Below are 230,686 nucleotides of genomic sequence, written 5' to 3'. Positions count from 1 at the left end.
TTACAATGACGAATGGCTCAAACGCTCCATTTACCAGGATAGCTATCTCTTTTTGCTGGCCGAACTGGCGGGGCAAGTCGTGGGCACGGCCTCAGTTTATTTTGAGGTGGGAGCCTATGCCGATTTGTGTGGCGAATTCGGCCGTTTGGCCGTAGACCCCAACTATCGCGGACGCGGCGTTGGCAGTGCGCTCATGGAAGCCCGCCTGGCCTTTGCCGAGCGCAGGCTCCACTTTGGCCTCACAGAATGCCGCACCGCCCACCCGTACGCCCAACGCATCTCAGAAAAGTTCGATTTACGGCCGATTGGCTTTTTGCCCCAAAAGGTACTGCTGGATGACCGCGAAAGCCTGGTAATGATGGCCAAACCATTTGGCCCAGCCCGCGAGCTGCGTTGCAACAACCCCCGCGTCATCCCCGAAGCCTTTTTGCTGGGACAGCTGGCTCTGCAAAACACAGGCTTCCGCAGCGATCTCATCGCCGTAGACGATGCAGATGGCTACCCCATTGGCAAAGATTTTCAAGTTGAAGAGCTAACCGAATCTGGCTTGCCCTACCTGCTGCGGATTGAGCGGGGGCGACTGTCGCGGCGGCATGTGTTTGGTAATTTGCAGCTCAGTTACGGTCTCTTCTTGCTAGAATCTCGCAACGTGCGCTACTTGGTGGCTCGTGAAGATGAGCGCATTGTGGGGGCCATTGGCTTCACAGTAGACCCCATCGGCCACAGCATCAAAATTTTGGAACTGATTGATTTGCGAGATGACGTCGCTGGCTTTTTGCTTAAAGAGCTAGACGCCTGGGCCAAAGAAATTTACAAAGCTGAGTACATCGAGATTACCGTGTCGGCATATTGGCCAGAAATTCAGCGCACGTTGAGCAATTTGGGCTTTGTTCCTGTTGCTTACTGTCCATCCTTTGTTTTTCACGAGGTGGAGCGGTTAGACACGCTGAAAATGGCAAAGCTGTACGTGCCGCTAAACATTGACCAAGCACAGCTAACGCCCGCCAGTAGAGAAATTTTCGAACTGGTGCGGGCCGGTTTTGAAGAAAAGCGCCTAGGTATTTCGGTGAATGAAACAACGCGCCACATGGCCATTTTTGAGGGGCTGGAGGAAGGCGAACTGAGCAAAATTGCCGGCCTGTGTTCTGTGATGCAAAAAGGTGCAGGGGACATTGTGCTGCAAGCTGGGGAAACGGGGGATGTGTTTTACATGTTGATGGAGGGGGAGATGGATATTTTGTCGCCAGATGGGTCACATTCGGTGGGCAAGGTGACGGCCGGGGACTTTTTGGGTGAGATTGCCCTGGTGAGCCGCCAACCGTACACGGCTACGGCCGTTGCTGCTACAGATGTTCAGCTCGTCGCCCTAAAGTACCAGGATTTTGAAAATCTCATCAACCGGTACCCGCGCATCGGGTTGCAAGTAATGCGAAACATCGCCATTTCGGTGGGGGAGAAGCTGCGGCTGTTGAATTTGAAGAATTAATGTAACTTCTACAAATTAGCAAAAAACGGCTGTTTCCAGTGGAAACGGCCGTTCAAAATTGCCAAATTACTCAGTTACTGCACACTCTTCGGGTCAATGCCAGCAGCTTTCAATGCTTTGTTGTAAGCCGACTTCGCCTTTGAGTTAGCAATCCGTGCCTGGCGCTTGTCATCTGGACTCATATCATCCGTAATCTCGATGAGCTCTGGCTTGGGAATGTTAGCAGCAGCAGCAGCGGGTTCCGCAGCCGGGGCTGGAGCCACAGCAGGCGCAGCGGCAGGAGCGGGAGTGGCAGCAGCCACAGGAGCCCCGCCGGGCAACACCACCTTGCCATCCACAATTTCAACTTGCTTTGGGTCAACGCCAGCCGCTTTCAGTGCCTTGTTGAAGGCCGATTTTGCTTTAGAGTTGGCAATGCGTGCCTTCCGCTTCTCATCTGGGCTCATATCATCGGTCATTTCAATAAGCTGCGGAGGTTCGATATTGACAGATTGTGCCGCAGCAGGCTCCGGTGTCTCAGCAGCAACGGGCGCACCGGCAACAGGAGCCGCAGCAGCCGGAACACCTGCGGCTTTAGCCGCCTTCATCGCCGCCGACTTGGCTTTGGAGTTAGCAATACGTGCCTTCCGCTTTTCATCCGGCGGCATATCGTCGGTAATTTCAATGACAGGATAATCTTTGCCGGGAATCAGCTTGATTTTGCCAGCGGGGGCAGCACCAGCAGCCACCGGAGCCGCGGCTGGCGCAGCAACGGCCGTAACTGCTCCCGTCCTGGCCCCGTCCCAACCGTGGTGCATGGCAATGCGAACGGCCGTTAACGGATCTTCATCCAGAGCCTCACCAGCAGTACGCAAATTAGATGCGCCCAGGCGACCAATCCGCATATTGGCACCGCGCGGTAGGCTAGCAGCCTTTCGTGCCGCTTCTAAACGTGCTTGCTTTAGCATCTCTTCCGGCGAAGCGTCTACTTTAACTTCATGGCCAAAGGTGATTGTTGGATTCAATCCCTTGTCCATGTTTTCCACCTCTTCCTTGGTTTGCTCAACCACCTGAGAAAAGTTGGAACTTCCCCACGCAATAAGACCACCAAACAAAATGGGCAACAAAATAACGCCAACAGCTATCAAAAAAATCATATGAAACCCTCTACCAGTATTGGCAAACTTTAGTGATTTGGCAGTGAGCCAAGCTAGCAAAGAATTATACCGTTTGTGCGGATTTTCTCAAAGGCATTTATTTAAGGATCAGCACGGAATAGTTGACGAGAGTGACAACATCTGCCAAAATGAGGGCAATGAGCACACACCGGGTTTGTTACGTGGTCAGGAGTTTGAGCGGTTTGGACAACGGCCGTTCCCGTCCAGCAAGTTTCCCTTTGAACAAAATATTTTCAAACAAAATAAAAACAGCCCGAACAGAAATGTTCAAGCTGTTGAATTCATGCCGAAGGTGGGAGTCGAACCCACACGAGCGTAATGCTCACTACGCCCTGAACGTAGCGCGTCTGCCTATTTCGCCACTTCGGCCCAGTAGAGCGGTAGTTTATCAACGATTTAGTAAATGTCAATATTTCGCTGGAGGCATTCATGTCAATTGCTAATTTACTCAAACGGGTTCAACTGTTTGCCAATTTGGAAGCAGATGAGCTAGAACAATTAGCCGCCATTTGTCAGGAAAAATCGTTTGGTGCTGGTGAGATTATCATCACTCAAAACACAACTGGGAAAGAAATGTATATTGTGGCTGCTGGTTCTGCAGAAGTGTTTATTCAGGGGGTAAACGATGCACGAAGCCTAGTTGTTTTGGGCAAAGGGCAGGTAATTGGCGAGATGGCCCTCATTGATCAAGGCTATCGGTCTGCCTCTGTGCGTACCACGCGGGAAGGCGCAACGCTTTACCTAATTGAAAGCGAAGCATTTTATCAATTGTGCGAAGCCAACAACCATATTGGCTTTATTGTCATGCGGAATTTGGCAATAGACATTGCCTTTAAGTTGCGACATCGTAACCTGGCAGAGTTATAATCTGTTCTAAGGAGCATAAGGCGATGAATGAAGAAGTCTTTTACAAAGTGAGTTACGTTGTTGCCGGGAGTGACCATCCAGGGGCAATTATCAATATGGATACGCGGCCAGAAGAAGGGGAAGAGGTCATGTTTGACGGCCGTATTTTTGAGATTCTAGAAGTGATGGAGCTCATGCCGCCCGTGGGTAATTTTGGCTTCCTCCACGCCACCTGCCGCTACGTCCGCGACGCCAACGGCGATGACTAACCGATAACTGATTACTGAATATTGCTCACACAACCTGAACCGCATTCACGGCTAGCTTCCCCGCCTCCTCCAACCCGGCCAAATCCTTCCCCTTGGCATTGATCCAGCGAATGGCGTAATTTTCCGTCAGCTTGTCTAGCGCTTGCCACAAATCTGAGTTCGCCACGGGCTGCTCGCCCCCTTTTTTCATCCAGTTGCGCTTGCGCCAATTGCGAATCCACTGCGTAATGCCCTGGTACAAATAATCTGACGTGGTAAAAACCTGCACCTCGCTGCCCGGTGGCAGCAGCAGCAGCCCCTCGATAGCGGCCGTAATTTCCATGCGGTTGTTGGTTGTTTTTGGCTCAGAGCCGCTAGCCTGCTCTGTCTCATCCCCCTCTTCTAAAACAACGCCCCACCCACCTGGCCCTGGATTCCCTTTGCAAGAAGAACGCAAATAGAGGCGCGGCACGTTTGGATCTATCACGTCGTCTGGCGTAATTTCCAACCGAGCAGCGCGGGCTAGTTTATCTACCCGCTCGTTGTATTGGTTGCCAGAATGCCCTTTGACCCAATGCCACTCAATTTGGTGGGTTTTTACCAGTGGCCACAGCGTTTGCCACAAATCTGCATTCTGAATTGGCTTCCCTTTCTTTTGCCAATTGTTGGCCGCCCACCCCTCAATCCACTCGGTGATGCCCTTGCGTAAATATTCGGAATCGGTGTAGAAGTTAATGGCACACGGCCGTTTCAAAGCCTCTAATGCCCGAATCGCTGCCGTCAACTCCATCCGGTTGTTGGTAGCCTCTGGGTCATTGCCTGTGAGAACTTTTTCATGCGCCCCAAAACGCAGGATAGCCGCCCAGCCCCCAATGCCAGGATTCGGGTCTGAGCCACCATCGCTATAAATAATTACTTTTTCTTCGGGCGTATCGGTCAAAACTATACTTTCCCCAACGCCTTGAGCATCTCTTCCACTTCTGTGAATTTAACACGGGGGCGACCTTGCGCTTCGCCTGCGGCCAACTCCAGTTCGTCCAGCTTCAACCAATCTTCGTAAGAAACAAAGTTGGGCTTGCGAGATTGCACCAGATTGGCGGCAGCATCTAGCCCAGGCTGTGCGGGATTGAGTGTTTTACCCCCAGCGAGATCGGCTAACATACATTCGGCCGTTTCAGCCGCATCTGGTTTGTTGGTGCCAATCACCCCGCTGGGGCCACGCTTAATCCAGCCCGCCGTGTATTCACCCAGCACTGGCTCATTGCTTTCTTCATCAAGCACGCGTCCCTTCTCATTCAAAATAACCCCCCAGCGCTCGTGGAATGGCACACCAGGAATGGGCACGCCCCGGTAGCCAATAGAGCGGAAAACCAACCCCACCGGAATCTCCTCAAACTGGTCGGTGGCACGCGGACGAAGCGTGCCACCCTCTGTTTGATACAGCTCATTCTTCACGAGGCGCATTCCAGCCACTTCGCCAGCTTCATTCCCACTTAGCTCAGTGGGAGAAACCAAGAAGCGAATGGTCAATTTCTTGGACTTGCCAGATGGCGCTCGCTGGGACAGTTCTTTAATAATTTCAATATTCCGCATCGTGCCACGATCAGCGTCAGCCAGAGAAGCTTGGCTAAGCGGATCCAATTCCGCCTCTTCAGGCAATACACAGGCATCCGCACCAGCCATCTCGCCTAACTCTTTGGCCTCTGGCGGGGTAAAGGCAGCCTGCGCCGGGCCGCGCCGCCCCAGCATAACCACCTCTTTCACATTGCTATTGACCAACTGTTCCATAGCGTAATCGGCAATGTCTGTCTCCATCAATTCTTCATGGGTGCGGCATAAAATGCGGGCCACGTCCACAGCCACATTCCCAATGCCAATGACGGCTACGCGCTCCTGCGACAAATCAAATTCATAATCCCGAAAATCAGGGTGGCCGTTGTACCAGGCCACAAATTCAGTCGCTGGGTGGCTGTTCTTCAAATCAATTCCAGGGATATTGAGATAGCGATCTGTTTGGGCACCGGTTGAATACACAATTTGATGATAATGATTGCGTAAATCTTCTACAGACACATCGGTGCCTAACTCAACGTTGCCAAAAAAGCGAAATTGTGGCTTTTTGGCCAGTCGGTCAAACACTTTTGTAACAGATTTGATTTTCAGATGATCCGGGGCGACGCCGTTGCGAACCAGGCCAAATGGTGTGGGCAACCGATCGTACATATCAACTGTAATGTGTAAACTTTTATCTTTAAATAGGCGTTCGGCGGTATAAAAACCGGCCGGACCCGCCCCTACAATAGCGACACGCAGTGGGTTCGTCTCGCTGCCAATCTGAGACATTGTAACGCTCCTGTAAATATGGTTGTTTCGCAAGCAAAATCATGCCGCATCACCAAAGGCAAACCTGCGAAAAATATGGTTTTAAAGTGACAGTTTTTTACTCGGTGGCCAGAATTTGTGTTTCCAGCGTATCTATCTGACCATGATAATAATCGCGCTGCGCCTTCAACACGTCTCCAATGGAAATCATACCCAATAACTCGCCGTCTTCCACAACAGGTAAGTGGCGGAAGCGCCGTTCGGTCATCACATGTGCTACAGACATCAAATCGTCCTGAGGCAAGCAGGTAATTACTTTGCTGGTCATGACGCTTGCAACTGGTTTGTCTAACAAATCTGGCCGCTTGGCAAGGTGGCGTACAATATCGCGCTCCGAAATGATGCCTGCCAACTGGTCACCTTCTGCTAACACAAGCAAGACACCAATGTTGTGCGTTGCCAGCATAGCAACCGCTTCGCTAACGGCCTGTGCCGGGGCGATGGTATACAGTTTATTCCCTTTTGTAGCCAAAATTGTACTTACTTTCATCTTGTTTCTCCTTGTTTTGCATTTTCGGGTTGAATCACTTTTAATTTTTCCGAAAATGCCTTACTTCATCACGTCGCCTAGCTGGCTGCAAGCTGGGCAACGGCCGTCTAAACGTACCATAGCATATCCCGCCTGAGGATCGCCACTTTCTTCATATTTCATGAAATCCAGGTTGAAAACGATGGCCAATGGCACGTAACCGCTCGTTTTGGCTAGCTGGGTGGCTTCCGCTAACCAGGCAGCCTGCTGATTTAATGTTGTGTTGGCAGCCCAGCTAAAGCTGGATGGAACCCCGTCGAATCCGTCTGGTGTAAGATAGCCAAATTCTGTTAGGCAGAGGTCACGAGTGCCGTTGAACGTGTTGCGATAAAGTGTAAGAGTTGGCAAAAAGTACCAACTGTAATGGCGATCGCCAGGGTCTGCCGGGTGGCCAGAGGTGACACTGGGAGCGGTCGCCCCTGCGTTGTAATGGACGCCAACGCAGTCCAGGTATTTGGCAGCACCTGCGTCGCGCATTCCGGCCAAATAGCGTGCATCTGACCAGGCGTTGGTGTTGTTGTCAAATCCGGTAGGAGCCAAAGCACCAGAAATGATGAGGGTATTGGGGCTGGTGGCTTTTACGGCCGTATACACCGGCGCCAGCATATTGTTCACGTAAGAACTGGGGCTGATTTGACCCGCAGGCCACTCAAAATCAATGTTCATCTCGTTCCAGACTTCAATGCCATCGGGGGCCAGCTTGGCAACCTCCTGAACAAAGGCAATGTAGGCCATAAAATCAATGCTGTTGGCGGCTGGGTACGGCGTGTCGCCCGTAACCGTTACCAAAATTTTGAAGCCCTCGTTATGAGCAGACTCAATAATTTCGGCCAGATTTGCTAGCGTATCTTCGGATGGCCATTTATATTGGTATTTGATCCAGGTCATGCCTGCTTCATCCAAACGGGCGCGGTTGTGCAGATTGAGCGTTTGAGCGCCTAGAGCAAACTCGTTTGCGGGCGGTGGGGGCGTGTTTGTAGGGGTTGGCACAGAGCCGCTACCAGGAATAGTGAGGCGCTGCCCCACATAAATCAGGTTGATGTTGCTAATGCCGCTGGCTTGGGCAATGGCGCTAACGGTGGTATTGAAGCGCCGGGCAATGGCAGAAAGCGTATCCCCAGCGCGGACAATGTAAGTTTGGCTGCCCGTAGGGAGTGGCGTGGGGGTAGGCGTGATGTTTGGGGGCGGTGTGGGCGTGGCTGTTGGCGTATCCCCTGTGGAAATTTCTAGCTCTTGCCCCACAAAAATGAGGTTAGGATTGCTAATTTGGGGGTTTGCCTGGAGTATCGTTGTGAGGCTAACGCCAAAGCGGCTGGCAATTTGGGAAAGCGTGTCTCCCCAAACGACACGGTAAGTGAGGGCAGATACAGCGGTGATGGTTATTACCAGTAGCAAAAAAGCCATCACTGCAGCCAACCAACGCGATCTTTTCATGGGGACACTCCTGCAAATAATGAAACAACTAGGCAGATTATAAACGGAGATGAGGGGAACTCCAATTTACGGCCGTTCCCGGGAGTGAAATTCAAGGTGACAGTCACTTCAGGTTCGGCAATATCCAGGCAAAACAAAAAGTGACTGTCACCTATCCTCGTTCACCCATCCACAACCACATAATCTGCCGCAACGAAACCAGTGAACCCTTCTACCGCTACCTGATACCATTGTCGCTGGCTGGCCGGGTTTTTATCGGCAACCTGCGCCAACACTTTGAGGCGCGTTTTATCTTGCAACATCACCACAATGGTGCTTTGGCCGCCATCTGTGGCCGGCTCAGACCGCATATTCAGGCCATATTGCGCCTTCACCGTGCCAAATCGAGCTAATGTTGACGCAGGTTCTTCATTGCTGTGATCGGTACTCCCATCTTCAGGCATGTCTGGGTTTTCTTTCCCTCTGTCCTTGTCTTTGGGTTTTGTCTGAGTCGGAATATCCAGCGAGCCATTTGGCTGTGGATCAGGGAAGCGCCAATCCAGCGTTCCGCGCGTCACGGGTTCTAACAGTTGAACGGTGAGGTCATTGATATGCGAGGAGTTGTTGTATGGCCCTAAATACCAGATGAATGCGCCCAGAATTTGGGGGTGCAGGGCATAAATTTTAGCCACTTCTCGAATATGTTTGATAGCTACTTCTGGCGGCGGAATGATGTCGTGCTTCCAGCCCCATTCGCCAAAAATCACGTTGGGGCGGGCAATACCCATCTCGTCGCAAGCCCGGAACAGGTATTGAAAACGGCCGACTTTGGTTGGATATCCCGCCATGATGCCACCCATGTTGTCATCAACTTCCCAAGAGTATTCATGCAAACCCACACAAACTTGTTCCGGGCGGTCTGCACATAGCTGCAGGAATTTTTGCATCCCTGGCTGCTTCCAGGCGTCCTTTTCTACGCCGTCCAGCTCTTTAATTTGGGGTTCGCCGCTGTTGGCCTGCGGCATGGCGACTCTGTATCCTTCATGGTTGGCGAGCAAGGCAAACTCATAGCAAAATTCGCCCATCCAATTCCAGGCGTTCATATTGCCATACTGTGGCTCTTTTTTGCCTGTATTTTCGTCTACAGCCCGCTTGGCCCGAATTTCGTTGACGGGGAACCACCACAGATGCTCCCGGTATTTGGGCAAATCTACCTTGCGCTCGATGACGGGCTTAAGCAGATTGTAATGGCGCTGGGCGGCCTCTTTGGGTTCACGCAGGTAGTCCGGCACACTGTAATGCTCCACGGGATTATCGTCTGGCTTGACGATGCGATAGCCTAACACATGCGGCACTTTGGAACCTTTGAGGATGAGGTTGATGGCGTCCATGATGCCGCCATTGCCATCGTTGCAGGCAACGGCCGCAGGAATCCCGGCCGCGTCTAACTGACGCACATAGTCGCCAATGCCAAAGTTACGTCGGTTATGCCCCTCCCCAATAGTGACAGACATGCCGCCGACGGATGATGCCAAAAAGCCAATCTTGTTATACGCAGCCATGAGAATCTCCTTAATCATTTTAGATAGATCGGTTGATGAAAATACAGTTGGGAGAAGCGAAGCCAAATTTGATGAGCACATTTTACCAGAGGTAGGCTTGCTACTCCAAAGATATTGCCAACAAGTTAGCGAGACATCGTTGCTTTATCGTTAAACCATCCCCACCTAAGTGCCGGGCATGGGATGTACAGCTTCACATCTATAACTAACATCATCCCATGCTTGGCACTGCTTATTTCATCGTCACTATGGTTCGTGTATACTTGGCATTGTTATAAAGTTGACGCATTTTAACTGGAAATGACCGTATCCCAATTACCCAAACTGAACAGGAAACCCATGGGAAAATTATTAGATGAATCGGTAATAGAGATGGAAATCTACACAACTATCTTAGAGACTATCGGCAACACGCCATTAGTACGGCTAAACTCGGTGGTGAGCGATTTGCCCTGCACCGTTTTGGCTAAAGTTGAGTTTTTCAACCCTGGCGGCTCCGTTAAGGATCGCATCGGCCCGGCGATTATTGAAGATGCAGAGCGAAGCGGCAAGCTAAAGCCTGGCGGCACAATTGTGGAATCCACCTCTGGCAACACGGGCGTGGGGCTGGCCATTGCGGCCGCGCTCAAAGGGTATCGCTGCATCTTTGTGATGCCAGACAAGATGTCGCAAGAGAAGATTTTGCTACTGCGGGCGTTTGGGGCGCGGGTGGTAGTAACGCCAACGGCCGTAGAGCCAGACGACCCCCGCAGTTATTATTCAGTCGCCAATAAGCTAGTTGAAGAAACCCCAAACGCCATTTTAGCCAACCAATATCACAACCCGGTCAACCCCCAAGCGCATGTGGAAAGCACCGGGCCAGAAATTTGGCAGCAAACCAAAGGGCGCATCACTCATTTTGTAGCCGGCATGGGGACGGGTGGCACCATCACCGGTACAGGACGGTATCTCAAGAGCAAAAATCCACATGTCAAAATTGTGGGGGTTGATCCGGTGGGTTCTATTTTGTATGAACTGCATCGGAGCGGCCGTTACACCAAGGCAGAAGGGTACAAAGTAGAAGGCATCGGCGAAGACTTTTTGCCCAGCACCACCGATTTAAGCGTGGTAGACCACATTGTGCAGGTGAACGATAAGGAAAGCTTCCTGATGACGCGCCGCTTGGTGCGTGAAGAGGGCATCTTCGGCGGCGGCTCGTGCGGCTCGGCCGTGGCGGGGGCGGTTAAGTACGCCCATGACCAAAAGCTGGGCAAGGATGATGTGATGGTTGTCATTCTGCCCGACTCTGGGTCGCGCTATTTGAGCAAGGTTTTTGACGATGAGTGGCTGCGTGAAAATGGATTCCTAGAGCAAACCTGGGTTGATTTCCGCGCCGCAGATATTCAGGCAGTCAAGAGCGAAGGCGACATTATCACCGCCAAGCCAACCGATTTGATGACCGATGTGGTGGCGCTGATGAAGCAATACAATGTGTCTCAGCTACCCGTCTTGGATGAAAACGGCCGTCTCCTAGGCGTCGTCTCGGAAATTGATCTGCTCAACCATATCCTGCTCACCAATCATGCCAGCCACGCTCCAGACGAAACAATCGAAGCCATCATCGAGACAAATGTGCCAGTGGTGCGCCCCAGCGCGCCGCTGGAAACATTGGTGGGCATCTTTGCCAAGCACAATGCCGTTATCATTGCCACCGATGAGCAGGTACAGGGCATTCTCACCAAAATTGACATTCTGGATTTTCTCTCTACCCAGGTTCGCTGAGAAATTGCTAGCCAATCTCTGCCAAGTTCAAAAGTGAAATCAATCGTATGCCCGACCAAGTAAAATCCGATGAAGACCAACTGCTGAAGCTTCACCAGAAAGTGCTCGAAGCCCATCTGAAATCTAACGTTGAATTGATTCTTGAAGATGAAAATGACAGCTACGTTGTCGCCAACCGAGGCACAGTTGCCCACCCCACCAAAGAAGAACGCAGGCAACGCTTAGACCCTTATTTGCAAGCAACCATATTTGAAGAATACCGCGACGAAATCACGCCGGTTGTGCAGATTTCGCCTGAGGGTATGCTCGGCTGGGTGATTGTGCAAGTTTATGCACGCGGCACGCAAAAAACGCAAGATGGCAACGCCGCACCCATTGAGTTTGTGAGTGCTTGGATTGAGCTGTACGAAAAACGAGCCAATCGCTGGTTCCGCACAGGGAATGTTTCCAATTTTAAGTCGTAACAGGCAATTTTTGTGAGAGTGAATGGGTGGGAAACGGACGTTTCCTTCTCTTTAAAACAGTTAACATAACATCCCAATCTGACCCATTTCTCCCACCCTGCCTGGTTTGACAGTAAAATTTCGATATGGTATTATCCTGCCGTTCTTTGATTACATAAAATATAGGCAAACCAGACCAAATTTACGCCCATTTTATGCAAATTGCCGTGGCCAAACAGGGGCCAACAAGAACAGAGTTCCCCAAATACCAACGTGTAAGGAGAGTCGGATGAGATCCCGTACAGAGATGATGGTTGACCGCCTGAAAGATTTACAAGCAGGCACGCCAGATATTGAAGCATCAGCCGTTGTGAGTGTAGACGGCCTCATTATGGCATCGTCGTTGCCTGCCGGTGTGGATGAGGATCGCATCTCCGCCATGTCTGCCGCTATGCTATCTTTGGGTGACCGCATTGCCTCTGAACTGCAGCGCGGCCGTTTGGAGCAAGTCCATATTCGCGGTACAGACGGTATCATTGTTTTGCGTGCTATTGGGGAAGATGCCGTACTCACGGTTCTGGCCCGCGCACAGGCCAAACTGGGTCTCATTTTTCTGGATATGGGGCGCGCCGCCGAAGATTTGGAGCGTCTCCTCTAATGAAATGAAGCAAATAAGGTTAAAGCGAATACAACATTCGCATTGACGAACAGAAGTAAGAATTTAGGTGGGGCATGTCACCCAAGATGACATGCCCCACCTCTTTTTTTTGGAAGTTGCACGTTCAGAAGTTCAACTTTTTGTAAAAATTGAACTTCTCCCGAAAAGTTTTGAACGAGGTAAGGCGATGACAAAATATATTTTCTTTACGGGTGGTGTTGTTAGTTCAGTGGGCAAAGGCGTAACGGCCGCAGCGCTGGGACGGCTGCTCAAAGCACGAGGGCTGTCTGTTGCCGTGCAAAAGCTCGATCCCTACATCAATGTAGACCCTGGCACCATGTCACCTTATCAGCATGGTGAAGTTTTTGTCACTGAGGACGGAGCTGAAACCGATCTGGATTTAGGACATTACGAGCGCTTTATAGACATCAACGCCAGCCAAGCCTCTAACGTCACCACCGGGCGCGTCTATGCTGAAGTGATTGCCCGTGAGCGGCGCGGCGACTATTTGGGCGGCACCATTCAGGTAATCCCGCACATCACCAATGAAATTAAGCGCAACATCCGCCTTGTGGCTGAGCAAAGTCAGGCCGATGTGGTGCTGGTGGAAGTGGGCGGTACAGTAGGTGATATTGAAAGCCTGCCCTTCATGGAGGCACTGCGCCAAATGCGGTCTGATGTGGGGCGCAAAAACACGCTATACGTCCATGTCACCTTCTTGCCGTACATCGGAGCCAGTCGTGAACTTAAAACAAAACCCACCCAGCACAGCGTACGTGAACTGCGTGGCATCGGCATTCACCCCGATGTCATTATTGCCCGGGCAGATCATCACATTCCCAAAGAGCATATCAAAAAAATAGCCCTGTTTTGCGATGTGCGTAAACGAGCCGTTATTCCGGCCACGACCAGCGACATTTTATACAACATCCCCCTCTTGCTAGAGGAAACTGGTTTGGGCGATTACGTCATCGAGCGACTGAAGTTGAAGCAGGCGCAAAAACCCGATTTATCTGAATGGCAGCAGATGATTGCCACAATTCGCAACTCCAAAACCAAAATTCGCATTGGCATTGTGGGCAAATATGTGGAGCTGCATGATGCCTACATGAGCGTGCGTGAGGCACTTTACCATGCAGGTATTCGCCACAATCGGGATGTTGAAGTGGAATGGATTCACTCTGGCGACTTGGAGAAAAACAGGGGTTGGGAGCGGTTTGAAGGATTAGATGGCATTGTGGTACCCGGCGGCTTTGGCGAGCGGGGCGTGGAAGGCAAGATTTTGGCGGCACGCTGGGCGCGTGAAAACAAGGTGCCGTATTTGGGGCTTTGCCTGGGGATGCAGGTGATGTGCATTGAGTTTGCCCGCCATGTGCTGCAAAGCGATGAGCCGAACAGCACGGAGTTCGACAGCCACACTGAACATCCCGTCATTAGCCTAATGCCCGACCAACATGCGCTGGAAGATATGGGCGGGACGATGCGTTTGGGATCGTACCCGTGCAATTTGACGCCGGGCAGCAAAGCAGCAGCAGCATACGCCGCAGCGCAGGTGCAAGAGCGGCATCGGCATCGCTGGGAATTTAACAATGGCTATCGGGAGACGCTGGAGGCAGCAGGGATGGTGTTTAGCGGGCTGTCGCCTGACGGCCGTCTCGTCGAGATTGCTGAACTCAAAGATCATCCCTTCATGCTGGGCAGCCAATTCCACCCAGAATTCAAAAGCCGACCCAACCGCCCCCACCCGCTGTTTGCCGCCTTCCTGGGAGCGGCCGTTGCTAGGCAGGAAAGCCGCACAGTGAATGCCAACGGAACGGCCGTTGCAGAACAGGTAATTGGGTAGATAAGTAATTAGGTAATTTTGTGAGCGCCATTACCCAATTACGCAAAGACTCAGCTACAATTCCCTTCAAACCCAAACTTTAAGGAAGGTTCTCATGTCTACAAATGGAAACGGCCGTACACAAACCATTACCCTCGGCGGAGGCTGCTTTTGGTGTCTGGAAGCGGTTTTTGACGAAATGCGCGGCGTCACCGACGTGCTGTCTGGCTACGCAGGCGGGCATGTGCCAAATCCCACTTACCGCGCCGTGTGTGCTGAAACCACTGGGCACGCCGAGGTAGTACAGGTTCAGTTTGATTCAGAGGTCGTTTCGTTAGAGGAGCTGTTGTCGGTCTTTTTCACCATTCATGACCCAACGACATTGAATCGGCAAGGGGCTGACGTGGGGACGCAATATCGGTCGGCGATTTTTTATCATGATGAGGGGCAAAAGGAAACGGCAGTTCGCCTCATCAACGAGCTAAACGAAGCCAACATCTGGCCCAACCCCATCGTCACGGAAGTAAAGCCAATTGATACTTTTTACGTCGCTGAGGAGTATCATCAGAACTATTTTGTCAATAATCCGGGGCAAGGGTATTGTCGCGTGGTGGTTGCCCCCAAAGTCGCCAAATTCCGGCAGCGGTTCAACCATTTGCAAAAGTAGCGGCGAGGCAGATGGCCACGATCCTTCAGATTACGGCAAAACATCCTCTCCATCTGCCTCGCCTTGCAAAAAAGTCAGTTAGTAATCCTATTAATTTCAACAAGAAACAGTCCATTGATGTCATTAACATTCGTTCCGGTGAGAATAGCTAACCACATTTGATCTTGGGACAATAAAAAACCAAATATCCCCCCAAACGAATTCTGGGGTAAAATGTCGCTATATGAAATTATTTCTGTAGTTTCAAACGTATCCGCATTAAAAAAACTAATAACATCACCATCATCATTTGCGTAAAAAACAATAAAATTATTGAAGTTTCCTACCCAATTAATATTGTACAAATTATCCGTAATGTTTTCTGGTAGATGGATTTCCACCGATTGCATGTCCTCTAAATTCAATTCTTTTATTCGCAACTGACCATTAGCTTCTTCAGACCAAAGCACCCGTTTTCCATCATCAGAGAAATCTCTGATAGAAATGAGAGATTGATACTCCTCATTTGGAAAGATGGTCTGCGTAGTCAAGGTTTCCAAATCAACATGAAGCCCTCTTGCAGAAATACAATTAGCATGAATATCGGGAAATAAAATGAAACTTGAACCATCTTGAGACCACGATACTTCATTAAAGCAATTGTTTACTTCCCCAATCAAAACATCATCACCTTTTTGATTCACCCAAAGTTCTGATAATTCTCCACGCAAATATTGTTCTCCTAAATCTGGAGACGGCGTTTTTGTTGGTTCAATGCTGTTTAGATACAAGTAGGTAGTTCCATCTGGCGAGAAAGTTAACAAGTCAATCATTCCTAGATTAGAAGGTAAACTTGGCGCAGAAGGTGTTAATGAGAGTATAAATTCATTCGATAGTTCACTTGTCTCTCGTGACAATAAATCATATTGCCAAAATTGACCTGGGGTTTGATAGATTAAAGTGCGTCCGTCTAGTGACCAATGAAAGTGGATTACATGTTCCATAGTAATTTCGATGATATTAGATTGTGCAATGGGTGTTAAAGTTGCCGAAATCATTGAATTTGATGAAACTGTAGGTGTTGCTACAGATGTTTCCGCTGCAATCTGGGCCACTATACGTTCAGGGGTTTTTGTCACTAAAGGTTCCGTATCAACGTTTATTGGCTCCTCTGTAGAAGGCAATGTTGATATTGAACTGCAACCAAATAACAACGACACTATTGAACTGATGATTAGCAATTGTATTTTCATCAATTGTTCCTTTGATACATTTCTAGGCAATTACAATTTCTATCGAGAGAGAATTTTTACGGCCGTTTCGCAACCACAATCGCCCGCACAGGAGCCGGATATCCTTCCACCGTTAAACTGGCATCTTCTTTGTCCAAAAAATCAGGCAGTGATTTAAACGTCATCCACTCTGTGGAACGCTGCTCTTTGATAGTCGTTGGCGTCACGTCTAGCAACTTCTCTTCCACAAAGCCACACTTCCGCAGCCAGCCCAGCAGCGTCGGCACCGACGGGATGAACCAAACGTTTCGCATTTGGGCATAACGACCCTCTGGCACCAGCACATGCCCCGCCTCACCTTCAATGATGAGTGTTTCCAGCACCAGCTCGCCGCCAGGGCACAATGCGTCTCGCAGAGTGATGAGATGATCCATTGGCGAGCGGCGATGGTACAACACCCCCATTGAAAAGACGGTCTCGAAGGTAGCTAATTTGTCCGGCAACTGCTCCACGCCCAATGGCAGCACGTAGGCTGGCACACCCTCCCCCACAAAGTAACGGATCGCCTGATATTGCGCTACGTACAGCAGGTATGGGTCCAGCCCGATGACCAGCTTGGCTCCAGCCCCCGCCATGCGCCAACAGTGGTAACCGTTGCCACACCCCACGTCCAAAACGATACGGCCGTCTAAATCCGCAATCCCTCCCTTCAACCGATCCCACTTCCAATCGGAACGCCATTCGGTGTCAATGTGCAGGCCAAACAGATCAAACGGCCCTTTGCGCCAGGGGTGCAGCTGCCGCAGGTGGCTTTCCATTTGGGCCAGCTGCTCGGCGGTCAAATCATCAGGCTGGCCCACCATCACGCCATCGTGCAAATTGAGTTGAGAAGGCGCGACTGTGGGTAGATTGTTTAGGATTGTGCGCCATTGGGGTAAACGGCCGTGCTTCCCATCAGCCAAAGCCGCTGCCACCTGCCCTGGGAGGGTCTCACGCCACCCTGCCAGCCTCGTCTGCTCCATTCGTGCATACAGTCCAGAGTAATCAATCATAAATTGCATTTTTCATTTTATGGCCAGCAGCGAGACGAAATTGAACGTCTGAAACCACAAGTCGGCAGAAGCGAAACCCGCTCGCCGTAGTCGTGCCTGGTGCTGCGGCACCGTCTCGGCGATGAGTACATTTTCTAGCGCGGTGCGCTTTTGGCTGATTTCTAGCTCGCTGTAGCCGTTGGCCCGCTTAAAATCATGGTGCAACCTCACCAGCAGTTCATCCAGTTCTGCTGGCTCAAAGATGACCTTCTCAGACAAGATGAGCGCCCCGCCGGGCAGCAAGCCATCAAAAATACGCTGGATGAGCGCATCCCGCTGCGCTGGTGGCAAAAACTGGAGCGTAAAGTTGAGCACCACCACCGATGCTTGCTCAATCGGCACTTGGCTGATGTCTACCTCGACCAAATCCACAGGTATACTCCCCCCATCGGGGGCAAAGATGGTGCGGCATTGTTCAATCATGGCAGGGGCGTTGTCAACGGCCGTAATCCGGCACCCTTCTTGCTTAATTTGCTGGCGCATTACCAGCGTTACCGCCCCCAGCGAACAGCCCAAGTCGTAGCAGCGGCTATGCGACTGTGCATACCGAGCAGCAATCTGCCCAATCAGTGGGAGCAGCAGCGAGTAGCCCGGCACCGAACGTTCAATCATGTCCGGGAAAACAGCCACCACTTCCTCATCAAATGAAAAAGGGGCGATTAGTGATTTTTCAGTTGCATAAAGTGTATCTTGCGCCATAAAAATCCTCAGTTAGCGGAAATGAGGCAACTATCCCTCGCTTTGACAGCCACGTCAACAGGCGAACGGCCGTTGCCAACGTGAGTATTACCTTCGTCCACTTTTACATTCCCCGAAAAACTGCTAAAGTACGCGCAAATTCAATCAAGAGCGATGATGATGAAATTATTAATTTTAGGTATTGATGGCGCAACATTCGATTTAATACGGCCGTGGGCCAGCGATGGCAAACTGCCCAACCTGGCCAAACTGATGGGTAATGGTGTCCAAACCGACCTCCTCTCTACCTTACCCCCGGTCACAAGCCCCGCCTGGCCCTCCTTCATGACGGGCTGCAATCCCGGCAAGCACGGCGTCTTCGACTTTATCCAGCCCTCCGGTGATAGCTATTCGCTAGTTAACGCCACCCGCATCCAAAAACCCACCATGTGGCAAATCTTGTCCAACATGGGCTACAGGGTGGGCGTGCTGAACGTGCCGGTTACCTACCCACCCCAGCCGATTAACGGCTTCATGGTCTCCGGCATTCTTAGCCCCAAGCAAGGCACCATCTGCTACCCGCAAGATTTAATCGGCCGTTACCAGCCAACGCTGGGTGAGTACCGTATTTCGCCCAACATTCAGTATAAAGCAGGCAACGAAGAAGCCTACATCAAGGATATTTATGATTTGATCCACGCCCACGGCAAATGGGCGATTCACCTCATGAAAAATGAGCCAGTGGACGTGCTGATGGTTCATTTCATTGCGCTGGACATCATGATGCACGCCTTGTGGCGGCTGATGGACAGCAACCATCCGCGCCACGAGCCATCCCCTTACCAAGACGGCATTTTGGGAGGCTACCAGCTGGTGGACGAGTACATTGGGCAAATGCTAGACCTGCTGCCACAGGATGCCCATGTGATTGCCATGTCCGATCACGGTTTTGGCCCGCTGCATCGCATTGTGAACCTGAACAACTTCCTCATGAAAAAAGGATTCCTCAAGCTGAACCGTTCGCCAATTACCCGGCTAAAGGCATTGGCTTTTAAGCTGGGTCTGTCACCGGCAGTCATTTACCGCTTGGTAGAGCTAATCGGCCTACAAAACATGGCGACCAAAGTATCTAAAAACACACGCAACCAGGTGCTGGGTAAATTCCTCAATTACGATAATGTGGATTGGAGCCAGACGGTAGCGTACAGCATGGGGCATGTGGGGCAGATTTACCTGAACATGGCTGGGCGCGAGCCAAACGGCATCGTGACGCAAGCCAGCTACAAGCGAACGCGCCAGGATATTGTGGATGCGTTACAAGAGTTGGTGGATGAAAACGGCCGTTCCCTCATCACCAAAATCATCCTGCGCGAAGAAACCTACCATGGCCCCTACGCCGAAAAAGGGCCGGACATCCACCTCGTTCTGGACGACTACAACATCATCGCTTATCCACTGTTTGCTACCAACGGCAAAATTGTGACTGAGCAAATTCGTGGCGACTCTGGCTGCCACCGCCGTGAAGGAATTGTGATTGCCCACGGGCCAAAGTTCAAACAAAACACGCAGCTCCCCATCAGCGCCGACATCATAGACATTGCCCCCACTATTTTTGCCCTACTGGGCGAAGCCGTGCCGACGCACATGGATGGCACAGTGCTGGTTGATTTCTTCAAAACCCAGCCAGAACTCACCTACTTCGATGCTGAACAAGAGCTGCGGGATGCCCACACGCTCAATGAAGTGGACAATAAACAAATCGAAGACCGCCTGCGCGATCTCGGTTACCTTTAACAGTTGCACCAAAGATTTCGCAGATTCACCGGATTTTTAATAATCTTTTCAATCTGCGAAATCTTTGATTTTTTACCATGACATCACCTGAAGCCTCCACCACGCCACCTGCCAAAACAAAAAATCGGCTCGTTACACTGCTGAAAGTGGGCATTACGCTCATCAGTTTGGCGTTTGTGTTTACCAATGTGCCACTTAGCGAAATTGGGGATGGGATTCGGCAGGCGCGGTGGGGTTGGCTGTTTGTGGCCATGCTCATCAACTTTGCCGGGCTGGTGCTGCGCTCGGTGCGCTGGGCCATTTTGCTCAACGGCATTGGCAGCACGGTGCCGCTGCCACAGCTTATCAAGCTGTACTTTGTGGGGGCATTTTTCAACGGCGTGCTGCCCTCCGGCTTTGGCGGAGACGTGGTTCGCATTATTGAAGTGGCGGAGGATGTGCCGCAGGCAACGGCCGCAGGCACAGTCCTCGTGGATCGATTGAGTGGTCTGATGGGGCTTTTTGTGCTTGGGTTGCTGGTGATGGCGTTTAATCCAGATGTGTTCCCTCAGGAGATTCTTCTACAAGTAGGCGGCGTTTGCCTTTTGGGATTGGTTGGTGGGGTGTTTTTGTTACGTGGCTGGCGCTGGTTTCCCTTTTTGGAGAATCTGCTGAACAAATTGCCGCAACAGGTGGCACGGCCGTTTCTAAAACTGATCGCCACGCTGCAAGCCCTGCCAACCAGATCGCTGCTGCAAGCGTTAGGGATTTCGCTGCTGTTTAACTTTTTGCTGATTGGGCAATGGACGGCCGTTTCGCGCGGACTCAACTTCACAATTAGCTACTGGTATCTGATGGGCGTCGTGCCGGTAATGGCCATTGCCCTGCTGGCTCCTTCGTTTAGCGGCCTGGGCGTACGCGAACTGATCGCCCCGCTGCTTTTTGCAGGCGCAGGGCTAGCTACAGCCCAGGCGGTCACGCTTTCCCTCATGGTCTTTTTTGTTAAGCGGGCTTCTGAACTGGTGGGGGCACCGATTTACTTAATTTCTTTGTGGCGGAAACGGCCGTAATTTCAATTACTTAACTTAACCCTTGCTAAATTTTGCATGATGACTTAACTGCTATAATTATCTAATCTAAGCCTGATCACGAATTTCAGGGGTTGATGTGTACAAGCAAATCCTAAGAAATTGGAGGAGATGGAGGGCTAATCTATGTATTTCAGCACACGGCTCGGAAGTAAAACCATAAGATGCGTAAATCGCTTATGGAGCTCTTATCACGCGTTATGTAGCACAGTAGATGGAACCGTTTTATACCTGGCTTCAGGAGGGGATGATTCCAATCCGTACGACGGGTATAGAGAACAAGAAAGAAAAGAGCACATACTCAACTGCGCCGATTCGCTAAGAGACGAAGTTGAAAATCTTTCTAACCTATATCCGGATCAAAACTTGGACAAAGTATTTCGGCATCTATTGATTCAAATCCAAGAAGTCCATCGGCTACTATCAGAGTTTAACATAAAAGAAATAATTTACGTTCCTGGAGTGGGAAATAATGACGCTCTGCAAGCAAGAATAGCAGAGTTGGACATTGCGAACTTGGTAAGTGCCATTTCAGATTTTGTTCAAAACACAACACCATTATCAGGCTTGCAAGCTAGATTAGTTACTTCTGCACTTGTAGAACAAAATGCCCAAGCTGCAATACAGCAAATTTTTACAATTTTTGAAGACCATCTCAGAAAAAGAATTGGTGCTCCTTCAAATTTGTACGGAAAAGATTTGATTAACCAATCTTTTGGGAAAAATGGCGTGCTTACTTATGGTGCAACCTCGGCAGAGAAGGAAGGGGTTCGCAGCTTATTTTTTGGTGCATATGCAACTTTCCGAAATCCACATATGCATAGGATCGTTGAAAATGATAGTCAGATGGTTCTTTCAATAATATCATTGGTCGATATGTTAATTAAAATTACTGACACGGCACAGGATTCTATAAAAGAGGAGTAGTAGACCCTCTATACAACGTCAGCACTAAAAGGCCAGCAAATCCTCAAGTTTCTCACGAATCAACTCTACCGTTGGCACGATGCCTTCCATGAGGCTGGTGCTGAATGGCACAGGGGCGGCAGGAGCCGTCACCCGCTCCAAAGGTGCATCCAAATCCAGAAAGGCTTCGGCCACGATGGTGGCGGCAATTTCGGCACCAAAACCGCCCAGGCCAATATCTTCATGCACAATGAGGCAGCGGGACGTTTTTTGTACGGAGCCGAGCACCATCTCCTTGTCCCAGGGAACCAACGTTCGCAAATCAATAATCTCGATGCTGGCGTTTACGCCCTGCACGGCCGTTTCGCACCGTTCAACCATCGCCCCCCAGGTCACAATCGTTAAATCATCCCCCTCGGCGACTTTCTTGGCCTGGCCAAAGGGGAGCATGAACTTATCGCCGGGATACGGCCGTCTGGCCCAACCAGCATCCAGCATGGCACGATGCTCAAAAAAGATAACGGGGTCGTTGCCGCGCATGGCGGTTCGCAGCAGCCCTACCGTATCCTCCGCGTTGGAGGGGGCGGCAAAGAGCCAGCCGGGTTGGTGAGCAAAGGTCACCTCGCTGGTGACGCTGTGCCACGGGTCGCCAATTTTGCGGTAGCCGCCAGGGATTCGCACAACGATGGGGGCAGCAAAACGGCCGTTCGTCCGCCAGCGCACCGTGCCACAATTATTTAGCTGCTCCGTCGCCGGGTCTGCGTATTTACGAAACTGAATCTCTGGCACGGGAACCAAACCCGCATAGGCCATGCCCACCGCGCGGCCAATGATGCCTTCCTCGTTTAAGCTGGTGTCAAAGACGCGATCTTCGCCATATTTGCTTTGCAGCCCCAACGTGGCGGCATGAACGCCGCCCTTCAGCCCTACATCTTCACCAAAAACCAGCAGGCGCGGGTTTAGAGCTAGCTCCACGTCCAGCGTGCGCCGAATCGCTTCAATCATGTTGATGCGGCGCGGGTCGGGCGGATTTGGCGTCGCTGTTCCACCTGGCAGCTCAATTCCCTCTGCCACCAGGCCACCCACTTCCTGCGGCCGTTCAGGATCAGAAAACACAAAGTTTGTCACCGTGGCCGGGTCGCCATGCGGCTGCTTCATCGCTTCGTCTTTGGCTCGGATCACGTCCCGTTTGGCCTGGTTACGTAAATTTTCCCACTCATTTTCGCGCATCAGTGCTGGCACCAGATAATCATGCAGATGCACAATTGGGTCTTGCTGCCACTCCTCTTTGCGCTCATCTTCACCTTTGTACGCCTGGTTGTCCACGCTGGAATGGCCAGATAGTCGCGGCATCGTTAGCCGCAGCAGGCCGGGGCCGTTGCCTGCCCGCACCTCACGAACGGCCGTATGCACCAATTCGGCCGTTTCTGCCGGGTTCGTGCCGCTGCCGTCCCAAATGGCCAGATTTTTGAACGAAGCTAGATTCGCCGCAATGTTGCTGCCTGGGGTCTGAGCCGGCCCTTTCACCGAGATGGCGTAGCCGTTATCTTCAATGACAAACAGCAGGGGCAGTTCCAGCGTGGTGGCAATGGTGAGCGCACTCCAAAAGCCGTTGGTGGCTACTGAACCATCACCGCCAAAGACAACGGCAATGCTGTCTTCAACGTTTGGCGATTTCAGCGTCTCTTTGTGGGTGCGAATGGCCTGCGCCCAGCCCGCTGCTGGTGTATATTGCGACCCTACATCCCCAGCCATGGGCAGCACCATCGCCCGCTTGCGCCGGGGCAGATGGAACACCACGCCAACATCACGCCCGCCACTCAAGCTGCCCGTCCGCGCCATGTCGGAGGCAAACGCTTCTACCAACGTGAGACCACTGCCTAACAGAAACGGCCGTGAGCGATAATAGGCACTGGCCGCATCAAACGGCCGATCCAACAGTTGGCTAACGAGCAGTTGCCCCAGCTCATGCCCCCGCGCCGAGAATTGATACGTGACCAATCCTTGCGGGGTGAGCTCATTTTCTTCCAGTTCATCCAAAATGCGGGAGGTGAGCGCCAGCCGGGCGACTTCGTGCCAATCAAATGCAGGATGTAAGTTCAATTGCAAAGCTCCATATGGTAAAATAGTGTCACTTTTCAACCAGTCTAGGGGGCATAATGTTACTGCAAAACACGCGAATTGGAAAAACGGCCGTACTCATCATCATTCTCATTTTGTTGGGGTTGCTCGCTATCATGCCTTTGTTTCTTCAAGCAGATACAACTGGAGAAACCGAGGCCAGCCTGTTCTTACCGATCGTCTACAATCAAACGGATAGCACAGCTACCCCAACCACCACAGCCTCCCCAACAATTCACCCCACAATAACCGCCTCATCTACTTCGACTGCTACAAGTACATACACCCCTTTGCCTAGATGTGACATCCAATTTGAAGGATCGGTTTTCGCTGGAGATAGCGAGGTTCAGGTTACCGGGGACGTAGGAACAGAAGTCACCATCATCAATCTCTCAGACGGTGAGACGGTTCTGGGAAGTGGCATTTTGGAGGGACCTGTTGAAGGTCATGCTTGCGATGGCTTTGCCGCCATTTCAATTTCGCCTGTGCTCGAAAGTTCGAACATAGGGGACATCTTATTAGCTGTAGACCTGGCAAATCTAGAGAACAACGACACAATCATTGTAACTGGTGTGCCAACACCAACTGCAACACCCACAAGCACACCCGTTGAACCGTACATTGTAGCCGTGCCAGACTGTTTCCCAGGGCCAGATATTGAGTTCAATTTGCAGGGTGGCAACTTCCCAACAGATGAGATCTTGGTCCTATCCTGGGAGGGTAGCCCCCAGATCGTCTTTCAAGCGAACCAACATTCTGGCTCCTTCAACATGAATTGGACGTTTATGGGTCTAAGCGAGGGCATTTACACTGTCAGCGCCATCTCAGGAAGCACAAATATCACTGTCGAAGAGCAAATTTACATTCCTTGCGGCATCACCCCGACGCCGCAACCTGCTGATCTTATTGTGGGGCAACCTCAGTTAATTAGTACGCCGCCCGTTGTTGTGTACCAGCCACTCACCTTTGAGGTACCAATCACCAACACGGGTGATTTGCCCGTTGAAACGCTCTTTTTTGTGGACTTGCTGTTTGATCCCACGCCTGTGCATTTTGTGGATTCGTATACGGCCGTTTCTGGCCTAGGTGGCGGCAGCACAACCACCCTTACCATCACCTCCACCATCGGGCTGGCAAACTTCTTGGGCGACCATCAAGTGACCGCCCTGGTTGATTCGCTGAACCATGTAAGCGAAGCTGATAAAACCAACAATCTTTCCGCTCCATTTGAAATAACCGTTACAGAGCCAGCCATGACACCCGTCTCTACGTCCACGCCAAATGGTTCCGAAACAGTTGCGGGTATAACCCAAATCCTGGAAGACTCCCTGCTGCCAATCGAAAGAGCCCAAGTCACGCTCATTGATGAAACAAGTGGGCTACTAATCGCTTCAACTTACAGTGATGAAAATGGGGTCTACACGCTCAACAACATCCCAACTGGCACAACCTATACCGTACAGGCTTGCATCACCATTGACAACCAACCATTTTTTGGCCTCAGAACTGGCATTGAAGCACCAAACCTAACTACGCTCGTTGCTCTTCTACCGCAGCCATGCCCTTAACTTCCCCAGGACGGGTGAAAAATCATGAAAAAACTCAAAAACGTGACAACGCCTAAAATCATCTTGGGATGCACGCTTGCTTTCGCTATTGGCTGTTTCCTGTTCTTCTGGGGAGGGTTTTATCTGCTTACAGAGACATCCCTCACCCAACTCCCCAACTCGCCAGAAAAACCTGCAACTATCATCGGCATAGAAAGGCCAGATTGGTATGAAGCAAATCCAATTGTGCAAACGGCTTCGGGGAACATCTACAAATACGGTAACAATCAAGATACAGGAAGCAAAGAATGGGCGGAGATTGAGGAGGCAGAGCGGACACTTGATACTGCTTGTGAGGCTCGTGACGAAGCCAACATTGCCACAACGGCTGGAAACATTATTGACTGCCGGGCTATCCAGCTAGCTGGCGAATGGTGTCCCCCGCCAATCAATGTTTATGCTCTAACTGAACAGGGGACCCTTTGGGAATTTAGCGAACCCCAGCCTTGCACCTGGTCATATTACGTTTTCAGCTTCGTCGCCGGTATTGCTGGCTTATTTTTGGGTAGCATACTGGCAATTATTCGCTTCGTGTGGAGAAAATCTACCCAGGTTAGCTGAGAACGGCCGTTTCTTTTTATTTTAGAGAGAGCAACTATGAACAATCTTACTCCACCAAATCCAGCAATTTATTATGAGCAAGTTTGGCAACTCACGCGCCAGATTCCACGCGGCCGGGTTGCTACATATGGCCAATTAGCGCAGCTCATACCTTGCCCGGCAAATGTTGATCCAGACGAATATCACACGTTCGGCGCGCGCTGGGTGGGCAGCGCAATGTCGGCATGCCCTGCCGATGTTCCCTGGCAGCGGGTTATCAATTCGCAGGGCAAAATCAGCCAGCGACCCGGTGCCGAAATGCAGCGTCAACTATTAGAAAACGAAGGGATTCCCTTTGTCAAAGACAAAATTGACCTAAGAGCCTACCAATGGCGTGGCCCAGGGGAAGAAGAATTGCCACAGCAAGCCAAGCTGTTCTAACTTTTATTCCGCGACAGGTAAATTTCTGCCGCCTGGTGAGCCAGGGCGTGTGGTTCTGAGACGGTATCCACGTTGTAAAGGGCAACGGCCGTTACCCTCTCAGCCACAAAATGGGTAAACGAACTGGCAAACCCCATCATGCTGCCGTTGTGTCCGATGAACGGCCGTTTCCCCGGCGGCTCTACCAAAAACCATCCATAGCCCAATGAAAAATGATTCTTCAACTCATTCTGTGCCTGAGAAAGATGCGGCGTCCACATCTGCCGGCGGCTGCTGGCTGAGAGCAGTTGGTCTGTGTGTAGCAAGGCCGCAAAGCGACCCAAGTCGTTCACTGTGGAAAGCAACACGCCCGCAGAGAAGGTGTTGCTGGCACTGTAAAATTCAGCATTTCGTAGCCTCCCTGCTTCAACCGAGTAACCAGCCGCCCGCCCTGGAACAATTGCATAGGGATCATTAACCTGCGTTTGGCTCATGCCCAGCGGCGAAAATATGTGCTGCTTCAAAAAGTCTCCGTAGCTTTGCCCGCTAACTGCCTCAATCAGCAACCCCAGCAGGTAGTAGCCCGTGTTATCGTAAGCCTGCCGCTCGCCGGGCGCAAACTGAAGCGGCAAATCGGCCACCAGTGCCAAAATTTGCTCACGGGAGATGTCTAGGCGGGTCGTTTCCCAATATTCCGGCACCTCGGTGTAGCTTTTAATGCCGGACTGATGCGCCAAAATATGGTGAATTTGAATGGGCTGCCAAGCCTGCGGCAACGCTGGCAAATAACCGCCAATGGGGTCGGAGAGTGACAGTTTATCCTGCTCAATTAGTTGGAAAACCGCCGTTGCCGTAAACAGTTTGGTAACAGAGGCAATGGCAAATGGTGTGTCTGGGGTTACCGGAATTTGGTGTTCCAAGTTGGCAAAGCCATACCCCTGGCTGAAAATTGTCTCTCCCTCACGGAAAAGCCCCAGAGCCAACCCCGCTGTCTCACGGCCAGCCAGCCAATCTTGCACAAGTTGATCAATATTTTGCTGGATACTTTTCATTGAATGGGACACTGATTTACACTGATGAACACAGATTTACGCTAATCTTTTAAATCTGTGTCATCCGTGTCCAATTTATCTATTTCCATGCGGTTGTCTCATCGAGTTCGGCTTTTTGCTCCGCCGTTAGCGAAACGGCCGCTCCCTGCATCGTATCTTCTAGCTGGGCAATGGAGTTGGCGCCGATGATGGCCGAACTGACGGCCGGATTGGCCAGCACCCAGGCGATGGCGGTTTGGGCAACGGTGGCGTTGTGCGCTTTGCCGATGGCTTCCAGAGTGTCAACGGCCGTAAACCCCTGCTCGTTCATATACCGATTCCGCACCCCGTCTGCCCGCGCCGACTCTGGCAATGGCGAATCGCGGCGGTACTTGCCCGTGAGGAAGCCCGCCGCCAGCGGACTGTATGGTATCACCCCCACACCCTGATCCAGACAAAGCGGCTGCAGCTCCCGCTCAAACTCAGCCCGGTGGACGAGGCTGTAGTGCGGCTGCAAGCTGTCAAAACGCGCCAGATTCTTTACGTCGCTCACCCACAGCGATTTAGCCAACAGCCACGCCGGATAATTGGAGCAGCCAATGTAGCGCACCTTGCCCGCCCGCACCAGATCGGTCAGGGCAGAGAGCGTTTCCTCCAATGGCGTCTCTTCGTCTGGCCAATGCACCTGGTACAGGTCAATGAAGTCCGTTTGCAGGCGGCGCAAGCTGTTTTCTACCGACTGCATGATGTGAACCCGGGACAGACCCTGATCGTTGGGGCCATCCCCCATTTGGCCGCGCACTTTGGTCGCCAACACCAGGCTGTCACGGCGCACATCGCTGGCCCTGAGCCAGTTGCCAATGATTTGCTCGCTCACGCCGCCGTCATTGCCCTCTACCCAGCGGGAGTAAATGTCGGCGGTGTCAAAGAAGTTGCAGCCTAACTCCACTGCCCGGCTCATAATGCCGTAGCTAGTGGCTTCATCAGCCGACCAGCCAAACTGCATCGTCCCCAAGCAAATGGTGGACACTTTCAGGCCCGTGCGCCCTAGTCGTCGAAATTCCATCTTGTTTCTCCTTAATTTTTTGCCACAGAGGTCACAGAGTTTTTGGAGATTTGTTCCCTAATCTGCGTAATCTGCGCGATTTGTAACTTTATTTTTGGCGCATCTATGAAATGTGTGTAAATTGGCAAGCATGTGACAGTCACTTCAGAAGTGACTGTCACATTGATGCACACTTTTACCCATGAGCCTTATTTTTTGCCGCAAGGACAAGCAGGCGATTGCTGGTTTCAGTGTAGGAAGATTGGTCGTACTCGCCCCAGAGGTGCAGCAGCTTAAAGCCAGCCTCTTGCAGCAGCAGCTCTAGCTGGTGCGGGTAGCGGTAATGGTATGCGCCCGTGGCCACCATGCGCTGCACAGGGCCGCCATTGGGGGCAGACACGTCGTAAATCCAGGTGATGTGCAGAGTTTGGGCAACAGTGTCCAGTTGGTTGCTGGCCAGATGCACAATCAGATCGCCTGTTTCGGGGTCGGTTAGGACGTTTTCCAAACTGAGCAAGGCATCCTCTGGCGTGTTGGCAATATCTACGGGATTGGCAAGGTCTATGAAAAGACGGCCGTTCTCCTCCAACACCTCCCTCACCCGCCGCAGCATCGCCAACACCTGTGCCGTCTCCAGATGAAACAGCGTATTGTACGGCACAATGGCCAGACCAAATTGGGAATCATGGGGCAACTCGAACGTTGTCATGTCGGCTTGGTGGAGGGTGATGCGCTGCTGAACGACCGTATCCACCCGCCCCAATTTCGCCCGTGCCCGCGCCAGCATCGCGCCAGACAGATCCAGCCCGGTGACGGTATGCCCCGCCTGCACCAGCGGCAGCAGCAGCCGCCCGCTGCCACAGCCCAGCTCCAGCACCGAGCCACCGGCCTGCGCCGCCAGCTTTAAAATGAGCGGAATGTCGTCTGTTAGATTGGCGTGGGTCAAATCGTAGAAGCGGGCAATGTGATCATACATGCCCTTATTTTACCCCAAAGTGCCAGGCACGGGGTGAGCTGCCAAACTCTTTGGCTCATGGGTAAAAAGTGTGCATCAATGTGACAGTCACTTTTGAAGTGACTGTCACATACTTGCCAATTCGCTCATATTTTATAGTTGAGCCAACTTTTTATTCGGCCGTTTCTACAAACTTTTTCAGGCCAGCCAGCAACGCATCCATCCCCTGGCGGTAATTGTTCCGCACGTAGACGCGATCCAGCAGTTCTCCCAACACCCCAAACTTCAGTTTGTACAGAGGCGACACGGTGACGACGGTTTGGTCGCCCTCTGGCCAAAGCGTAAAGCGAATATCTCCTTCGGCAAAGGGGAGATTGGTTCCGGTGATCCGCATGGTGAGCTTTTCATTTGGTTGCCAAAGCACTACGGCTTCATCCAGATAATTTTTCCCGCCGAGGTCACAAAAGCGCGTGGCTCCCACGCCCTCCGTTTGCTCCGAAGTGGTGTGCGAGGCGCACACGCCCGGATTCCATTGGTGAATCTCCCCGATATTGCTCAAGGCTTGCCATACGGCCGTTACTGGCGCATCAATCGTTGTTTCTGTAGCAAAACTACCCATCTGTTATGCTCCTTTGGTTGATTTGCCACCTTTATACAACAAAGGCACCTGCCACATCCATGAAAAACAGTGCCAAGTAGTGCCATGTACCATACATAGTTGGCTCCTACAAACCATGAAGCAGATGATTGATGATGAGATGGGCTGCTTCATCAACGGTCGTTTCAGACCCTGCAAACCGTATCGTATACTAAACAATTCCCCTGTTTGTCACCATCCAGTCTGGCGCTTGCTGGGTGATGTTGGCAACGGCCGTTTCCACATCCATATGTGGCTCCAGTGAATCGGTGCGAAAGCTGATGTTTAATTGATCCTTGTGAGCATTCAAAGAGCACAGATAGACTCGCGCATCCCGCGTTTGCTTGTAAAAGCTAACGGCCGATTTCTGCGGCGAGATTTGCAATGTTTCATCAGCGTCTAAAAGCCTTTTTTTGAAGCGAAAATAAAGCTGCTGCATTGGCATCAACCATTGCGTGTACACTTTTTCCTCAGTGTATTTGGTCGAACCGCTCACTTGGCGAGTCGTTGGCGTATCCTGCTCTGGTCCGACAGTTAGCTCAAAGTCCAACATTTCTTCTCCAGATTGAATACGATAGTAACGATACTCAATCAGGTTCATATCTACACCTAGAGTACGCAGATAGCGAACAACGGCCGTAATCCGGTCATCATTCCCCTCTATCACTAGCAAAAGTCTCATGTCATGCTTCAGCCAATGTGCGCGACTGTAAATAACTGTTGGCCAGCCGCTCAATCTCGTCGCTAGACAGGCCAGCCAACCAGGAAGCATATTCCAACGCTTGAGCTAGCACGTCACGCGGCGGCCTACCCCGCTTAAGCTCTACCACCACCGTATTGCCATCCTCATCCAAGCCAATCAGGTCAGGCACGCCGCTAAAAGGTGTGGCTGGCTGACGGCTAATGATCAGCAGAGGCTGACCGTTGGTTATGATGGTCGGATTTTGCTCTAACCAGTTTTCTAGGTCTTGTTCCCGATAATGATCCCCAAACTTGGTGGATAAAAAAAGCTGCATCTTATTTTCTTTGGATCTTACCCGATACATCGCCATAATAATTCCTTTACCTTTTTGGGGTTGGATCATTTTACCTTATTCATAAAGACTATTTTCTACCAAAAATTGGCTTGCGCTTTTCACGGAAGGCGGTGAGGGCTTCCAGATGATCCGGTTCGGCCCAGAGATTGACAAAGAGGTTTGTTTCAAGCTCGTTAACCGCCGTTGGCGTTGCCCGGTTGGCAGCGTGGATGAGCTGCTTGGTGGCAGCGAGGGCATGTTGGGGGAGTTTGATGAGGGTGTGGGCTAGTTGAGTTACGGCCGTTTCCAACCCCACCTCATCTGCCACCACCTGCTGCACTAGCCCCAACTGTTGTGCCTCCTGCGCGTCAAAAACGCGGGAGGTAAGTAGCAAATCAAGCGCACGCGCCTGCCCCAGCAAATTGACCAACCGTCCCGTGCCGCCCCAGCCAGTGCAAAGTGCATTCCGCACTTGGGCAAAGCAAAAGCGGGCGTGGCTGGCCGCCAAGCGCAGGTCGCAAGCAGTCAAGATTTCGCAGCCACCACCAAACGCATCGCCATTCACAGCAGCAATGACGGGAATGGGGAGCTGGGTAAGCTGAGTTAAGGCTGCGCCCATCACCCGGTTTAGCTGCGCCCCGGCCTCTGGCTCCGGATGCTGGCTCAGTTCCTTCAAATCCCCACCAGAGACAAACGCTTTGTCGCCTGTGCCTGTGATGATGAGGGCGCGAACGCCTGCGGACGCTTCCGCCTCTGCCCCAATTTTCTCCACCGCTGCGGCAAACTGCTCCTGTGCTGTCCAGTTCAGCGCATTTCGCGCCGCAGGCCGATTCACCCGCAGCGTAGCAACGCCATTTTCTTGTGTGAAAATAATTTCTTTATTCATGCTGCTAGTTTAGTAGGCAAGTTTGCAAGTAGGCAAGTTTGCAAGTCACCCAGCGTTCGCAGAACGCAGTCACCTTGTCACCTTGTCACCCCTTCACTAAACTTCCCCCATGAAACAACCCCTACGCGGCGCAATGGCTTATTTGCTGGCAACGGCCGCTTTCCTCATCATCCTCATCACGGCAGGCGTGTTCGACCCCAAGCCAGTGGGCGAGCTAAAAACCACCCTGCCTGCCAGCACGTTCACGGTGAGCCAGCCGGGGCAAACCATTCAATGGCTAGATGCACCATTACCTGATGGGGATTTTTCGGTACGGGGAACGGCCGTTTTGCAAAATGGCAACCCAGACAGCGGCATCGGGCTGGCGCTAGGCAGCAGGGAGGGTAGCTTCATCGTGGCGGTATCGCCGCTGGGGTATGTGTTGGTGCAGCAGGCAGGCGAGGTGGTGCTGCCCTGGCAGCCGTGGCCGCACGTACAGCCCAACAACGCACCCAACGAAATTTGGATTGACATGCGTGGCGAAGAGCTCACGATATGGCTCAATCGGGAACTGCTGTGGCAAGGTAGCCACTTATTGTCTATGCGAAAAATTGGGATTTTTAGTGAAGGGTTTGGTGGGGAAACGGCCGTGTTGAGCGAAGCCGAAGTAGCCGTTTACACCATCCCCACCGTCGAGATTTTTGCCCCGTAAGGCAAACTACAAAAAGAAGCTCGAAGCCACAAAGAACACAGGGGTTTTAGAGAGACTCTCTTTTTTCTCTGTGTACTCTGTGGCTACGTTTTTAATTCACATCTACTAGCTCAACATCAAAGATGAGGACGGCATTTGGGGGAATCACCCCGCCTGCGCCGCGTGAACCGTAACCCAAGTCTGGCGGGATAATCAAGGTGGCTTTGCCACCAACTTTCATCAGGCTGATGCCCTCATCCCAGCCGGGAATTACTTGCCCCATGCCCAGCATGAACTCAATTGGCTCGCCTCGCTTGAAGGAGTTGTCGAACTCTTTGCCATTTTCTAACTGGCCTTTGTAATGCACAGAGACTTGCTGCCCACGCTTGGGCATTTTACCCGTGCCCGCTTCTGTTTCGATGTATTGTAAACCGCTCTCTGTTTTCAAGATTATTCCTCCGTTTCTGCCTTTTCCAGACCCAAAATCTCAACCTCGACAGTCAGATTGCCCTCGTCGGGTGCGTTGGCAGCCTGGTCACCAAAGGCCAGTTCCGGCGTTAGCACAAATTGCGCTATACTCAGATTGTCCAATAGCAACAGTGCCTCGTCCCAGCCAGGCCCAGCTTGCTCTAACCCAACAACCAGAGGAATGGGCTGACCAAAATCATAGGAAGATTGTAGTTGTATGCCTTCTTCATCCCACATCTTGTAATGTAGCGTGACGGTATCTCCCACTGCAATCTCTTCCCCCGTACCTGGGGTGATCACAAACAGCTTTAGGCCGCTGTCGGTAACGGTATAATCCGCTTCATCTACCGAGATTGGCGGTGGAGGTGGCGGCGAGATACTAAGTAGTTCTATCTCAAAAATGAGGATGGCGTTGGGCGGAATGAAGCCATCGGCAGATCCTTCTTCTCCCAGGCCAAGCTCAGGTGGCAAAACAATTTGCACATTGTCCCCAACCTGCATCAACAACACGGCTTCATCCCAGCCGGGCAAAATTTCCTCAGTGCCAACGGTAAATTCAATCGGCCCAGTAACGCGAGAATCGCCTAACAGGGTGCCATCTTCAAGCCAGCCAACAAAATGGACGGTGACGACCTCACCATCTTCTGGGGTCTCGCCATCTCCTTCTGCCAAAAAGTAATATTGTAGGCCACTGTCAGTAACAATGTAGTCATCAGGATCAACGCTGGTGGGTGGTACGGCCGTTGGCGGCGGCACAGGGGTTGGCACGGGGGCCACAGACACCAGCTCCACATCAAAGTAAAGGGTAGAACCACCTGGAATTGGGCCGTAATCGTTGGGACCGTAGGCCAAATCTGGCGGAATAATGAGCTGGGCTTTGCCCCCTGCGCGCATTAGGGCGATACCTTCATCCCAGCCTGGAATCACGCGGCCTTGCCCCAAAACAAAGCTAAAAGGGTCGCTACCAATCGAGCTGTCGAATTCGGTGCCATCTTCCAGTGTGCCGGTGTAATGTACGGTTACCTGGTCACCAGGCTGTGCCTGCACGCCGGTGCCAGCTTCCACTTCCACATATTCCAACCCAGAAGCAGTGACGCGAGAGCCACTTTCAACGTTAACGGCATCGCTGGTTTCACCATCGTTGGGTTGTGGCGTGGCGGGGCCACAGGCAGCTACCAGCAAGCCAAGCAGCAAGGCCGCCAGCAGCAGAGTACGCCAATTTGGGGCGTTTTTGGTTTGTTGTTTCACTAGGTTCTCCTTCATGGTTTACAAAAAGACCGGAACAGCAAACGGCCGTTCCGGCAGCAAATTTCTTTAACTGATGTTACGCACTTCGTCTAGGAGACTACAAAAGTCTTGGGCGCATTTCAGGTACTTGCCAGACTGAGTAAGACTTTTGTAGTCTTGGACTGCGTAACATGAGTTCTTTAATTTAAATGAAAACAGGGCATTGTATCACGAACTGGCAATATCGAAATTGATTCGGACGATTTTCACCCGTCTCTCAGGCATTTTTGGCAGGCGGCTTATTTCAAGCCGTCCGCACCACTCCGATTATTTGTTTGCGGACGGTCATTTAGGCGAGGCCGTATGGTTTCCAAGGAAAACTGGTCTGGGTACTTGGCCTGTACACCATCGTAAAACGTTTTTAGCTGATCGAGAACGGCCGTCTCCCCCACTTCCGGCCAAATCGGATCACCAATGCCAATGGTTTTACGGCCGTAATCTAGCGACACCGGAATAATTGGCACGTTGGCTTCTTTGGCAATGTAGAAGAAGCCCATCTTCCAGTGAGACACCAATTTGCGCGTACCTTCGGGGGAAAGTCCCAGTAAAAATTGCTCGTGCTTTTGGAACTGAACGGCCGTTTGTGTCACCACCCCGTGCGCCGCCCGACGATCCACCCCCATGCCCCCCATCCACAACAGCAGCGGCTTTAGTGGGCTGTTGACAAACGTGTGCTTGCCCAGCCAATACACCCGCGCCTGCAAAGCAAACAAAGCCACCATCGCCAACGGAAAATCCCAGTTGGAGGTGTGCGGTGCGCCAATGAGTACCATCTTGGGCAAATTTGGCACTTGCCCCTCGAAGCGCCAGTCAACTAGCCGCAAAATAGTACGCCCCAGCCAGCGCATGAAACGATTGCCCCAGCGAGGAATAGCTTTCCCAAGCTGTGGGGCGTTGAGTGGGTCTACTTTTGATGAATGTTTGCTTACCTGCATGCTCAACTTTTTTACCAGAGGGGTACAGAGATTACGGCACCGATATCTAGAAATGGGTTTGGTTTTTGCCCTGAATACCTTTGTACCGGGCCTGCAGCAGCGGCAAATCGGCTTCCACATCTCCGGTAGGCATGAATGGTTCGGTGATGGTGAGGATTTTACGGCCGTAATCCACCAAAACTGGCACAATGGGAATCTCAGCACCGTGAGCAATGTGGTAAAAGCCCGTGCGCCAGCGGTTGACCTTGCTGCGCGTCCCCTCGGGCGCAATGGCCAAAATAATTTTTGCACGCCGCTGAATCGCGTCAATCGTTTGCCCCACCGTGCCGTTGGCAGCACTTCGATCCACAGGCACACCCCCTAACCAACCCCACAGATAGGAAAATGGTTTCACGAAAAATTCTGCTTTGGCCATCCAGTTAATGCGAATGCCCAAATAAAAAATAAGGTTCATTGCCAGAGGAAAATCCCAATTGGTGGTGTGCGGTGCGCCAATTACAATCATCTTAGGCAAATTAGGCAGCGAACCCGCCACCTGCCAGCCGGTGATCTTAAATAAAAACGCCGCAACCGCTCTGGAAAAACGATTGCCACGTTGAGGAAGTTGGTCTATATCATTTGTCATTGGGTTGTTTAAGAGATTGGAGACTAGAGACTAGGAAAAACGATCTCTAGTCTCCAGTCTCTAGGTTTAATCTTTTAGTTCTAGCCAGTTATACCCCGTGCTGGCATCTACTTTCAAGGGTACGTCCAGGCTAAATGCGCCAGACATGGTGCCGATGACCAGTTCACGCACGTCGTCCAGCTCTGTTTCGGGAACTTCTAGCAAAAGCTCATCATGAACTTGCAACAGCATTTTGGCTTCGTAGCTAGCCAGCTTTTCATGCAGATTTAGCATGGCAATCTTCACAATGTCTGCGGCAGTGCCTTGAATGGGATGGTTGATCGCTTCACGCTCAGCCCTCATTCTTGCTTGCCGATTACTACCGCTGGCCTGGTGTCTAAAAATTTCAAAGTAGCGTCGCCGCCCCATCAACGTTTCTACGTAATAATCCTCTTGTGCCTTTTGTTTTGTTTCATCCAGATATTTTTGCACACCGGGGAAGCGGGCAAAGTAATCCTTGATATAGTTTTCCGCTTCGGCCAGCGTCAGGTCGGAGTCGCGCGCCAGCCGGAATGCCCCCATGCCGTAGATGAGACCAAAGTTGACCACTTTGGCAAAGCGACGCTGGTTGTAGGTCACGTCATCCAGATCAATGCCGTAAACGGCCGCTGCCGTGGTGCGGTGAATGTCCTGATCTTGCCGGAATGCTTCTAGCAGGGCGGCATCCTGGCTAACATGCGCCAAAATGCGTAATTCCACCTGCGAATAATCTGCCGCCAGGAAGATGTGCCCTGGTTTGGCCACAAAGCCGCGCCGAATTTGCTGCCCCACCTCGCTGCGGATGGGGATATTTTGCAAGTTGGGGTTGCTGCTGGCAATACGCCCGGTAATGGCTCCCGTTTGGTTAAAGCTGGTGTGGATACGGCCGTCTCCCGCATTCACCAACTCCGGCAGGGCATCCACATACGTGCTTTTGAGTTTGCCCAGCTCCCGGTACTCCAAAATGGCCGTAATCATGCCCGTTTTCTTTTCTTGCTCGGTAGCCTTTAAGCTCTCTAGCACGCTAGCAGCAGTGGAGTAATGTCCGCTGCGCGTTTTCTTCAAGCCCTCCACCGGATAATCCAGCTTGGTGAACAAAATTTCGCTCATCTGCTGGGTAGAATTAATGTTGAATGGCTCCTCGGCTATGTCGTGAATTTTCGCTTCTAGCTGTCGCAGCCGCGCCGCTAAATCTTGCGACATTTGGCGGAAGAACTCCAAATCCACGCCAATGCCCGCCTGCTCCATTGCCGAAAGCACTGGAATCAGCGGCATCTCCAAATCGAGGATTTTCTCAAGACTCTTTTCCTGAATTTCTGCTTGCAGGGGAGCCACCAGGCGAAGCGTCATGTCGGCATCGGCCGCGCCGTAAGGGGCTGCGTCTTCAATGGGCACCTCGGCAAATGTTTTTTGTGATTTACCCTTGCCGATGAGCAATTCAATTTCGGTCATTTCTGCGCCCAGGCGATGGCGCGATAAATCTTTTAGCCCCTTGTGCTTGGTGGCTGGGTCTGTGAGCCACTCAGCAATCATCGTGTCGAAGCTAATGGGCGCGGTTCGTAAACCGTATCGGTCTAAAATTGTGTAGTCGTACTTGGCGTTGTGGGCCACTTTACCAATGTTGGGGTTGGTGAAGGAGTCTCGCAAGGCATCCAAAACGGTTTGCAGCGGTAGCTGTCCTTCGGCAAGCTCCGGCTCCCCGGCAAAGAGGGACATCTGCCCGCTGCTACTTTGCGCCTCGTTCGCTAAATGCCCTACTGGAATGTAATACCCTACCGGGGGTTCCACCGCGATGCAGATGCCCACTAATTCGGCCGTTGTTTTGTCTAGACCCGTCGTTTCCACATCAAAGGCAATCAGTTCGGCACTGTTTAGCTGCTCTACAAGTTCGTCTAGCTGCGCCTGCGTCTGCACAACCACGGTTTCGGTTAGCTTCGTCGTCGCTTCTTGTTCATCAAACTCAACGCGATCGCCCAACCCCTCCACCAGTTGGTTCGTGAGGGAGCGAAATTCCAGTTCGCGGAAAATGTCTAGCACGGAGTTTGGATCAAAGTCGTGGGCGATGCAGGCGTCAAGCTCTAGCTGGATGGGTGCATCGGTGACGATGCGGGCCAGCTTTTGGCTAAGGTAGGCACTTTCTTTGCCTTCGGCCAGCTTTTTGCCCATTGCGCCTTTGATGTTTTCTACGTCCTCATAAATAGCGTCTAGGGTTTCGTATTGGGTTAGGAGTTTAGCGGCCGTTTTCTTGCCCACCCCCCTCACACCTGGAATATTGTCACTGGTGTCGCCTACCAATGCCTTGTAATCCACCACCTGATCCGGACGCACCTCAAAATAATCAATCACGCCCTGCACATCGTACACGTCTGGAGGACGACCACCGCGCGTCGGCAGTTCAACATGCGTATTTTCATCCACTAACTGCAACAAATCCCGGTCACCAGTAATGATGTGTACCGGTACGCCCAGCGGCTTCGCTTGCCGGGCAATGGTGCCCAGCACATCGTCTGCTTCAAATCCTTCCAACTCCAAAATTGGGATATTGAGCGTTTGAATAACCTCTTTGATGCGCTCAATTTGCAGACGCAGTTCATCCGGCATTTTTTCACGAGTGCCTTTGTACGCCTCAAACATATCGTCCCGAAAGGTACGCCCCAGATCAAAGCTAACGGCAAAATATTGAGGCGGGTTGTCGGCCAAAATCCAATCTAACACCGTGCGGATGAAGCCGTAAGTGGCGTTAGTGGGTTCGCCACTTTTGGTGGTGAACGCTTCTAGCGGCAGAGCAAAAAACATGCGGTAGGCCAACGCATGGCCATCTATGAGAACAAGCTGGTTTTTCGACATGAGGTTCCTTTTTTGCATCTAATTGAGCGGATAACGCTGTCCCTGAATTGTATCACGAAACGGATGTTCTACCATGAAAACGAGAACGTGTGGGGTGGCATTTTGGGCTTGGCGGCCTTGTGCTGTGCGGGCATGGTTATTTTTAGCTGTATCAACGATAATTCTAGCGAAAACAGCAGTGAGACGCGCTTTGCGCTTAGCAAATAAATGGACAGATTACAAACGGCCGTTCCCCCCAACGCCTTCCACATTATGACCAAGCCCAGTGGCGCGGTCTGCAATTTGGATTGCAAATATTGCTACTTCCTCTCTAAAGAGATGATGTACCCCGGCAGCCGCTTCCGCATGGCCAATGCCCTGCTAGAAACGTTTGTAAAACAGTACATTGAATCACAACAGGCACCGGAAGTGACCTTTGCCTGGCAAGGGGGGGAACCCACCTTGATGGGGTTAGGCTTCTTTGAGCGGGTCATTCATTATCAGCAAAAGCACGCCCAACCGGGCATTGCCATTCACAATACCCTGCAAACCAACGGCACGCTGCTGGACGAAGCGTGGTGCCGCTTCTTCAAAAAGCACAACTTCCTCATCGGTATCAGCATAGATGGCCCACAAACCTTGCACGACGCTTACCGCGTGAACAAAGGGGGCGCAGGCAGCTTTACGCAGGTGATGCGTGGCTGGCAACTGCTAGTTGAGCATGGCGTTGAATTTAATGTGCTTTGCACGGTGCACGCTGCCAACCAGGATCATCCTCTGGAGCTGTATCGCTTTTTTCGGGATGAGTTGAAGACGCAATTTATTCAGTTCATTCCAATTGTTGAGCGAGCAACGACGCAGATTTTGCCTTTGGCCGATATTGGTTGGAGCGAACGAGATGGAGGGCGGCTTCCTGACGGAAGTCGGCCGTTATACACACAAACCGGCAATCTAGTCACCAAACGCTCGGTAAACGCCAAAAAGTATGGCGACTTCCTCATCACCATTTTTGATGAATGGGTGCGGCACGATGTGGGGCAAATTTACGTCCAGCTATTTGATGTAGCGCTGGGTGCCTGGCTAGGGCAGCCGGGGGGATTGTGCATCTTTGCCCCCACCTGCGGCAACGCATTGGCTTTGGAACACAACGGCGACTTGTTTAGCTGCGACCATTACGTGGAGCCAGATTATTTGCTGGGCAATATTCAAAGTGAGCCTATGTTGGAACTGGTGGCCTCTGAGAAGCAACGCACGTTTGGCCAAGAGAAGCTGGACAGCTTGCCGCGATATTGTCGCGAATGCGAAGTCCGGTTTGCCTGTCATGGCGGCTGCCCCAAAAATCGTTTTATCCACACGCCAGATGGCGAATCTGGGCTAAATTACCTTTGTGCGGGCTACAAAGCGTTCTTTAAGCACGTCAACCGCCCGATGCAAATCATGGCTAATTTACTACGGCAACGCCGCGCTCCGGCCGAAATTATGAGCCTCATGATAGCTGAGGATGAAAAACGGCAGCAGCAAGCGTTTGCCCAGGCGGAACGCAACGATCCTTGCCCGTGCGGCAGCGGCAAAAAGTTTAAGCTGTGTCACGGCCGTAAGCAATAAAAAACGGCCGCTTCCGGTGGAAACGGCCGTTTCATTTTAACCATGGAGAAGGGCGCTTGGGTTAATTTCCACCCATCTGGTTCTGAATGAACGGCCAAACAAGGCCACCGACTGCACCCAAAACAAACCCCATAATGCCAAAACACAAAGCGCCAACAACCCCACTCATGGCGCCACCTGCCAAACCGCTGCCAACACTGTCGGTAGCAGCACCAACAACGGTTGTGGAAATTGCATTGAATATTGCTAACAAAATGCCACTCGCACCACCTGCTAATGCACCACCAATCGCTGCTGTAGCCGTATCTTCTTTCCCTGGAGCAAAGTACCCATACAACATGCCTGATGCAACGGGAATGAAGAACCCTCCACAAAGAAATAAAATGGCAATAAATCCACCAACCACTGGGATGAAAGATAAGACACCTAGCAATATTGCAACACCTGCCCCAATACCGCCTGCTTTCAACACACTTTGCATATCAATATTGTTCATTTGAAGTCTCCTTATTAGTTTGAACCGTCATAAATCGCCAAATCTCTATTTTAATTAACACATAGATAATTATTTGGTTGCAATGTCATAGTTGAGTATTTTGGATTATCACCTCCTTAGGCAAACGTTGGCTCTCAGCGAAATGCTGTGCGCTGCTTGCGTCGCCGATATAGTCGGAATCCGTAAAATAGCAAAATCACGAACAAAATTGCGCCCAAAATGGGCAGGAAAATAGCCAAAATGGAGGTGAAGAAGGCTACAACATCTTCCAGCAAGCTCACTAACCAGTTGCCCGTGCCTGCGGTGGTGGCTGTCACCACCGGGCGCGTCACGCCTTTCATGGCATGAACGCTGCCCGCCACAATGAGGCCAGCCCCCAGCGCCAGGATGGGATGAATGTCGTTGACGATGTTGGCATTGGCAGCAAATAAAACAGCGCCAGCCGCCGGGCGCACAAACGTCTGGATTGCATCATTCACCGTGTCTACGGCTGGCACTTTATCTACCAGCATCTCGATAACCAGCAACACGCTGATGATGCCGATGGCCCACCAACTGCCCATGACGCTGTACGGTTCTGCCAAATTAAGCAGCGGATCGCTGAGGGGAAAACGGGCAGCCAGTGCAACCAGCAGTAGAGGGATGTACGCATTCAACCCTGCACTGCCTGCTAAACCAAAAGCGCTAAAAATATCAAGCATTTGTTCTCCGAAATTAGGAGATTAGAGATTAGTAATTGGAGATTGAAATTGCTTATTCTCCAGTCCCTAGTCGCCAATCTCTATTATGCTAGACCGGGAAACCCGGTGAGGGTTCCTGTGAGATTGAATCGTAGCCAAACGATGATGCCTAGTTCCAAAATAGTTAGGCCAAAGCTGATGAACAGCGGCACGGCCGTTTCTTGCCACTTTACCGCCTTTCCATCCCGCTTCAACAGCATCAGCAGAAAAACCGCATTCAGTGAAGTGACAATCATTAAAACGCCAGCCACACTCACAAGAGCCATTACGTACAAAATGACGGGTTGGTTGCTGAGGACGAGAAGTACGGCCGTTCCCACCAATATCACCAACCCAACCAGCTCCCACCCACTGTCAATAACGGAACGGCCGTTGCCATCTCGCCACAATGTTTGCATCAACGCTGGGAAGACGAGCAGACCCATTGCTAGCCCCGCCCCGCTGCCAGTCACCAGCCGCAGCCAGTTTTGGGGTTCATACACGTGTGGGAAGTTTGGGAAAAAGTGTGAGTAAGAGTTGAGGCCATCAATACCCATTACGCTAATAAAGCCGATGAGCGTTAACAAAATTGGCAGCCGAGGTAGATCTGTGTGGCGAGTTCGCCCAGCCAACAGTAATGCAATCATAGAAAAGGCAACCCCCAAATAGATGCCGGTACAGCGGGCACAGAGGGGAAGCTGACGGCCGTTTATTTCAAATGTGCGTTCTGTAATGCGGTGGCAAATAGCCGCTCCCACATAATTTCCCCCTGTTAAAAGCGGATCGTGGTCCAAATGGTGCCCATCGGTGATAGCATACCAACCCATCGCCAGCAAAACGAGTACCGCTATAGCCAGCACCGTCAACCGCCGACGAACGGCCGTTTGATTCAGTTCTGAAACAGTAGATGGTGGCTCAATCAAAAATATTATCCTATGAATTTATCGGATAGTTTTAATATTTCAGGTAAAATAGCGAGTATTAATGGCAATTGTAATCAGCCACAAGCAATTGCACAAGGAGTTAGCGATGCCCCAAAAACCAGACAGTTATTTTCGCCCCGAATCTTTGGAAGAAGCTCTAAACCTGTTGGCTAAACCAAACAGTGCCCCGCTAGCTGGTGGCACAAAATTGTTGGCAACCGAGGAAGGCTTGCCGGGAACGGCCATCATTGACCTGCAAGCGTCGGGATTGAGTCAGGCCAAACTGCTTCCCGTCAATAACAACCATATCTTGGCCGTGGGCGCAACACTGACGCTGGCCAAACTGCACCAATTTTTGCAGGCTGAATTGGCTGACAATGCCGCTGCGCTTTTACTGCAAACGGCAATTCACCAGGCTGGCCCCAACACCTATCGCAACGCAGCGACCCTGGGCGGCACCATTGCCAGTTGCCTACCAGATAGTGAACTCCTCGCCGCGTTGCTGGTGTTGGAAGCAACCGTCACGCTACGGGGGCTAACTAGCCAGAATATACTCTCCCTGGCTGATTATTTGGCCGATGCGGAACGGCCGTCTGGCCTCATCACCACCATCTCCATCCCCCTACCCGCAGGGCGTGGTGCCAGCCATCGCGTCGCCCGCACGCCAGCAGATTATCCCATCGTTTCCATCACTGGTTGGCAACTGCCGGATGGTTCCGTGCGCTTGGCAGCGACTGGCTTGGGAGAACGGCCGTTTCGCCTCACCCAAGCCGAACAGGCCACCCAAACAGACAGTGCCGCAGCAGCCAACGCCGCAGCAAACGCCAACACCCACCCTGGCGACTTCCGTGGCGACGCCAACTACCGTGCCGAAATGGCAGCTGTCCTCACCCGCCGCACACTAAACCAATTACTGAATGACCCAATTACATAATTACCAGATTACCACCTCCTACCTGTAACTGAGTAATTGGGTAATTGAGCAAGTAATTTGCACCCCCCACCCGCCAATGCTACGATCACAGTACCAAGTTGGCTGAGTGATTGCGGTTGGCGCGTAGGCGCTCGCTGAGGAAAGTCCGCACTCCACAGAGCATGGTGCCGGCTAACAGCCGGGCGGGGCGACCCGACGGAACAGTGCAACAGAGAGGTGTATTGTGGCAAATGCTTCGGCAATTGCATGCGAGGGTGAAACGGTGGTGTAAGAGACCACCAGCAGCGGCAGCAATGTCGCTGGCTAGGCAAACCCCACCAGGAGCAAGACCAAGCAGGGCGAAGGGGCTGCTCGTCCCATCAGACGTCCGGGTAGGTTGCAAGAGGGTGTTAGCAATAACACTCCCAGATAGATGATCACTGAGCTTGCGTCAGCAGGCAACACAGAATGCGGCTTATAGGCCAACTTGGCATTCCTGTGGTCAGTGAACAGCATTCAGTAATCAGTTCACTGAATTGAATACTGGCCGCTGAATAATGAATACTGTCTACGGGAAAAGGAGAATCCATGACTATCAACGTCCTTTTCGTCTGCCTGGGCAACATTTGCCGGTCGCCTATGGCCGAGGCAATTTTTCAGCAGTTGGTGGATGAAGCTGGTCTGACGGACAAATTTCAGGTTGATTCTGCTGGCACGGGTAGCTGGCATGTGGGCGAAAAAGCTCACCCCGGTACGCGCCGCATTTTGGCAGAACAAGGAATTGCTTATAACGGCCGTTCCCGTCAAATCACTGCCCAAGACATGGCCGATCCCCAAACCTACATCGTCACCATGGACCAAAGCAACAGCAACAATCTGCATCGTCAATTTGGTCAACATCCCAACCAGCATCGCCTGCTAGCATTTTCCAACCAAACCACAGAAACCGATGTCCCCGACCCGTACTACACCAGCACCTTTGAATACGTGTACCAACTTGTCAAAGATGGTTGCGAGGGATTACTAGAAACCATCCGCAAGCAAGAGGGGTTATAAACAAAACGCAACCTCCCGCAGGTTCCGTCCGCGAGCAAGATTCAATAACAAACCTGCGGGAGATTAATTTTCACAGGAGAAAGAGCAAAATGACAACCATGACCGAGCGTGATGTAATTGTCGTGGGAGCCGGGCCGGGAGGGGCCACAACCGCTGTAGCACTAGCTCAAAAAGGGTACGATGTGTTGCTGCTAGACCGTCATGACTTCCCCCGCGATAAAACTTGTGGCGATGCGGTACCTGCTGGCGCTATTGAACTGCTATGGCGGCTGGGTATGCGTGAAAAAATTGCCAAATCCGTGGAACGTGGCGAGTTATACCCGCTGGAAGGCATGTTGCTTGTTTCGCCACGCGGCCATGAGCTACACGCCAAATTCCAGCACGGCAAAGAGGGCAGTGACAGCTATGTTGCTCCCCGCGTTTACTTCGATGCTCTTATTCAAGAACATGCCGTGGCTTCTGGGGCTGAATTTTGCCAAGCGCAGGCCAAAGCTCCCATTGTAGAGAACGGTAAGATTGTGGGGGTGCGTGTGCAGGCAAACGGCCGTACGCATGATCTACGCGCCCGGCTGGTCATTGGGGCAGATGGTGTTACCTCGGTTATCACCCGCAGCCTGCGCCCCAAACAGGAGCAGCATAACGATGGACACCGCGCTGTGGCTTTGCGAGCCTACATCGAAGACATCGAAGAAATCCCCAAAGAGGTAGAATTTTACCTGTACAAAGATATTCTGCCTGGCTACGCCTGGATTTTCCCAATTGGGAATAATCGCGCCAATATTGGCCTGGGAATGCGCCTGGATCATTTCCGTAAGCGAAAATATAGTCTGGAAAATATGCTTCAAGACTTTCTGGAAATGCCCGCCATTAAAAAGCGGCTTCTGCGTGGAGGGCAGCTGCGAGATGTGGCTACCTGGCAGCTCAACTTTGGGTCACAAAAGAATCTTCAGCATGTGTTTGATGGCGCTATCTTGGTCGGCGATGCGGCTGGATTCATCAACCCGCTCACGGGTGGCGGCATCCACAATGCACTTATCTCAGCGGAGCTAGCAACACAGGTGGCCGATGATGCGTTACGCGCCAACGACGTATCGCGCAGCAACATGCAAGTTTACGAGCAGCTTTGCCATGAGCAAATGTGGGAGAGTATGCGAAACTCTTACTTCATGCAGCGGTCGTTTATGCGGTTTCCAATTTTAGTGGATTTTTTGGTGCGGCGTATGAAGGAAAATAGCCAACTGGCGCAAACCTTCCTGACTAAGCTGTAGGCTTGAGGCACCTAAGCCGAAGGCTTGAGGCCACTAAGCTGTAGGCGAAAGATAACTCTGAATTTTGTTGGGCAGGTCAAAAATTGGGGTGTCTTTGGAGATAAGGTCGTTGGCTCCAGCATCGAGGCTCTCGGTTTTGGTGTATTGACGATCATCGGCAGTGTACATGAGGATGTACGGCCGTTCCGTTGTCATTGTCTCTCGAATCCTGCGGCACACTTCAATACCGGTCATGCCGGGCATCATCACATCCAGCAAAATCAGGTCTGGCACCTCATCCCCCACCATTTGCAATGCCTGCTTGCCACTTAATGCACCACGCACGTTGTAGCCAGCCTGCTCCAAAATGAGCAAGCACAGGTTAACCAGAGATTGTTCATCATCTACAACTAATATTTTTGGCTCGTGGTTCGATGAGTTGGCATCCATGAAGTTATTGTAAAAAAAGCTACTGTGCTAGGTAAATAGTCGGTAAGAACCATTCCCAAATTAGGCACTAAAATAAAAAATCCCTTCGGAGTAAAATGCAGGATTCCAAAGGGATTCTTACGTTTTAGGTTTGTGCTCGTTTACTCGGTAGGGCCAAAGCTGCGCCGTGCCGTTACGCTTTGTGCCTGCGGGCCGCGTCCTTTGTCAACCAGTTCAAAATCAACCCGATCACCTTCGTATAAGTTCCGGTAACCGTCGCCCTCAATGGCAGAATAATGTACAAACACTTCTTGCCCACCATCATCGGGATTGATGAACCCATATCCTTTCAACCGACTAAACCATTTCACCATACCTGTTTGTTTACTCATTCTGTTACCTCCGCGTTGAGTACGAGACGCAAAAAGCACCGAACCCTAGCGGCAAGGGTCACGGCGCTTTGCAAAAAAATTACAATACTTCGCTTACTTTAATTCCTGTACCGCTCATGCTGATACAAAAATTAACATTCCAGCGGGGGGATGTCTATGAATAGAACGTGAAACCTGATGAAAAAGTTTTACAGGGGAAAAAGGTTATGGTTGGGGTTTAAGAACGGCCTGGATCAACGTTTCGCGCGCGCCTGTGTCGGTGAAGCCGACGCTCTCAGCAAGCTGTATGGAGGCCTCATTGTTTTGTGCCACGACGTAGAGGGGGATACGGCCGTTTTCCAACAAATAATTTGCCATTGCCGACACCACACTGCGCCCCCAGCCCCGCCGACGATAGCCGGATTTGGTGGTTACGCCAATCTCGGCAAAATTGGGGGATTGCCAGTTGAGCGTGGCCGACGCGCCAATAACGCCACTGTCCCGGTCACGGATGGAAAAGCGGGGTAGGCCGTTAGGTGCGGTATCCTGCGTTACCAGCACATTGATGATTGGCTCGAAGTGAGACGGCCGTAACCGGTACAAACTGAGCTGCTCTTCCGACTGGACTTCAAACAAGGCGTGCAGCAGTGGCGCATAACGGGCCGGCGCATTGAGAATGACGGCCGTTCCCGCATCAATCGCCTCATAAATAACGTTTGTGCTGGTTTGCATATCGTGGATGGGCAAGCGCAGGGTGACAAACGGCCGAAACAAATCCATCCCCGTGCGAGAAAGTGCCACGTACCCCTGGGCACGAATGGCAGCGTAGGGATACGGCCGTAAAATTGTGCGGTTGTCTGGATGATGAAAAGCAAAATAGCTCGCCATCCCGTCTGCCGGATTTTTTTCATCCAGCAGATGAAAAATGGCGCGTCGTTGTTGTGTTAAAGCCATACAATAAAATTATTCCAAGAAGCTTTTTCTGTACCGGAATCAATCCCCAAAGCTAATGCCCAAATCACGACCCGTTAAAATCGTGTCGCAATCGAGCGGCACTCGTTTCATGCGGCCAGCCACGTCTGCCAATGGCACATAATTCACAGTTGGCGGGTCCAGGGCTACCATCACACCAGTTTGCCCTTCAACCAGGGATCGAACAGCAGCTGCCCCAAAACGGAGCGAGAGCAAGCGATCGTAGGCGGTGGGCTTGCCACCGCGTAGCAGATGCCCTAGCACCACCACGCGCGTCTCTTTGCCAGTGAGCGCTTGCAGCTCTGCGCCAACTTTGTGGCCAATGCCGCCCAAACGCTCCGCTTGCCCCACCGCCTTGCCAATGATGGTCAAATCGCCGCCAATCGGTTTTGCCCCCTCAGCTACGACCACAATTGAAAAATCGCGCCCTCTGGACGACCTTTTTTGGATTTTTTCGGCAACTTTGTTGATGTCGTAGGGAATCTCTGGCAGCAAGATGGCATCGGCCGTACCAGCTACCCCGGAATTAAGCGCAATCCAGCCCGCGTACCGACCCATCACTTCCACCACCATAATGCGCTGATGCGAAGCGGCCGTTGTATGCAGGCGGTCTATACATTCGGTGGCAAAATAGACGGCCGTATTAAAGCCAAACGTCGCCACCGTCTTATCCAAATCATTATCAATCGTTTTAGGCACGCCCACAACGCGCAACCCCTTGGCCGCCAATGCGCCTGCAATAGCCAAAGAGCCATCCCCGCCGATGGCGATCAGCGCATCCAGCTTCTGCTCCGCAAATGCGTCTAGCAGTTCGTCCGATCGATCAATCTCATGATATTGGCCATCTTCCCCCAAAACCGGGTACGCTAGCGGGTTGCCCCGGTTGGTGGTGCCTAAAATGGTACCGCCCAGATGAGTAATGCCCCGCACCGAATCCGGCGTCAGGGTCATTAGGCCACCTTCAGGATAATTTTCAGGCATTAGCAACCCATTGTAACCATCCCGAATACCCACGCATTCCCAGCCGCGCTGCGTGGCAGCCAAAACGATCGCTCGTATCACAGCATTTAAACCAGGCGCATCACCGCCGCCCGTGTTAATTGCAATTCGCTTCATCTCCATCAACCACTCCCTTCGTTCATTATCACTATGCCAAGATCAAGTATACAAGCGGTTTAGGAATAGGGCACTAGCATTAAAGGTTTGTTATAATGCCCCTCCTTTGACAAAAGTCGCTCTGGCAAACTGCGGCTTTCGGAGACTCGAAATCATGAATGCAGCGAACTATATTCTCTCTTTTTTGTCCTTCCCTGCTTTTGCCGATGAAGAGGAAACGCGTGCCGCTCATTTAATGAACCCCCGCGCACAATACCAATGGATGATAAACAAGTATGAAACACAGACATTGTGCCGCTGAAAAGTTACAATCTGTTCTGTTCCCGGTTAGGAGACACCAGTGAACAAAGAAATACATCTACTCATTTTAGAAGACAATCCCTATGATTCTGAACTGGAAATTGCCATGCTGGAGGATGCAGGCTTTGAATGCTCCTGGAAGCGCGTAGAAACGCAGGCAGCGTTTCTAAACTGTTTACAAACCGACTCCTTCGACTTGCTCATAGCCGACTACAATTTGCCAACCTTTGACGGCCTGACGGCGTTGAAAAACTATCTGGAATTTAACCTGACTGCACCCTTTATTTTGGTTTCGGGAACGCTGGGGGAGGAAACGGCCGTTGAAGCCCTAAAGGCTGGTGCAACCGACTTTGTCCTGAAAGACCGCCTTTCCCGGCTAGGCCCCGTGGTAAAACGCGCCCTGCGCGAAAGAGACGAACAAATACAGCGCATACAAGCCGAACAAGCCCTGCACCGCTCACTCCAAGAAATCGCCCATTCCCAACGCTTTTTACTCGCACTCAGCCAGGCAGCCCAGGCGGTACAGCGCGTCCACACCCTCAACGAAATCTATAACACCATCGGCAAAGAAATAGAAGAAATTGGCTGTCGCACAGCAATTTTAACCCTAACCGAGGAAGACAACTATCTGGAAATAGCGCATCTCACCGGTAGCACAGGTGAAATCGCCCTGGCCGAAACATTGTCCGGACTATCCATCCGCAATCGTTTCCCGATAAAAAATGGCACACTATGCGCCAGAATATTGGCCAACCAAACACCCACCTTTTTTGCAGCTGACGACATGCACCGTTTCAACGAGCAATACCCAGATTCAGAAGCCCCAGCTCAACAGATATTGTCGGCACTGGGCGGCAAGCAAATCATTGGTGCTCCCCTTATTGTCAGCGAAAAATCGTTTGGGCTACTGTTTGTGTCTGGCGATGAGCTGTGGGAAACCGATGTGCCTGCCTTTTCCATATTTGCCAACGCAGCAGCTATCGCCCTGGAAAACGCCCACCTGGATCAAGAAAACAAGCGACAAAACCAACTGCTACAAGAAATTCTAGACACCTTGCCGGAAGGTGTTCTACTGCTCGACGCCGAGCATCGTATCCGGTTAATGAACCCCATTGGCCAACGGCTGGCGGAAAATCTGTCGGGAGCAACTGTAGGCGATGTGCTCGTCAATTTAGGTGAATACCAATTGGCAAATTTGTTGGAGAAAGCAACGGTCGATTATCCCTGGCAAGAGTTAGAGATGGCCGACAAACGGAAATTTTTCGAGTTAGCCATACAACCTTTAGAATCAGGATTACGCGCAGATAGTTGGGTGCTCATCTTACGCGATGTTAGCGAAGAGCGCGAACGACTAGAATACCAGCAAGTTCAAGAACGTCTGGCTACCGTTGGCCAGTTAGCCGCTGGCGTTGCCCATGATTTTAACAATATCATGGCCGTCATCACGCTTTATTCCCAGCTTGTTCTGAAAACGTCTAATTTGTCTCCCAAAAATCAAGAACGACTGATCACCATTCACACGCAAAGCAACCGGGCAACACACCTCATTGGCCAGATATTAGATTTTAGCCGTCGCTCGGTAATGGAACGCTCGCCCATCGAGCTTTTGCCCTTGCTCAAGGAATTGCTGAAGTTATTAGAGCGCACCTTGCCAGAAACCATTGCTGTAAATTTGAATTACGAGCCAGGGGAATATGGTCTCAGTGCCGATCCGACACGTTTGCAGCAAGTTATTATGAACCTGAGCGTCAATGCGCGTGATGCTATGCCTGAAGGGGGAGAACTACTAATTGATCTTTCGCACTTCAGGCTTAGAGGCGGGCAGAAACTGCCGCTGCCAGACATGGCTACCGGCAATTGGATCAAGATCGCTATTTCTGACACCGGCACAGGTATAAACACAGATCATCTGGCCCATATTTTTGAACCCTTTTTTACAACGAAGCCACCGGGGCAAGGCACTGGGTTGGGATTGGCCCAAGTGTACGGGATTGTGCGGCAGCATGGCGGACATATTAACGTTTCTAGCCAATCAGGGCAGGGAACGACGTTTACGATTTACCTGCCAGCACTCAAATTTGCCAGCACGGCGCCACTAGACCCCAATGTTGGTGCTAGCCTTCCCTCTTGGGGGAAAGGTGAAACAATTCTGGTTGTTGAGGACAATGACGCAGCACGCGACGCCATGTGTGATGCACTGGAAGTATTGGGATATGAAGCTCTGGAGGCATCCAACGGTGAAGAAGCGTTGCGGTTGTTTGCTGAGCGTGGAGAAACCATTGCTCTTGTGTTGAGCGATCTGGTTATGCCGGGGATGGGCGGGGCAGCTTTGTACAAGACATTACGCAAAAAAAATCCAGACCTCAAGATGATCGTTATCACTGGCTACCCATTGGAAGAGAAGGGAAAGAAATTATTGGAAATGGGTGTTGTGGCCTGGTTGCCCAAGCCACTTTCTGGGCAACAACTGGCAAAAGTTGTGGCCCAAGCGCTGAATGAATAATGAATAAGCGTGCGATCTACCTGTTAAAAAACAGAGGTGATAGATGGTTTCAAATATAAGACGGATTCTCGCTCCACCCGTTTTTGAGGACGATGAAGACAAGACGCGCGTCGCTAGTCTGCTGAACATCATCTTATTAGTCCTTATGGGGGTGTCAGTGATATATGGTATCTACGCGCTGATTGCAACCACTAGGACACAAAACTGGCAACCACAAACCTGGATATTGCTTGGCACAATGGGCATTTCGATGTTTGTTGCGCTGTTCTTGATACGCCAGGGCTACATTCAAATTACCGCTATATTCTTTTCCGTGTTCATATGGGGAATGGTTACTTATATGGGTATCCTAGATGGGGGCGTAGGGAATGTTAATTTCTACGGTGGATTGGCCTTAGTCATCGCTACGGCCGCTTTGCTTCTAGGGAACCGAGGCGGATCGATCTTTGCCGGGTTGAGCATCCTGAGCGGGGCGGGTGTAGCGTATGCTGAAAGTCAGGGCCTCCTGTCCGAACCCGTCTGGAGTAGGTCGCCAATGTCTGATTTTGCAATGGGAACTGCAGTGCTTGTTATGATTGCAGTGCTGCTGGATTTGACGATTCGTGGCCTCAACACTACCTTGAAGCGTGCCCGCGATAATGAGCATGCCCTGGCTGAGAGAAATAACCAATTGCAAAAGGAGATTGGTGAGCGCAGGCAGGCAGAGGAAGCATTGCAACAGGCTCAGGATGAGTTGGAAACACGGGTCGTTGAACGAACTGCAGAACTCACCCAAGCAAGTACGGAGATTGAAAAGCAAAGATGGCTCTCGGCCGGACAGGCTGAATTAAGTGACAAAATGCGCGGGCAACAAGATATCGCCACGTTAGCCAATAATGTCATCCGCTATTTGTGTCAATATCTAAACGCACAGGTGGGTGCTTTGTATCTTGTTCCAGGTCATGGACGTAAATCTAGTGGGGGTAACGGCCGTTCCCCGCACTCTCTACACCTGGTTGGCAACTACGCTTATGCCAAGCCCGATCACCTCTCAGACCATTTTGAATTTGGGCAGGGGCTGGTAGGGCAAGCTGCGCTGGAAAAAGAACCCATTCTCATCACCGATATTCCCGCCGATTATATCAAGGTCAACTCTGGCCTGGGGGAGACCTCTCCGCGCAATATCCTGCTTTCATCCTTTCTGTACGAGGGTCAGGTTATGGGTGTTGTGGAACTGGGTTCATTAGCAAGATTCAACGCCGATCATACAAACTTTTTAGACAAGGTACTACAAAATATCGCCATCGCCTTTAACACTGCCCGCGCCCGCGAGCGTATGGCCGAATTACTGCAAGAGTCACAGAGCCAGGCCGAGGAACTGGAGGTGCAGCAGGAGGAGCTGCAGACAGCCAATACGGCACTGGAAGAGCAGGCGCAACGCCTGGAAGAATCGGAGGAAAGATTAAAAGCACGGCATGAAGAATTGAGAAACGCCAAAACCCAATTAGAACAAAGGGCTGAAGCGTTGGCCTTGGCCAGTAAATATAAGTCTGAGTTTCTGTCCAACATGTCTCACGAACTCAGAACACCACTAAATAGTTTGCTCATTTTGGCCCAACTTCTGTCCGACAACAAAGATAGCAACCTAACCGCCAAAGAGGTGGAATATGCCAGCACAATTCACAGCTCTGGTAGCCAACTACTGGCGCTCATCAACGAGATTTTGGACATATCCAAAATTGAAGCCGGAACCGCTACGGTGGAAATGAGTACTGTCAATATTGCTGACTTGAGCCAGACCCTGGAACGTGCCTTTCGTCAGGAAGCAGAAGAAAAAAGTTTACGCTTTTCCGTCCGTCTTGCCGAAAATCTACCCGAGACCATTCGCACTGACTCAAAACGCCTGCAACAAGTTCTCCACAATTTACTGGGCAATGCCATTAAGTTTACTGAAGCGGGTGAGGTCTCTGTCAATATCGTATCGGCAACGGGCGGGTGGAGCCACGACCACGCTGCTCTAAACACGGCCGAATCCGTCTTGGCATTTTCCGTGAGCGATACTGGCATTGGCGTTCCCACCGATAAACAGGGAATCATTTTTGAGGCATTCCAGCAAGCAGATGGCGGGATCAGCCGTCAATATGGCGGCACTGGTCTGGGATTGGCCATCAGCCGGGAAATTGCTCATCTGCTCAACGGGGAGCTACGCCTCACCAGTAGCGGCCCAAACCAGGGCAGCACCTTCACCTTCTACTTGCCAATATCCAAGGGGCGCATGCGCCCCCGCCCACCGCAACGCGAGACGCCGAAAGGGGAACAGCCCACTCTGCCTCAACTGGCTCCGGAAGCCGTCAGAGAGCTGGAATTCTTCGCCTGGCCCGATGAGGCCAACGATGACCGGGATGACATTCAGCCTGGTGACCCGGTGTTGTTGATTATTGAAGATGACGTGGCTTTTGCCCGCATTCTTCTGGATATGACCCATCAGCGGGGCTTCAAGGGCGTGGTTGCCACGCATGGCGAGGCCGCTTTGGCAATGACTAAGCAATTCCAGCCAGACGCCATTACGCTGGACATCCAATTGCCCACAATGAGCGGCTGGACGGTGCTGGATTTGCTTAAGCACAATGCCGAGACCCGCCACATTCCGGTTCATATTATTTCGGTGGAGCCGCAGCCTTTGCGCGGCTTGGAACAGGGTGCTATTGGTGTGTTGCCCAAGCCGGTCTCCCGCGACATGTTGAGGCAAGCGCTTGATACTCTGCTGGCTTTCACAGGCCAGTCCAAATCGCTGCTGGTCATTGAAGACGATGAGAATAGCCGGGTCAGTATTATTGAGTTGCTTGCGGGGGATGATATTGAGATTACGGCCGTTGGTACTGCCAAAGAAGCGCTTCATCACATCAAAACCCAATCGTTTGATTGCGTTGTCCTCGATTTGCGCCTACCGGACATGACCGGTCTGGCTTTTCTAAATGAAGCCAAGGAGGATTTCCTGAGCGAGACACCAGTCATTATCTACACCGGCAAGGAGCTAACCAAGCGCGAAGAAACACAACTCAGAAAATTGGCCCAAACCATCATCCTCAAAGGCGCTCGCTCCCCCGAACGGCTGCTGGCCGAGACGGCTCTGTTCTTGCACCGGGTCGAATCCAATCTACCCCAAGCCAAGAGAAAAATGTTGCAAAAAGCTCATCAAATTGAGTCGGTATTGACCAGCAAGAAAGCGCTCATTGTGGATGATGATGTACGCAATATTTTTGCCATTACCAGCTTGCTTGAGCAACAAGGTATGCAAGTTTCGTACGCCGAAAACGGCCGTGAATGCCTTGAAACGTTGGAACAAACGCCAGAAGTGGACATTATCCTGATGGACGTCATGATGCCCGAAATGGACGGCTACGCAGCAATGCGTCGCATACGCCAGAACTCGCGCTTTAAATCGCTACCCATTATCGCACTTACGGCCAAAGCCATGAAAGATGATCGCAAAAAGTGCATTCAGGCTGGCGCATCAGACTACATCAGCAAGCCGGTAGACAACGAGCAACTGTTGTCCCTACTTCGGGTTTGGCTGTATCAATGATATGAGCGAAACTGAAAATACTCTGGAAAAATTGGAAATCCGGCTGCTGCTGGATGGCATTTACGAGCATTATGGCTACGATTTTCGAGATTACGCGCCAGAAACTTTGAAACGCAGAATACAAAACCGGGTTCGAAACGAAAATTTGACGAGCGTGTCCGGGTTATTGGAAAAGGCCCTTCACGATCAGGACTGCTTTTACCGCCTCGTAGCCGATTTATCTATCACCGTATCTACCATGTTTCGCAATCCCGGTTTATTTGTTAGTTTCAGAAATGAGATTGTGCCATATCTGAAAACTTATCCTTTCATCCGTATCTGGCATGCCGGTTGCGGCAAGGGGGAAGAAGTTTACTCGATGGCGATTTTGCTGTACGAGGAAGGTTTGCACGAGCGGTGCCGGATTTATGCCACCGACATGAATCAGGATGCTCTAAAACAAGCCCGGCAAGGCATCTTTCCGCTTAAACAGATGCAAGAATATACTCGCAACTATCAGGCAGCGGGTGGTCAAAATTCCTTTTCTGAATACTACGCCGCCAATTACGATAACGCCATCTTTCATCCCTGGCTCAGAGAAAACATCTTGTTTTCCCGCCACAACCTGACCATTGACGGCCCCTTTAACGAATTTAACGTCATCCTGTGCCGCAACGTGATGATCTATTTCAATCGTGAATTGCAGAACCGGGTTCATCATTTATTCTACAATAGCTTGGCCACAATTGGCTTTCTGATTCTGGGCCGTTCAGAAACCATTAAATTCACCCCCTATGAGACCAATTACGAAGCAGTAGGAAAACATGGAAATACCTATAAAAAGAGCCGGTGAGCGGTGTTCAGTGATCGGTAATCAGTGTTCTGATTACCGATCACCAGAGGCAAAGCAATGAACAACAAAGTAAAAATATTGCTGGTAGATGATCGGCCAGAAAACCTGCTGGCTCTGGAGGCGATACTGGATGAGCCAGGGTATCATTTGGTAACAGCCCTGTCTGGCGATGAGGCTTTAAGATACCTGTTGAAGCAGGAGTTTGCCTTAATTTTGCTTGATGTTCGGATGCCAGAGATGGATGGTTTTGAAATGGCCCGGCTGGTTCGAGAGCGCAAGAAAACCAGCAACATTCCCATCATCTTTGTAACGGCCGAATACAAAAGAAGCGAGCATATTTCGTTAGGATATGCCCTGCAAGCCATAGATTACATTCTGAAGCCTTTCAATCCAGAGATATTGAAGGCCAAAGTGGCTGTGTTAGTTGATTTACACAGCAAGACAACCCAGGTAAAGCAACAAGCGGAATTGTTGCGCCAATCAGAAAGCCATTTAGAACAACTTGTTCGGGAGCGCACAGCCAAACTAGAGGAAGCCAACAGGCAGTTGCAACAAGAAATCGCCGAGCATGAAGAAACGGAGAAAAAGCTTAAAAAACGCACCGAGCAGCTTGAACAGGCCAACCAGGAAATAAAGAACTTTAGCTACTCTATCTCTCACGATTTGCGTGCGCCGCTGCGAGCCATTCAGGGCTTTGCTGAGATCCTCGTTCGCCGCCATCAAGACAACTTGAGCGAAGATGGTAAACATTATGTAAATAACATTATTGAAGCAAGCCAACAAATGGAGCATTTGCTCCAGGATCTGCTGGAATATTCTCGCCTGGGACGCCAGACCATTCATTGGCAACAAGTATCATTGCACAAATTGCTAACCAGGGTGGTCGAAAATTTGTCTGGACGCATGGCAAAAACTGGCGCGACCATTGATCTCCCTCCCGCAAGTGCTTTACCGATCATCATGAGTGACAGGACTTTATTAAGCCAGATTTTTACTAATTTAATTGACAACGCGCTCATTTATCAGCACCCGGATCTTCCACCGCAGGTAACGATCCGCTGCCAAAATGAGGCTGATCACGTTGTTGTTCAGGTGGCCGACAACGGCATCGGCATTGACCCCAAATTTCATGAGAAGATTTTTGACATTTTTCAGCGTCTGCACAACTATGACGACTATCCTGGCACGGGAATTGGACTGGCTATTGTCAAGAAATCGGTTGAGTTGATGGACGGCCGTATCCAAATTGAATCCGCAGCGGGCAAAGGCAGCACCTTCAACATAGAATTACCCAACAGAGATTATCCATGAGCAAAATAAACATCTTGCTAGTAGACGACCATCCGCAAAACCTGCTGGCACTGGAAGCCGTGCTGGACAACCCGGAGTACAACTTGGTGCAAGCGCGATCCGGCGAAGAAGCGCTGCGCCACCTGCTAAAAAAAGAATTTGTGGTCATTCTGCTCGACATTCAGATGCCTGGTCTGGATGGGTTTCAAACAGCCAAACTAATTAGAGAACGCGAGAAAACCCAAGCCATTCCCATCATCTTTTTAACGGCCGCTTTCAAAGACACAGAATACGTCTCCCAGGGCTACGCCCTGCAGGCTATAGATTACATCTTGAAACCGTTTGATCCGGAAATATTGAAAGCCAAAGTGGCCGTTTTGGTGGAACTGCATATGAAAACCATTCAGGTAACACAGCAAGCAGAACTGTTGCGCCAGTCAGAACACCGCCTGGAAAAATTGGTGCGTGACCTCAAAGCAGTCAACGAAGAGTTAGAAGCCTTTACCTACTCTGTATCCCACGATTTGCGTGCGCCGCTGCGCGCCATCCAGGGCTTTTCCCAAATTATTACCCACCGCCACAAAGACAGCCTGAACGAAGATGGCCTGCGTTACTTTAACCGTATCATCGAAGCCAGTGAACTGATGAGCGAACTCATCGAAGACCTGCTGGCTTATTCCCGCCTGGGGCAACAGGCCGTCCAATTTGAACCGGTGCCGCTACAAAAGCTACTGGCTGAAGTATCTGGCAACCTAGCTGAGCGCATAAGCGAACTAGGCGCAGACCTCAAATTGCCTCCCGCAGATACCCTGCCGATTGTGCGCGGCAACCGGACGCTATTGAGCCGGATTTTTACCAATTTGCTTGAAAACGCGCTCAATTACCGCCGTTCAGACGTGCCTTTGCGAATAACCGTAAGCTGCGAGACTAAACTTGACCAGGTCGTCATCCGTGTAGCGGATAATGGCATCGGCATTGCGCCCAAATTCCACGACAAGATTTTCAGCATCTTTCAGCGGCTGCACAGCCAAGCAGAATACCCCGGCACTGGCATTGGGTTAGCCATTGTCAAAAAATCAGTTGATCTATTGAATGGTCAGGTCTGGGTAGAATCGCTAGAAGGTGAGGGCAGTACGTTTTGTGTGCAACTCCCCTGCGTTCAATGATTTCCAAATTATGGGGATCATTGGTGCGATTTGGCTTTCGTTTGCTGTATCAAGAGATGGCCTGGACGTATGACGGGGTTAGTTGGCTCGTGTCGCTGGGCGAATGGCAGCGATGGCAAGCAGCGGCTTTGCCTTTTGTGCAAGGATCAAAAATCTTGGAGATCGGTCACGGGCCGGGGCATTTGCTTATTGCGCTGCAAAAAGGTGGCACCACCGTTTTTGGCGTTGATCTATCGCCACAGATGGGTCGGCAAGCCCAACGACGGTTGCAGAAACAGGAGCTTGCACCAAATTTAGTTCGTAGCAGGGTGCAAACGTTGCCATTTCAGCCAGGCTATTTTCACACCGTTCTTTCAACTTTTCCCACAGATTACATCGTTGATCCAGAGACGTTGGCTGCTGTGTACCGGGTGTTGGCGGGAAACGGCCGTCTCATCGTTGTACCAGAAGGGCATTTAACCGGGCGTGGGCTGCTGCACCGCTTCATTGATTGGCTGTTCCGCATTACGGGTCAGCGAGATGGCTCTTTTCAGGCAGATGAGGCACACAAATGGCCACATCCTGATCTGTGGGAACCGTTTCGCCAACGATTTTTGGTGGCTGGTTTTCAGGTTCAAATTGAAGAGGTGCATCTGAAGCGAAGCGCGGCCACAATTATTGTAGCCACAAAATATGTAAATGAGTTTGGGAAAGGTGAGAATATGGATACCAACTCGCAAACTTGATGGGAGGTTGGTAAAATGCGAGTATGAATGATCCTGAATTAACGTCAGCGGGTGAGACGGAAACGGAAACGGCCGTTCCCATCCCTGATCAACCAGAAAAACAACCACCTGCCACCTTTGGTGAGCGGCTCGTCTTGCTTATTATTGCCCTCACCGTTCTTGGCCTTGACCAGTACACCAAATATCTAGTGGAAAGCAATCTAGCCCTGTTTGAAGTGTATGCCCCAATCCCCAGCTTGGAATCTGTGTTTCGCATCTTCCACATTTATAACACTGGGGCGACGTTTGGCCTCTTCCCAGGCGGTGGTGACATTTTTCGTTATTTCGCCATTGTGGTGAGCTTAGGCATCATCTATTACAACTTCATTTTGCCCGGCAACCAGCGGCTGCTGCGCTTTGCGCTGGGGCTGCAAATGGGCGGCGCGTTGGGCAACATGATTGACCGCTTCCGCATCGGCCATGTCACCGACTTTATAGACATTGGCCCCTGGTACATCTTTAATATTGCTGATTTCGCAGTGGTGAGCGGTGCCGTCATTTTAGGCATCTTGGTGTGGCAAGAGTCGCGTGAACTCAAAGCACAAGAACAAGCCATGCAAGAAAAAGAGCCGCAAGACCCAAACTTATTTACTACGCCCCAGATAGAACCAACACCTTCCGTCCCAGCCCAGCCAGACCACAGCCATGAGTGAGACAACCCAAACCTTGCAGCTTGATGCGCCCGGCCAGCGGCTGGACAAGGTGTTGACTGAGCAGCTACCAGACCTGTCGCGCACCCAAATTCAGCGATTGCTGAAGGAGGGGCAAATTTTGGTAAACGGCCGTTCGGCCAAAGCCAATCTCAAGCTGGAAGGGGGGGAAGAAGTCACTATTACCCTGCCCGAACCGAAAGAAACCGAGCTGATCCCCGAAGATATTCCGCTGGACATTCAATATGAAGACGACGACATGTTGGTGGTGAACAAGCCAGCGGGCATGGTGGTACATCCCGCCGTGGGCCACGCCAGCGGCACGCTGGTCAACGCCGTGCTGTTCCATCGCCCAGACCTACCCGGCATTGGTGGCGAAAAGCGACCCGGCATTGTGCATCGGCTGGATAAAGAGACTTCTGGGCTCATTGCCATTGCCAAAAACGAAGGAGCGTTGCGCCATTTGCAGGCTCAGTTCAAAGCGCGCACCGTAGGCAAGCAATATTTGGCGCTGGTGGATGGGCAGGTGCAGCCCCCGTCTGCCCTGATTGACGCACCGATTGGCCGCGACCCGCGCCAGCGTAAAAAGATGGCCGTGATTCCATACGGCCGTTCCAGCCGCAGCCGCCCCGCCCAAACCCAGTACGATACCGTCACCGCCTACGACGATCACACGCTGCTACAATGCGAGTTATTCACCGGGCGCACCCACCAAATTCGCGTGCATCTGGCTTACATTGGCAATCCCATCGTGGGCGACAAAGTGTATGGCCGTCGCAAGCAAAGCATCCGGCTCAAGCGGCACTTTCTTCATGCGGCGGTGTTAAGGGTGAAACGGCCATCTGACGATGAAGAACTCACCCTCCACGCTGAACTCCCCCCCGAACTCGAAACCGTGCTGCAAAAGTTAGCTGAGTGACCCCTTGACTATAAAACTCAGGAGGAAAGTATTATGAATCAAGCCGAAAAAAAGCTCTTGAGTGATGTAAAGAGGTTAAAAGATAAGAGGAAATTCATAAAAATAGGTTCGCAAATTGGTGAATCCTTTTTTGAAATTGTGAAAGATGTAAATGGGCAACAAGTAACTGATGTAAGTCGCGCAATGCTTGGCTATTATCTTGACTTATTTCAAAAAGATGTTGAAGTAGGCATGGAAGCAACCAAGGTAATTATTAGTGGTTACAACGGTTATCCACATACAGATTTATTTGCACCATACTATGACTCAACCAGAAGTAGATTAGCATGGCTTGACGCAACAAAAAGACTTAACAAGAAAGATCATACCGTTCAAATTCTAATTTTTAATACCTATTTCAGATGGTATGTTGCAACCTATGAATTGTTTCGAAAAATGTTGATTTTTGCTTGTTACTGCATTTCTGAAAATAATGATAATTTGAATTTAAATTTGGAAAACTATTTGTTTGGAACTGCGGATCCTGCGAAAATGTTGTTAAATTCTGGAAATCCCAGTCGAAAAAAACTTATTGATTAACCTAAGTTGCTACCTTAACAGTCAAAAATGGTGAAGTCCATGAAAGCCAAGTAAAGTGGGTTTGAACCACCAAACCATTTTTACGAGGACAATCATGGACGAACAAATTGTAGCGATTTACACGCTGGTTAACGACCTTTTGCTTGGTTTAGGTCATCATGAAAACAGTCAATGCCGCATGAACGATTCCGAGGTCATCACCACAGCAATCGTGGCTGCTCTGTTTTTTAGCGGCAATTATGAACTTGCCCGTGCCTTCTTGCATCAAGGCGGCTACATACCAACCATGTTGAGCAAAAGTCGGTATTCACGTCGTCTGCATCGAGTGAGCCATTACATCGTGACCTTTATCGAGATGTTGGGCGCCCACTGGAAAGGGGTCAGTAGCGATTCGATTTACGTGATCGATACCTTTCCTATTGTGGTGTGTGACAATTGGCGCATTCGCCGCTGTCGTCTCTATCGAGAAGAGAAGTATCGCGGCAAGATTGCGAGCAAACGCCGCTACTTCTATGGACTCAAACTACATTTGATGGTCACCAGTCAGGGTCAACCAGTTGAGTTCTTCCTAACACCGGGTTCTGAAAGCGATGTGACTCACCTGCGCTCCTTTCAGTTTGACCTACCGACGGGTTCAGAAATCTATGCGGACAAAATCTACAATGATTACACCATGGAAGACTTAATCAATGAGACAAGACAGGTGAAACTATGTCCTGTACGCAAGAAAAACAGCAAACGGCCGTATCCACCGTGGCGCACTTATTGGATAAAACTGCATCGCAAGATTGTGGAGACGACAGGGTCATCCATTGCACGCAGGATGCCGAGGAGCATTCATGCAGTCACAGCCGCAGGCTTTGAGCTGAAAATCGCATTATTTGTTCTGGCTGAGAGTGTCAGCCATATTTTTAAGGTAGCAACTTGAGTTATTGATTACTATGATCCAATTGTGAGACATGCTATTGCTCATGCCAATGTAGTGATAATTCCAGATGGAATGCTCGTAATAAGGTCTTCCGACTTTGAGCAATCACAAATTGCTGAAAAAATTTATGGTAACCCTGATGAGTTTATCAAAGATGTGTCAGAAAATATTGAAATTATGTTTCAATCGATAAGGTTATTTTACACCCTGTTATTACAATACCTTCTTGCAAGGAATGCCGAACTATTTGAAGCGTATGTTGGGAATTATTTTACAGACAGAGTCCTGGTTGCCATGATTCAAGACATTCAAAAGAACATAACTCATTCTCCCTAACATCTTCTTTTATTGACCTGCTCCGGTGCGGTCTTCTGCGAACACAAAACCTCACCCGGCTGCTGCACGGCGTCCCCTCCGCGTAGCCTACTGTGCATTTTGAACGGTTGAATTTTAGAATAAGTTTGGTGGCAACGGCCGTTCGTTCATTCAGTTGACATAATATCGTAGATTTCGCCAATTTACCAGATTTAATCTTTTCAATCTGCGAAATTTTTGATAAAACCCCACCATGAATCCAACGAATTTTGATACCCTAATTGACCGCAACAAGTTCCCCACGATGAAGTGGAGTGAATCATTTTTAGAGGAGCATTTTGGCAACCCAAACGCCATTCCCATGTCCGTAGCCGACATGGATTTTCAGTCGCCGCCAGCGGTGATTGAACAGTTAAAAAAGCGAGCAGAGCATGGCGTTTACGGGTATGAATTTCGTCCAGAAAGATTCTTCACGGCGCTGGAAAATTGGTACCAATCTCGGCATAGTTGGGGCATCAACCGAGAGCATTTAGAACAATGCCCTTCTATCATGAACGCCATCTCCATTTTGCTTGACCAGCATTCAAATGAAGGTGATGGTGTGATTTTGCAATCTCCCGTCTTCTTTGAGTTTCGCATGGTGATCAATAGCAGCGGCCGTCGCATTGCAAAAAATCCGCTGAAGCTGGTAGACGGCCGTTACCACATAGACTTCGACGATTTAGCGCAGAAAGCGGCCGTTCCCAAAAACAAAATCCTAATCCTGTGCAACCCGCACAACCCCGTTGGCCGTGTCTGGACGCGAGAGGAGCTAGAAAAAGTTGCCGCCATTTGCGCCGAACATAACGTTTTTGTTATCTCCGACGAGATTCACGGCGATTTTGCCTTTCCGCCCCACAAGTACACACCGTACCTCACTGTTTCAGAAACGGCCGTCCAAAATGGCTCAGCCTGCCTCTCACCCGCCAAAACCTTCAACATTTCTGGCATGGTGGATGCCTTTGCCGTCCTTCCCAACGATGATTACCGTCAGCAGTTTCACACCTTCGCCCACCGTTACCAAATCAACAAGACGAATGTGTTTACCAATTCGGCCGTTACCACCGCCTTTCAAGAGGGCGCCGCCTGGCTAGACGATCTGCTCGTCTACCTCCAGGGCAATGTAACCCTCATCCGCGAATTTTTGCAGGCAAACCAAATGAAAGTGTCACTCATCGAACCGGAAGGCACCTTTTTGATCTGGCTCGATTTTAGAGATCTCGGATTAGATGTGAAGGTGTTGGAAAAGAAATTGTCACAGGAAGCAGGTGTCGCGCTAAGTCCAGGCTATTGGTATGGTCGTGAGGGAGCCGGTTTTGCCCGCATGACCATCGGCTGCCCCCGCCAGACCGTGCAGCAAGCCCTCGAAAAAATGCTCGTGACCTTAAAATAATTTTTTGCCACAGAGAACACAAAGAAGAAAGAGGTATTGACCTTCTTTTTAAGTGCTGTTGCAAATTTCCAGTCGAATATAAATAAGTGGGGAGAGCTTTTTATGAAACTAGCAGATGATATTGCTAAAGCAAATCAAGCTTTGTGGGAGAATGAAGTCGCCAACAAAGGTGGCTACACGCGGCCCTAGTTGGATTTGGATCGGGAATTGCTGGATGATTGGCTAAACGGCCGTCTCCAAACCATCCCCTACCCTCTATACGAACTATACCCAACCAGCTTCATGCAAAACGTGGCGGGCAAAGATGTGCTTTGCCTGGCGGCGGGAGGTGGACAATAGTCGGCCGTTTTTGGGCTACTTGGCGCGCGCGTCACCGTGGCCGATATAACACAAGGGCAGCTAGACGGAGACGAAACGGCCGCTTCCCACTACGGCTACCCCATCATCACCATCCAGGCAGATATGCGCGATCTCTCCGCCCTGCCCCGCCACGCCTACGACCTCGTTTTTCAGGCAGATTCGCTGGCCTACATTCCCGATGTGCGGCAAGTGTATGCCCAAGTGAGCCGGGTCTTGCGCTCCGGCGGACTGTATCGCTTCAAGCACAGTCAGCCCGCCATCCACCGCACCGCCTGGAACGGCACTGCTTACGAAATCACCACCCCCTACGCCGAAACCATCCAGCACCGTGCCGACGGCGGCATCGAGTTCCGCCATCGCATGGACGACATTTTCAATGGCCTGCTAGACAGCGGCTTCACCATCCAGCGCGTCTATGAATCCCCCTATGCCCAACAAACGGAACGCCTCAACCAAGCCACTCCCGGCAGTTGGGATCACGAAATGCGCTATGTCGCTGGCGGCTTCGTCATCATCGCCCAAAAAACCTGAATTTGTCATGCCTGCCTTCACAGGCATGACAGCGTAGCCACGGATTCTTTTCGCGTTTTTGAGGCGCGGAAAGATGTCGGTTCGGGAAACAAAAAGTGGCGGCCAAAGCCACCACCCAATTACCGTTTACCGAATACCGTACGCGAAGCGGTCGCGCAGCGACATTACTGACTGCCGATTACTGACTCCCGCCCAGACGGCCGATACCCATTCTGACCAATCGGCACGGACAGCGAAAACGTACACCCTTCCCCCTGCTGGCTAATGCACCAGGCGCGCCCGCCGTGCCGCTCGGCAATGGAGCGCACAATGGCCAGCCCCAACCCAGAGCCTTTCACCTTTTCCGTACCGCGCTGCTTCACTCGGTAAAACTTCTCAAAAAGGCGCATCTGATCCTGCTTGGGGATACCGGGGCCACTATCCTGCACACTTAGCACCAGTTCACCATTCTTTTGCTCAGCACGGAGCCACATGGAGCCACTATTGGGAGCATACTTAATGCCATTGCCCAACAAATTGGTAATTGCCTGCCGCAGCAGTGAGCCATCTCCCGTAACCGGTGGAATATCTTCCGGCACATCTACATGGAGCTTGATGCCAGCCAGATGGGCGTGCTGCCAATATTCCTGGGCTATATCTTCCAGCAGCGACTTTACCTCGATCCGCTCTTTAGCCAAATCAACCCCGGCCTCGATGCGACCCAAATCGAGCAAATCGTCCACTAACTGTGACATCTGGTCAATGCCAGCCAAAATTTTGTCCAGATATTCATGCTGCTTGGAGGATAGCTCATCCACCATTGGCACCATGGTTGCATAGCCGCGCATGTAGGTAAGCGGGCTGCGTAAATCGTGGCTCACGGTGGCTACGAAGTCAGACTTCATCTCGTCAATTTCTTTGAGATGGGTAATGTCGCGCAGCACAGCCACACGGCCAAATACCTGCCCCTCGTTGCTGATGATGGTGGAGGCGCTGGCGTAGTACGTCTTGCCATCGGCCATTGGCACTTCCAGGTTGCGGGTGTGCTCATCCTCACCCGTGAGAGCTTTTACCAACGGGGCTGGCTCAATCACTTTGGCAACGGGTCGGCCAGTGACCTTGCTGGCACTCAAATTGAAGATGCGCTCGGCAGCGCGGTTGATGAGCAAAATGCGTTCGGTTTGGTCGGTAACGATGACGGCATCGGTGGTGCTGGCAAGAACGGCGGCCAAGCGGCGACGACCGCCTTCGGCTGTGGCAAAGAGGCGGGCATTTTCTGCAAGTACGGCCGTCTGCGTAGCCAACGTCACCAGCAAATTGCGCTCAGAAATATCGTAGCTGTGCGCCTGCCGGTAACCTAACCAAAGAATGCCCTGAAAGCGATCGTGCGAGTAGAGGGGGATGGCCACCAGGGCAGGCACGGGCGGTTCGGTATCCTTGTCTAGCTCCAGCGCGGCACGAATCTGGTTGGGGGTTGCCAGCATCAGCTCCTGCATGTGCCGCAGGCGCGTCATGATAGCGCGATCCAACGATTTCATCGCCTCGGCGGCTGGCCCTTCGCCAAAGGCAAGTGGGTTCCCGCCGCTAGGGTTTAGCACCACGGCGCGTGCCCCTGCTGCTCCGGTACCACGCAAAGCTCCACGCAAAATAGCAGGAATGCCCTGATTTAGATCAATACTTGTAGACACGTCGTGGCTGGTGCCAAGCAGCAGCGAGAGGTCGTTAAGCTGCTTACGGGTGGCCCGCTGCATCTGAATGAATGCCTGGTTCAGTTCGCCAATTTCATCCTCGCGCTGCTCCAGATCGGTGGCGGTCCAACTGCCGCCTGCCGCCATCGTTTTGCTGGCAGCCACAATTTTGTTGATCGGCCGGGTGATGTCGCGCCCCAACAGGGCAACGTTGGTGTAGAAGAGTGCCGTGCCTAAAAGTAGCACCAGCAGCAGCGGCCAGCCCATCTGCAAGGCTTGACCTAGCACAATTTCGTAGGGAACGGCCGTTACCACCGTCCAGGCGGGGTCAGCAACTGTTTGTGTGTACACCAGAGCGCGGGTTTCGCTGCCCTGCAGCCAGCCCCGGAACGCCTGGCCCTCGTCCACGCCGGTGAACAGTAGCCGACGCAGGGCATCACTTTCAGCAGGCCAAGCGGCGCGACGGTATACATTTTCTGGATGGGCGATGATTTGCGCCTGCTCGTTCACCAAAAAGCCAGTGCCTTCGCCCATCGTGCCGCGCAGATCGGCCACCAGATCATCCAAACTGAAGTTGGCCAGCCGCCCAATGAGAACAGCCCCCGTGCCGCCATCCTCGGCGGAAACGGGCACTACCAAACTGAGCACTTGCTCCGACGTGGGCATGTTGGCTAGGGCCACATTTTTGGGAACGGGGGCAAAGGCTTGGGCAACGGCCGTTGCTTCATCATCAGACAGTTCTATGGTTGCTTCATCGTTGGGGAATACGGCCGTTACTTCCCCCCCATCATTTACTAGCAATAGTTGCTGGTATCTGGGATTGCGGGCAAACAGTTCAGCCAGGGCAGTGCGGGCAACGGCCGTATCATCACTGAGCAACGCCACCTGATCGGCCTCAAACAAAGTGAGTTGAGTATCCAGTTGGTTCACAAATTCCGGGATTTCATCGGCAACGAGCGTGGCGTTATGCACCATTTGCCGCACCACCAGGCGGGTGGAGACCGACACGGCCAAATTGTACACAACGGTAATGGAAAGCAAGATGAGCAGGGCAGCAAAGGTGAAAAAGTTTAGCTGGAGCCGCTTCTGCAAACTGCGTCTGGCAGGTGAGGGAATAAGGGGATTGTACGGCCGTAAATCCGGCACATTGCGTAACACATAGGCAACCACACCCCCTGCCAGCAATCCTTCTAGCAAGCGAGGCCAAAAATTACCAGTTGCCACCACCAACGCCTGATCCAACGCGGAAAGTCCAGCAGCCGACACAGAGGCATAGGTGCCAATGCCGCTAAGAACGGTGAGCAGCAATCCGCCGAGCAGCCCGGCCACCCACGGCTGCCGCAACCAGTAAAAAAGCCGCCCAGAGTAATGTTGTTGTAGCAGATATGCCAGGAATACGGCCGTAAACGACCACCAATACACCGAAATTAGTTGATGAGTCTGCCCCAGCATCATGCCCAAACCAGTGAAAGCACCCACCAGCAGTGCCCCCGCTGGCCCCAACACCGCCCCTGCCAGCAGCGACGGTATGGCCGCTAGGAACATAGCGGCACTAGCTGGCAATTCAGCAACTGGTGGTGATAAAAATTCAAAACGCAGAGGGAGGAGCTGGCTGGTCACAAAGCCAGCAGCGCAAAGGACAATAGCCCAAATCCGTTGTTGGTAAGAAAAATAGCGCAGGTTAGAACGAAAACGGAAAATCAGGGTGACAAAAAGGACTGTGCAAAAAAGCAAAAGCAGGTAGCCTACCGCACGGTTCGGCAGGTTAAGCGAAACTTCCCTACTTACACCCCACAGAGTTGCTGGCATACAATTGTTCTCTTCACGCAGAGGGGTTCGCCCTCACAGTAGCTAACGGAACACTCCTCGTTGCTCACATTACAATCACATTTACTTTACCATAACGATACTTGAGGCTCATTATAACATGCGCCCATAGGCATCGCAATCCAGAGCACCAGCAGATTCTTAGCCGTTGGTCATACGGTTACGCTTCGCACCCCAACCCTCTCTCAGCGGAAGAGAAAGCGATTCCCCACCTTTTGGGAGGGAGTCAGAATGCTTGTCATTTATTTCGTTGTCATCTATCATCCCGCCAATGAATTCGCGTCGTCGCACATACTTCATTTTGATTGGTGTCATTGCCTTAACCATTCCCTGCTACATTGTGGGTGTGATCTTACTTGTTGTTGCGCCAGACGCGCCTGTTTCTGAGCTACCACCCACGCTGCCGGTGGTTATTTCACCCACACCTAGCAACACGGCCGTTGCCACTGAAGCAGCGCCACCAGACGCATTAACGGCCGTTCCCACCAGCACCGATTCGCCCCCCACTGCCACCCTGCCACCCACGCCGGGCCAGTTCCAAACACCTGTCATTGTGCCAACCGCTACCGACACAGCCACCGCCACGGCCACCAGAACCAGCACGGCTACAGCTACCAGCACCGCTACTGCCTCTGCCACAGTGACGAGTACGGCCGTTGTCACCAGCACCGCCACAGTGACCCCTACACCAACCTTGGCAACCTCAACAGCTACTAGCACCAGTACACCGACGGCCTCGGCAACAAGCAATGCGACACCAGCCAACACCGCCACAGCTACAATGGCAGCCCCTACCGCCTCGGCCACAAGCGTAGCGACCAATACACCCTTACCAACGGCGGCAAACACAAATACACCCGTGCCATCTGCAACACCTGAACCGTGATGACATTTTCAATCGGAGACTTTTGAAGTTTTCGACTTCAATTGCAAATTCCTAAAGGTGGAAATTTCAAAAGTCTGACGCTTGCAATAAAAAGAGAGCTTATGGACACATTCAAACTGATACAAACCCTAACCAAAACCCCCGGCCCGTCTGGCAACGAACAAGCGATTGCCAACGCGGTTCGGGAGTGGTGGGAACCGTATGCCGATCGCTTCATAAGCGACCACGTTGGTAACTTGATGGCCATCAAGGAGGGCCGTGGCGATACGCCTCGGCGCAGGCGCACCATTTTGCTGGCTGCCCACATGGACGAGATCGCCTTGATGGTACACCAAATTGTTGAGCACAACGGCAATGGCTTCTTGCGCGTCACCAACGTCGGCGGCGTGGATATTCGCCACTTGTATGGGCAGCTCGTGATGGTACATGGGCAAAACAAAAATTTCCCTGGCGTCATTGGCAGTTTGCCAGGGGCGATGCTGCCGCCAGACAAGCGCAATAAACCATTTGGCTATGAAGAACTGGCTGTGGACGTGGGGCTTTCCCTGTCCGAAGTTAAAGCTGAAATTTCTGTAGGAGATTTTGTGAGCTTCCGCCAGCCGCTGCGTAAATTGCTAAACGGCCGTATCGCTGGCAAAGCATTAGACAACCGAGCCTCCGTTGCCGCCGTCACCATCTGCCTGGAATATTTGAGCCAACGCAAACACAGTTGGGATGTGGTAGCCGTGGCCACCGTGCAGGAAGAGACGCGCCTGCTGGGCGCCTTCACCAGTGCCCACTCGCAGGAGCCAGACGCGGCCATTGCCATTGACGTGACCTTTGGCAAAGGCCCCGGTGCCAGCGATACTGGCACCTTTGAACTAGGCAGCGGCCCGTCCCTTGATTTAGGGCCAAACGTCCACACCGGCATGTACAAGGCACTCAAGAAAACGGCCGAATCATTAGAAATGTCCGTTAGCACAGGTACGCACAGCCGCGCCAGCGGCACCGACGCCTTCGGCGTGCAGGTCGCCCGCAGCGGCATCCCCACCGGCCTCATCTCCATCCCTCTACGCTACATGCACACCATGGTGGAATCTGTGGCATTAAAAGATGTGGAGCGATGCGGCCGTTTAATGGGCGAATTCATTGCTCAACTGGACGGTGACTTTTTGGACGATTTGGCTGCGGGGATGATGGAAGAGGACAGTAATCAGTAAACAGTAACCGGTAATCAGTGACCTTTACTGATAACCAACCACGGATAACCGAAATGAACGAACTACTTATGAATCTAACAGAAGCCGTCGGCGTGTCTGGCGAGGAGAAGGAAGTGCGGCTGCTCATTCGTGACCTCATCGCCGACCACGTAGACGAATGGCATGTAGATGCGATGGGCAACCTCATTGCCCTCAAAAAAGGCACGGGCGAAGTTGATTTGCGCGTGATGGTGGACGCCCACATGGACGAAGTTGGCCTCATCATCACCGATTACGACAGCAACGGCACGCTGAAATTCAGCGGCGTGGGCGGCTTCGACAACCGCGCCCTGCTGGGCAAAGTGGTGCAGGTTGGCCCCAAAAAGCTGACGGGCGTCATCGGTGCCCGCCCCATCCATCTGCTTAACGCCAGCCAGCGCAACAGCGTTACCAAAATGGATGCCATGCGAATTGATATTGGTGCCAAAAACAAGGACGCGGCCAAAGGCAAGGTCAGCATCGGTGATCGCGCTGCCTTCGTGACTGAATACGAAGAGCTGGGGCCAACCGCCATCGGCAAATCGTTTGACAACCGTGCTGGCTGTGCTGCGTTAATTGAACTTTTGCGGGAACGGCCGTATCCCTTCGACCTCATCGCCACCTTCACCGTGCAGGAAGAGGTGGGCTTACGCGGTGCCAGAACCGCCGCTTACGGTGCCAAACCGGATGTCGCTCTCATTTTGGAATGCACCCCCGCTTATGACCTGCCCAACAAAAATGATGTAAGTCCCAATGTGGCGTTGGGCCAGGGGCCATCCATCTACGTGATGGACAGTGGCACCGTACAAGACCCTCGCCTGGTCAGCCTCATTACCCAAACGGCCGCAGACAACGACATCCCCTTCCAGATTCGTCGTCCGGGGGGTGGCGGTACGAATACGGCAATTATTCAGCGCGTGCGTGGGGCCATTCCGGCCGCCACCATCGCTACGCCCGGCCGCTACGCTCACACGCCCGCCATGATGATTAACCTGGATGATTATGCGAATGTGGTGAAATTGGCCAAAGCAACGTTGTTGAATTTAACAGAAGATATTGTGAAGCGGAATTAGTAAACGATAATTAAGTAATTGAGTAATTACTTAATTATCGTTTAGACACTCACTCCCAATTATCGAGGAAAAGATGAACGATTTAATCAAAAAATTAGTTGAAGCTTACGGCCCTTCGGGCTTTGAAGACCAAATGCGGGACCTCATTCGACCCGAAATCGAAAAATTTGCCGATGATATTTCGGTGGATGCGATGGGCAACCTCATTGCCCACAAAAAAGGAACCAGAGATGGCCTCAAAGTGATGGTTGCCGCCCACATGGATGAAATCGGGCTGATGATTTCGCACATTACCGACGACGGCTTTTGCCGCTTCACCAACATTGGCGGCATTTACCCGCATACGCTGTTGGGCAGCCGGGTACAGTTTGGGGACGGCCGTATCGGCATCATCGCCAGCGACCGCATCACAGACCGCGGCAAGGTACACGGGCTAGAAAAGCATTACATTGATGTAGGTGCCACCAGCAAGGAAGATTGTCCGGTAAAGGTGGGGGATGCGGTGGGATTTGTGCGTGAGTTTATGGTTCAAGACAAACATCTCAGCGCCAAAAGCATGGATGACCGCATCGGCTGCGTTGTCGCCATCGAAGCGATGAAGCGGCTCAAGAAAACACCCCACGACGTCTATTTTGTGTTCAGCGTGCAGGAAGAAGTCGGCACGCGCGGCGCACAAGCTGCCGCCAACATGCTCGACCCCGATGTGGGCATTGCTCTGGACGTGACCCTGGCTGGCGACACGCCAGAACCAACCCCCATCGCCATTGATTTGGGCAAAGGCACGGCCATCAAGGTGAAAGACAGCGGCATGATTGCCCACACCGGGCTGGTGCGCCTGATGAAGCAGCGCGCCGAAGAAGCTGAAATTCCTTACCAGCTAGAGGTGCTCACCGGCGGTTCTACGGATGCCCGCTCCATCCAAATTGCCAACGGCGGCGCGGCGGCTGGCTGCATCTCCATCCCCTGCCGCTACGTCCACACCCAAAGCGAAACTGTCCACGCCGACGATGTAGAAAACTCCGTCAAGCTCCTTGTCGAAATCCTAAGCAAGCCTATCAAACTATAAATTCTCCAGGTGACAGGCTCTTTAAAAGAGCCTGTCACCTTCGTGCCATTTCTTTAGCAAATCCCTAAAGCACTCTTCCAGAATTAGTACATGTGTGCTATTATTTGACCTGAGCAACTACCTTGAGCAAGCAAGTTCGGAGAAAATGCAATGAGTGAAGATGATGGTTTATTCTGGGATTTGGCAACACCCTTATTAAATGATGACAGTGTCACCAAAAGCACAATGATGGGCTTTCCGTGTCTGCGGGTGAATGGGGACTTTTTCGCCTCGGTGCATCATAAGACGGGGGATTTGATTGTGAAGCTGCCTGCTGAACGGGTTCTCGATTTGATTGAAACGGAAGTAGGGGAGCCTTTTGCGCCAAACGGCCGTCGCTTCAAAGAGTGGGTTTCCATCCCCAATCGGGATACTGACCTGTGGCAGCAGCTTATCTCTGCAGCACGCGCCTTTATCGAAAGCAAACAGTAATTGTAAATAGAGGAGACAGTTTTTTGAAAATTGTAGTGCTGCTGGGCAATGAAAATGATCGTGAAGGCAATCTGTCTCCTGTAGCTATTAGTCGGGCAGATACGGCCGTTCGCTTTCTAAATGAAAATGATGCGTGGGTTGTACTGCCAACTGGGGCCTTCGGTGCTCACTTTAACACAACAGAGATATCGCACGGACAATATTTGACGGCCTATTTATTGGCAAACGGCATCAGTGCCAACCAGATTCTGCCGCATACCAACAGTTCCAACACAGTGGAAGACGCTATCTGTGCCAAAAAGGTAGCAAATGAGGTAAAAGCCTCACAGATAATTGTGATCAGTTCTGAATTCCACATGCGTCGGGTTAAGTACATTTTTAGCCGGGTATTTCAGGGGACAAACATAGACTTTCTGCCTGCGCCAAACCAGGTTGACGAGGCAACGCTAGACAAACTGCAAAAGCACGAGGTGCAATCGCTGCAAAAGTTGCAAAAAGCGTGGGAGTCAGCGGAGTAGACTATTTATTGAATGGTTCCTGGGAAGAGGCGAACCCAAATCCAGGCGATGGTCATGGTGGGGATGGCTTGGGTGAGTGGAATCAATGTTTCAACAACAGAAACGCCCCGCAATGCTTTGAGACCCAATCTATCTAAAAGAATCCAAGCGATAGGCGCTGCTAAAAAGTCCAGTGCAAAATCGAGCAGATCGATCATGAGCACTACTAAAAATGGTGTGAGTAACAGCGTCTCGCCAAAGGTGGCGTTTGGGGGAATGTCAATGCGCTTCACCTGCCGCCACACAATTGCCAACAGCAGCAGCGCCAAAACAAGCGCCACACCCATGAGGGTGAGCAATGTAATGCCAAAGTTGCGTAAAAATTCTGCTAAATCCATACTGTTTTATATGAGTAATTGAGTAATTATGTCAATAACCTGCTTACCAATTACGTCTAGAATATCACCTGCCATAAGAAGATTGCAAAGATAAAAATGCCGCCGACAAACTGGATGACGGTGGCGACGCCCCAGCCAGCCAAACCGCCAAAACCTGCTTTTTTAGCCACTTCCCAATCACCGTGCTGCCAATATTCTCCTAGCAGCAGACCGCCAATGTAACCGGCAATGGTACCAACAATGGGGAGTAAGAAGGAGCCAACCACTGCGCCAACCGTGCCAATAAGCATAGATTTGACAGATGCCCCTCCTTTCTTGGTGCCAAACAGCGTCAGCCAAATATCTGAAGTACCGGTGACGAGAGTAATGAGGCTAATGATGATGAAAGACGTGGTGGAAACGGCCGTAAATCCATCCACCAGCGCATAGATAAAAACAATCACCCACATCAGCAGCACACCGGGGATAATCGGTATCAACGTACCAACCAGACTCAGAAGCAATAAAAAAATAACAACGCCTGTTGATAAGGCTCCAAAAAATTGAGTCACAACGCCTCCAAAATTTGCATTTTATATCGGTGACCTGTACGCAGGGGATGAAGAATCGTCGCAGAAGTTAGAGGGAACGATACGCCAGCAGAAAACGCTCGAAGACGCCAGAGAGATACGGCCGTAACTGCATAAATCCATGTAAAGGCGTGTCGGCAAACTCGCTAAGCGCCATGCGGTTTATCTTTTGCCAAGTGAACTTGTTGGGCATCTCTTCAAACCAGGTAGCAAAGTGGGGAAACCAGTTGGTAAGAACATACAGGCAGCGTGCCGCCGGAATCGCCTGGCGCAGGGCTCTTGTATTCACGCGGGAGCCTAATCGTTGCGATAGCGCCAGCATGTAGGTGTCAATCATTGTTTCTTCGTTTATGGGCCACAACGGCCGCGTTTTAAGCATTCCGCTTTCTGCATCTTCCAACAGGCTAAACTGCTCAATAAAGCACACCAGATCACAAATGCCTGGGCCAATAGCGGCCGTTTGCCAAGCAGCCAAACGCTGGTCATCAAACACGGTAACGCGCCAGTTAAAGTTATTGGGATCGCCATGAAGCAAGGTAGCTGGCAACTGGCGCAGCGGTTCCAGCAGTGGCACAGGGTCATCTAGCAAATCGGAAACAGCCGTTAAATGCGTTTCCCCCAAAATACCCGGCCAGCCGCCCAAGTCGCGCATCACCACCAGGCCATTCGCTGCCTGTAAAAAACGCGGTGCCAGTTGCCCAGACTGCGTTAACGCATGTTCAGACAAAATCGCGGCTGGCCCTTCCTCAAAATAAACCGCTTGCTCCACCGCCAATGTATCCCATTGATACGCTTTGCGATCCAACAGTAACGCGAAGCCAGCGTTTACAAGATCATCAACCTGATCGCTAAAGGCAGCATGTTGATATGCCATTTTCTCTATAATCCCGCTGACATCATCCACAGACCAGCGGCTAGGGAGAATATCGTCGGGCAGATCATCCAAAACAGCCCAGCCATCACTGCCCGGTTCTGGCTGATGCAAAAAGAAACATTGGGGTGCTAGCTTGGTAAGGCGCAGCGAAAACTGGCTGTAAAAAAGTGCCTCGGTGGCGCTAATGTGCCGCCCAATAAGCGTAATGGGGTCGGAGTGACCAGCTAGGGCAAGTAAGTAGCGGGTTGTGCGGCGGCTGTTCTTGTTTCTGGGGCGAATAGGATTGGCAGAAACGGCCGTTACTACCAGCTCTTTTGTTTCCATTTGCTCACGCAGCAAGGCTGTCCAGGCATTGGGATCGCGTTTTTGTAATTGGGTAGCCAGCAGCTTAGATTGTCTCATCGTGGTCACATTGTAAAAGCTAACCAACAGCCTGACAAGCGGCAAACCTGCTCACATACCCGTTTCTATTGACCTATTTACAAACTCGTCATCCGCAGCCAACGCAAGAAACTCAGCCCCGCTGCTGGTCACTGTCCTACCTCATTACTATGGGAAAATAAACCATATGTCCAGACCCCCCTGGAGGAGAAATAAGGTCATAAGCAGGAAGCAAAAAACCAATCGATCCCTTGTAGTTGGAGCCATCAATTATGCCAGTAACAGGCTGCCCAATAGCGGCCGTAACCGTGTAATTGGCAGAATCGGCCGTACCGCCGCTGGATATAACCGAGCGAGGCACACGATAATTTGTTGACGACTGTGCCACCACCATCCCCATAGAAAATAGCAGAAGCACCATAGCAAAGAGCAAAAGTTTACGCTGTATTTTCATGGTTGGCCTCCTAATCAATGTCAATAAACATAGGGACGGTGCCACTTTCTTCGTCGATTTGGCCAGCCATCTTGCCCACCACAATCCCACCACTCTCGCTAAGAGATAGTGCCATCTCCCCGTTTGTTGTTGGGGCAAGTGAGACTTTGTCGCCAATAGCGCCATTTGTCACAAGAGCTAAACTAGATACATTCACTGCGGGTGCCAACCCCTCTGTGATAATGGTAAGGTAGCTGTTGGGAGTGATTGCCCCGCTTGTTGAGGAAAAGCCGACTGTTTGCGAGCCGTCGTCATGGGTAATAGTCTCGGCCGTATATGCTTCTACCGCTACACCAATAACTGCGCTCTGATTTGTTGCATCAACTTTGGCAACGGCTAACATCGTCATATCTCCACTGGGAGACGGTGCTACACCAACCATGGCTACTAAATCCCCTGCTGCAATCGTGGTCTCGCCCAAATTAACGGCCAGCGAGGTACTGTTTGCCACACTATCAACGACAGTGCCATTGACAAAGATGCCACCAGTACCAGCAAAATAGGCATCGTAATGGCCGCTAAGGCTGTAAACATACATGCCACGATAGTTGCTGCTATAAATTTGTGCACCATAGCCCGTTTCACCTGCTGAGTCTGTTCCCAGGGCATAAAGACCTTTGCCCCCGACAAAATAGCCACCCTGGTTGTACCAACTATGGCTGTTGGAGGTGTCGCCACGGCCGTACACCCCCACGCCCTGATTACTCTGCCCATAAACACCCGGAGCATAAATATTGGGATGCGCTCGATTGCCATTGCTATAGCCATAGACACCAACGCCATTTGTACTGTAAAAATAGCCAGCATAGCCCTGGTTGGCATTGCTGCCACCATCAAAGCCATAGATGGCATAGCCATCTTGAGTTTGGCCATAAATGGCACGACCGGTATTAGCCAACCCATAGATCGCATTACCTGTTGTTGATTGCCCTGTGATCGCCCCACGGTTAAAGGCAAAGACGTCGTTATTCATCTGTACATCAAGTAGGTAATTATTGGGCAGGGCATTGGCGGTGCCTTTAATTATGGCACCGGGTCGTAAGGTATGTGCCATCGGCACCGGCGCTATCTCCTGACGCGGCGTTAACGTTTCACCATCAACAATTTGAGAAACCCACAGCTCTTCACCATTGAAAATATCTGTGTCGATAGGGAGATAAGTGTCAAACAAACCATCATTGACAGTCACATTGATATCGCCGCTGTCCCACAAGGTAGAACCAGCAACGGCATCATTGAAAATGATAAAGCGCATGGTCACTGGGCCATTCAGCGGCACGCCATTTTCATCGGTGAGGTAGCCTTGGTATGTGATGCCATCACCAACTGTTGCCGCTGGTGCAAGCGGATCTTCAAGTGGCTTTGCACCAACCAACGTGGGCCAATAGGCGCCTAGCCCACCCAGCAACAATAATCCAATAGCGACGACGAAAATTTGAGGGAATAAGCGTTGGGTTTTCATGTTATCTCCTTGTAGAAATGCTCTACAGTCCATTACGAAAAGCTAACATCACAATACAGAGGTTACCCATTAACGATGAACGCGGGCTAACCTATTTTTCCTGCATTTGCAGTTGCAAGGCCAAAGCAGGCGCATAGGCTGGATCAAGTACTAGGCTGTGCTGCAACGCCTGACACGCCGCTGCAAATTCACCTTGTTGGGCGTAAACGGTGGCCAGTCCCAGGTGAAAATCGGCCAAATACGGCTGCCACTTCACAGCTTGCTCAAAGGCACTTTGTGCCGCGGCAAGTTCGCCACTTTGTAACTGTACCCAGCCCAAAATACCATAGGCCATGCCATCCGTTGCATCCAGATCAACCGCCTGCTGGGCTTGCCGCAGTGCAGTCGCTTCATCACCAATTCGCAGTGCCAGATCGGCATATTGCTGATGGGTAAGGGCAATTGTTGGCGCAAGGGCAATCGCCTGCTCATAAGCTCCATAAGCCAGTTCGATTTTCTCTGGCGTGACTGTTGCTTCATGGGCATAAATGGCAGCAAGTTGGGTGTACAAAACAGGATTGGCCGGGCGTAGGGCGATTGCTTCACCCATCGCCGCTTCAGCTTGTGCAAAATTGCCAACTTGCGCGGCAGTCAGGGCCATAGCCACATGATAAGCGGCACGGTTGGGTTGATAGTGAACGGCCGTTTCATAAGCTACCAATGCGGCCGAAGGATTTCCCTGAAACAAGGCCTGTGTGCCTCGCCAACTATAACTATCGGCCAGCAACGGGCGCAGATTGCTTTGCCAAACTGCCCAAACCAATACAAAAATGCCCACCACAATAGCAAGCTGTTTAATAGAGCTAGGTGAAGCAAGAGGAATCGTTTGCGGGTTGGGTGGTAGAGCTGCTGCTGTGATGATGCCCATCAACAGCCAGAAGAGAACGGCCGTTGCCGCCACCTCAAACAAAAACAAATTGCCAACAAGCTGGGCGCAGGCGGCTGCCATACAAGCCGCCACCCAGCGATGGGGCAAAGCTTCAAGCTGTTGAGAAACTCCATCTTCTGGCTCTGCCAATTGTCGCCAACCCAGCCGCAAAACAAGAAAAATGAGGAAGATAAAAAAGAGCGTGGCCACGATGCCATAGTTGAGCGACCAGTCAAGCAGCCAGTTGTGCGCCCGATCAACAACCACGCCGCGCCCCTGATAATAAACAAGCTGCGGTGGGTAAACTGAAGGGAAGTGTAGTTCCAGCGTATCTGCCCCGTAGCCAAGCCATAAACGAGGCCAGAGTAGTCGGAGCGAAGCCTGCCAAATCGTCCAGCGAGCGACAATGGAGCCGCCATTGGCAATGCCACGCTGCAAAAGAAGGAGTAATGTTATGCCAAGCGTGGCGACGCCTGCCAATGCGCTCAGCCATCGAACCTTTGCAGGCCAGCGAAGGGCAACCTGAAACCACCAAAGCAGGCCAATCCCCACAACGGCGGCAATCCATGCTGCCCGTGCCTGAGTGAAAGCAATGACAATAAGTTCAAGCAAGAAAAGTGATCCATAGCCAAGTTGCTGCAACTTGTTTGTGGCCGACCGACTAGCGGTAAGCGTCAGCGGCAGCAACAAAGCCAGGTAGGCTCCGGTAAAGTTGGCCCGACCAAGTGTTGTTGTGATGTTACTGCGGGCATCGGTGAAAACGGGGAGTGGCTGCCACCCAGCCGCTTGCGCCAGACCAAAAAGGCTAATGGGAACGGCCGTTAAGATAGCAACCTGTATCAACCGCCGACTGCTTGTAGCATCTATTTGTGTGGCAACGCAAATAAAAAGCAAGACGTAGCTTATGTGCGTCAAAGCGCCATTAGCCCGGTCAAGCGTGCCAAAGATAGCGATAAAATGATTCGTGCTAAGGGCGGTCGAAAGCGCAAGTATAAGTATGAGGATAACAATGACGGTCTTTATAGGTTGGGGAAGAGATTTTGGCCGGGAATTGGTCATCCAGCCAGCAAACCACAGCAGAACTAACAGCCAAATCAACGTCCGCAACAGCCAAATTTTTGAGGCTTCAAATTGCTGTTCAACCCATAAATTGACAAATAGGGGAGTCAGAAACGCCAGTAATAGCCAGGTTGTCTCTTGCCATTTACGCAATGGATGATCCACTATTTCGCGCTGCTGCATGTTTAACCTCTTTACCTTCAAAGCCAGTTTGTCGACGGTAACATGGTTGTTCAATACCAGGAGGCAGGATCAATGTAGCGTTGGATGTGCGTGAAAATTAGACGCTGAATCGTAAAGACAGTATAGAGATTACTGAGGGCGAGAGTGGTTAACTAAGTAACAGTCTCAAAAACCAATAGGTTTCATTGCAGTTTGCCAAATTTGGGAACCATTGTCTGGGGAGAAACGTTTTAACGATAACCTTGGGGTAATCATTCCAACAAAATCACAAAGTTAGGAGAAGAAAAATGAACGCCAAACGTTTTTACTGGCTGGCGGCGCTGGCTACCCTGCTGCTAGCCCTGGTTGCCTGCGGTGGTGGAGATGAACCATTTGGTTCACCTGCCCAGGTGGTTGAAGTCACTCGCGTCATAACTGAAGCTATCGCTGAAGATGCTGATGTTGCAGTTGAAGGCAGCGATCCGGCCGTACAGTCCCAAACCCGGCTCATCATCAAAAATGGTGAATTGGCAATTATGGTCGTGGATGTGGATACGGCCGTTGCCACCACCACCCAACTCGTCGCCGATCTGGGTGGTTACATCATCAGCCAACAAATCTTTGATGTACAAACCGGGTACAGCGCTGCCAACATGCAGCTTGCCGTGCCAGTGACCCAATTTGAAAATACGCTCACCCAGCTGCGCCAGCTAGGTGATGTAACCAACGATTTCGCCGGTGGGCAAGACGTAACCGATGAATTTGTAGATTTAGGATCGCGTTTAGACAATCTTATCGTCACCCGCGACCGTTTACGTAGCTTCCTGGATGACGCCGAAACCGTGGAAGAAGCGTTACGCATCAACGACGAGCTGAAGGTGGTTGAAGAAGAAATCGCCATTATTCAGGGAAGGCGCAACTACCTGAGCGACCGCGCCGCTTTTTCCACCATTGACCTCGCTTTGGAACCAATCTTACCCACGCCAACCCCCTCGCCCATCCCCACACCTGCCTCCTGGCAGCCTGGTGACACGGCACAGGTGGCTCTGGTAAATCTGCAAGAATCTGCCCAACAAACGGCCGATTTTTCCATCTACTACGGTATTGTGTGTGGCCCCTGGCTGCTGCTGTTGGCTGCGTTAGGCTGGATTGGCTGGCGCCTGCAGCGCCGGTTCGGATGGTGGCAATAATGACTATTGGTTCCGCTTTTTTAGGAGGATTCTGATGAAAAGAAGATTATTTATGTTAACTTCGCCCTTTTTATTCGGCTTGCTGTGCCTCTGGTTGCTGTGGCCTGGCAACATGCGGGTTCAGGCAGCACAAGTAGATGATCGTCTGGTGATGAAAGAAGCCCATCTGTCGTTAACGGTGGCCGATACGAGTACGGCCGTTGCCACCGCAATCAATCTGGCAGAAAGCTACGGTGGCTATGTACTCAACCAGCGCCAGTGGGAAACAGGCAATACCAGCACCTATGGCGAGCTGACCTTTGGCGTGCCAGCCGACCAGTTTGAAGCGTTACTAAACGCGCTGCGAACGCTGGGTATGGTTGAAGATGAACAGTTGAGCGGTGTAGATGTGCTGGCAACGGCCGTCGATCTGCAATCCAGGCTAGACAACCTCACCATCAACCAAACGCGCCTTCGCACCCTGCTAGACCACACGCGCAACACAACCGAGACATTGGAAGTTCATCAACAACTGCTGCGCGTCGAGAATGAGATCAATGATCTGCAGGGGGAGCTGAACTTTTATAACGGCCGTTCTGCCGCCGCCCTCATCACCCTGAACCTGACGGCTCTGCTGCCCACACCAACGCCAACACCCTTGCCAACGCCGCAAAGCTGGTCTGCGGCCAACACGGCCAAACTCGCCTCCGTGCGCGCCCAGGAAAATGCCCAGGCGGTGGCTAACTTCGCCATTTACCGGGGCATCATCTGGGGCCCCTGGCTAATCTTTTTAGGATTGATTGGGCTAGGCGTTGCCCGGCTGCGCCGTCGTGCCGCTCCCATCCAGCCACCACGTCGCACCCTGCCGCCACCGCAAGCAACCAGTCCGCCAAAGGATGAATGAGGCTATCATTTTTGTGGCGCATTTGTTTGGCTAGTGTCAGGTTTTTGCAGCCACGATTGAGGCAGGCCATGATAAGCTAATGGCGAATTAAGTTGGAAGGCCGCTTACTCAGAGCCGTCCCGCACAATTCCGATAACTGTCATGCGAACGGCCACTATGGAGGTGAACTATGATCGCTATACAACTCTCGACCATTATCATTATCGCCCTGATTGCACTCATCATCGGGATTATCGTGGGTGTTTCTATGAGTCGGCCAGTGTCCAGGTATTAAGCAGATAAAGCAGAGTTAAATGTACCTACTACACTCAGGTGCTTGACTCTGACACCAAAATATCGTAATTTACCCCGCAAATGATTTGAGTGACTCAAATCATTTGCGGGATTTCATTTTCCAGCCGCAAACTACCTACCGATTCATGTAAAACTAAAAAGAAATTTGAATTAGCACAGCCTCGGAATTGGTTTTTACTTGAGTAAATCACATTTTCGCGGCTCGATTTTCATCAAAATACTTTTTGTGATTTACACAACAACCTGCCATTGATAATTGACTTATTTCGTCGGCTTTCATGACCGACGGAATGATTGAAGCATGGAGGAATTTCGATGAAAAAAGCAGCTTTTATTTTCTTCTTTTTTGTTTTCGCAGTTGGCGGCATTTTATTGACAAAGCCATCTTCAAATTTGGAGGCTGCACAAGATGGCCTTGCCGGACCTCCCACCTTTACCCCGCCGACGAAAGGATTGTACACAAACCGAGATGCTCGATACGGCCGTCTCTCCACCAACTACCAAGCCATCCTCGGCCCAGATAGCTGCATCCATTTAGGCGACCCCTATTCACCATTGTCGAGCCCCTTTTCCCAGGGGCCCTACACCTATACCTACGCCATCCGCATCCCTGCCAGCTACCCCCACGACATTGTTCGTGTGGAACTATTCGATCCAGATTCTATCAACTCAGACATCAACGATCCATTAGTTCTACGCACAGATATAGCCGTGAGCAACGGACTTGGTGCGACGGACTTAAAAAGTTGCGGCACCAACGGCGGCAGCAGCGACCGAACAAGCCCCTGTGCCCTGGACACCGACGAGCGCACACTGGTAACGGGTGCGCCTAATCTCGATTTTGACCAAATCAACCCACACTGGTTTGTCCGCGTAGACACCAACTGGAGCCCGCCCATAGCACCAAGCGGCAATTGTGGTACACCAACCAACTATACTGCCAGCTTAAACGCTCAAACCCTTTTTGATCTTTACTATTTTGCTCAAACTAATGACGAGACACCTACCCGCATTCCACTGGTGGTTTACATCGGGCAAACAGATGATGGCTTACGCGACAACGGCGACCACAATACTGACCTGCGCTGGGTCTCGCCCGGTGCCGATAATCCATTTTCTCCAGTTGATACGCCAGGCAACGCAGTTCCAGCTATCGCTCAAACGACAGACAGCTTTGAAGTAGACCTCACCGCCGACGTGCCAGGCATCACCACCGACACGCTAACAGGTGATCGGTATCTATACCTGGATGTACGCACGATCAGTGGCGCATCAGAAAATGGCTTTGACATTTGGGCTGGCCCACCCATCTACACCGATGGCGATTCTGGCGAACCCGATGTGCCGAGTGAGGTGAATGTCCGTAATCTGTACATTCTGAATAATCCAGGCACGCACGACGCCGCTGGGGTTGAGATTTTGGCCTTAGGCACCTTGCCCCAAACCAGCATCGCCGACTACCCTATTGAGATGCCTCTCCTCACCGTCGGCCCGGAACTTGCTGGACAAACGCTGCAGGTAAGACTTTTTGACAACGACGACGGCGCACAGCCCCCCCTAATCTTCTACTTTGACACCATCGCCTTTACCCCCGATGACGCCAATCCGCTTGGCTATGATCCAGCCAATACAGATTGGGCCATGGCCTTTGGCGTTTCTGGCCAGGACGATCCGGACGGCGTAGCTGAGGGTGTGCGCTGCTTACCCGGTAGCTGCCCCACACAATGGGTAGACCCCGCTTACAACATTACCGTCCCTGGCAATTTAGATAATTGTGATTACGACAACCCCACGATGGAAGATTGCACCCCATTTTATGGCGGGCGGCTCATGGTGCGCTTTAACCGGGGGGTCAACAACTTACACACCTGGGAAATGTCTATTCCCCAAGAACCTAATCCAGACCCACTGAACCCAACTCTGGGCTGCGCTGCGTTTCCCATCACCATTCATGAAGGAGCACGCTCCGTTACTGCGCCAGGTACGGGCAGCAATCCATACCCCAACGCAGGCGATTTTACTTACCCTGCCACTCCTCCTAGCTACGGAAGCTTCCTGGATCATCAAGACGACGTACCGCTGCTAGATGCCACCCCCGGCGACATCTTCCGAGCGCAAAATGGCTTTGGCGATGGCAATTTTGCCTGGCTGGTTTGGAATGAGGGCATTCCCGCCAGTTCCAGCACATTGGCCAACAGCCTCACCTGGCCCGGTGACAGCACAAATTACAATGCTTGTACAGGTGGCCCAGACGGGTGTGTACCCGGCTCAGGTGTCCCCGGCTCTGGGTTACCCAATGTACCTGGCTACATTGAGCCCGGCGATCCCACAGATCAGGCCTTGCACATTGGCGATTGGATTGCAGCGAGTACAGGCAGCATCAACTCCTCCTTTGTTCGAGAACCAATAGAATCGCATATTGATTTAGGGCGCACGCTGCGCTTGCCGATTTGGGGTAGTTCAGATGGAACGGGGGCGAACGGCCGTTACCAAACTTCCCAATTCGCCATCTTCCGCCTGATTGGTTACAACCTGGATGCTAGTAGTTGGCTGCTGCTGGAATTTGTCGGTTTAGATACGAGTTGTGGACAGTTAAGCGCGGCACCAACGGCCGTTTCCATCACAGGCCCTGCCAACGGCGAAACCAACATCAGCTACAATTTTACCGCCGACATCAGCCCCAGCTTCACCAGCACGCCCATCACCTACACCTGGGAGATCAGTGGACAGAACACAATTACCAATACGGACGGTATCAGCAACACGGTTTCGCTGAGTTGGGATAGTGTGGGAAGTAAAGATGTGACGGTAACGGCCGTAAACGAAACCGGCTTCTCCGTCATCCAAAGCCACACCATTGACATAGCCCTGCCCGAACAAAAAATCTATCTACCAATCATCAATAAGAATTAAGGAAATGGGGAGATTAGAGATTGGAGTTCGAGTGTAATCTCCGGTCTCCAGTCTCCTCTTTCATGCCAAATGCGCCTTCACTGCTTCTGCCACTTCCACCGGAATACCCGGCACGGATGCAATCTCCTCCATTGTCGCTTTGCGTAGCCCATCTAACGAACCAAAGTGTGTTAGCAGCAATTTGCGCCGCTTGGGGCCAACCCCCGGTACGCTGTCCAAAATAGAAGCTACACCTGCTTTGGCACGCCGCTTGCGGTGGCCTGTGTTGGCAAATCGATGCGCCTCGTCCCGCACCCGCTGCACCAAATACAGCCCTTCTGAGCGGCGCGGCAGCAAAATGGAGGCCGCCTTGCCCGGCACAAACAGCTCTTCTTCCTGCTTGGCCAAACCCGCCACAGGCACCTCTTCATCCAGACCAAATTCGCGCAAAACGTCCATTGCCATTGCCAACTGCCCCTTGCCCCCGTCCACAATGAGCAAATCTGGCAGCAGCGACCATGCTGTCTCTTTTTTCGGTTTGCCAATCTGGTTGGGATCATGCAGTTCACCTGCCAATGAATCTTTGTACCGCGCAAAGCGACGCGTGAGCACCTCTTTCATTGCGCCGTAATCGTCGTTGCCCACCGTCACCACATTGAAGCGGCGATAATCGCTTTTGCGGGGCGCACCCTGCACAAAGACCACCATCGAAGCCACCGTCTGTGCCCCCTGCGTGTGGCTAATGTCGTAACATTCAATGCGGGCAGGCGGCGCGGGCAAATCGAGCGCCTCGTGCAGTTCTGCCATCGCCGTGACGTGTTTGGAGCGATCGGCCGCCCACTGCTGGCGAATGGTTGCCAGCGTATCCTGGGCGTTGGTTTTCACCATTTGCACCAGCTCTTTCTTTTTGCCCCGGCTCGGCACCTGGATGGTCACTTTGGTGCTGCGTTTGCGTCTTAACCATTCTTCAATCACCATCGCTTCAGACACTTGGTTGGGCAAAAGTACCTCGCGGGGAATGTGTGCCGCATCATCGTAAAACTGGGTGATGAATTCGCTCAGCACGTCTTCGTCTGTTTCGCCTTCGGTGCCTTCCAGCATGAAATATTCCCGCCCAATCAGCTTGCCATAGCGAATGAAGAAGATTTGTACGCAGGCATCCCCCTGCTCGCGGGCAAAGGCAATTACGTCCTGATCGGCATTAGCCGCCGAAATCACTTTTTGCTTGGACACGACGAGGTTGATGGCTTTGAGCTGATCCCGGTATTCGGCCGCTTTTTCAAAATTGAGTTCTTCAGCCGCTTTTTCCATATTGGCCTGAACGGATTTCACAATATGCTCCGATTTTCCGTTTAGAAAATCCATCAGTGATTGAATCATGTTGCGGTACTGCTGCTGGTTTACGGCTCCAATGCACGGCCCATTGCACAGCTTGATGCCGTAGTATAGGCAGGCACGTTCATCGTTGCCGTCAATCACACGGTCACAGGTGAGGTAGGGAAAGATTTTACGCAGCATGTCTAGCGTTTGGTGGACTGCCCAAACGGAAGTGTAGGGACCAAAGTAGCGAGAGCCGTCCCGCTCCATGCGTCGGGTGACGGTCACTTTAGGATACGCATCCTTCCAGTGAACTTTGATGTACGGATACCGCTTATCATCTTTGAGGCGGACATTGTATTTGGGACGATGCTTTTTGATGAGGGTGTTTTCCAGCAGCAGTGCTTCTAGTTCAGATTCTGTGGTGATGATTTCGATATCGGTGATTTCACGGCGGAGGCGCTGGGTTTTAACAGAATCCACGTTTTTGTGGAAGTAGGAACGCACGCGGTTGCGTAGGTTGATCGCTTTGCCTACGTAAATAATGGTGCCGAATTTATCTTTATGTAAATAAACGCCCGGCTTGGTAGGCAACTTCTTTAAGATTTTTTGTACGTTTTCGGGAGGTGTGTACGCCATGGGCCAATTATAGCTCATTTAAGCGGATCGCAACTTTTACGGCCGTACACTGTACTAATAGGTAAAAGAATAATCGCGGCATTAGGAAATTACCTAATTGGAGATTGATGATGAACGATAATTCAAGACAACAGCCGAATATGTTAGGCAACGCCAGCTTGGCGTTAGGTATCGCGTCAGCGGCACTGGTGTTTGGTATTGGCTTTTGCGGCGTGGTGGGGGCAAACCAGGGCTGGGTGGCATTGGCAGGCGTGCCAATATTGGTTTGTGGTTTTAGCAGTGCCTTCTTAGGTCTATTGGGAGCCGGATTAGGCCTTGCGGGGTTATTTGGCAGCGGTGGACGGAATACGGCCGTTGCGGGTCTCGTCCTCAGTTTATTGGGGATGTGCCTTTTTGTGGTCTTTCTTGTGGCCGTGCGCGGGGGGTAGTTTCATGGCAAAATAGAGGGGCACACAAAGGAGCATATATGCCTGACCCCTCTATTTACAAACGGCCGTCCCAACTCCTTCAGCACCTCATCCGCTTCAACACTACCAATCCGCCCGGTAACGAAGTGGCTTGCGTGCAATATTTAAATGAGCTGCTGCAAGCCGCTGGCGTAAAAACCACTGTTTTGGCCAAAGATGAAAACCGCCCCAACCTCATTGCCCGCCTGCCCGGCAGCGGCACTGCACCGCCCTTGCTCATGCAGGGACATGTGGATGTGGTCACGACGACCGACCAACAGTGGCAGCACGATCCATTTGGCAGCGAACTGATTGACGGCATGATTTGGGGGCGCGGCGCGCTAGACATGAAAAGCGGCGTTGCCATGATGGTGTCCGCCTTCCTCAAAATGAGGGTGGAAAATATTACCCCACCGGGCGACCTCATCCTCACCATCTTGAGCGACGAAGAGGCCGGCGGCATCTTTGGTGCCAGATTTCTGGTTGAAGAGCATCCTGAGCAGTTTGAAAATGTGCAGTTTGCCATTGGCGAATTTGGCGGCTTTAGCATGCAGCTCTTCGGACGCACCTTTTATCCCATCATGGTGGCCGAGAAGCAGCAATGCGGACTTAAGCTCACCGTGCGCGGCCCCGGCGGGCATGGCTACAACCCCATTCAGGGCGGGGCGATGGCCAAACTGGGCCACATCCTCACCAAGCTAGACAAAAATCCCCTGCCTGTACATATTGCGCCAGAGGTGCGGGCCATGTATGAGGCCATTGCCACCAACGTTGGTTTCCCAACTAATCTGGTTTTGCACCTGCTGCTGACCCCCAGCCTGACCAAACAGATGCTGCGGGCGATGGGGAAAATGGCGCAGCAGTTCAATGCGCTGCTGCGCCACACGGTTAGCCCAACCATTGTGCAGGGCGGGCACAAAAATAATGTGATTCCGAGCGAGGTGAGTTTGGAGTTAGACGGCCGTCTCCTCCCAGGCTACAAGCCGCAACATCTCATCCAGGAGCTGCGCCAACTGCTGGGGGACGAGGTGGAAATTGAGGTGCTGTTTTACAATCCGGGGCCGCCTGCGGCCAATATGGCGCTGTTTGATACTCTGGCCGGCATTTTGCGCCGCGCCGACCCAGACGGCGTGCCGATCCCGCTGGTGCTGCCTGCCGTGACGGATGCCCGCCACTTTGCTCGGCTGGGCATCCAGACCTACGGTTTTTTGCCCATGCAGCTACCGTCGGATTTCAACTTCACGGCCACCATTCACGCCGCCGACGAGCGCATTCCGGCTGCCGCTTTGGATTTTGGTACGGCCGCTATTTTTGAGCTGCTTACCAGTTTTGGCAAAGTAGAGTGAGTATGGATTTTGCAAAGTTGCGGGCGGAGATGGTGAATGATTTAAGTAACCGAGGAATTCGGGATACGGCCGTTCTCCAAGCCATGAACACCGTCCCCCGCGAACAGTTTGTGCAAGAAGGGTACGAAGAGTTTGCCTATTACAACGGCGCACTGCCCCTGCCCGCCAAGCAAACGATTTCCCAGCCTTACGTCGTCGCGCTCATGCTGTCCGCGCTGAAATTGCAGCCACAGTTTAACGTACTGGAAATTGGCACCGGGTCTGGCTACGCTGCGGCAGTCGTTGCCCAGATGGTGCGGCAAGTCCACACTGTTGAACGGCAAGAGGCTCTGGTAGACTACGCCAAAGTGCGACTGCAACAGCTTGGCTATGCGAATATTGGCGTCCATTTGGGTGATGGCACGCTGGGCTGGCCAGAAGCCGCTCCCTACGACGCCATCGTGGTGGCGGCGGGTGGTCCCACGGTGCCAGTTTCTTTGCGCGAACAGTTGGGGGTGAACGGCCGTCTCATCATGCCCGTTGGTTCCTACAAAAAACAGAAATTGCAGCTAGTTTGGCGCAAAAAGAACGGCCGTTTCGGCCAGAAAACCCTCACCCCCGTCCGCTTTGTGCCGCTCATTGGCAGCGAAGGCTGGGAGAACGGTGATCAGTAAACGGTAAGTAAGTCGGTAAGCGGTAATCAGTTTACCGTTCACCGATTACGGATTACTGTAAAAATTCTAACATGCAAATACCCGCTTTCTACATCCGTGACCTGCCAATTTACGGCGACACCATCCTGTCACCGATGGCGGCCTATTCCGACGTGCCGTTCCGAGCCATCTGCCGCCAATTTGGGGCAGCGATGCACTACACCGAATTTGTGCCAACAGAGGCGCTGCTGTGTGACCCAAATCCGCTGTGGCGGCGGCTGGACGTGCATCCGGCGGGTGAGCAGCCGATGGTGTTCCAAATCTTCGGCAACGATGCCCAAACGATATTGCGCGCCGCCCGGCGCATTGTGGCCTGGGGTGCCGACATCATTGACATCAACATGGGCTGTTCGGTGCCGCAAATTAGCAAAAAGGGGGCGGGGGTGGGCATGATGCGCCAGCCAAAGCTGGTGGCAGAGACGTTCCGCCTGCTCACCACGCACCTAAATGTGCCAATCACGGGCAAGCTGCGGCTGGGCTGGGATGAAGCCAACCAAAATTATCTGGAGATTGCCAAAATTATGGTGGACAACGGCGCGGCGTTGGTAGCTTTGCACGGCCGTACCCGTACCCAAAAGTATCGCGGCCAGGCAGATTGGGAGGCCATTGCCAAATTGAAGCAAGCGGTGGACGTACCGGTGCTGGGCAACGGCGACGTTCGCACGATAGCGGACATTGACCGCCTGAAGGCGCACACGGGCTGCGACGGCGTGATGATTGGCCGGGCGGCGTTGGGCAACCCGTGGCTGCTGGGGCGGATTGATCGGGAGCAGTTGACCTTTAGGCAGATTACGGCCGTTCTCCGCCAACATCTTCACGAAGCCCACAGCTACTACGGCACCGGCGACGGCCTAAAAAACATCAACCGCCACTTGAAAAAATACCTCTCCGGCCTGGCCCTCAAACCATATTTGCGTGCCTTTCGGGAAGCAGCAACGGTTTCTGAATTTGAAGATTTAATTGGTGAGATGGAAACGGCCGTTCCCTCCAATCTCCCCCTCGCCAAACTACGCAAAATCCCCCACTTTCTCTGATCTCTATCAAGCTATTGACATAAATGTTACAATAAAAATTATCAGTCGTAGAACCAAATATTTGGAGTAAGCAAAATGGATCAAGATGTCTTTTTATTAGTTGTTGCGGGAGCAATTTCGCTAATTTCTGGTCTCATCTCTGGCTCAATTTTGATTCTTGTGACTCATCGCCTTACAAGAAAATTATGGTTTGAGCAAAAAGAAATAGAAAAACGGGAAGATACTAGAAACAGGCTAACGGGATCGATTTCTGAATTAAAAACCCTTCTTCAAGATGATGTTCTTGGCACCCTGCGAAGCATGAGCGAAGCCCCAGAAAGAGGGATGTTACTCACTCAAGAGATGGGCAATCTGGAAATCAGTAAAGATAAATTGATTCAAGTTCTTTCACAATCTCAAGGGGATCTTATTACAGTTCAAGAAGTAGCCAATATATCTATAGAAACACTTGATCCAGACACGGAATAGCACAAAAATAATACTTTTAGCTAAACTCATCAACAATCTGTGAAAATATCGTGCCAAAAAATACAGAACAGTTTCAAGATATTGTCATACACATTAGCGAACAAAAAAATAACAGCCACTCGATTCGTTTACGCGAATCACCTTGGGGTGAAGCTCAAGTTTCACTTGATAATGTGGCATTCGAAAAGCTTAAAAGACGTAACAGTATCCTTGAAGATACCTACGAAAAATTCTTAGAAATTCGAGGCGATCCAAAAGCTATTCGTATCTTAAGCAAAAGATTCGGCAAAGAACTATTTGACGCAATATTTCGTGATGACATTAGACGGAAACTGGATAAAAGTTTTGGAGCAGCTTATGCAGAGAATATTACGCTCCGAATATTATTGCAAATTGAATCGAAAATATTTTCAGATCTGAATCTGGAATTACTGTACGACAACGGAATGCCACATCGTGGTGATGCCTTCTTGAGTCGTGGTCGAAAAACCATTTTGGCGCGTTATCCTATCAAACAAGCCCCTGATAATAGCCTTCTTCAAACTAGAAAGTTAAAAATCTTGGTAGTCATTTCTTCACCAAAAGATATGTCAACATTAGCGAGCAAAACGGAGAAGGACAGTTTGACAAAAGCTCTACGTAAGAAAAGCGAATTATCTATGCGGTTCTTACGCCTCAGCCCCGCTATCGAAGTTAATTATCTAGAAAATGCAACGTATACAAAACTCGAATCTAAAATAGATCGATACCAACCTCAAATAATTCATTTTGTTGGCCATGCTGGATATAAGGACAATGAGCCTAGCCTAGTGCTTGAAACTGAAGAGCAGCTTAGTGATTACGTATTTGGCGAAAGAGCATGGCGGCTCTTCCGCAATGAGAAAAGCTCGATCCAATTCGTCTTTCTAAATGCTTGCCAATCATTCCATCTATGCCAAGAGTTAGTGAGCCAATTTGGAATATCAATGGTGATCGGAACGAGATACCCCGTTTACGATCGGGTGGCTATTGATTTCACAGCCAAATTATACGCTTGCATCCTTGATAGATTTTCCGTGGATCACGCAGTTCGAGAAGCACGGGAAATCACTTTAAGAGTAGATGAATTTCAATGGATGGCTTATGTTCTTGCAATGCACAAAAAAGATGGGAAATTTTTCGAATTCTCCCTTGCCCCGGAACTGAGCAAAATTCTTGAGCAAGTTTGGCTGTATATTGCAGATTTAGGTTCTGAAATTAAAGAAACTTATGATGCCGCGTTACAAGGTCTAGTCAATCTAGGTAAATCAGTAGTCGGATTATTGTTAATGGTTGTCGAAACCACACAAATGCAGATCAAACAACGGAACGGAGCAACTGAAGCTCTCGGCGAAATTATGGATGCTACTGGAGATACTTTACCTATCGAACCTCTATCAAATATAATTAAAAAAACTGATGAGCCAATACCCTTAAGACACGAAGCACTTAAAGCACTCTTCAAATCCGACACTGATGAAAGTCGTGAACAAATTACTAGCATTTGGTTTGATCCTCGGCTAAATGAAGTGATCAAATATGGGGATCTGGCACAAAATCACACGGGAAAATCATCAGAGATCATTTGGCTATTGTCAGATTTAGAATCATTGAATCATGATATTGGACAGCTTCGTGAAGAAACCAATCAACTCTCCCAAAAATATGCCCATTACCTAAGTGAAAAAGAGCAAAGTTTTCTTATAATTGATGAGCTTGACCAAAAATACAATAGATGGATCCAAGATCTTCATAAATTATCTAGCCAATTGGAAAAACGATTCACCAAAGCGATTGCAATTACAGCTATCATCCAAAACAACAAGCATCTATTAGAGGACATTGATGAAGCTGAACAATACTTGTATACACAAGTATCAACTGTACTGCATTCCAGATTAACCAACATTGAGCATAATCAAAAACTCAAGCTAATTCTCCAAAATCTAAAAATGAAACTAGATACCTTGCAACAAGCTACTCCCAATACATGGGAAAAAGCATTTAGAAATTCTCACTATGCGGCTCAGAAAAAAATTGATGACATCGCCATGCAATTAAGCCTTTTCAGCTTTGAGTTTCCTCTAGAAAATCTTATACCTGCAATAAACCAAACATCAAATAAACTTAACGGGCTAATAAAACAACTGGCAATAATAGCAATTTTGCATCAAACCATGAGTAATGATTTCCTAACGGGAATGGAGAATCACCGTACGAAAGGAAACACCTGGGCAAATTATGTTAACCAGGGATATATGATGGCAGAAAAAGGGTACACTAACATGACAAACCAAAAGTTAGGAAAACTCGTAAAAAATGCGAACAGACTAGCGGAAGATTTAAATTTGGAATCAAATCAGTTAAATCAACAAGCAGAAATATTGATGGAGATACTTTCTTGGGGTCCGTCTCACAAACGAACCCTCGAAACTCGGTCACAAATTTTAGGTGAATTGTTAGTTGATTTAGAGTCGTCATATAAATACAATTCAGATTCAGATAGGAAACTCGATTCCGAGAATTTACTTCAAACTGCTAATAGGAACTTGAACAGTTTCGAAAATGAAATCCATCAAATTAACTTTATTGACATTCGAACTGTAGTCGCAGAAATCCTAAGAGAAATGAAACCCATCACGGATGCTGCAAGTGAAAAAGTGAATTGGATTCGGGGAAAAACAGTGACTACTTTGGATGGACGCTTTACATTTAAAGAAAATACGTGGTGGCGACACTCGTAAAGAATAATTTGCCATCCTTTTTATTAAAAATGCTATTCCCTCAATTTGGAACTATTGAAATTGCTACAAAACTAGCTATTTAACTTTGAAAACCGGCTGCCGTTTCTCCAAAAACGCCTGCATCCCCTCATTGGCATCAGCCGTGGCCCAGAGAGCTTAGTAGGTGCGCCGCCTAAAGAAGAGGTCACCATGCAAACTGCCAAAACCATTAATCCCCTTTTATCGAACTAAACTACACTTAGTGCACTCAGGTGTTTGACGCTGTATCGTCCGCACATTATTCTGTGAAGTATCAGGTGTGCAAATATGGATGAAGGGGAGAAATTATGTCTGAGAAAACCATTTGCCCGTTTTGCGGCACGGAGAATGAACCGAAGCGAGCCATCTGTGCCAACTGCCAAACCAATTTTCGCCAAGCTGACTTGTTTAACGCGCTTGCCAAGCGGCTTGGCCGCCTCGAACAAACGATAGCAACGTTACAGACCCAGGTTTCCAAATTAGCCAACGAGCCTGCCGACACGCCACCCGACCCAGAACCAGCACTGGTAACGGCCGTTGCCATCCCACCGCCCGCACCAACTGTTTCACCGCCACCAGCACAACCAGCAGCCACCCCCCAACCAATTCCTAAACCAAAACCGCAACCCCAAACAAAAACACCCACAGAACCGCCACAAACGTATCTGCCAGAAAATATTTGGCAAAGTGATTTTTGGCTCAACAAAATTGGCCTGGGATTGCTGCTGCTGGCGCTCGTCTTTTTGTTTAATTACGCCGTCAACCAAGGTTGGATTGGCCCGCCCGTGCGCGTTGCCATTGGCTTAATTTTGGGAACTGGCTTACTGGGGATTGGGTATAAAACGGCACGGGAACGGCCGTATTTTGGTCAGGCAGTACAGGGAGGAGGCATCGCCGCCTACTACATCACCGGGTTTGCCGCCTTTCAGCTATACGGCCTGATCTCATTGCCTGTGGCGTTCGGCTTTATGACTCTGGTGACGCTGCTGGCCTTTGCCCTCTCGCTGCGCCAAAAAGAGGCGATGCTTTCCCTCATCGGTGGCTTGGGCGGCCTGGCCACGCCATTTTTACTGTCCAGCGGTGACGGCAACGTCGGCGGCCTCATCATTTACACCTGCCTCATTTGTGGCAGCCTCGTGCTCATTTACTTTTTCCAGGGCTGGCAGATTTTGCTTTGGCTGGCGAACGTTGGCGGCTGGGTCATTTTGGCGGGTTCTATGCTCGCTTTCCTGTTATTCGATGAAACCCTCATCACGCCTGAAAACATTACCCTGCAAAGCGGCATTCTGTTGTGCCTGCTCATGTTTTGGGCCATGCCTGTCTTGCGCTATCTGGATTGGCTGGAATCCCCCAACCGTCTGCCGCCCATCAAATTTGGCTTTGCCGATACTTTTATGCCCGACTTCATGAAAGCCCAATTTAGAACACATCCCCGGCTCACGATTCTGCTAAACCCGATCATTGCCTTGTGGTTAACGCTGCTGCTGTGGCAGCTACCGGGCATTGGCGAGGGGTTGATTACGTTGGGTACGGCCGTTTTGTTTGGCTTGCTGGCAGTGGGCTTAAGTTCAAAACCGGGTCGGGCAAATGTGTGGATAATGCACAGCATCACCGCTTTTATCTTCTTAACCGTCTCGCTGGTACAGTTTTTCGATGGCACATGGCTGCTGCTGGCTCTCGCCGTGGAAGCCGCCGCGCTTCATCTGGCACACAGGCATATTCGCCACGTTTTGTTAGAGCTGGGTATGCACTTACTCTCGCTGGCAGTGGGCATCTTCTTGTTTGTGCAGCTTCTGAGCTTCCAACCGGCCATGCAAGCCTTTCATTTAGACTCATGGGTAGAACTGTTTGTGATTGGCCTATTTTTTGCCATTGCCGCCCTCCTGCGCCGCAACCAAACGTCCGACTTCTTTGTGGCGTACCTGCTAACTGCCCATGCTGCCCTGCTGTTTTGGCTGCGCCGTGAGTTTAGCGCGTTCGACATTCCCGGACTGGTGACATTCTTGTGGGCATTTTACGCAGTTTGGCTACATTGGGATGCCCAGCGGCACAATCAAATTTTCATCAAGGGTGCAGCTCATTTACTTTCTCTGGTGGTCACCGTGCTGTTGTTTGAGCAAATTTTAACCAGCAGGCCAGAAACGGCCGTTTTCAACCTGCAATTCCTGCTCAATCTGGCAATCATCGTGCTGCTGTTTGCCACCACTTTCCTCTTTGCAGATGCTCAAGAAGCCCATGTCCGCCACGGCTATCGCCTCATGACACACGTCGCCATACTCACCCTGTTCTGGCAAGCGTTCAATCAACTCAGCGGGCAAGGGCTCGTCACCGTCGTTTGGGGCATCTATGCCATTATTTTGCTGCTGATTGCCCTTACCTTGCGTCGTCCGCTGTTGCGGCTGGTTGCCCTGGCGACGCTTTTTGTTCTGGTGGGCAAGCTGTTCCTGGTTGATTTGGTGGTGCTAGAAACCGTCTGGCGCATTCTGCTATTTGCCGGCATTGGCAGCGTCTTCTTGGTCATCAGCTACTTTTACAGCTCCTGGCTAGGCTTGCCCGAAAGATAATACACCACAGAGAACACAGAGCGCACAGAGTTTTTCTTTTCCCTGAAAAAAAACCTCCCGCAGGTTCCATCCGCAAACTGTGTTCGAGAACAAACCTGCGGGAGGTTGGTTGGTTTCATTATCTCTGCGTCCTCCGCGCTCTCTGCGGTAAAACTGATTATTGCTCACCGATAACTGTTCACCGTCCTACAAAAACAGGCGGCCGTTTCTCTAAAAACGCCTGCATGCCTTCATTGGCATCGGCCGTGGCCCACAGCGCGTAGTAGGTGCGCCGCTCAAAGAGCAAGCCTTCTCGCAGGCTGCCTTCCTGGGCTCTTTCCACAGCTTCACGCGCAGCGATAACGGCCGTTTTCCCCCAACAGCCAATCATCTCTGCCGCCGCCAACGTTTCTGCTAGCAACTCCTCGGCGGGGATGACACGAGCCACCAACCCGGCGCGTTCTGCTTCCTCAGCGTCCATCATGCGGCCCGTCAGCAGCATGTCCATCGCTTTGGCCTTGCCCACCAGCTTTGTCAGCCGCTGTGAGCCACCCATGCCGGGAATTAGCCCCAGCTTAATTTCTGGCTGGCCGAACTTGGCGGTGTTAGCTGCGTAAATGAGATCGCACATCATGGCTAGTTCACAACCCCCACCGAGTGCATAGCCGGAAACGGCCGCAATCTTCGGCGTTCGCAGCGCAGCAAACTGATCCCACGGGGCGAAAAAGTCCTCGTGGAACATCTCCATGTAGCTCTTGGAGGCCAGTTCCTTAATGTCGGCTCCCGCCGCAAACGCCCGCTCGTTACCCGTGATGACAAAGCAGCCTACGTTTGGGTCTTTATCCAGTTCCGATAGCTGCGCCACCATCTCATGTATCATTTCTGAATTTAGTGCGTTCAACACCTCTGGCCGGTTTAGCCGCACGATGACGGTACGGCCCTTTTGTTCAATTTGAATGCTCATACTCTTTCCTTTTTGTATTCAGTTTTCAGTGATCAGTATTCAGTCTGTTCAACTGAAAACTGATTACTGACCTACTGATAACCGATTACTATCTACGAATCCCAAATCGCCCCATACGCTGGAATGCCTCGGCTTTCCATGCCGTAGACCACCTGCCAGGTCAGCTTTTTGTTGGAGATGACAATCACCGCTTCGGCATCAAATTCCTGGACGGCGTCGTAGGCGAGTTGGACTAAATCGGGACGGCCGTTTTCATTTGTGTCCCAGATCAGCGCGTTAGGCTCAGATTCCAGAATCTCGTCAACCAGGTCGTCGCCATAGGTTTTGCGGGGCGTACGGGTAGACCAAACCAGTCGCGCCGGGGCGGTGTGCGCCAGCAGATGGGGCAGCGTGGGGCCGATGCCGCTACCGGTGGCAATCCAGACCACGCGCTTAAACAGTTGGTCAATATTGCCCACGCCCGCCGTCGGAATCCCCTTCACCCAAACGTGAGAGGGCATGTCGTCAATCAGTTCACCCGTCCAATCTCCAGCGCGGCTAATCGTTAGGCGAAAGCCATCCTCGCCGGGGGCTGGCACGTTGGCAAACGAGTGCCATTCAGTGAGCGGACTGCGAGAAACGGCCGTTGACGACCCTGCAAACGGCGTGACGCCATGATTAAACCGAACCAGCGCAACGTGATTAGACGGCCGTTCAATTTGCACCCGCACCTTCTTCAGCCGCAGCCAGGGCAACGCAATGCTAAACGTCACCGCCAACAGTACCCAAAAGCCGGGCGCGGCCAGCAGCGAGCCACCCTGGTCGTTGATGAACAGCACCGTCTGCACCCAGAACAGCAGCAGCGATGCCCAGCCGCCAAAGCGGTGCATCAGCTCAAATTCGTCGTGGTATTTGGCCCGGAATTGGGGCATGGACAGGGCGATGATAGCGACGAGCAGAACGAGTAGAACGGCCGTTACCACCATCGTAGCCAGAGAAACGCCAGGCAGCCCATTGATCCAGCTATAGATGAGCGAGCCAACAAAGGCTGCAAACCAAAGCGTCCCCATAATCGCACCGCCGACATGGATGCCGCCAAAGTGATATACTTTGCCCATCAACGCCCGAAAGCGCAGCGGCCAGCTAGTGGGCACGCTGGTGGCAACCTTGAAGAGCAAATTAATGACATATTGCTGCCGAATCAAAATAGCGATGCCAATATTGGCAATAACCATGTTGGAAATGGCCGCCAGATTGATTGAGTCGGCCGTCCACCAGCTCCACTGGCGCAAGCCGTAGCCCAGCAATACCAAATTTACGACGACAACCAGGGCAATCAGGCGATGGTAATGCATCAGGTAGCGATGCTTCCACATCCGCCGCAAGAAATGCTGCTGCGGTGGGAGCGTGCCGGGTTGGTGGGGTAACGGCCATTCCTGCTTCACATCTCGTCGTTCGGCCAATGCTTCGTTTGGAAATGTTCGTAACATGATTTCGTTTCCTTCCTCTATTTATCCGCAGATTTTGCAGATTCACGCCGATTTTTGGTCTTCTTAAAAAAAATCTGTGTAATCCGTGTAATCTGTGGCTATATTTTTTCGGTCTCCAGCAACGCCGTGTCGTGCGCCTTCGCCATTTCTAGCAGCAGCCGCTTGTCAATCTTGCCGCGCGGCGTCTTGGGCAGTTCATCCAAATCAATAATGAATTTAGGGGTACAGTAATACGGTAGTTGATCCGCCACTGCCTGCTTCGCCTCAGCCACATCCACCGTGCGCGGCGAAACAAAGCCAACCAAATCCTGGCTGTCCAGCTTGAGAGCCACAGCGCGTTTACAGTTGGGCGCAGATTCCAGCGCGGCTGAAACGGAGTCTAGCTCTACGCGAAAGCCGCGCACTTTTACCTGATCGTCGGTACGGCCGTAATGCTCTAACTCCCCCTCGGCCGTCCACTTACCCAAATCGCGGGTGCGGAACATCATACGGCCGTCGCCCAAAAACGGGTCGGGACGATACCGCTCGCTCGTCAACGCCTCGTTGCCAATGTAGCCTTTGGAAACACAGTCGCCTCCGGCCCACATCTCGCCCACCTCACCGATGGGCAGCGGCTGCAAATTTTCGTCCAAAACGTACACGGTGTTGTTGGGGGTTGGCTTGCCGATGGTCAGCCCTTCCTTCCAGGGAAGATGCTGCTCGGCCGTGTTCACAATCGTCACCTCGGTGGGGCCACAGGAGTTGTAGAAAGCGCAAAACGCGCCCCACTTGTCGGCCAGGGGGCGCGGGCAAGGCTCACCGGCCACGGCCACCACTTTCACGTTGTGGCATTGGTCGGCATCGAACGTCGCCAAAATGGAGGGGGTGGAAATAATCACGTCCACCTGCCGCGCCGTCTCCATAAAATCTTTGCCGCGAATGATTAGCGTGCCGCCGTTGCCCAGGCAGCCCAAAATCTCCCACGCCGCCATGTCGAAAGCGATGCTGAGAATCTGACCCACCTTCATTCCCGGCTGAATGCCCAAATTGCCCGGCGCGGTGAGCAAAATGTTGCCCACGTTGCCGTGCGTTACCTGCACGCCGTTGGGTATACCCGTCGTGCCGGAGGTGAAGATAATGAAGCAGGTGTTGTGGGGGGAAACGGCCGTTTCCGGCACAAAGTTCTCCACAAATTCCATCTCGTCAGCAAAGGGTTCCTGCATGAAGTCATCAACGTTGAGGAGGGTACGGCCGTCTGCCACTGACACCTGCTCTGCCAATTGGGAGAGCGTTAAAATCACGTCAATATTCGCCACCTCCAACACATAGTTCAGATGCGCTTCCGGGGCGACGCCGACATGCTGCGGCACGTAAGCTGCCCCCGCCTTTAGCGTCGCCAAAATGCCCACAATCATGGGGATGGAACGCTGCAAAAAGAGAGCCACATGATCGCCCGTTTGCACGCCCAAATCAGCTAATTTTGCCGCCAGCCGGTTCGCCTGCCGATCTAGCTCGCCGTAGGTGATTGACTCACCAAGATGCTCAACAGCGACAGCCTCCGGCTGGATTGTCACAAAATGCTCAAACGCCTGGTGCATCGTGGCGTAGGGCACCTGCACCTGCGGCCCTTGGCCAAACCGCTCAAACAGCACTTGATCCAGCAAAGAGAGGTTGCTAAACGCTTCACGGTTAAATTTGAACCGAGACGGCCGTTCAATTTTTGGGCTCTTCTCAATAAGAGGTTCTTTCAGTTGAGTTCTTCGCTGCAAGCCCGTCGGAACGAGCGGCGAAGGCGTGAAATTGGGAGAATTTAACATTTTCTGCTCCTTTCTTCGGTAGAACGTTTCTCTCGTTGAACGCGCCGAAGTTTGCCCCCAATTTCTTTCAGGCAAGTTACAAGGATGTTACGGCCGTATTACCATCCCGAATCATAACTAGCGACCCGAAAACTTCCACCTACCAATGTTCTATCGTCTTCCGCATTTGAATAGTTAATACCGCCGCTACGATTAACGTAAGCAGGTATATCCTACCATAAATGGTCATGAAGCCGCTGTTTAGCGTGTACACCAGCACGGTAAAAATGAGGAAAAGGATGAGCTGAACGGCCGTCCACACCCTCACACTCCTCGCCTTATCCAAATTGGTTCCCTGCTGCTGTGCCGTGTGAGCCAGCCAATAAAAGTAGGCGGCAAAAAAGAGCATCTCCGGCGGCGTGACGCCCTCCCACAAATTCACCCAGGAGGCCAACGGCCACACAATGTCCACCCCGTTGAACCAGATGAGCAAATCCAGCAAAATGTGCATCAGCACGCCAATGCCCAAGCCCAAACCGAGGTTGGTGGTGGACGGCCGTTTCGCCACCACACCCGCCAGCCAAAAAACAATCACCAACGCCAAAACAAAAAACAAGCTGTGCGTAAACGTTCGGTGCAGCCCCTCGGTGGAACCGCCCGTCACCGTAGCCACAGCCACCGCCAGATTGTCTGCATCTGGCAGCAAATTTCCTAGCACAATGCCCAACAGCAGCCACTTGCGCCTTGGCGTCCAGCGACGCACCGCCACACCGACCAATCCATGTAATCCTGCCTGTGCCATGAAATCCTCTCCTTAAAATAGCACGCTGATCACCCTGATTTTCCTGATAAAAATGATTAAATCAGGTGAATCAGGCAAATCTGCGTCCTATTTCTCATCCGTTGCAATGTTCGTTTGAATGCTGATTTGGCTGGCAAAACGGCCGTTTTGTCCCAAAGATAACTTGCACACATTGTAAAATAATTCACAGGCCAAGTAAACAAAATCCCGTTCGGCAAGCTGTGTTACAATCCGCCTTATTTCCTCAAAAGAAGCGAGAAAAGCATGGCAAATGAAGCGTTTGATGTAATTGTAATTGGCTCTGGAGCTGGCGGGATGAGTACGGCCGTTCCGCTAGCGCAAGCTGGCAAAAAAGTGCTCGTGTTAGAACAGCACGACGTTCCCGGTGGCTGGACACATTCCTTCACCCTCGAAGGGTACAAATTTAGCCCCGGCGTGCATTACATCGGCGGCATTGGCCCCGGTGGGCGCATGCGCCGCATCTACGAAGGATTGGGCATTTCCGAAGACCTCGCCTTCTGCGAAATCAACCCCGACGGCTTCGACCACGTCTTCATCGGCGACGAGCAGTTCGACATCCCCAAAGGGCGCGAAGCATTTGCCAACCGCCTCAAAGAACGCTTCCCTCACGAAGCCAAAGGCATTGATGGCTACCTGAACATGTGCCAGCAGCTAATGGATGAATTGCGCCTGCTGGGTCGCGTACGTGGCTTGGGCGACGCAATCACCCTGCCCTGGCGGGCTCGCCACATCCTGCGCTGGGCCATCCGCACCGGGGCCGATCTCATTAACCATTACGTAAGCGATCCGGTGCTGCGTGCCATCCTCTCTGCCCAATCCGGCGATCACGGCCTGCCCCCGTCCAAAGTTTCTGCCCCAGTACACGCAGGCGTGACCCACCACTATTTTGAAGGCGGCTACTACCCCCGCGGCGGCGCGTTTGCCATCCCTCGCGCCTTTGCCCGCGCCCTCAAACGTGCCGGGGGCGAACTGCGCCTGCAAACGCGCGTCGAGCGCATTTTGCTGGATGCAAACAAGCGCGTGCGCGGTGTCCGCCTCACCGACGGCACCGAAATTGCTGCCCGGCACGTCGTCAGCAATGCCGACCCGGAAGTGACCTTTGGCACAATGGTTGGGCGAGAGCATCTCAGCAGCAAGCTCCAGCGCAAGCTGGGTAAGGTGAACTACTCCACTTCCGCCCTCAGCCTGTTCATGGCCGTAGACATGGATTTAAAAGCCGCCGGGCTGGATTCTGGCAACTACTGGTTCTACAACCACAGCGACGTGGACGGCATTTACACCGACGGCATGACTGATAAAATCATGCAAGATTTCACCCCCGAAGGCATGTTCCTAACGGTAACCACGCTCAAAGACCCCTCCAAAATGCACAGCGGGCACCACACGCTAGAAGCATTTGCCTTCGTAAGCTATGAGCCATTTGCCCAATGGGCCGACCAGCCCGCAGGCGACCGGGAGTGGGAGTACCAGCAGCTCAAAGAGAAGCTGATGGCGGGCATGTTAGCGAATATTGATAAGCGCATTCCTGGGTTCAGTGAGCATGTGGTATATAAAGAGTTGGGAACGCCACTAAGCAACGTGCATTACCTTAACGCCACGAAGGGGAATTTGTACGGCATTGATAAGCGAACCTTTCAGGTTGGGCCGTGGGCGTTCAAAAACAAGACGGAAATTAAGGGTCTGTGGCTGTGCGGCGCCAGTACCACCGCCGGGCATGGCGTAGCCGGTGCCACCAACTCTGGCCTGATGACGGCGCGACAAATTTTGGACAGCCGCACCTCAGACTTGCTTAAGCAGAATGGGCCACCACTGGAAGTTTACCCGTCTGAAGAACCGGAGAAGTGGCCTGAGAAGCTGCGCGGCCGCATGGAGCGCAATTTTTCCGAAGGGTAGTCGCACGCCTACGCGTATTAATTTGTGGCTCATGGGTAAAAAGTGCGCGCCAATGTGACAGTCACTTTTGGAAGTGACTGTCACATCCAGATACACTAATTTGTTCGGGTTCATTTTTTAAGGAGAGGCATCATGGGTGGTCGTGTGTTGCAGATTGCAGAAGTTGCTCTCAAGGTGGATGACCTGCCGACGATGGTTGCTTTTTACCAAGATGTGCTCGGATTCGAGATTCATCTTGCCCGACCCCACTATGTTTTCCTCAAAATTGGCGAATTGGATTCCTCATTAGGCAATGTTGGGCATCCTCCAATATTAGGGCTTTTTGATCGCCAAATTGCTTTGGATGTGCATTTATCAACGTTGGATCACCTGGCCTTTGAAGTCGCCAGTGAGCATTATGAGGAAGAGCTAGCTCGGTTTTCGGCAAAAGGAATGGTCATCCGGGAACGGTCTTGGCCCGATTCGCTTGATTGGCGGGCACGCGCCTTCTTCTTCCGCGATCCGGAAGTAAATGTGATCGAGCTAATTGCAGCAGATGAAAATCGGTAACTGATGTTACGCACTCTCTGGAAAAGATTTCAAAAGTCTTCAAGGCAATTCGCTTTTCACCAGTGAGCAACAAGACTTTTGAAATCTACGCTGCGTAACGTGTGTCAGTAAGCAATTTAAGTGGATGCCAGTACAGGTTTTTGGCACAAAGGAGCAAGGGGATGTCCTGGATTAGAGAGATTTATCTGGATGAAGCAACGGGCTTGTTGAAACGACAGCTAAAGGCAGCGATCAAGCGGGCGGGGCGCATTTGGAATGTGGTGCAGGTGATGAGCATCAACGAGATGGCGCTTAAAGACAGCATCAAGTTTTACCAAACGGTGATGGCCGGGGAGTCGCCGCTAACGCGCTCGCAGCGGGAGATGCTGGCGGTGGTGGTTTCTGTTGAGAACCATTGCCATTATTGACACCAGGCGCACGCGCACGATCTCCGGGAAGAGATCGAAGCTGAAATTCACAACGCTGAGGAAGCAGATGCGTATGTTCACGCGCTGGTTCGTGATTGGCGTACCGCACCGTTGGCTGTGGCAGACCGTGCGTTATGCGAATTTGCCGCCAAGCTCACTCGGCACAATGATGAGATGGAACCAGATGATTTAGACGCGCTGCGCGAGTATGGCTTTGACGATCGGGCTATTCATGATGCCGTGCAGGTGATTGGGTATTTTAATTACATCAACCGCATTGCTCATGGGTTGGGGGTGGAGCCGGAAACGTTTGTACGGCCGTGGGGGCAACAATAACGGCAACAAAACAGTTGTGACTGACCTATGTCTACACCAATTTTAGCCACCAAGCTGTATATTCCGGCCCCTCGGCTCAAAAATGTCTCTCGCCCTCGCCTCATCGGGCGGCTAAACGACGGGCTGTGGCAAGGAGGACGCTTTACCCGTAAGCTCACTCTCATCTCTGCCCCTGCCGGCTTTGGCAAAACAACGTTGGCTACCAATTGGATAGACGATTTGCAGTTGGCTGCCACAAAAGATAGTTCAATCGTCAATCGCGTGGCTTGGCTATCACTAGATGAGGGGGATAACGACCCAACCCGCTTTCTGGCTTATCTCATTGCGGCCTGGCAGACTGTTGCGCCAACGGCCGTAAACGAGTTAGCCACGCTTCTTGATTCTCCCCAACCCCCGCCGCCCGAATCGCTCCTAGCGTTGCTGATCAACGAAATTAGCAGCCAATCAGGCAACTTTCTTCTGGTACTGGATGATTACCACATGATTGAAACGCAGGCGGTTGACCAGGCGCTTGCTTTTTTGCTGGAGCATATGCCACCGCAGATGCACCTGGTTATCACCACCCGCGAAGACCCGCCGCTGCCCCTGCCTCGCTACCGCGTTCGCGGGCAACTACTGGAGCTGCGGGCGGCCGATTTGCGCTTTACTGCTGTTGAAACGGCCGTCTTCCTCAACCAAGTCATGGGCTTAACCCTGACAGAAGATGAGGTTGCTGCCCTTGAAGCCCGCACCGAAGGCTGGATAGCTGGTTTGCAAATGGCAGCACTGGCTATGCAAGGGTCGCTTTCTAGCGAAAGCCGGACGGAGGCGGCTAGCTTTATCCAGGCTTTTACCGGCAGCCACCGTTTTGTGCTGGATTATCTAGTGGAAGAGGTTTTGCAAAACCAGCCTGAAGCCGTTCGACGCTTTTTGTGGCAAACGGCCGTGCTGCACCAGCTAACTGCCCCCTTGTGTGATGCCGTAACCGGGCAAGAAAACAGCCAGGAAATTCTGGAACTGTTAGAGCGCAGCAACTTATTCCTCATTCCGCTGGACGATACGCGCCAATGGTATCGTTACCACCACCTCTTTGCCGATGTGCTGCAGGCCCGCGCCCTGGCGGAACAGCCAGCGCAAATTCCCAGCCTGCACCAGCGGGCAAGCGAATGGTTTGAACAAAACGGTTTTGCTGGTGAGGCCATTCGCCACGCGCTGGCTGCCAACGATTTTGAGCGTGCCGCAGGGCTGATTGAGTTGGCTTGGCCTTCGATGAACAGAAATTACCAAACGGCCACTTGGCTAAGTTGGGCCAGGCAGTTGCCAGATGAAATGGTTCGCACCCGACCCGTTCTCAGCGTGGATTATGCCTTTGGGGTGCTGCAAAATGAACCGCCAGACGTAATAGAAGCTCTACTGGCAGATGCAGAACAGTGGCTGAATCCTTCGGCCAACAGTGCCAAGATGGTGGTTACGGATGAGGCTCAATTTCGCTCACTGCCCGGCACGATTGCCACTGTGCGTGCCGCCCATGCCAGAAAGCTGAATGATATTGACGGCACGACTGCCTATGCCCAACAAGCGCTAGTGCTTTTACCAGACGATGACCATCTTAGCAGGGTGATTCCAGCCTCCATTGTGGGCTTGATCTATTGGAACAGAGGCGAGCTCGCAGCGACATACCACGCTTTCACGGAGGTCGTATCCAGTTTTCACAAAGCGGGTAAGCTGCACTGGGCAATCGGCCCCACTTACATTTTGGGCGATATTTTGCTGACGCAAGGTCGCCTGCAAGAAGCAGCCCAAACTTATGAAAAATCGTTCCAGATTCTTAAAGAGTTGGGGGGTGTCCGATTTCCGGGTCTTGCAGAGCTGTATTTGGGAGCAAGTGAAATTTTTCGTGAGCAAGGCGATATGGCAACGGCCGTAACCCACCTGCAAACAGCCCAAAAGCTCGGCACGCAGGCGATGATTCCCGGCGATGAAGCCCGCTTGTACACTATCATGGCACGGTTGAAGATGACGCAGGGCAACTTCGCCGATGCGCTTGAACTGCTTGAAGAGGCAGACCGCCTCTTTGTGAAGACGCAAATTCCCAACCTGCGTCCCGTCGCGGCCGTCCGGGCGCGAGTTTGGCTTATGCAAGGTGATCTGGCCGATGCAGGAAGCTGGGCGCAGGCGCAAGATTTGTCGGTAGATGATGATCTGAGTTATCTGCGCGAATATGAACATATCACGTTGGCTAGGGTACTCATCGCGCAAGGTGAAGACGGCCGTTCCCCCACTACCATTCAACAAGCCAGCCACCTGCTCCATCGCCTCCAGCAAGCAGCAGAAGCCACGGGGCGGCAGGGCAGCCTCATCGAAATCTTGATCCTGCAAGCAGTGGCACAAGAGGCACAGGGCAATACGGCCGTTGCCCTCCGCACTCTAGAACAAGCCATCAATCTGGCTGAACCAGAGGGCTTCTTCCAGATTTTCATTGATGAAGGCGCGCCGCTGGCAAGGCTACTACAAAAGATGAAAGATACCGTGACTAGCGCCGAGAGGGTGCAACGCTTTGCAGACAAGCTGTTGGCGGCTTTCAAAATAAAGCAACAAACTGTTCCCATCACCGCCAGCCCCCAACCACTCGTCGAGCCGTTGAGCCAACGGGAGCTTGAGGTGCTGCAACTTATCGCCGAGGGACTGTCCAATCGGGAGATTGGCGAGCGATTATTTCTGGCGTTGAACACGGTGAAAGGGCACAACAAGCGCATCTTTGGTAAGCTGCAAGTGCAAAGACGCACCGAGGCTGTTGCCCGCGCCCGTGAATTAGGATTGCTGCAAAGTTAGGACTAGCACACCTTCTCCCTCTTTTACGGACCGCTTAAGTCAGGAAACGGCCGTTCCCCCAAACCATCATGCTCCAACTGCAAAATAACACTCCTAAATGACACTTTAGTGTCTATACCTGAACACCATTTTAAGGATATGCTTCCCCTGTACCCGAAACAATTCGCGACAACAGGTAGACATGTCTAACAAACAAACCCAACCCGCAGACCCAACCAAACCTTTCGCTTATCAGATTAGGGTTAAAGGCCATCTAAGTCGCCAATGGGCAGAATGGTTCGAAGATGTCGTGATTACCCTGGAAGCGGATGGGAATACATTGTTAACAAGCCCCACGATTGACCAAGCGGCGCTACATGGCCTCCTCAGAAAAGTGCGTGATATTGGTTTGCCCTTGTTGTCGGTTACGGCCGTTAACCCAACAATCACAGAGAAATGAACTGCCCGCAATTTTATTAGATTTGAAAGGAAAGAATCATGAAAGCAATTGCTTACATGCAATACGGAAGCCCTGATGTACTTACATTTCAGGAGACAGAAAAACCAACGCCTAAAGAAAATGAGGTCTTGGTAAAAGTCCATGCAGCCGCCATCAACAAAGGCAACTTGGTGATCTTAGAAGGCAAGCCATACCTGGCTCGTCTGATGGCTGGCGGGCTGTTCAGGCCAAAACGGAACATCTTGGGCAATGATATTGCAGGGCAAGTTGTGGCCGTTGGCAAAAACGTTCAGCAGTTTCAACCTGGGGATGCTGTATTTGGCGAGAGTGGCTTTGGCGGCTTTGCCGAGTATGTATGTGCGCCAGAGACCACCTTGGTGTTGAAACCAGCCAATATAACGTTCGCTCAGGCAGCGGCCGTTCCGCTGGCGGCGGTCACGGCTTTACGAGGCATCCGTGCCAAAAATGGGCTTCAGCCGGGGCAAAAGGTTTTGATCAACGGGGCATCCGGCGGTGTAGGAACATTTGCCATCCTCATTGCAAAAGCAGTTGGGGCTGAGGTAACGGCCGTTTGCAGCACTGGTAAAATAGAGATGGTACGCGCCATCGGTGCTGACCACGCCATAGATTATACGAAAGAAGATTCCACTAAAAATGGGCAAAAGTATGACTTAATTATCGGCGTCAATGGCTACCGCTCACTTTCCGATTATAAACGTGCCCTTACATCAGATGGTACCTACGTTTGCACTGGCGGAGAGATGGCGCAAGTCTTTCAATCTATGCTGCTAGGCCCATTCATCTCCAAAGTCAGCAGCCAGAAAATCATAAACATTGGTGTTGTCAAATCAAGCCCAGAAGAATTAGCCTTCATCAGAGAGCTTCTTGAAACAGGCAAGATAGTCCCCGTCATAGACAGATGTTACCCATTGAATGAGGTTCCCACAGCGTTCCGTTATCTTGAAAAAGAACACGCCAAAGGCAAGATAGTAATCACCGTGGCAGATAACATGAACATCAATAATAGGAGAGTAGAAAATGAATCGAAACAGCTTACTTATTGAGGCAGATGAATTGCTTGCGAAAATAGATGATCCCAACTTGCGAATCTACGACGCCACCATCCTCTTTTTTAGAGGTGAATCCGGCCCAACGGCTCACGAGGAGTATTTAGAAGCCCATATCCCAGGAGCCGCATTTTTTGATCATCAAGACTTTTCTGACGCCAGCAGCAAATATATGTACATGGTGCTGCCAGAGGCCGACTTAGCGAAGCAAATTGGCAATATCGGCATTGGCGACAATTCAGAAGTAATTTTTTATACAACTGAAATATTGGCTTGCGCCACCCGCGCCTGGTGGGTGCTTCGGTATGCTGGACACAACAACGTGCGCGTGCTAAATGGCGGGCTAGATGCCTGGAAAAAAGCAGGCGGACAACTTGAAAGCGGTGAAAGGAAATATGAAACCACGACCTTCACCAGCAATCTGCGAACGGATATGTTTGCCAACAAAGAAGATGTTCTGGCAGCCATGCAAAATGAGGCTGTCTGTACGGTCAACACCCTGCCGCCAAACGCATATTATCAAAGTCACATCCAAGGTTCTTCACACCTCTCCTGCCTGGATTTGATGCGTGACAATACCGCTTTTGTAGACAATGACACATTGACTACACGACTGCACGAAGAAGCACAGCATGAGCGGGTCATCACCTACTGCGGTGGGGGCATCGCCGCCACGGTAAACGCAATGGCGCATTTGATGGCTGGCAACCAAAACGTGGCTGTGTACGATGGCTCGATGGACGAATGGGCTGGCGAAGGTCTACCCATGACATCAAATGGATAAGATTCAGGTGACAGTCACTTTTGAAAGTGACTGTCACCTCTAGGTTAGTGAAAATTATGAAAGCAGCAATGATTGAGAAATATGGCAATGCAAATGCTATTGTCTTAAAAGAGATTGAGAAACCAACTCCCAAAGACAACGAAGTTTTAATAAAGCTTAAAGCAGCCTCTCTTAACGCCTCCGATTGGGAAGCACTCACCGGAAAGCCAGCCTATGTTCGGGTATTTAATGGCTGGCTAAAGCCCAAACCCACAATCCTTGGTTCAGACGTTGCTGGACAGGTGGAAGCCGTTGGCAAAGACGTTACGCAATTCCAACCAGGAGATGAGGTGTTTGGCGACCTTTTGTGGAGCGACGCTGGTGGTTTTGCCGAATATGTTTGCGCTCGTGAACGCTTCATCACGCTCAAGCCCAAGAGCTTGACATTTGAGCAAGCATCCGCCATTCCGCAGGCAGGCGCTTTGGCTCTGCAAGGGCTTCGTGATAAACGACAGATCCAGCCCGGCCAGAAAGTATTGATTAATGGGGCGGGTGGTGGCACAGGCACCTTTGCCGTACAGCTTGCCAAAATGTTCGGTGCGGAAGTTACTGGCGTAGATAGTGCCGACAAGTTTGAGATGTTGCATACCTTAGGCGCTGATCACGTCATTGATTATCGGCACGAGGATTACACTAAAAATGGCAAGCAGTATGATCTCATTCTCGATCTGGTGGCCAGCCGCTCTATTATTGCTTACCGGCGCGCCCTAAAGCTCGATGGGGTTTGTGTGATGGTTGGCGGTAACAGCTTGGCGTTGCTACAGATTGGCCTTATAGGCCCAAGAATATCCAAGAAGGGCGGGAAAGAATTAGGGCTTTTGATGTTAAAAACGAACCCAAAAGATTTAGATTATTTGACAGTGTTGCATGAAACAAACAAGGTTAGCCCCATTATTGACAGGTGCTATCCGCTAGAACAGGTCACAGAAGCGTTTCACTTTTTTGGCCAAAAGCGTGCTATAGGCAAAGTGGTTATTACAATCAGCTAGGAGACTTCATGCACCGTAGCGCAACATCGTGAATGGAAAACAGCTAACCTCCCGCAGGTTCCATCCGCCAACAGTGTTTGAGAATAAACCTGCGGAGGTTTATTTAGTTGGGTTCTAGCGTTGTTTGCCAATCTCTAGACCCGCCAGATGTTCTAGGGCTTTGACGAGAGCGTGGTTGCCTTCTAGACCAAGCCCTTGCTGCTGGAGAGTGCGGTAGAGGTTGAACACCATGCCGGTGCCGAGCATGGGCACACCCATTTGATCGGCCGCTTCTAGCACGAGGCGTAAATCTTTTTGCTGCAAATCAATAGTGAAACCAGGCCGCCAATCCCGCTCGACCACCTGCGGGCCACGATTACTGAGCATCCAGCTACCGGCTGCGCCTTGCGTCACGGCTTCTAGCGTTTTGTTTAAGTCGAGTCCACCAGCTTGGGCAAAGAGTAAGGCTTCCCCCACCCCCAACATCGTTACCACGACTAAAATTTGGTTGACCAGCTTCACGGTTTGGCCTGCACCAATGTCGCCGACGTGGGTGATGGCTTTGCCCATGGCCTCAAAGGCGGGCATGGCGCGAGCGAACTGTTCGGCATCCCCGCCGACCATAATGCTGAGGGTGCCTTTGGCCGCGCCTTCGCTGCCGCCGCTGATGGGGGCATCTAGCATGTGTACGCCCCGGTCGGCGAAGGCTTGAGCCAAACGACGGGTAATCTCTGGGCTGATGGTGCTCATGTCTATGACGAGATTGCCGGGTTTGACACCAAAAATGACCCCGTTGGACTGGAGCATCACATGCTCCACGTCTGGGGTGTCACTGACGCAGGTGATGATGATGTCGGCATGGCTGGCGACATCAGCGGGGCTGGTGGCGGCAATGGCACCTAATTCAATAAGGGGATCCATTTTGGGATGGGTGCGGTTCCAGATGTAAACAGGGAAGCCTACGGCCAGAAGGTTCTGCACCATGCCCTGCCCCATAATGCCCAGGCCGATGAAGCCAATTTTTTCGCTCATTTGGTACTCCAGGAAAATTATGAATTAACCTAAGTTGCTACCTTAACAGTCAAAAATGGTGAAGTCCATGAAAGCCAAGTAAAGTGGGTTTGAACCACCAAACCATTTTTACGAGGACAATCATGGACGAACAAATTGTAGCGATTTACACGCTGGTTAACGACCTTTTGCTTGGTTTAGGTCATCATGAAAACAGTCAATGCCGCATGAACGATTCCGAGGTCATCACCACAGCAATCGTGGCTGCTCTGTTTTTTAGCGGCAATTATGAACTTGCCCGTGCCTTCTTGCATCAAGGCGGCTACATACCAACCATGTTGAGCAAAAGTCGGTATTCACGTCGTCTGCATCGAGTGAGCCATTACATCGTGACCTTTATCGAGATGTTGGGCGCCCACTGGAAAGGGGTCAGTAGCGATTCGATTTACGTGATCGATACCTTTCCTATTGTGGTGTGTGACAATTGGCGCATTCGCCGCTGTCGTCTCTATCGAGAAGAGAAGTATCGCGGCAAGATTGCGAGCAAACGCCGCTACTTCTATGGACTCAAACTACATTTGATGGTCACCAGTCAGGGTCAACCAGTTGAGTTCTTCCTAACACCGGGTTCTGAAAGCGATGTGACTCACCTGCGCTCCTTTCAGTTTGACCTACCGACGGGTTCAGAAATCTATGCGGACAAAATCTACAATGATTACACCATGGAAGACTTAATCAATGAGACAAGACAGGTGAAACTATGTCCTGTACGCAAGAAAAACAGCAAACGGCCGTATCCACCGTGGCGCACTTATTGGATAAAACTGCATCGCAAGATTGTGGAGACGACAGGGTCATCCATTGCACGCAGGATGCCGAGGAGCATTCATGCAGTCACAGCCGCAGGCTTTGAGCTGAAAATCGCATTATTTGTTCTGGCTGAGAGTGTCAGCCATATTTTTAAGGTAGCAACTTGAGTTATGAATTATGAAAAGCGTGACCCGGAGGATTTTTGTGAAATCCTCCGGGTCACAGATTGCTATACAGTGCGAATGTCTATGATTTTCTCTACAACAGGCTCTAAGGCAACGCGCACGGCCGTTTCATCCATGTGCCGCACCTTAAATGTTACAATCCGATTTGAGGCTGCATCACCGGAAAATTCGCCAAAAGCCAGGAAGCTACCACCACCGCTGGCAATCGCATGGGACAGCTTGGCTAGCGTACCGACGGCGTCGGAGGCAACGGCCGTTACCCGCACCCCCTGATCCCGCGCTCCCATTAGCTCTAGCAATATCTTGAACAAATCTGTTTCGGTAATGAGCCCCACCAGCTCGCCGTTTTTCATGACGGGCAATCCACCAACTTTGTTGTCTACCATAATTCGGGCTGCTTCTTCGATGGGCATGTTCTCCTGGATGGTAAGCACCTCTTTGGTCATCACATCCTTGACTTTGATTTTGTTGACCAGATAGGAAATTTCCCAAACACTGAGCGAGGTGGCATCGGAGGGGGAAGCGTTGAGCAAATCTTTATCAGAGACAATGCCAATGAGACGGCCGTTTTCTACGACGGGCGCACGGCGAATATGCTCTTGCTTCATCAACTTTAAACAATCCGGCAGCGACATTTCTGGCGGGACAGTGATAACTGGTGTTGACATACGACGTTTAACTAACATCTGTGACTCCTTGTTGCAAAATTGGAAAATAGTATCGTAATCATATCCTATTTACCGTGTCGCTGCCCATGAATTTTGGCGATATTTTGAGGTTACAAATGTTCAAAAAAGCCTACTGCCCATTCGCCAATTCCAGGCTGTGCGGGCGCAACCTGGAATTGGCGAATGGGCTTAAAGTAACCGTTGGATGCGAAAACTGCCATTTTATCTCCGAACGATTACTTACACATCTGTTTTACGCAGATGGATCGGTGTTCGCTTCGGCAAGCGTTCAATAATGCCCTTGGCTTCCAAATCAAGCTGGACTGATTTGCAGTACCAGCGAACCGAACCGGGCTTGGGAAACATCTCTTTTGGAACGCTTTTATCGGCTAGATAAACAGCAACTTTTTCTTCCATCTCTAAAAAAGGCATACCGTCGCTGGTGCTACCAGGTAATGTAGCCAACATCGCTTCACGAATGACTGTGTATTTTTCTTCTTTCAAATTTTGGCGATGGTCTGGATGGTTCACATTTTGGGCTTTAACTATGCTCATCAGGTTTCTCCTTATTTTATTAGCCACAGATTTCGCGGATTGACACAGATTTTTTCTTTGCGATTTTATGCCTCTGCGTTCGCTTTTTTTCTGTGTGCGGTTATTGAATGATTGCATTGTAAACGGCCGTTCCCCGTCCTGCTTGTTCATTCCTGCTAACTTTGAGCTTGACCGTTTTTAACTTTTGAGTTTTGGTAAAGGGTCAAGCCTTGGGGTTCGTTTTCTGAACAAAAGTTATCTGTGAACGAACCCTTTGTAGCTGGGCGCGGTATTGGGTGGGCGAAACGCCAAAGCAACGGCGAAAGGCATGGATAAACGAACTAAGGCTACTGTACCCAACCTGCAAACTTAACTCCGTCACCGACAAATCGCTTTCCAGCAGGCGGAAGCGGGCTTCATCCAGGCGCAGCCGCTTGATAAATTGGTACAGGCTTTCGCCAAAAGCGGCCTTGAACAACCGAGCAAAATGATACTCTGAGAGGGAAACGGCCGTAGCCACATCCACCACCTGCAACTCATCCAAAAAACGGGCTTCGACAAGTTGACGCGCCTGCAAAAGCCGGGGCAGCAGATCGTCCAGCGTGCTTTGCTTGCGCGGGGCCAGTGCCGCCAACGCTTGCCGCCGCAGCCGCATCATCCGCAGCAGTTCACCTACTACTTCTACCATCAAATCATCCGCCGAGGGAAAATCCTCTGGCGGCGTACACGCTTTGACCATCTCTGCCAGCAGGTAAGAAAGTTCATCCCCTTGCGGCAGCGGCACGTTGTGCATGAGCTGGTTCAGTTCAGGCGGGATGCCTAAAAAGTCGGCCATGTCCAGCGCAAATCCCGGGCTGAGCAATAAGACGAGGCAAGGCGCTTGCGACACGGCCGTTCCCGTCAAAATCATCGGTTCATCTACATCGGTGAGCCAGGTATATTGGCCAGGATTAAGCGTGACGTTGTTGCATGAAACGGCCGTTTCACCCGGAAAGATAAGATAAATGTGGCCAAGCTGTGGCAGTGGCAACGGCCGTGTGACCTGACCCAGCCAGACGGCATTGAGGGGAGAGTGATGGGTGGAAACGGCCGTTAAGCCCGCAAACGCCGTTGAACGTAAAAGAGGCATAGAGCAAGTGTAAACCGCTCACCCGATACTATGCAAAAAAATCACGAATAGGCGAATTGAACAAATACCACGATGCCTCTAAAAAAAATTCGTCTCATTCGTACATTCGTTTCATTCGTGATTTGCTTTTTGCTTCCAACCCCCTCCTGACATACAATCCAAACAAATTCAATCAACTATTCTGCCCGACCATGCTTTGGCCGGGCTTTTTCATGAAGGAAACGCACAAAATTTATGTCTTTACAACCTCGCAACGACATTCGCAACATCGCCATTATTGCCCACGTAGACCACGGCAAAACCACGCTGGTGGATGGGATGCTGCGCCAAACCAACGTCTTCCGCACCAACCAGGAAGTGGCCGAGCGCGTCCTCGACTCCAACGATTTGGAGCGGGAGCGGGGCATCACTATCCTGGCGAAAAATACCAGCATCGTGTATGAAGGCACGACGATCAACATCGTAGACACACCCGGCCACGCCGACTTTGGCGGCGAGGTGGAGCGCGTGGTGAACATGGTAGATGGTGCGCTGCTGCTGGTAGACGCCGTGGAAGGCCCGATGCCTCAAACCCGCTTCGTGCTGCGCCAGGCGCTGGAAAAAGGGGTCAAGGTCATCGTCGTGGTCAACAAGATTGACCGCCCTGCCGCCCGCCCAGATTATGTGGTTAACGCCACCTTTGATCTGTTCATAGACCTGGGCGCCAGCGAAGAGCAGGCAGATTTCCCGGTGATTTACACGCGGGCGCTGGAAGGTCGTGCGGGAGAAGACCCGGATGAATTGGCTGATGATTTACGGCCGTTATTCGACACCATCGTCAGCTTCCTACCCCCACCCATGATTGACCCCGATGGCCCCACCCAACTGCTTGTCACCACCCTGGAATACAGCAGCTACGTCGGCAAAATCGCCGTCGGGCGGCTTACCAGCGGGACTATCAGCGATGGCCAAGCCATCATGCACATTAAGGCCGATGGCCAGATGGAACCAGGCAAAATCAGCAAGCTATACACCTTCCGCGATTTGCAGCGCATGGAGCAAAAGCAGGTTCAGGCGGGTAACATCATCGCCGTGGCGGGCATCCCTGACATCGGCATCGGCGACACGCTGGCCGACCCGGACGATCCGCGCCCGCTTCCCCCCATCAAGGTAGAGGAACCCACCGTGCGGATGACTTTTCAGGTAAACGACAGCCCCTTTGCCGGCAAAGATGGCAAATATGTCACCAGTCGCCAAATTCGGGAGCGGCTCATGCGCGAGCTAGAAAGCAACGTGGCAATGCGCGTGGACGAAACCGAAAAGTCTGGCGAATTTATCGTCTCCGGGCGGGGCGAACTGCATTTGGCGATTCTTATCGAGACGATGCGGCGCGAAGGGTACGAGTTTGCTATTAGCCGCCCGGAAGTGATTTTCAGAGATGGTGAGAACGGCCGTACCGAACCCGTCGAGAAGCTATTTTTGGAAGTTCACAACGATTACCTGGGCGCGGTTAGCGAAATGCTGGGGCGGCGGCGCGGCCTCATGCACAACATCCACTACGGCGAGGACGGCACGGTGTATGCCGAATATTTAGTGCCCACGCGCGGCATCCTCGGCTTCCGCCAGCCATTCCTGACGGCTACGCGCGGTACGGGCATTTACCACACCCTGTTCCACGACTATGAGCCAGTCAAAGGCGACATTGAGACGCAGGAGTTTGGCTCATTGGTGGCGATGGAATCTGGCCCGGTGAGCGCCTATGCGCTGCAAGGCTTGCAGCAGCGCGGCACCTTCTTTGTGCTGCCCGCCGAGGACGTGTACAAGGGACAGGTGGTGGGCCAGCACATCCGCAACGAGGAGCTGGTGGTGAACGTCTGCAAAACCAAAGTCCTCAGCGCAGTTCGCACCGGCCCCACGGCCATTGCCGAAGCGCTGCACACGCCCCGCATCATGTCTTTGGATGAATCTATTGAATATTTGGGCAAGGATGAACTGCTTGAGGTCACGCCCAACGCGCTTCGCATCCGCAAGAAGGAGCTGCGGCATGAGGTGCGGCAGCGGGCGATTAAGCGAGCGAAAAAAGACAAGTAACAGGAGATTGGAGACTGAACCAATCTCCAGTCTCCAATTTCTTAATTCGAGTCAATGGCACAGCGGAAACCAGCGCCAATTTGTGAATTATCCAGAGCAAATGTGTTGGGGTCGTTGGGAGCCAGAGCAAAACGCATTGCAGCGTTCACTTCACCAGCGGCACTTACCCAGGAGCCACCGCGCAGCACTTTCAATCCAGATGAATCATCCTCGTTATAGCCGCTGGCGGGCAATGCCAGGTTGTAAAATTCGGGATCGTACCAATCCTGCACCCATTCGGCCGCGCCGCCAGCCATGCCCAGCACGCCAAACGGGCTGGCTCCGTCGGGCAAGCCATCTACCCGGATAAAGGCTCGCGGGAAAAAGTTGGTGAGAGATTGCGCCGGATTATTGTTAAAAACGGCCGTCAGCTGAAAAGTCGGCGTGGCATCACCCCAGGGATAGAGACGGCCGTCTGTGCCCCGTGCCGCATATTCCCATTCCGCCTCGGTGGGCAAGCGTGCGCCGACAGATTCACAGTACGCATTGGCTCCCTCCCAGGTAACCCAGGTGGCCGGGAAGCGTCCCGTGCCCGGCTCCGTTTCAAAGACCCCCAGATTATTTAGCAGATTGGTGAGTGAGGTAAAAACGGCCGTTGTGGCACAATCCACTCCGTTACAAGCCTCATTATTGCCCCCCTGCCGGTTCAGGAAATCCGCAAACTGCTGGACTGTTACTTCATACTGATCGAAATAGAAACTATCCACCGTCACCGGTCGCAGCGGATTGTCCTCGCCATCGGCAACGCCCATCTGGTAAGAGCCGCCCGTGATGAACAGCATCGGCATATTGTCCTCTTCGCGGATGAAGGCGTTGAGCTGGGCATCCAGGGCGAGCTGGGCTGGGTCTGGCGTGGCGGTGGGTTGATTAGGCACGGTTGCCTCTGGCGTATTCTCAACGGCATCCGCCGCAACGCTTGTGGCCTGTGCCGCCACCGTTGCCAGCTGCGCCTCGGCCGTCGCCGCCTGCGCCGTGGCTTCCTCCTGGCTTTCCACCTCGGCTCGTTCGGCCACCAACGTTTGATTGGCGGCTACCTCCATGGTGGCCACTGCGTTGTCGGCTGTAGCCATCGCGTTTACCGTGGCCGCCTCCAGCGCGGCGGACGTGCTTTCAACGGCTAGTTCTAACGCTAAAACATCAGCAGCAACGGCCGTTTCCCTGGCCTCTACACTCGCCCTGGTTGCTTCCTGCGACACTTCCTCCCGCTCTTGCTGCACATCCTGCAAATAAATTAAGCTCACTGCCCCACCAATGACCAGCAATAAAATAACGATGAGGGCGTAATTGAAGTTGCGGGCACGGCGAGCCGCTTGCGCCTCTGCCTCGGCACGTTGGCTTTGTTCTTCAGCTAATTTTTGCGCTTGCTCCAGCTCCCGCTGCTGCTGCGCCTGCTTCTCTTCAATTTCTAGCTGGTGCGCCGCCTTACTCGCATCCAGGTACTCCTGCTCCAGCGGATTTAGCTCCTCAAACAGCAGCGCCTCTTGCAGCCGCTTGCCGCGCAGCAAAGCATCTGTATCCCGGTCACGCGCATCCCACTCTTCCGCCTGGGCGGTGAAGCGCAGCCGATGACGCAGCACCACGCGCTCATCCTCCAGCCACTCCACTAGGCGCGGCCAGTTACGCACCAGCGCCTCGTGTGCCACCTCAAACTGGTCGGTTTCAGGTTTGGGGCCATCCGTTTGGCGCAGCAAGCGGGCATTTACCAATTTTTCCAGCACGCGGTCAATGCGGTCATTGGCTTCGCCAGATTGGTAGAGGGTGCGGCGCGTAGCGCGGCTACGAGTAAATTCTACGCCCGTGCCGGGGCGCACCAGCCGCAGCAAAATGCGCTTTGCCGCGTTTTGCTCTTCTGGCAACATACTATTGTAAAGCGAATCGGCCGTGGAGGCGAGGGCTTCCATCACACCACCCAGGCGGCGGTAGGCGTCCCAAGTGATGCGGTTGCGTTCGCGGTCATCCCACAATTGTAGCAAGGCAAATTGCAGCAGGGGCAGCGCAGCCGGTTCGCCCACAATTTCGCGCACCAGGGCTTCAATCAGGCCATCTTCAAATTTCAGGCCGATGGCTTGGGCAGGCTGCTCGATGGCATCATGCAGTTCGCTAGCGTTCATGGCCGTCACGCGCACCAACCCTTGCTCGTACATGGATTGGAACAGCGGCACTTTATTGAGATAGCTCTCGTAATCCACGCGCATGGTCAAAATGACCACATGGCGGGCTTCCCGCGCATTCACCAACCCCAGCAGATTGTCTATGAAGGCGTCTCGCTCCTGCTCGTCGTGGCAAAGGGTGAAGGTTTCTTCAAACTGGTCAATGGACAGCACCGCCGGGGCATTGGCGTTGTCCTGGACTAATTTGGCAAGGTGATTGGCATCGCGCAGGAAGGCATCGTAATTTTCGGTAATCCATTCGGCGGGGTCGGCACCATCGGGCTCCAGCAGTTTGGCAAGCTGGGTGAGGGGAGCCGTGCCGGGTACGATGGTGGGGTAGTAGTGCCAGCTATCGCTGCCGGGCAGTTCGCCATCTTCCAGTTTGGGCAGCAACCCGGCCAGCACCACAGACGATTTACCACTGCCGGAGGGGCCAACGGCCGTTACCAACCGATTCACCAGCACCTGATCCAGTAGTTCTTTGATGAGCTGATCACGACCGTAAAACAGGTGCTTGTTTTCATCATTAAATGATTCCAGACCGATGTAGGGGCAGCGGGAATCGGGAATTTCTGGCTGGGTGGTGGCATCAAAATCAATCAGCACCGCGTCGGGCGTCTCTTTGCCCGCATGGAAAAGCTGGTTGTGCCAATAGTCGAGCAGGCTCTGAGCGGCTTCGCGGTCTTCGGTGTTGTCTATAAAGGCACCGGCCTCGGCCCCGCGATGCAAAAATTCGGTCACTGCTTCCCAAAGGGCAGATTGATCCTCGGCTCCCTTGTTCTTGCGCCGCTCTTTGAGCAGCGACCGATGCGAATCGCGCATCGAGGTGAAGGACATGAAGGGAATGAATTCTTCGTCTGAATGGCTCATTTGTTAAATTGCCTCAACAGGAGATCGATTTGTTCGCCCACACGCTGCAGTTCGGTGCAGAGGGAAAGCAGTTCTAAATCTACTTCACGGAAACGGTGGCCGACGTAGGTGTGGTAGCGCATAAACAGGCGGCGAATTTTGGAGTTTAGCTGCTGCTCGATGGCGGCTTCCAGGTTGCCCATCGCCTTGTTGAGATTAACGACCCAACCCGCTTCTGGATTGGAGTCAATCAGTTCCTGGGTCATCGGCTGCAGGTCAAACCAGGCGTCTTCTAGCTCGATGAGTTGATTTTTGGACACGGCCGTTTTCACTCGCCGCACCTCATCATCAATGTTTTGCCAGGCGTTGTGTTCCCGCACCAGTGCTTTGAGCCGATCATCCAGCCCCGCCAGGGCAGATTTGCCGCTTTTTACCTCTTCAACCATGTTGTCCATGGCCACATCTGCTTCAGCCAGGCTGCTGCTGATGGTGGTGATGGCTTGTTCCAGATTGTCTAGCCGCAGGGCGTTGGCCACGGCCACCAGTTGGGCGTTGATGCGCGTGGGATGGCGCGTCAGCACGCGCGAGAGCAGGCTAACGCCGCCGTTGAGCGCTTCTAGATCGTCATCGTTAACGGCCGTTTGCATCCGATCCTTCACCGTTTCTAGCTGGGTGGCCCAGCGCACGTCGCCGCCTGCAAAGGTTTCGCTTTTGGAAAGCGTCACCAGGTCGCCAATGCGGGTATTTAGCTCCGTTTCGGCACCGGCAATGTCTTCCCAGGCCATGTCATCGTCGGGCAGCCTCTTTTGGTCGCGGTAGATGAGGTCATACTGCGTCTCCAAAATCTGGAACAGATCGTGGATCTGCTTGTAATCGTTCATCTGGTCAATTTGTTGGGAGGCGGCTTGGAAATCGGTCTGGAAAGTGACAACGGCCGTACGCACATCCTCCCGCGTCAGCATTCGCACAATGGCCCCAAAGCTTTTGCTGGCAATTACGGTGTTTGACTTGTCTTGGGCAGGCAAAATATCTGCCTGATGAATTTCGATGCGGGCGGAGGAGGGATCGTCATCCAGCTCAGTCACCTCGATGGCGTCAATATCTACATGCGGGCGCATCTCGCGGAAAGCCTCAACAAGCACGTTTATTCGCTTGCGGCGATCAAAATGGATGATGAGCTCACGCACTTTATCTTTTTTTACGCTGCCAGGGAGGTTTTCAAAATCGAGCCGTAGCTCAAAGCAGAGGTCGCGCAGGTCATCTTCGCTAAAGGAGTCGTTGATGGCACGCAGCAGCTTTCGAAGATCGACTGGTTTTTCCTGGCCATTCTCTGCGGTTGGTGAAGCGTCTGTCATCTTTCTTAAGGAAGTTGCATTTCTGTTCGGTACTTCACTGTTTTAGGTGGGTTTTCACAAGCAGTTCTTCCCAGAAAGATTATATGTCAAGTTAGTTGTTTTGTAAACGAACCATAAAAAAAGCAGCTCGCATTTGCTGGGTGCAAACGCGAGCTGCCTCAATTTTTGCAAAACCCTCTTAGGTGAGTATGGTCGTTCCGACGCCAGCTATCTATATGGTTAGGAACGGCCGTCTTGAGACAAAATGAGGACGCTGTAGGGGCCAATGCTGAGGGTAGCCTGGTAAGCTAGCTGATCATATTCACCGGGAACGGCCGTTACCGTACCCACATGATGACTGCTAAAGCTAGGATGGTATGCCTTCAGATCGCTGTTGAGGCGCACCTGCCACGCCCCGCCGCGCGGAAAACCCAGCTTGTAATCTGTAAGCATGCGGTTGGCAAAGTTGACCACCACGATCACATCGTCGCCAGGGCCGCCAAAGTGCCAGCGGTGGAAGGCAATGAGCTTGGCCGCGTCGTTGACGTGGAACACGTTGATGGACTGCCCACTGAGGCCGCGCGTTTTCCCCTGCAAGTTGCGCCGCAGGGCAATGAGATGCCGGTAGAGCGTGACCATGCCGCTGTTTTGCGTTGCTTTTTGCCAGTCGAGCGACCGTTTGTCGTCAAACCAGCCGTCTTCCAAAAATTCCTGCCCCTGGAAGAGCATTGGCACGCCGGGGGCGGTGAACACCAGCGCCGCACCTAATGCAGCCCGGCTGGCGGCCAACACATCGCTGCCGTCGGCGATAGTGACTTCATGCACCACCCGCGCCTTGCCGTTGGCTACCTCATCGTGCGACTCGGTGTAAATGACGCGGCTAAACACGTCTGCGCCGTAGCGAAACTGCAGCGCGTCGCGCACGGCCAGCATGTCGCGGTCTTCGTCGCGTGGCGCAATGATTGCCTCCCGAATGGGATGCACAAATTGGCTGTCCCACTGGCTGTTAAAGCCTGCGCCACCTGCCTCAATTGGCTCAGTGAGCCATTTGTTGGCCTGCAGATCTTCGGCAATGCGAATGTGCCGCGGATTGCGGTGCGCCATTTCGCCGTTAATCCCCTGCATCAGCGCCCAGCCTTCGGCGATGTCTGCGCCGGGGTCGCTATCGTGACCGTGGGCGTTGCGAATGTAGGAGGTGGCATCCCAACGGAGGCCGTCAATTTGGTACTCTTCCAGCCACATGCGAACGTTGTCGCGGATGTATTGGCGTACTTGGGGACGGCCGTAATCCGGCCTGGTATCCGCCCACGGCGTTTTGGATCGCCAATCGTTGTAAAAGTAGATGCCGCCTAGCCCGTGTTGCTGCCAGCCATCAAACTGCCACAAACTCAGCTCCCCTGGACCAAAATGATTGTAAACCACGTCTACAATGACGGCGATGCCCTGGGCATGCGCTGCCTGCACCAACTGCTTGAGCGCCTCTGGCCCGCCGTAAATTTGGCTGATGGCAAAGGGATGGTTGGGATTGTATCCCCAGGAAAGCTCGCCAGGAAACGCTTTGACGGGCATCAGCTCGATGGCGTTGATGCCCAAAACACGCAGATAGGGCAGTTTTTTAATGACGGCCTCAAAGTCGTAAGGGGGATTGCCTTCTTCATCACCAAACGTGCCAACGTGTAGCTCGTAGATGACCAGTTCATGCAGGGCCGGCGGTTGGAAGGTGGCAGGTTGGGTGGGTACAGTCTGTGCTGAACTGCTTACCGCTGTTGTGCTCAACGATATTGGGCTTGCCAGAGCGGTCGTATCTACTCCAGCCACAAAGCCATTCCGCACCAAGCTATCATGGTACGGGGCGCGTACCTCTTTGGCGTAGGGGTCGGTTCGCAGCAGTTGCTGTTTGCCATTTTGGATGACAAATTTGTACCCATCTCCCAGCTGCGCCTGGGGCACGTTGGCCGACCACAAACCATTGCCTTCGGAGGCCAGTGGTGTTTGGCCGTGCTGCCAATTATTGAACGTGCCGATGACGAAAACGGCCGTTGCATGGGGCGCCCACACGCGAAAGATCACGCCATTGTCATGCGGCACAGCCCCCATGCCAGCCCGTTGCGCTGGCCGCACAGGGCGAATGATCTGTTTTATCGTCTGCCAGCTTTGGCCCAATTGGGTACGCCAGCCAGACACTTGTTTCGTTTTGTCGCTTAAAGCCATAAAACCTTATGGTTTGGAGATTAGTTCAATCTTTAATCTCCAGTCTCCTTTTAGGAATAAGTGTGACAGGATACGGCCGTTTCATAAACAAAACGTTAGCACGAACAAACCAATCTAACCATGAAAAAAGAGCAAGAAACAAAAAAGTGCCTGGTTTCTACCCAACCAGGCACTCAAAACAGACTTTTGCCTTAGACGTCGGTGCTTAGATGAAAATTATCTGAGCATCCTCGCTCATTTCCATGAAGTCGGTTGCCCCCACAACCGCTTCAACCACGTCAGCAATATCTTCTTCTTTCATCATGTACATATCGCCAAACATATCCACCGACATCTTGCAGGCGTACATCTTGCCACCTGCATCGTGAATCATTTCCAGGAACTCATCAATTTCTGGGAAATCTAAATGCTTGATCTCGCGTTTCATAACGGCCGTTGCCACATTAGTCATCCCCGGCAGCCCACCAATCGCATTGGGAATCGGCATGCTGGGGTTGCCAATTGGCACAAACTTCAGCTTGTTCATCTTCTTTTTGTTAATAATGTCCAGCCCCCAAAACGTGAAAAACAGGGTGACATCAATGCCTTCCATCAAGGCCGCATTCGCCAAAACCAGCCCTGGGTACGCCATATCCAGCGTCCCCTTAGAACAAATAATGCACAATTTCCGCTCTTTGTCATCGTTAAACATCAGGTTCTCCTTCTTGGGAGATTGGAGATTGGTAATTTGAGATGAAATCTCCAATCTCTAATCTCTAGTCTCCAATCTCTAAATACAGCCCGACGGCTTCTTCAAACCCGCCACATAAGCCACCTTCTTAGCCGGGCCTTTGGGGAACAGCTTGTATAGCTCTTTGGTGGGTACGCCCCCAACTTTGGTAATGCGGCGCAGCGTTGGTGCATCGCCCTGCGCGGCAAAATCTTCCCGGCAAAAGCGAATCACCTTCCAATGCCCTTCGGACAAAGGCGTAATTTTCAAATCAGCCGCCAATGCTTCCGCCACTTCCTCATTCCAATCCTGAGCATTAGCCATAAATCCATCTTCATCAAATTCAATTGTCTTACCTGCAATTTCTCTTGTGCTCATCGCATCTATCCTTTTTTGAGTTCGCCGAAGAATCCGCAGATTGCACAGATTTTTCTCCCTGTGTCCTCTGTGGCTTTTCAGCAATGTTAATTTTCTGAAACAGTTCTTAAAACAGACAACGTTTTGGCCAGGCCGCGCTTTACGGCCGGATCATTTAGCTGTCTTAAAATCGTAAACATGGAAACATCAACCGGAGGACCTTCTTCACGAATAACGTGGGCCGTGTTTCGCATCATCGTCATAATCTCTGGCTGAGTCATCTCTTTGACCGTCTGCAAGATTAGCACGATGTTTTCGCCAAGCTGGCGCACATCTTCTTCCGTAAAGGAAGTTACCACGTTGTCGGCAATGGCCATGCCGCCGCGCAAAAAGGCAAAATACCCTTTACGCTCCATTTCATCCATGCGCTGCATTAACGTCAGGAAGGCATCCTGGCTCAGAGGACTTAAATCTTGCCACATCGCCGCCACGCTTTCCATCTGATCCAACATTTGCTCCAGGTTGCGCGTGTTTCGCATCAGGCGTTTCAGCAAGCGTAGCCCGTCTTCCAACTGCACGTAACTCTCGATCTCATTGAGCTGCTCCACCGTCAGGCGGTACATCTCCCCGGCGACGGGAGTTAGATCGTTTTGCAGCTCTTCCCACTCTTGCCGCCGCCGCTTTTGCTGCCGCGCCTCCTCAGTTAAAAACGCCACCTGTTCTGTAAGCGCATCTATTTTTTGGTTCAGTTCCGCAACTGTCTGATCCATTTTTACACTCCGTTTTCGGTAATGTCGCTGCGCGACCACTTCGTGTACAGTATTCGGTGATCGATAAGCATCCACTGATTACCGATTACTGGCACTAGCTCCACTTGCCCGCCATTGTCATCTGCGCCGTAATCGGCATCTCTTTGCCTTTGAGCAGGATATTCCAGTACATCCAGCGGAACATCATTTTGCCCCAATGGTTCATCTCTGACTCCTGGAGCAGTGAGAAGGGGCCAATCCCCGGCAGCGGGTACTTACCCGGCAGCGGCTCGACATCGTAGTTGAAGTCAATGAGAATGCCCTTGCCAAAGCCAGATTCGATGAAGCAGTTGGCATGGCCGTCGAACTCGATCAGCATTTCCTGGCCTTCAATGTAGCGGAGGAAGTTTTCTACAAAGACTTCGGCGGCAAAGTGAGCAACTGAGCCTGCTTTGGAGGTGGGCAAAGCGGCCGCATCGCCCAAAGCAAAAATATTGTCATACTGCTTGGAAAGGAAGGTGTGCTTGTCAACAGGGACGTGGTTTAGCTCATCGCCCAAACCGGAACGGCCGATTACTTCAGCCCCCATGTTCACCGGCACGGTTACTAGCAAATCGTATGGTACTTCCACCTCATCGTAGGAGATGAGCAGCTTCTCGTCCGGTTCGACGCGCTCTGGGTAAAATTCGGTAACAATGTTGATATTTTTCTCTTCCAAAATATTACCCAGCAAGCTGGCGGCGCGGGGCTTGGTGAAAGCACTGGGTAATGGCGTAACCAGCGTTAGCTCTACACGGTCGCGCAGGTTGCGCTGCTGGAAGTACCAGTCGGCCAAGAAGATAAACTCTAGCGGGGCAACCGGGCATTTGTAGGGCAGTTCCATAATGTTGACCACCATACGGCCGCCTTGCCAGGTGCGTAATGTTTTGGCCAAAGCCACTGCACCTTCGTAAGTGTAAAAGTCGTGAATGCTTTTGCGCCATTCGTCCTCAGTGAGGCCGGGGGTTTCATCGGGGCGGGGTTGGGTGCCGGTGGCAATGATGAGGTAATCGTAGTGGAGGATACGGCCGTCTTTCACCAAGCGCACCCGATTTTCTTCTGGCTCAATCAGCTCAATCTCGGAGAGAATCATCTCCACACCGGGCGGAATATAATCTCGCTTGGGCTTGATCACGTCATTTTCGCCGTAAATGCCAAAGGGAATAAAGAGGAAACCGGGCTGGTAATAATGCGTCTCTTCCTGATCTACAATAGTAATCTTCCACTCATCCCGGCTGAGAACGTGGCTCATTTTATTGGCGATCATGGTTCCGGCGGTTCCGGCACCTAAAATCAATAATTTTTTCATCTCAATCTCCTAGGGCGAGGCAGTTGGGAGAGCAGTTGGTTGTGCTAAACAATGTTTATACCCAACTGCCTCACCCCTACATCTGCCCAATTCGTTTTTAGGCTACAAGGCGGGTGCGCTCGTGCAAAATGTGCGAGACCACGTTGGCAATCTTTTGCACCAGGCGCAAAACGTGTGCTTTTTGGTCTGATGACAGAAAGTAAACTTCTTGAGCATTATCGAATAATATTTGGGGATCGATGGCCAAATCAGCAGCAATCACTTCAAGTTTTTCAGCAGGCGGTGGCCATTTTTCTGGGGCAATTCCGCCCACAAAAACCATTCCTTGCAACGCCGTTCCCACTCGAATATAAGCGCGTGAGCAAAGCAACCCTAAATAACTTTCTAGATATTGGGGTTCCAAACTCAGCGAATCGGCCATCTCTTGCCAATGAGTCATACACTTTTCCCACAGCATTTCATTCTCACCGATGGCAGAAAACAATCCACAGCTATTGCTAAATTCTGTGATCGGCTTGCCAGCCATATCTGTGATGATGATCATGACGCCCAGTGCGTCGGCAAAGGTGTCTTGCATCAATTGCACACATTCTTGGGGGAACTGGTCGGCAACGGCCGTTGCTTTGACATCAGCAGCTATTGTGGTTGAAGGTACGAGAGCAGTTTGGGTGCTCAACCACCCCTCAATCTTTTCGGCGGGAAAGCGCCACTGCCGCCCCACTTTGATGGCTGGCAAACGGCCGTCTTCGGCCATGCGGTACACCGTGGAGCGATCCACTTCCAATAAATTCTGAATATCTTTTGCAGTTAACATTTGGGACATAGCTCATCCTCTTCTGTTTGTGAATATTTTCACGGTATGGTTGATACTGTACGCGAAACTGCATATGCAAGGTAAGTGACAATCGGCAGAAAGGGGCATGACAACCATCATAATTTGCAGATAATGCGGATTATGCAGATCAGAAACAGAGGAGAAGGAACAAAACGCAGTACCAGAATACTGGTGATCGTTGAGAATTTTGCAGCTATTTTGTAGGCACACGTTGTTTTTTGCTGCTATGCTGCTATTCTATTGCGCCTATGAACCCAATTCACTGGCTTTTCGACAAATTTTTTCCGCTTATTCGCTTCACATATGAAAAGATTCAGGGACATCGCTGGTTTGACGAGATTACACCACAGCTTTGGCTGGGCGGTGCACCCCATTACCCCCGCGACTATCAGTTTTTACTGGACAATGGCATTACGGCCGTTCTCAACATCCGCGCAGAGCGAGAGGACGACGTGAATTTGTACCAGCAGCATGACATTAATTACTTACAGCTTAAGGTGCTCGATGTCACGGTTCCCTCAGAAGAGATGATCACGGAGGGGGTAAATTTTGTCCGGCAGCAGGTGAAAGACGGCCGTACCGTTCTCATTCACTGTGCCAAAGGGCGTGGCCGCTCGGCAACTATTCTGGCCGCCTACCTGATGCAGCATGAAGGAATGAGTTTTGATCAGGCAAATGAGGCAATGAAATCGGTACGGCCGTTAACCAAACTAGAAGGTCGCCACCGCAAACGCCTGGAACAGTGGACACAGCAACGCCAAAACAATCTTGTGTAATCATTCGCAGTTTACCCAATGCAGCATGATATTTTAAGTGAAAGCGCGTTTGACATTCGCGGGTTGCATCTTGGTCGCCTACCGCCCGGTAAACGGCCATCAGGCAGCAAGCCGCGCAAAAGGAGGTAAATTTCCCGACCAGTACACATCTCGGCCTAAAGCGTCCGTACAGCCCTGTACGACCGTAGCAACATTCCCACCTGGTCTGCCCCACACCAAAGTTGTACGTAACCATTCGTGTTCTCATGTTCATCTAGACCCATACAACAAACTCAAACAGTGTTCATCTTTCATGTTCCCCGGCTGAACGGCCGTTCATGAACACACATTCTGGAGGAAGGTAATGAAATCTATCAACAAAGTCGCCCGAATCAGCGGATTGTTCCTGCTTTTGCTTGGCGGTATTTGGCTACTCAGCCTGGCCAGCGGCCCTAGCCCAGAAACGCTAGACCGCCAGCAGGCCATTCAAGCATTCGCCCCCGTTGATATAGGCGACCGAGGTGCCATCGGCGAAGTTCAAGAAACCAGCATCTCATTCCCCACTACCGTCAACCTGGCAGACATTCCTGCTGGCGTTTTCGATCCCGATAACCAGTATGATCGCTGGCAGCGCGGCGAACTTGATTTGCAAGAAGAATTTTTCCGCTTGCCAGAAGCACAAATGGCACTATTACAAACGGAAGCACAAGAGCTACCCAGCAGCCCCAACGTGCAAATTGCCCCCAGCGGCCCTAGCCTGCAAGCCCCAACCGCAGGCATTAGTTTCGATTCAATGGATTACACCGAATGCTGTGGCGGCGGTGGCAACGTTCCCCCAGACCCGGAACTGGCCGTTGGCCCTAATCACATTATTGCTGTGGTAAACGTCGCCTTTGAAATTTACGATAAAAGCGGCAACAGCCTTGTCGGGCCTACTACTTTTGCCAGCTTCATGGCTTCAGATGCCAACTGCACTGGCGTGTTTGATCCCAACGTGCTCTACGACGAACGTGAAGACCGCTGGATGCTAGGCATTGATGCCGATGGCACCCATTACTGCGCGGCCGTCTCCCAAACAAGCGATCCAACTGGCTCCTGGAACCTATACTCCTTTGTAACTGGAAGTTCCAGCCTTTTCTTCGATTATCCCCATGTTGGTGTTGGCAACGACGCCATTTACATGGGCGCAAACATCTTCAACAACTTCACCAGCGCTTTTGTTGATTCCCGGATTTGGGCCTTTGACAAAGCGGCCATGTATGCTGGTTCAGCCACATCCTCCGTCATGATAAACTTGGGCGGCAACGATGACACCCCGCAACCGCTCAACCTGCACGGCTGGAACCAGAGCACTTGGCCTACCAGCGGTCCCCACTACATCATTACCGAAACAGGCTACAATGGTGCAGACCACACCATCTACTCTTGGAGCGATCCGTTTGGTGCCAACACTTTTGGCACAGTGGGTACGGTAGACCTGAATGCGGCAACGGGCGTAACGGCCGCAAACTCTGTCTCCTTCCCTCAAGCCAGCGGCGGCACCTTGCAAGGCAACGATTGGCGTCCGCAGGACTTTGAGTACCGCAACGGCTTTGCCTGGACGACTATGACCATTGGCTGTAACCCCGGCAGCGGCACCGTGAACTGCGTGCGCTGGGCACAAATCAACCCAGCCACTGCTACCGTGGTGGATGCAGGCGTTTACAGCAGCAATGGCGAATACCGCCAATTCCCAGACTTGGCCGTGAACCATTGTGATGACATGGCCGTGGGCTACACCAAATCCAGCAGCAGCATCTTCCCCAGCGTTTACGTTACGGGCCGTGAGAACACAGACCCGGCAGGCACGCTACAAGCCGAAGTGCTGCTGAAGTCAGGTGAGATTTCCTACACTTCGTTTGAAACCAGCGCCCCGCGCCGCTGGGGTGATTACACGGAAATGACCATTGATCCAAACGGCCTCACCTTCTGGTATTTGGGTGAATACAGTAAAGACACGGGAACTACCCAGGGACGCTGGGGAACCTACATTGGCTCCTACAGCTTTGGCAGTTGCACAACGGGTGGCCCCACCCCGACCCCAGGCCCGACATCTACCCCCACAAACACGCCTGCACCAACCAACACGCCCGTACCGGGTACCTGCACCGTTTACAACAGCACGGATGTACCGCAAGCTATCTCTAGCAGCGGTACACCCACCATCACCTCTGACCTAACCATCTCTGGCAGTAGCATTATAGACGACATCAATGTGCTCAATCTAAACGGTACACACACCTGGATGAACGATCTGGACTTCAATTTGAGTAGTCCTGGCGGCAGTTCTGTGCAAATTATGGCGCGTTCGTGCAGCAATACCGATAACTTTGATCTGAATCTGGATGATGAAGCGGCACCGGGTAGCTGGCCTTGCCCACCTGTGGGTGGCGGCACTTACCAACCCAGCAATCCACTTTCCGCTTTTGATGGCGAGAGTGCCAACGGCACCTGGACGCTGACTATCAATGACAATGCCAATCTGGATGGCGGCAGCTTGAACGGCTGGAGTTTAGAGGTTTGCACGGTTGATGTACCGCCAACGGCGACAAATACACCGATCCCAACCGATACGCCAATTCCACCAACGGCAACCAATACGCCAGTGCCAACCAATACAACCATCCCACCGACGGCGACGAATACACCTCTGCCAACCGACACGCCAATCCCGCCAACAGATACACCGATTCCGCCAACGGCTACCAACACACCGATTCCTACACCAACCAATACCCCGGTACCCGGTGGCGATCCGGTGATCTACGTTAGCTCCACTAGTGGCGGCAATGCTGGTGGCGTCTCCTTTGCCGATGAAGACATTTTGTCTTACGAAACGGGCAGTGGTACCTGGACTATGTTCATTGATGGCTCAGACATTGGCTTAAGCGGTAGCGGCGCACGGGACATTGACGCCTTCTTCATCATGGATGATGATTCCATTTTGATGAGCTTTGTAGCAGCTACGACCATTCCCGATGTAGGCTCTGTAGATGATTCAGACATCGTGCGGTTTGTACCTACCTCCACTGGCACATCAACGGCCGGCACGTTTGAGTGGTACTTTGATGGCTCAGATCTGGGCCTAACCTCGAATGGTGAGGATGTGGATGCGGTTACAGTATTGGCAAACGGCGACATTCTTGTGAGTACCTCTGGTAGCTTTAGCGTTAGTGGAGCCAGCGGTGCAGATGAAGATTTGGTCCGCTTTACACCAACCACACTGGGATCAAGCACGAGCGGAACCTGGTCTGTCTACTTCGATGGGTCTGATGTGACCTTAGGTGGATCTGGCTCGAAGGACACCAGCGGCGTCTGGGTTGATGATTCAAATGGAGATATCTACCTGAATTCTCGCGGAGATTACACTTTAAGTGACTTTAGCGTCTTCGAGGAAGATATTTTTGTTTGCTCTCCCATTACTCTAGGCAGCAGCACATCTTGCAATTTCAGCTTCTATTGGGATGGTTCTGCCAATGGAATTGGCTCTGAAGATGTGGATGGCATTCACATTCAGCCGTAGTTTTTCACCGAAAGATATCAGGTTTTGAAAACCTGACGGCTTTCAGAGCAAAAGAGTCTTGCTTCGGCAAGGCTCTTTTTTTTGCCATTTACCCCCATCATCGCTATGCTTGCAAACTGCAAATGCGTTGGGCAGACCCAAAGGGTTTGTCTTAAATCAATTGGTACCTGATACCATCAAACCCTTTGGGTCTTTCGAGTCTTATGGAGTAAGCATGGCCAAAAGCAAAGTCACCCCCAGCCGTCAGCAATATTTAGACATTAAGGCACAGCACCAGGATGCGGTTGTCTTTTTTCGGCTGGGCGACTTTTACGAGACGTTTGACGACGATGCCAAATTAGCGGCCGAAGAGCTGGATTTGGTGTTGACCAGCCGACCACAGGGCAAAAACCAGCGCACGCCAATGGCTGGCGTGCCCCACCATGCTGCTGAAGGATACATCGCCCGGCTCATTGCCAAAGGGTACAAGGTTGCCTTGTGTGAGCAAATTGGGGATTCGTCCCAAATTAAGGGGCTGATGCCGCGTGAAGTGGTGCGCGTGTTTACGGCTGGCACGGTCATCGAGCCGGGGATGCTGGATGCGGGGCGAAATAATTATTTAACGGCCGTTCTCCTCGAAAATAATCGCGTGGGTCTAGCCTATGCCGATGTGACCACTGGGGAATTTGTCACCACGCAATTTAACGGCCATCGCCGCCTCACAGAAGAGCTTGCCAGACTCGACCCCGCCGAACTGCTGCTGCCAGACAGTGAGCTTGCCTTCAATGGTGAGGCCAAAGCGATCAGTCGCCTGCCAGATTGGCGCTTTGAAGAAGTCAACGCCCGCCAAACGCTGCTGCGCCACTTTGGTGTTGATTCACTCTCCGCCTTCGGCTGCGAGGGCAAATCATTGGCAACGCGAGTAGCTGGGGCGATATTGTTTTACCTACAAGAGACGCAAAAGGGTGCCGTGGGGCAAATTCAGCGGCTGGCGACGTACAGCGTCGAGGGCTTCATGGCGCTGGACACGGCCACCCGACGCAATTTGGAATTGACGGAATCGCTGGGTGGCGAACGCAGTGGTTCGCTGCTGAAGGTGCTGAACAAAACGGTGACGCCGATGGGGGCGCGTTTGCTGCGAGACCGAATTTCTCGACCTTTGTTGGATGTTGGGGATTTGAACGGCCGTCTCGACCAGGTAGACACATTTTTTAACGACGCCCTGCTCCGCGCCGACCTGCGTGCCACGCTCAAAGGGCTGCCCGATTTGGAGCGACTCACCAACCGCGTCCTCAGTGGCAAGGCAACGCCGCGTGATCTTGAGAATATTGGTGCGGCGTTGGCGGCTATTCCAGTTATCGGTAATCAGTTATCGGTAATCAATGATCAGTCATCGGTAAACGGTAAACAGTCTTCAGTCTCCAGTCTCCAATCTCTAATCTCCAATCTCGATAGATGCCGCGAAGCCGCCAGCGTGATTGAACAAGCCATCGCGCAGGATGCACCGCCCAATTTGAACAAGATGGGCGTGATTCGCCCGGGCTTTTCGGCGGAGCTGGATGGCGTCATGAACTCATCTGCCCATGCGCGGCAGTGGGTGGCGGAACTAGAACCGCGCGAGCGGGAGCGAACCGGGATTTCTTCGCTGAAAGTCGGCTTCAACAAGGTGTTTGGCTACTATCTGGAAGTGACACGCGCCCACAGCGACCGCGTGCCAGAAGATTACATCCGTAAGCAAACGCTCACCAATGCAGAGCGGTACATCACCCCCGAGCTAAAAGAGTACGAAACGCTCATCCTCAACGCAGAGGAGCGCATTTTGCAGATTGAGCGGCGGGTGTTTAGCGAAGTTTGCCAACAGTTGAGCCAATATGCCCAGCGGCTGCTTCAAACAGCCAACGTGCTGGCCAAGCTAGATGTGGCCTCTGCCCTGGCGGAAGCGGCGGCCATGCAGGGGTACGTCCGGCCTATCTTGACGAATGAGAACAGTTTGTGGATTGAAAACGGCCGTCATCCCGTCGTTGAACAATCCCTGCAAATGGAACGATTTGTACCCAACCATGTAAAAATGGACGCCAACGAGCGCATCCAGATCATCACTGGACCCAATATGTCTGGCAAAAGCACCTATCTGCGGCAGGTTGCCCTCATCGTGCTGATGGCGCAGATTGGTAGCTTTGTGCCTGCTGACAGTGCCGAAATCGGGCTAGTGGATCGCATCTTCACCCGCATTGGCGCGCACGACGAGCTGCACGCCGGACGCAGTACCTTCATGGTAGAGATGGTGGAAACGGCCGAAATTCTCAATCATGCCACCCACCGCTCACTGCTCATTCTGGACGAGATTGGGCGGGGCACCAGCACCTACGACGGCCTAGCCATCGCCTGGGCCATCATCGAATATTTGCACAACCATCCTCGCCTCAAGCCACGCACCCTCTTTGCCACCCATTACCACGAACTTGTTGGTCTGGCCGATCTGCTGCCGCTGGTGAGCAACTACAACGTCGCCGTGGCCGAGGAGGGAGACAAGGTGATCTTTTTGCACCAAATTGTGCCTGGTGGCGCGGATCAAAGCTACGGCATCCACGTTGGGCAACTGGCAGGCTTGCCGCGCGATGTGATTAACCGCGCCAATGAGATTTTGCTGGAATTGGAGGAACATGCGCCGACAACGGCCGTTGAACCCAGCCGCCTAAACAATGTACAGCAAATGGCCCTCTTCCCCGAATCCAGCCCCCTGCTGGACGAGCTAGAATCGCTCGACGTGAATACGATGTCGCCGCTGGAAGCCATCAACAAGCTGTACGAGTGGAAGCGGCGTTACGCAGATGGAAAAGATGATTAAACTTTGTCGGTCGTGCTCGTTTTTATGGTACGATGGGCTTGGTTATTTCGTATTGCGTATTTCGTAACATGATAGAGAAAGTTATTGGAGGTTTGGCATGATTCAAAAGAAAGAGAGTGCTCGTTCATCACTTTCCATTCGTGATTTTGGTTATTTGATTGCCATGATGATCCTGGGCATTTCGATTGGGCTGTTGCTTTACCCGGCACTTAGCTATCCCGCAGTTTGGCAATGGGGCGCAGCCTTTTTGGCTGTGATTCTAATGGCTCTTACAGCTCCTGCCCTGCGACGAAAGAAATAAGTTGGGAAACGGTCGTAACCACCCTTCCAAACTAACCTGAAAAAATGATAGACAAATTAGAAAATTTGTTCTATAATCCTCTCACCTTGCCCACACAACTCACCTATTTTCACACCTTCTCAACAACATCCGGGCAACCAACAAGATACACTTTCATTCTGATTCAATAAGTCCTTGCAAAAACACTCTCGGAGAAATAATTATGTCAAGCCAGATTGATGCTGATCTGTTCAAAAAAGCTCTCTATCTACTCCTGGATGAAACGTTCGACAATGTCCAGGGGATTTATTTGGACGGGGGCACCTCTATGTTTGAAACCTTAGCCACCATTTCAGCCGAAGAAGCATCCATTCCGGTAGGTGGCCAATGCGCCACGCTGGCGGCACAGGTGAAGCACACGGCATTTTACCTGGATGTGCTGGAGCAGAGAGTGCGAACCCAGCAGTTTGAGCCAGCTGATTGGGGTGAAATTTGGCGGGAGGTAACGGCCGTTTCCCCCCAACAGTGGCAAGAAATCCAAAACGAACTGCGGGACAGTTACAATCGCATCAAACAGCTCATCCACGACACCCCCGTCTGGCCTAACGAACGTGTAATTGGCGGAGCCATCGCCACAATCGTCCATACCGCCTACCACCTGGGCGAAATCCGCCAGGCAATGTGTACCCTGAAAAATTAGCGAGAGAAATATGCACTCTACAAACTATTTCAACACTTTAATCGAAATCGCCGAAGACAGTCCTGCCACCCAAGGCAACGTGCCACCAATCAAAGGCAACAAAAAATCCGTAGCAAACCTGCAATTTGAAATGTTGCATGAACATCCCTACGAATATACCTCTGACGACGTTTTGTTTGCCGTTTTTGCCACCAGAAAAGAGATTCCCAAAGAAAATTTAGCTGAACAGCGTCATCTCTTCTTCTCCAAAGGGCAGCCGTGCTTCCGAGCTTCGCCGCTCACCAAGCAGTACGGCTGGGGCGTTCACAGCAATGCCGATGGCAAAATTGCGATTTTCGGTGTGGAGTCCGAAGAATATCACCAACTTGTTGAAGACGTGACAGTGACAAAGAAAAAAGCGATGCGCTCAAAACGCGTATAGGTAAAGGACAAACCGATGCAACAGGTAGCCACATTTTTAATGTTTGAAGGCCAAGCAGAAGAAGCCATCAACTTGTACACGTCGCTGTTTGAGGAAACGGCCGTTTCCCACATCGATCGCTATGGAGCCAACGAAGATGGCGTAGAGGGAACCGTGCGCCTCGCAAAATTTACAATCAAAGACCAGCAGTTTATGTGTATAGATAGCAGCATCAACCACGGCTTTACTTTTACCCCCTCCATCTCCATTTTCGTCACCTGTGACAGTGAAGCAGAGATTGACCGATTATTTGCAGGCCTGTCGCACGACGGGCAAATTATGATGCCCTTGGCACCATACCCCTTTAGTGAAAAGTTCGGCTGGTGTGCCGACCGATTTGGTGTTTCCTGGCAGCTATCTTTAGAATTGAAATAACTGCCACGAGCAAAAAACAAGGAGAAAATAAAATATGAGCGGTGTACGCGTATTAGTAGGTACCAAGAAAGGTGCCTTTATTCTTACATCAGATGAAAAACGGCAAGATTGGGAAGTGAGCGGCCCCCACTTTGCGGGTTGGGAGATTTACCACATGAAAGGCTCCCGCGTAAACCCAGACCGCATCTACGTCTCCCAATCCACTGGCTGGTTTGGCCAACTCATCCAGCGCTCTGATGATGGCGGCAAAACGTGGGAAGCCATGAATAACGACTTCACCTATGACAATGACCCCGGCACCCACCAATGGTACGATGGCTCGCAGCATCCTTGGGAATTTAAGCGCGTCTGGCATCTAGAGCCATCTTTCACCGAGGCAGATACCGTTTATGCTGGCGTGGAAGATGCGGCTCTGTTCCGCTCCAGCGACGGCGGACAAAGTTGGCAAGAATTACCCGGATTGCGCGAAGTGAAAGGACATTTGTGGCAGCCAGGAGCGGGGGGTCTTTGCCTACACACCATCGTCCTCGACCCTAGCAACCCCAACCGCATCATCGTCGCCATTTCGGCCGCAGGCGCGTTTCGCACCGATGACGGGGGCGAAACCTGGCGGCCAATCAACAATGGGTTGGTCTCCCCCTGGGAAATTCCAGAAGAACGCGCTGATGTGGGCCATTGCGTTCACAACATCAGTATCCACCCGTCGCGGCCAGAGGTGTTGTTTATGCAAAAACATTGGGACGTAATGCGTAGCGACAACGGTGGCGAGCTGTGGCACGAAGTCAGCGGCAATCTGCCCAGCGATTTTGGCTTCCCTATCGCCGTTCATGCCCATGAACCAGAAACCATTTACGTGGTGCCCATCAAAAGCGACTCTGAGCATTATCCGCCGGAAGGCAAGCTGCGCGTTTATCGCAGCCGCACCGGGGGCAATGAGTGGGAAGCACTAACCAACGGCCTACCGCAAGAAAATTGTTATGTCAATATCCTGCGGGATGCGATGGCTATTGACACGCTTGAATCGTGCGGTATCTACTTTGGCACGACGGGCGGCCAGGTATATGCCTCAGCTGATTCTGGTGATAGCTGGAACGCGATTGCGCGAGACCTCCCTAAAGTTTTGTCTATCGAAGTACAAACGCTGCCATGATTCGCGTAACGTTACCGTTTCATCTGCGGAATTTGGCCAAGGTTGGCAAAGAGATTCAGCTTGAGCTGGATGGCCCAGTGACGCAACGGGCCATCCTGGATAAGCTGGAAGTGATGTATCCGGTGCTGCGCGGCACAATTCGGGATCACCAGACACACAAGCGGCGGGACTTCATTCGCTTTTTTGCTGCCGGGCAAGATTGGTCCCACGAAACGCCAGAAAAGCCGCTGCCAGAAACGATTGCAAATGGTACAGAGCCGTTCCGTATCATCGGCGCAATGGCTGGTGGGTAAAAAATTTATCCACAGATTTCGCAGATTAGGGATTAAAAATCTGTGTAATCTGCGAAATCTGCGGATTTTTCCTTGAAGCTGATGAATACAATTATTGCTTTATTACGGGGCATCAACGTGGGCGGCCGCAACAAGCTGCCCATGCGTAATCTGAAAACGATTTTGGCGGAGATTGGTTTGGTAAATGTGCAAACCTACATTCAGAGTGGCAACGTGGTTTGCCAAATCAATCGCACCGATTTGCCAGCCTTGGCAGAAGAAATTGGCGTGGCGATTGGTGAAAATCATGGCTTTGTGCCTCGGATTCTGTTGCTAACTGTGGCGGATTTGGAAACGGCCGTTGCCTACAACCCCTTCCCCACTACCGATGAACAATACAAAACCCTCCACTTTTACTTCCTGGAATCTGCGCCAACCAGCCCGGATTTGGCCAAGCTAGAATCAATTAAAAGCGAAAGTGAGCAGTTCAAACTGCTCGACAAAACGTTTTACCTGTACGCGCCTGAGGGAATCGGCCGGTCTAAGCTGGCTACAAAAGTAGAGCGCGCGTTAGGCGTGGCCGCAACGGCGCGTAACTGGCGCACGGTTAGCAAGCTATTGGAAATAGCAACGGCCTAATCAATGCCCAAAGTGGCAATAGCTCGTTCAAGCCGAGCAGAAGGAGATGTTGAACGTGGAAATACAACCCGAACCGACGATAGTCGAATTCGTTCGTTACAATCAATGGGCTAACCAGCAACTAATGACTGTCTGCATGAACCTCAACAAGGACTTGCTCACAGCCGACATTCGGGGTACGGCGGGTTCGATTCTTGAGACTTTCGGCCACATATTGCATGCAGAGGCTGGCTTTCTAAATCGGATTCACGGAACTGACCCACAGCCCGCTTTCAACAAATGGGAAGATGATCCTAGCTTAGAGCAGATGGCAACTTTTGCGGTTCAAGTGGGCGAGGCGTTTTTAGAGACGATAAAGCGCGTCTCCCCTACCGACAATGTGCATGAGGAGAATAACGGCTGGAAGTTTGATTACCAAGCGCGACTAATCTTCATGTCTCTGGCCTATCACGGCATTGCACACCGAACTGATATTACGACATTCCTCAACAGCCACGGTGTGACGTTGCCCGAGCTAGATGTCTGGGGGTATCAGGAGACATACCCCGACCGCTTTCAAGCTAAGCTGATAAAGGTAGCTAGCGATTGACCCATGTACCAATAATTCATCGCGTTACAGACGACATCAACGCTTAGATTTGCAATTTAGCGAGGAAAATACATGCAAAAAATCACCCCTTTTTTGTGGTTCGACACTCAGGCGGAAGAAGCAATTAACCTATACGTTTCTATATTTAACAATTCGAAAATCTTGGAAATAAATCGGTACGGCAAAGACGCGCCTTTTCCCGAAGGCACGCTTTTCACTGCCAGATTCCAGCTTGAAGGGCAAGAGTTTGTGGCCATGAATGCTGGTCCTCATTTCAAGTTCACTGAGGCAATTTCACTCTATGTAGATTGTCATTCGCAAGAGGAAGTAGATGCGCTGTGGACAAAATTGCTTGAGGGTGGTGGAGAGGAACAGCAATGCGGCTGGCTCAAAGACAAATTTGGCCTCTCATGGCAAATCATTCCCTCGGTGCTCATTGAGATGATGAATGATGAAGACCCTGTAAAAGCCCAAAAAGTTACTGAAGCAATGCTGCAAATGCAAAAGATTGAAATTGATAAATTGCAGGCTGCGTACAATCAGACCTAAGTAAATTTAAGCTCAAAGGAGATTAAAGGTGACTGTTTCAAAAGAGCTAATGTCCTTGACTGGAAATTGGCAAGGAACCAACCGCCTGTGGCTTGATCCTTCAGAACCGGCGCGTAAATCGGTGGCAACGGCCGTACTCCAGCCAACCGCAAAAGGTAAATTTGCCACGCTACATTACAGTTGGGCAGACGCAGGGCAACCCCAGGAAGGGTTACTCCTCTTTGGCGCCAACGGAGACCAAGTGGACGCTGCCTGGGTGGATTCCTGGCATATGCAGCATGTGATGATGTACTGCACCGGAGAGATACAGCCGGACGGCGGGATTTCTGTGCTGGGCAGCTATGCGGCCCCACCCGGCCCCGATTGGGGCTGGCGAATCACCATCCAACCGCTTTCCGAAGCACAATTTAAGTTCCTCATGCACAACATCACCCCTGAGGGAGAGGCAGCATTGGCCGTCGAGGTATTATTTGAGCGCAAACTATAAAATTCATGATTGTGATTGTGGCGTACAACGGCCGTTGGCCCCAGGAATTCGAGCAAATTAAAGCAAACTTGTCTGAAGCATTAGGCTCACTAGCCTTGCGGATTGACCACATTGGCTCCACATCCGTGCCGGGGCTGGGCGCCAAAGATGTGATTGACGTGCAGATAACGGTGGGCGCCCTCACGGAGGCTGCGCGGCAAGCATTGCTCACCGCCGGATTTCAGCAATTTCGAGAAAACGTAACCGATCACGTACCATCGGGTGAAGACCCTACCCCTGAAAACTGGCAGAAATTTTTGTTTGTGGAGCGTGCAGGAGAACGACGCGCCAACATTCATGTGCGCGTAGCCGGGAAACCGAACCAACACTATCCACTGCTCTTTCGTGATTATCTACGCGCCCATCCAAAATCAGCCGAGGCAGTAGAAATTATCAAACGCCAGTTAGCTAAACACCACGGTAACGACAAAGAAACCTACTACGACATCAAAGACCCCGTTTACGACCTGATTTGGGACGCTGCTCAGAGATGGGCAAAGTTTACAAATTGGTCTCTGTAAAAGCGCCTCAGAGCCCCTCTTTTACACCTGCAAAATCCACAAATATCATCTTGCCCATCCTGTCCCGTTCCTATATACTAGCTCCAGGCGCAACTGCGGGGTAATACAACAATACTTTAGAGAGGTGTGGCAATGAAGGTTTCCTGTCTGCAAGAAAATTTGGCAAAAGGGTTAAATATTGTTGGCCGAGCGGTAAGTACACGCTCCATGCTACCAGTTCTGGCCAATGTGCTGCTAGAAACCGACAACGGCCGTCTTAAACTCTCTGCCACCAATCTGGAAATTGTTATTACCGCCTGGATTGGCGCCAAAGTGGAAGAAGAAGGTGCTGTCACCGTCCCCGCCCGCACCTTTGGCGATTTAGTAGGCGCGTTGCCACAAGATCGCGTGGATTTGGTGCTAAATGAACAAACTCAGACGGTTCATGTAACGTGCGGCCGTACCGAAGCCAACATCAAGGGCATTGATGCACAAGAGTTCCCCCTGGTTCCTCAGCCCGATCAAGATAGCCGCATTCGGGTGGAAACGGCCGTGCTCAAGCAAATGATCAACCAAGTCGCCCTGGCTGCCGCCACCGACGACACCCGCCCCACCCTTACGGGCGTCTCCACCCATTTTGAAGAAAGTAAAATGCTCATGGCCGCCACCGACGGCTTTCGCCTCTCACTGCGCTCTGCCCACATTCCCGGCTTTGTAGAAAAACCCATTGACATCATTGTGCCAGCGCGGGCGCTAATGGAACTCTCCCGCATTGCCAGCGATGATAACGATGCCGTCTACATCTCCATGCCAGAGGGACGCAACCAAATTGTTTTTGACATGGACAACGTGGTACTCGTCTCTCAACTCATCAACGAAACCTTCCCGGATTACACCCCCATCATCCCAAAAAACAACCTCACCCGTACCGTTCTTAGCACGGCCGAATTCCGCAGCGCCTGCAAACGCGCCGAAATTTTTGCCCGTGAATCCAGCCACACCGCCCGCGTTCGCATCGATCCAGGAGACGAACTCAGCCCCGGTTCGGCCGTGATTGCCGCCACTAGCACAGAAACGGGCGACTCTGTAGCCCCCATAGATGCCGATGTAGATGGCGATCCCATCGAAATCGCCTTCAATGTTAAATACATGGCTGATGTTTTGAGCGTGATAGACACGCCACAAGTAGCCTTGGAAACCACCAATCCGATGGAGCCGGGCGTTATCAAACCGGTAGGCGATACCGACTTTATCCACATCATCATGCCCATGCACTTTGGCCGATAATTTTCAACAGAAATGAACTACCCCGCTGCAAGCAGACGAGGTACCAAAACCGAAAAAGATTCCATTCGCCATAAGTGGCGGCGTATTCAATCCCTTTAGGGTAAATAAACACGCACAAAAAAAGCGCACATCGTTTGATGTGCGCTTTTGGGTTGCAAGTTAGATATTGTGCTAATCAGCGATTCGGTTTACCTCTTGAGCCTGTAGCCCACGAGGCCCTTCTGCCACTGCAAATTCAACCCGCTGGCCATCTTCCAAAGAACGATAGCCACTGCCCTGGATGGCACTGTAATGAACGAAGATGTCACCACCTGCGTCCCGTTCAATAAAACCATACCCTTTGTCATTACTAAACCATTTTACAGTACCTGCTTCGCGTTCTGCCACGGTTACCTACCTCCTACAGTTGAACAGGGCAATTGCTTGTTACCAAGAAACTGCCAATAAAAACTGATAAAACGCTATCATAATTTTTTGCCGATGTCAAAACCCTGCAAAAAAAATTTGTCAGACGTCCACTTTGAGAGTGCTTGCAAGCACGTTAATTCAGGATGACAGGGTAAGGGTGCATGGTACAATTGCGGCTTTTGCTGCGGCATTGTGTAAAACTTCTGAGGTTATTTGCGTTGAAGAGAATTTATTTTTGGATCGGCGTTGCGATTAGCGCTGTTTTTCTTTGGTGGGCATTAAGCGGCCTGGATTTATCGGAAGTATGGCAAGACGTTCAGTCTGCTAATTATTGGTGGCTGCTGCCCGGCGTGGCGGTCTATTTTGTGGCAGTTTGGGCGCGAACTTGGCGCTGGGATTATATGTTACGGCCGTTAAAACATATCCCCCTCCGCAACCTATTCCCCGTCGTCGTCATTGGCTACATGGGCAACAATATTTATCCATTCCGGGCGGGCGAAGTGCTTCGTTCATACGTGCTGCGCCGCCGCGAAGAGGTGCCCATGAGTGCCAGCCTGGCAACCGTGATTGTAGAACGTGTATTTGACGGATTGGTCATGCTCGTCTTTGTTTTTGTGGCGCTTCCCTTTACCCCCATTCCGGGCGATGACGGATCAATTCGCTCGATTGTTATCACGGCCAGCATCCTTTTTTTTGTGGCGATGGTCATCTTTTTTGCCCTGGCTGCCATGCCAGACCGATTTTACGCACTGGCCGAGTGGTTGGGTGACAAATTTTTGCCGGATCGGTTGAAACGGCCGCTTCTCGACTTCCTGCAACGCTTCCTCACCGGGCTGGAATCGCTTCGCAGCTTCCAAAACGTCCTCATGATTTTCCTCACGTCCGTCGTGATTTGGTTACTAGAAACGGTGAAATATTGGTTCGTGATGCACGCCTTCAGCTTTGAAGTAAGCTTTTTTGCCCTGATGTTGATGAACGGCATTGTCAATCTAGCCACAACACTACCTTCTGCACCCGGTTACGTCGGCACATTTGATGGCCCCGGCATTGCCGTGCTGACGCTGTATGGCATTGAGCAGGGTCTGGCAACGGCTTACACCCTGGTGCTGCACGCAGCGCTTTGGCTGCCCATCACCCTGTTGGGCGGCTACTACATGCTCAAAGAAGGGCTTGGCTGGGCAGACTTTGGCCGCGCTGTGCAGGTAGCCGAGCAGGAGGCCGGCGCATGAAAATCGCCATTGTGGGTGCTGGATTGGCAGGGCTTTCTGCTGCGTATGATTTGCTGGCGGCTGGCCACGACGTGACGCTGTTTGAAGCTAGCAACCAGGTTGGTGGACTCGCCACCGGTTTTGAGGATGAAAATTGGGAGTGGCCGCTGGAGAAGTTTTACCATCACCTGTTTGAAACAGATGAAGCGATTATTGGGCTGGTGGAGGAGCTAGGAATTAGAGGAAAGCTATTTTTCCCCACGCCGCGCACCTCCATTCTGTACAACGGCAACATTTACCCATTTAGCAATCCGGTGGATTGGTTTAAGTTCCCTGGTTACAACATTTTTAACTTTTTCCGCTTTGGTGTGGTGGGGGCGTTTATTCGGTTTACCAAGTTTTGGCAGTATTTAGAGCAGCACACGGCCGTTTCCTGGACACGCAAGTTCTATGGCCAAAAAATTTATGATGTAAGCTGGAAACCGCTGCTTATTGGTAAATTTGGCGACTATTTCGATAAGGTAAACATGGCCTGGCTGTGGGCGCGGCTGTACGTGCGTAGCTTTAAGCTGGGCTATTTTGAGGGGGGCTTTCAGGCGTTTATTGATGTGCTGGAAACGGCCGTTACCCAACGCAGTGGCAAAATCTGCCTGAACAGCCCCGTGCAAAGCATCACACCCACTGATGACAATCGCCTCGCCCTGACCATTCATGGCCGGGCTGATGTGAACACGTTTGACGCTTGTTTGGTCACAACCTCGCCCAAACTGTTGAGCAAAATGGCACCCGCTTTGCCAGAAGATTACTTGGGGCAACTGCTAAAGCTCAAAAGTATGGGGGCTGTGGTACTGACGTTGGCTCTGAAACGGCCGCTCATGGCAAACAGCAACACCTACTGGCTCAACATCCCTGCCACCTCCCCAAACAAAAGCGAAAACGAACTCCCGTTCCTGGCCCTGGTGGAGCATACCAACTACATTGATCGGCAGCATTACGGGGGCGATCACATCGTCTACTGTGGCGATTATGTCAACCCGGATCACCCTTACATGACGATGAGCCAACCTGAACTAGAGCAGCTCTTCACCGATGCGCTTACAAAAATCAATCCAGCATTCAAACCAGAATGGATACGCAAAAGCTGGCTCTTCAAAGCCAGCTACGCCCAGCCCGTGCCGCTTGTGAACCATTCACAAAATATTCCCGCCCTGCAAACACCCATCCCCGGCCTTTACTTTGCCAGCATGAGCCAGGTGTATCCGTGGGATCGTGGCACCAATTTTGCCGTGGGAATCGGCCGTCGGGCAGCGACCTTGATAGCCAAAACGTTGCCTGAAAGTACAAATGTAAGTGTGACCTAATACCGTAAACTATGGTATTTTTGGAGCCAATTTGTGTTTGTGACGATTTAACAAAATGAAATAATCCTCAAAGTTTTACCAAGCCCTCCCCCACACACAATCCAGCAACTTCATTGTAAAACTTTGTAAGATTCTCAAATAATAACTGAATGAAGGAGTGTAAAAATGAAAATAATTGTTGTTGGTACTGGTTTTGTGGGATTGCCCCATGCGGCCGTTTTGTCGGAAGCGGGTCATGAAGTATACGCTTACGATATTGACCCCAATAAAATTGCAGCTTACCAAAGCGCAGACCCTGAACAAATAGAGCGATATGTGAACGAGCCAGGCTTGCCAGCCGCCATCGCCGACACCATTGACCGGTACCTCTTTTTCACCTCAGACATCAGCAACGTGGTGGAAGAAACTGATGTTTTTTATATGTGCATCAATACGCCACCGAACCGTGATGGTTCAACCGACCTCACCTATTATCTAAAAGCAGCCCATGACATCGCCGATTACCTGGCCAACCGTAAAAACCACAACCGCGTCGTTCTGGTAAATAAAAGCACCGTCCCCGTTGGCACCGCCCGTTTGCTCGAGCGTATCATGCACGAACATGGCGTAGAAAACTTTGGCGTTGCTTCAAACCCAGAATTTTTGGCGCAAGGCAACGCCGTGGACGGCTCACGCCGTCCCGACCGCATTGTGGTAGGTGCCGATACTGAGGAAGATTTCCAGATTTTGCGTCGCGTTTACTCCCAATTTGTAAACCATGTGCGGATTAAATACGTGGAGACCACGCCAGAAACGGCCGAAGCGATCAAATACATGGGTAACACCCTGCTACTCACTTACATCTCATTCTGGAATGGCGTGGGCGCGCGCGTAGGTGAAGCGCTGCCCAACGTCCGCATGGAAGATTTGAAACTGGGCGTCACGGCCGATAACCGAATCAGCACCTGGGGCTCCTATGTCAGCAATGGAGCTGGCGGTAGCTGCTTCGGCAAGGATATTCAATCACTCATTTACCAGCTAAACCAGGCTGGTTGCTCTACCGATTTGCTCCAGGCAGTCTATAACATCAACGAATACCAAAAGACCTACTTGATTGATCGCGCTGTGCATGAAGCGGATTTCAATTTCAACCAGAAAACGGTCGCTTTGCTAGGCTTGGCCTTTAAAAAGCGCACGAACGATATGCGCGATTCGGCTGCTCTGAAAGCGGTAGAAGCGTTGTTGAGCAAGGGCGTCAAATCCATCCGCGCGTATGATCCCCTAGCAATGGAAGCCGCTCAGGAATACTGGTTCAATCCAGAGAAAAACCATCTGTTTGAGCGCATTAGCTACCACAATACGGTTCAGGAAGCATTGGACGGCAGCGACGCGGTTTATATCTCGACTGATTGGGAAGAGTTCCGCGGCTTGTCTCGCACCATTGAGAAAGCGGTGAAGCCACCCTATCTGGTCATTGACGGCCGTCGCATGATTCCCGACTACAGCAGCCTGGTAGGGAAAGGGTATGACTATTTAGCAGTTGGTGCGGCCTTGATGGAACCTGAGGTGGAAACGGCCGTTCCATCTCCCAATGGCCTCGTAACTGAGAAAGAACTGGAAAAACAAGCGTAACGCCAAACCAACATTTTTAAGCATCCCAAACCTGCCAAATGAGGAAGTTTTCATTTGGCAGGTTTTTTTGCGTCTGGGTGGTAACGGCCGTTTCCCCATTCCTCCATCCATTGCTATAATCCCCCATCCTGCAAGGCGCAGCGACAAAGGATGCTTCATGACAAATTCGGTTCACAAAACAATCCTCAACAACGGCCTCACCGTTGTGCTGAAAGAGATGCACCACGCCCCCGTCGCCAGCTTCATGGTTTGGTACCGTGTGGGCAGCAGGCACGAAAAGCCGGGCAACACGGGCGCTTCCCACTGGGTTGAGCACATGATGTTCAAAGGCACGCCCACCTTCCCCAACGGCTCGCTAGATGGGCTGGTTTCCCGCGAAGGGGGCTTTTGGAACGCTTTCACCTGGGTTGATTTCACTACGTATTATGAAACGATGCCCAGCAGCAAAATTGACCTGGCCATTCAGCTAGAAGCAGACCGCATGGTAAACACGCTTATGACGCCAGAAGAGGTCGAATCAGAGCGCACGGTCATCATTTCTGAGCGGCAAATGTATGAAAACGATCCCAATTTTCAGCTCATGGAAGAGCTCACTTCAGCTGCGTTTCGGGTGCATCCCTACCATCATGAAGTGATTGGAGATATGGCCGATTTGCACAGCATGACCCGCGACGATTTGTACGGCCATTATCGGCGGCATTACGTGGCCAACAACGCCATCGTCGTGGTGGTTGGCGATTTTTCGCGGGCAGAAATGCTGGCAAAGATTGAAAACAAGTTTGGAAATCTACCATCTGGCCAGCCAGCCAATCCGATTATGCGGCAAGAACCGCCCCAAAAAGGGGAGCGACGCACCGTGGTGCAGGGGCCTGGCGATACTGCCTACCTCACCGTGGCATACCGCGCTCCGGCGGCATCCCATCCAGATTATTTGCCACTGGTGCTGCTAAATGCGGCGTTTGCTGGTGGCAGCAGCCTGGGCATGTTTGGCGGTGGCGGCAGCAACAAAAGCTCCCGCCTGTACAAAGCATTGGTCAACACAGAATTGGCAGCCAGTGCCTACGGCGGCCTCACGCCCACCAGCGATCCATTTTTGTACACGCTGAATGCGGTAGTGCAGGCAGGCCATTCCTTGCCCGAAGTGGAAGCCGCGTTGGCGGCAGAATTGGCACGCTTGGAATCAGAGCCCATCACCAAAAAGGAGCTGGCAAAAGCACTCAAGCGGGCCAAAGCGGAGTTTGTACTGGCTGGGGAAAGCATCACCGGGCAGGCACAGCTTTTGGGCATGACGGAGGCAGTCATTGGGGATTACACCTGGTATGAAACGGTGCTGGAGCGCCTGAACCAAATCACGTTGGATGATATTGAGCGGGTGCGGGCGACGTATTTACGGCCGTCTCAGCGCACGGTGGGGTGGTATAAACCAGAGGTGACAGGGTGAAAAAGTTGTTTCCAAGCATCATTTTGATGCTGCTGTTTATTGGTTGCAATATTCAAGAGGGCAATGGGCCAATTCAAACGATTGAGTTGGAGCAAGTTCTTCCAGCGACAACCGTACCAACAACGACCAATGAACCTGAAGTCGTTGAAGAAGCAACGGCCGTTCCACCCACACCACTTTCCTCACCAACGCCTGCCAACCAAGCTGACGCCGATGTGCTGTCTGTCTCTGCCACGGAAACGGCCGTTGGCCTGTGGACCTTCTCGGTAGAAGTGACCCATCCAGATACCGGCTGGGAAGATTACACCGACGGCTGGGACGTGGTGCTGCCAGATGGCACCGTTGCCAAAGCAAATCCCAACGACCCATTCACCCGGCTGCTGCTGCACCCGCACGAAAACGAGCAACCGTTCACCCGCAGCCAAAGCAACGTCCCCATCCCGCCAGAGGTAACAACCGTCACCGTGCGCGCCCACGATTTGGTGGATGGCTTTGGCGGGCAAGAGGTGGTGGTGGATTTAACGGCCGTTTCCGGTGAAAAATTTGAAGTAAACAGACTAAACCCGTAAAAAGCTACATATTTTGTCAGCAGTTTGAATCCTCTAAATCTGCGAAATCTTTGATTTTTATACTTTGAACAAGACCCATCAAACCTACCAGCAGCTATGAGATCAATCGCCAACGCCCTCCTGGACGCAATCAAGCATTTGAACATCGTCCGCAACCTGCCCAAATATTTCGATGAGGAAGAGCAGCGTCTGGCCATCCAGTCGGTCATCATTGGGGTGGTGGTTTGGGCAATTGTATTTAGTCTAAAAACGGCCGTTCACTGGCTGTTTGAAACGGTACTGCACTTTTTGGAAGATGGCCCTTCCCCCTGGCTACTCTTCATTCCCCTGCTGCTGGGTGCGCTCATTGTAGCCTGGCTGGCCCAGCAACGGCCGTCTACCCTCCACTACCGTGACAAAGAAGGCCACATCCACGAACTCAACGACATCGAAGGGGATGGTTTGGAACGCGCTATCTCCCTCTACTACACCTCAGAACCCTCCTTTGAGCAAGCTCTCACCGGACAAGAAGGTGTAGACGTGCGCTGGGAACTGCCCACCTTCACGCTTGCCATCCGCAAATTTTTAGCCACGCTGGTGACGTTGGGCAGCGGCGGCAGCGGCGGACTAGAAGCCAGCGTCACCCTCATCGGCGAGAGCGTCTCAGCAGGCTTGTTTAAGCCCCGGCAAATTACCCAAAGCAGCGGGCAGCAGCTTACCTGGCTGGCCCGCTTCTGGCGCTGGTGGCAGCCCGACAAAACCGACCATCTGCAAACCGCCCAGCTTAGTGGCATTGCTGCAGCTGTGGCCGTCCTGCTCGGCACCCCCTTTGCCGCCGCCTTCTTCGCCTCCGAGGTGATGTACCGCTACCGCCCCGTTATCGAAAAGCTGGTTTATTCACTCATTTCCGCACTGGTCGCCTTCTTTCTTACCGATTTGGTCACGGCGGGGCATCCAGTGCCATTTGAAACCGAGCGACTGTTTGTGCCAATCCTTGATTGGCGTTACTTTGGCGTTTTGCTGTTGCTGGGCATTTGCGTCTCGCTGGTGAGCCAATATTTTCGGCGGCTCCGCGCCAGCTTTGAAGATGGTTTCCACAAGCGCCAGCCAGACATTTGGCGGCGACACCTGCTGGGTGCTTTTGTTACCGGCGTCATCGCCCTGATTGTACATTATGCCACGCAATATTTTGATCTGACGGATCATGGTTTGGAACTGGTGCTTGGCCCTGGCGAATCGGTGGTAGATATGGCCTTTGCCGGGGAGTTGACCATTGCGGTGGCACTTATTGCTCTCATTGCCAAAATGCTGGCTACGCTTGCCACAATCACCTCTGGCGGATCGGCTGGACTGCTTGTGCCAACGCTCTTTTTTGGCACAATGATTGCCTCTGCCCTGGCCAACATTTTTAATTATGAACCGATGGTGCTCATCGTTCCGGCGATGGTCGGTAGCCTGGTCTCTATTGCCAACGTGCCGCTGGCTGCCATTTTGTTTGCCGTCGAGGCGTTTGGCTCCGTCTACATGGTGCCAGCTCTGGTGATGATGGTGATTGGCACCATTTTGGCGCATGAGCAAACAATTTACCGCACGCAGCGGGAAACCTACGAGAGCCGCCAAATTTTGCCCGGCGTCAGCGTTCGCCGCCTGTCCATCCCAGCAAGCTGGGAAAACCAAACGTTAATTGACCTTGATTTTCGGCGGCAGTTCGATTTGAATGTGATCGGCCTGGTTGAGTTTCATAGCGAAAACGGCCGTCCCCGCGTACGGCTCGGTACAGCATCATCAACCGTTCTGGAAGAAGGAGACACGCTTGTGGTTTTGGGCCGTGATGAAAAGCTGGCGGAACTGGAAGCGTTTTTGGAAGCTGAATACACAAAAGGAGAGGGGATCACTGATGGTTAATATTGCGTAGTGCGTAAACAAAGAATATACGCACTATGCAATAGTTCAAAATGAAAACCTGATTACCCCATTACAAACTAAAATGGATTTTAAGACAATTTACGCCACCAAAGCAGAAGCCTACGAAGCAATGATTGCCCCGGAAGATTATCAGGGGAATTTGCTACCTGCGCTGGAGCGGATACGGTCGTTTGCCCAACAACACGTTGTCGAATGGGGCGTAGGCACAGGACGGCTCACCTGTATGCTAGTCCCGCTGGTCGCCCACATTCACGCCTGCGACGGCTCTGCCCACATGCTCAGCGTGGCCGAGCGCAAGCTAAAAGCAGGCGGCTGGCAAAATTGGCAGCTTCACCACGCCGACAATGCCAATCTTCCCCTACCCAGCAACAGCGCAGACATCGCCATCGAAGGCTGGAGCTTTGCCCATGCCCGCGGCTGGTTCCCAGACAGTTGGCAGCAAAAAATCGGGCAGATGATCGCCGAAATGCAGCGCATCCTCAAACCGGGCGGCACCTTTATTTTGCTAGAAACGCTCGGCACTGGCTTTGAAGAACCCACGCCGCCCAATCCCCAACTGGCCGAACTGTACAATTGGTGGACCCAAACGTACCAACTCAACCACACCTGGATTCGCACCGACTACAAGTTCAACTCCCCCGAAGAAGGCGCCCATCTTACCCGCTTTTTCTTCGGCGACGAGCTAGCCGACCGCATCCTGGCCGACCAGATGATTATCTTGCCAGAATGCACTGGTATTTGGTGGGGCGCAGCGTGAATGTTATCATCCAGCGAGTGGCGAGTTTGCGAGTAACAGACAAACTCACCGACTCGCCTACTTGCAAACTGGCAAACTTGAAACTATGACTAACTCCCACAACTACCCCAGCAGCCAAACGATCCACCGGGAAACATTGCCCAACGGCATTACGGTGCTCGTTTATGAACGCCCCGGCTCTCAATCGGTGATGATTGAGGGATATTTGCCCGCTGGGGCGCTGGCGGAGTCACCAGAACAGAGCGGATTGGCTAACTTTACGGCCGTATCCCTCATGCGCGGCAGCCAAAACCACAGCTTCGACGATATTTACGAAAAGCTGGAATCTGTTGGCGCAGAGGTGAGCTTTAGCGGCGGCTACCATCTCACTTCCTTTTCAGCCCATGCCCTGGCTGAAGATGCCGATCTGCTGCTGAACCTGCTGGCCGATGTGATGCGCCAACCCACCTTCCCGGAGCCGCTGCTGAACCAGCTCAAGGGGCAAATTATCACCGGGCTGCAAATGCGCGCCAACGATACCCAGCAGATGGCCAGCCGTACCCTGCGAGAGCTGATTTACCCCAACCATCCCTACGGCCGTTCCCAAAATGGCTCTCTGCAAACCGTTCCCAGCCTAGGCGTGGCTGACGTGCAGAACTTTCACAAAAATTATTTTGGCCCCACCGGCATGGTTATCTGCATTGTGGGGGCATTAACGCCTGCCCAGGCCGTGGCCAAAGTATCACAGACGCTGGGCGATTGGGGCAACGAGGGACAGCTAACGATGCCTACACTGCCAAAGTTGGAAATGGTGAACGGCCGTTTCTACCATCACCACGTCATGCCAGACAAATACCAAAGCGACATCGCCCTCGGCCGCCCCGGCCCCACCCGCAACGCGCCAGATTATTTAGCCGCCAGCCTCATGAACACCGTCCTGGGCGTCTTTGGCATGATGGGGCGTATTGGCAAAAACGTGCGCGAGGCGCAAGGGTTGGCCTACTACGCCTACAGCAGCCTGCAAGGCGGGCTTGGCCCTGGTGCCTGGCTAGCCGCCGCTGGCGTTGCCCCAGACAAGGTAGAACAGGCCACCAACAGCATCCTCGACGAAATTACCCGCATCCAAAACGAACCCGTTCCCGCTGAAGAACTGGGCGACAGTCAGGCGTACCGCATCGGTTCCATGCCCGTCGGGCTAGAAACCAACAGCGGCATCGCCAATGTCATCACCGACATGGAGCTGTACGGCTGGGGGCTGGATTATCTGCTGGAATATCCAAACTTGGTACGCGCTATCACGCCAGAAGATGTGCAGGCTGCGGCGCAAAAATATCTCAGCACGGAGCATTTAGGTATCGCCGTCGCTGGGCTAGATATTTAGGAGCACCGGACTGGCAGTCCTGTGAGACAACAATTCAGTTAATTGAACCGAGGACTGCCAGTCCTCATAGATGAGAATGATATGTTAGCCGTTGGCGTAGATATGATCGAAATAGCTCGCATTGAGCGCGGCATTGCTCGCCACGGCGACCGCTTTTTGCGCCGCTTTTTTACGGCGCAGGAGATTGGATATTGCAACGGCCGTCTCCCCAGCCTGGCCGGTCGTTTTGCAGTTAAAGAGGCGGTAGGCAAGGCATTGGGAACAGGAATCGGCGATATTAATTGGACCGATGTGGAGGTGATGTGCGACGAACGCGGCAAGCCACAACTGCATCTGCACAATCGCGCTCACGAGTTGGCCAGCAGCAAAGGATTGGTACAGTGGGACATTAGCCTCTCCCACACAGACACCCACGCCATTGGTTTTGTGGTCGCGTTGGGTAAAATGTAACGGAATCATTCATGCAGAAGGACGTGTAATATGACAACCTGGACAGCCCCCGACGGCTCCGATATTAATTATGAACAATACGGCAGCGCCGACCCAAACAAACCTTATATGCTACTGCTTCCCGGCTTATTGGGAGCCATCAGCAGCCAGTGGCGGCCGTTTCTAAAGCCGCTGTCAGAAAGTTATCGGCTCCTGTTGGTAGATTTAAGGGGACACGGCCGTTCCCAAAACAACGCCCCCGCACTCAACGTTACCCAAATGGCCGATGATCTGATTGGCTTGCTGGATTCATTAAATGTTGAACGCCTGCACATTGCTGGTTACAGCTTAGGCGGCTACCTGGGCTTGATGCTGGCCATGCGCCAACCTCGCCGCGTGGCTACCTTGCTCATGCACGGCACCAAGTTTTACTGGACGGCCGAAGCCGCCGCCAAGATGCAGCAACAGCTAGACCCTGACGTGATGGCCGAAAAAGTACCCACCTACGCCGATCAACTCGTGAAGGACCATGGGGGTCGGCAGTGGCGCACCCTGGTGCGGCAAGCAGCTGCCCTCACTGCTGGGCTGGTAGAAGGTGGCATTGCGGAACGGCTGCTGAAAAATGTACAAGCTCCCGTGCTGGTGAGTGTGGGCGACCGAGACGAGCTAGTACTGCTGCCTGAAGCGTTCCGCCTGAGTCGCGCCTTGCCACAAGGCCAACTGCTGGTGCTGCCCAACACCCGCCACCCGCTACAAACCGCGCAACTGGTTCCTCTTCTGCCGATGATGCAAACGTTCCACACTGAATAACCTATGACCAAACGAACTTTACTTGCTGTGCTAGCCCACCCCGATGATGAATCTTTTGGCCCAGGGGGCACGTTTGCCCGCTATGCGGCGGAAGGTGTAGATGTTCACATCGCCATCGCCACCGACGGTGCGGCCGGCTCCGTGGCCGAAGGATATGAAGATGCCCGCGAAAAGCTGGCTGAAGTGCGCGCCAAAGAGTTAGAAACGGCCGTTTCCATCCTCGGCGGCACATTACACACATTGAGCTACCGGGATTCGGGCTACATTGGCGATCCCGCCAACGAACACCCTGATGCCTTTGTGCAAGCAGATGAGCAGGAGGCAATTGGGCGCGTGGTGAAGCTCATCCGGGAGCTACGGCCGCAGGTCATTGTTACCCACGATGAAACAGGCGGCTACTTTCATCCTGACCACATCCAATGCTGGAAAATCACCGTCCCAGCCTTCCATGCCGCTGGCGACCCCAAACAATATCCAGAAATTGGGCCTGCGCCGTACCAACCCCAACGACTCTACTTTACCGCCTTCCCCAACACCTGGGTGAAGGTTCTCATCTTTTTGTTCCGACTGCGCGGCCAAGACCCTACTAAATTCGGCCGTAATAAAGATATTGATATGACCCGCGTTGGTGTAGCCCGCAAAAAGCTACATGCTTTCATCAATTATCGGGATTATTGGGACGTAAAGCGCGAAGCAAGTGCTGCCCATGCCAGCCAGGGGGGTGGCGGCGCATTGGGCTGGATACCGGTCAGTATCCAAAAGCGGCTGCTGGCCCGCGATACGTACATTCGCGCTCATCCCCCCACGCCAGAGGGCTTCCGCGAAAAAGATTTGTTTAACGGAATCGGGAAATAGGTATACTTGCTACTTTTCTGGGGGAAGTTGGTTGAGAACGGCCGTTACCGGCGGAGCCGCTAAAAATTTTGCCTTTAAGACCTCATCTGTAAACGGTTCGGCAATTTGTAAAATAACTTCAGCCGCAATGCGATTATGCACCGAGGCTAGGCTATTATTGGCAGCAATTTGAGCCAGCGCGGCATGTAGCTGCCAAAGCAGCATCTTGTTTTCCATTTCATGTGCCAAAAAGATCGCCTGCTGCCACAGCTCTTCTGCCAATGCCTCCTTCCCCTTGAGCTTCTCGTATCTTCCCAGGGCAAACAGGCCATTCGCACGATGCCAGCGCGATTGATCCGGTTGGCTGGTGACTTCCAGCAGTGCCTCAGCATATTGCTGGCCGGCTAAATCTCCCTGAGCCAAATATACGTGTGCCAGCGCGTACAGTACATGCAGATCAATTTCAGGCGATTTGGCTGCCTGAGCCAGATCATGGGCGCGGTGCAAAAACTCCAGACTCTCTGCCCAGGCCTCTTTTTGTGCCAGATTTAGCCCCATATTGCGGCATAAATCCGCCTCCAATACGCGAAATTGGGCTGCTTCGGCCAGGGCTAACCCTTCTTGATGGCATTCCAGCGCCAGCTCGGTTGCGTAAAGCAGTTGGTAACACTCGCCCAGATTGTTCAGTGCCGAAACGAGGCTGCTGCGCCGCCCTACCTGTCGTCCTAAATCGAGACTTTTTTCAAACGCCTGAATAGCTTTGTGCAGGTGGCCAGCCGTGGCGTAAGCAATACCGATCCGATTACTGGACTGTACCTGGCCTTTGATGTCGTCGAGCTGTTCAAACAGGGCGTTGGCCTGGTTAAGGCAGTAGGAAGCCTGGTTTGTTTCGCCTTGCACCAGGTAGGTGCCCCCCAGAGCAGCCAGGGTCTTGGCCCGGCCAGAGGTGTAGTTGAGTGCGGTAGATAAATCGAGGGCTTCCTGACATGCTTTGAGCGAACGGCCGTACTGCCCCAACCCCCGTGACCGATTGCCAATTAACACCAATGCTTCCACAGCGTGCTGGCTGCTGCCCGCTTCCAAATAATATTGCTCATACGCAGCCAAAGCCGCCACCTGCTCGCCCAATTCACTTAGCAAATCCCCCCGCTCTTTCAGGCTGATAAGACGTGCATTTTTAACGTTGCTATCTTCTGTTTGGGGATCAGTCTCGGCCAAAAGCTGGGTGTATTGATCAACAGCCTCCCACAAACGGCCGTCTCGCGTGGCGATGCGGGCGCGTTCAATCTGTTGGTCAAAAGTTGAGGCAATCATGCTACCAAGCGTAACCAAAACTGCTTACGGTGGCAATAAAGATAGAGAAAGTTGTGTGTAAACCGTGAAAAATGGCTTGTAGGCAGGGGATTCTATGCTTCGGGGGGCGGCTGGGTAGGTAGCTCAACGGTAAAACAGGCACCTTGCCCCGGCAAATTTTCCACTTGAATGGTGCCACGATGCGCCGTTACAATCCCCTTCACCGCAGACAGCCCCACCCCAGAGCCTTTGGCGCTCAATCCTTCTTGAATCCCTCGGAAGAATTTATCGAATACATGTGGTAAATCTTTTTCTGGAATACCTGGCCCCTGGTCAGCCACCTGAACCACAACCGACGCATCGCTATAGGTTGTAGTGACCATTACCTGCGTCGCTTCGGGAGAATATTTGATGGCATTATCTACCAAGTTCAGGAGCATGTGGTATAGGCGCAGGCCATCACCGCTGATTGTGTAGGGGGTACCGTTGGTAACGGCCGTTACCTCAATCGTCTTGCTCAACGCCACACCTTCGGTATCGCGCAGTACTTGAGCCGTCACATCTTCCAGATCAACCAGCTCTTGCGATAGCTGGATTGCATCTTCCTGATCTACTGTATCCAGGAGGTGGGTAATCATGTCCAGCATTCGGTCGGCTGCCACGTTAATCTCTGAAAGGAACCGCTTGCCTTTATCGCCCAGCGGCTCCGTACGCTCTAGCAAATTGGCATAGCCCGTCACCGCCATCAGCGGGTTTTTGAGATCATGAGACAGCATGTGCATAAATTCAGAGCGGTCTTCTTCTAGCTGTTTTACGTAGGTAATGTCTTGCATCATGGCGATGGTGCCTATGCCATCCACATGTTCCGTGGTAGAAAGATAGGTTTCATCGCCAATTTTCACTTCTACGGTACGACCAACGCTGCTGGAAATCGCCTCAAAAAATTGGGACATGTTGGCTTTAAGCAACCGTTGGGCAGCGTCGTTGGAAACTAGGATGCGACCAACATCATCTAAAATGGTTAGCGGTTCTGAAAGCGTATTGCCCATGGCCATGATGGCACCCCGTTGGCGTTCCACATTGGCATAAAGGCGAGCATTTTCAACGGCCGTAGCCACAGGCAGCGCAAATGAACGCAATAAAGCCGCATCTTCTTCTGAAAAAAGCGAACCAGGCTGGCTGTGCAGTACCAAAACGCCAACAACCTCCCCTTGAACTTTGAGGGGAACAGCGGCCACCGGCACATTGGCTTGCGATGTAATAAGGTCAAGCTGCTCATCAAACCCTGGGTAATTGGATATATTGTTCGTTATGATAGATTCACCCTGAGAAACTACTTGCCCCAAAATGCCCCGCCCTAAAGGATAAATTGGCAGTTCTGACGTGTCGCCAAACGGCCGTAAAATCGGATTCCGCTCATCTCGTAAATAAATATGCAAGTCTGCCACCGGCATGTGACGTTTTACCTGCTCCACCAACACTTTGTACACCTCTTCCATATTTAAAGAGGCAGACACTGTGCGTGACAGCTCATTAAGTGCCGCCAACTCTCGCACGCGCTGACTCAATGCTTTGTCTGTGGCACGGTAAAGGCGGGCGTTTTGGATGGCAATAGCGGCATAATCGGCAATGGCACTCAGCAGGCGTTCATCTTGGTCATCAAACGATTTACCCGGCTCCTGGTGTGCCGAGGCTAGCACGCCAAACGTGATGCCACCCAGCGAGACTGGCACATAGGCCAGGGCTTCTACCAAATACCCCGTCATAATTTGCTGGGACGCTTCACCTGGCTCTGAGCTTGTTCGTAGTGGCTTGCCAGTTTTGATGACGCGTCCGGCAGGGGTATCAGCGTCAATCGGCATCCGCGTGCGGCGCAGGCGGGCATCATCCATGCCCCGGCGGGCTTCCAAAAACAGCTCCCCGGTGGCTTCATCCACCAGCCAGATAGAAGTTTCGCCAGCGGACGTCAGGCTCATAGCGGTGGTGACAACTTGGTTCAGCACCTCATCTAAATTTAGCTGAGTGGTAATTGCTTTCCCAATTTGGGACAGGGCTTCTACCAAATCGGGACGGGTTTTTAGGGGAGCCGTTCGCAGATACGGCCGTTTAACAATTTGCACCGCCAGCTCCAGGTTGCCCAACGATAGCGTGTCGCCATCGGCCAATGCGTAGGGAGTGTTGTGCCCAATGGAACGGCCGTTGCGTCGTGTGCCGTTTGTGCTGCCTAAATCTACCACAAACAAATTGGTTGGCGTGGGACGTAATGCCACATGCCGCCGAGAAACACCTGATTTTTCAGCACCATACGGAGTCAAATCAATCAGATCCTTCTCGTTTTTGCCACGACCCAAATGAATTTCGCCGTTAATTGACAAGCCAAATTCTTGCTGTTTATCAGAAGTGAGCAGAAAACGCACCTGCCAGACGGGAAGTTGCTGTTCATCCACCTTGTCATGCGGCACAGGGCGATACGCTAGCTCACCTGTAAGTAAGTGATCAAGCGCAGGATCCGATAACAACTCTGTTTGTTTATTGGGGGATTCTTGCGACATAAATATATGCGATGCTGCAGGTGTGATCCTGTGAATGCTCAAATCGTTTTTACATACTTTGATTGAGCAAACTAACAATACGTGTTAAAAGAATATTATAAATAACTGATGTTACGCACTTCGTCTAGGGAGACTACAAAAGTCTTGGCCGCATTTCAGGTACTTGCCAGACTGAGTAAGACTTTGTAGTCTTGGACTGCGTAACATGAGTAAATAATAGCCCTTCACTACCATTTGCGCCAAATTCAAACCACCAGGCATCCGCTTGCAGCGAATTTTGAGCCGTGCAATATTTTCGGCCAGTGCCAAATTCTGTATAATATTCTTGTGCGTTTTTTGCCAACTGTGACACTGTTTCTTTGTCAAAAATCTCTGGAGAATAGTTCGATGAAAAGAATGATCATTTTGGGGATATTATTTTGTATCATGTTGTCCGCTTGCTCAGGAAGCGGTGAATCAGGTGAGAGCGAGGAAGTTGCGTTAGCCCCAACAGAAACGTCAACGGCCACGCCTACCGCAACCCCCATGGCTACGGCGACCCCAACGAACACTTTAACGCCAACGGCCGTACCCACCGAAACGCCCACACCGACAGAAACACCTACCCCCACAAGCACACCCAAACTGTGGGCCACAGCCACCGCCGAATACAACGAAATGAGCATCCGCGCCGTATTTGAGCAGTTTCGTACTGCCACAAAAAATGGTGATGGCGACGGTGCCGTAGAAGTTGTCTCTTCACTAGATGTTGAATGGTACGATTACCTGTTGGTTGGCGCATTAACGCTAGAGCGTGAAGAACTTGGCGCTTTAGCGACTATCGAAAAGTTTATTATTCTCAGGTTACGCCATAACTTCAGCCTTGAAGAGTTAGAAAATTTGACTGGTGAAGACGTCATTATCCTTTCTTTTGAAAGAGGCTGGATCGATCTATCCTATCTTGAAAACTTTGAAATAGATGAAGTTGATATAGGTATTGATCCCGGAAATGCTCTTGTTACTTTTGCAGATGGTACTGCAATGTTTTTTTATAGAGAAGGGGGACGACATTGGAAAGTATCTCTTGGTCAGTTCATGAGTCAAGCTAATGAAGAGCTTAATCAGATTATTAGAGAATCTGGCATCCCTGAAGACCAGTTTTTTACTGGTCTTCTAGAGCTTTTATCAGAAAGACCTGTTGATGAAAGAATATTTGATGGGCCCATTGAATAGTGCGTTAGACCTGACAGGTTTACGCACCTACTTCGCAATCAACCTACCTTGCAATACAAAGTGGTTGTGCCTTGAAGTTGACGAGTAACCTGTCAGGTCTTTTGGTGATAGATTTTGAGTAGGGCGATTTTGGTGCTGTGGTTGAAGGGCGCGGAGTCGGTGATAGGTGGTGTGTTTTGGGTGTGAGGGTAGCCAGTACAATCTTCCGGCACAGAGAGGAGCTGTTCAATTTCCACGTAGCCATCGGCGCAGAGGGTTTCTAGCTCGGCCAGGTAGTCGGCTCCGCTCACGTACAGCGCGTTGTTGATGGCGATGATGTGGCCGCCGTGTTTGACTAACGGCCGTACCTTATTAACAAGCCTCGCCATCCCTTCATTCAAATCTACTGTGCCTGCGGCCGTTTGCGAAAAAAACGGCGGATCGAGAAAGACACAGTCAAACTGCTCCCCTGCCCGCTTGAGCTGGCTCATTTTGCGCCAAAAATCCCCCGTCTGGAACAATTTCTTGTCAATCGGAAAGCCATTGAGTGTATATGAAGTCTTTGCCACGTTGAGGAATCGCTTGTTCAGGTCGGTGTGCAGGACGCGGTTGGCCTCGGCAGCCGCCGCCACGCCCAGGCTACCCGTGTAGGCAAAACTGTTCAACACATCTTTCCCCGCCAGGTTGTCCAACGCCCAGCGGCGCACGAGGCGCGTATCCAGGTAAAAACTGGTGTCCTGGTTCATTGTCAAATCCAGCGCATAACGCACGCCGTGCTCACGAATTTTAGTTGTGAGCGTGCTGCCCCACAGCAACACACCGCGCTTTTCTGCATCAGAGCCGTGCCGGGTTTTTAGCAAAATGGCTTGCAGCCAGGGGTATTGTTGGCGCAGCAGTTGCTGAGCGGCCGTAACCACATCCTCTAGCTCTTCCGGTGGGTTGGCATAGTTATACAGAACGGCCGTTTCCCCAAAAAGATCCACCACGAGCTGCGGACACCCCTCCAGAAAGCCATTGAACAGGCGAACGGCCGTTTCGTGACGCTCATCTAACAAATGGAGTCGAGCTTCAATTCCGCGCTCCACCAACGTCATAAATTGTTCAGGAAAAATCAATGAAATCTCCCAGTGGCAGGAGCGGCTTGCGAGCCAACCCTACCACCCAAACCTACAAAAAAGCCCAGGAACCAACGCTCCCAGGCCTATTCAAAATCTCTTAAATCTCTGTGCCCTCTTTGGCAAATTAAATATGAATCGCCTCACCCTCAACGGCGTGGGCCGCTTCCATCAGCGCTTCGCTGAGAGTTGGATGAGCATGGACGTTACGCGCAATTTCTTCGGCCGTTAGCTCCGCATTGTGCGCCAGCGTTAGCTCCGGCAGCAGCTCCGTCACATCTGGGCCAACCATATGCGCTCCCAAAATCTCGCCATACTGCTTGTCAGCAATGATTTTGATGAAGCCTTCCCGCTCGCCCAGCCCCAGCGCCTTGCCGTTGGCCTGAAACGGAAACTGGCCCACGTTGAGTTCATAGCCAGCCTCTTTGGCCTGCGCCTCGGTGTAGCCAAAGCTGGCCACCTGCGGCACACAGTACGTAGCACGGGGCATCATCCGGTAATCCAGGGCGTGTGTCTCATGCCCGGCAATTGCCTCAGCCGCCACCAAACCCATTGCCGAGGCAATATGCGCCAGCCGATACTCCGTGGCCACATCGCCGATGGCGTAAATGTTGGGTACGTTAGTACGCATTTGGTCATCAATGGCAATCGCGCCGCGCTCCGTCAAGGCCACACCCGCGCTTTCCAAACCAATATTTTCCACGTTGGGCGCAAAGTTGATGGCCAGCATAACCTTGTCGCCTTCCAGCTTGGTGCCATCAGCCAACGCAACGGCAATGCCGTTTTCAGTTGTTTCAATTTTGTCTACGCGGCTGTTCATGTGCAGCTTAACCTTGAGCTTTTTGTACGCTTTCTCCAGCACGCTGCTTATTTCTGGCTCTTCATTGGGCAGCAGACGATCCATCATCTCCACAATGGTGACATCCACGCCGTAGTTGGCCCACATGTAGGTAAACTCCACGCCAATTACGCCCCCACCGACGATGATGAGCTTCTCCGGCGGCGAATCGCTCAAAATGGCATCTTTGTAGGAAATAATGCGCTCGCCATCAAATTCGATGCCAGGAATGGAGCGGGGACGTGCGCCGGTGGCGATGATAATGTTTTTGCCGCTAATCGTCTGCTCGCCACTGTCGTTCAGGCTTACCTGCACGGTGTTGGCATCGGTCAGCTGGCCCGTGCCTTCAAAAACGTCAATTTTGTTCTTTTTCATGAGGAACTGTACACCCTTCACCAGTCGGCTAGAGACCTGGCGACTGCGCTTGAAGGCGACGCTGTAATCTAGCTGCAAATCGGTGAAAGAGAAGCCGAATTCGCGGGCGCGGTGTTGCAAGGTGTGGGCAATTTCAGCATTTTTGAGCAGCGCTTTGGAGGGGATGCAGCCAACGTTGAGGCAAACACCGCCCCAATATTCCCGCTCGATGATGGCGGTTTTGAGACCCAGCTGGGCGGCGCGGATGGCGGCTACGTAGCCCCCTGGCCCTGCGCCTAAAACGACAAGATCGTATTGATTGGTCATAGAAAAACTCCGTTTGGGGTAGGTTTTAGTTCCAGATTAAAAGTTCCAACAGAATTATACCAGCGTCCAATCGTAAATCGTAAATCAGCAATCGTCAATGTATAATGGCGGCATGGGTTTTCCGATGTGGACGTTGATTGGGATGGGCGTAACGGCCGTACTCGCCCTACTCATGACCATTTTTGCCTACTTGGCCCAGTCCCCACGGGCTTTGCTGAGGCTGGGCCTGGCCGGGTATCGGCTTGATTTGCGGGTAAAGCTGTTCACTGGTTACGCGCTGGCCAGCCTCATTCTTATGCTGGGTTTCTTTTTGGCAGGAGTGCCGATCAGCAATGGTAACTCGACAGCGGCCACGACGCCCACGGCCGAAATTGCCGAAGCGGTAGCCACCTCTGCCAATACGGGCGCGATGGGTGATTTGCCAGCAACGGCCGTTCCTACCACCAACACCCGTACCGAAACCACAACCGACCTCACCACCGAAACGCCCTCTAGCGGCGCATTTGGCGGGCCGCCATCCGACAGCAGCGACGAAGTTCCTACAGAAGAAGTCACCGCAACCGGAACGCCTGAACAAGCAGGGCCATCGGCCACGCCGGGAACCACCATTACAGAAACGGTTATTCCCAACAATAGCAGTTCAGGTACCGCCACCACCGCGCCTACCGCCACAGCAACTTCTACACCGCTTCCTACAACCACGCCTACGCCGACGATTACCCCTACCCCAATCGAGGGCATCACAGCCACCATCAGCACCAACGGCAGCACGCTGTGGGTGCGGCGTTCCCCTGGGGGGCAGCAGTTGGTAATTGTGCAGGACAATGATGTAGTAATTTTGGAAAACGGCCGTGCCAACCAAGGCGGCATTCTGTGGCGCGAGATTCGCACCGTTAATGGCATCTTGGGTTGGGTACAGACGGAGTTTTTAGAAGAATGATGTGACGAACCGGTTGACAGGGCGTCAAAGGAAAGAGAACGATAATTGAGTAATTACTTTTTGTAACCCCCACAACGCAAGGAGAGCGATTTCATGAAACACCCCAAATTTCAAATTTATCAAGGCAACAACGAAAAGCATTACTTCCGGCTCACCGCCCGCAACGGGCAAAATATCCTGTCCAGCCAAGGGTATGCGTCTAAGGCAAGCTGCAAAAACGGGATCGAATCAGTGAAAAACAATGGCACCAGTGCCGACCGATTTGAGATGAAAGAAGCGGCTAACGGCAAATTTTACTTCAATTTACTGGCGGCCAACAAGCAGGTCATCGGCAAGAGCCAGATGTATGCCAATAAGCAAACGTGCCAGAGCGGTATTGAGGCTGTTCAGCGCGTGGCCGCAGAAGCGGGTGTTGAGGATACGACGGTATAGTTTGCGAGTGTGCAAGTGGCGAGTTTGCGAGTCCTCTCTACTGGCAAACTCGCTTTACTCGCATACCCGCCCTACTCCCTCTTTCTTTTGCGATTCAAGTAAACCAGCGTACCGGAGAGCATTCCCGCTGCGCCTAAAATGCTCCAGCCTAGCTGACCAATTCGCTTTTCGATGCGCTCATACTGGCGCAACGCCTCTCGATCCGACTGCACGCGGAGACGGCCGTTTTCTGCCAGATTGAGTAGCCGTTGAATTTGAGCCGGGGTGTTGAGATACGGCCGTACCAACTGCCAGGCCGTCTCTAGGCCAAACCGCTGCCCTTCTTGGCTAGATGTTAGCGCCTCGCCATACTTTTCAATGAAATACCAGGGGTTAATCTGCTCATCTAGCTGAGACACCAAGCCAGACACGATGCCCATCGCCCGCCCCAGGTAAATAAAGTCCTGTGGAATCTGGAAGGGAAAATCGAAAAGTAAATCGCGGAACTCTTGCCCCAGCTCCTCTAACTCAGCTGGGTCAGGGCGCGCCAAATCAAGCAAATTGCGCCCCCAGATGCGATCCAGCACCGCCTCTTGCGCCTCGGCAATGCGTACCAGATCAGCACCGGGCAGGAAGAAACCCAGATTTTGGTACGCTTCGGTCAGCTTACGGCCGTCCCGCTGTGTCACGCTAATAAGCACCTGCCGCAAATTGTCGCCCATTAGCGACGGCACCCGCCCCACCATGCCAAAATCAACGAAGACTATCCAGAACGGCCGTCCACCTTGCCCTGCCGCACCACCTTCTGGCGGCCAGGGAATGTCTGGCCGGGGCCGCACAAACAGATTGCCCGGATGCGGATCCGCATGGAAAAATCCCTCGCGGAAAACCTGACCAAAATAAACATCCAGCAATGCCTCGGCCACCTCAGCAGGGTCAATGCCAGCCGCTTCCATCGCCGCCACGTCGGTAATTTTGGGAGCTTCTACATTTTCCATCACAATGACCCGATCAGCGCAATGCTGGCGGTACATTGCTGGAATGTAAACTCGCGGATCGTTGGCATACAGCTCAGCAAAGCGTTCGGCGTTGTCTACCTCGGCGCGGTAATCCAACTCCTCCCATAACGTTTTGGCAAACTCCTCCATGAGGGCCGGTACGTCGGCGCGGCGGGCGATGGGCCGGTAGCGCATTGTCCAGCGGGCCACAATTCGCAAAGCTGCCAAATCAGTCTCGACGATAGCACCAATGTTGGGACGCTGCACTTTGATGACAACGGCCGTTCCCTGTGAACCTGCCCCATTTTCTGGCAGCAGCCAAGCGCGATGGGTTTGCCCCAACGAGGCAGCCGCCATTGGCGCTTCCTCAATCTCGGCAAAGCGTGTTTGCACATCCCCCAACTCTGCCCGGATAACGGACATGATGCGCCAAGTCTCTTCTGGCGTCACTTCATCCTGCAACCCCTGCAGCTCTTCCGTGATTTCCGGGGGTAACATGTCCACGCGGGCGCTAAGGAACTGCCCCAACTTGATCATCACGCCGCCCATAGCCAGTGCTAGCTCACGAAAGGCGCGTGACCAGCGACGGAAGCGGCGGGGGCGGCTTTGGCGTACGGCCGTTCGCAACAGCGGCACTCGTCCACCCAAAATATCCCAAATAATGAGATGCAAAATAACGCGGGCAAAGAAGATGAGGATGCGACGGAAACGGCCGTTGCCACGAAAATTCTGATTGCTTTCAGGCTGAGTTTCCGGGTCTGGCTGAGGGGGTGATTGGTGGGAACGGCCGTTTGGCTGATAGACACCCTTCAACTGTGGACGGCTATCCACAACTTCAAATTCTGCTTCTGCTGGCGTGCCATTCTTCACTGCGGCCATGTAATTTATCCAAACTATAAAGGCTTCACCCACCTGCGGATGAAGCCTCGTGATGCCCCGTACGGGACTCGAACCCGTGTTTTAGCCTTGAGAGGGCTACGTCCTAGGCCGCTAGACGAACGGGGCCTTTGCCAAAACAGCGTTCAGATTCTAGCAAACGGCCGTATCCCTGTCAAAGAGTTGGCGCGTCTGGTTGCGAGCCTTTAGACCCCGTGCCATAATCCGCCGCTTATGGCTCCTCAACAACCATCCTCCCAACGGCAATGGCTTACCCTGGCACTTATTGCCCAGCTAGGCTGGGGCGCTTACCCTGTATTTTTGCGCTACCTGCAAACTGTTAGCCAAATACCCAGCCTGTCACTACTGGCTATAGGCAACTGTCTGGTGCTATTGCTGGTTTTAGCCGCACGCTGGCGGCAAATCGAATGGCGCATCTTTCGGCTGCCGCTGCTGTGGTTGTTTGGCAGCTTAGTGGTGCTACGTGGTATCACCAACCTGCTGGCTACACGATACACTCTGGCCACTTACGCCCAGCTTATCTACCTGATGACGCCGTTCATTGTGGCTTTGCTCAGTCGCCTGGTGCTGCGTGAGCAGCTACCGCGCCACACCTTCAAAGCATTGACGCTTTGCTTACTGGGTGCAGTTCTTATTATGTCTGGAAATTTGGGAACTGTATCGTCAGAAACGGCCGTAGCCCGCAACGATTGGTTAGGCATCAGCTTAGCAGTAGCCAGCAGCCTGTTTCTAGCACTGTACATGCTCGTCACCCGGCGCACTGAACGACATCATGCTTCCGGCGAGTCGCTGCTGTTGGTTCACCTGACTGCACTTACGCTTTTTTCTGGCGTTACCAGCGCCATTTTTCAGGAAGATTGGGGGCATTGGTGTCATTTACAACCGGGCGACTGGCTCGTATTTGGGCTGTTTACTATTGGGGTGTTGCTGGGGGCTAATTTGGGACAACTTCGTTCTATTCAGCGGCTAGGTGCGCCACTGGTGAGCAGCATGATGGCTACGCGTCTTGTTAGCGCCTTAATCGTGGGTAGTTTGCTGCTCAACGAGTGGCTCTCATCCGGCTGGCAAATGTTGGGTGCAATTGTGGTGTTTATTACGCTCACTTGGTATTTAAGACAGGGTAACGGCCGTTCATCCAGGCACATCTACCGGCAGCCAAATGGTAAAGCTAGCACCTGAACCAGACTTGCTATGCAACGTTATGTGCCCATGATGCGCCTGTGCTATCTGTTGGCTTATACACAAACCCAACCCCGTCCCTGAAAGCTGCCCCTGCTCTGCCAATGCACCCCGGAAAAACCGCTCAAAAATATGCTTCTGCTCTTCCTCAGAAATGCCAGGCCCGTCGTCAGACACGGTAACGGTGAGCCACTGGCGTTTATCTTCAAAAGGTGCCGCTACCTCTACCTGAATGTGCCCACCTGTAGGTGTGTATGCCAGTGCATTATCCAGAAGCTCGCCCACTGCCTGCCGCAACCGGGCAGGATCACCCGTAACCGGCGGAACCCCTTCTTCGATGTAACAGCGAAGCGTTTGCTGCCGCTGATGAGCACGCACCTGATTCCCTTCACACATTTGAAAAACCATTTCAGCCACATCAGTTTCTCGCCAAGCCAACACATTGTTAGAGCTATCTAAACTGGCTAGCTCCAAAATATCTTGCACTAAATGCTCTAGCCGCTCGGCTTGCGAGGCCAAAACGTGTAAATAGTGCTGTGATTTGCCGTTAGCTAGGCCACCTTCCAGCAGTTCGGTGTATAGCTTGATATTGGTAAGGGGTGTTCGCAATTGATGGGTCACGTTATTGATAAAACTGTACTGCGCTTTGTCCAACGCTTGAAAACGGCTGATGTCTTGATGACTGGTAACATAGCCCGTAATTTGGCCCGTATCATTCTGGATGGGAACTATCGTTAAAATTGTGGGGTAGGTACGGCCGTCCTTGCGCCAGCCTTTCACTTCTCCAGACCAGGCAATGCCCAAAGCAAACGCATCTGCTTGCGCTTGCCGGTCTTGTGCCGAGAGATCAAAAAATGAGTCAAAGCGGGTCGTCAATGCTTCTGCCTGATTAAAGCCAGTTATGGAGACAAATGCTTTGTTTACATAAAGGATTCGCTGTTCAGTATCGGTCATGGCAATGGCTTCGACAATGGAACCCAAGACAGCTTCGAGCTTTTCTTTCTCGGCCGCCAACTCGACCGTGCGCTCACGCACCTGCTTTTCCAGGGTGCTGTTCACCTGGCGCAGTGCCAGCTCTGCCTCTTTGCGCCAGCGAATATCGCGGGCAAAGTTGATGAGCACGTCTTGCCCTTCCCAATAAACCAGGCGACTGCTTACTTCTACAGGAATCAGCGTGCCGTCCTTATGCCGATATTGCCCTTCATAAAAGTAGGTGCCAGAAACTGAGGATTGCCAGGTGGTTTCAGCATCTTCTGCATTGAGCAGGCGGGGCATTTCAATCTCATCCAATGACATTTGGCGTATTTCAGACCGGCGGTAACCTAACCTTCGGGCAGCATTGGGATTCACGTCTAAAATTTTCATGGTGTAAGGATCAATGATGAGAATGGTTTCACCAGAGTTTTCAAACAGGAAGTCAGCATAGTTTGTTGAGGCTTGGCCAGTCTGGTTTGCCTCTAATTCAGCAATGCGTTGGCGCAACATACCAATTTCGTTATGAAGATTTCTGTCTGATTGTTGGTTTTCCAAACCGTTCATACACTTTTGACCTCATAGTCACAGCAAATAACCAAACTTTATTTTGAGCGAGGGGAAAAACACACAACGGCCGTTTTCCTACTTATCATTTTGTGCCAGAAACGGCCGTCTGTCTATAGCATTTCTATCCTAAATTCCTTTACTCATTTGTTTTTTACGCTTTTGGCACATATTTTGCGCCGATGCACCATATTGCACAAAAACAAAACCACGGAATACGCGATATACGTTAGACAATCACCTAATTCAAGCTATAATCTCATCATCCCGCAAAAAAGGAGTGATTCGTGTCGCAAGAAATTCGCTTTGATACCTACTACCGTTACGCAGAACTGACCGCCTTCCTCAAGCAATGGGCGGAGGCATACCCCAAACTTTGCAAGCTCATCAGCATTGGTCAGAGTTATGAAGGGCGCGACATCTGGCTCATGATCCTCACTAACTTTGAAACCGGGGCAGACGATGAAAAGCCGGCTTACTGGGCCGATGGCAACATCCACGCCACCGAAGTTTCCGCCTCAACCGCTGCGCTCTACCTCATCCATAAGCTGCTTACCCAGTACGGCCAAGATGACAAAGTAACTTACGCACTGGACTCGCGGGCATTTTACATTGTACCGCGTCTAAATCCAGATGGCGCAGAGTGGGCATTGGCAGATGTGCCTAAATTTATCCGCAGCAGTACCAAGCCGTACCCCCGCATGGATGCACTAGATGGGCTGCACCAGGAAGATGTGGATGGCGACGGCCGTATCCTGCAAATGCGCCTCAAAGACCCCAACGGCAACTGGAAAATTCACCCAGAAGACCCCCGCCTCATGATTCCCCGTGAGGCAGACGAGCCGCCCGGCGGTGACTTTTACCGCCTGCTCCCTGAAGGCCAAATTCAAAATTATGATGGTCTGACTATCAACTTTGCGCCACCAGTGCAAGGGCTAGACCTCAATCGCCAGTTCCCCGTCTTTTGGGAACCCAACCAGCGCGGCGCGGGCGATTACCCCGGCAGCGAACCAGAAACGGCCGCTCCCATGCGCTTCATTGCCGACCATCCCAACATTACCGGCTCGGTGAGCTTTCACACCTTCAGCGGCGTTTACCTGCGCCCACCCACAAAAGGAGCCGACGACACCTTGCCCACCCAAGATTTGTATACCTACAAAAAGCTGGGCAAAAAAGCAGAAGAGATGACTGGCTACAAAGCCGTCTCCGTCTTCCACGACTTCAAATATGACCCCAAAGAGTACATCAAAGGCACGTTTGACGATTGGATGTACGAATTTTTGGGCGTCTATGGCTGGACGTGCGAAATTTGGAGCGTGCAGCAACAGGCAGGTATTACCGATTACAAATATATGGATTGGTTCCGCGAGCATCCCCTGGAAGATGACCTTGCCATCATGAAGTGGAATGATGATGTGCTGGATGGCAAAGGATATGTAGATTGGTATGAATTTGACCATCCGCAGCTCGGCCAGGTGGAGCTAGGCGGCTGGGACTTCTTTGTAACGTGGCGCAACCCACCATACAGGCTGCTGGAAAAAGAGATTGCGCCATTAGCCGATTTTGCTCTCTACTCCTGTCTGGTTTCGCCAAAATTAGAATGGCACAGCATACAAAAAGAGTCTTCGGGGAATAAACATTCAAAGAATGTACATCGGGTGACGGCCGTTATCCAAAACACCGGCTGGCTCCCTACCAACATTACCAAACAGGCACTAAAGATGAAGGTGGTACGCCAGCTAGAAGTGGACATTGCCTTGCCAGAAGGCGCAAAATTGCTCACGGGCAAGCCCAAAACAGTGTGCGGCCAGCTAACCGGGCGAGACCACAAAAGCACCGCCCCCATCTGGAACGGCGACTCTACTAGTGAAAGAGCAAAGGTAGAGTGGGTCATTGAGGCAGAACCAGGGGCGGAAGTAGAGATTACGGCCGTTCATCCCCGTGCCGGAACCATTCGGCAAACCGTTACTTTGTAAACGCAGCAGCAAAATCGCTCCAGCGTACCGTGTGCGCTGAACAAACGCCATTCTGCATAAGCAAATGAACTATCCCGCCGCAAACAGCGGGGTATTCGATCCCTTTAGGGTAGATAAACAAAAAGACCGTAGTCACTTAAAAATCTCCTCCGGTATGCAAAAGGAGCAGACAGTCTCTGCTCGCATTCTGATTTCCCGGCCAATATGGGAGCTTGCCCCCATGACGGTGGGAAGCCGGGAAGTGTACAGTGTTCAGTAATCGGTCAACCATCTACCGATAACCGATTACCAATAACCGGAGACTACCATGCCTATTCAACCCAACTTTTTGGAACGCACGGCCTTTTTTTCGTTGAACGCTGCCCCAGCACCGATGCTGGATTTGGCCGGGGCGTTAGCTTTTCGAACTTTAAGCACGGCCGTTCACCTTAACCTCTTCGCCACTTTGGCGGAACGGCCGTTTACCCCCGCCGAGTTAGCCCAGCACCTCAACCTACACGAACGAGGAACGCACCGCTTGTTAGAAGCATTAGCCGCGATTGGATATGTGGCAGAACGGAACGGCCGTTACCACAATACCTCCATAACGGAAAAATGGTTCCTCGATAACAAGATGATGGATATGACGGCTGCGATGACCTCCTTTGATAACTTTTTTCAAGAACTGTGGCCACATGCGCCGGAGGTGGTGAGAAGTGGAAAACGGCCGTTCGACTTCTACCAATTCACCGCCACAACCCCTGGACTCAGCGACGCTCACCAACGCATGATGCAGGGCAATGCCAATCTCGTCGGGCCGGCCATCGTCAAAAAGATGGGTCTATCGCCAACGGCCAACCGGCTGCTGGATGTGGGTGGCGGGCACGGCCAGTTTACTATTCACTTCTGCCAAGCACACCGCCAACTCAGTGCCACCATTATGGATAGCGAAATCGCTTTGGAGACGGCACGGCAAAATGTGACGGTAGCAGAGCTTGATGACCGAGTAGACCTGTATGCCGCCGACCTATGGCAAGCAGAATGGGGGTCGGCGTGGGATGGCATCTTGCTCTTTAATCTGCTGCACCATTACGATTTGGAGACCAATCAAAAATTGCTCCAAAAAGCCCACGCCGCGCTCAAGCCGGGTGCCAAGGTCGCTATTTTCGATCAGGTGGCGAGCAAAGCGTTTGGCTCCGCCACCAACGCCATTATCAAGCTGGTGGGGCTGATGTATTACCTGTTTGCAGACGGCCGTACCTTCACCCGCAATGAATTGACAAACCTGCTCAACGACACAAATTTTAGGAATATTCAATTTCACCCACTGCGGCAGGCACCCGGCAGCAGCCTGTTGGTGGCAGAAAAATAATTGGAGATTTGGAAAATGAACAAAACAATTAGGAATCCGGCCATTGGACACCGGGTTACATTTTTACAAACGGCCGATCAGACCAACGGTAAGCTGTTGCAGATCATGTACGCCGTAGAAGTACCAGAAACAAAGCCAGCCATCCCACTCCATATTCATTCGCAATGTGCAGAGCGGTTTGAGGTTGTAGACGGCCAACTAGGAGTCGTTTTGGACGGTGAGCGGCGGCTGTTGGGTGCGGGTGAAGAAGTTTACATTCCATCCGGCACGCCGCACACTTTCTGGAACGCGGGTGATGGAGCGTTGCGCTTTATCACCGATGTGCGCCCGCCAGGACAGCTGCAAACCTATTGGGAAACAATTTTTGGGCTAGCAGAGCAGGGCAAGGTGGGCAGGAATGGTTTGCCCAATCTGCTGCAATTGGCCGTCATTGCCCCTCTGGCCGACAGTTACCCCCCTAATATTCCCATCCCTATTACTCAACTCATCATCAAACTGGTGGGCGGTATCGGTCGCTTGCTAGGCTACAAAGAAAGCTACTCATAGATACATTGGATATATCCTGTTTTCAACCAAACCCATTGAAGAAGCAGATGTTATAATGCGCCAAACGATTTAGGCGATGATTGTATGGAGAACCAAAACCAGCGATTAGATATCCTGCTTTTGAAAGAATTTAATCAAACGGCCGTTTTCCGCACTGTTTGGTTTGTCGTAACAACGGCCGTTGTTGTTCTGCTCGCCATGGCTACCCCACTGCGCTACGAAATGCTGCGGAGTGATATTTATAACTATGAAGCTGGGTTGCAAGCGTTGGGGCTATCACTCACCTTTTTTGCTATCTACTTTGTTAGCTGGGAACTGGTTGTCATTGTGGGTTCACTACTGGTCGCAGGGTTGATTGTTTGGCAGCGGGCAGATGATTGGTTTGCCATGCTGGTCGCGCTGGGTTTCACGCTGTTTGGGCTTGTTCCCCCTCTTATTGATGGGCTGCAATTTGCAAATCCAAAGTGGGCATTCCCCATATCCGCCCTGCGCCTGATGATTATGGGGATACTGATGGCGGTCTTTTGCCTCTTTCCCAACGGCCGTTTCCAACCCAAATGGACGCGGTGGCTGTTAATATCATGGGCTGTCTTCTCGATTGGTATACTCATGAGGAGTCCACTGATGCTGGCCGATACGGCCGTGCTGCCCAATACGCGTAGTTGGCAAGACGCGATTTGGTTGTTGATTAGCGTTGCCTGGTTCTCTGTGGCAATTGCAGGGCAAGTTGTACGCTATCGCCGCCACGCCACTCCATTGGAAAAACAGCAGATGAAGTGGGTGCTGTTTGGATTCGCCATTCTGGTGTTCTTTTCAATTATCAGTGCCTTACTGCTGATAAACAATCCCAACATTAACAATTCGGCCGTAAACAGAGTGCTGTTCACACTCGTGGCAGGTGGGCTCTACCTGCTTTTGGCGTTGGCTCTGCCAGCGGCCATGGCGCTTTCTATCTTGCGTTACCGCTTGTGGGACGTGGACATTTTGCTCAACAGGACATTGGTGTATGGCGGATTGACGGCGTTGATAACGGCCGTATACATTCTCCTTGTCGGCGGTATCGGCACATTAGCAGTTGGTTCGCAAAGCAATGGGGCAGCCGTTGTGGTAGCGACTGCGGTGGTCATGTTAGGGATACGGCCGTTGCATCGCTGGCTAGATAGTAAAGTCAATCACCTAATCCCCGTCCAAAAAACAGTTTTCTACCCTCATAAAAATTCGCAACCTGTGTTGGTGAAGCAACTCAGAATCGGCTGGATTATCAATTTGCTTTTGGTAAGCATCTTATTTGTGATGGGCATAATCGAACAGGCAAAATTAGGCTCCTTCTTACATCCGGCCGAAATTTCACAATTCTCTGATTTGGCTATTTCCCGATTATTAAATGAAAACATTTTCATCACCCACCCGGATTTCGGTGTGTGGGTTTTGCTTGCCTCATATGGGCAAGCCGTCATATTTGCCGGGGTTGGGTTGTATATTTTTAAAAGAAAATCTAATGATGTCATGGGTATCGTTGCCTCATGGATGTTTCTGTCAGTTGGTATTGGATTTACGCCTGCGATTGTTGGTTTGCCCGTTTTGGCAGCGATTTGGCATATTCCTGTTACCGTTTTTCAAATCGGGATGTTTGGATCCATAATCCTTTTCTTGACCTTATTCCCGAACGGCCGTTTTTACCCCAAACAGTCCAAATTGCTTTTTATTGTTTGGTTCATTTTTATGCTGTTATGGATTCCCTTTCCCCAACTCAATTTACACCGTTCAACAGCCATCTGGCCCGCTTTCACCTTTGTCCTGGTCGTTATTGTTGGAATTATCGCCCAACTTTTTCGCTATCGGCTTATTTTTAACGAGGTGCAGAAACAGCAAACAAAGTGGGTCATTTTTGGCTTCATATTTGCGAATAGCGGGTTGCTAGGAATTGGAATTTTGACCCAATTCGATTTATTACTTACAACAACGTTCCATTTGTTGGGGTTTCTGTTCCTTGCTTTAGCACCTGTCGTTATACCGATCACAATCACGATTGCCTTATTACGCTACCGGCTTTGGCAAATTGACATTCTCATCAACCGAACATTGGTCTATGGGGGATTAACAGCTATTATCCTCTTAACCTACACCCTGTTAGTTGGCGGCTTCAGCCTATTGTGGCGATCACAGAACAATCTAATAATCTCCCTTTTGGCAACCGGGTTGATAGCAGTTCTATTCCAACCAATTCGTGAACGACTACAGCGCGCTGCCAATCGGCTCATGTTTGGTGATAGAGACGATCCGTATGGAGTCCTGTCGAAATTGGGAGTACAGCTACAAACAACTGCCACTCCGGAAGCCACGCTCCAATCAGTCGTGCAAACCATCGCCAACACGCTCAAACTTCCTTATGTCGCCGTCAAATTGGCCGACGAGCAAGGAGCATTAGGGGGCGCAGCTACAGGAAAGGCTGTGACAGATACAATTGAACTCCCTCTGCGCTACCAGAATGAGCCTGTGGGGAATCTGGTTGTGTCGCCCCGTTCGCCAGGAGAATCTTTTACTGCTCATGAGCAGCAGCTCCTCAACCACCTAGCAGCACAAGCGGGTGCGATGGCTTATTCTGTACGTTTGACGGCCGCTTTGCAACGTTCAGCCACTGCCTTGCAGCAATCGCGTGAAAAATTAGTCCTCACCCGTGAGGAAGAACGCCGCCGCATCCGCCGCGATTTGCATGATGGGCTCGGCCCTACGCTGGCTAGCCAAACCTTTGCTTTAGACACCGCTCTCGATCTGCTGGAAACAGACCCACAGGCAGCGGCCGACCTCTTGCAATCTCTAAAATCCCAAAATCAAAAGACAGTGGCTGACATTCGGCGGCTGGTGTATGAATTACGTCCGCCAACGCTCGATGAGTTGGGTGTGGTGGGCGCGTTGCAAGCGCATATTGCCCAGCTAAATAGCAGTCACCCGCTGCAAATCCAAGTTACGACTATCCCTGACCCGCTGCCCGCCCTTTCTGCTGCTGTGGAAGTGGCCGCGTATCGCATTGTGCTGGAGGCAATTACAAATGTAGTGCGCCATGCTCAGGCGAAGCAGTGTTACGTGAGTTTATGCGTGGAGACTGGAAGCCGATCCCAATTACGCATCGAAGTTAGTGACGATGGCATCGGGTTACCGGCTAACCTTCAATCTGGACTAGGTTTACACTCTATGCGCGAACGCGCTGAAGAGTTGGGGGGGGGGTTGGTTATGAAAAATGAAGGGGGTGGGATGGATGTAACGGCCGTACTGCCCCTTTCTAACCCAAAGGAAGGATTTATTTATCATGGGTAAACAATCAATTGGCATTTTAGTCGTAGATGATCATAATTTATTTAGGCAGGGGCTGATTTCTTTATTGCAGGCTGCGCCAGAAACGGCCGTTATTGGTGAAGCGGGCACTGGTAAGGAAGCCATCGCTCAAGCAAAATCCACAAAACCGGATGTCATCTTGATGGACATTCAAATGCCAGATATGAACGGCATCGAAGCCACGCGCCGTATTTTGGCAGACCAGCCAAAGATTGGCATCATTATGCTTACAATGCTAGAAGATGATGATTCACTCTTTGCAGCGATGTGCGCCGGAGCGCGAGGCTACATTTTGAAGGGGGCCGACAAGGCAGAAGTGCTGCAAACCGTAACTGCCGTTGCTGAGGGACAAGCGTTATTCGGGCCGAAGATTGCCAGCAAATTGACAACTTTTTTTCGGAAAGGGCAAAAAATGGAAACGGCCGTGGTCCCTTTCCCAGAACTCACCGAGCGCGAACGGGAACTCCTGACACTCATCGCCCAAGGAGTTGGCAACAGCGACATTGCCGCCCGGCTGCACATCACCAACAAAACTGTTAGCAACCATATCTCCAATATTTTCAACAAACTTCAGGTTGCCGACCGCGCTCAGGCGATCATCAAAGCCCGTTCAGCAGGGTTAGGATATTGAGTGCCAATTCATAAATCAACCACGCCATTTTGACATGACGAACCCCCCGTGTCACGTTACAATAACCTCATGACTTTTTACCTTGATGGCTTGAATGAAGCACAAATTACGGCCGTTACCGCCCCCGAAGGCCCCATTTTAGTTTTAGCCGGGCCGGGCAGCGGCAAAACCCGCGTTCTGACGCACCGAATTGTCCACCTGATCCGGGAAATGAACGTAGCCCCGTGGCAAATTATGGCCGTCACCTTTACCAACAAAGCGGCCCGCGAGATGAACCACCGCATTGAAGAACTGCTAGACGGCCGTCCGCGTGGCCTGACGATGGGCACTTTCCACGCCACCTGCGCCCGCATTTTGCGGCAGGAAACCGATAATTTAGAGGGGTACCAGCGGGATTTTGTCATTTTTGATACGGCCGATCAGCAGCAAGTTGTTAAGCAAGCCCTGAAAGATTTGAACCTGGACGACAAAAAGTTCCCCGTTAACAAGATGCTCAACGGTATCAGCAATGCCAAAAATGAGCTGATTACTGCGGAAATGTACGCCGCCGGGAATTACATTGCCGAAGTGACTAAGCGGGTTTACGGCCGTTACCAACAAGTCCTCATCGCCAACAACGCCATGGATTTTGACGACCTGCTCATGAACACCGTTCTCCTGTTCGACCAGCGGCCCGATGTGCTGCAAAAATACCAGGAGCGGTACAAATACATTTTGGTAGATGAGTTTCAAGACACCAACACCGCACAGTACGGCCTGCTGCAAAGGCTGGCCGCCGCCAGACACAACATCTTCGCCGTGGGCGACTCCGACCAATCCATCTACAAATGGCGCGGGGCTGATTACCGCAACATCAACAAATTCCGCGAAACGTACCCGGACGCAGAACTGATCCTGCTGGAGCAAAATTACCGCTCCACCCAAGTCATTTTGGACGTGGCCAAAGCAGTCATTAAGCGAAACAAAAACCGCGTCCACAAAGAGCTGTTCACCACCCGCGCAGGCGGCGAAAAAATCACCGTGCGCGAAGTGTACGACGAGCGGGAAGAAGCAGACGTGGTGCTGAGCCAAATTCAAAATTTGCGACTGCAAGGCTACTCGCCGGGTGAAATGGCGGTAATGTACCGCACCAACGCTCAATCCCGCACGCTGGAAGAAGCGTTTATTCGCGCTCAGATGCCGTACAAGCTGGTAGGCGCAACCCAATTTTACAAGCGGCGTGAAGTGAAGGACGTCATTGCCTACCTGCGACTAGTGCATAATCCGCTCGATTCTGTGAGCTTAGCCCGCGTCATCAACACGCCCACACGCGGCATTGGAGCCAAAACGCAACAAAATTTGCAGGAGTGGGCATTCTACAACAGCATGTCTCCCAGCGAGGCGGTGGTGCGGCTGGCAACGGACCCCGACTTGCAGCATTCATTCCGGGGCCGTGCCTTCAACGCACTCAGTAACTTTGGTAACATGCTCAACGCCTGGCTTGTGGTGCGGGATTCGGCCACCGTCGGCGACCTGCTTGATTTGATTTTGGAGCAAACCAATTACCGCGACTACATCGAAAACAGTGCCAAAGACATAGACGAAGCGCGAGATCGCTGGGCTAACGTGATGGAACTGCGCGGTGTGGCCCTGATGAGCGAGGGATTGACGCTGGGTGAATTTCTTGAGCAAGTGGCCCTCGTCTCCGAGACGGACGATCTGGAAGACGACCCCAAAGCGGTAACGCTGCTAACGCTGCACGCGGCCAAAGGGCTAGAGTTTCCCGTGGTGTTCCTCACCGGGCTGGAAGATGGCGTGCTGCCCCACAGCCGCTCGATGGAAGATAGCGAATCGATGGCTGAAGAGCGGCGTCTGTTTTATGTGGGCCTTACCCGCGCCAAAGATGTTTTGTACATCACCCACGCCTTCCGCCGCACCTTTTTCGGCCAAACAGAGGTGGCTATCCCCTCCCGCTTTTTGCAGGACATTCCGATGAATTTAACCGAAGGTGGCACCGCCAAACAGCGGCGCGAATCCACATTTCAACAGGCAAGCAGTTGGAACTGGTCATCTTCATCTGGCTCAAATCGCTCATCAAGCGGCCGTCGGTCATCAAATCGTGGTGCCTCTCGCCCTGTCAGCCGAAAAAGCTATTCCTGGGCAGACAACACCCAAACCAGCAACCAATCACGAATCGCTAACCGTCCATCAAACCTGCCACAACCCCGCCATCAGGGGGACGCGCTTGAACCATCCGGCCCGCAAGTGGCGAGGTACAAAACAGGCCAAAAAGTGCGCCACAAAAAGTTTGGCGAGGGCACGGTCATCGAGAGCAAGCTGACGGGCAACGATGAGGAAGTGTCGGTGGCCTTTGCCGATGTGGGCGTGAAGCGGCTGGCGGCTAGCTTTGCCAATTTGGAAATTCTTTAGCCACAGAGAACACAGAGATTTTTGAGGATGGTCGAGGCTTAACAACCTACACTGTCATTGCCACGCAGGCGGCAATCCACGCTTTGGGAAATGGATACCCGCCTGCGCGGGTATGACATCAGCAAAATATGACCGATTACCAAAAGACAATACGCGAGGCCGTTTTAAACGAAGCTAACTTTGTGCGAGCCACCTTTAGCGGGCGGCAGCGGGGGCAGACGATTCGTTGGCAGCGGCTGGAGCTGCGCCCGGTGGAAGTACGGGGCAAGCGGCATTTGCAATTTTCCTTTTTTGATGCCAAACAGAACATTGTGAAGAATTATGTAGGGGAAACGGCCGTTTCCCACCTCACCGCCGCCCTCAACCTCCCTTTCCGCAACTTCCACATCATCACCCAAACCGAAACGATTCAAATCAATTTGAGCAAAAAGGGGAAACCGATCATCAATCGCAAGGCGACGGAAAAGCCGCAGACAGTTGATCTGGCGCACGATCGGCGTAAAAACACGATTTTGTCTGAGGGCGAAGATATTCCATTTTTGAAAGTGATGGGAGTGATGCGGAAGGACGGCCGTGTCAAAGCCAATCACCGCGCCAAGTTCCAGCAAATCAACGCCTTCCTCAAAATTCTGGATGAGATTGACGCGATTGCCGCCCTGCCAGAACCGATCCGCATGATTGATTTTGGCTGCGGTAGCGCGTACCTGACATTTGCCGCTTACCATTATTTGCACAACATTCTGGGCAAGCAAGCCCGCATCGTCGGCGTAGACGGGCAGGAGAAGCTAATCGCCAAAAACAAAAAGATTGCTGCTCAACTCGGTTGGGACAGTTTAACATTTGAGCAGGGCATGATTGTTGATTACCAAACCGACCACCCGCCGGACATTGTGGTGGCGCTGCACGCTTGCGACACAGCCACCGACGACACGCTGGCGCAAGGCATTCGCTGGCAAAGCGAGGTGATTATTGCCGCGCCATGCTGTCATCATCATTTGCAGGTGCAGTTAAAGGAACGGCCGTCTCCCTCTGAATTTAACGCCGTGATGCGCCACAATCTGCTGCATGAGCGGCTGGGCGACATCCTCACCGACGCCTTCCGCGCCGCCATTTTGCGGATGCACGGCTACCAAGTGTCGGCAATGGAGTTCATTTCGCCAGACCACACGCCCAAGAATTTGCTATTGCGGGCGGTGAGGAAGGGGTATAATGTGGGAGTGGAAACGGCCCCTTCGGCAAACTCAGGGCAAGCAGTTGCTGAATACGCCCAACTTCAACAATATTGGCAAGTCGAACCATACCTTGCTCAACTCCTCTCAATCAAATTGTGAAAACCGCTGCATTCTTATCTTGCTCAAGCGTACCAAAAATGATACACTCGCAGCATGAATGGCGAACCGCGCTTACAGGTCTACTTTTTCAAAACAGCCAATAATAAGCAGCCTGTTCGTGATTGGTTAAAAGGATTGCCCGTCGAAGATAGAAAAGTTATTGGCAACGATCTAAAAACTGCCCAATTTGGTTGGCCGCTTGGTATGCCACTTATTCGCAAGCTAGAACGAGACTTATGGGAAGTACGCTCCAGAATCCAGAACCGTATCGCTAGAGTTATTTTTACCGTTGATGGCGACAGAATGATTTTGCTACATGGCTTCATTAAGAAATCACAAAAAACGCCTAAAAGTGATCTACAACTGGCAAAACAGCGTCTGAAGGTACTGCGAGGATAAATATGGACGAGAAACATATCGGTGACACGTTGGATGATTTTTTAGCGGAGGAAGGCCTTTTAGCTGAGGCAGAAGCGGTTGCCATCAAGCGCGTTATTGCTTTCCAAATCTCTCAGCTAATGGAACAACAAAGATTGTCAAAAGCGGAGATGGCGAGGCGAATGCAAACTAGCCGTGCCGCTGTGGACAGATTGCTCGACCCAAGTAATGAATCTGCTACGCTGACCACGCTTGAAAAAGCAGCCCTCGCCCTCGGCAAACGATTACAGGTTGCTTTGGTCTAGTCGTTTTGCGCCATAACCTGCTGCACGAACGCCTGGGCGACATCCTCACCGACGCCTTCCGCGCCGCCATTCTGCGGATGCACGGCTACCAAGTGTCGGCGATGGAGTTCATTTCGCCAGACCACACGCCCAAAAATCTGCTTTTGCGGGCTGTGAAGAAAGGTGATAGCGGGGGAGAAACGGCCCCTTCGGCAAACTCAGGGCAAGCAATGGCCGAATACACTCAACTCCAACAATTTTGGCAAGTCGAACCTTACCTTAATCAACTTTTGGTAGATTCTAACTATAAGTTCTGAGTCAACTTTGGGGAATTTTTGATGCCAGAAATAATCGTACAACCTATCCATTTTGAAGATCGTAGCGGTTATGAGTTCGAGCGTTTAGCATTCGCCTATCTCCTTCGTACAGAAGAATGGGATTTGATTGAGTGGTACGGACAACTTGGTTCGGATCGTGGAAGGGACATTTGGGGAGTTTTATCAAATCGACATCGGATTTCTACCATCTGTTATCAATGTGCCAATCATCAAAGACTTACATTTAAAAAAGCTAAAGAAGACATTGATAAGATATGTTCTGGGCCTAATCAGGTGCCGAGCAAGTTTGTTTTAATTATTGGAGGGAAGATTTCAGCTAATATGAGAAATCGTATTGACGAATATGCAAAAAGTAAAGGCATATTCGCCGTGGAAATCTGGAGCGGAACCGAATTTGAAGAAAGGCTTCGAAAGGACACTCCTTCTCTTATTCGTAGATTTTGTGAAGGAGAAGCTTTCCCCGAAAGTGTGTCAGAAATTTCTGCTTTTATTCTAAAAGACGAAAAATTCGACGATAACAAGATACTTACAGCTTATGCTTCCTGTTTTGACAGACCTGCCTTTACAACTCCTTTCTATCGCGAAAGCAACTTGCCGCATTTCAAAAAGGCCATCGGCGACACCATTGAAGCTCTCCAAACAGGAATTCACAGGCTCCGTGATGGAACCATAATCAAGAGATTTCCTCCTCTAAACGAGATCCGAGACATAGAAGTACGAGACACTTTGAGAGAGATTGTAGTTGATCTACAAAAGCTGCGTGCTTCGTTTGAAAATCTTTTGAGAATCGGTGCAATTAGAGCTTGTGGCTGTGGTCGTGAAGATTGTCCTGTTTACTTTTTATCGTCAAACGCCTGCCATGAAATGGATTCTTTAAGGAGAGAAATCCTCGAAAAATTTAGGGCGTTTTTCCCTGAATTTCAGGTTGAAATATGGAGGTAAAAACACACACTCATTTCGGTATATGCCAAACCAAGCCAAACTCACTCTTCTACTCTTAGCACTTACCCTGCTCACCCTTGCCATCCCTCACCCCAGCCAAACGTTTGCCTCGGAATGTAGCGTCACCTCGGTGGGCTTTGTGCCGCTGAATGATTTAGGCGCGGGAACACACTTGGGCAGTCAGGGCGGCCTATACCCCAACGGCAGCAACGAGATACCCACTGCCCACGCCGCAGCCGGTTTGGCGATTGCCAACAGCATCCAGCCATTGAACAGTGCCGGGCAAGTGGATGTGGGAAACGGCCGTATCGTCCTCGTCTCTATCGGCATGTCCAACACGTCCCAGGAGTTCCAGGCATTTATGAGCCTGGCAGAAAATCACTCACTGCGCGCCGCCAACGTCGCTATTCTCAACGGAGCGCAAGGCGGCAAAACAACAGAAAAAATCTCAAACCCCACCGATGATTTCTGGCCCAATGTGGATCAGCGGCTGGCAATGGACGGCCTGACACCGCAGCAGGTGCAAATCATCTGGCTCAAGCAGGTTCGCAGCGATGTTGATCCCAGCGAAATTTTCCCTACCGATGCCGAAATTTTACAGAACCAGTTGCAAAGCATCGTGCAAATTGCCAAAGACCGCTTCCCCAATCTGAAAATCATCTACCTCTCCAGCCGCATTTACGCTGGCTACGCCTCTACCGACCTCAGCCCGGAGCCAGAAGCGTACCAAAGCGGCTTTGCCGTCAAGTGGCTCATTGAAGAGCAAATTAACGGCAATCCAGACCTGAACTATGATCCGATGTTGGGAACAGTGAATGCGCCGTGGCTGGCTTGGGGGCCGTATCTTTGGGCAGATGGCCTCATGCCACGCAGCGACGGCCTCACCTGGCTGTGCAGCGATTTTGTGGGAGACGGCACCCATCCTTCTGATGATGGCGCGGCTAAAGTGGCCGGGATGCTGCAAGATTTTTTTAGATCGGAGGCAACGGCCGTTTCCTGGTACATTGATCTCTCACAACTTTCCAATAAACAATTTCTCCCGCTGGTGTTAAAATAAGCCGAACAGGCAAACCTGCACACTTGCAAACTTAATCCCATGCACTACCTAATTGACGGCCACAACCTCATTGCCAAACTGCCAGACATTGATTTGAGCGACCCCGACGATGAAATTCAACTGATTTTGAAGCTGCGGCAGTGGACGGCCGTATCTATCAAGCGCGTCGTCACCGTCTATTTTGATGGCGGCATCCCCGGTGGCCACAACGTCAACCTCTCCAACTCACAAGTCAAAGTGATATTTGTCTCCAAAGGCAAAACGGCCGATTCCCTCATCATCGCCCGCATCAACCGCGTCAACAACCCACCCGAATACCGCCTCGTCAGTAGCGACCAAGAAATCATCAACGCCGCCAAGAAGCGAAAAATGCCCCACATTCGCAGCGAGCAGTTTGCTCACCGCCTCAATGGCGACAAAGAAGAACACATCTTGCCTGGTCCCACCGTCACGGATGACGATCCTATCATTAGCGATGCAGAAGTTGAACAGTGGCTCGACCTGTTCGGCCCTGTGGATGAAAATGCGCTCCGCAACCGCCCCAAACCAATCCCTCCCAATCGCCCCCTCCCCGAACCAGAGCCAGAACCGGAAGCCGAACCAGCCACCCCAAAACCGCCAGCCAGCAGCGACCGCAAAAATCCTGAACTGAGCGATGAGGAACTGCGCGAATGGCTCACCCTCTTCGGCGGCGAACCCAAGCAGGCAGCACCAACCACCAACAAACCAACCGCTGATAAACCAAAGACTAGAAAACCAGCTGCTAAAAAGAAAAAATCCTCCAACCCTCACGAACTTAGCAACGAAGATTTAGACGCCTGGAATGCCTACTTCGGCCAGGACGATTAAGATTAAATTCGTAAATGTGCCAGCTTCTTCCCGGCAATAAGCTGAATGAGAGCAATACGGCCGTCTACCGCATACACACAAATCACCACAAACGGTTTGCCACTGGCCGTGAGCAGGATTGTAGGACGGCCGTTTAGCGACACAATTTTGGCTTCCAGGTTTGGCGGCGATAGCTTTCGCACCCCCATCATAAATTGGCTTACAGATTGCTGACCGCGCAATACTCGAATAGCCGCGCCACGTTCGCCACCACCGTCTGGCATCAGCGTCACGTCTTCCGTTAGCATCGCCAAAAATCCAGCAAAATCCCCAACCTCCACCACCTGCAAAAAGCCCTGCAGCAGTCGCTCATGGTCAGCTGGATTGCTATCGAAGCGGGCGCGGCTGGTAGCAATGTGTTGTCGTGCCCGCCGCCCCAACTGACGGCAAGCCGCATCTGATTTCTCCAGCATTTCCCCAATTTCACCGTAACTGTACGCAAAGACTTCATGCAGCAAGAAGATCGCGCGCTCCGCTGGAGACAGCTTCTCCAACAGCGTCAGGAAGGCAATGGAAATTGAATCATGCAAAATCATTTGTTCTTGTGGGGTAGTTAACTCAGGCAAATGGGTGGTCAGCACCGGCTCCGGCAGCCAAGGGCCGAGGTACGTTTCGCGCTGCTGGCTGGCCGACTGGAGTCGGTTCAGACTAAGGCGGGTAGCAATCGTCGTTAGATACGCCTTCGCATTTTTCACTTGGGCAATTGGCACTTCCCGCGCCCGCAAATAGACATCCTGCACAATGTCTTCTGCCTCGGATGCCGTCCCCAACATGCGGTAGGCCAGCCCAAAGAGCAGCGGGCGATATGTTTCAAAATGGCTTGCTAATGATTTGGCCATGCAATCTCTAATCTCCACTCTCCAATCTTCCAACGGCCGTTTCCATCTTCCCCATTTTCTTCTGCTGTCGGGAAAATCGCCCCTTCCCAAACCAGAAGAAAAAGCCAGGCAGCCTGCGTTCAATCTTCAAAAAGGCCAGCAGCAGCCAAACAAAAAAGCTACGCAGGCGCACGGCCGTTTTCCGCCGAAAAATGGGGCCAACCGCACGGTCTGCCGGGAAAGTATTGAAGCCAACTGCATCGTGCGGCCCCATGCCAACCGCCTGTCCGTAAGTGGCAAAGCTCAACGGCCGCTGCGATTTTTGTTTGAGAACGGCCGTAAGGTTATCTGCCGCCAATGCCCCCGTCACCAAAGCCACAAAAAGGCTCATCCGCACAGGAGTGCCTGGGTCTTTCACGGGGCTCACGGCATCACCAACCGCATAAATGTTAGCATAACTCGTTGAGCGCAGAAATGGATCGGCTAACAGTTGGTTCAGTCCATTGACGGGAATACCAGCCTCTTTTGCCAAACCTGGCACCTGGAATCCGCCACACCAAATCGTCGCTGCCGCTGGCAAGAAACGGCCGTCTTGCAACTGCACCCCATCTTCACGAACCGTCTGCACCGGGCTGTTTTCACATAGCTCAATCCCTTGCTCCGCCAACGCCTCCAGCAAGTGCATCTGAATCCGCTCTCCCTTAAAATCACCAGCGGCTCCCGCCGTCACCAGCTTAACCGCCGACTGCAGATAGGTCGCCTTAACCTCGCAAGCCACCTCCAAACCAGTTGCGCCACCGCCCACAACGGCCACCGTCTCGCCAGACGACAGCTTGTTCAGTCGGTTTTGCATAGCGTCGGTCGCCCGCTCCCCAACTGCATCCAACGTGTAAGCAAATTGTGCCACGCCCGGAACCCCCTGCCGCCGGGTTTGGCTGCCCAAAGCGTAAACCAGATAGTCGTAGCCTAAAGTTTCCTCACCCCCATCTGTTTTGATGGCAACCGTTTGTACATCTGGATCGATGGCCGTTGCCCAGCCGCGCACAAAGGTTACGGCCGTTCCCCGCAGTAAATGAGCAATGACAGGCTGCCGAATCTTTGCCCCAATCGCTGCCTCATGTAAACGCGGCCGTTCCACAAAATGATCTAATCCATTCACCAACGTAATTTGCGTATTCAGCCGCTTTGTTTTACCCGCCAACCGCAAGGCCGCCATAATCCCAGCATACCCGCCACCTAAAACCAATATTCTCGTCGCTTGTTTCGTCATCATTTCACCTCATTAACTCATGTTACGCAGCGTAGATTTCAAAAGTCTAGATTTTCTCTGGTGTTGAACGAATCACCGAGAAGACTTTTGAAATCTTTTCCAGAGGAAGTGCGTAACATCAATCATTAAATTTTGGACATCAATTAACGCTGATTACCTTTCAATCCGCGTTTTCCGCGTTCATCCGCGTCCCATAACGCCTTTCTGCCAATTAAGACAAACAGCCCTGGCAAAACGTGACACGATCCTGAAAATTGCCACAAAATCGCGGCTTATAGCCGCAAATTGTGGTAGAATTACGAACTTGCGTTCTAATTCAAAAGATAGCTGCTGATGCTGTGGCCGGTCTCCTGACCTTGCCAGCAGAGGTGGCACGGTGGGACACCGGCCACAGCGCGAGAGGCTTAGTAGTTACTTCAAAATTTTCATTTATGACAGAGGCTGTCAAGAATAAAAGCTAAAATTGAAAGGTCTATCATCATCAAAGATTTAACAGATTGCAAAGATTCAATAATCTGCGAAATCTGCGAAATCTTTGATCAAAGCCTACATCAGGCTTACTTTTTGTCGAAGACCCAAAAGATTTTTTAGAGGGTAAACATGCCTAAATTTGAAATTCAATCCGATTTTGCGCCGATGGGCGACCAGCCAGTTGCCATAGAAAAGCTTGTCGAAGGGATGGATCGCGGGGATGGCTTTCAAACGCTCCTGGGTGCCACCGGCACCGGCAAAACGTTCACGATGGCCAACGTCATTCAGCAAACCCAGCGCCCCACCCTGGTGATTGCCCACAACAAAACCCTCGCCGCCCAGCTTTACAGTGAGTTCCGCGAATTCTTCCCCAAGAACGCCGTCTCTTACTTCGTAAGCTACTACGATTACTACCAGCCAGAAGCCTACGTGCCGCGCCACGACCTGTTCATCGAAAAAGAGACGCAAATTAATGATGAAATCGGCCGTTTGCGCCTACAAACCATGGCCAACCTGATGAGTCGCCAGGATGTGGTTATCGTTGCCTCCGTCTCCTGCATTTACGGCATTGGCAGCCCGGAAACGTGGGGACAGGTCACCGTCGGCATTGAACGCGGCGGCAGCTATCGGCGCGATACGCTGCTGCGAAGCCTGGTCAGCATTCAGTACGACCGCAACGATTTGGAACTGCGGCGCGGCACCTTCCGCGTGCGCGGCGACACGTTGCAAATCTTCCCTGCCTACGCCGAAACGGCCTACTCCGTTGAGTTTTGGGGAGATGAAGTAGAGCGCATCAGCGAATTTGACGCCCTGACGGGCGAAGTGCTGCTGGACATGGCCAAAATAGACATCTTCCCCGCCCGCGAGTTTGTAACCGATGAGGCCAAGCTGGCACAGGCCATCAACGACATCGAAGACGAGCTAAACGAGCAGATCGCCTACTTCAAAGAGAAGAATATGCTGCTGGAAGCGCAGCGCATCGAGCAACGTGCCAGCTACGATCTGGAAATGCTGCGCGAAATTGGCTTCACCTCAGGTATCGAAAATTACAGCCGCCATCTGGATCAGCGCAAACAGGGCGAGCCGCCCTGGACATTGATGGATTACTTCCCCGGCAACTACCTGCTCATTCTGGATGAAAGCCACATGACCATCCCTCAGGTGCGCGGCATGTATGCTGGGGATCGCAGCCGCAAGCAAACGTTGGTGGATTACGGTTTCCGGCTGCCCAGCGCAATGGATAATCGGCCCCTAAATTTTGACGAGTTCAATGACCGCATCAACCAGGTCATTTGCACCAGTGCCACGCCGGGGCCGTATGAAATGGAGCATTCCAGCCAAATTGTGCATCAGGTCATCCGCCCCACCGGCATCTTGGATCCAGAAGTGGAGGTTCGTAGCGCCAAAGGGCAGGTGGACGACCTGCTGGGCGAAATCAACCAGCGCACGGGGCGTGGGGAGCGGGTGCTCGTCACTACCCTCACCAAGCGCATGGCCGAGGATTTAAGCGACTACCTGCTGGAAATGGGCGTCAAAGTCCATTACCTACATTCTGAAGTTCACACGATTGAGCGGACGGAAATTTTGCGCGATTTGCGGATGGGCGTGTTCGATGTGGTTGTGGGCATCAACCTGCTGCGCGAGGGGTTGGACCTGCCGGAAGTCTCTCTGGTAGCCATTTTGGATGCCGATAAAGAGGGTTTCTTACGTTCGGAAACGTCGCTAACGCAAACAATTGGGCGTGCGGCCCGGCACGTCGAGGGCAAGGTCATCATGTATGCTGAGAAGATTACGCGCTCGATGCAGGCAGCGATTGACACCACCAACGAGCGGCGCGAACGGCAGATGGCCTACAATGAAGCCCACGGCATCGAGCCCAAGAGCATCTCTAAAGCTGTGCGCGATCTGACCGACGACATCGCCGAAGAGTACCAAGAGGGAGCGATGGTAGCGGAAGGCAAAGCCACCTACACCACCGCGGCCGATTTGCCTAAGGCGGAGCTGCATCAGATGATCAAGGAACTGGAAAAGCAAATGAAATCTGCCGCGCAAAGTTTGGAGTTTGAGAAAGCAGCCCAGCTACGCGATCAAATCATCGAGCTGCGGCAAATCATGGTGCTCAAAGATGCCGGAGCCGATGGCGACATCCCCGAATGGGAGCGAATGCGACGCCTGGATGAAGCGGGCATCAGTTACGATCTAGACTAGCCATTAAGGTTATTCGCTGATGGCAAGGAGAAAAGTTATGGACTCAACCCTCGTTGAAATGTTCAGGCATAATTTGTGGGCTAATTTGCGCTTGCTGGATGCTTGTTCAACATTGACACCAGAACAATTAGAGGCAGAAACTGAGGGCACGTACGGCCGTATCCAAAACACCCTCGTTCATTTGCTGGCCGCCGAAGGACATTATGTGACTTTGTTGACAGGAGTGAAGCCGGAACGGCCGTTAAGTGACCGGGATCCTCTGCCTGACATTGATGTCCTGCGCCAGTACGCTGAAAATAGCGGCAAAATGCTAATTGAAATTGCTCAAGAAGACCCATACGAAACAACATTAAAAGTCGCCTATCAGGGTGAAGATCACGACCTTCGTGCCGTGGTGCCTTTGGTGCAGGCCATTCATCACGCCAACGAACACCGCACCCACGTTGTTACCATCCTCAGCCAGCTTGGGCAGGAACCGCCGGAGCTTTCCGTTTGGGCTTACGATGACGAAACAAGTCGCTAAGCGCTTTCCGTACAAATCTCACTTCTGCTTATGCACAAAATTCCCCATACTATACTTCTTGGAGGTGCCTGTCACCTCGAACCTACCAACGGAATTGGGTTGGCTGCCAGCCTTGCCAGATTTCGTCTTCGCCACCGTAATAAGAGACGGTAAATTGGGTTGGTTTGGCAACTTCGTCAATCTTCTGCAACTCTTCCTGTGTCAACGGAACCGATAACGCACCAAGCGCATCTTCTAACTGCGCCAATGTGCGTGGGCCAATGATGGGTGCAGTGATGGCTGGTTGGTGAAGCTGCCAGGCAAGTGCTAGTTGGGCTAAGGTGCATTCTTTTTGTTGGGAAACGGCCGTTACCATCTCTACCACCTCAAACACAGACGGCCGATAATGTTCCCGGCCAAACCGCTCCCAAAACTCACTATAACGCGAATCTTCCGGCACGGCCTCATCTGGGCGATATTTGCCTGTGAGAAAGCCACCTGCCAGCGGTGCCCAAGGGATAATCCCCAAACCATAGCTTCGCGCCATGGGCAAAAGCTCCCGCTCAATGCGCCGATCCAGCAAATTGTAGGGCGGCTGCTCACAAACAAAGCGATTCAGCCCGTACTCCTTTGCCACCCACAGAGCCTCGATGAGCTTCCAGGCTGGGAAGCCACTGGTGCCAATATAGCGCACTTTGCCTGCCCGAATGAGATCGTCCAGCGCACGTAATGTTTCATCAATCGGCACAGTTGGGTCGGCCGCATGAAGTTGGTACAGATCAATCCACTCCGTATTCAGGCGGCGCAGTGATTCGTGGCACTGCTCGATGATATGGCGACGGCTATTCCCCCCACCATTTGGCTCCGCGTGCATGGGGTAATGCACTTTGGTCGCCAGCACAATTTTGCTGCGCTTGCTGCTGGGCTGGAGTGCTTGGCCAACGATTTGCTCGCTACGGCCGCGTCCTTCATGGTAGTTGCCCGGCTCATGGCCATAGACGTTGGCCGTATCAATAAAGTTTATGCCGCTATCAATCGCGTGGTCAATAATCTGAATAGCGTCGGTTGCGTTGGTACGGCCGCCAAAATTCATGCAGCCTAAACAGAGGCGACTGACCTGCACGCCAGTGCGCCCTAGCGTTGTGTATTCCATTTTTTTTGCTCCTTTTGGATAATGTCATACCCGCGCAGGCGGGTATCCACCTTTTTGCGGCACATGGATTCCTGTCTTCACGGAAATGACGGTTAAAGCTCTGCTTCTAAGCCTCGGTAAAATTGCAGTTTGTCATCCAACTTTGCCAGAAAGCCTTGTAGTTCTTCAATGCGGTTTCTAATTTTTTGGCGATGGGCGTCCAAAATTTCACAGCGGGCGGGGATGGAATCATTCCCAGAGCGAGTTAGCTGCACAAATTCGCGGATGGTTTCAATGGGCATCCCGCTACTGCGGAGCAGCTTAATCCAGCTAATCCAGCCCAAATCCTGTTCATCATACACGCGGTGGCCGCTGCCATTGCGCTGAATACCAGGCAAAATGCCGATCTCTTCATAGTAGCGAAGCGTATAAACCGTCAAGCTCATTTTCTCCGCCGCCTGTTTAATCGTAAGCTGTTGTTCCATGCAATTTTCCTAACTTATAGCACGCATTGTAGATTTCAAAAGTCTTGTTTCTCTCTGGTGTTAAGCGAATTGCCTTGGAGACTTTTGAAATCTTTTCTGTTGCTCATTTGCGGGCATTGTAACAGTTCGAGTGCGCTCGAAGTCAAGGGGTAGGCTGTATCTCCCCTCACATCCCCCGCCAGACCAAATATCCCTCGAAATCTAGCTCGCCGGGGGAACGGCCGTATCCAGTCAACATAGCAGCCGCTTCACTGCGATGGTAAGTGCCATCATTAATCACATGCAGAATCGTTTGCCAACGGGTCCGCTGAATATTGTCTTCCGTGCGCCAAACGGCGTTCAGAGTGGCATCATCTAGGCTGGCAATGTAAGCCAGCCACGCCGCCTCTTCCCGCTGCCAGCGTGCCCGCAGGCTAGCCACATCGGGGAAATCTTCCTCGCTTAAAACACCCGTATCCGGTAGATTTTGCAGAGCCACGCGCCAGCCGTACTCGGTATCCAGCAGATGCACCAGCGTGCCGCGCAGGCTGTGCCAGCCGGGGTCTGGCGTCACCGAACGTATAAAATCCTCTACGGAAATTTGCTCACAGGCGGTCAATATCTCGTTATCTGCCCAGAAGTTGTACGCAATCAATGTTTCGATATCGCTTTTGTGCATCAATGCTCCTTTTTCCAATACCCGATTACGCCCGTAGAGACGTTGCAATGTAACGTCTCTACATACCGCTTGTGTACAATTTTCCCCATGTTATACTTTTCTGACAATTGTTGTTTGGATATGACAGATTGTGTCTGTCTATTCTCAATGGTGTCAAAAACATGAGCATTATCCTGAACAAAATACTCAAGCGACACTGGCTTATTCTTCTTTACTTGATTTGGTTTTTGATTGGGGTATTGGCCTTTCCTGCCGATTTTTTAAAATGGTTTATTTTCATTTTTGCTTGGGCCATTTTAGGAATCATTGTTTTAACTGGTGCAACGCTTTACAAATATGCAAATTCAACCAAATCTTTTATTTTGACAATTGTTGGCATTCTCATTATCTTGCCAATAGGATTCATCACAACCTTAATTTGTGCAGGGGAATACAGCACCGCGCTACACAAATCTGTTGTCCGCAATTTTGTGGATGAATTTCAGGAAACGGGCTTGATAACTGAAAGTTATGAAATTTCAGACCCAAAATTGTCTCGGCTCGTTGATCAAATACCTTCAGAAGATGAGTTTACTATTGAAACTGAAGAGTTTTTCTTTGGGAATTACACTTTTTCTATTCATTTTATAGAGAGTGAGAGTGAAATAACAATCAACATCATTAAATACGACGGAATCTGGCGTATTTCTTGAGAATTTTCTACAGGGATAATCTATGGACGCTATTCTAAACACAGAGCAAGAAGAATTGCTCAAACGCACCCGCGACACGCTGGGCCAACTGCGTGACTTACTGGGCGATACGGCCGCTTCCACCGAAGATCGCACCGCCCTAGCTGACTCAATCCGCCAACTGGATGATTTATTCCTGCTGGTGGTGGCTGGTGAGTTCAACGCGGGCAAATCTGCCTTCATCAACGCCTTTTTGGGGCAAGAGCTGCAAACCGAGGGCGTGACCCCCACCACCAGCCAAATCTATCTGCTGAAATATGGCGAAGTAACCAATCTCGTTCCGGGCGACAAAGGCGTCTGGGTGCAAACCGCCCCCATCGAAATGCTGAACAAGATCAGCATTGTGGACACACCGGGCACTAACGCCATCCTGCGCGAACATGAAGCCCTCACGGCCGAATTTATCCCCCGTTCTGATTTGGTTTTGTTTATCACCTCGGCTGATCGGCCGTTTAGCGAAAGCGAGCGCAATTTTTTGACCCAGATTCGAGATTGGGGCAAGAAAATTGTGCTGCTGGTGAACAAAACCGACATCCTTACCGAAGAAGGTGAGCGCAACCAGGTGATTGAGTTTGTGCAGGATTCTGCCAAAAATTTGGTGGGGGAGATTTCAGCGGTGTTCCCCATCTCGGCTAAACAGGCGCAGCACGCCAAGGCGGGGCAACCGCAATTGTGGGCAGAAAGTGGCTTTGAGCCGCTGGAGCAGTTTATTCACGACACGTTGGACGATGACGGCCGTTTCCGGCTCAAGCTGCTCAATCCATTAGGCGTAGGACTCAAGCTGGTTCGCAAACAGCTAACCCACAGTGAATCTGACCTGGCATCGCTGCAAGATGATCGCCAACTGCTGGACGATATTGAGCGGCAAATGCTCTATTACGACGAGGACATGCAGCGCAACTTCAAAGCCCGCCTCAGCGAAGTTGACAACATTTTGTACGCGATGGAAAAGCGCGGCGATGATTTTTTTGACGAGATGATTCGCTTTAGCCGCGTTACTGATTTGATGCGCTCGCGCAGCTTGGAAAAAGCGTTCGAGACCAAGGTGGTAGCCGACACCCCCAAGCAGATTGAAAATCGCGTCAGCGAATTGGTTGACTGGATGGTGGAGCAAGACTTACGGCAGTGGACGGCCGTTGCTGAACATATGGCCCAGCGCAAAGAAGCCCACGACAACCGCGTCGTGGGGCAATCTGGCCCCAAAGAAGGTACGCTGGCCTACGACCGTGCCCGGCTGGTTAGCTCCATCGGAGCCGCTACCCAACGCGCCGTAGAAACCTACGACAAAGACAAAGAAGCAACAGAACTGGCCGAGGTAGCGCGTTCCGCCGTGGTAGGCACAGGGCTGGCGGGTGCTGCTGGCGCAGCCGGTTTAGGCTTGGCATTAACTGGCGGGTTGCAGCTAGTCTTTTTGGACGTAACAGGCGTCGTGGCAGGCATTGCCTTTGCCACGCTGGGGGCACTCATCTTGCCAGCACGCCGCCGCAGAGCAAAACGTGAGTTAGAAGAAAAGCTGGCAGCCCTGCGCCAAAAATTGGTTGGCAGCCTGACGGAACAGTTCACCCGCGAGATGGAGCGCGGCGCACAGCGCATCGAAGATACAATTGCCCCCTTTGCCCGCTTTGTCCGGGCTGAAAACGACAAAATCTCGGCACAGAGGGATGAACTAGTAGAGCTAGAGGCACACATCAGCGGCCTGCAAGCACAATTGAAGCTGGAAGCAATTGCCGAGGAAAGCGGAAGTTAGTGAGAAGTAGGGACGAGGTGACCGGGGATCATTTTTTCCAAGCGAACCATCTTATCCTCCGGTCGCCTCGCCCAAAATGTTGCAATAGACACCCATTCCCCATCCTCTAACCGAATTCAGCAAATAAATCCCCTCACAACGTTCTAAATCAGCAAGGCGCAAGACTTTTTCGCGCAGGGGCAGGCCACCTGGGTTCTGAAAACCAGCGGGGGTTTTGAGCAAATAGCTGCGAAAGGTGCCGCCTAGCAAGCCAGACTCAATGGGCGGCGTCACCAGTTCGCCATCCAGCAGCAGGGCGATGTTGGAACTACTGGCTTCGGTCAGTTCGCCGCGTTCGTTGTGCAGAATGACGTCGTCGCAGTCCGGGCGGGAAGCGCGAGCATCTTCGTAAAGCTGGCGGCGGGTGGTTTTGTGGTACAGCCAAACAGTTTGCGAATTGATTGGCTCCTTCGCTAATCCGATACGCACCGGGTTTGGCCGTGCACCGACGCTCAGCGGAACAGTTTGCAGAGTGATACGGCCGTCCTGCCCCAACAATAATCGCACTTTGACGGGTTCGGTGAGTGTTTGGCACAGGGAATCAAGTTGAGCAAGAACGGCCGTTTCCCCCCACTCAATCCCAAAATATTCAGCCGAGCCGCGCAATCGCGCCAAATGCTCATCTAGTAAAAAGAGGCCACCGTCCGGCTGCCACAGCATGGTTTCGATAAGTGAGAAAGACGGCCGTTTCTCCGTTAGCACCCGCGATTTCACCTTGCACTCCTCATACTCATCCGCCGCCACCGAATCCCAAACGATGCCGCTGCCCACACCGTAGGTGGCTTGCTCCCGCTCACGATCCACCAACACCGTGCGAATGGCGACGTTGAACTGTGCCGTCCCATCCGGCGCGAGGAAACCAATCGAGCCTGTGTACACGCCACGCGGCTGTGGCTCTAATTTCTTGATAATTTCCATCGTTCTCACTTTCGGTGCGCCAGTGATCGAGGCGCAGGGGAACATATTTGCCAAAATCTGGCTCAACGGGGCGTGGGTTTGGGCTTCCACGGTGGAGGTCATTTGCAGCAGCGTGGGGTATCGCTCCACCTCAAACAGCTTCGGCACATGGACGCTGCCAATTTCGGCCACACGCCCCATGTCGTTGCGGATCATGTCCACAATCATCACATTTTCGGCGCGGTTTTTCTCTGAATGGGTCAGCCAGGCGATGTTGGCTTTGTCTTGCGCTAAAGTGAGGCCGCGAACGGCCGTTCCCTTCATCGGTTTGGCGTAGAGGCGAGTGCCATCTTTGCGAAAAAATAGCTCCGGTGAGGCCGAGCAAATGGCAAACCGCCCGATGTCCAAATACGCAGCATAATTTGCCTGCTGCGCCGCCACCAATTCCGCAAAATAGGCCAGCGGCTCCTCGGCAAAGTGGGCATGCTGCGGAAAGGTGTAGTTCACCTGGTAAGTATCCCCCGCCGCAATGTGATCTTTAATTTGCTGGATGGCGAAATCGTAGTCTGTTCGGCTGACCGCAGGTTGCCAATTACCTACAGTGGGAGATTGGAGAACTTGTCCTGAACTTGCCGAAGGATTGGAGATTAGCGATTCAATCTCCTCAAACCCATCAAACAACCCAAACCAAAGCAACGGCAGTCCATCAACTGGCGCGTGAACAGCCAAGTCAAAAGCGGCAGCGGCTTCGTAGCTAATGAATCCTGCCGCGTACAGGTTTTCAGCCTGAACGGCCGTTTCCAGTTCAACCAGCGCAGGCAAAACGTCTTGGGGAGAAACGGCCGTAACCACGCTTACTGGCTTCTGAAATTTACGCCAGAAACGGCCGTGTTGCAGTAGTACAAAGGGGAACATTCTTCCGGTAATCAGGGAACAGTAATCTGTAATCCGTGAACGGCAAACCGATTACGGATTACCGACCACGGCTAACCCTCCGGATCTTCCTCCGCCTTGCCCTTGCCCAGGGAGACGGAACGTTCATAAGCAGCCCAAATGCCGCGCGAGATGACCGTGCGGAGACCGCCTTTTTCCATGTGGTACAGAGCCGCCGCCGTGGTGCCGCCGGGGGACGTAACCTGATTTCGCAATTCGGCTACGTGCTTACCAGACTCAATGGCGTAGTTTACAGAACCAATCATCGTTTGGAAGACAAGCTGCTCGGCGATGCGCCGCGAGAAGCCCAGGTGCACGCCTGCGTCAATTAACGCTTCCATCATCATAAACACGTAGCCGGGGCCAGAGCCGCTTAAAGCCGTTGTCATATCCAGATACTCTTCTTCATCCACGTAAATTTCCTGCCCCAGCGAGGCCAAAATTGCCTGAGCCTGCTGCTTTTGCACGTCTGTTACCTCTGGCGTGCTTGTCCAGACGGTAATGCCTTGCCCAATTTGGGCAGGTGTGTTGGGCATGGCCCGCACAACGGCCGCATGAGCCGTGCCATTTGCCAATTTCTTGATAGGGGTTCCAGCAATGATAGACAGCAGCAAATCCTGGCGTCGCAGATGACCACGAATCTCCGGTAAAACATAAGGCAGCGTTTGTGGTTTTATAGATAGCACCACAATTTGCCCATTTTCTGCCGCTTCCCGGTTGTCGTCGGTAACGCCAATGCTGTAGCGATCATTCAGTTCTTCACGCCGCTGGCCCCAGGGATCAGCCGCCAAAATTTGGCTGGGCAGCACATTTTTCTGTGCCAGCAAACCGCGAATCATCGCCTCGCCCATCACGCCGCTGCCAATAAATGCAATTGTTTTATCTTCAAACATAATTTCCTCGGTGCAGATTGGTTCAATCTTAGAGATTGAACCAATCTTTACGCAAAACTCTCTTGCTTCAATGTTACTTCCTTCAAGCGCGCCATATCTAACTCGATGCCCAGGCCGAGGCCAGTGGGCACGGTAATTGTACTATCTTCTGCGTTTAGGTAGAAGGGGGTGGCGATGTCATTTTCGTAGTAGCGTGCCGTTGCAGAGATGTCGCCGGGAAGTGAAATGCCGGGTAGCGAGGCCATGGCTAGCTGTGCCGCCCGCCCCACGCCTGTTTCTAACATGCCGCCCACCCACAAACCCAGCCCGTGCGCCACGCCCAAATCGTGAATTTTGCGGGCTTCTGTCCAGCCGCTGACGCGCGTAGGCTTAATGTTGATGATGTCACACGCTTGCAGGGCAATGGCGTAGCGGGCATGTTCGGCTGAGTGAATGCTCTCGTCCAGGCAGAGCGGGGTTTTAATTTGCGGCCGTAATTGACTATGGTCATAAATATCATCGTACCCCAGCGGTTGCTCAATCATCAGGAAATCCAGCTCATCCATGGATTGAAAAATGATGGCATCGTCCAGCGTGTAGGCAGAGTTGGCATCGAGCATGATGGGCACATCGGGGAAGGTGTTGCGAGCTTGCCACACCATTTTTATGTCCCAGCCTGGCTTGATTTTGAGCTTGATACGGCCGTATCCTTCACCCAAATGTTTAGCAATCACGTCCATCGTTTGGGCAATGCTGGGCTGCGTCCCGATGCTGACGCCCACCTTCACGCACTCACGCGAGCCTTCTGGGTACGGCTGGGCCAGCTTTTGAGCCAGCGACAGCCCATCCCGCTGGGCGGTGATGTCCCAAGCGGCCTGATCCAGCGTGGCTTTGGCCAACGGATGGCCGCGCACCTTGCGGAGCCAACCCTGTAGCTGTTCCGGCTCGTTTAGCTCCTTGCCCAACACGGCGGGGATGAGAAAGTCGGAGAGGATGTGCCAGGCGGTAACGGCCGTTTCATAACTGTAGCCCGGATCGTTGGTGGCCACACATTCGCCCCAGCCCGTCAGCCCCTCGCTGTGCAGCGCCAAAATCAGGCAGTCGCGCTGAAGCTGTGTGCCAAAGCTGGTGCCAAACGGCGACACCAATGGCATAGAAATGTAATAAAGATCAATGCGTTCAATTTTCATAGACTTAGTTGGTGGCGGCTAGTGACTGGTGGCCCGTTTGCCACGCCCTGTTAAATTTTCGGGCTTGGGTGATGAGATCAGCCATGGTTTGGGCGGAGCCAGTGAATAGCGGCTTGCCGATGAGCAGCGCATCTGCACCAGCCTGTTGGTACGCAGCTACTTCGTCAGCCGCCAGTTCAGTTTCCACAATAAGACTCAAATTGGGCTGCGCCTTGCGGATGGCGCGGACGTAATCGGCTCCGGCGGAGCCGCCGGTTTGCAGGCGGATAGCGTGGCAACCTTTTTGCTGCGCGGCTTGGGCTGCCCAAACGCTAATCACAGTTGGCAGATAAGCCACACCAGTCTCCTGGCAAGCTGTCAGCAGCACGTCATCCAAGCAGGGAGAGGAAATGTAGTCGAGGTGGTTGAAGGGGAGAGATTGGAGCTGAACGGCCGTTTCCACCCCACTCACTCCAATCAATAGCTTATCCCCCGCCCGCTGGCGCAAATCGTGCAGCAGTTGGGGCAGCTCAGCGCTGCCAACCGCCACATCCACCGCCAAAACAGGCGACGCCAGTAATGCATCGGCAATCGGAATAATCGCCGCCAGCGGTAAATCCCCCGGCAAAGCCACAATGATACCTGCATTTTTTAGTTCGGTGAGCGTGTGCAAGTTTGACATTATTCACGCGGCTAGTTGTTAGTAGCTGGTGGTTAGTAAAGACAACCAGCCACTAACAACTAGCCCCTAATTCAAAAATTGCCGGACGTACTGGGCGCCCCAAATGAGCATGATGATGCCCGCGATGGCCAAATATTGCCCGTAGGGCAGCGCCGTTGTGCGGTCCACGCGGCGGCTGATGAGCAGCAGCAGCGAAATAACGCCGCCTAGAAAAATGCCTAAAATTAAGGCGAAAATGATGCGATGGAAGCCCAACATCGCCCCCATGAGCATGGCTAGCTTCACATCACCGTAGCCCAGCGGCACGCGCTCTGCGCCATACAGCATCTGGGCCAGCCAGTACAACACGTAAAAAATGGCAAAGCCCACAACCGCGCCCACCAACGCCAGCCGCAAATTATTCTCCTCTGGACTAACGATCAAGCTAGTGAGCAAGGCGATTGCCGTAGCAGGCCAGACCACCTTGTTGAAAATGAGTTTATGCTCCAAATCAGTAACGATGATAAGGATGAGAACGGCAATGTGGAAGCTGTTTACGGCCGCATCCACCCAATCGGTTAAAAAGAGAGGCAAGATGGCGAAGATTACGGCCGTACCCACAAACACAAGCAACGGCCGTTTCCGCTGTGACCAGCCCCAGGTGTGCCACTGCGGGCGCAAGGGCGTATGTGACGAAGGTAAATAATCGGCCAGGGTGTTGATGATGACGGCCGCAAGCAGACCAATCACAAAAAAGATGAGATTCAGCATGGGGGAATTATAGCGGTGAACATATGATTTTGCTTCAAATTGAGGTTGGCGACTATAATCTTATGAACTCATATTGTTATCCACAACTTATACTTCTCCAGAAAATCTCCTTTTCGAGTAAATTATTGCGCTTACGATTGTTTCATAAATGCGGTGAATCTTATGGATAAAGCGTCACAAACTTATCTGAATCAATTACAAAGCAATCTCAACACTTATTTCAATAAAAGTGAATTTCAATCACTTTGTTTTGATTTAGATGTAGATTACGATAATTTTCCTGAAGCAAAAAAAGATGCGATTCGGGAATTATTACGCTACTCCATTCGCCATCAAATGTTAGATAAGCTTGCCAAACAAGCGCAAAGTTTGCGACCCTATGTGGAATGGCCAGCATTTGATGCCAAAATAGCGGCAAATATCACCTCGCTCCCTCCTGAAGCAACGCGATTATCCCACGAAGAGTGGAAAGACAGGAAAAAGCTACTAATCTTACTGGAAAAGGTAAATAACTTCTGGGTAAAGGGGGTATTTGAGAAGTCTGTAGCCGATGAAAGATTGCTCTCTTTGGGCAAGCAGTTCACCCCAGAAATGGTCGAGAATCCCTGGCATGATGTGGTGGGGGCAACTGTCTACGACCAACAATCATTAGATTCCTTCAACAGCTTGCTTGATGTATTCAAGGAATCAGACAAAGCCCTTCTTATCTTGGGTGAACCGGGGGCGGGAAAAACAACTACGTTATTAGAGCTAGCCCAAGAGCTCATTTATGTAGCCAACCAAGACCCCTCAGAACCGATACCCGTCATTTTGAATCTTGCCTCTTGGCGAGAAAAAGATACGCTGTTTGATTGGGTTGTCGAAGAACTATCCAACAAATATCAAATCCCCCGCGACCTTAGCACGGCTTGGCTCAAACAAAACAAATTGCTTTTATTGTTGGATGGGTTAGATGAAGTGTCCGACCAAGCACGCACAGCATGTATCCACACCATCAATCAGTTCCGTAGCGAACATGGCTTGACCAATCTAGTCGTATCCAGCCGCACGCATGAGTATCAATCCTGTGGGGTTCAATTAAAGCTTGGGGGAGCGATTCTTTTACAAGCACTGAATGAAGCACAAATTGACGAGTATTTAGCCACATTTGGCAACAATTTAGCCAGCTTAAGAGAAGCGATACATATCGATGCCGCTTTACAAGAAATGGCACGCTCTCCATTGATGCTGCAAATCATGACGCTTGCCTATGAGGAAGAAGCTAATTCTCACAACGGAGACGAGAACAACAATAATCCAATTTATGATTTAGCAAAATCAAGCAACGATGAGGATTCAAAAGCCGCTTATCATCAACAGATTTTTGAAAGATATGTACAGCGGATGCTAAACCGCCAACCCAATTCACCGTATACCCCAGAACAAACCCAACATTGGTTAGGCTGGCTAGCCCAAAGAATGACCCATAACAACCAAACCATATTTCTAATTGAGCATTTGCAACCTAGCTGGCATAACAATCGAAAATGGCAATGGCTATATTTAGTGTCGGCACGTCTAATAGCGGGGATAATGATTGGGTTACTTACATGGATTGTTTTCTTAATAGGCAAATCAGTCGAGCCTGCTTTCACAGTAAGATTGTTTGAACAACTGGGGAAGATTCCCTTTATCTCGCTCAGTCTTAGTTATTTTCTTTCGCCATTCATTTTAATTCCTATGTTGAGTTTTCTCGTAACCCTAATTGATGGGTGGTATTTTGAGCAATCAAAATCTCAGTTAGGGAGCAATAGGCTACCTAGTAGAATTACTACAATAGGTATTGCCGTTGCCTTCTTTTCTTTTTTTACAGTTTTATTATTTGATCCATGGGAAACTGCCCTGATTGCTTGTGCATTTGAAACATTTGCATTTTCATTAAGCGTACGTTTTATCGATGGAACAGGTTTCCATGATGAAATTCGGACAGTTGAGACTCTGGGATGGTCGTGGAAACATGCGCTAAAAGGGTTGCTTTGGGGAGTAGCATCAGGGCTAATATCAGGCTGGCTACTGATACAAATCGTTGATCCTGCTATATTTTGGGTGTATGTTCTGTTATTTACATTAGTGATTGTACTTTTGAACGGGTTTCAAAATAATGCCCTTGATAAAAAAAGCTACCCAAATCAAGGCATTTTATTATCAGCTAAAAACAGCACTTTGATGGCTTCTGTCTTCTCAATACCAATTGGACTTCTAGTAGCATTAACAGTCAATGTTCAAACAGGTCTGTTAATAGGAATCCTTTTGTTCATAATGGCCTGGTTACTTTATGGAGGAGCTAATATTATAAAGCATTATTTCTTGCGCCCCGCGTTGTGGTACAGAAGGCATATGCCATTAAGCTACATTAAGTTTTTAGACCACACAGCCAGAAATATCTTGTTATACAAAGTGGGTGGTGGCTATGTATTTGTCCACCGCTTATTACAGGAATACTTTGCCAACCTCCATGAGGCGGATGCTTAAAACCAAGATTTCGTACCCTTGCTGGGGAATGGTCTACGGGTGACCGTCGCTTTTTGGGGAAAAATCAAAGATTTCGCAGATTAACCAGATAAAATCTTTTCAATCTGCGAAATCTGTTGATAAAGTCTTACTCAACCACCACCACATCACTCCCACTACGGCCGAATACGTCTGGCGAATACATCTCCTCCGCCTTGGTGGGCGGCACGATGAACGTGCCGGGCGTGGTGGCGCGGGCTACATAATCGTAGCTGTATACACCTTCCCACAGCAGCGAACTGAATGCCTCCACCCGCTCATCCCGCATGTTTTGGTGATCGTACCATTGCCACCACCACCACCAGGGCAGGCTGCTGCCCACGTCGTTCGGGTCTGCGGGGGCACTTTGGGAGACGGCCAGTGCCGGATTGATGGCCTCTAGCCCAGCAGGCAGCGGATCGACCAAAGCCACATGGTAGCGACGATTATCGGCTACCAGCGTCAGGCGCACCCGCACCCGCGCCCCCAGCTTGATGTGCCAGGTGCCATCCTCGTCCTGCCACACATCTTCGGGATCATCCACGGCCTCGTAGGTGCGTTCCACCACAAAGCCACGGTTCAGCGGGTCGAGCGACAGGTCGGTGGGGGCGTAGTTGAGGGCGAGGCGGTAGTAGAGACGGCCGTCTCCGTCCACACTCACAATCACATCCCCCACCTCTTCGTCCGCCAGGTAGCCCATCGGCACTTCCGTCAGGTAACGATCCGTGCTGCGGCCCACAAACGCCTGCGCCCCGGCGTACGTCTCGCCCAGCCAAATTTGGGCCACAAAGTCTGGCGTTTCCGCCTCGAAGGTGTTGAAGTAGCTGTCCAACGCCAGCAGGATAAACACATTCTCCTGGCTGCTGCCCCAATGGCCGCGGGTACGATGTGCCAGCAAGCCATTCACAACCTTCGGAATCAAATCGCTGTCTGGGGATTGGTTGATGAGCGTTTGCAAGATGATGCCATCGGTGCGGCGATTGGAATGGAGCATCAGATAGGCTTCTTCGCCGTAGGAAGTGGTGAAGTTGGCAGAATCGGCCGTTTCCACCGCCCGGTTGTTAATGAGTTGGCGAATCTGCGCCACATACTCCGCACCTGCCGGATCGTCTGCCAGGATGTCCCACAGCCACGCATTCGCTTCCAGCGACAGATTTTCGATGCCCGCTTCGTCTAGCAAGGCGCGGGCTTTGGCAAAGTCGCTGTCCCCGGCCAGATGGCGCACGTAGAGCGCGTAGGCACTCAACGCCCAGCGCGTTTGCTGGCCATACCAATGTGGGTAATAGCTCTCGATATTTTGCAGATAGTTTTGCACGTTGGCCTGCATATCGGCAGGCACGGCGTACCCTTTTTGGCTGGCCATTGCCAGTGCATGAGCCACATGTATCGTGTGATACGGATACGATTCCCGACCACGCTCCCAAATCGGGAAGCCGCCGTCTGGATTTTGCAAGCCTTGCAGTGCCTCAAGGTCACGGACAACCGCCATCTCCATTTCGCCCGGTGCGGGCAAGCCATCGGCTTCAAATGCCGTCAGCACGTCCCGCAGGGCAGCGACGGTAAGAATGCGCGAGGCGTACTCATCGGCCGAATCGTAGCGGTGCTCGGTGAGGTAGATCACCGCATCGGTCAACGCTTGCAGCGCGGTGGAGGAGGTGTTGATTTCCAAACCGCCGTAGCCGGGAATGACGCCATCGGGCATGACAAACGGCTGGGCCACCGCACCCTCATCCAGCGTGCCGTAGGTGGCAAAGGCTTCGGTGGTGGCGGGGGTGTAGACGGGCATTTCGCCACTGGCGGCATCGGCATAGTCGCCAGCAACTACCGCCACCTGGAACCGTGCCGTGCCTGCGCTGCTGGTGGTGGCCGGGAAGCCCACCTCCACCCGGTCATTGGCCGGAACAACAACGCGCTGGCCTGCGCCCGCCGTCAGGGTGAGATTGGTCACGTCGAGAGCCACATCAACCGTCATCGGTTCGTCGGTTTGGTTTTGCACGACAATGGGTAGCTCAAACTGGTCGCCATAATTTAAGAAACGCAGGGCAGACGGCCGTACCATCAAAGGTAGTCGCGCCGTCAAATTACTCTCTGCCGAACCAAACAAATTGTCACCCGCCACAGCCACGGCCATGATGCGGTAGCGCGTCAGGTTGTCGGGCAAGGTGAAGCTGATTTCGGCCATGCCAGAACCGTCGGTCTGGCTAACGGGGGCAAAAACGGCCAGCGGATCAAAGTTGGTGCGTAGGTCAATTGGCGTTTGCCCGCCAGCATCTGCGTCTGCTTCCGCAGGTGCTTCCAATACGTCCAAAAAGTCCAAAACGGAGTCATCGGCAGCGCCTTCATCCATCGCCTCGCCTTCTTCCTCAATAGATTCTGTCACCAACTCGGCGACGCGGGTCACTTCCACCGTCTGCGTCGTGGTTTCAACTTCATTTGCCAACGATTCGGGGTTGACGAGGATAATGGAGGAACGGCCGTATCGGCTATCAATCCAGCTCCATTGGTTACTGTAGAAAACGTCCAGCGGATTCCGTAATTGGTAGCCAGTCAGTGCCAAAATCGCTTCGTCTACAACGACGAGAGCCACTTCCGCATCGGGGACGGGCTGACCGTTGGCATTGGTGACCGTGAGGGAAACGGCCGTTTCCGCTCCCGGCTCCAAGCTGTCCGATTGTGGGTTAATTTCAATGCTCAACTCCCGACTGTACGGCGGCACGCTCAGATTGAGCGAGCCAGTGGCGTAGGCGGGTCGCGGCGGCACATCGGCCAGTTCTTCACCCGCATCGTCCGTGCGGGGCGCAGAGCCTGCCAAATCCACCTTTACCGTCAGGTTGGGGATGTGATCCTCCGTGATGGGAATGCGGAGCGTGGTGCTGCCATTTTCCAGGGCAAATTGCTCTGTAGACAGAATACCGTTGCGGTTGAGCGTCAGCAAGCCTTCGGCAGAGCCAAACGGTGATTGCACCAAAATCTCGGCCACATCGCCCGGCTGGTACTCCTCTTTGTCTGGAATAAGCGTGACGCTTTCTTGGGTGACGTTGCGCTGCACGGGCTGCTTACCGCCACTCACCCAGCGGGTAAGCTGGCTTTGGTTTTCACGACCCTGCGCGTCGGTGACAACGGCCGTAATTTCATACGTGCCGCCTTTATCGGTGTCAAAGGTGCAGGTAACGGGTTCGGTGGTGCTGGAGACGTTGCAGTGCAACGTCTCTACCGGTTGATACCCTGATCCGTAATTCCACTCCAAACGGGCGGCTGTGATGGAAACGGCCGTGCCAGCCACCGCCGCCCCATCAATATCGGTCACAATTGTTTCGATTTCCAGCGGTTCGCCCTGCTCCACAAAGGTGTGGTCGCTGCGTAGCCCCACATACAGCTCGGCAGGGTGCACCAGCAGGCTGGTGTTGGACGACCAGGCTTGCCGGTTCACGTCCATCACCGTGGCTTCGGCAAACACGGTGAAGGGGCGATTGCCTTCCAACGCTTCAAAATCAATTTGCAAGAAGTGCTCACCGCCGCCATCGGTGACGCCGCTAAACGTTTCGGCTACCGAGCCAAAGTCACCGGGGAAACCGAAATCGTCGTAGAAAAACGCCTCTTCATAGGCATAATCATAGCCATCAAAATACCACCACGGCGTCCAGGTGCCGAAGGTGAAATCGCGCCAGCCGGGAGGCGAATAATAGGTCGGCGTGGAGGTGACGTACCAGTTGGTGTCTGCATTGGGCAGTGGGCCACCGGCAAAGTAGCTGGCGGTCACGGCTACGGTGGCCGAGTCGCCCACCACGTATGGCCCCACGCTTTCTTGTCGGGCACTTACCTCAAATTCGGGGCGGCGGAACTCCTGAATCTGAAATTCGTGGAAGCCATATTCACCGCCCAGGTTTTGCAGATTGCCTACGGCGCGAAGCTCCATGTAGGCATAGCCCAGGTTTGTGTTTTCTGGCAGTTCAATTTGCAGATCGAAGCCGCCAAACGAAGTGGGAACGGCCGCACCATCCGCAATCACATTCCCTTGAGGCCCATACAGCGTGTACCGAATCTCTTCAAGCCGCTCGCCGGGCAGCGTAATGGCACCCTCGCCGCTGATGTGGCGCAGCCAGCCCTTAACGCTTACCGTTTCGCCGGGGCGGTAGATGGCGCGGTCATCAAAGATGTGCCAGCGCAGTTCATCCCGCAGCTCACGACGCTGCCAGCCATGCTCATCCCAGTAAGAGGTGTTGGCGGGCAAGATGGCCGTGTCGTCCCCCTGCGTGGCTAGCAAGTACAAAATGCCGCTACTGTTTAATTCAAACTGCGCTAATCCATTGGCGTCGGTTTGATGGGATTGGTTGCCGTTGGTGGAGAGGGTCACGTCGCTCAACGGGCTGCCATCGGCCAAATTGGTTGTCCAGGCCACCAGTTGGGAATGATCGGCAAAGGCATCCAGGCCAATTTGGGTCACCTGCACCCAGGTGTGGATGATTTGGCGGCGGCGTTCCCAAAAGTCGCGGGCAAGCGTGGGTGGCTGAACGACGGCAATGACATGTCCGGTTTCGCCATCGAGGGCTGGGGTGAGGGAAACGGCCGTTTCCGTCAACACATCCTCTACAGAATCTACTGCCATCATTTCATCCACCACCAACTCACCGGGCGGGGTGGGGAAATCATCATCCTCGTCCATGTGGTCCAGGGCACGCAGGTAACGCATGTAAGCTTCCCAGTCGTCGGGGGTGACGGCGTACAGCTTTACCTGAATTTCGTCGTAATTCATCACAAACAGCGTCAGGCTGGGGTTGCTGGTGGACGGATCGGCCGTGACCAGTAGCTCACGTGAGCCGCTGACAAACGGCGTGGCGGAATCTACGCGGAAGCGAGCCGTTTCTTCTTCCCCCAGCGTCTGACCGAAGATGTCAGTCAGGCTCGCATCAATCGTTACTTCGTAGGTGGTGCGCCCTTGGGTTAGCCCCTGAATGGTAAGGCCGCTGTAGTTGAGCTGCACCGTCGCGCCGGGCAGCTCTGGCTCGATGCGAATCATTGTTTCGCTAAACAGTTCAGGGTCTAGCGGATTGTTAAATTCTAGATGGAACGGGGTCAATGGCGGGCAATCTCCATTTGACCAGCCGCAAAAATCACGCTCCAGGCGGAGTGGTGGGTAGGTGTAAAAAGTGAAGCTGTGCGCCTGTGGGTTCACGAGCGGCCCTTCGGCGGAGGGGATGCTGGGGCCAATGCTCACAACAATTTCGGTGTCGGGGGGTAACGGCCGTTCTGCCCGAAACGCCAGCCATCTGCCCTCATTTGCCGACGCAACCCGGCGGCTCACCCACTCATCTACGGCAATTTCCGCCTCGGTTGCCAGCCGTATCGCTTCGCTATCGCCATCAGCGGTGAGGCGGGTGACGGCCAAAATAGCTTCTGGCTCGATTAGCTGATCAAATTCTACAAAAATGATTGGTTCTAGCGGCTGCGGTTCATACTGGGCAGGGTAATTGCTCACCATTTGCACGGGCGGAGTGCTAAACGTCCAGCGCACCGTCTCGGCCAGGGCGTTGCCCGTCGCAGAAACGGTGCCAGCGGGAATTTCAGCTACAAATTCGGTCGCCATCGGCAGACGGTCAACCGCGTCGGCATCGGCCTCAAAGCGGAGGGTTTGCGGGCTGACCCATTGCCAGGTGCCGGGGATGTCAGGCGTCAGGTTCACAGGCACTTCGGCCTCTGTCAGGCTGGTGAGATCAGTTAGCGGCACCATCGGCTGGTTAAAGGTTATGTTAACAAATGGAGCCAGACCAATGCCACCTTCGGGCGAGTAACGCAGCACTTCCAGCGGGGCGTCTGGCACATCTGGTGGCGCAACATCGGTAAAGGGCGGGGGAAAGGTTTGGGCAATGGTGGTGCCAGGGCGCGGCGGCGGGATGAGTTCATCCGGTAGGTTGAAATCCTGCTCGTCGGTTGGCTCTCCCGTCAGTTCGGGCAGTCGTGCCAAAATTTGGGCAATTTCGGCTTCGGTGAGAGGCTCGCCCGTTACTAGCGGATTGGCCACCACGGCTTCCGGTAGGGATTGGCCTTCGCTGAGGCTGATGAGCAGGCTGGCAGCGCTACTGTTCGCACCGCCAAATCCTGCGCTTTCGAGACCACCGGTGTTGGAAACGGCCGTTTCCGTTCGCAAAGTAGGAATGGTGAATCCATCCCCATCGGTGCCATTCGGCCCATCCTGCTGCTGGTAAAACCAAATGCCGACGCCTGCGGCAATGACGACAAGCAATGAAATGAGGCCGGCGATGATGAAGCGGCGCTGACGTTTATTGTTGGAATTTGTTGGCTGAGACATATCCCCGTTCCTTTAGTTGGCCCTCAACTTTTTAGCGTGTAATCGTTGAGGAAAAATGGCAACCGTATCGGCTCGATACGGAATCTACCTTGTAAACGAGCGTTTGCCAAAAAAGGTTCCCTCATTTTCATTTTGGGTTTCAGTTGACCATTGGTAACTCTTGAGTTACCATTGACCCATGTTAGTAACAAACACAGAAGCTAACCGCGTGTTGGACGCATTGGGTCACCAAACGCGCCGAGACATTCTCACTTTACTGCAAGCCCAGCCGCTGCCGGTTGGCGCGATTGCCAAGCAGCTACCCGTGACACGCCCGGCTGTTTCTAAGCATTTGCGTGTTTTAGAAAACGCAGGCTTAGTTTCATTTGAGCGGCGCGGCACGGCCAATATTTTTGCCATCGATCCCAGCGGGTTCCAAGCTGCGCGACAGTTCCTGGAACCATTTTGGGATGAAGCACTGGCAAACTTTAAGCAGTTGGCCGATAGCTACCCATCGGAAGCTTCATGACAGAAAATGTTGAACAAACTGTCATTCAAAAGAGCGTGACCGTTCGCTGCAATCCGACAACTGCCTTTCATATTTGGACGAAGGAGATTTCGCTCTGGTGGCCAAAACGTCATTCGATGAGTGGTGATTTGGAAACGGCCGTTACCATCGAAGGCATCGTGGGTGGCCGAATCTACGAAGAAACGCCCAACGGCACGACATACCTTTGGGGTGAGGTGGTTGCCTGGGAACCGCCCCACTATTTCGCCTACAACTGGTATTTGGGCAGCGGTGCTCAACTGCCCAGTCGGGTAGAAATTCGCTTTACACCTCTGGAGACAACAGGCACCAAGGTCGAAGTCTTCCATCGCGGCCCTGAGCTTATTGGCAATTTGTGGATTCAGCGAAAAGATGCGTTTGCCCATGCTTGGGAGCATGTTTTGCCCTGTTACCTTCAGGCATGTGAAGAAAATAGTTAAGTTGTGGTTAGTGGCTAGTGGCTAGGGTAAATAACCAACCACCAGCTACTCTCAAAAGGAGAATATGATGAGACGTGTGATGGTTCGATACAAAGTAAAAGCAGATAAGGTGGCAGAAAATACGCAGTTTGTAGAGAAAGTGTATGAAGAGCTTCAACAAAACGCACCAGAGGGAATTCGTTATGCCACCTTCAAATTGGAAGACGGGGTTAGTTTTATCCACTTCGCCTCAATTGAGACGGCCGATGGCAGCAATCCACTAGGGCAAACGGCCGCTTTCCAGCAATTCCAGGAAAATATCCGCGACCGCTGCGAAGAGCCGCCCCATGCCGTTGAGCTGGATGAAGTGGGATCGTATCAATTCTTCAATTAGTTTTTTACGTTACGCAGCGCAGAATACAAAAGTCTGAGCTACCTCTGGATTTTCCAGCCACCTAAATGGACTTTTGTATTCTTTGGTTACGGCCGTACTGCCAGCGGCACAAAGGTCTCGTAAAGTTCAGGGACAACGTGCACCGTTACAGGGATGGTAAACGGCGCGCCGGGTACAGTGGGGGTCACACTAACGGTGACGGTAGTGGTGTAAGTACCACTGGACAATCCCGCGCTGTCGAAACTCAAATCAACATCGCTGCTGCTGCTGCCGCTCATTTGGCTGAGGCTGGCAGGCAGCGTACCAGCTGGGTCTAACGAGGCTGACCATGCTAACGTTTCGGTGATGCTGATGCCAATGGTGTGGGTAACGGCCGTTGGCTTGTCCACATCCAGCAACTTCGTAAGGCCACCCGACGTCACTTGGGCAGATTCCATCAGCGTCAAACGAGCATCATCCCAATAGACATCGTTGTGCTTCACGGGAATGTTAGGCCGTGACCAAAGAAAAACAGTGATCGTCTCTGCCTCGGCTACCGCCTCAACGCTAAACAGGCCAAACTCGTCATACTGCATCCGCATTTCGCCCCAAACCACGTTGGGGCTTTGCCAATCGGTCCCGCCAGTGGGATCAATGCCCACACGCTGGAAAAGCTCGCCGTGGTCGTTGGGGTCGCTCACCCAACCAGGCAGCGTTTCTCGTGAAGACCATGCCTGCCCCCAACTACTGAAACAGTAACGGCCGTTCTCCACCGCGCTTACCTGCTGCATCATCCCTCCTTCATGGGTACTCCAAAAGGAAAAATAGTGTTGCGACTTTTCGCCGCTGCGAACCCGTGGCGGAATTTCATGCGGCAGCGAGGGCACGTACTCTGGTTGGATGTTCATCCACGGTTCGGTACGCGGCGTGTCTAGCCAGTACGGATGCCAATCGTCGGCTAGCTTCACACGCTCACACACCTGGTTGGGCTGGTCGGGCGACCAGGTTTGACAGTCGGGATGTCCCGGCGCGGGCATAATGTAAACGGGGTAGTCGCCTTCAAACGAGGGATTGGCAATCAAATTACTGCCGGTGCACACTTCTTCGTCACCCACGGCAATGGTCAGCGGTTGGGTAGGGGTGGAGGCCAATACGATGGGGCGGGGTCTCAGCAACAGGGCGGTTGTGGCGGTCAACAAAACCAACGCCACGAAGATGGATAAGGATACGGCCGTACTTCTATTCACAATCACAACAAACTCCATAGGTGGATTTTTGTTGATGGTAGCAGAGCGGCTTACCTGATATCGTGTGGGGGGCGTGAATTGCGGGCGGTTTTTACGTGATTTTTGCGGAATACGCCACCAAACCCAGAAAAGCAAACCCCACCCAGAAAACATCTGGATGGGGTACACTCCCCGTGACTGGAGATGGGAAGAGGCCGTCTTTGAGAAAGAATATAAACAAAAACGGGATCAAGCTTAGACATACCTGATCCCGTAGAAAATTGCTTCTTGATTCTTTCCTGCGGCTGCGATCAGGAAGAGAATACACAGACTTTGGTGTGCATTCTATTGCTGTTGGGTTAAGATTAACCGCATAAAAATCTTAGCATAAGCCATTCTGATCGCCACCTATCTAAACGGACAGGTTTTTATGAGTTAAACATTAATGAAAAATGAGAACGAAAAATTTCGCAAAGCAAATCGAGAAGCATTGGTCAACCCACCGTCAAGAAATAGAGATGGTATGGTACTTACTGCCTGCTTCTAATGCACTTAAAACCTCCGTAACCGCCGCCGATCTCCAAAATCAGATTGCCGATTATCTCCTTATGACCCCCTTTCATCCCGAAGCAGGGAGACGAGTGGGCGAGCAATTGGCACAGGCATTTGAACTATCGCTAGAAAAGCTGGGCTATCTTCAACGGCTGCTGGCGGAGCAGCTTTTCCTGGGTCTGGATGAAGCGCAGACGGCCTGGCTGGCCCAGCGTTTACCCCTCTTCTGGGCTGAAATGACAGTGGGGTACAGTAACAAGCTGCACAAAATGTACGTATCAAAAGAAGTGGTTCTTGAGAAAATGCTGTCTACCTCACAGCAAGATGCAGAGCAGGAAAGGCATTTCGAAGCATTGTTTAATGATACTTACAGCCCGGTTGTCATCCATGAAAACGGCCGTATCATTGCCATCAATAAAGCTGTCACACAAGTCTACGGGTATTTAGCTAGCGATCTGATCGGGCAAACGATTCAGGTGCTGGTTCACGCCATGGCCCCTTCCTCAGAACAAAGCAATATTCTTAAAAATATGAGCGTAGGCCATCATCATAAGTACCAAACCAGTTGCATTCATAAAAATGGCAGCGAGATTGCTATGGAAGTTACTGCCAGCCCAATTATTTATAACGGCCGTCGGATGCGTATGATTGTTTTACGGCCGCTTACCGCCGTCGGTAAATCATTGCCAGACGTTGAAGAAGCCAATCTCTCACCCCGGCAACAGCAAGTATTACACTATCTGGCCCTGGGCCTGGCCGACAAGGAAATAGCTGCCACATTGCAAATCACAGTTTCAACCGTCAAACATCACAAGCAGAAAATTTTCAAAAAGCTTAAGGTATCAAATCGCTCCGAAGCTGTCGTTTGGGCATGGCAAAAATCAAATTTGTTTTCCGCCCTATCATCTGAGTAATCAAATCGTGGCCTGCTAAAAAGGGGCTACTTTCTTCTCCGCTACGCCTACATTTTCACCTAGTTGCTCAACCTCAAAGCAGGTATCATTGTGCCTATTCAACTAGCTGTGCCCCATCTGCAAACGCCGCATGACGTTCCTGGCACAGCCCGCAGCCCACTGGAGGAAAAGATGAAACTGGCAGCCCGCATTGGATTAATTTTAGTTGGCATCATTGCTCTACTGATTGTCGTTTTGACCATTGTAGGCGTGGTGAATGTGAGACGGCCGTACCCCGACACCGATACCACCCTCACCATCCCCGGACTGGAAGATACAGTCAACGTCTACCGCGACGAAAACGGCATCCCCTACATCTACGCCGAAAATGAGCATGACCTCTTCCTGGCGCAAGGCTACGTTCATGCCCAGGATCGCTTCTGGCAAATGGAGTTCTGGCGTTACATCGGCCAGGGACGCACTGCGGAGATCATCGGCCAGCCAGGTATAGAGATTGATACCTTCATCCGCACGATGGGCTGGAATCGCATCGCCGCCGACTCGCTAGCTTACTACGAAAGCAACTCGCCAGAAATGATGGCCATCCTGGAGGCATATAGCGAAGGCGTCAACGCTTACATCGCCGAGCAAGGCGACAATGTTTCCCTCAATTACACCGTGTTGGGCTTGGTGAATGAAAAGTGGGAAATTGAACCGTGGGAACCGTTACATACCATCGGCTGGGCAGTAGTGATGGCCGATGATTTGGGCGGAAACTGGAGCAGTGAACTGCGCCGCGCCAATCTCATCAATAAATTAGGCGAAGGAACAACCGCTAACCTACTCCCCTTCTACCCGTATGATAGTCGCCCTGTGATAGTTCCGACTGACGCGATAGAGATTGAGTTCACCAATGAAGAAACCGAAGCAATGACCCATTTTTGCCGCTCTGGCCGGTCTCCAGACCGTGCCAGCTTGTGGCGCGGCGAGGACGTCGGCCACAGCCAAACAAGTTGTATTGTTTCATTGCATGAGCAATTGCAGCAGGTCAACTGGGAAAACGTCAACACAAACATCGTTGGCAGCTATCCGGCAAACGGCTTCTTTGGCAGCGGCGATTTTGTTGGTAGCAACAACTGGGCTATCAGCGGCGACCACACCGACACGGGGCTGCCTCTACTGGCCAACGACCCGCATTTGGGCATCCAGATGCCCTCGATTTGGTACCAGGTGGGACTGCACGCTCCCGGCTACAATGTGCAGGGCTTTAGCTTTGCGGGGGTCCCCGGCGTGGTCATCGGCCACAACGGCAACATTGCTTGGGGTGTCACTAACGTTGGCCCAGACGTGCAGGATTTGTACATCGAGAAGCTCAACCCCAACAATCCCAACCAGGTTGAGTTTATGGGCGAGTGGGAAGATATGGAAATCATCGAAGAGGTGATCAAGGTCAACGGCGGTGAGGTGGTGGTGATCGAGGTAAAGATTACCCGGCACGGCCCCATCATCAGCGATTTGCGGGACGACACCAGCGACGTGCTGGCCATGCGCTGGACGGCTCATGAACCAATGCGAACGTTGGAGGCGATTATTGGGTTGAATACGGCCGTAAATTACCAAGATTTCCGCGAAGCCCTGCGCTATTGGGATGTCCCCTCGCAAAACTTTGTCTATGCCGATGTGGAAGGCAATATCGCTTACCAAATGCCTGGGCGGATTCCCATCCGCGCCAACGGGGATGGGCTAGTGCCAGTTCCCGGCTGGACAGGTGAATACGAATGGACCGGGTGGGTGCCTTACGAAGAGCTGCCCGCCGTGCTAAACCCTGAGGGGGGCTACATCGTCACCGCTAACCATTCAGTAGTTGACGAGGCGTATCCATACTTCCTCAACCTCTATTGGGCCGATGGGGATCGCGGCCAGCGCATCATAGATTTGATCGAGGCAGAACTGGATGGAGACGGCGAACTATCTCAGGACGATATGGCCCGCATCCAGTTTGACAGCCACTCGCTCATGGCAGACAGCTACATTCCACTGCTGGACGGCCTCTCCAGCGACGACGAGACAGTGCAAGCGGCGCTGGAGCGGCTGCGCGGCTGGGATCGGCAGCTACGACGCGACAGCGTGCCAGCAGCATTGTTCGAGATATTCTACATGCACCTAGCACAAGCCACTCTGTTGGATGACGTGGGTGAGGAGAATGTCAGTTCATTTGGCGGGCGGGTGCTGTTCCACCAGTTGGCCGCCAATCCAGAAGCGATTTGGTGGGACGACACCACCACAGACACCGAAGAATCGCAGGCAGACATTTTGCTGATGGCGTTGGAGGATACCGTGGCCTGGTTTGAGGAAAATGTGGGCGGCGACATGAACGAATGGACCTGGGGCAGCATCCACACCGCCACCTTTGTGAGTAGCCCGCTGGGTGAAAGCGGCATTGGTGCGGTAGAGTCGCTGGTAAATCGCGGGCCGTTCCCGGCCGACGGCGGCAGTAGCATTGTGAATGCCAATAGCTGGCGTTGGAGCAATCCGGCAGCAGTATCTGGTCATGTTTCCATGCGAATGCTGGTGGATATGAGCGACTTTGATGCTAGCGAATGGGTCATCCCCACTGGGCAATCTGGTCACCCGTATCACCCCAATTATGATGACCAGATTGAGCTGTGGCTGAACGGGGAGTATCTACCAATGGTGTGGAGCGAAGAAAGTGTGATGGAAACGGCCGTAAACCACCTAATTTTGACACCCTCAGAGTAAATGTTTCGTAGCTGCGGATTCTTTCCGCGCGAACCGTCTTGGTTGCGCGGAAAGAATCCGCGGCTACTGAGATTGAATCATGAGTAATCAGATTCGTGACCGGATTAAACGCGTGTACATGGCAGGTGCAATTTACTTTGTAACGGCCGTAACAAAAAACCGCCAACCAATTTTTATTAACCCAGCCAACATTGCGCTCCTACGCCAAACTATCCGTCGTGATGAGCGCGATTATCTCAATCACCTGCATTACATCCATTACAATCCTGTAAAACATGGCTTGGTAATTAGGCCAGAAGATTATCCGCATTCCAGCTACCATGAATATTTGAAGCGCGGCTGGTATGAAATCGGTTGGGGGCACATAGAACCGGGCTCAGTAAAAAATCTTGATTTTTAGTAGCCGCGGATTCTTTCCGCGTTTTTAAAGCCCCTGCGCGGAAAGAATCCGCGGCTACGAGGTTAACTTTGATGAGAAGATGGCAAAAAATTGCGTTGGGTGTGGTTGGGGTGTTGGCATTGGCCGCTGCCTACATTTTCTGGCCGCAGGGTGTTTGGCCGTTTGTGGTGAATCTGGATGAGCTGGAAGCAGTGAATGAAAATTACAATGTCATCATCCGGCGAGATAGCTTTGGCGTGCCGCACATTTTTGGCAAAACCGACGCAGACGCTGCCTATGGCCTCGGTTACGCACATGCAGAAGATGATTTCCTCACCATCCAGCAAGCGTTAGTGGCGGCACGGGGCAGGCTGGGCATGGCTTATGGCATAGACGCCGCGCCCAACGATTACATGGTGCAGCTACTCCGCATCTGGGACGTGGTAGATGCTGAATACGACACCGTCCCGTCAGAAATCCAGGCCATCATGCAAGGATACGCCGATGGGTTGAACTATTACGCCGCCCTGCACGAGGACGAAGTGATGCTGCCAGAAGTGTTCCCTCTTTCTGGGCGGGATGTGGCGGCCGGTTTTATCCATCGTGTACCGCTCTTTTTTGGATTAGATGGCGCATTGGGCGAGCTTTTTGCTGAAACGCGGCAGGGAACCATCTCTGAAAAGGAGATTGCACAATCTCCCATCTCTAATCTCCAGTCTCCAGTTTCCCATTTGCCACCAGCAGTGAAATATGGCTCCAACGTCATCGCCGTGGGGCCAGAGCGCAGTGCCAACGGGGAAACGTTTTTGGCGATCAATTCGCACCAGCCGTGGGAGGGGCCGGTGGCTTGGTATGAGGCCCACGTTGTGAGCGACGAGGGGTGGAACACAGTGGGCGGCTTGCTGCCTGGTTCACCCACCATCACTCACGGTCACAATGAGCATTTGGGCTGGGCGTTTACGGTAAACAGACCAGATTTGATTGATATTTACGTACTGGAAATAAACCCTGACAATCCAGACCAATATCTGTTTGATGGTGAATGGCGCGATTTGGAGGTAGGCGAAGCGCCAATTACAGTGACGCTGTTCGGCCGTTTTCGCTGGACGGTGAAGCAAGAGGTGTTATGGTCGGTATATGGGCCAACGGTGCGGCAGGAGCATGGCGTGTATGCCATCCGGTATGCGGGGATGGGGGAAATTGGCCATGTGGAGCAGTTTGTGCGGCTAAACAAAGCAACCAACCTGGAAGAGTGGCGGGCGGCGATGCGCGAAGGGCCGTTGCCGATGTTTAATGTGGGGTATGCCGATGCGGAAGGGAATATTTTTTATGTGTATAACGGCCGTATTCCCATCCGCGCTGAGGGTTATAACTGGCAACAATATTTGCCCGGCAACACGTCAGAAACGCTGTGGACGGAATATTTGCCGTTTGATGATCTGCCGCAGGTAAGCAATCCGCCCTCTGGCTTTGTGCAAAACAGCAACAGCAATCCTTACCGCACCACGCTGGGCGCAGGCAACCCAGACGAAGCCGACTATTCTGTGACGCTAGGCATTGACGACACCATGTCTAACCGCTCATTGCGTTCGTTGGCACTGGTGGGTGGGGATGAATCTATTACGGAAGCTGACTTTTTCGCTTATAAATATGACATGACCTACCATCCCGAATCGGACATGGCCCGGATGGTGAACACAATTTTGGCAGGGTCTCCGCCCGATGACCCAAACGAACGCACGGCTTACGATTTATTGGCTAGCTGGGATTGGCAAACCGCGCCAGACAGTACAGGAGCAACCGTGGCAATACTAACTCTGTACTATTTACTGGAAGCGGACGGGACTGAAATGTCAGTGTCGAATATGACGGGTGGGCTGTTTACGGCCGTTTCCGCCCAAAGCAGCTTCTCACAAGCAGTGACACATCTAATGGAGCATTTCGGCACGGTCGAAGTACCCTGGCAGGAAGTAAACCGCCTGGTACGAGGCGATACCAATTTGGGACTCGGCGGCGCACCGGATGTGCTACACGCGGTTTATGGGGATATGGGGGAAGACAGCCGTTTCCACGGCATCGCAGGAGATTCATACATTTTGCTGGTAACCTGGCAGCCAGACGGCTCCGTTAGCTCGCAGAGCATCCACCAATACGGCAGCGCCACGCAGGATGAAACCTCACCCCATTTTGCCGATCAAGCTCCAATTTTTGTTGCGCGGGAACTCACGCCAGTCTGGTTTATCGAAGCAGAAATCCTGGCAAATTTGGAACAAGAATACAGACCGGGGGAAGAAAACGACTGAAACCAAATCCTCCAAAATGCGTAAAATCTGTTAAGATCATTCCACATCTTTAGACAAATAGGAGATTCTATGAACAATAGACAATTAAATTTGGCAGGTGCACGACGCATTGTCGTTGTGGTTATCGCAATCGTTGGCATTGTGCTATTACTCTCATTTGCAGGCCAATTTTTCTACATCTTCGAATCCGTTCAGGAACAAGAGGTAGGCATTCAGTTCCGCAACAACCGTATTCACCAAGTTGTGGGGCCTGGCGTCTACAGCGACTTTGGCCTGTTTGTCTCACTAGAAACCATCTCTGCCCAAGCCATTCCCTTCACCGTGACAGATGTAGAGATAATCACGCAAGATAAGCAGCGAATTGGTTTGGTCGTCAGCGGCGATATTTTCCGCCCCGATCTGGGGCAGGCCCCACTCATTGAGGAACAGTGGGCGCAATATCGCGGTATTTACCGAGACGATCTGCTGGCCAGCACGCGCGTACAGGATTTGGCCCGGCAATCCATGAAAGTGTGCGTGGGTGACCGTACCTTCGACAACAACATCATCGGTACATCACGCGATGAATTGCGAACCTGCATTGATGAAGAACTCAACAACCTGGTTGCCGATATTGGTTTGCGAATTGAAAACCTGGTTGTGCCAGAAGTTATCTTATCACCAGAAGTGCAAGCAGCCCTGGACGCCATTGTGCAAAGTCGTCTGCTAACAGAAAAAGCAGCCCAGGATGAGCTTAAAGCAGAGGCGGAAGCTGCGGCCGAACAAGCACGCCAAGAGGGTGAAATTCGGGTAGAACAAAGCCGTATTCAAGAGCAAACGCGCCAGCAAATTATCCTGGCTCAGCTAGAACAAGAGCGTTTGTCTGCCCAGTTGGCCGTTATTGAAGCGACCCAAGTCAATGATTTGGCCGAGATTGCCCGGCAACAGGCGGTACTTTTAGCCACAAAAGAAAATGAGCTATTGCAGGCCGAAGAAGATTTGATAATTGCGGAAATTTTGGCTGAAGTCGCTCTGGTTCAAGCACAGGCAGACACCGCTCTTCAAGATGCGTTGGCTCTAATTTATGCTCAAAATCCAGAATACGTGGAGCTGCTGATAGTACAAGCTAACGCCAGCGCCCTCACGGACACGGACAAGATTATCTTTACGCCGGAAGGCACCATTCCCACCCTGGTTTTGCCAGGGCCTGGCATTGTGCCCACAGTGGATACAGGTGGCCAGCCCACAACAACGGAATCCTCGCCGTAAACCTCCCCTTCCTTAAAGCAAAACAGGGCGCTCATCGCGCCCTGTTTTTGTTTCAGTCTGTTGGATGTTTAAAGAATTAGCCCAAATTGCCGGTAATAACCAGAAGACCTATGACACCCATGACAATGTTGAGGAATACGAGCAGGGCCAAGATGAGCCGCTGACCAGGGGTGAAATTGCGCCAGGCAAAGCCGCTACCGCCGCTGCTTTCTTCGCTAAAAAACTCGTCGTCGCTGGCTAAATCATCATCAAGCGATTCGCCACGCGCCGATTTACGGCGCAGCTGCTCAAATTCATCATCCATATCGTCAATGGGCGGTAGATCGTCTACCAACGGTGATCCTTCATCATCTCCAAACAGATCGTCCCGGAAGGCAGAAAAATCATCATCGAGCTCGCTATTTAAATCATCGTCAAAGTCATCGCGGAAATCGGTCATGGGTGGATTCCTCTCTTCATTTGCTGCCAAAACTTTCTAGCGGTTTTCCCTTCGGGTTGATTGATAAGGTGTGTGGCTAACCGAAGATTGAATCTATTGTAACCCAATTTTGGCGAAAAACGAGGGTTTTAGTTGACAATAACTAGATTTCTTGCAGGGTCACGTCGGCGGCAGCGACGGTATGTAGCTGGCCGGTTTTGTCTCGCACGAGTAGATGCCCGGCGGGGTCTGTAGCTTCGGCAATACCATGAAGTTGGTGGCCTGTTTGAGCCTGCGTGACGTGGACGGGCTGTCCCAAGTTTATCAGTTTTTCTTGCCATTGGGGGTGTGGGGAACGGCCGTTGCCAACAGCATCATACAATTTTTCCACCTTCTGAAGAAAGGTGGCCAGCAGAGGCAGTCGGGGCACAGGCTGCCCTGTTGCCGCCAATAAGCTAGTCGCTGGGGTAATGCCATCTGGCAGCTGCGCGGCTGGAATATTGACGTTGATGCCAATGCCGACGATTGCCCATTGCAGACGGCCGTCTGCGCCAAAACCACCTTCCTGCAAAATACCACTCACCTTGTGCCATTGCCCAGACTGCTGCACCACGATGTCATTGGGCCACTTTAGGCGTACAGTGAGATCGGTATGGGCAGCAATCGCCTCAGTCGCCGCCACGCTGACTAGCATAGTGAGCCAGTTTGTTTGCTCTGCGGGCCAGTTGGGGCGAAACAGCATGGAAAGCAATAGCGAACTGCCGGGGGGCGCATCCCAACGGCGTTCCAAACGGCCGCGTCCCCGCCGTTGGTATTCTGTTAAGAGTAGCAACCCAGTTGGTGGATCGTCCTCGGAACCTTGCTGCACCATCTCCTTGAGCAAATCGTTGGTGGAATCTACCTCTGGGAAAAATTGGTAAGCTTGGCCCAGCCAGCGAGTAGAGAGTGCCTGCGATACGGCCGTTGCTGCTAATTCATTCATCCGTGAATCTCCCTTTATTGCCTTTATTTGTCAAATTCGTATAAAAATTGCATAAAATTTTAGTTGACATGCTGCTATCTCTTTCTATAATTGATTGGAGTAAATACAAGTTCTTTATTATAGCCATTGTGTAAATCACAAAAAGTATCTTGATAAAAATTGAGCCGCGGAATTGTGAATTACTCAGTGAAAGCGGGAGAACTGGCTTTGCTTATTTCCAATTACTTTCCCGCTTTTGCATGAACAGTTTTCCCTCACTATCTACCAAGAATTTCGCTTGTTTGCAACAGCATCATCCGGTAATATTGTTTCAACTAAACCCGCAGAGAGTAATGGAAATGACTGCAAACGCCTCCCCACCAGAAATGTCTTCTCAATCACAACCTGACGATGCCTATTGGGCTTCCTTGTTTGAACAAGAGGAGGCACTGCTGCCCGCAGAACCGAAAGTGGAAACAGCCAAAAACACCGGTTGGAAATCTTTAAATCGACGTCTGGACGGCCGTTTCCGGTGGGCAGATGGTGAACGTACCCGTGAGGGTGATCCGTGGCGGCACGCCCAACAAATTATGGACGCTGATGAAACCATGAACCTATCTGTCGTTGGTTATAACAAAGGTGGTTTGCTGGTTCAGTGGCGCGGGCTACAGGGCTTTGTCCCTGCCTCTCAGCTCATTGATTTTCCCCAATTTCATTTGGAAAGCGAACGTTTAAATGCCCTCAAAGGATGGCAATCAGAAGAGCTCACCCTAAAAATCATAGAGCTGAATCGAGACATGAACCGGCTCATTTTGTCTGAACGAGCCACGCTGGTGGAAGCAGATACTCGCGAGCAGCTATTTGAGCGCATCGAAGAAGACCAAATACACACTGGCACCGTGACGAACCTCACAAACTTTGGCGCATTCGTAGATTTAGGCGGCATAGAAGGGCTCATTCACATTTCTGAACTGTCCTGGAGCCGCGTTATTCATCCCAGCGACATTTTGAAACCAGACCAAACCGTCACGGTAAAAGTACTCAATGTAGATTCAGAAAACGGCCGTGTTGCCCTCAGCCTAAAACGATTAAAAGCAAACCCCTGGCTCACCGTTAACCAACGGTATAAGCCGGGACAGCTTGTAGAAGGAACCATCAGCAATGTGGTCAGCTTTGGTGCCTTTGTCATAATTGAAGATGAGCTGGAAGGGCTCATTCACATCTCACAGCTAGCCGAAGGCACCTTTTTACACCCCCGCAATGTGGTATCCAAAGGCCAAATTGTGGTGGCGCGCATCTTGAAGGTAGATGGTAGCAACAAGCGCTTGGCGCTTACTTTGCGCGGGCTCACAACCGATGATATTGAGTAATTAAGTTGTTGAGTAATTACCTACATTACTTAATTACATAATTACCCAGTCACGTACTGGTATGGCACGATCAAAATCTTCCGGCGGCAGAAAAACCCCTACGCCGCCCCCACCCACCTGGGACGAACGTCTCATCAACAGTCTAATCCCCTGGCGCGTAGAAATCGCAGGCATCGTTCTTTTCACCCTCTCCTTTCTAATCTTGCTTGCCATACTCAGTTTGCCCAATGACGCATGTCTCGGAGAAGACGGTTCCTGGCTTTGCCTGTTTCGCACCCTGTTTGGCTGGGGTATTTACCCTCTGCTGCTTTCGACGTCGGCTGCGGGGCTGCACCTTACTTTGCGGCAGGTAGAAAAGCCGTACAACATTCGCACGGCCCAAGTAATTGGCTTTGAACTGGTGCTGCTGACGCTGCTACCCCTCAGTTACCAGCTTAGTGGCACCACCCCACCAGAAGTTTATTTAGGCAAAGGGGGTGGACTGGTTGGCTGGGCGTTGTCTGAACCATTACTCGACTTTTTTGGCACTTTTCTGACCAATGGCTTTTATTTACTTTTGCTTGTCTATGGCATCAGCCTTATGGTGGGGTTCACTTGGGAAGATTTGCTGTCGGGGTTAAATAGACTCTCCATCCATTTGCGGCAGCTTTCACAAGAGTTGGCTCCGCCAGAGCAGTCATCCGTGACCCAGCCAGAGCGGGCAGTGCAACTGCCGTTGCCAAGCCAGCCCCCAGTTACTAGCCATGACGAGTTGTTGATTATTGAGGATACGGCCGTTTACGCCGATCCATCTGCCCAAAGACGCAGCAAACGACTGCCGCCGCTCGATCTACTGGAAGAAGGGCGGGACGTGGCCTTAACCCCAGCCGAAATTGATGAGAAGAAGAAAATTATTGAAGAAACATTGGCACACTTTGGCCTGCCCGCCACCGTTACCCAAATTCAACGTGGCCCGGCCATCACCCAATTTGGCGTAGAACCGGGCTACGTCGAGCGCACTGGCCCAGACGGCGAACCTCGCCAGCAAAAAGTGCGAGTGAACCAAATTGCCGCTTTGCGTAAAGATTTGGCGTTGGCCCTGGCTGCCACCCGCCTCCGCATTCAAGCTCCGGTGCCGGGTCGGGGGATTGTGGGGATTGAGGTACCGAATTCGGAAACGGCCGTTGTCAGCCTGCGCTCCATTGTCGAATCCCCTGAATTTACCGGATACAACTCCAATCTGGCCGTGGCTTTGGGCAAAAATGTCTCCGGCGCACCGATGGCGATTGATTTAGCCAAGATGCCCCACCTGCTCATCGCAGGCACCACTGGTTCTGGTAAATCCGTCTGCATCAACGCGCTCATCAGTTGCCTTGTCTTCAACAACACGCCAGACAAGCTCAATCTCATCATGATCGATCCCAAAAAGGTGGAGCTGATTCGCTTCAACGGTCTGCCCCACCTCATCGGCCAGGTGGAGGTGGATGCGGATCGGGCGGTGGGCGTGCTGCGCTGGCTCACGGCCGAAATGGATCGTCGCTACGAAATGTTTGCCCAGGTTAACGCCCGCAACATCGGCGGCTACAATCGCAGAGCTGCAAGCGACAAAACGCGCAAAAAGTTCCCTTACATCGCCGTCTTCATAGACGAACTGGCCGATCTCATGCATATGTACCCCGGCGATGTGGAGCGCACGCTTTGCCGTCTGGCGCAAATGGCGCGGGCGACGGGGATTCATTTGGTGGTGGCTACGCAACGGCCGTCTACCGACGTCATCACCGGGCTTATCAAAGCAAACTTTCCGGCTCGGCTCTCCTTTGCCGTCGCCTCCAATGTAGATTCCCGCGTCATTTTAGACACCACCGGCGCAGACCAACTGCTGGGTAAGGGCGACATGCTCTTCCTTTCGCCAGAGGCCAGTGCCCCATCCCGCGTCCAGGGCGTCTACCCCACCGACCGCGAAATTGAGCGCATTGTCGCCTTTTGGCACGAAAACATCCCCGACGACTTTGAACCAATGCCCACCCCCTGGGACAGCCTCATCGCCAAACACGCCCTGCTGGACGAAACGGACAGCCTGCTGGAAGCCGCCATCGAGCTGGCGCAGAAAAACGACACCATTTCCGCCTCTTTCTTGCAGCGAAAGCTACGCCTCGGCTACCCGCGCGCCGCCCGCCTCATGGAACACCTCTACGAGATGGGCCTCGTCGAAGACCCCAAATCCGGCGGCAAAACGCGCCGCACCCTCGTGGATGAAGATGATGCACCACTGGATGATCTGTTGCAAAATTAGATAATCACATTCTCTTTGCCATATAAATCACCCTTTCAACTTTTTACTACACTATTGGTTTCTTGGTCTCTGAACTATTTGGCTGATCAAAATGCTATAATATCTTCCATGCAGAGAATTATTAGAAAACTCAACAACACGGATCTAAATAACGTCAGCCCCGAAAACATCCAGACAATAACAATCATAAAACTACCTTTTCGTCTTTGTACAGGAGCTCTTTTTCAATTCATTGATAATGAAAACGAAAAAATTCAAGTCTGGTTAGAGAATAGAATCAGTATTCCTCATGAGTTAGAAATCCTTGAAACATTGTCCCTTCTTAGCCACCACAAAATTGCAGGTTCGAGTGAGGATGATTTTCTTACTACTGCATTAATTGTAAATAGCCAGCCTCAACTCCGTCAGGGGGAACTGGAAGCAATTAAAACCAATGATGGAAGCAAAATCGGCACAGCATCTCTTCAAAACCCTGGATTCCGATTACTAAATGAGATAATTGCAGCACATCAAATGGTGCGGTTAGGTCCATATGTGTCTAGCATGGGGGCAACATGGCCTAGAATGTTATCTGAAAGGGAGCTTTTTCCGCGTATACTTCTAGAAGTTGTTCTTGTCGGTTCGACTAACTACTTTATTGACGAAGAAACAATTATCAAGCTCTTGGAAACGATAGATTTTTCATCTTTCGGGATTCTAGAGGCCACAACTGGCGATATACGAGACTATTCAGAACAGCAGCTTTCAGAGCTCAAAGTTGCGGTTGAAAAAGTACGAAAGCACGCTTTTTATGAGTTAAAAGCAAATGCGATCACTGCAATGCTGAGAGGAGATGCCATTGTAGCAATCGTTCTTGGCTGTGCAGCACTTGAGGGCGTACACGGAGCCTTCCTGAGACTCGTATTACGCAACAAAATTCCCGAAAACTATGACAAATTTAACCAATTCATGGGAAGCTTGTTAAGAGAACAAGGGTTTTATTCACTTGTTCAACTCTCCACACAAGTTTTTATGGAAGAAGAAGAGAGACCTTCAAACGATGAACTTAAGAGATGTCTTGATGGTGTAACCATCCGAAATGGCATTATGCATGCCGGAATAAGGAAAACTGGAAGATATAAAATTCGTGACTATTCTCGCGCAAAAATAAGTGATGGCTACAGCGGAATAATTGCAGTATACCGGGCTTTTGAATCTGCTGTTGAATCTCGGGAGCAATCTTTGAAAGAATAATTTACCCCCACATCTTCTATCTTTCACCTCCTAACCCCCATATTTGCAACTTTTCCTGCTTTCTACCGTACTGCCCTGTGAGCATCCGCTTTGTTTTTTCCAATTGCACATATTTATGATCTTCTCGCCCATGGGCGGAAGATGGGCGTAGGATGGGTACACAGGAGACAGCATGACTCAGCAACAGCAGCCCCCCACGGTAGAGGAAACCCGTCAGTCCACTCAAACAAAAGCGCGGCGACTGCCCGATGTGGCCGCCGCCGAGCGCACCCTGAGCGACGTGAACACCAGCGTCGCCGTGCTGCGTACCGAAGCAGATCGGGCGCGTGGCCTGTTTGGCTTTGGTCGCCGCATTTTGGTTCCCCCAGATGAAATTCATGTGGTGGTTGGAGACGGCCGTCACAGCCTAACTCTCTCCAACGAACGCAAAGTATTTGGTCAATCGGCCGACCGCCCTGCCAAATATTGGCTAAACCCCATCACCCAGGTGATCAAGCTCAAAACGATCAGCTTCACCGTGCCGATTCACGGCGTGAACGATGCTGGCGTAGAGGCATTGGACAGCAGCAAAGTCAGCTTCCGGCTGTGGGCGCACGCCGTCGCCAAGCTCAACCCAGACAAGGCAGAAATTGCCGCCCAGCGCGTGGGGCTAGACACCAACGGTCTCATCTACACCATTACCAAGGTTGGCACGGCCGAATTGGTGGCCGCTGCCGCCACGATGAGCCTGGAAGAGATTATTGCCAATCGGCAAGAGCTGGCCGCCATTGCCTTTCCCAAAGTAAACCAGATTTTGTCTGAGCTGGGGTACGATTTGGCACTGCTCACCATCACTAGCTTGGATGGCATTGCCTACACGAAGCTCATCGAGCAAGCCGAATCCCGCATCTCCAAAGAGACGGGCATCGCCACCAACAAAGAGCAGCTTGCTGAGCTGAACGACATGCAGGCGCGTGAACAGCAGGAAGCAGAAATCCGCGCCGAGACGGAGAAGAAGCTGGCAGCCGAACGGCTAGACGCCCAGCGCGAGGTGGAAACGGCCACCATTAGCCAGCAAGAGGCGTTGGACGTACGTCGGCATGAGATGCGAATTTTGCAGATTAGCCGTGAGAAAACGGCCGCTGCTGCCGCTCACGACACCGAAATGGCCAAAGTCGAACTGAGCCAGCAGCTAGGCGAAGCCGAAGCCGAAAAGGCCGCACATCTGGCTCAAATTGAAGCAGAGCGGCAGGCCAAGCTCCGTGCCATCCAGCAAAAGCGCGAGGCCGAGATTAACTTGGCCAAAACCGAAGCGGAAGCGACGCGATTGGCTGTCGCCCAAGCCAAAGAAATTGACCGCATGGCGGAACTGACCGAAGCCGAAGCGTCTCGCCTGCGCCGCGAAGAACTGGCCGAAGCAGAGCGCGTCCGCGAGATTGCTCTGGTGGAAGCCAACAAAGAGGCCGAGGCACTCAAGCTAGCCGCCGAAGCTGAATCCCGCGCCCTGCAAATCAAGGTGGATGTAGAAACCCAGTCTGAATTGGTGCGTGCCGAAGCAGAAGCCACCGCCACGGAAAAGCGAGCCAAAGCCGCCAAAGTCCGTGCCGAAGCAACCAAAGCAGAAACGGCCGCTGCCGGTCTAGCTGAAGCCGAAGTTGAAGCCGCCCGTGTGCAGGTTGCCGAAAAGCAAGTTTCCGTGACCCGCGCCGAGGGCTTGGCCCAAGCAGAAGTGGCTAAAGCGCAGGCGTTGGTGGAAATTGAGGCACAGGAGAAGCTGGCGTTGCTTTACGGTGAGGCTCCGGTGTTGGTAGACCTGGAGCGGCTACGCTTGCAGCTGACGCATCAAGAGCGCATTGCCACCATTCAAGCCGAAACCTCGCTCAAAGCGTTTGAGGCCATCGCCCCCAGCTTGAAGGTGCATATCTTTGGCAATGGTGGGCAAACGGGCCAAATTTTGGCAAACGTGATGGCACTCTCCCACGGGCTGACGCAAGTTGGCGAGGAAGTGCCGCTGGTTGGCCGGAAGCTGAACCCGGGCGAGAACGGCGCTGACGAGCCGCTGGTTTTAGCCAACTGGCTGCCACAGCTCCGTCAGTTTGCACCGTGCCTACAACAAGTGTTATCAGATGTCAATCCGCGAATGCTGTCTAGCTTGAAAGTGGCAGACGTGGTAGAGCGATTGGTGCCAGTCGTAGCTGGTGAAGAGTCGCTCACGAGTGCGCTAAGTAACCTGAAAGCTGATGCTTCGTTCCGCGTCATCGGTGACATGCCGGTTAGCCCGCTGCTGCGGCTGCTGGGCTTGGAGCAAGGCGAAGTTGTTGAGGATATTGCGGTGGCTGATGTGGAGGGAACGGCCGTTTAAGTAAATTTCTTTGGCAGCTATTCACGTCCCTGAGGTGACAGTCACTTTGATAAGGTCTCCAATTTGGCAAAGCCTCTGAAAAAGTGACTGTCACCTGTATAATTACTCGCTTTGTGAACAAGAAAGCGTGAGGCTGCTACCGTATGGTAGTGGCCTCTTTTTTGTTGGAGAATAATTGTTGACAAAGATCATCCATATTTCCGCCAAATGTCATTTAGGCAATTTTTCAAACCTGAATTGATTTGCGATCTTGGTATAATGGCGCTCATCTGAACCTCCCGGAGGCTTGATTAAATTTGAGCATTTGGGATCAAGCCTCCGGGAGGTTTTGTTCAGAAAAGGAAAGCAGGAGAGAGAAATGTCCGAACAAGACAACAAAAAAATCATTCGTTGGCTAATTATCGTGTGTGTTCTCATCATGGTGATGGTGGTGTTTGGGGGCTACGTTCGCCTAACGCGCTCTGGTCTTTCGATTGTGGAGTGGAACCCGATTAGCGGCGTTATTCCCCCCATTGGTGAAGCTGCCTGGGAAACTGAATTTGCCAAATATCAACAAACGCCAGAAGGTCAACTTATCAATTACAACATGACGCTGGAGGGCTACAAGCGAATATTTTATGTCGAGTACATTCATCGGTTGATTGCTCGCTTTGCCGGGTTAATTGTGGTTATTCCGCTCTTCTATTACATTTATAAGGGCGTTATTCCATGGCGAAAATCGGCCGTTTATCTGACGATTGGAGCATTGTTTGGCTTTCAGGGTTTTTTGGGCTGGTACATGGTTAGCAGCGGTCTGGTTGAAAACCCGGCTGTGGACCATTTTCGGCTAACGATTCACTTGCTGATGGCGCTATTCTTGCTGGCGCTAACCATGTGGACGGCGTTGCGCCACATGAACCAATTTCCGCCGATCATCAACAAAGGGCGCGGTTCCTTGCCCTACATTTTGTCTGCGTTGACGCTGACCATTTTGGTGATTCAAATTACGTGGGGCGGCTTTGTTGCTGGGCTGAAAGCTGGCTGGATTTCTAATACTTGGCCATTGATGGCTGGGCGATTGATTCCAGCTAATTTGTTCGCTCAATTTGATACTTGGTGGCAAAATCTCATTTCCTCGCCTGTTGGTACCCATTTTGTGCATCGTTGGTTTGCTTTTGTGGTGCTGGGTGCGGCCGCTTGGCTCTATTTTATTACCAGGCGCCATGCCTACTCGGAGAATGTACACAAAGCTGTCATTTATTTTCTGGGCTTGGTCGCTGCCCAAATTGCGCTGGGTGTCGTAACTATTTGGTTGAGCGTCCCCATCGTCATAGCACTCTCTCATCAAGCGCTGGGATTGCTGCTGTTTATGGTGGCGGTTTACATTCGGTACGAGATTGTCCACACGCCAATCCCTGAACAAACAGTGGCACAGCCAACGGCCGTTGCCCGAACTGGCGATTAAAAAGAGACTGGAGACTAAAATCTCCAGTCTCTAGTCCCAAATCTCGTTCATGTCTTCGCAAACAACCTGGCATCTTGGCACAATGGGCTTTGGCTACAAACAATGGCTAGGGCCATTTTATCCTGCCGGGATGTCCCCAAAAAATTTTCTAGCGCATTACAGTACATTGTTCGACGCGGTCGAAATTGATAGCACCTTTTATGGTACGCCGCGCCCGCAGAGCGTCCTTCGCTGGCGGCAATCCACAACTGACAATTTCACGTTTTGCCTCAAAACACCCAAAGCCATTACCCATGAAGCGCGTCTGCCTGACGGGATTGAGGCGATGCAACAGTTTGTGGAAACGGCCGTTCTGCTCAAAGAAAAACTCGGCTGCATCCTCATCCAGTTTGGTCCCGCCTTTACTTATGCTCAAATTGACCATTTACGTGAATTTCTGAGCCAGTTGCCGCAGGTGACTCGGTACGCAATTGAGTTTCGGCACGCTTCCTGGCTGCGGCCAGAGGTGGTGGATTTGTTACGGCCGTTCAACATCTGCCTCACTGCCACCGACTACATCCACCTCCCCAAAACCATCACCCCAACGGCCGATTTTCTCTACCTACGCTTCATTGGCCCACACGGACAATATGCCACCAAAGACAAAGAGCTGGTGGACAAAACAGCCGATTTGCAGGCGTGGCATCAGCAAATCCAGCTGCTGCCCCAATTTAAAAATGTCTTTGGCTTTTTCAACAATGACTATTCGGGCTTTTCACCCAAGACGTGCAATCGGTTTAAGGAAATTGTGGGGCTAGAAAGGAAGGAGATACGGCCGTTGCAGCAAGGTCGCTTGTTCTAACATAAACCGCTGGTTGTCTCTCGACTACTTTAGTAGTGAAAAGGGAAAATAAAAACATGCGTATTTTGCAATTAGAAATAGACACATACACACAAATAGACAACCAAACGGCCGTCAAGTTTGCCCTCGACATTATTTCACGCTTACGAGAAAGATTCACTTTGAAAGGAGATGTGGAATGGAGCTTTAACAATGATGAAACGATATTTGATAATCCGTTGAGGCAGTTTAAGTGGGAAAAGATTGTACAAAGTGAATCCCGTTTAGACTATCTAAATGTATTTATGCAAGCGACAAACGCCTCGCTCGAACAATGTAATCTTGCCCTTGGTTTTTTTGCAAGAACGGAATCAAATTTTCCAGACCATTTCTCATTTACTATCGGGGGCGAATTTCTAGAGCGGAACCTAAAGTCTGACTGGCAGGAATATATCGTGGAGTTAGGAAACAAGTTATTTAGTTCGATCAAAGGGGTCTGTGGTTATATCACGTATGAATTCACTGGAATCACATCTAAATATGACCGGGAAAGCCCATATGATCGAATTGTTGGGCATCGAGCTGAAACTTACGCAGACAACCTTGAGCACCTCTGTCGTGGATATTATTGGGGTAACTTTTTATCCAAAAGCCATATTGAGTTGTTGGGTGGAATCGGGAAGCTTCAACCACACTTTTATCAAATTACCCCTCTTGAAAACGAAAGTTACTATTTGCAGTTAACCCAAGATATTACCCAAGTTGAGACAAGCGATTTAGAAACAATTCGGCAATTGTTTGCCCCAATTCTTTTGAAACCTAATCCTGAATCAGTAGCCCTCAAAAACAATTACTATCTTATTCTGGATGAGCCGCCTGAGTTGTATAAAAGTGCTTCCGAGCGCCAATCCGAAATTGACTTGTATTATCAAACTCTCGTTGAAAAAAACGAAGCAAAATTAGCTGAATTGGATGAAGAAACGATTACATTTTTATTGTCTGACGAACCAGAAGCGTTAGCTTGGCTAGAGAAAAACCCCGATCCAAGCCCC

General features: G+C 51.9%; 199 protein-coding genes, 2 tRNA genes, 1 other RNA gene and 2 pseudogenes (2 of these 204 cut by a window edge). 124 read left to right on the top strand and 80 right to left on the bottom strand.

Going from position 1 to position 230,686, the window contains the following annotated elements; translation table 11 throughout:
• On the top strand, positions 1-1,486 hold the 3' portion of the coding sequence (locus tag ACOQPM_RS01700) for a GNAT family N-acetyltransferase (protein ID WP_420627491.1). Its footprint begins 104 nt before the window's first position; the window shows 1,486 of its 1,590 coding nt (coding positions 105-1,590); its start codon lies beyond the left edge, outside the window; its stop codon occupies positions 1,484-1,486.
• Between the two features lie 74 nt (positions 1,487-1,560).
• Here ACOQPM_RS01700 and ACOQPM_RS01695 read toward each other — a convergent pair whose 3' ends face one another.
• Positions 1,561-2,622: a hypothetical protein gene (locus tag ACOQPM_RS01695; RefSeq protein ID WP_420627490.1), complete on the bottom strand. Its 1,062-nt coding sequence runs from the start codon at positions 2,620-2,622 to the stop codon at positions 1,561-1,563.
• 19 nt (positions 2,623-2,641) lie between these two features.
• Here ACOQPM_RS01695 and ACOQPM_RS01690 point away from each other — a divergent pair, with 19 nt between their 5' ends.
• The gene (locus ACOQPM_RS01690; RefSeq protein WP_420627489.1) at positions 2,642-2,962 is read left to right on the top strand and encodes a hypothetical protein; all 321 of its coding nucleotides are present in this window, start codon (positions 2,642-2,644) and stop codon (positions 2,960-2,962) included.
• Here ACOQPM_RS01690 and ACOQPM_RS01685 read toward each other — a convergent pair.
• Positions 2,928-3,012, bottom strand: a tRNA-Leu gene (locus ACOQPM_RS01685). The genes ACOQPM_RS01690 and ACOQPM_RS01685 overlap by 35 nt on opposite strands.
• A gap of 60 nt (positions 3,013-3,072) precedes the next feature.
• Here ACOQPM_RS01685 and ACOQPM_RS01680 point away from each other — a divergent pair.
• Positions 3,073-3,510 (top strand): cyclic nucleotide-binding domain-containing protein, encoded by a 438-nt coding sequence (locus ACOQPM_RS01680; protein ID WP_420627488.1) that lies wholly within the window; start codon positions 3,073-3,075, stop codon positions 3,508-3,510.
• A 23-nt stretch (positions 3,511-3,533) separates the two neighbouring features.
• The gene (locus ACOQPM_RS01675; RefSeq protein ID WP_420627487.1) at positions 3,534-3,758 is read left to right on the top strand and encodes a hypothetical protein; all 225 of its coding nucleotides are present in this window, start codon (positions 3,534-3,536) and stop codon (positions 3,756-3,758) included.
• A gap of 25 nt (positions 3,759-3,783) precedes the next feature.
• Here ACOQPM_RS01675 and ACOQPM_RS01670 read toward each other — a convergent pair whose 3' ends face one another.
• The 6 genes and pseudogenes from ACOQPM_RS01670 to ACOQPM_RS01645 form a co-directional block, all read right to left on the bottom strand.
• Positions 3,784-4,209 (bottom strand): ribonuclease H family protein, encoded by a 426-nt coding sequence (locus tag ACOQPM_RS01670; protein ID WP_420628244.1) that lies wholly within the window; start codon positions 4,207-4,209, stop codon positions 3,784-3,786.
• Between the two features lie 36 nt (positions 4,210-4,245).
• A pseudogene (gene rnhA, locus ACOQPM_RS01665) lies at positions 4,246-4,677 on the bottom strand (ribonuclease HI); the annotation flags it as partial.
• 2 nt (positions 4,678-4,679) lie between these two features.
• Complete coding sequence (locus ACOQPM_RS01660) at positions 4,680-6,080, bottom strand: FAD-dependent oxidoreductase (protein ID WP_420627486.1); 1,401 nt, start codon at positions 6,078-6,080, stop codon at positions 4,680-4,682.
• Between the two features lie 97 nt (positions 6,081-6,177).
• A complete protein-coding gene (locus tag ACOQPM_RS01655) occupies positions 6,178-6,609 on the bottom strand; it encodes a CBS domain-containing protein (protein ID WP_420627485.1) in 432 nt (143 codons plus the stop codon).
• A gap of 60 nt (positions 6,610-6,669) precedes the next feature.
• A complete protein-coding gene (locus ACOQPM_RS01650; RefSeq protein ID WP_420627484.1) occupies positions 6,670-8,082 on the bottom strand; it encodes a LysM peptidoglycan-binding domain-containing protein in 1,413 nt (470 codons plus the stop codon).
• A 161-nt stretch (positions 8,083-8,243) separates the two neighbouring features.
• Positions 8,244-9,623, bottom strand: a complete 1,380-nt coding sequence (locus tag ACOQPM_RS01645) for an SH3 domain-containing protein (RefSeq protein WP_420627483.1) — start codon at positions 9,621-9,623, stop codon at positions 8,244-8,246.
• A gap of 339 nt (positions 9,624-9,962) precedes the next feature.
• Between ACOQPM_RS01645 and ACOQPM_RS01640 the strand changes: the two genes are divergently transcribed.
• The 5 genes from ACOQPM_RS01640 (at position 9,963) to msrA (ending at position 14,974) form a co-directional block, all read left to right on the top strand.
• Positions 9,963-11,384, top strand: a complete 1,422-nt coding sequence (locus tag ACOQPM_RS01640) for a cystathionine beta-synthase (protein WP_420627482.1) — start codon at positions 9,963-9,965, stop codon at positions 11,382-11,384.
• Between the two features lie 47 nt (positions 11,385-11,431).
• Positions 11,432-11,848 carry a hypothetical protein gene (locus ACOQPM_RS01635; RefSeq protein ID WP_420627481.1) on the top strand — a complete coding sequence of 139 codons (417 nt, stop codon included), beginning with the start codon at positions 11,432-11,434 and terminating at the stop codon, positions 11,846-11,848.
• 268 nt (positions 11,849-12,116) lie between these two features.
• Positions 12,117-12,485 carry a roadblock/LC7 domain-containing protein gene (locus ACOQPM_RS01630; RefSeq protein WP_420627480.1) on the top strand — a complete coding sequence of 123 codons (369 nt, stop codon included), beginning with the start codon at positions 12,117-12,119 and terminating at the stop codon, positions 12,483-12,485.
• Positions 12,486-12,672: 187 nt separating this feature from the next.
• Positions 12,673-14,328 (top strand): CTP synthase, encoded by a 1,656-nt coding sequence (locus ACOQPM_RS01625; protein WP_420627479.1) that lies wholly within the window; start codon positions 12,673-12,675, stop codon positions 14,326-14,328.
• Between the two features lie 94 nt (positions 14,329-14,422).
• Positions 14,423-14,974 carry a peptide-methionine (S)-S-oxide reductase MsrA gene (gene msrA / locus ACOQPM_RS01620; RefSeq protein ID WP_420627478.1) on the top strand — a complete coding sequence of 184 codons (552 nt, stop codon included), beginning with the start codon at positions 14,423-14,425 and terminating at the stop codon, positions 14,972-14,974.
• 74 nt (positions 14,975-15,048) lie between these two features.
• Here msrA and ACOQPM_RS01615 read toward each other — a convergent pair whose 3' ends face one another.
• Genes ACOQPM_RS01615 through cmoA form a run of 3 tightly spaced genes read right to left on the bottom strand, consistent with a single transcriptional unit; the run spans position 15,049 to position 17,975 of the window.
• Entirely contained in the window at positions 15,049-16,206 is a 1,158-nt protein-coding gene (locus ACOQPM_RS01615) for a hypothetical protein (protein WP_420627477.1), read from the bottom strand.
• Between the two features lie 56 nt (positions 16,207-16,262).
• On the bottom strand, positions 16,263-17,237 hold the full coding sequence (cmoB, locus tag ACOQPM_RS01610; RefSeq protein WP_420627476.1) for a tRNA 5-methoxyuridine(34)/uridine 5-oxyacetic acid(34) synthase CmoB: 975 nt from the start codon (positions 17,235-17,237) through the stop codon (positions 16,263-16,265).
• Between the two features lie 12 nt (positions 17,238-17,249).
• Entirely contained in the window at positions 17,250-17,975 is a 726-nt protein-coding gene (gene cmoA / locus ACOQPM_RS01605) for a carboxy-S-adenosyl-L-methionine synthase CmoA (RefSeq protein WP_420627475.1), read from the bottom strand.
• Between the two features lie 153 nt (positions 17,976-18,128).
• Between cmoA and ACOQPM_RS01600 the strand changes: the two genes are divergently transcribed.
• The 3 genes from ACOQPM_RS01600 to ACOQPM_RS01590 all read left to right on the top strand — a co-directional run bounded on the left by ACOQPM_RS01600 (position 18,129) and on the right by ACOQPM_RS01590 (position 21,742).
• Positions 18,129-19,748, top strand: coding sequence for an alkaline phosphatase family protein (locus ACOQPM_RS01600; RefSeq protein WP_420627474.1), 1,620 nt, complete (start codon positions 18,129-18,131; stop codon positions 19,746-19,748).
• Positions 19,749-19,825: 77 nt separating this feature from the next.
• Positions 19,826-20,797, top strand: coding sequence for a lysylphosphatidylglycerol synthase transmembrane domain-containing protein (locus ACOQPM_RS01595; RefSeq protein ID WP_420627473.1), 972 nt, complete (start codon positions 19,826-19,828; stop codon positions 20,795-20,797).
• Between the two features lie 384 nt (positions 20,798-21,181).
• Complete coding sequence (locus ACOQPM_RS01590) at positions 21,182-21,742, top strand: TIGR02391 family protein (protein WP_420627472.1); 561 nt, start codon at positions 21,182-21,184, stop codon at positions 21,740-21,742.
• A gap of 24 nt (positions 21,743-21,766) precedes the next feature.
• Here ACOQPM_RS01590 and ACOQPM_RS01585 read toward each other — a convergent pair whose 3' ends face one another.
• Positions 21,767-23,824 (bottom strand): alpha-ketoacid dehydrogenase subunit alpha/beta, encoded by a 2,058-nt coding sequence (locus ACOQPM_RS01585; RefSeq protein WP_420627471.1) that lies wholly within the window; start codon positions 23,822-23,824, stop codon positions 21,767-21,769.
• Positions 23,825-23,880: 56 nt separating this feature from the next.
• Here ACOQPM_RS01585 and ACOQPM_RS01580 point away from each other — a divergent pair, with 56 nt between their 5' ends.
• Genes ACOQPM_RS01580 through ACOQPM_RS01570 form a run of 3 tightly spaced genes read left to right on the top strand, consistent with a single transcriptional unit; the run spans position 23,881 to position 26,430 of the window.
• Positions 23,881-25,410 (top strand): carboxypeptidase-like regulatory domain-containing protein, encoded by a 1,530-nt coding sequence (locus ACOQPM_RS01580; RefSeq protein WP_420627470.1) that lies wholly within the window; start codon positions 23,881-23,883, stop codon positions 25,408-25,410.
• Positions 25,411-25,434: 24 nt separating this feature from the next.
• Positions 25,435-26,010, top strand: a complete 576-nt coding sequence (locus ACOQPM_RS01575; protein WP_420627469.1) for a hypothetical protein — start codon at positions 25,435-25,437, stop codon at positions 26,008-26,010.
• A gap of 36 nt (positions 26,011-26,046) precedes the next feature.
• Positions 26,047-26,430, top strand: coding sequence for an MGMT family protein (locus ACOQPM_RS01570; protein WP_420627468.1), 384 nt, complete (start codon positions 26,047-26,049; stop codon positions 26,428-26,430).
• Here ACOQPM_RS01570 and ACOQPM_RS01565 read toward each other — a convergent pair.
• From ACOQPM_RS01565 to ACOQPM_RS01535, 7 genes are all read right to left on the bottom strand, one after another.
• On the bottom strand, positions 26,427-27,461 hold the full coding sequence (locus tag ACOQPM_RS01565) for a serine hydrolase domain-containing protein (RefSeq protein WP_420627467.1): 1,035 nt from the start codon (positions 27,459-27,461) through the stop codon (positions 26,427-26,429). The genes ACOQPM_RS01570 and ACOQPM_RS01565 overlap by 4 nt on opposite strands.
• Before the next feature lie 79 nt (positions 27,462-27,540).
• Positions 27,541-28,506 carry an aldo/keto reductase gene (locus tag ACOQPM_RS01560; RefSeq protein WP_420627466.1) on the bottom strand — a complete coding sequence of 322 codons (966 nt, stop codon included), beginning with the start codon at positions 28,504-28,506 and terminating at the stop codon, positions 27,541-27,543.
• 175 nt (positions 28,507-28,681) lie between these two features.
• Complete coding sequence (locus tag ACOQPM_RS01555; RefSeq protein WP_420627465.1) at positions 28,682-29,461, bottom strand: class I SAM-dependent methyltransferase; 780 nt, start codon at positions 29,459-29,461, stop codon at positions 28,682-28,684.
• Positions 29,462-29,612: 151 nt separating this feature from the next.
• Positions 29,613-30,059 (bottom strand): SRPBCC family protein, encoded by a 447-nt coding sequence (locus ACOQPM_RS01550; protein ID WP_420627464.1) that lies wholly within the window; start codon positions 30,057-30,059, stop codon positions 29,613-29,615.
• A gap of 190 nt (positions 30,060-30,249) precedes the next feature.
• Positions 30,250-30,759 (bottom strand): hypothetical protein, encoded by a 510-nt coding sequence (locus ACOQPM_RS01545; protein ID WP_420627463.1) that lies wholly within the window; start codon positions 30,757-30,759, stop codon positions 30,250-30,252.
• Position 30,760: 1 nt separating this feature from the next.
• Positions 30,761-31,093 carry an endonuclease NucS domain-containing protein gene (locus ACOQPM_RS01540; RefSeq protein WP_420627462.1) on the bottom strand — a complete coding sequence of 111 codons (333 nt, stop codon included), beginning with the start codon at positions 31,091-31,093 and terminating at the stop codon, positions 30,761-30,763.
• An 88-nt stretch (positions 31,094-31,181) separates the two neighbouring features.
• On the bottom strand, positions 31,182-31,979 hold the full coding sequence (locus ACOQPM_RS01535) for an enoyl-CoA hydratase/isomerase family protein (RefSeq protein ID WP_420627461.1): 798 nt from the start codon (positions 31,977-31,979) through the stop codon (positions 31,182-31,184).
• A gap of 109 nt (positions 31,980-32,088) precedes the next feature.
• Here ACOQPM_RS01535 and ACOQPM_RS01530 point away from each other — a divergent pair, with 109 nt between their 5' ends.
• The gene (locus tag ACOQPM_RS01530) at positions 32,089-32,670 is read left to right on the top strand and encodes a hypothetical protein (RefSeq protein WP_420627460.1); all 582 of its coding nucleotides are present in this window, start codon (positions 32,089-32,091) and stop codon (positions 32,668-32,670) included.
• Between the two features lie 91 nt (positions 32,671-32,761).
• Here ACOQPM_RS01530 and ACOQPM_RS01525 read toward each other — a convergent pair whose 3' ends face one another.
• The 5 genes from ACOQPM_RS01525 to polA all read right to left on the bottom strand — a co-directional run bounded on the left by ACOQPM_RS01525 (position 32,762) and on the right by polA (position 38,829).
• Positions 32,762-33,097 (bottom strand): FKBP-type peptidyl-prolyl cis-trans isomerase, encoded by a 336-nt coding sequence (locus ACOQPM_RS01525; RefSeq protein WP_420627459.1) that lies wholly within the window; start codon positions 33,095-33,097, stop codon positions 32,762-32,764.
• Positions 33,098-33,099: 2 nt separating this feature from the next.
• Positions 33,100-34,365, bottom strand: coding sequence for an FKBP-type peptidyl-prolyl cis-trans isomerase (locus ACOQPM_RS01520; protein ID WP_420627458.1), 1,266 nt, complete (start codon positions 34,363-34,365; stop codon positions 33,100-33,102).
• A 278-nt stretch (positions 34,366-34,643) separates the two neighbouring features.
• Complete coding sequence (locus tag ACOQPM_RS01515; RefSeq protein ID WP_420627457.1) at positions 34,644-35,339, bottom strand: lysophospholipid acyltransferase family protein; 696 nt, start codon at positions 35,337-35,339, stop codon at positions 34,644-34,646.
• A gap of 46 nt (positions 35,340-35,385) precedes the next feature.
• Positions 35,386-35,964: a lysophospholipid acyltransferase family protein gene (locus ACOQPM_RS01510; RefSeq protein WP_420627456.1), complete on the bottom strand. Its 579-nt coding sequence runs from the start codon at positions 35,962-35,964 to the stop codon at positions 35,386-35,388.
• A 66-nt stretch (positions 35,965-36,030) separates the two neighbouring features.
• Positions 36,031-38,829, bottom strand: a complete 2,799-nt coding sequence (gene polA / locus ACOQPM_RS01505) for a DNA polymerase I (protein WP_420627455.1) — start codon at positions 38,827-38,829, stop codon at positions 36,031-36,033.
• Between the two features lie 207 nt (positions 38,830-39,036).
• Here polA and ACOQPM_RS01500 point away from each other — a divergent pair, with 207 nt between their 5' ends.
• Positions 39,037-40,413, top strand: coding sequence for an anaerobic sulfatase maturase (locus ACOQPM_RS01500; RefSeq protein WP_420627454.1), 1,377 nt, complete (start codon positions 39,037-39,039; stop codon positions 40,411-40,413).
• 61 nt (positions 40,414-40,474) lie between these two features.
• Here the strand turns inward: ACOQPM_RS01500 and ACOQPM_RS01495 are convergent, their stop codons facing one another.
• The 3 genes from ACOQPM_RS01495 to ACOQPM_RS01485 all read right to left on the bottom strand — a co-directional run bounded on the left by ACOQPM_RS01495 (position 40,475) and on the right by ACOQPM_RS01485 (position 42,551).
• Complete coding sequence (locus ACOQPM_RS01495) at positions 40,475-40,909, bottom strand: hypothetical protein (protein WP_420627453.1); 435 nt, start codon at positions 40,907-40,909, stop codon at positions 40,475-40,477.
• 134 nt (positions 40,910-41,043) lie between these two features.
• Complete coding sequence (locus ACOQPM_RS01490) at positions 41,044-41,610, bottom strand: DUF4126 domain-containing protein (RefSeq protein WP_420627452.1); 567 nt, start codon at positions 41,608-41,610, stop codon at positions 41,044-41,046.
• Between the two features lie 83 nt (positions 41,611-41,693).
• Positions 41,694-42,551, bottom strand: coding sequence for a DUF2085 domain-containing protein (locus tag ACOQPM_RS01485; protein WP_420627451.1), 858 nt, complete (start codon positions 42,549-42,551; stop codon positions 41,694-41,696).
• A gap of 106 nt (positions 42,552-42,657) precedes the next feature.
• Between ACOQPM_RS01485 and ACOQPM_RS01480 the strand changes: the two genes are divergently transcribed.
• The 4 genes from ACOQPM_RS01480 to ACOQPM_RS01465 all read left to right on the top strand — a co-directional run bounded on the left by ACOQPM_RS01480 (position 42,658) and on the right by ACOQPM_RS01465 (position 45,788).
• Entirely contained in the window at positions 42,658-43,485 is an 828-nt protein-coding gene (locus ACOQPM_RS01480) for an FAD binding domain-containing protein (RefSeq protein WP_420627450.1), read from the top strand.
• A 94-nt stretch (positions 43,486-43,579) separates the two neighbouring features.
• An RNA gene (gene rnpB / locus ACOQPM_RS01475) (RNase P RNA component class A) lies at positions 43,580-43,958 on the top strand.
• A gap of 94 nt (positions 43,959-44,052) precedes the next feature.
• Positions 44,053-44,520, top strand: a complete 468-nt coding sequence (locus tag ACOQPM_RS01470) for a low molecular weight protein-tyrosine-phosphatase (protein WP_420627449.1) — start codon at positions 44,053-44,055, stop codon at positions 44,518-44,520.
• An 89-nt stretch (positions 44,521-44,609) separates the two neighbouring features.
• Positions 44,610-45,788 (top strand): NAD(P)/FAD-dependent oxidoreductase, encoded by a 1,179-nt coding sequence (locus ACOQPM_RS01465; protein WP_420627448.1) that lies wholly within the window; start codon positions 44,610-44,612, stop codon positions 45,786-45,788.
• A 33-nt stretch (positions 45,789-45,821) separates the two neighbouring features.
• Here the strand turns inward: ACOQPM_RS01465 and ACOQPM_RS01460 are convergent, their stop codons facing one another.
• The 4 genes from ACOQPM_RS01460 to ACOQPM_RS01445 all read right to left on the bottom strand — a co-directional run bounded on the left by ACOQPM_RS01460 (position 45,822) and on the right by ACOQPM_RS01445 (position 48,655).
• Entirely contained in the window at positions 45,822-46,217 is a 396-nt protein-coding gene (locus tag ACOQPM_RS01460) for a response regulator (protein ID WP_420627447.1), read from the bottom strand.
• A 140-nt stretch (positions 46,218-46,357) separates the two neighbouring features.
• A complete protein-coding gene (locus ACOQPM_RS01455) occupies positions 46,358-46,588 on the bottom strand; it encodes a cold shock domain-containing protein (RefSeq protein ID WP_420627446.1) in 231 nt (76 codons plus the stop codon).
• Between the two features lie 204 nt (positions 46,589-46,792).
• A complete protein-coding gene (locus tag ACOQPM_RS01450; RefSeq protein WP_420627445.1) occupies positions 46,793-47,521 on the bottom strand; it encodes a GNAT family N-acetyltransferase in 729 nt (242 codons plus the stop codon).
• A gap of 39 nt (positions 47,522-47,560) precedes the next feature.
• Positions 47,561-48,655, bottom strand: coding sequence for a 6-phosphofructokinase (locus ACOQPM_RS01445; protein ID WP_420627444.1), 1,095 nt, complete (start codon positions 48,653-48,655; stop codon positions 47,561-47,563).
• A 340-nt stretch (positions 48,656-48,995) separates the two neighbouring features.
• On the opposite strand from ACOQPM_RS01445, the gene ACOQPM_RS01440 reads away from it, so the two are divergent.
• The 14 genes and pseudogenes from ACOQPM_RS01440 to ACOQPM_RS01375 all read left to right on the top strand — a co-directional run.
• Complete coding sequence (locus ACOQPM_RS01440) at positions 48,996-51,458, top strand: response regulator (protein WP_420627443.1); 2,463 nt, start codon at positions 48,996-48,998, stop codon at positions 51,456-51,458.
• 340 nt (positions 51,459-51,798) lie between these two features.
• The gene (locus tag ACOQPM_RS01435) at positions 51,799-55,023 is read left to right on the top strand and encodes a response regulator (RefSeq protein WP_420627442.1); all 3,225 of its coding nucleotides are present in this window, start codon (positions 51,799-51,801) and stop codon (positions 55,021-55,023) included.
• Between the two features lies 1 nt (position 55,024).
• Positions 55,025-55,855 (top strand): CheR family methyltransferase, encoded by an 831-nt coding sequence (locus tag ACOQPM_RS01430; RefSeq protein WP_420627441.1) that lies wholly within the window; start codon positions 55,025-55,027, stop codon positions 55,853-55,855.
• Positions 55,856-55,912: 57 nt separating this feature from the next.
• Complete coding sequence (locus tag ACOQPM_RS01425) at positions 55,913-57,166, top strand: sensor histidine kinase (RefSeq protein ID WP_420627440.1); 1,254 nt, start codon at positions 55,913-55,915, stop codon at positions 57,164-57,166.
• Entirely contained in the window at positions 57,163-58,311 is a 1,149-nt protein-coding gene (locus tag ACOQPM_RS01420) for a sensor histidine kinase (RefSeq protein WP_420627439.1), read from the top strand. The genes ACOQPM_RS01425 and ACOQPM_RS01420 overlap by 4 nt, the downstream gene beginning before the upstream one ends.
• A 23-nt stretch (positions 58,312-58,334) precedes the next feature.
• Positions 58,335-59,036 (top strand): class I SAM-dependent methyltransferase, encoded by a 702-nt coding sequence (locus ACOQPM_RS01415; protein WP_420627438.1) that lies wholly within the window; start codon positions 58,335-58,337, stop codon positions 59,034-59,036.
• 23 nt (positions 59,037-59,059) lie between these two features.
• On the top strand, positions 59,060-59,728 hold the full coding sequence (lspA, locus tag ACOQPM_RS01410; protein WP_420627437.1) for a signal peptidase II: 669 nt from the start codon (positions 59,060-59,062) through the stop codon (positions 59,726-59,728).
• Positions 59,721-60,644 carry an RluA family pseudouridine synthase gene (locus ACOQPM_RS01405; RefSeq protein ID WP_420627436.1) on the top strand — a complete coding sequence of 308 codons (924 nt, stop codon included), beginning with the start codon at positions 59,721-59,723 and terminating at the stop codon, positions 60,642-60,644. Before lspA ends, ACOQPM_RS01405 begins: the two co-directional genes overlap by 8 nt.
• Before the next feature lie 33 nt (positions 60,645-60,677).
• Complete coding sequence (locus ACOQPM_RS01400; protein ID WP_420627435.1) at positions 60,678-61,223, top strand: hypothetical protein; 546 nt, start codon at positions 60,678-60,680, stop codon at positions 61,221-61,223.
• 94 nt (positions 61,224-61,317) lie between these two features.
• Positions 61,318-62,151 carry an IS982 family transposase gene (locus ACOQPM_RS01395; RefSeq protein WP_420627395.1) on the top strand — a complete coding sequence of 278 codons (834 nt, stop codon included), beginning with the start codon at positions 61,318-61,320 and terminating at the stop codon, positions 62,149-62,151.
• 24 nt (positions 62,152-62,175) lie between these two features.
• On the top strand, positions 62,176-62,487 hold the full coding sequence (locus tag ACOQPM_RS01390) for a hypothetical protein (RefSeq protein WP_420627434.1): 312 nt from the start codon (positions 62,176-62,178) through the stop codon (positions 62,485-62,487).
• Between the two features lie 232 nt (positions 62,488-62,719).
• Entirely contained in the window at positions 62,720-63,898 is a 1,179-nt protein-coding gene (locus ACOQPM_RS01385; RefSeq protein ID WP_420627433.1) for a MalY/PatB family protein, read from the top strand.
• Positions 63,899-64,087: 189 nt separating this feature from the next.
• Positions 64,088-64,237, top strand: coding sequence for a hypothetical protein (locus ACOQPM_RS01380; RefSeq protein WP_420627432.1), 150 nt, complete (start codon positions 64,088-64,090; stop codon positions 64,235-64,237).
• Between the two features lie 30 nt (positions 64,238-64,267).
• Positions 64,268-64,789, top strand: a pseudogene (locus ACOQPM_RS01375) (class I SAM-dependent methyltransferase); the annotation flags it as partial.
• 164 nt (positions 64,790-64,953) lie between these two features.
• Here ACOQPM_RS01375 and ACOQPM_RS01370 read toward each other — a convergent pair.
• Positions 64,954-68,265 (bottom strand): ATP-binding protein, encoded by a 3,312-nt coding sequence (locus ACOQPM_RS01370; RefSeq protein ID WP_420627431.1) that lies wholly within the window; start codon positions 68,263-68,265, stop codon positions 64,954-64,956.
• A 351-nt stretch (positions 68,266-68,616) separates the two neighbouring features.
• Positions 68,617-69,132: a hypothetical protein gene (locus ACOQPM_RS01365; protein ID WP_420627430.1), complete on the bottom strand. Its 516-nt coding sequence runs from the start codon at positions 69,130-69,132 to the stop codon at positions 68,617-68,619.
• Between the two features lie 138 nt (positions 69,133-69,270).
• On the opposite strand from ACOQPM_RS01365, the gene ACOQPM_RS01360 reads away from it, so the two are divergent.
• From ACOQPM_RS01360 to ACOQPM_RS01340, 5 genes are all read left to right on the top strand, one after another.
• Positions 69,271-70,368: a M42 family peptidase gene (locus ACOQPM_RS01360; protein ID WP_420627429.1), complete on the top strand. Its 1,098-nt coding sequence runs from the start codon at positions 69,271-69,273 to the stop codon at positions 70,366-70,368.
• 53 nt (positions 70,369-70,421) lie between these two features.
• A complete protein-coding gene (locus ACOQPM_RS01355; RefSeq protein ID WP_420627428.1) occupies positions 70,422-71,459 on the top strand; it encodes a M42 family metallopeptidase in 1,038 nt (345 codons plus the stop codon).
• A gap of 73 nt (positions 71,460-71,532) precedes the next feature.
• Positions 71,533-72,525 carry a M42 family metallopeptidase gene (locus ACOQPM_RS01350; protein ID WP_420627427.1) on the top strand — a complete coding sequence of 331 codons (993 nt, stop codon included), beginning with the start codon at positions 71,533-71,535 and terminating at the stop codon, positions 72,523-72,525.
• A gap of 150 nt (positions 72,526-72,675) precedes the next feature.
• A complete protein-coding gene (locus ACOQPM_RS01345) occupies positions 72,676-72,996 on the top strand; it encodes a hypothetical protein (RefSeq protein WP_420627426.1) in 321 nt (106 codons plus the stop codon).
• 23 nt (positions 72,997-73,019) lie between these two features.
• Entirely contained in the window at positions 73,020-73,514 is a 495-nt protein-coding gene (locus ACOQPM_RS01340; protein WP_420627425.1) for a YdcF family protein, read from the top strand.
• Between the two features lie 5 nt (positions 73,515-73,519).
• Here ACOQPM_RS01340 and ACOQPM_RS01335 read toward each other — a convergent pair whose 3' ends face one another.
• From ACOQPM_RS01335 to ACOQPM_RS01310, 6 genes are all read right to left on the bottom strand, one after another.
• Positions 73,520-73,891 carry a hypothetical protein gene (locus tag ACOQPM_RS01335; RefSeq protein ID WP_420627424.1) on the bottom strand — a complete coding sequence of 124 codons (372 nt, stop codon included), beginning with the start codon at positions 73,889-73,891 and terminating at the stop codon, positions 73,520-73,522.
• 56 nt (positions 73,892-73,947) lie between these two features.
• The gene (locus ACOQPM_RS01330) at positions 73,948-74,442 is read right to left on the bottom strand and encodes a DUF456 domain-containing protein (RefSeq protein ID WP_420627423.1); all 495 of its coding nucleotides are present in this window, start codon (positions 74,440-74,442) and stop codon (positions 73,948-73,950) included.
• A 67-nt stretch (positions 74,443-74,509) separates the two neighbouring features.
• The gene (locus tag ACOQPM_RS01325; protein WP_420627422.1) at positions 74,510-75,736 is read right to left on the bottom strand and encodes a hypothetical protein; all 1,227 of its coding nucleotides are present in this window, start codon (positions 75,734-75,736) and stop codon (positions 74,510-74,512) included.
• A gap of 136 nt (positions 75,737-75,872) precedes the next feature.
• Positions 75,873-76,169 (bottom strand): hypothetical protein, encoded by a 297-nt coding sequence (locus ACOQPM_RS01320; protein WP_420627421.1) that lies wholly within the window; start codon positions 76,167-76,169, stop codon positions 75,873-75,875.
• Positions 76,170-76,179: 10 nt separating this feature from the next.
• Positions 76,180-77,670 carry a hypothetical protein gene (locus tag ACOQPM_RS01315; protein ID WP_420627420.1) on the bottom strand — a complete coding sequence of 497 codons (1,491 nt, stop codon included), beginning with the start codon at positions 77,668-77,670 and terminating at the stop codon, positions 76,180-76,182.
• Positions 77,671-77,761: 91 nt separating this feature from the next.
• The gene (locus ACOQPM_RS01310) at positions 77,762-79,819 is read right to left on the bottom strand and encodes an O-antigen ligase family protein (RefSeq protein ID WP_420627419.1); all 2,058 of its coding nucleotides are present in this window, start codon (positions 79,817-79,819) and stop codon (positions 77,762-77,764) included.
• A gap of 287 nt (positions 79,820-80,106) precedes the next feature.
• Here ACOQPM_RS01310 and ACOQPM_RS01305 point away from each other — a divergent pair, with 287 nt between their 5' ends.
• From ACOQPM_RS01305 to ACOQPM_RS01295, 3 genes are all read left to right on the top strand, one after another.
• Positions 80,107-80,988 carry a DUF4349 domain-containing protein gene (locus ACOQPM_RS01305; RefSeq protein ID WP_420627418.1) on the top strand — a complete coding sequence of 294 codons (882 nt, stop codon included), beginning with the start codon at positions 80,107-80,109 and terminating at the stop codon, positions 80,986-80,988.
• A gap of 34 nt (positions 80,989-81,022) precedes the next feature.
• Positions 81,023-81,871: a DUF4349 domain-containing protein gene (locus ACOQPM_RS01300; protein ID WP_420627417.1), complete on the top strand. Its 849-nt coding sequence runs from the start codon at positions 81,023-81,025 to the stop codon at positions 81,869-81,871.
• A gap of 609 nt (positions 81,872-82,480) precedes the next feature.
• Positions 82,481-85,078 (top strand): PKD domain-containing protein, encoded by a 2,598-nt coding sequence (locus tag ACOQPM_RS01295; RefSeq protein ID WP_420627416.1) that lies wholly within the window; start codon positions 82,481-82,483, stop codon positions 85,076-85,078.
• Between the two features lie 60 nt (positions 85,079-85,138).
• Here ACOQPM_RS01295 and uvrC read toward each other — a convergent pair whose 3' ends face one another.
• Positions 85,139-87,031: an excinuclease ABC subunit UvrC gene (gene uvrC, locus ACOQPM_RS01290; protein WP_420627415.1), complete on the bottom strand. Its 1,893-nt coding sequence runs from the start codon at positions 87,029-87,031 to the stop codon at positions 85,139-85,141.
• Positions 87,032-87,120: 89 nt separating this feature from the next.
• Between uvrC and ACOQPM_RS01285 the strand changes: the two genes are divergently transcribed.
• The 7 genes from ACOQPM_RS01285 to ACOQPM_RS01255 all read left to right on the top strand — a co-directional run bounded on the left by ACOQPM_RS01285 (position 87,121) and on the right by ACOQPM_RS01255 (position 96,343).
• Entirely contained in the window at positions 87,121-87,441 is a 321-nt protein-coding gene (locus tag ACOQPM_RS01285) for a hypothetical protein (RefSeq protein ID WP_420627414.1), read from the top strand.
• 38 nt (positions 87,442-87,479) lie between these two features.
• The gene (locus tag ACOQPM_RS01280) at positions 87,480-88,805 is read left to right on the top strand and encodes a M20/M25/M40 family metallo-hydrolase (protein ID WP_420627413.1); all 1,326 of its coding nucleotides are present in this window, start codon (positions 87,480-87,482) and stop codon (positions 88,803-88,805) included.
• Between the two features lie 2 nt (positions 88,806-88,807).
• Positions 88,808-89,458 (top strand): protein-L-isoaspartate(D-aspartate) O-methyltransferase, encoded by a 651-nt coding sequence (locus tag ACOQPM_RS01275; protein ID WP_420627412.1) that lies wholly within the window; start codon positions 88,808-88,810, stop codon positions 89,456-89,458.
• A gap of 71 nt (positions 89,459-89,529) precedes the next feature.
• Positions 89,530-90,531 carry a tRNA dihydrouridine synthase gene (locus tag ACOQPM_RS01270; RefSeq protein ID WP_420627411.1) on the top strand — a complete coding sequence of 334 codons (1,002 nt, stop codon included), beginning with the start codon at positions 89,530-89,532 and terminating at the stop codon, positions 90,529-90,531.
• A 75-nt stretch (positions 90,532-90,606) separates the two neighbouring features.
• Positions 90,607-90,999 (top strand): hypothetical protein, encoded by a 393-nt coding sequence (locus tag ACOQPM_RS01265; protein ID WP_420627410.1) that lies wholly within the window; start codon positions 90,607-90,609, stop codon positions 90,997-90,999.
• A 50-nt stretch (positions 91,000-91,049) separates the two neighbouring features.
• A complete protein-coding gene (locus tag ACOQPM_RS01260) occupies positions 91,050-93,761 on the top strand; it encodes a CHAT domain-containing protein (RefSeq protein WP_420627409.1) in 2,712 nt (903 codons plus the stop codon).
• 326 nt (positions 93,762-94,087) lie between these two features.
• On the top strand, positions 94,088-96,343 hold the full coding sequence (locus ACOQPM_RS01255) for a DUF2339 domain-containing protein (protein ID WP_420627408.1): 2,256 nt from the start codon (positions 94,088-94,090) through the stop codon (positions 96,341-96,343).
• Between the two features lie 178 nt (positions 96,344-96,521).
• Here the strand turns inward: ACOQPM_RS01255 and ACOQPM_RS01250 are convergent, their stop codons facing one another.
• The 4 genes from ACOQPM_RS01250 to ACOQPM_RS01235 form a co-directional block, all read right to left on the bottom strand.
• A complete protein-coding gene (locus ACOQPM_RS01250; protein WP_420627407.1) occupies positions 96,522-97,286 on the bottom strand; it encodes an enoyl-CoA hydratase-related protein in 765 nt (254 codons plus the stop codon).
• Positions 97,287-97,378: 92 nt separating this feature from the next.
• Positions 97,379-98,641: a hypothetical protein gene (locus ACOQPM_RS01245; RefSeq protein ID WP_420628243.1), complete on the bottom strand. Its 1,263-nt coding sequence runs from the start codon at positions 98,639-98,641 to the stop codon at positions 97,379-97,381.
• A gap of 212 nt (positions 98,642-98,853) precedes the next feature.
• Entirely contained in the window at positions 98,854-100,332 is a 1,479-nt protein-coding gene (locus ACOQPM_RS01240) for an amino acid adenylation domain-containing protein (protein WP_420628242.1), read from the bottom strand.
• A 358-nt stretch (positions 100,333-100,690) separates the two neighbouring features.
• The gene (locus ACOQPM_RS01235) at positions 100,691-101,332 is read right to left on the bottom strand and encodes a metal-dependent hydrolase (RefSeq protein WP_420627406.1); all 642 of its coding nucleotides are present in this window, start codon (positions 101,330-101,332) and stop codon (positions 100,691-100,693) included.
• A 264-nt stretch (positions 101,333-101,596) separates the two neighbouring features.
• On the opposite strand from ACOQPM_RS01235, the gene ACOQPM_RS01230 reads away from it, so the two are divergent.
• From ACOQPM_RS01230 to ACOQPM_RS01190, 9 genes are all read left to right on the top strand, one after another.
• Complete coding sequence (locus tag ACOQPM_RS01230) at positions 101,597-103,246, top strand: phytoene desaturase family protein (protein ID WP_420627405.1); 1,650 nt, start codon at positions 101,597-101,599, stop codon at positions 103,244-103,246.
• Between the two features lie 132 nt (positions 103,247-103,378).
• Complete coding sequence (locus ACOQPM_RS01225; RefSeq protein ID WP_420627404.1) at positions 103,379-103,795, top strand: VOC family protein; 417 nt, start codon at positions 103,379-103,381, stop codon at positions 103,793-103,795.
• 161 nt (positions 103,796-103,956) lie between these two features.
• On the top strand, positions 103,957-104,202 hold the full coding sequence (locus ACOQPM_RS01220; RefSeq protein ID WP_420627403.1) for a hypothetical protein: 246 nt from the start codon (positions 103,957-103,959) through the stop codon (positions 104,200-104,202).
• A 111-nt stretch (positions 104,203-104,313) separates the two neighbouring features.
• A complete protein-coding gene (locus tag ACOQPM_RS01215; protein WP_420627402.1) occupies positions 104,314-104,538 on the top strand; it encodes a carboxymuconolactone decarboxylase family protein in 225 nt (74 codons plus the stop codon).
• Positions 104,539-104,565: 27 nt separating this feature from the next.
• Positions 104,566-107,349 (top strand): LuxR C-terminal-related transcriptional regulator, encoded by a 2,784-nt coding sequence (locus ACOQPM_RS01210; protein WP_420627401.1) that lies wholly within the window; start codon positions 104,566-104,568, stop codon positions 107,347-107,349.
• 181 nt (positions 107,350-107,530) lie between these two features.
• Positions 107,531-107,788 carry a hypothetical protein gene (locus tag ACOQPM_RS01205; protein ID WP_420627400.1) on the top strand — a complete coding sequence of 86 codons (258 nt, stop codon included), beginning with the start codon at positions 107,531-107,533 and terminating at the stop codon, positions 107,786-107,788.
• A 38-nt stretch (positions 107,789-107,826) separates the two neighbouring features.
• Positions 107,827-108,852, top strand: a complete 1,026-nt coding sequence (locus tag ACOQPM_RS01200; RefSeq protein WP_420627399.1) for an NAD(P)-dependent alcohol dehydrogenase — start codon at positions 107,827-107,829, stop codon at positions 108,850-108,852.
• The gene (locus ACOQPM_RS01195) at positions 108,827-109,639 is read left to right on the top strand and encodes a sulfurtransferase (protein ID WP_420627398.1); all 813 of its coding nucleotides are present in this window, start codon (positions 108,827-108,829) and stop codon (positions 109,637-109,639) included. Before ACOQPM_RS01200 ends, ACOQPM_RS01195 begins: the two co-directional genes overlap by 26 nt.
• A gap of 56 nt (positions 109,640-109,695) precedes the next feature.
• Complete coding sequence (locus ACOQPM_RS01190) at positions 109,696-110,667, top strand: NAD(P)-dependent alcohol dehydrogenase (protein WP_420627397.1); 972 nt, start codon at positions 109,696-109,698, stop codon at positions 110,665-110,667.
• A gap of 114 nt (positions 110,668-110,781) precedes the next feature.
• Here the strand turns inward: ACOQPM_RS01190 and ACOQPM_RS01185 are convergent, their stop codons facing one another.
• Positions 110,782-111,678, bottom strand: a complete 897-nt coding sequence (locus ACOQPM_RS01185) for an NAD(P)-dependent oxidoreductase (RefSeq protein WP_420627396.1) — start codon at positions 111,676-111,678, stop codon at positions 110,782-110,784.
• Positions 111,679-111,800: 122 nt separating this feature from the next.
• On the opposite strand from ACOQPM_RS01185, the gene ACOQPM_RS01180 reads away from it, so the two are divergent.
• Positions 111,801-112,634 (top strand): IS982 family transposase, encoded by an 834-nt coding sequence (locus ACOQPM_RS01180; protein ID WP_420627395.1) that lies wholly within the window; start codon positions 111,801-111,803, stop codon positions 112,632-112,634.
• Positions 112,635-112,696: 62 nt separating this feature from the next.
• Here the strand turns inward: ACOQPM_RS01180 and ACOQPM_RS01175 are convergent, their stop codons facing one another.
• From ACOQPM_RS01175 to ACOQPM_RS01165, 3 genes are all read right to left on the bottom strand, one after another.
• Positions 112,697-113,338, bottom strand: a complete 642-nt coding sequence (locus ACOQPM_RS01175) for a CBS domain-containing protein (RefSeq protein WP_420627394.1) — start codon at positions 113,336-113,338, stop codon at positions 112,697-112,699.
• Positions 113,339-113,560: 222 nt separating this feature from the next.
• Entirely contained in the window at positions 113,561-113,875 is a 315-nt protein-coding gene (locus ACOQPM_RS01170) for a DUF6958 family protein (protein ID WP_420627393.1), read from the bottom strand.
• A gap of 202 nt (positions 113,876-114,077) precedes the next feature.
• Positions 114,078-114,983, bottom strand: coding sequence for a helix-turn-helix domain-containing protein (locus ACOQPM_RS01165; RefSeq protein WP_420627392.1), 906 nt, complete (start codon positions 114,981-114,983; stop codon positions 114,078-114,080).
• A gap of 234 nt (positions 114,984-115,217) precedes the next feature.
• Here ACOQPM_RS01165 and typA point away from each other — a divergent pair, with 234 nt between their 5' ends.
• On the top strand, positions 115,218-117,053 hold the full coding sequence (typA, locus tag ACOQPM_RS01160; RefSeq protein WP_420627391.1) for a translational GTPase TypA: 1,836 nt from the start codon (positions 115,218-115,220) through the stop codon (positions 117,051-117,053).
• A 41-nt stretch (positions 117,054-117,094) separates the two neighbouring features.
• On the opposite strand, the gene ACOQPM_RS01155 is transcribed toward typA, so the two are convergent.
• The 8 genes from ACOQPM_RS01155 to ACOQPM_RS01120 all read right to left on the bottom strand — a co-directional run bounded on the left by ACOQPM_RS01155 (position 117,095) and on the right by ACOQPM_RS01120 (position 127,622).
• Positions 117,095-120,112 (bottom strand): SUMF1/EgtB/PvdO family nonheme iron enzyme, encoded by a 3,018-nt coding sequence (locus tag ACOQPM_RS01155; protein WP_420627390.1) that lies wholly within the window; start codon positions 120,110-120,112, stop codon positions 117,095-117,097.
• Positions 120,109-121,446 (bottom strand): hypothetical protein, encoded by a 1,338-nt coding sequence (locus ACOQPM_RS01150; protein ID WP_420627389.1) that lies wholly within the window; start codon positions 121,444-121,446, stop codon positions 120,109-120,111. Before ACOQPM_RS01150 ends, ACOQPM_RS01155 begins: the two co-directional genes overlap by 4 nt.
• A 219-nt stretch (positions 121,447-121,665) precedes the next feature.
• Positions 121,666-123,636, bottom strand: a complete 1,971-nt coding sequence (locus tag ACOQPM_RS01145; protein WP_420627388.1) for an alpha-amylase family glycosyl hydrolase — start codon at positions 123,634-123,636, stop codon at positions 121,666-121,668.
• Positions 123,637-123,841: 205 nt separating this feature from the next.
• On the bottom strand, positions 123,842-124,327 hold the full coding sequence (locus tag ACOQPM_RS01140; protein ID WP_420627387.1) for a DsrE/DsrF/DrsH-like family protein: 486 nt from the start codon (positions 124,325-124,327) through the stop codon (positions 123,842-123,844).
• 78 nt (positions 124,328-124,405) lie between these two features.
• On the bottom strand, positions 124,406-124,723 hold the full coding sequence (locus tag ACOQPM_RS01135) for a TusE/DsrC/DsvC family sulfur relay protein (protein ID WP_420627386.1): 318 nt from the start codon (positions 124,721-124,723) through the stop codon (positions 124,406-124,408).
• A gap of 86 nt (positions 124,724-124,809) precedes the next feature.
• Positions 124,810-125,472 carry a DUF1641 domain-containing protein gene (locus ACOQPM_RS01130; RefSeq protein ID WP_420627385.1) on the bottom strand — a complete coding sequence of 221 codons (663 nt, stop codon included), beginning with the start codon at positions 125,470-125,472 and terminating at the stop codon, positions 124,810-124,812.
• 94 nt (positions 125,473-125,566) lie between these two features.
• Entirely contained in the window at positions 125,567-126,799 is a 1,233-nt protein-coding gene (locus tag ACOQPM_RS01125; RefSeq protein WP_420627384.1) for an NAD(P)/FAD-dependent oxidoreductase, read from the bottom strand.
• A 97-nt stretch (positions 126,800-126,896) separates the two neighbouring features.
• Positions 126,897-127,622, bottom strand: a complete 726-nt coding sequence (locus ACOQPM_RS01120) for a PocR ligand-binding domain-containing protein (RefSeq protein WP_420627383.1) — start codon at positions 127,620-127,622, stop codon at positions 126,897-126,899.
• A 260-nt stretch (positions 127,623-127,882) separates the two neighbouring features.
• Between ACOQPM_RS01120 and ACOQPM_RS01115 the strand changes: the two genes are divergently transcribed.
• The 15 genes from ACOQPM_RS01115 to dnaN all read left to right on the top strand — a co-directional run bounded on the left by ACOQPM_RS01115 (position 127,883) and on the right by dnaN (position 142,105).
• Positions 127,883-128,410 carry a dual specificity protein phosphatase family protein gene (locus ACOQPM_RS01115; RefSeq protein WP_420627382.1) on the top strand — a complete coding sequence of 176 codons (528 nt, stop codon included), beginning with the start codon at positions 127,883-127,885 and terminating at the stop codon, positions 128,408-128,410.
• Between the two features lie 343 nt (positions 128,411-128,753).
• The gene (locus ACOQPM_RS01110) at positions 128,754-131,951 is read left to right on the top strand and encodes a proprotein convertase P-domain-containing protein (RefSeq protein ID WP_420627381.1); all 3,198 of its coding nucleotides are present in this window, start codon (positions 128,754-128,756) and stop codon (positions 131,949-131,951) included.
• Positions 131,952-132,165: 214 nt separating this feature from the next.
• The gene (gene mutS, locus ACOQPM_RS01105) at positions 132,166-134,778 is read left to right on the top strand and encodes a DNA mismatch repair protein MutS (RefSeq protein WP_420627380.1); all 2,613 of its coding nucleotides are present in this window, start codon (positions 132,166-132,168) and stop codon (positions 134,776-134,778) included.
• A 97-nt stretch (positions 134,779-134,875) separates the two neighbouring features.
• The gene (locus ACOQPM_RS01100; protein WP_420627379.1) at positions 134,876-135,079 is read left to right on the top strand and encodes a hypothetical protein; all 204 of its coding nucleotides are present in this window, start codon (positions 134,876-134,878) and stop codon (positions 135,077-135,079) included.
• A 202-nt stretch (positions 135,080-135,281) separates the two neighbouring features.
• Complete coding sequence (locus tag ACOQPM_RS01095) at positions 135,282-135,758, top strand: hypothetical protein (RefSeq protein ID WP_420627378.1); 477 nt, start codon at positions 135,282-135,284, stop codon at positions 135,756-135,758.
• Between the two features lie 10 nt (positions 135,759-135,768).
• A complete protein-coding gene (locus ACOQPM_RS01090) occupies positions 135,769-136,179 on the top strand; it encodes a DUF6157 family protein (RefSeq protein ID WP_420627377.1) in 411 nt (136 codons plus the stop codon).
• Positions 136,180-136,194: 15 nt separating this feature from the next.
• On the top strand, positions 136,195-136,593 hold the full coding sequence (locus ACOQPM_RS01085) for a VOC family protein (RefSeq protein WP_420627376.1): 399 nt from the start codon (positions 136,195-136,197) through the stop codon (positions 136,591-136,593).
• Positions 136,594-136,627: 34 nt separating this feature from the next.
• A complete protein-coding gene (locus tag ACOQPM_RS01080) occupies positions 136,628-137,743 on the top strand; it encodes a WD40/YVTN/BNR-like repeat-containing protein (RefSeq protein WP_420627375.1) in 1,116 nt (371 codons plus the stop codon).
• Positions 137,740-138,036: a MoaD/ThiS family protein gene (locus ACOQPM_RS01075; protein WP_420627374.1), complete on the top strand. Its 297-nt coding sequence runs from the start codon at positions 137,740-137,742 to the stop codon at positions 138,034-138,036. Before ACOQPM_RS01080 ends, ACOQPM_RS01075 begins: the two co-directional genes overlap by 4 nt.
• Before the next feature lie 81 nt (positions 138,037-138,117).
• Entirely contained in the window at positions 138,118-138,654 is a 537-nt protein-coding gene (locus tag ACOQPM_RS01070) for a DUF1697 domain-containing protein (protein WP_420627373.1), read from the top strand.
• 46 nt (positions 138,655-138,700) lie between these two features.
• On the top strand, positions 138,701-139,243 hold the full coding sequence (locus ACOQPM_RS01065; RefSeq protein ID WP_420627372.1) for a DinB family protein: 543 nt from the start codon (positions 138,701-138,703) through the stop codon (positions 139,241-139,243).
• A 72-nt stretch (positions 139,244-139,315) separates the two neighbouring features.
• Positions 139,316-139,792 (top strand): VOC family protein, encoded by a 477-nt coding sequence (locus ACOQPM_RS01060; protein ID WP_420627371.1) that lies wholly within the window; start codon positions 139,316-139,318, stop codon positions 139,790-139,792.
• A gap of 28 nt (positions 139,793-139,820) precedes the next feature.
• On the top strand, positions 139,821-140,279 hold the full coding sequence (locus ACOQPM_RS01055) for a DUF1579 family protein (RefSeq protein ID WP_420627370.1): 459 nt from the start codon (positions 139,821-139,823) through the stop codon (positions 140,277-140,279).
• Positions 140,280-140,284: 5 nt separating this feature from the next.
• Positions 140,285-140,839 carry a GrpB family protein gene (locus tag ACOQPM_RS01050; RefSeq protein ID WP_420627369.1) on the top strand — a complete coding sequence of 185 codons (555 nt, stop codon included), beginning with the start codon at positions 140,285-140,287 and terminating at the stop codon, positions 140,837-140,839.
• A 132-nt stretch (positions 140,840-140,971) separates the two neighbouring features.
• Positions 140,972-142,105 carry a DNA polymerase III subunit beta gene (dnaN, locus tag ACOQPM_RS01045; RefSeq protein ID WP_420627368.1) on the top strand — a complete coding sequence of 378 codons (1,134 nt, stop codon included), beginning with the start codon at positions 140,972-140,974 and terminating at the stop codon, positions 142,103-142,105.
• Positions 142,106-142,276: 171 nt separating this feature from the next.
• Here the strand turns inward: dnaN and ACOQPM_RS01040 are convergent, their stop codons facing one another.
• The gene (locus ACOQPM_RS01040) at positions 142,277-142,492 is read right to left on the bottom strand and encodes a cold-shock protein (protein ID WP_420627367.1); all 216 of its coding nucleotides are present in this window, start codon (positions 142,490-142,492) and stop codon (positions 142,277-142,279) included.
• A 239-nt stretch (positions 142,493-142,731) separates the two neighbouring features.
• On the opposite strand from ACOQPM_RS01040, the gene ACOQPM_RS01035 reads away from it, so the two are divergent.
• From ACOQPM_RS01035 to ACOQPM_RS01025, 3 genes are all read left to right on the top strand, one after another.
• A complete protein-coding gene (locus tag ACOQPM_RS01035) occupies positions 142,732-143,742 on the top strand; it encodes a lysylphosphatidylglycerol synthase transmembrane domain-containing protein (RefSeq protein WP_420627366.1) in 1,011 nt (336 codons plus the stop codon).
• Positions 143,739-145,082 (top strand): NAD(P)/FAD-dependent oxidoreductase, encoded by a 1,344-nt coding sequence (locus ACOQPM_RS01030; RefSeq protein WP_420627365.1) that lies wholly within the window; start codon positions 143,739-143,741, stop codon positions 145,080-145,082. Before ACOQPM_RS01035 ends, ACOQPM_RS01030 begins: the two co-directional genes overlap by 4 nt.
• A gap of 165 nt (positions 145,083-145,247) precedes the next feature.
• Positions 145,248-146,693 (top strand): UDP-glucose dehydrogenase family protein, encoded by a 1,446-nt coding sequence (locus ACOQPM_RS01025; RefSeq protein ID WP_420627364.1) that lies wholly within the window; start codon positions 145,248-145,250, stop codon positions 146,691-146,693.
• A gap of 16 nt (positions 146,694-146,709) precedes the next feature.
• On the opposite strand, the gene ACOQPM_RS01020 is transcribed toward ACOQPM_RS01025, so the two are convergent.
• On the bottom strand, positions 146,710-146,868 hold the full coding sequence (locus ACOQPM_RS01020; protein WP_420627363.1) for a hypothetical protein: 159 nt from the start codon (positions 146,866-146,868) through the stop codon (positions 146,710-146,712).
• Here ACOQPM_RS01020 and ACOQPM_RS01015 point away from each other — a divergent pair.
• The 8 genes from ACOQPM_RS01015 (at position 146,851) to ACOQPM_RS00980 (ending at position 154,819) form a co-directional block, all read left to right on the top strand.
• The gene (locus ACOQPM_RS01015) at positions 146,851-148,134 is read left to right on the top strand and encodes a M16 family metallopeptidase (protein ID WP_420627362.1); all 1,284 of its coding nucleotides are present in this window, start codon (positions 146,851-146,853) and stop codon (positions 148,132-148,134) included. The genes ACOQPM_RS01020 and ACOQPM_RS01015 overlap by 18 nt on opposite strands.
• On the top strand, positions 148,131-148,703 hold the full coding sequence (locus ACOQPM_RS01010) for a hypothetical protein (RefSeq protein ID WP_420627361.1): 573 nt from the start codon (positions 148,131-148,133) through the stop codon (positions 148,701-148,703). The genes ACOQPM_RS01015 and ACOQPM_RS01010 overlap by 4 nt, the downstream gene beginning before the upstream one ends.
• A gap of 96 nt (positions 148,704-148,799) precedes the next feature.
• The gene (locus ACOQPM_RS01005) at positions 148,800-150,587 is read left to right on the top strand and encodes a chloride channel protein (RefSeq protein ID WP_420627360.1); all 1,788 of its coding nucleotides are present in this window, start codon (positions 148,800-148,802) and stop codon (positions 150,585-150,587) included.
• An 82-nt stretch (positions 150,588-150,669) separates the two neighbouring features.
• A complete protein-coding gene (locus tag ACOQPM_RS01000) occupies positions 150,670-151,365 on the top strand; it encodes a class I SAM-dependent methyltransferase (RefSeq protein WP_420627359.1) in 696 nt (231 codons plus the stop codon).
• Between the two features lie 85 nt (positions 151,366-151,450).
• On the top strand, positions 151,451-152,725 hold the full coding sequence (locus tag ACOQPM_RS00995) for a M16 family metallopeptidase (RefSeq protein WP_420627358.1): 1,275 nt from the start codon (positions 151,451-151,453) through the stop codon (positions 152,723-152,725).
• Between the two features lie 81 nt (positions 152,726-152,806).
• The gene (acpS, locus tag ACOQPM_RS00990; RefSeq protein WP_420627357.1) at positions 152,807-153,175 is read left to right on the top strand and encodes a holo-ACP synthase; all 369 of its coding nucleotides are present in this window, start codon (positions 152,807-152,809) and stop codon (positions 153,173-153,175) included.
• A 30-nt stretch (positions 153,176-153,205) separates the two neighbouring features.
• Positions 153,206-153,964 (top strand): alpha/beta fold hydrolase, encoded by a 759-nt coding sequence (locus tag ACOQPM_RS00985; RefSeq protein ID WP_420627356.1) that lies wholly within the window; start codon positions 153,206-153,208, stop codon positions 153,962-153,964.
• Between the two features lie 3 nt (positions 153,965-153,967).
• Positions 153,968-154,819, top strand: a complete 852-nt coding sequence (locus ACOQPM_RS00980) for a PIG-L deacetylase family protein (protein WP_420627355.1) — start codon at positions 153,968-153,970, stop codon at positions 154,817-154,819.
• Between the two features lie 9 nt (positions 154,820-154,828).
• Here the strand turns inward: ACOQPM_RS00980 and ACOQPM_RS00975 are convergent, their stop codons facing one another.
• The 3 genes from ACOQPM_RS00975 to ACOQPM_RS00965 form a co-directional block, all read right to left on the bottom strand.
• Positions 154,829-156,112: a tetratricopeptide repeat protein gene (locus ACOQPM_RS00975; RefSeq protein ID WP_420627354.1), complete on the bottom strand. Its 1,284-nt coding sequence runs from the start codon at positions 156,110-156,112 to the stop codon at positions 154,829-154,831.
• Between the two features lie 92 nt (positions 156,113-156,204).
• Positions 156,205-158,643 carry a GAF domain-containing protein gene (locus tag ACOQPM_RS00970; RefSeq protein WP_420627353.1) on the bottom strand — a complete coding sequence of 813 codons (2,439 nt, stop codon included), beginning with the start codon at positions 158,641-158,643 and terminating at the stop codon, positions 156,205-156,207.
• 362 nt (positions 158,644-159,005) lie between these two features.
• Positions 159,006-159,308 (bottom strand): hypothetical protein, encoded by a 303-nt coding sequence (locus ACOQPM_RS00965; protein WP_420627352.1) that lies wholly within the window; start codon positions 159,306-159,308, stop codon positions 159,006-159,008.
• Here ACOQPM_RS00965 and ACOQPM_RS00960 point away from each other — a divergent pair.
• Positions 159,301-159,855: a hypothetical protein gene (locus tag ACOQPM_RS00960; RefSeq protein WP_420627351.1), complete on the top strand. Its 555-nt coding sequence runs from the start codon at positions 159,301-159,303 to the stop codon at positions 159,853-159,855. The genes ACOQPM_RS00965 and ACOQPM_RS00960 overlap by 8 nt on opposite strands.
• 92 nt (positions 159,856-159,947) lie before the next feature.
• Here ACOQPM_RS00960 and ACOQPM_RS00955 read toward each other — a convergent pair whose 3' ends face one another.
• Together ACOQPM_RS00955 and lpdA are read right to left on the bottom strand one after the other, a co-directional pair.
• Positions 159,948-160,949: a class I SAM-dependent methyltransferase gene (locus tag ACOQPM_RS00955; RefSeq protein ID WP_420627350.1), complete on the bottom strand. Its 1,002-nt coding sequence runs from the start codon at positions 160,947-160,949 to the stop codon at positions 159,948-159,950.
• A 127-nt stretch (positions 160,950-161,076) separates the two neighbouring features.
• Entirely contained in the window at positions 161,077-162,468 is a 1,392-nt protein-coding gene (gene lpdA, locus ACOQPM_RS00950; protein ID WP_420627349.1) for a dihydrolipoyl dehydrogenase, read from the bottom strand.
• A gap of 97 nt (positions 162,469-162,565) precedes the next feature.
• On the opposite strand from lpdA, the gene ACOQPM_RS00945 reads away from it, so the two are divergent.
• Both ACOQPM_RS00945 and ACOQPM_RS00940 read left to right on the top strand, forming a co-directional pair.
• Positions 162,566-163,408, top strand: coding sequence for a hypothetical protein (locus tag ACOQPM_RS00945; protein WP_420627348.1), 843 nt, complete (start codon positions 162,566-162,568; stop codon positions 163,406-163,408).
• 93 nt (positions 163,409-163,501) lie between these two features.
• Positions 163,502-163,840 carry a YegP family protein gene (locus ACOQPM_RS00940; RefSeq protein ID WP_420627347.1) on the top strand — a complete coding sequence of 113 codons (339 nt, stop codon included), beginning with the start codon at positions 163,502-163,504 and terminating at the stop codon, positions 163,838-163,840.
• 71 nt (positions 163,841-163,911) lie between these two features.
• On the opposite strand, the gene ACOQPM_RS00935 is transcribed toward ACOQPM_RS00940, so the two are convergent.
• Positions 163,912-165,696 (bottom strand): ABC1 kinase family protein, encoded by a 1,785-nt coding sequence (locus ACOQPM_RS00935; RefSeq protein WP_420627346.1) that lies wholly within the window; start codon positions 165,694-165,696, stop codon positions 163,912-163,914.
• 53 nt (positions 165,697-165,749) lie between these two features.
• A tRNA-Glu gene (locus ACOQPM_RS00930) sits at positions 165,750-165,822 on the bottom strand.
• Between the two features lie 105 nt (positions 165,823-165,927).
• On the opposite strand from ACOQPM_RS00930, the gene ACOQPM_RS00925 reads away from it, so the two are divergent.
• Positions 165,928-166,893, top strand: a complete 966-nt coding sequence (locus ACOQPM_RS00925; RefSeq protein WP_420627345.1) for a DMT family transporter — start codon at positions 165,928-165,930, stop codon at positions 166,891-166,893.
• Here ACOQPM_RS00925 and ACOQPM_RS00920 read toward each other — a convergent pair.
• Positions 166,846-168,432: an ATP-binding protein gene (locus ACOQPM_RS00920; protein WP_420627344.1), complete on the bottom strand. Its 1,587-nt coding sequence runs from the start codon at positions 168,430-168,432 to the stop codon at positions 166,846-166,848. The genes ACOQPM_RS00925 and ACOQPM_RS00920 overlap by 48 nt on opposite strands.
• Before the next feature lie 287 nt (positions 168,433-168,719).
• On the opposite strand from ACOQPM_RS00920, the gene ACOQPM_RS00915 reads away from it, so the two are divergent.
• From ACOQPM_RS00915 to ACOQPM_RS00855, 13 genes are all read left to right on the top strand, one after another.
• Entirely contained in the window at positions 168,720-170,408 is a 1,689-nt protein-coding gene (locus ACOQPM_RS00915) for a M14 family metallopeptidase (protein WP_420627343.1), read from the top strand.
• Between the two features lie 307 nt (positions 170,409-170,715).
• Positions 170,716-171,759, top strand: coding sequence for a methyltransferase (locus tag ACOQPM_RS00910; protein WP_420627342.1), 1,044 nt, complete (start codon positions 170,716-170,718; stop codon positions 171,757-171,759).
• A 15-nt stretch (positions 171,760-171,774) separates the two neighbouring features.
• Positions 171,775-172,305, top strand: coding sequence for a cupin domain-containing protein (locus tag ACOQPM_RS00905; protein ID WP_420627341.1), 531 nt, complete (start codon positions 171,775-171,777; stop codon positions 172,303-172,305).
• Between the two features lie 84 nt (positions 172,306-172,389).
• Positions 172,390-175,620 carry a histidine kinase gene (locus tag ACOQPM_RS00900; RefSeq protein ID WP_420627340.1) on the top strand — a complete coding sequence of 1,077 codons (3,231 nt, stop codon included), beginning with the start codon at positions 172,390-172,392 and terminating at the stop codon, positions 175,618-175,620.
• Complete coding sequence (locus ACOQPM_RS00895) at positions 175,613-176,269, top strand: response regulator (protein WP_420627339.1); 657 nt, start codon at positions 175,613-175,615, stop codon at positions 176,267-176,269. The genes ACOQPM_RS00900 and ACOQPM_RS00895 overlap by 8 nt, the downstream gene beginning before the upstream one ends.
• 48 nt (positions 176,270-176,317) lie before the next feature.
• Positions 176,318-178,678 carry an ATP-dependent helicase gene (locus ACOQPM_RS00890; protein ID WP_420627338.1) on the top strand — a complete coding sequence of 787 codons (2,361 nt, stop codon included), beginning with the start codon at positions 176,318-176,320 and terminating at the stop codon, positions 178,676-178,678.
• A 128-nt stretch (positions 178,679-178,806) separates the two neighbouring features.
• Positions 178,807-180,009: a class I SAM-dependent methyltransferase gene (locus tag ACOQPM_RS00885; RefSeq protein ID WP_420627337.1), complete on the top strand. Its 1,203-nt coding sequence runs from the start codon at positions 178,807-178,809 to the stop codon at positions 180,007-180,009.
• A 54-nt stretch (positions 180,010-180,063) separates the two neighbouring features.
• Positions 180,064-180,408, top strand: coding sequence for a type II toxin-antitoxin system RelE/ParE family toxin (locus ACOQPM_RS00880; protein ID WP_420627336.1), 345 nt, complete (start codon positions 180,064-180,066; stop codon positions 180,406-180,408).
• 2 nt (positions 180,409-180,410) lie between these two features.
• Positions 180,411-180,692 (top strand): XRE family transcriptional regulator, encoded by a 282-nt coding sequence (locus ACOQPM_RS00875; protein WP_420627335.1) that lies wholly within the window; start codon positions 180,411-180,413, stop codon positions 180,690-180,692.
• Positions 180,693-180,697: 5 nt separating this feature from the next.
• Entirely contained in the window at positions 180,698-180,988 is a 291-nt protein-coding gene (locus ACOQPM_RS00870) for a hypothetical protein (protein WP_420627334.1), read from the top strand.
• Between the two features lie 21 nt (positions 180,989-181,009).
• Positions 181,010-181,951 (top strand): hypothetical protein, encoded by a 942-nt coding sequence (locus ACOQPM_RS00865; protein WP_420627333.1) that lies wholly within the window; start codon positions 181,010-181,012, stop codon positions 181,949-181,951.
• A gap of 22 nt (positions 181,952-181,973) precedes the next feature.
• Positions 181,974-183,008, top strand: a complete 1,035-nt coding sequence (locus tag ACOQPM_RS00860; RefSeq protein WP_420627332.1) for a hypothetical protein — start codon at positions 181,974-181,976, stop codon at positions 183,006-183,008.
• Positions 183,009-183,047: 39 nt separating this feature from the next.
• Positions 183,048-183,857 (top strand): NYN domain-containing protein, encoded by an 810-nt coding sequence (locus ACOQPM_RS00855; RefSeq protein ID WP_420627331.1) that lies wholly within the window; start codon positions 183,048-183,050, stop codon positions 183,855-183,857.
• Between the two features lie 2 nt (positions 183,858-183,859).
• On the opposite strand, the gene sigJ is transcribed toward ACOQPM_RS00855, so the two are convergent.
• The gene (gene sigJ, locus ACOQPM_RS00850; RefSeq protein WP_420627330.1) at positions 183,860-184,735 is read right to left on the bottom strand and encodes an RNA polymerase sigma factor SigJ; all 876 of its coding nucleotides are present in this window, start codon (positions 184,733-184,735) and stop codon (positions 183,860-183,862) included.
• A 7-nt stretch (positions 184,736-184,742) separates the two neighbouring features.
• Positions 184,743-185,987 carry an NAD(P)/FAD-dependent oxidoreductase gene (locus tag ACOQPM_RS00845; RefSeq protein ID WP_420627329.1) on the bottom strand — a complete coding sequence of 415 codons (1,245 nt, stop codon included), beginning with the start codon at positions 185,985-185,987 and terminating at the stop codon, positions 184,743-184,745.
• Between the two features lie 597 nt (positions 185,988-186,584).
• Here ACOQPM_RS00845 and uvrB point away from each other — a divergent pair.
• Both uvrB and ACOQPM_RS00835 read left to right on the top strand, forming a co-directional pair.
• Positions 186,585-188,663 carry an excinuclease ABC subunit UvrB gene (gene uvrB / locus ACOQPM_RS00840; RefSeq protein WP_420627328.1) on the top strand — a complete coding sequence of 693 codons (2,079 nt, stop codon included), beginning with the start codon at positions 186,585-186,587 and terminating at the stop codon, positions 188,661-188,663.
• Between the two features lie 37 nt (positions 188,664-188,700).
• A complete protein-coding gene (locus ACOQPM_RS00835; RefSeq protein ID WP_420627327.1) occupies positions 188,701-189,186 on the top strand; it encodes a DinB family protein in 486 nt (161 codons plus the stop codon).
• A gap of 82 nt (positions 189,187-189,268) precedes the next feature.
• Here the strand turns inward: ACOQPM_RS00835 and ACOQPM_RS00830 are convergent, their stop codons facing one another.
• From ACOQPM_RS00830 to ACOQPM_RS00820, 3 genes are all read right to left on the bottom strand, one after another.
• Complete coding sequence (locus ACOQPM_RS00830; protein ID WP_420627326.1) at positions 189,269-190,318, bottom strand: aldo/keto reductase; 1,050 nt, start codon at positions 190,316-190,318, stop codon at positions 189,269-189,271.
• A 92-nt stretch (positions 190,319-190,410) separates the two neighbouring features.
• The gene (locus ACOQPM_RS00825) at positions 190,411-190,782 is read right to left on the bottom strand and encodes a MerR family transcriptional regulator (RefSeq protein WP_420627325.1); all 372 of its coding nucleotides are present in this window, start codon (positions 190,780-190,782) and stop codon (positions 190,411-190,413) included.
• A 166-nt stretch (positions 190,783-190,948) separates the two neighbouring features.
• On the bottom strand, positions 190,949-191,440 hold the full coding sequence (locus ACOQPM_RS00820; protein WP_420627324.1) for a DinB family protein: 492 nt from the start codon (positions 191,438-191,440) through the stop codon (positions 190,949-190,951).
• 161 nt (positions 191,441-191,601) lie between these two features.
• On the opposite strand from ACOQPM_RS00820, the gene ACOQPM_RS00815 reads away from it, so the two are divergent.
• Together ACOQPM_RS00815 and ACOQPM_RS00810 are read left to right on the top strand one after the other, a co-directional pair.
• Entirely contained in the window at positions 191,602-192,132 is a 531-nt protein-coding gene (locus tag ACOQPM_RS00815; protein WP_420627323.1) for a hypothetical protein, read from the top strand.
• A gap of 22 nt (positions 192,133-192,154) precedes the next feature.
• The gene (locus ACOQPM_RS00810; RefSeq protein ID WP_420627322.1) at positions 192,155-193,918 is read left to right on the top strand and encodes a dynamin family protein; all 1,764 of its coding nucleotides are present in this window, start codon (positions 192,155-192,157) and stop codon (positions 193,916-193,918) included.
• A gap of 51 nt (positions 193,919-193,969) precedes the next feature.
• On the opposite strand, the gene pabB is transcribed toward ACOQPM_RS00810, so the two are convergent.
• From pabB to ACOQPM_RS00785, 5 genes are all read right to left on the bottom strand, one after another.
• A complete protein-coding gene (gene pabB / locus ACOQPM_RS00805) occupies positions 193,970-195,769 on the bottom strand; it encodes an aminodeoxychorismate synthase component I (protein WP_420627321.1) in 1,800 nt (599 codons plus the stop codon).
• Positions 195,770-195,840: 71 nt separating this feature from the next.
• Positions 195,841-196,680, bottom strand: coding sequence for a pyrroline-5-carboxylate reductase (gene proC, locus ACOQPM_RS00800; RefSeq protein ID WP_420627320.1), 840 nt, complete (start codon positions 196,678-196,680; stop codon positions 195,841-195,843).
• Positions 196,681-196,727: 47 nt separating this feature from the next.
• Positions 196,728-197,849 (bottom strand): o-succinylbenzoate synthase, encoded by a 1,122-nt coding sequence (gene menC / locus ACOQPM_RS00795; RefSeq protein ID WP_420627319.1) that lies wholly within the window; start codon positions 197,847-197,849, stop codon positions 196,728-196,730.
• Positions 197,850-197,853: 4 nt separating this feature from the next.
• Positions 197,854-198,510: a hypothetical protein gene (locus ACOQPM_RS00790; protein WP_420627318.1), complete on the bottom strand. Its 657-nt coding sequence runs from the start codon at positions 198,508-198,510 to the stop codon at positions 197,854-197,856.
• 66 nt (positions 198,511-198,576) lie between these two features.
• Positions 198,577-199,260 (bottom strand): prepilin peptidase, encoded by a 684-nt coding sequence (locus ACOQPM_RS00785; protein ID WP_420627317.1) that lies wholly within the window; start codon positions 199,258-199,260, stop codon positions 198,577-198,579.
• Positions 199,261-199,422: 162 nt separating this feature from the next.
• Here ACOQPM_RS00785 and ACOQPM_RS00780 point away from each other — a divergent pair, with 162 nt between their 5' ends.
• Complete coding sequence (locus ACOQPM_RS00780) at positions 199,423-201,771, top strand: NACHT domain-containing protein (RefSeq protein ID WP_420627316.1); 2,349 nt, start codon at positions 199,423-199,425, stop codon at positions 201,769-201,771.
• Between the two features lie 127 nt (positions 201,772-201,898).
• Here the strand turns inward: ACOQPM_RS00780 and ACOQPM_RS00775 are convergent, their stop codons facing one another.
• Complete coding sequence (locus ACOQPM_RS00775) at positions 201,899-208,096, bottom strand: alpha-2-macroglobulin family protein (protein ID WP_420627315.1); 6,198 nt, start codon at positions 208,094-208,096, stop codon at positions 201,899-201,901.
• Positions 208,097-208,274: 178 nt separating this feature from the next.
• On the opposite strand from ACOQPM_RS00775, the gene ACOQPM_RS00770 reads away from it, so the two are divergent.
• The 3 genes from ACOQPM_RS00770 to ACOQPM_RS00760 all read left to right on the top strand — a co-directional run bounded on the left by ACOQPM_RS00770 (position 208,275) and on the right by ACOQPM_RS00760 (position 209,435).
• Positions 208,275-208,604, top strand: a complete 330-nt coding sequence (locus ACOQPM_RS00770; protein WP_420627314.1) for an ArsR/SmtB family transcription factor — start codon at positions 208,275-208,277, stop codon at positions 208,602-208,604.
• The gene (locus tag ACOQPM_RS00765; protein ID WP_420627313.1) at positions 208,601-209,062 is read left to right on the top strand and encodes an SRPBCC domain-containing protein; all 462 of its coding nucleotides are present in this window, start codon (positions 208,601-208,603) and stop codon (positions 209,060-209,062) included. The genes ACOQPM_RS00770 and ACOQPM_RS00765 overlap by 4 nt, the downstream gene beginning before the upstream one ends.
• A gap of 79 nt (positions 209,063-209,141) precedes the next feature.
• The gene (locus ACOQPM_RS00760; protein ID WP_420627312.1) at positions 209,142-209,435 is read left to right on the top strand and encodes a hypothetical protein; all 294 of its coding nucleotides are present in this window, start codon (positions 209,142-209,144) and stop codon (positions 209,433-209,435) included.
• 86 nt (positions 209,436-209,521) lie between these two features.
• Here the strand turns inward: ACOQPM_RS00760 and ACOQPM_RS00755 are convergent, their stop codons facing one another.
• Complete coding sequence (locus tag ACOQPM_RS00755; RefSeq protein WP_420627311.1) at positions 209,522-210,667, bottom strand: hypothetical protein; 1,146 nt, start codon at positions 210,665-210,667, stop codon at positions 209,522-209,524.
• A gap of 425 nt (positions 210,668-211,092) precedes the next feature.
• Here ACOQPM_RS00755 and ACOQPM_RS00750 point away from each other — a divergent pair, with 425 nt between their 5' ends.
• The 5 genes from ACOQPM_RS00750 (at position 211,093) to ACOQPM_RS00730 (ending at position 218,775) form a co-directional block, all read left to right on the top strand.
• Complete coding sequence (locus ACOQPM_RS00750) at positions 211,093-212,106, top strand: LuxR C-terminal-related transcriptional regulator (protein WP_420627310.1); 1,014 nt, start codon at positions 211,093-211,095, stop codon at positions 212,104-212,106.
• Positions 212,107-212,196: 90 nt separating this feature from the next.
• The gene (locus tag ACOQPM_RS00745) at positions 212,197-214,845 is read left to right on the top strand and encodes a penicillin acylase family protein (protein ID WP_420627309.1); all 2,649 of its coding nucleotides are present in this window, start codon (positions 212,197-212,199) and stop codon (positions 214,843-214,845) included.
• Positions 214,846-214,924: 79 nt separating this feature from the next.
• The gene (locus ACOQPM_RS00740) at positions 214,925-215,245 is read left to right on the top strand and encodes a hypothetical protein (protein WP_420627308.1); all 321 of its coding nucleotides are present in this window, start codon (positions 214,925-214,927) and stop codon (positions 215,243-215,245) included.
• A 71-nt stretch (positions 215,246-215,316) separates the two neighbouring features.
• Positions 215,317-217,527: an acylase gene (locus tag ACOQPM_RS00735; protein ID WP_420627307.1), complete on the top strand. Its 2,211-nt coding sequence runs from the start codon at positions 215,317-215,319 to the stop codon at positions 217,525-217,527.
• 69 nt (positions 217,528-217,596) lie between these two features.
• Positions 217,597-218,775 carry an SPFH domain-containing protein gene (locus ACOQPM_RS00730; RefSeq protein ID WP_420627306.1) on the top strand — a complete coding sequence of 393 codons (1,179 nt, stop codon included), beginning with the start codon at positions 217,597-217,599 and terminating at the stop codon, positions 218,773-218,775.
• Between the two features lie 76 nt (positions 218,776-218,851).
• Here ACOQPM_RS00730 and ACOQPM_RS00725 read toward each other — a convergent pair whose 3' ends face one another.
• Both ACOQPM_RS00725 and ACOQPM_RS00720 read right to left on the bottom strand, forming a co-directional pair.
• Positions 218,852-219,214 carry a hypothetical protein gene (locus ACOQPM_RS00725; RefSeq protein WP_420627305.1) on the bottom strand — a complete coding sequence of 121 codons (363 nt, stop codon included), beginning with the start codon at positions 219,212-219,214 and terminating at the stop codon, positions 218,852-218,854.
• Between the two features lie 142 nt (positions 219,215-219,356).
• Complete coding sequence (locus ACOQPM_RS00720) at positions 219,357-220,175, bottom strand: biotin--[acetyl-CoA-carboxylase] ligase (protein ID WP_420627304.1); 819 nt, start codon at positions 220,173-220,175, stop codon at positions 219,357-219,359.
• 332 nt (positions 220,176-220,507) lie between these two features.
• On the opposite strand from ACOQPM_RS00720, the gene ACOQPM_RS00715 reads away from it, so the two are divergent.
• The 7 genes from ACOQPM_RS00715 to ACOQPM_RS00685 form a co-directional block, all read left to right on the top strand.
• Positions 220,508-221,524: a 30S ribosomal protein S1 gene (locus ACOQPM_RS00715; RefSeq protein WP_420627303.1), complete on the top strand. Its 1,017-nt coding sequence runs from the start codon at positions 220,508-220,510 to the stop codon at positions 221,522-221,524.
• Between the two features lie 61 nt (positions 221,525-221,585).
• Positions 221,586-223,796 carry a DNA translocase FtsK gene (locus ACOQPM_RS00710; protein WP_420627302.1) on the top strand — a complete coding sequence of 737 codons (2,211 nt, stop codon included), beginning with the start codon at positions 221,586-221,588 and terminating at the stop codon, positions 223,794-223,796.
• Between the two features lie 108 nt (positions 223,797-223,904).
• Complete coding sequence (locus ACOQPM_RS00705; protein WP_420627301.1) at positions 223,905-225,029, top strand: hypothetical protein; 1,125 nt, start codon at positions 223,905-223,907, stop codon at positions 225,027-225,029.
• A gap of 172 nt (positions 225,030-225,201) precedes the next feature.
• Positions 225,202-227,370, top strand: a complete 2,169-nt coding sequence (locus tag ACOQPM_RS00700) for an SPFH domain-containing protein (protein ID WP_420627300.1) — start codon at positions 225,202-225,204, stop codon at positions 227,368-227,370.
• A 358-nt stretch (positions 227,371-227,728) separates the two neighbouring features.
• On the top strand, positions 227,729-228,814 hold the full coding sequence (locus ACOQPM_RS00695; RefSeq protein ID WP_420627299.1) for a COX15/CtaA family protein: 1,086 nt from the start codon (positions 227,729-227,731) through the stop codon (positions 228,812-228,814).
• 49 nt (positions 228,815-228,863) lie between these two features.
• On the top strand, positions 228,864-229,655 hold the full coding sequence (locus tag ACOQPM_RS00690; RefSeq protein ID WP_420627298.1) for a DUF72 domain-containing protein: 792 nt from the start codon (positions 228,864-228,866) through the stop codon (positions 229,653-229,655).
• Between the two features lie 56 nt (positions 229,656-229,711).
• On the top strand, positions 229,712-230,686 hold the 5' portion of the coding sequence (locus ACOQPM_RS00685) for a hypothetical protein (RefSeq protein WP_420627297.1). Its footprint extends 279 nt past the window's final position; the window shows 975 of its 1,254 coding nt (coding positions 1-975); it begins with the start codon at positions 229,712-229,714; the stop codon falls past the right edge of the window.

Source organism: Candidatus Leptofilum sp. (genome assembly GCF_965223525.1).
In the GTDB taxonomy this organism is placed as follows: Bacteria; Chloroflexota; Anaerolineae; order Promineifilales; family Promineifilaceae; genus Leptofilum.
The sequence above is the reverse complement of the archived record's forward strand: the minus strand, read 5'-3'. Positions and strand labels throughout refer to the sequence as shown.

Coding starts and splice junctions, on each gene's coding strand:
- ACOQPM_RS00725 (WP_420627305.1), bottom strand. CDS start 219,214: ATGACCGATTTCCGCGATGACTTTGACGATGATTTAAATAGCGAGCTC.
- ACOQPM_RS00970 (WP_420627353.1), bottom strand. CDS start 158,643: ATGTCGCAAGAATCCCCCAATAAACAAACAGAGTTGTTATCGGATCCT.
- ACOQPM_RS00825 (WP_420627325.1), bottom strand. CDS start 190,782: ATGGAACAACAGCTTACGATTAAACAGGCGGCGGAGAAAATGAGCTTG.
- lpdA (WP_420627349.1), bottom strand. CDS start 162,468: ATGACCAATCAATACGATCTTGTCGTTTTAGGCGCAGGGCCAGGGGGC.
- ACOQPM_RS01230 (WP_420627405.1), top strand. CDS start 101,597: ATGGCAAATGAAGCGTTTGATGTAATTGTAATTGGCTCTGGAGCTGGC.
- ACOQPM_RS00775 (WP_420627315.1), bottom strand. CDS start 208,096: ATGTCTCAGCCAACAAATTCCAACAATAAACGTCAGCGCCGCTTCATC.
- ACOQPM_RS01450 (WP_420627445.1), bottom strand. CDS start 47,521: ATGGCTTTAACACAACAACGACGCGCCATTTTTCATCTGCTGGATGAA.
- ACOQPM_RS01095 (WP_420627378.1), top strand. CDS start 135,282: ATGTCAAGCCAGATTGATGCTGATCTGTTCAAAAAAGCTCTCTATCTA.
- ACOQPM_RS01220 (WP_420627403.1), top strand. CDS start 103,957: ATGTCCTGGATTAGAGAGATTTATCTGGATGAAGCAACGGGCTTGTTG.
- ACOQPM_RS01140 (WP_420627387.1), bottom strand. CDS start 124,327: ATGTTTAACGATGACAAAGAGCGGAAATTGTGCATTATTTGTTCTAAG.
- ACOQPM_RS00860 (WP_420627332.1), top strand. CDS start 181,974: ATGCCAAACCAAGCCAAACTCACTCTTCTACTCTTAGCACTTACCCTG.
- ACOQPM_RS01630 (WP_420627480.1), top strand. CDS start 12,117: ATGAGATCCCGTACAGAGATGATGGTTGACCGCCTGAAAGATTTACAA.
- ACOQPM_RS00865 (WP_420627333.1), top strand. CDS start 181,010: ATGCCAGAAATAATCGTACAACCTATCCATTTTGAAGATCGTAGCGGT.
- ACOQPM_RS01455 (WP_420627446.1), bottom strand. CDS start 46,588: ATGAGTAAACAAACAGGTATGGTGAAATGGTTTAGTCGGTTGAAAGGA.
- ACOQPM_RS01235 (WP_420627406.1), bottom strand. CDS start 101,332: ATGGCACAGGCAGGATTACATGGATTGGTCGGTGTGGCGGTGCGTCGC.
- ACOQPM_RS01090 (WP_420627377.1), top strand. CDS start 135,769: ATGCACTCTACAAACTATTTCAACACTTTAATCGAAATCGCCGAAGAC.
- ACOQPM_RS01060 (WP_420627371.1), top strand. CDS start 139,316: ATGCAAAAAATCACCCCTTTTTTGTGGTTCGACACTCAGGCGGAAGAA.
- ACOQPM_RS01265 (WP_420627410.1), top strand. CDS start 90,607: ATGGATCAAGATGTCTTTTTATTAGTTGTTGCGGGAGCAATTTCGCTA.
- ACOQPM_RS00985 (WP_420627356.1), top strand. CDS start 153,206: ATGACAACCTGGACAGCCCCCGACGGCTCCGATATTAATTATGAACAA.
- ACOQPM_RS00780 (WP_420627316.1), top strand. CDS start 199,423: ATGGATAAAGCGTCACAAACTTATCTGAATCAATTACAAAGCAATCTC.
- ACOQPM_RS01280 (WP_420627413.1), top strand. CDS start 87,480: ATGCCTGACCCCTCTATTTACAAACGGCCGTCCCAACTCCTTCAGCAC.
- cmoA (WP_420627475.1), bottom strand. CDS start 17,975: ATGGCGCAAGATACACTTTATGCAACTGAAAAATCACTAATCGCCCCT.
- pabB (WP_420627321.1), bottom strand. CDS start 195,769: ATGTTCCCCTTTGTACTACTGCAACACGGCCGTTTCTGGCGTAAATTT.
- ACOQPM_RS01190 (WP_420627397.1), top strand. CDS start 109,696: ATGAAAGCAGCAATGATTGAGAAATATGGCAATGCAAATGCTATTGTC.
- ACOQPM_RS01355 (WP_420627428.1), top strand. CDS start 70,422: ATGAACGAACTACTTATGAATCTAACAGAAGCCGTCGGCGTGTCTGGC.
- ACOQPM_RS01350 (WP_420627427.1), top strand. CDS start 71,533: ATGAACGATTTAATCAAAAAATTAGTTGAAGCTTACGGCCCTTCGGGC.
- ACOQPM_RS01300 (WP_420627417.1), top strand. CDS start 81,023: ATGAAAAGAAGATTATTTATGTTAACTTCGCCCTTTTTATTCGGCTTG.
- ACOQPM_RS00750 (WP_420627310.1), top strand. CDS start 211,093: ATGAGAACGAAAAATTTCGCAAAGCAAATCGAGAAGCATTGGTCAACC.
- ACOQPM_RS01315 (WP_420627420.1), bottom strand. CDS start 77,670: ATGAAAACCCAACGCTTATTCCCTCAAATTTTCGTCGTCGCTATTGGA.
- ACOQPM_RS01030 (WP_420627365.1), top strand. CDS start 143,739: ATGAAAATCGCCATTGTGGGTGCTGGATTGGCAGGGCTTTCTGCTGCG.
- ACOQPM_RS00690 (WP_420627298.1), top strand. CDS start 228,864: ATGTCTTCGCAAACAACCTGGCATCTTGGCACAATGGGCTTTGGCTAC.
- ACOQPM_RS01625 (WP_420627479.1), top strand. CDS start 12,673: ATGACAAAATATATTTTCTTTACGGGTGGTGTTGTTAGTTCAGTGGGC.
- ACOQPM_RS00875 (WP_420627335.1), top strand. CDS start 180,411: ATGGACGAGAAACATATCGGTGACACGTTGGATGATTTTTTAGCGGAG.
- ACOQPM_RS01550 (WP_420627464.1), bottom strand. CDS start 30,059: ATGGGTAGTTTTGCTACAGAAACAACGATTGATGCGCCAGTAACGGCC.
- ACOQPM_RS01445 (WP_420627444.1), bottom strand. CDS start 48,655: ATGAAGCGAATTGCAATTAACACGGGCGGCGGTGATGCGCCTGGTTTA.
- ACOQPM_RS00735 (WP_420627307.1), top strand. CDS start 215,317: ATGAGAAGATGGCAAAAAATTGCGTTGGGTGTGGTTGGGGTGTTGGCA.
- ACOQPM_RS00925 (WP_420627345.1), top strand. CDS start 165,928: ATGGCTCCTCAACAACCATCCTCCCAACGGCAATGGCTTACCCTGGCA.
- ACOQPM_RS00790 (WP_420627318.1), bottom strand. CDS start 198,510: ATGTCAAACTTGCACACGCTCACCGAACTAAAAAATGCAGGTATCATT.
- ACOQPM_RS01245 (WP_420628243.1), bottom strand. CDS start 98,641: ATGTGGAAGCATCGCTACCTGATGCATTACCATCGCCTGATTGCCCTG.
- ACOQPM_RS01615 (WP_420627477.1), bottom strand. CDS start 16,206: ATGAAAATACAATTGCTAATCATCAGTTCAATAGTGTCGTTGTTATTT.
- ACOQPM_RS00975 (WP_420627354.1), bottom strand. CDS start 156,112: ATGATTGCCTCAACTTTTGACCAACAGATTGAACGCGCCCGCATCGCC.
- ACOQPM_RS01135 (WP_420627386.1), bottom strand. CDS start 124,723: ATGAGCACAAGAGAAATTGCAGGTAAGACAATTGAATTTGATGAAGAT.
- ACOQPM_RS00935 (WP_420627346.1), bottom strand. CDS start 165,696: ATGGCCGCAGTGAAGAATGGCACGCCAGCAGAAGCAGAATTTGAAGTT.
- ACOQPM_RS01535 (WP_420627461.1), bottom strand. CDS start 31,979: ATGAATAAAGAAATTATTTTCACACAAGAAAATGGCGTTGCTACGCTG.
- ACOQPM_RS00700 (WP_420627300.1), top strand. CDS start 225,202: ATGACTCAGCAACAGCAGCCCCCCACGGTAGAGGAAACCCGTCAGTCC.
- ACOQPM_RS01185 (WP_420627396.1), bottom strand. CDS start 111,678: ATGAGCGAAAAAATTGGCTTCATCGGCCTGGGCATTATGGGGCAGGGC.
- ACOQPM_RS01680 (WP_420627488.1), top strand. CDS start 3,073: ATGTCAATTGCTAATTTACTCAAACGGGTTCAACTGTTTGCCAATTTG.
- ACOQPM_RS01050 (WP_420627369.1), top strand. CDS start 140,285: ATGATTGTGATTGTGGCGTACAACGGCCGTTGGCCCCAGGAATTCGAG.
- ACOQPM_RS01005 (WP_420627360.1), top strand. CDS start 148,800: ATGAGATCAATCGCCAACGCCCTCCTGGACGCAATCAAGCATTTGAAC.
- ACOQPM_RS01555 (WP_420627465.1), bottom strand. CDS start 29,461: ATGTATGATCACATTGCCCGCTTCTACGATTTGACCCACGCCAATCTA.
- ACOQPM_RS00740 (WP_420627308.1), top strand. CDS start 214,925: ATGAGTAATCAGATTCGTGACCGGATTAAACGCGTGTACATGGCAGGT.
- ACOQPM_RS00940 (WP_420627347.1), top strand. CDS start 163,502: ATGAAACACCCCAAATTTCAAATTTATCAAGGCAACAACGAAAAGCAT.
- ACOQPM_RS01305 (WP_420627418.1), top strand. CDS start 80,107: ATGAACGCCAAACGTTTTTACTGGCTGGCGGCGCTGGCTACCCTGCTG.
- ACOQPM_RS01080 (WP_420627375.1), top strand. CDS start 136,628: ATGAGCGGTGTACGCGTATTAGTAGGTACCAAGAAAGGTGCCTTTATT.
- ACOQPM_RS01490 (WP_420627452.1), bottom strand. CDS start 41,610: ATGCTTGATATTTTTAGCGCTTTTGGTTTAGCAGGCAGTGCAGGGTTG.
- ACOQPM_RS01575 (WP_420627469.1), top strand. CDS start 25,435: ATGAAAAAACTCAAAAACGTGACAACGCCTAAAATCATCTTGGGATGC.
- ACOQPM_RS00885 (WP_420627337.1), top strand. CDS start 178,807: ATGACCGATTACCAAAAGACAATACGCGAGGCCGTTTTAAACGAAGCT.
- proC (WP_420627320.1), bottom strand. CDS start 196,680: ATGTTTGAAGATAAAACAATTGCATTTATTGGCAGCGGCGTGATGGGC.
- cmoB (WP_420627476.1), bottom strand. CDS start 17,237: ATGATTGATTACTCTGGACTGTATGCACGAATGGAGCAGACGAGGCTG.
- ACOQPM_RS01205 (WP_420627400.1), top strand. CDS start 107,531: ATGTCTAACAAACAAACCCAACCCGCAGACCCAACCAAACCTTTCGCT.
- ACOQPM_RS01165 (WP_420627392.1), bottom strand. CDS start 114,983: ATGCCTCTTTTACGTTCAACGGCGTTTGCGGGCTTAACGGCCGTTTCC.
- ACOQPM_RS00830 (WP_420627326.1), bottom strand. CDS start 190,318: ATGGAATACACAACGCTAGGGCGCACTGGCGTGCAGGTCAGTCGCCTC.
- ACOQPM_RS01530 (WP_420627460.1), top strand. CDS start 32,089: ATGAAACAACCCCTACGCGGCGCAATGGCTTATTTGCTGGCAACGGCC.
- ACOQPM_RS00820 (WP_420627324.1), bottom strand. CDS start 191,440: ATGCACAAAAGCGATATCGAAACATTGATTGCGTACAACTTCTGGGCA.
- dnaN (WP_420627368.1), top strand. CDS start 140,972: ATGAAGGTTTCCTGTCTGCAAGAAAATTTGGCAAAAGGGTTAAATATT.
- ACOQPM_RS00960 (WP_420627351.1), top strand. CDS start 159,301: ATGAGCATCCGCGCCGTATTTGAGCAGTTTCGTACTGCCACAAAAAAT.
- ACOQPM_RS01425 (WP_420627440.1), top strand. CDS start 55,913: ATGAACAACAAAGTAAAAATATTGCTGGTAGATGATCGGCCAGAAAAC.
- ACOQPM_RS00785 (WP_420627317.1), bottom strand. CDS start 199,260: ATGCTGAATCTCATCTTTTTTGTGATTGGTCTGCTTGCGGCCGTCATC.
- ACOQPM_RS00965 (WP_420627352.1), bottom strand. CDS start 159,308: ATGCTCATTTCGTTGTATTCGGCGGTGGCTGTGGCCCACAGTTTGGGT.
- ACOQPM_RS01635 (WP_420627481.1), top strand. CDS start 11,432: ATGCCCGACCAAGTAAAATCCGATGAAGACCAACTGCTGAAGCTTCAC.
- ACOQPM_RS01345 (WP_420627426.1), top strand. CDS start 72,676: ATGAGTGAAGATGATGGTTTATTCTGGGATTTGGCAACACCCTTATTA.
- acpS (WP_420627357.1), top strand. CDS start 152,807: ATGTTAGCCGTTGGCGTAGATATGATCGAAATAGCTCGCATTGAGCGC.
- ACOQPM_RS00855 (WP_420627331.1), top strand. CDS start 183,048: ATGCACTACCTAATTGACGGCCACAACCTCATTGCCAAACTGCCAGAC.
- ACOQPM_RS01295 (WP_420627416.1), top strand. CDS start 82,481: ATGAAAAAAGCAGCTTTTATTTTCTTCTTTTTTGTTTTCGCAGTTGGC.
- ACOQPM_RS01110 (WP_420627381.1), top strand. CDS start 128,754: ATGAAATCTATCAACAAAGTCGCCCGAATCAGCGGATTGTTCCTGCTT.
- ACOQPM_RS01430 (WP_420627441.1), top strand. CDS start 55,025: ATGAGCGAAACTGAAAATACTCTGGAAAAATTGGAAATCCGGCTGCTG.
- ACOQPM_RS01255 (WP_420627408.1), top strand. CDS start 94,088: ATGTCTGAGAAAACCATTTGCCCGTTTTGCGGCACGGAGAATGAACCG.
- ACOQPM_RS01640 (WP_420627482.1), top strand. CDS start 9,963: ATGGGAAAATTATTAGATGAATCGGTAATAGAGATGGAAATCTACACA.
- ACOQPM_RS01065 (WP_420627372.1), top strand. CDS start 138,701: ATGTTGAACGTGGAAATACAACCCGAACCGACGATAGTCGAATTCGTT.
- ACOQPM_RS01225 (WP_420627404.1), top strand. CDS start 103,379: ATGGGTGGTCGTGTGTTGCAGATTGCAGAAGTTGCTCTCAAGGTGGAT.
- ACOQPM_RS01250 (WP_420627407.1), bottom strand. CDS start 97,286: ATGAGCATTCAAATTGAACAAAAGGGCCGTACCGTCATCGTGCGGCTA.
- sigJ (WP_420627330.1), bottom strand. CDS start 184,735: ATGGCCAAATCATTAGCAAGCCATTTTGAAACATATCGCCCGCTGCTC.
- ACOQPM_RS01115 (WP_420627382.1), top strand. CDS start 127,883: ATGAACCCAATTCACTGGCTTTTCGACAAATTTTTTCCGCTTATTCGC.
- ACOQPM_RS01120 (WP_420627383.1), bottom strand. CDS start 127,622: ATGTCCCAAATGTTAACTGCAAAAGATATTCAGAATTTATTGGAAGTG.
- ACOQPM_RS01515 (WP_420627457.1), bottom strand. CDS start 35,339: ATGCAGGTAAGCAAACATTCATCAAAAGTAGACCCACTCAACGCCCCA.
- ACOQPM_RS01675 (WP_420627487.1), top strand. CDS start 3,534: ATGAATGAAGAAGTCTTTTACAAAGTGAGTTACGTTGTTGCCGGGAGT.
- ACOQPM_RS01695 (WP_420627490.1), bottom strand. CDS start 2,622: ATGATTTTTTTGATAGCTGTTGGCGTTATTTTGTTGCCCATTTTGTTT.
- ACOQPM_RS01480 (WP_420627450.1), top strand. CDS start 42,658: ATGCCCCAAAAACCAGACAGTTATTTTCGCCCCGAATCTTTGGAAGAA.
- ACOQPM_RS01335 (WP_420627424.1), bottom strand. CDS start 73,891: ATGGATTTAGCAGAATTTTTACGCAACTTTGGCATTACATTGCTCACC.
- ACOQPM_RS01470 (WP_420627449.1), top strand. CDS start 44,053: ATGACTATCAACGTCCTTTTCGTCTGCCTGGGCAACATTTGCCGGTCG.
- ACOQPM_RS01645 (WP_420627483.1), bottom strand. CDS start 9,623: ATGGCTGCGTATAACAAGATTGGCTTTTTGGCATCATCCGTCGGCGGC.
- ACOQPM_RS01240 (WP_420628242.1), bottom strand. CDS start 100,332: ATGCACCAGGCGTTTGAGCATTTTGTGACAATCCAGCCGGAGGCTGTC.
- ACOQPM_RS00880 (WP_420627336.1), top strand. CDS start 180,064: ATGAATGGCGAACCGCGCTTACAGGTCTACTTTTTCAAAACAGCCAAT.
- ACOQPM_RS01560 (WP_420627466.1), bottom strand. CDS start 28,506: ATGGAATTTCGACGACTAGGGCGCACGGGCCTGAAAGTGTCCACCATT.
- ACOQPM_RS01500 (WP_420627454.1), top strand. CDS start 39,037: ATGGACAGATTACAAACGGCCGTTCCCCCCAACGCCTTCCACATTATG.
- ACOQPM_RS00705 (WP_420627301.1), top strand. CDS start 223,905: ATGCAGAGAATTATTAGAAAACTCAACAACACGGATCTAAATAACGTC.
- ACOQPM_RS01285 (WP_420627414.1), top strand. CDS start 87,121: ATGATGAACGATAATTCAAGACAACAGCCGAATATGTTAGGCAACGCC.
- menC (WP_420627319.1), bottom strand. CDS start 197,849: ATGAAAATTGAACGCATTGATCTTTATTACATTTCTATGCCATTGGTG.
- ACOQPM_RS01195 (WP_420627398.1), top strand. CDS start 108,827: ATGAATCGAAACAGCTTACTTATTGAGGCAGATGAATTGCTTGCGAAA.
- ACOQPM_RS01510 (WP_420627456.1), bottom strand. CDS start 35,964: ATGACAAATGATATAGACCAACTTCCTCAACGTGGCAATCGTTTTTCC.
- ACOQPM_RS01210 (WP_420627401.1), top strand. CDS start 104,566: ATGTCTACACCAATTTTAGCCACCAAGCTGTATATTCCGGCCCCTCGG.
- ACOQPM_RS00845 (WP_420627329.1), bottom strand. CDS start 185,987: ATGATGACGAAACAAGCGACGAGAATATTGGTTTTAGGTGGCGGGTAT.
- ACOQPM_RS01275 (WP_420627412.1), top strand. CDS start 88,808: ATGGATTTTGCAAAGTTGCGGGCGGAGATGGTGAATGATTTAAGTAAC.
- ACOQPM_RS01075 (WP_420627374.1), top strand. CDS start 137,740: ATGATTCGCGTAACGTTACCGTTTCATCTGCGGAATTTGGCCAAGGTT.
- ACOQPM_RS01320 (WP_420627421.1), bottom strand. CDS start 76,169: ATGAAAATACAGCGTAAACTTTTGCTCTTTGCTATGGTGCTTCTGCTA.
- ACOQPM_RS01175 (WP_420627394.1), bottom strand. CDS start 113,338: ATGTTAGTTAAACGTCGTATGTCAACACCAGTTATCACTGTCCCGCCA.
- ACOQPM_RS01150 (WP_420627389.1), bottom strand. CDS start 121,446: ATGACAGACGCTTCACCAACCGCAGAGAATGGCCAGGAAAAACCAGTC.
- ACOQPM_RS01570 (WP_420627468.1), top strand. CDS start 26,047: ATGAACAATCTTACTCCACCAAATCCAGCAATTTATTATGAGCAAGTT.
- ACOQPM_RS01385 (WP_420627433.1), top strand. CDS start 62,720: ATGAATCCAACGAATTTTGATACCCTAATTGACCGCAACAAGTTCCCC.
- ACOQPM_RS01580 (WP_420627470.1), top strand. CDS start 23,881: ATGTTACTGCAAAACACGCGAATTGGAAAAACGGCCGTACTCATCATC.
- ACOQPM_RS01435 (WP_420627442.1), top strand. CDS start 51,799: ATGGGTATCCTAGATGGGGGCGTAGGGAATGTTAATTTCTACGGTGGA.
- ACOQPM_RS01420 (WP_420627439.1), top strand. CDS start 57,163: ATGAGCAAAATAAACATCTTGCTAGTAGACGACCATCCGCAAAACCTG.
- ACOQPM_RS00730 (WP_420627306.1), top strand. CDS start 217,597: ATGAACAATAGACAATTAAATTTGGCAGGTGCACGACGCATTGTCGTT.
- ACOQPM_RS01650 (WP_420627484.1), bottom strand. CDS start 8,082: ATGAAAAGATCGCGTTGGTTGGCTGCAGTGATGGCTTTTTTGCTACTG.
- ACOQPM_RS01540 (WP_420627462.1), bottom strand. CDS start 31,093: ATGCAGCTTTTTTTATCCACCAAGTTTGGGGATCATTATCGGGAACAA.
- ACOQPM_RS01660 (WP_420627486.1), bottom strand. CDS start 6,080: ATGTCTCAGATTGGCAGCGAGACGAACCCACTGCGTGTCGCTATTGTA.
- ACOQPM_RS01025 (WP_420627364.1), top strand. CDS start 145,248: ATGAAAATAATTGTTGTTGGTACTGGTTTTGTGGGATTGCCCCATGCG.
- msrA (WP_420627478.1), top strand. CDS start 14,423: ATGTCTACAAATGGAAACGGCCGTACACAAACCATTACCCTCGGCGGA.
- uvrB (WP_420627328.1), top strand. CDS start 186,585: ATGCCTAAATTTGAAATTCAATCCGATTTTGCGCCGATGGGCGACCAG.
- ACOQPM_RS01370 (WP_420627431.1), bottom strand. CDS start 68,265: ATGCCAGCAACTCTGTGGGGTGTAAGTAGGGAAGTTTCGCTTAACCTG.
- ACOQPM_RS00715 (WP_420627303.1), top strand. CDS start 220,508: ATGGAAATGACTGCAAACGCCTCCCCACCAGAAATGTCTTCTCAATCA.
- ACOQPM_RS00920 (WP_420627344.1), bottom strand. CDS start 168,432: ATGAACGGTTTGGAAAACCAACAATCAGACAGAAATCTTCATAACGAA.
- ACOQPM_RS00765 (WP_420627313.1), top strand. CDS start 208,601: ATGACAGAAAATGTTGAACAAACTGTCATTCAAAAGAGCGTGACCGTT.
- ACOQPM_RS01310 (WP_420627419.1), bottom strand. CDS start 79,819: ATGCAGCAGCGCGAAATAGTGGATCATCCATTGCGTAAATGGCAAGAG.
- ACOQPM_RS01125 (WP_420627384.1), bottom strand. CDS start 126,799: ATGAAAAAATTATTGATTTTAGGTGCCGGAACCGCCGGAACCATGATC.
- ACOQPM_RS00835 (WP_420627327.1), top strand. CDS start 188,701: ATGGACTCAACCCTCGTTGAAATGTTCAGGCATAATTTGTGGGCTAAT.
- ACOQPM_RS01270 (WP_420627411.1), top strand. CDS start 89,530: ATGCAAATACCCGCTTTCTACATCCGTGACCTGCCAATTTACGGCGAC.
- uvrC (WP_420627415.1), bottom strand. CDS start 87,031: ATGAGCTATAATTGGCCCATGGCGTACACACCTCCCGAAAACGTACAA.
- ACOQPM_RS01655 (WP_420627485.1), bottom strand. CDS start 6,609: ATGAAAGTAAGTACAATTTTGGCTACAAAAGGGAATAAACTGTATACC.
- ACOQPM_RS01405 (WP_420627436.1), top strand. CDS start 59,721: ATGAGTGAGACAACCCAAACCTTGCAGCTTGATGCGCCCGGCCAGCGG.
- lspA (WP_420627437.1), top strand. CDS start 59,060: ATGAATGATCCTGAATTAACGTCAGCGGGTGAGACGGAAACGGAAACG.
- ACOQPM_RS00995 (WP_420627358.1), top strand. CDS start 151,451: ATGACTAACTCCCACAACTACCCCAGCAGCCAAACGATCCACCGGGAA.
- ACOQPM_RS01100 (WP_420627379.1), top strand. CDS start 134,876: ATGATTCAAAAGAAAGAGAGTGCTCGTTCATCACTTTCCATTCGTGAT.
- ACOQPM_RS01155 (WP_420627390.1), bottom strand. CDS start 120,112: ATGAGCCATTCAGACGAAGAATTCATTCCCTTCATGTCCTTCACCTCG.
- ACOQPM_RS01400 (WP_420627435.1), top strand. CDS start 60,678: ATGAATCAAGCCGAAAAAAAGCTCTTGAGTGATGTAAAGAGGTTAAAA.
- ACOQPM_RS00695 (WP_420627299.1), top strand. CDS start 227,729: ATGTCCGAACAAGACAACAAAAAAATCATTCGTTGGCTAATTATCGTG.
- ACOQPM_RS01015 (WP_420627362.1), top strand. CDS start 146,851: ATGACAAATTCGGTTCACAAAACAATCCTCAACAACGGCCTCACCGTT.
- ACOQPM_RS00900 (WP_420627340.1), top strand. CDS start 172,390: ATGGAGAACCAAAACCAGCGATTAGATATCCTGCTTTTGAAAGAATTT.
- ACOQPM_RS01130 (WP_420627385.1), bottom strand. CDS start 125,472: ATGGATCAGACAGTTGCGGAACTGAACCAAAAAATAGATGCGCTTACA.
- mutS (WP_420627380.1), top strand. CDS start 132,166: ATGGCCAAAAGCAAAGTCACCCCCAGCCGTCAGCAATATTTAGACATT.
- ACOQPM_RS01465 (WP_420627448.1), top strand. CDS start 44,610: ATGACAACCATGACCGAGCGTGATGTAATTGTCGTGGGAGCCGGGCCG.
- ACOQPM_RS01200 (WP_420627399.1), top strand. CDS start 107,827: ATGAAAGCAATTGCTTACATGCAATACGGAAGCCCTGATGTACTTACA.
- ACOQPM_RS01070 (WP_420627373.1), top strand. CDS start 138,118: ATGAATACAATTATTGCTTTATTACGGGGCATCAACGTGGGCGGCCGC.
- ACOQPM_RS01460 (WP_420627447.1), bottom strand. CDS start 46,217: ATGGATGCCAACTCATCGAACCACGAGCCAAAAATATTAGTTGTAGAT.
- ACOQPM_RS01000 (WP_420627359.1), top strand. CDS start 150,670: ATGGATTTTAAGACAATTTACGCCACCAAAGCAGAAGCCTACGAAGCA.
- ACOQPM_RS00815 (WP_420627323.1), top strand. CDS start 191,602: ATGAGCATTATCCTGAACAAAATACTCAAGCGACACTGGCTTATTCTT.
- ACOQPM_RS01545 (WP_420627463.1), bottom strand. CDS start 30,759: ATGAGACTTTTGCTAGTGATAGAGGGGAATGATGACCGGATTACGGCC.
- ACOQPM_RS00905 (WP_420627341.1), top strand. CDS start 171,775: ATGAACAAAACAATTAGGAATCCGGCCATTGGACACCGGGTTACATTT.
- ACOQPM_RS01595 (WP_420627473.1), top strand. CDS start 19,826: ATGACATCACCTGAAGCCTCCACCACGCCACCTGCCAAAACAAAAAAT.
- ACOQPM_RS01565 (WP_420627467.1), bottom strand. CDS start 27,461: ATGAAAAGTATCCAGCAAAATATTGATCAACTTGTGCAAGATTGGCTG.
- ACOQPM_RS00945 (WP_420627348.1), top strand. CDS start 162,566: ATGTATAATGGCGGCATGGGTTTTCCGATGTGGACGTTGATTGGGATG.
- ACOQPM_RS00760 (WP_420627312.1), top strand. CDS start 209,142: ATGGTTCGATACAAAGTAAAAGCAGATAAGGTGGCAGAAAATACGCAG.
- ACOQPM_RS01495 (WP_420627453.1), bottom strand. CDS start 40,909: ATGAACAATATTGATATGCAAAGTGTGTTGAAAGCAGGCGGTATTGGG.
- typA (WP_420627391.1), top strand. CDS start 115,218: ATGTCTTTACAACCTCGCAACGACATTCGCAACATCGCCATTATTGCC.
- ACOQPM_RS01600 (WP_420627474.1), top strand. CDS start 18,129: ATGATGATGAAATTATTAATTTTAGGTATTGATGGCGCAACATTCGAT.
- ACOQPM_RS00810 (WP_420627322.1), top strand. CDS start 192,155: ATGGACGCTATTCTAAACACAGAGCAAGAAGAATTGCTCAAACGCACC.
- ACOQPM_RS01085 (WP_420627376.1), top strand. CDS start 136,195: ATGCAACAGGTAGCCACATTTTTAATGTTTGAAGGCCAAGCAGAAGAA.
- ACOQPM_RS00895 (WP_420627339.1), top strand. CDS start 175,613: ATGGGTAAACAATCAATTGGCATTTTAGTCGTAGATGATCATAATTTA.
- ACOQPM_RS01360 (WP_420627429.1), top strand. CDS start 69,271: ATGGACACATTCAAACTGATACAAACCCTAACCAAAACCCCCGGCCCG.
- ACOQPM_RS00980 (WP_420627355.1), top strand. CDS start 153,968: ATGACCAAACGAACTTTACTTGCTGTGCTAGCCCACCCCGATGATGAA.
- ACOQPM_RS01145 (WP_420627388.1), bottom strand. CDS start 123,636: ATGGCTTTAAGCGACAAAACGAAACAAGTGTCTGGCTGGCGTACCCAA.
- ACOQPM_RS01395 (WP_420627395.1), top strand. CDS start 61,318: ATGGACGAACAAATTGTAGCGATTTACACGCTGGTTAACGACCTTTTG.
- ACOQPM_RS01325 (WP_420627422.1), bottom strand. CDS start 75,736: ATGAGACAATCTAAGCTGCTGGCTACCCAATTACAAAAACGCGATCCC.
- polA (WP_420627455.1), bottom strand. CDS start 38,829: ATGTCGAAAAACCAGCTTGTTCTCATAGATGGCCATGCGTTGGCCTAC.
- ACOQPM_RS00720 (WP_420627304.1), bottom strand. CDS start 220,175: ATGAATGAATTAGCAGCAACGGCCGTATCGCAGGCACTCTCTACTCGC.
- ACOQPM_RS00770 (WP_420627314.1), top strand. CDS start 208,275: ATGTTAGTAACAAACACAGAAGCTAACCGCGTGTTGGACGCATTGGGT.
- ACOQPM_RS01170 (WP_420627393.1), bottom strand. CDS start 113,875: ATGAGCATAGTTAAAGCCCAAAATGTGAACCATCCAGACCATCGCCAA.
- ACOQPM_RS00710 (WP_420627302.1), top strand. CDS start 221,586: ATGGCACGATCAAAATCTTCCGGCGGCAGAAAAACCCCTACGCCGCCC.
- ACOQPM_RS00910 (WP_420627342.1), top strand. CDS start 170,716: ATGCCTATTCAACCCAACTTTTTGGAACGCACGGCCTTTTTTTCGTTG.
- ACOQPM_RS01180 (WP_420627395.1), top strand. CDS start 111,801: ATGGACGAACAAATTGTAGCGATTTACACGCTGGTTAACGACCTTTTG.